216 protein-coding genes, 2 tRNA genes, 2 other RNA genes, 9 pseudogenes and 1 other annotated feature (2 of these 230 only partly in view) are annotated in these 230,686 nt (G+C 56.0%); of the genes and pseudogenes, 89 read left to right on the top strand and 140 right to left on the bottom strand.

The annotated features are described in order from the left end of the window. Positions 1-3,418: the 3' portion of a pyruvate:ferredoxin (flavodoxin) oxidoreductase gene (nifJ, locus tag BJP61_RS10900; protein WP_171998319.1), read on the top strand. It extends 104 nt beyond the left edge of the window; only the last 3,418 of its 3,522 coding nucleotides appear in the window; the start codon falls outside the window, past its left edge; it ends in the stop codon at positions 3,416-3,418. Position 3,419: 1 nt separating this feature from the next. On the opposite strand, the gene BJP61_RS10895 is transcribed toward nifJ, so the two are convergent. The 3 genes from BJP61_RS10895 to BJP61_RS10885 form a co-directional block, all read right to left on the bottom strand. Then, positions 3,420-4,463 carry a hypothetical protein gene (locus BJP61_RS10895; RefSeq protein ID WP_171998318.1) on the bottom strand — a complete coding sequence of 348 codons (1,044 nt, stop codon included), beginning with the start codon at positions 4,461-4,463 and terminating at the stop codon, positions 3,420-3,422. A gap of 342 nt (positions 4,464-4,805) precedes the next feature. Then, on the bottom strand, positions 4,806-5,837 hold the full coding sequence (adhP, locus tag BJP61_RS10890) for an alcohol dehydrogenase AdhP (protein ID WP_038862750.1): 1,032 nt from the start codon (positions 5,835-5,837) through the stop codon (positions 4,806-4,808). Positions 5,838-5,869: 32 nt separating this feature from the next. Next, positions 5,870-7,390, bottom strand: a complete 1,521-nt coding sequence (locus tag BJP61_RS10885) for an aldehyde dehydrogenase family protein (protein ID WP_171998317.1) — start codon at positions 7,388-7,390, stop codon at positions 5,870-5,872. 270 nt (positions 7,391-7,660) lie between these two features. Here BJP61_RS10885 and BJP61_RS10880 point away from each other — a divergent pair, with 270 nt between their 5' ends. Further along, entirely contained in the window at positions 7,661-9,457 is a 1,797-nt protein-coding gene (locus tag BJP61_RS10880) for a sigma-54-dependent Fis family transcriptional regulator (RefSeq protein ID WP_171998316.1), read from the top strand. Here the strand turns inward: BJP61_RS10880 and BJP61_RS10875 are convergent. The 3 genes from BJP61_RS10875 to BJP61_RS10865 all read right to left on the bottom strand — a co-directional run bounded on the left by BJP61_RS10875 (position 9,454) and on the right by BJP61_RS10865 (position 12,918). Continuing rightward, the gene (locus tag BJP61_RS10875) at positions 9,454-10,521 is read right to left on the bottom strand and encodes a class I mannose-6-phosphate isomerase (protein WP_171998315.1); all 1,068 of its coding nucleotides are present in this window, start codon (positions 10,519-10,521) and stop codon (positions 9,454-9,456) included. The genes BJP61_RS10880 and BJP61_RS10875 overlap by 4 nt on opposite strands. 16 nt (positions 10,522-10,537) lie before the next feature. Continuing rightward, on the bottom strand, positions 10,538-11,395 hold the full coding sequence (locus tag BJP61_RS10870) for an SDR family oxidoreductase (RefSeq protein ID WP_171998314.1): 858 nt from the start codon (positions 11,393-11,395) through the stop codon (positions 10,538-10,540). A gap of 410 nt (positions 11,396-11,805) precedes the next feature. Beyond that, positions 11,806-12,918, bottom strand: coding sequence for an endonuclease/exonuclease/phosphatase family protein (locus tag BJP61_RS10865; RefSeq protein ID WP_171998313.1), 1,113 nt, complete (start codon positions 12,916-12,918; stop codon positions 11,806-11,808). Positions 12,919-13,203: 285 nt separating this feature from the next. On the opposite strand from BJP61_RS10865, the gene ttcA reads away from it, so the two are divergent. Then, complete coding sequence (gene ttcA / locus BJP61_RS10860; RefSeq protein WP_171998312.1) at positions 13,204-14,136, top strand: tRNA 2-thiocytidine(32) synthetase TtcA; 933 nt, start codon at positions 13,204-13,206, stop codon at positions 14,134-14,136. 38 nt (positions 14,137-14,174) lie between these two features. Here the strand turns inward: ttcA and BJP61_RS10855 are convergent, their stop codons facing one another. The 4 genes from BJP61_RS10855 to BJP61_RS10840 all read right to left on the bottom strand — a co-directional run bounded on the left by BJP61_RS10855 (position 14,175) and on the right by BJP61_RS10840 (position 16,151). Further along, the gene (locus tag BJP61_RS10855) at positions 14,175-14,324 is read right to left on the bottom strand and encodes a hypothetical protein (RefSeq protein WP_155884333.1); all 150 of its coding nucleotides are present in this window, start codon (positions 14,322-14,324) and stop codon (positions 14,175-14,177) included. A gap of 339 nt (positions 14,325-14,663) precedes the next feature. Then, a complete protein-coding gene (gene zntB / locus BJP61_RS10850) occupies positions 14,664-15,647 on the bottom strand; it encodes a zinc transporter ZntB (RefSeq protein WP_075193206.1) in 984 nt (327 codons plus the stop codon). A 46-nt stretch (positions 15,648-15,693) separates the two neighbouring features. Then, complete coding sequence (locus BJP61_RS10845) at positions 15,694-15,897, bottom strand: hypothetical protein (protein WP_038862741.1); 204 nt, start codon at positions 15,895-15,897, stop codon at positions 15,694-15,696. Between the two features lie 80 nt (positions 15,898-15,977). Further along, positions 15,978-16,151, bottom strand: a complete 174-nt coding sequence (locus BJP61_RS10840; RefSeq protein ID WP_014728784.1) for a GhoT/OrtT family toxin — start codon at positions 16,149-16,151, stop codon at positions 15,978-15,980. Between the two features lie 202 nt (positions 16,152-16,353). Between BJP61_RS10840 and BJP61_RS10835 the strand changes: the two genes are divergently transcribed. The 5 genes and pseudogenes from BJP61_RS10835 to BJP61_RS21715 all read left to right on the top strand — a co-directional run. After that, positions 16,354-16,677: a hypothetical protein gene (locus tag BJP61_RS10835; protein WP_038862740.1), complete on the top strand. Its 324-nt coding sequence runs from the start codon at positions 16,354-16,356 to the stop codon at positions 16,675-16,677. Between the two features lie 73 nt (positions 16,678-16,750). Next, on the top strand, positions 16,751-16,942 hold the full coding sequence (locus BJP61_RS10830; protein WP_038862739.1) for a hypothetical protein: 192 nt from the start codon (positions 16,751-16,753) through the stop codon (positions 16,940-16,942). A gap of 208 nt (positions 16,943-17,150) precedes the next feature. Further along, positions 17,151-18,902 (top strand): GGDEF domain-containing phosphodiesterase, encoded by a 1,752-nt coding sequence (locus BJP61_RS10825; RefSeq protein ID WP_171998311.1) that lies wholly within the window; start codon positions 17,151-17,153, stop codon positions 18,900-18,902. Between the two features lie 739 nt (positions 18,903-19,641). After that, positions 19,642-19,803: pseudogene (locus BJP61_RS10820) on the top strand (general stress protein); the annotation flags it as partial. A 26-nt stretch (positions 19,804-19,829) separates the two neighbouring features. Beyond that, positions 19,830-19,881: pseudogene (locus BJP61_RS21715) on the top strand (stress-induced protein); the annotation flags it as partial. A 132-nt stretch (positions 19,882-20,013) separates the two neighbouring features. Here the strand turns inward: BJP61_RS21715 and BJP61_RS10815 are convergent. Then, positions 20,014-20,271, bottom strand: a complete 258-nt coding sequence (locus BJP61_RS10815) for a hypothetical protein (protein ID WP_171998310.1) — start codon at positions 20,269-20,271, stop codon at positions 20,014-20,016. Between the two features lie 241 nt (positions 20,272-20,512). On the opposite strand from BJP61_RS10815, the gene BJP61_RS10810 reads away from it, so the two are divergent. Next, a complete protein-coding gene (locus tag BJP61_RS10810; RefSeq protein WP_171998309.1) occupies positions 20,513-21,094 on the top strand; it encodes a hypothetical protein in 582 nt (193 codons plus the stop codon). Here the strand turns inward: BJP61_RS10810 and BJP61_RS10805 are convergent, their stop codons facing one another. Next, entirely contained in the window at positions 21,095-22,645 is a 1,551-nt protein-coding gene (locus tag BJP61_RS10805) for an alpha/beta hydrolase-fold protein (protein ID WP_255485533.1), read from the bottom strand. A gap of 180 nt (positions 22,646-22,825) precedes the next feature. On the opposite strand from BJP61_RS10805, the gene BJP61_RS10800 reads away from it, so the two are divergent. From BJP61_RS10800 to BJP61_RS10790, 3 genes are all read left to right on the top strand, one after another. Next, a complete protein-coding gene (locus tag BJP61_RS10800; RefSeq protein ID WP_171998307.1) occupies positions 22,826-24,982 on the top strand; it encodes a TonB-dependent siderophore receptor in 2,157 nt (718 codons plus the stop codon). Positions 24,983-25,432: 450 nt separating this feature from the next. Beyond that, complete coding sequence (gene iraM, locus BJP61_RS10795) at positions 25,433-25,768, top strand: anti-adapter protein IraM (RefSeq protein ID WP_171998306.1); 336 nt, start codon at positions 25,433-25,435, stop codon at positions 25,766-25,768. A 119-nt stretch (positions 25,769-25,887) separates the two neighbouring features. Then, a complete protein-coding gene (locus BJP61_RS10790; protein WP_038862808.1) occupies positions 25,888-26,328 on the top strand; it encodes a lysozyme inhibitor LprI family protein in 441 nt (146 codons plus the stop codon). Positions 26,329-26,385: 57 nt separating this feature from the next. On the opposite strand, the gene BJP61_RS10785 is transcribed toward BJP61_RS10790, so the two are convergent. Beyond that, on the bottom strand, positions 26,386-28,002 hold the full coding sequence (locus tag BJP61_RS10785; protein ID WP_075193212.1) for an ABC transporter substrate-binding protein: 1,617 nt from the start codon (positions 28,000-28,002) through the stop codon (positions 26,386-26,388). A 248-nt stretch (positions 28,003-28,250) separates the two neighbouring features. Here BJP61_RS10785 and mpaA point away from each other — a divergent pair, with 248 nt between their 5' ends. Beyond that, complete coding sequence (gene mpaA, locus BJP61_RS10780; protein ID WP_171998305.1) at positions 28,251-28,964, top strand: murein tripeptide amidase MpaA; 714 nt, start codon at positions 28,251-28,253, stop codon at positions 28,962-28,964. On the opposite strand, the gene ycjG is transcribed toward mpaA, so the two are convergent. Then, positions 28,946-29,944, bottom strand: coding sequence for an L-Ala-D/L-Glu epimerase (gene ycjG / locus BJP61_RS10775; RefSeq protein WP_171998304.1), 999 nt, complete (start codon positions 29,942-29,944; stop codon positions 28,946-28,948). The two genes, mpaA and ycjG, sit on opposite strands and share 19 nt — an antisense overlap. A gap of 136 nt (positions 29,945-30,080) precedes the next feature. Between ycjG and tpx the strand changes: the two genes are divergently transcribed. Beyond that, the gene (tpx, locus tag BJP61_RS10770) at positions 30,081-30,587 is read left to right on the top strand and encodes a thiol peroxidase (protein WP_038862722.1); all 507 of its coding nucleotides are present in this window, start codon (positions 30,081-30,083) and stop codon (positions 30,585-30,587) included. 49 nt (positions 30,588-30,636) lie between these two features. Here tpx and tyrR read toward each other — a convergent pair whose 3' ends face one another. The 3 genes from tyrR to BJP61_RS10755 form a co-directional block, all read right to left on the bottom strand. Beyond that, a complete protein-coding gene (gene tyrR / locus BJP61_RS10765; RefSeq protein WP_171998303.1) occupies positions 30,637-32,199 on the bottom strand; it encodes a transcriptional regulator TyrR in 1,563 nt (520 codons plus the stop codon). A gap of 148 nt (positions 32,200-32,347) precedes the next feature. After that, a complete protein-coding gene (locus tag BJP61_RS10760; RefSeq protein WP_171998302.1) occupies positions 32,348-33,403 on the bottom strand; it encodes a YcjF family protein in 1,056 nt (351 codons plus the stop codon). After that, positions 33,400-34,797: a YcjX family protein gene (locus tag BJP61_RS10755; protein ID WP_108695671.1), complete on the bottom strand. Its 1,398-nt coding sequence runs from the start codon at positions 34,795-34,797 to the stop codon at positions 33,400-33,402. The genes BJP61_RS10760 and BJP61_RS10755 overlap by 4 nt, the downstream gene beginning before the upstream one ends. 166 nt (positions 34,798-34,963) lie before the next feature. Here BJP61_RS10755 and BJP61_RS10750 point away from each other — a divergent pair, with 166 nt between their 5' ends. Further along, positions 34,964-35,956, top strand: coding sequence for a LacI family DNA-binding transcriptional regulator (locus tag BJP61_RS10750; protein ID WP_075193217.1), 993 nt, complete (start codon positions 34,964-34,966; stop codon positions 35,954-35,956). A 336-nt stretch (positions 35,957-36,292) separates the two neighbouring features. On the opposite strand, the gene BJP61_RS10745 is transcribed toward BJP61_RS10750, so the two are convergent. After that, entirely contained in the window at positions 36,293-37,213 is a 921-nt protein-coding gene (locus BJP61_RS10745; RefSeq protein WP_171998301.1) for a bifunctional helix-turn-helix transcriptional regulator/GNAT family N-acetyltransferase, read from the bottom strand. Between the two features lie 300 nt (positions 37,214-37,513). On the opposite strand from BJP61_RS10745, the pseudogene BJP61_RS10740 reads away from it, so the two are divergent. Continuing rightward, positions 37,514-37,717: pseudogene (locus BJP61_RS10740) on the top strand (hypothetical protein); the annotation flags it as partial. Between the two features lie 56 nt (positions 37,718-37,773). Here the strand turns inward: BJP61_RS10740 and ugpC are convergent. The 7 genes and pseudogenes from ugpC to BJP61_RS10705 form a co-directional block, all read right to left on the bottom strand. Further along, positions 37,774-38,856 carry a sn-glycerol-3-phosphate ABC transporter ATP-binding protein UgpC gene (gene ugpC, locus BJP61_RS10735; protein WP_075193219.1) on the bottom strand — a complete coding sequence of 361 codons (1,083 nt, stop codon included), beginning with the start codon at positions 38,854-38,856 and terminating at the stop codon, positions 37,774-37,776. Positions 38,857-38,865: 9 nt separating this feature from the next. Further along, positions 38,866-39,549, bottom strand: a complete 684-nt coding sequence (pgmB, locus tag BJP61_RS10730) for a beta-phosphoglucomutase (protein WP_038862705.1) — start codon at positions 39,547-39,549, stop codon at positions 38,866-38,868. Beyond that, positions 39,531-41,792, bottom strand: a complete 2,262-nt coding sequence (locus BJP61_RS10725; RefSeq protein WP_171998300.1) for a glycoside hydrolase family 65 protein — start codon at positions 41,790-41,792, stop codon at positions 39,531-39,533. The genes pgmB and BJP61_RS10725 overlap by 19 nt, the downstream gene beginning before the upstream one ends. Then, positions 41,789-42,841: a Gfo/Idh/MocA family oxidoreductase gene (locus BJP61_RS10720; RefSeq protein ID WP_075193222.1), complete on the bottom strand. Its 1,053-nt coding sequence runs from the start codon at positions 42,839-42,841 to the stop codon at positions 41,789-41,791. The genes BJP61_RS10725 and BJP61_RS10720 overlap by 4 nt, the downstream gene beginning before the upstream one ends. 15 nt (positions 42,842-42,856) lie before the next feature. After that, positions 42,857-43,030: pseudogene (locus tag BJP61_RS10715) on the bottom strand (TIM barrel protein); the annotation flags it as partial. Positions 43,031-43,510: 480 nt separating this feature from the next. Then, the gene (locus BJP61_RS10710) at positions 43,511-43,867 is read right to left on the bottom strand and encodes a hypothetical protein (protein ID WP_171998299.1); all 357 of its coding nucleotides are present in this window, start codon (positions 43,865-43,867) and stop codon (positions 43,511-43,513) included. 181 nt (positions 43,868-44,048) lie between these two features. Beyond that, a pseudogene (locus BJP61_RS10705) lies at positions 44,049-44,352 on the bottom strand (DUF4113 domain-containing protein); the annotation flags it as partial. 111 nt (positions 44,353-44,463) lie between these two features. Here BJP61_RS10705 and BJP61_RS10700 point away from each other — a divergent pair. Beyond that, positions 44,464-44,949, top strand: coding sequence for a GNAT family N-acetyltransferase (locus BJP61_RS10700; protein ID WP_105669021.1), 486 nt, complete (start codon positions 44,464-44,466; stop codon positions 44,947-44,949). A gap of 94 nt (positions 44,950-45,043) precedes the next feature. After that, the gene (locus BJP61_RS10695) at positions 45,044-45,448 is read left to right on the top strand and encodes a DUF2251 domain-containing protein (RefSeq protein ID WP_171998298.1); all 405 of its coding nucleotides are present in this window, start codon (positions 45,044-45,046) and stop codon (positions 45,446-45,448) included. A gap of 168 nt (positions 45,449-45,616) precedes the next feature. Here BJP61_RS10695 and BJP61_RS10690 read toward each other — a convergent pair whose 3' ends face one another. After that, positions 45,617-46,516: a hypothetical protein gene (locus BJP61_RS10690; RefSeq protein ID WP_171998297.1), complete on the bottom strand. Its 900-nt coding sequence runs from the start codon at positions 46,514-46,516 to the stop codon at positions 45,617-45,619. 282 nt (positions 46,517-46,798) lie between these two features. Here BJP61_RS10690 and BJP61_RS10685 point away from each other — a divergent pair, with 282 nt between their 5' ends. From BJP61_RS10685 to BJP61_RS10670, 4 genes and pseudogenes are all read left to right on the top strand, one after another. Continuing rightward, positions 46,799-47,425, top strand: coding sequence for a methyltransferase domain-containing protein (locus tag BJP61_RS10685; RefSeq protein WP_255485062.1), 627 nt, complete (start codon positions 46,799-46,801; stop codon positions 47,423-47,425). A 161-nt stretch (positions 47,426-47,586) separates the two neighbouring features. After that, a pseudogene (locus BJP61_RS10680) lies at positions 47,587-48,104 on the top strand (tyrosine-type recombinase/integrase). A gap of 211 nt (positions 48,105-48,315) precedes the next feature. Continuing rightward, a complete protein-coding gene (locus tag BJP61_RS10675; RefSeq protein ID WP_171998296.1) occupies positions 48,316-48,933 on the top strand; it encodes a hypothetical protein in 618 nt (205 codons plus the stop codon). A 1-nt stretch (position 48,934) separates the two neighbouring features. Continuing rightward, entirely contained in the window at positions 48,935-49,432 is a 498-nt protein-coding gene (locus BJP61_RS10670; RefSeq protein ID WP_105649025.1) for a surface-adhesin E family protein, read from the top strand. Between the two features lie 507 nt (positions 49,433-49,939). Here BJP61_RS10670 and BJP61_RS10665 read toward each other — a convergent pair. The 11 genes from BJP61_RS10665 to BJP61_RS10615 all read right to left on the bottom strand — a co-directional run bounded on the left by BJP61_RS10665 (position 49,940) and on the right by BJP61_RS10615 (position 65,034). Beyond that, the gene (locus BJP61_RS10665; RefSeq protein WP_171998295.1) at positions 49,940-52,108 is read right to left on the bottom strand and encodes a peptidase domain-containing ABC transporter; all 2,169 of its coding nucleotides are present in this window, start codon (positions 52,106-52,108) and stop codon (positions 49,940-49,942) included. Beyond that, positions 52,108-53,361, bottom strand: coding sequence for an HlyD family efflux transporter periplasmic adaptor subunit (locus BJP61_RS10660; protein ID WP_171998294.1), 1,254 nt, complete (start codon positions 53,359-53,361; stop codon positions 52,108-52,110). The genes BJP61_RS10665 and BJP61_RS10660 overlap by 1 nt, the downstream gene beginning before the upstream one ends. 423 nt (positions 53,362-53,784) lie before the next feature. Then, positions 53,785-54,162, bottom strand: coding sequence for a hypothetical protein (locus tag BJP61_RS10655; protein WP_105649036.1), 378 nt, complete (start codon positions 54,160-54,162; stop codon positions 53,785-53,787). Between the two features lie 157 nt (positions 54,163-54,319). After that, on the bottom strand, positions 54,320-54,958 hold the full coding sequence (locus BJP61_RS10650) for a CPBP family intramembrane glutamic endopeptidase (protein WP_171998293.1): 639 nt from the start codon (positions 54,956-54,958) through the stop codon (positions 54,320-54,322). A 1,371-nt stretch (positions 54,959-56,329) separates the two neighbouring features. Beyond that, positions 56,330-58,222, bottom strand: coding sequence for a tail fiber domain-containing protein (locus tag BJP61_RS10645; protein WP_171998292.1), 1,893 nt, complete (start codon positions 58,220-58,222; stop codon positions 56,330-56,332). Positions 58,223-58,279: 57 nt separating this feature from the next. Then, positions 58,280-59,191 carry a DUF6453 family protein gene (locus BJP61_RS10640; protein ID WP_255485532.1) on the bottom strand — a complete coding sequence of 304 codons (912 nt, stop codon included), beginning with the start codon at positions 59,189-59,191 and terminating at the stop codon, positions 58,280-58,282. A gap of 47 nt (positions 59,192-59,238) precedes the next feature. Beyond that, positions 59,239-62,547: a host specificity protein J gene (locus BJP61_RS10635; protein WP_171998290.1), complete on the bottom strand. Its 3,309-nt coding sequence runs from the start codon at positions 62,545-62,547 to the stop codon at positions 59,239-59,241. Between the two features lie 54 nt (positions 62,548-62,601). Then, complete coding sequence (locus BJP61_RS10630) at positions 62,602-63,192, bottom strand: tail assembly protein (protein ID WP_171998289.1); 591 nt, start codon at positions 63,190-63,192, stop codon at positions 62,602-62,604. Then, entirely contained in the window at positions 63,189-63,908 is a 720-nt protein-coding gene (locus tag BJP61_RS10625) for a C40 family peptidase (RefSeq protein WP_171998288.1), read from the bottom strand. The genes BJP61_RS10630 and BJP61_RS10625 overlap by 4 nt, the downstream gene beginning before the upstream one ends. A gap of 5 nt (positions 63,909-63,913) precedes the next feature. Next, entirely contained in the window at positions 63,914-64,690 is a 777-nt protein-coding gene (locus BJP61_RS10620; protein ID WP_171998287.1) for a phage minor tail protein L, read from the bottom strand. After that, positions 64,687-65,034 (bottom strand): phage tail protein, encoded by a 348-nt coding sequence (locus tag BJP61_RS10615; RefSeq protein WP_105635593.1) that lies wholly within the window; start codon positions 65,032-65,034, stop codon positions 64,687-64,689. The genes BJP61_RS10620 and BJP61_RS10615 overlap by 4 nt, the downstream gene beginning before the upstream one ends. A 170-nt stretch (positions 65,035-65,204) precedes the next feature. Here BJP61_RS10615 and BJP61_RS10610 point away from each other — a divergent pair, with 170 nt between their 5' ends. Then, a complete protein-coding gene (locus BJP61_RS10610; RefSeq protein WP_171998286.1) occupies positions 65,205-65,585 on the top strand; it encodes a hypothetical protein in 381 nt (126 codons plus the stop codon). Between the two features lie 24 nt (positions 65,586-65,609). Here BJP61_RS10610 and BJP61_RS10605 read toward each other — a convergent pair whose 3' ends face one another. From BJP61_RS10605 to BJP61_RS10515, 19 genes and pseudogenes are all read right to left on the bottom strand, one after another. Next, the gene (locus tag BJP61_RS10605; RefSeq protein ID WP_171998285.1) at positions 65,610-68,597 is read right to left on the bottom strand and encodes a phage tail tape measure protein; all 2,988 of its coding nucleotides are present in this window, start codon (positions 68,595-68,597) and stop codon (positions 65,610-65,612) included. Beyond that, positions 68,590-68,808: a DUF1799 domain-containing protein gene (locus tag BJP61_RS10600; protein ID WP_346341551.1), complete on the bottom strand. Its 219-nt coding sequence runs from the start codon at positions 68,806-68,808 to the stop codon at positions 68,590-68,592. The genes BJP61_RS10605 and BJP61_RS10600 overlap by 8 nt, the downstream gene beginning before the upstream one ends. A gap of 98 nt (positions 68,809-68,906) precedes the next feature. Then, positions 68,907-69,218 (bottom strand): phage tail assembly chaperone, encoded by a 312-nt coding sequence (locus tag BJP61_RS10595; protein WP_105582572.1) that lies wholly within the window; start codon positions 69,216-69,218, stop codon positions 68,907-68,909. Between the two features lie 37 nt (positions 69,219-69,255). Continuing rightward, the gene (locus tag BJP61_RS10590) at positions 69,256-70,212 is read right to left on the bottom strand and encodes a phage tail tube protein (RefSeq protein WP_171998284.1); all 957 of its coding nucleotides are present in this window, start codon (positions 70,210-70,212) and stop codon (positions 69,256-69,258) included. Positions 70,213-70,261: 49 nt separating this feature from the next. Continuing rightward, on the bottom strand, positions 70,262-70,675 hold the full coding sequence (locus BJP61_RS10585; RefSeq protein ID WP_171998283.1) for a phage tail terminator-like protein: 414 nt from the start codon (positions 70,673-70,675) through the stop codon (positions 70,262-70,264). Continuing rightward, positions 70,672-71,085 (bottom strand): HK97 gp10 family phage protein, encoded by a 414-nt coding sequence (locus tag BJP61_RS10580; protein ID WP_171998282.1) that lies wholly within the window; start codon positions 71,083-71,085, stop codon positions 70,672-70,674. Before BJP61_RS10580 ends, BJP61_RS10585 begins: the two co-directional genes overlap by 4 nt. Position 71,086: 1 nt before the next feature. Next, positions 71,087-71,437 (bottom strand): hypothetical protein, encoded by a 351-nt coding sequence (locus BJP61_RS10575; protein ID WP_171998281.1) that lies wholly within the window; start codon positions 71,435-71,437, stop codon positions 71,087-71,089. Further along, positions 71,437-71,919: a DnaT-like ssDNA-binding protein gene (locus BJP61_RS10570; protein ID WP_171998280.1), complete on the bottom strand. Its 483-nt coding sequence runs from the start codon at positions 71,917-71,919 to the stop codon at positions 71,437-71,439. The genes BJP61_RS10575 and BJP61_RS10570 overlap by 1 nt, the downstream gene beginning before the upstream one ends. 39 nt (positions 71,920-71,958) lie before the next feature. Continuing rightward, positions 71,959-72,231 (bottom strand): Ig-like domain-containing protein, encoded by a 273-nt coding sequence (locus BJP61_RS10565; protein ID WP_171998279.1) that lies wholly within the window; start codon positions 72,229-72,231, stop codon positions 71,959-71,961. A gap of 2 nt (positions 72,232-72,233) precedes the next feature. Continuing rightward, entirely contained in the window at positions 72,234-73,187 is a 954-nt protein-coding gene (locus BJP61_RS10560; protein ID WP_171998278.1) for a major capsid protein, read from the bottom strand. Positions 73,188-73,199: 12 nt separating this feature from the next. Beyond that, positions 73,200-73,988, bottom strand: a complete 789-nt coding sequence (locus BJP61_RS10555) for a hypothetical protein (RefSeq protein WP_171998277.1) — start codon at positions 73,986-73,988, stop codon at positions 73,200-73,202. Positions 73,989-74,114: 126 nt separating this feature from the next. Further along, complete coding sequence (locus tag BJP61_RS10550; RefSeq protein ID WP_171998276.1) at positions 74,115-75,212, bottom strand: phage minor head protein; 1,098 nt, start codon at positions 75,210-75,212, stop codon at positions 74,115-74,117. Next, positions 75,199-76,599, bottom strand: coding sequence for a DUF4055 domain-containing protein (locus BJP61_RS10545; RefSeq protein ID WP_171998275.1), 1,401 nt, complete (start codon positions 76,597-76,599; stop codon positions 75,199-75,201). The genes BJP61_RS10550 and BJP61_RS10545 overlap by 14 nt, the downstream gene beginning before the upstream one ends. Next, positions 76,599-77,906, bottom strand: a complete 1,308-nt coding sequence (locus BJP61_RS10540) for a terminase family protein (RefSeq protein ID WP_171998274.1) — start codon at positions 77,904-77,906, stop codon at positions 76,599-76,601. The genes BJP61_RS10545 and BJP61_RS10540 overlap by 1 nt, the downstream gene beginning before the upstream one ends. Then, entirely contained in the window at positions 77,884-78,654 is a 771-nt protein-coding gene (locus tag BJP61_RS10535) for a hypothetical protein (protein WP_255485050.1), read from the bottom strand. Before BJP61_RS10535 ends, BJP61_RS10540 begins: the two co-directional genes overlap by 23 nt. Before the next feature lie 230 nt (positions 78,655-78,884). Beyond that, on the bottom strand, positions 78,885-79,223 hold the full coding sequence (locus BJP61_RS10530) for a hypothetical protein (RefSeq protein ID WP_171998273.1): 339 nt from the start codon (positions 79,221-79,223) through the stop codon (positions 78,885-78,887). Further along, entirely contained in the window at positions 79,220-79,585 is a 366-nt protein-coding gene (locus tag BJP61_RS10525) for a tlde1 domain-containing protein (RefSeq protein ID WP_074465783.1), read from the bottom strand. The genes BJP61_RS10530 and BJP61_RS10525 overlap by 4 nt, the downstream gene beginning before the upstream one ends. A 68-nt stretch (positions 79,586-79,653) precedes the next feature. Beyond that, the gene (locus BJP61_RS10520) at positions 79,654-80,034 is read right to left on the bottom strand and encodes an HNH endonuclease signature motif containing protein (RefSeq protein WP_171998272.1); all 381 of its coding nucleotides are present in this window, start codon (positions 80,032-80,034) and stop codon (positions 79,654-79,656) included. A 131-nt stretch (positions 80,035-80,165) separates the two neighbouring features. Next, positions 80,166-80,375: pseudogene (locus BJP61_RS10515) on the bottom strand (terminase small subunit); the annotation flags it as partial. Positions 80,376-80,395: 20 nt separating this feature from the next. Between BJP61_RS10515 and BJP61_RS10510 the strand changes: the two are divergent. Then, positions 80,396-80,827, top strand: a complete 432-nt coding sequence (locus BJP61_RS10510) for a hypothetical protein (RefSeq protein ID WP_171998271.1) — start codon at positions 80,396-80,398, stop codon at positions 80,825-80,827. Between the two features lie 75 nt (positions 80,828-80,902). Here BJP61_RS10510 and BJP61_RS10505 read toward each other — a convergent pair whose 3' ends face one another. The 11 genes from BJP61_RS10505 to BJP61_RS10455 all read right to left on the bottom strand — a co-directional run bounded on the left by BJP61_RS10505 (position 80,903) and on the right by BJP61_RS10455 (position 86,174). Continuing rightward, a complete protein-coding gene (locus BJP61_RS10505) occupies positions 80,903-81,154 on the bottom strand; it encodes a bacteriocin immunity protein (protein ID WP_171998270.1) in 252 nt (83 codons plus the stop codon). 190 nt (positions 81,155-81,344) lie between these two features. Continuing rightward, entirely contained in the window at positions 81,345-81,689 is a 345-nt protein-coding gene (locus BJP61_RS10500) for a hypothetical protein (protein ID WP_171998269.1), read from the bottom strand. A gap of 201 nt (positions 81,690-81,890) precedes the next feature. Continuing rightward, positions 81,891-82,358, bottom strand: a complete 468-nt coding sequence (locus tag BJP61_RS10495) for a lysis protein (protein ID WP_171998268.1) — start codon at positions 82,356-82,358, stop codon at positions 81,891-81,893. Then, positions 82,348-82,845, bottom strand: coding sequence for a lysozyme (locus tag BJP61_RS10490; RefSeq protein WP_171998267.1), 498 nt, complete (start codon positions 82,843-82,845; stop codon positions 82,348-82,350). The genes BJP61_RS10495 and BJP61_RS10490 overlap by 11 nt, the downstream gene beginning before the upstream one ends. Continuing rightward, positions 82,845-83,060 (bottom strand): class II holin family protein, encoded by a 216-nt coding sequence (locus BJP61_RS10485; protein ID WP_007793917.1) that lies wholly within the window; start codon positions 83,058-83,060, stop codon positions 82,845-82,847. The genes BJP61_RS10490 and BJP61_RS10485 overlap by 1 nt, the downstream gene beginning before the upstream one ends. A gap of 750 nt (positions 83,061-83,810) precedes the next feature. After that, positions 83,811-84,044, bottom strand: a complete 234-nt coding sequence (locus BJP61_RS10480; RefSeq protein ID WP_032990927.1) for a hypothetical protein — start codon at positions 84,042-84,044, stop codon at positions 83,811-83,813. A gap of 133 nt (positions 84,045-84,177) precedes the next feature. Further along, positions 84,178-84,873, bottom strand: coding sequence for a bacteriophage antitermination protein Q (locus BJP61_RS10475; protein ID WP_171998266.1), 696 nt, complete (start codon positions 84,871-84,873; stop codon positions 84,178-84,180). Beyond that, positions 84,870-85,232 (bottom strand): RusA family crossover junction endodeoxyribonuclease, encoded by a 363-nt coding sequence (locus BJP61_RS10470; RefSeq protein ID WP_075184250.1) that lies wholly within the window; start codon positions 85,230-85,232, stop codon positions 84,870-84,872. The genes BJP61_RS10475 and BJP61_RS10470 overlap by 4 nt, the downstream gene beginning before the upstream one ends. Further along, entirely contained in the window at positions 85,229-85,525 is a 297-nt protein-coding gene (locus BJP61_RS10465; protein ID WP_038862663.1) for a hypothetical protein, read from the bottom strand. Before BJP61_RS10465 ends, BJP61_RS10470 begins: the two co-directional genes overlap by 4 nt. After that, positions 85,516-85,716, bottom strand: coding sequence for a hypothetical protein (locus BJP61_RS10460; RefSeq protein ID WP_032977422.1), 201 nt, complete (start codon positions 85,714-85,716; stop codon positions 85,516-85,518). The genes BJP61_RS10465 and BJP61_RS10460 overlap by 10 nt, the downstream gene beginning before the upstream one ends. 2 nt (positions 85,717-85,718) lie before the next feature. Continuing rightward, positions 85,719-86,174 (bottom strand): YbcN family protein, encoded by a 456-nt coding sequence (locus BJP61_RS10455; protein ID WP_171998265.1) that lies wholly within the window; start codon positions 86,172-86,174, stop codon positions 85,719-85,721. A 908-nt stretch (positions 86,175-87,082) separates the two neighbouring features. Between BJP61_RS10455 and BJP61_RS10450 the strand changes: the two genes are divergently transcribed. Then, entirely contained in the window at positions 87,083-89,317 is a 2,235-nt protein-coding gene (locus BJP61_RS10450) for an AAA family ATPase (RefSeq protein ID WP_015386648.1), read from the top strand. A 1-nt stretch (position 89,318) separates the two neighbouring features. Further along, positions 89,319-90,155 carry a DUF3226 domain-containing protein gene (locus tag BJP61_RS10445; protein ID WP_171998264.1) on the top strand — a complete coding sequence of 279 codons (837 nt, stop codon included), beginning with the start codon at positions 89,319-89,321 and terminating at the stop codon, positions 90,153-90,155. 129 nt (positions 90,156-90,284) lie between these two features. Here BJP61_RS10445 and BJP61_RS10440 read toward each other — a convergent pair whose 3' ends face one another. Genes BJP61_RS10440 through BJP61_RS10430 form a run of 3 tightly spaced genes read right to left on the bottom strand, consistent with a single transcriptional unit; the run spans position 90,285 to position 91,947 of the window. Next, complete coding sequence (locus BJP61_RS10440; RefSeq protein ID WP_171998263.1) at positions 90,285-91,232, bottom strand: helix-turn-helix domain-containing protein; 948 nt, start codon at positions 91,230-91,232, stop codon at positions 90,285-90,287. A 23-nt stretch (positions 91,233-91,255) separates the two neighbouring features. Then, on the bottom strand, positions 91,256-91,708 hold the full coding sequence (locus tag BJP61_RS10435; RefSeq protein WP_085105414.1) for a toxin YdaT family protein: 453 nt from the start codon (positions 91,706-91,708) through the stop codon (positions 91,256-91,258). Continuing rightward, positions 91,708-91,947: a Cro/CI family transcriptional regulator gene (locus tag BJP61_RS10430; RefSeq protein ID WP_038862658.1), complete on the bottom strand. Its 240-nt coding sequence runs from the start codon at positions 91,945-91,947 to the stop codon at positions 91,708-91,710. The genes BJP61_RS10435 and BJP61_RS10430 overlap by 1 nt, the downstream gene beginning before the upstream one ends. Positions 91,948-92,025: 78 nt before the next feature. Between BJP61_RS10430 and BJP61_RS10425 the strand changes: the two genes are divergently transcribed. The 6 genes from BJP61_RS10425 to BJP61_RS10405 all read left to right on the top strand — a co-directional run bounded on the left by BJP61_RS10425 (position 92,026) and on the right by BJP61_RS10405 (position 95,957). Further along, positions 92,026-92,433 (top strand): helix-turn-helix domain-containing protein, encoded by a 408-nt coding sequence (locus BJP61_RS10425; RefSeq protein ID WP_015386643.1) that lies wholly within the window; start codon positions 92,026-92,028, stop codon positions 92,431-92,433. A gap of 193 nt (positions 92,434-92,626) precedes the next feature. Beyond that, a complete protein-coding gene (locus BJP61_RS21710) occupies positions 92,627-92,833 on the top strand; it encodes a cell division protein FtsZ (RefSeq protein WP_071603677.1) in 207 nt (68 codons plus the stop codon). 86 nt (positions 92,834-92,919) lie between these two features. Continuing rightward, entirely contained in the window at positions 92,920-93,210 is a 291-nt protein-coding gene (locus BJP61_RS10420; RefSeq protein ID WP_171998262.1) for a host-nuclease inhibitor Gam family protein, read from the top strand. A gap of 1 nt (position 93,211) precedes the next feature. Continuing rightward, positions 93,212-94,312: an AAA family ATPase gene (locus tag BJP61_RS10415; protein ID WP_171998261.1), complete on the top strand. Its 1,101-nt coding sequence runs from the start codon at positions 93,212-93,214 to the stop codon at positions 94,310-94,312. 80 nt (positions 94,313-94,392) lie between these two features. After that, complete coding sequence (xisR, locus tag BJP61_RS10410) at positions 94,393-94,644, top strand: excisionase family protein (protein WP_007749489.1); 252 nt, start codon at positions 94,393-94,395, stop codon at positions 94,642-94,644. 26 nt (positions 94,645-94,670) lie between these two features. After that, entirely contained in the window at positions 94,671-95,957 is a 1,287-nt protein-coding gene (locus tag BJP61_RS10405) for a site-specific integrase (RefSeq protein ID WP_171998260.1), read from the top strand. Here the strand turns inward: BJP61_RS10405 and BJP61_RS10400 are convergent. The 10 genes from BJP61_RS10400 to pspA all read right to left on the bottom strand — a co-directional run bounded on the left by BJP61_RS10400 (position 95,882) and on the right by pspA (position 104,250). Further along, positions 95,882-96,622: a sugar phosphate isomerase/epimerase family protein gene (locus BJP61_RS10400; RefSeq protein ID WP_171998259.1), complete on the bottom strand. Its 741-nt coding sequence runs from the start codon at positions 96,620-96,622 to the stop codon at positions 95,882-95,884. The two genes, BJP61_RS10405 and BJP61_RS10400, sit on opposite strands and share 76 nt — an antisense overlap. Positions 96,623-96,640: 18 nt before the next feature. Further along, positions 96,641-97,690, bottom strand: coding sequence for a zinc-binding alcohol dehydrogenase (locus BJP61_RS10395; protein WP_171998258.1), 1,050 nt, complete (start codon positions 97,688-97,690; stop codon positions 96,641-96,643). Positions 97,691-97,715: 25 nt separating this feature from the next. Beyond that, the gene (locus tag BJP61_RS10390) at positions 97,716-98,558 is read right to left on the bottom strand and encodes a carbohydrate ABC transporter permease (protein WP_038862649.1); all 843 of its coding nucleotides are present in this window, start codon (positions 98,556-98,558) and stop codon (positions 97,716-97,718) included. After that, entirely contained in the window at positions 98,545-99,426 is an 882-nt protein-coding gene (locus BJP61_RS10385; protein ID WP_171998257.1) for a sugar ABC transporter permease, read from the bottom strand. The genes BJP61_RS10390 and BJP61_RS10385 overlap by 14 nt, the downstream gene beginning before the upstream one ends. A 23-nt stretch (positions 99,427-99,449) precedes the next feature. Then, complete coding sequence (locus BJP61_RS10380) at positions 99,450-100,742, bottom strand: ABC transporter substrate-binding protein (RefSeq protein WP_171998256.1); 1,293 nt, start codon at positions 100,740-100,742, stop codon at positions 99,450-99,452. An 11-nt stretch (positions 100,743-100,753) separates the two neighbouring features. Next, a complete protein-coding gene (locus tag BJP61_RS10375) occupies positions 100,754-102,469 on the bottom strand; it encodes an alpha-amylase family glycosyl hydrolase (protein WP_171998255.1) in 1,716 nt (571 codons plus the stop codon). 176 nt (positions 102,470-102,645) lie between these two features. Next, on the bottom strand, positions 102,646-102,888 hold the full coding sequence (gene pspD / locus BJP61_RS10370; protein ID WP_038862644.1) for a phage shock protein PspD: 243 nt from the start codon (positions 102,886-102,888) through the stop codon (positions 102,646-102,648). A 44-nt stretch (positions 102,889-102,932) separates the two neighbouring features. Then, positions 102,933-103,289, bottom strand: a complete 357-nt coding sequence (gene pspC, locus BJP61_RS10365) for an envelope stress response membrane protein PspC (protein WP_171998254.1) — start codon at positions 103,287-103,289, stop codon at positions 102,933-102,935. Beyond that, positions 103,289-103,513 carry an envelope stress response membrane protein PspB gene (gene pspB / locus BJP61_RS10360; protein WP_004385364.1) on the bottom strand — a complete coding sequence of 75 codons (225 nt, stop codon included), beginning with the start codon at positions 103,511-103,513 and terminating at the stop codon, positions 103,289-103,291. Before pspB ends, pspC begins: the two co-directional genes overlap by 1 nt. A gap of 65 nt (positions 103,514-103,578) precedes the next feature. Then, the gene (gene pspA, locus BJP61_RS10355) at positions 103,579-104,250 is read right to left on the bottom strand and encodes a phage shock protein PspA (RefSeq protein ID WP_038862643.1); all 672 of its coding nucleotides are present in this window, start codon (positions 104,248-104,250) and stop codon (positions 103,579-103,581) included. 152 nt (positions 104,251-104,402) lie between these two features. On the opposite strand from pspA, the gene pspF reads away from it, so the two are divergent. The 10 genes from pspF to pdeR all read left to right on the top strand — a co-directional run bounded on the left by pspF (position 104,403) and on the right by pdeR (position 117,361). After that, a complete protein-coding gene (gene pspF, locus BJP61_RS10350; protein ID WP_171998253.1) occupies positions 104,403-105,404 on the top strand; it encodes a phage shock protein operon transcriptional activator in 1,002 nt (333 codons plus the stop codon). A gap of 97 nt (positions 105,405-105,501) precedes the next feature. Next, positions 105,502-107,142, top strand: coding sequence for an ABC transporter substrate-binding protein SapA (gene sapA / locus BJP61_RS10345; RefSeq protein ID WP_171998252.1), 1,641 nt, complete (start codon positions 105,502-105,504; stop codon positions 107,140-107,142). Next, positions 107,139-108,104, top strand: coding sequence for a putrescine export ABC transporter permease SapB (sapB, locus tag BJP61_RS10340; protein ID WP_038862641.1), 966 nt, complete (start codon positions 107,139-107,141; stop codon positions 108,102-108,104). The genes sapA and sapB overlap by 4 nt, the downstream gene beginning before the upstream one ends. Beyond that, positions 108,091-108,981, top strand: coding sequence for a putrescine export ABC transporter permease SapC (gene sapC / locus BJP61_RS10335; RefSeq protein WP_038862640.1), 891 nt, complete (start codon positions 108,091-108,093; stop codon positions 108,979-108,981). The genes sapB and sapC overlap by 14 nt, the downstream gene beginning before the upstream one ends. Next, a complete protein-coding gene (gene sapD, locus BJP61_RS10330; protein WP_038862639.1) occupies positions 108,981-109,973 on the top strand; it encodes a putrescine export ABC transporter ATP-binding protein SapD in 993 nt (330 codons plus the stop codon). The genes sapC and sapD overlap by 1 nt, the downstream gene beginning before the upstream one ends. 1 nt (position 109,974) lies before the next feature. After that, on the top strand, positions 109,975-110,781 hold the full coding sequence (gene sapF, locus BJP61_RS10325) for a putrescine export ABC transporter ATP-binding protein SapF (protein WP_171998251.1): 807 nt from the start codon (positions 109,975-109,977) through the stop codon (positions 110,779-110,781). Between the two features lie 120 nt (positions 110,782-110,901). Beyond that, complete coding sequence (gene fabI, locus BJP61_RS10320; protein WP_004385358.1) at positions 110,902-111,690, top strand: enoyl-ACP reductase FabI; 789 nt, start codon at positions 110,902-110,904, stop codon at positions 111,688-111,690. A 189-nt stretch (positions 111,691-111,879) separates the two neighbouring features. Next, positions 111,880-113,034, top strand: a complete 1,155-nt coding sequence (locus BJP61_RS10315; RefSeq protein WP_171998250.1) for a CMD domain-containing protein — start codon at positions 111,880-111,882, stop codon at positions 113,032-113,034. Positions 113,035-113,122: 88 nt separating this feature from the next. After that, positions 113,123-115,057, top strand: a complete 1,935-nt coding sequence (locus BJP61_RS10310; RefSeq protein ID WP_038862635.1) for an exoribonuclease II — start codon at positions 113,123-113,125, stop codon at positions 115,055-115,057. Between the two features lie 309 nt (positions 115,058-115,366). Then, positions 115,367-117,361, top strand: coding sequence for a cyclic di-GMP phosphodiesterase (pdeR, locus tag BJP61_RS10305; RefSeq protein ID WP_171998249.1), 1,995 nt, complete (start codon positions 115,367-115,369; stop codon positions 117,359-117,361). A 22-nt stretch (positions 117,362-117,383) separates the two neighbouring features. On the opposite strand, the gene BJP61_RS10300 is transcribed toward pdeR, so the two are convergent. Further along, entirely contained in the window at positions 117,384-118,253 is an 870-nt protein-coding gene (locus BJP61_RS10300; RefSeq protein ID WP_038862632.1) for a crotonase/enoyl-CoA hydratase family protein, read from the bottom strand. A 212-nt stretch (positions 118,254-118,465) separates the two neighbouring features. On the opposite strand from BJP61_RS10300, the gene BJP61_RS10295 reads away from it, so the two are divergent. Then, positions 118,466-118,648 (top strand): hypothetical protein, encoded by a 183-nt coding sequence (locus BJP61_RS10295; protein WP_038862631.1) that lies wholly within the window; start codon positions 118,466-118,468, stop codon positions 118,646-118,648. Between the two features lie 15 nt (positions 118,649-118,663). On the opposite strand, the gene fsa is transcribed toward BJP61_RS10295, so the two are convergent. After that, entirely contained in the window at positions 118,664-119,326 is a 663-nt protein-coding gene (gene fsa, locus BJP61_RS10290) for a fructose-6-phosphate aldolase (RefSeq protein ID WP_038862630.1), read from the bottom strand. 136 nt (positions 119,327-119,462) lie between these two features. Between fsa and BJP61_RS10285 the strand changes: the two genes are divergently transcribed. The 4 genes from BJP61_RS10285 (at position 119,463) to osmB (ending at position 124,103) form a co-directional block, all read left to right on the top strand. Next, entirely contained in the window at positions 119,463-120,362 is a 900-nt protein-coding gene (locus BJP61_RS10285) for a glycyl-radical enzyme activating protein (protein WP_171998248.1), read from the top strand. 5 nt (positions 120,363-120,367) lie between these two features. Beyond that, positions 120,368-122,800: a formate C-acetyltransferase/glycerol dehydratase family glycyl radical enzyme gene (locus BJP61_RS10280; RefSeq protein ID WP_171998247.1), complete on the top strand. Its 2,433-nt coding sequence runs from the start codon at positions 120,368-120,370 to the stop codon at positions 122,798-122,800. Positions 122,801-122,845: 45 nt separating this feature from the next. After that, positions 122,846-123,601: a DNA-binding transcriptional regulator YciT gene (locus BJP61_RS10275; protein ID WP_075193089.1), complete on the top strand. Its 756-nt coding sequence runs from the start codon at positions 122,846-122,848 to the stop codon at positions 123,599-123,601. 286 nt (positions 123,602-123,887) lie between these two features. After that, positions 123,888-124,103, top strand: coding sequence for an osmotically-inducible lipoprotein OsmB (osmB, locus tag BJP61_RS10270; RefSeq protein WP_038862627.1), 216 nt, complete (start codon positions 123,888-123,890; stop codon positions 124,101-124,103). 122 nt (positions 124,104-124,225) lie between these two features. Here osmB and yciH read toward each other — a convergent pair whose 3' ends face one another. The 5 genes from yciH to pgpB all read right to left on the bottom strand — a co-directional run bounded on the left by yciH (position 124,226) and on the right by pgpB (position 127,917). Continuing rightward, positions 124,226-124,552 carry a stress response translation initiation inhibitor YciH gene (yciH, locus tag BJP61_RS10265; RefSeq protein ID WP_171998246.1) on the bottom strand — a complete coding sequence of 109 codons (327 nt, stop codon included), beginning with the start codon at positions 124,550-124,552 and terminating at the stop codon, positions 124,226-124,228. Further along, complete coding sequence (gene pyrF, locus BJP61_RS10260) at positions 124,552-125,286, bottom strand: orotidine-5'-phosphate decarboxylase (protein WP_171998245.1); 735 nt, start codon at positions 125,284-125,286, stop codon at positions 124,552-124,554. Before pyrF ends, yciH begins: the two co-directional genes overlap by 1 nt. A gap of 234 nt (positions 125,287-125,520) precedes the next feature. Continuing rightward, positions 125,521-126,690, bottom strand: coding sequence for a lipopolysaccharide assembly protein LapB (lapB, locus tag BJP61_RS10255; protein WP_038862620.1), 1,170 nt, complete (start codon positions 126,688-126,690; stop codon positions 125,521-125,523). Between the two features lie 6 nt (positions 126,691-126,696). Continuing rightward, positions 126,697-127,005 carry a LapA family protein gene (locus tag BJP61_RS10250; protein WP_038862618.1) on the bottom strand — a complete coding sequence of 103 codons (309 nt, stop codon included), beginning with the start codon at positions 127,003-127,005 and terminating at the stop codon, positions 126,697-126,699. Positions 127,006-127,152: 147 nt separating this feature from the next. Then, on the bottom strand, positions 127,153-127,917 hold the full coding sequence (gene pgpB / locus BJP61_RS10245; RefSeq protein ID WP_171998244.1) for a phosphatidylglycerophosphatase B: 765 nt from the start codon (positions 127,915-127,917) through the stop codon (positions 127,153-127,155). A gap of 198 nt (positions 127,918-128,115) precedes the next feature. Between pgpB and ribA the strand changes: the two genes are divergently transcribed. After that, positions 128,116-128,709, top strand: a complete 594-nt coding sequence (gene ribA, locus BJP61_RS10240; protein WP_171998243.1) for a GTP cyclohydrolase II — start codon at positions 128,116-128,118, stop codon at positions 128,707-128,709. Positions 128,710-128,764: 55 nt separating this feature from the next. Here ribA and acnA read toward each other — a convergent pair whose 3' ends face one another. From acnA to topA, 6 genes are all read right to left on the bottom strand, one after another. Continuing rightward, a complete protein-coding gene (gene acnA / locus BJP61_RS10235; RefSeq protein WP_171998242.1) occupies positions 128,765-131,440 on the bottom strand; it encodes an aconitate hydratase AcnA in 2,676 nt (891 codons plus the stop codon). 167 nt (positions 131,441-131,607) lie between these two features. Next, positions 131,608-131,706 carry a small membrane protein YmiC gene (gene ymiC, locus BJP61_RS21705; protein ID WP_225318182.1) on the bottom strand — a complete coding sequence of 33 codons (99 nt, stop codon included), beginning with the start codon at positions 131,704-131,706 and terminating at the stop codon, positions 131,608-131,610. Between the two features lie 150 nt (positions 131,707-131,856). After that, positions 131,857-132,033 carry a hypothetical protein gene (locus BJP61_RS10230; protein WP_155884331.1) on the bottom strand — a complete coding sequence of 59 codons (177 nt, stop codon included), beginning with the start codon at positions 132,031-132,033 and terminating at the stop codon, positions 131,857-131,859. A gap of 2 nt (positions 132,034-132,035) precedes the next feature. Next, the gene (locus BJP61_RS10225; protein WP_007723879.1) at positions 132,036-132,164 is read right to left on the bottom strand and encodes a YmiA family putative membrane protein; all 129 of its coding nucleotides are present in this window, start codon (positions 132,162-132,164) and stop codon (positions 132,036-132,038) included. 353 nt (positions 132,165-132,517) lie between these two features. Continuing rightward, positions 132,518-133,492 carry an HTH-type transcriptional regulator CysB gene (gene cysB, locus BJP61_RS10220; RefSeq protein ID WP_004387670.1) on the bottom strand — a complete coding sequence of 325 codons (975 nt, stop codon included), beginning with the start codon at positions 133,490-133,492 and terminating at the stop codon, positions 132,518-132,520. A gap of 188 nt (positions 133,493-133,680) precedes the next feature. Continuing rightward, on the bottom strand, positions 133,681-136,278 hold the full coding sequence (gene topA / locus BJP61_RS10215) for a type I DNA topoisomerase (protein WP_171998241.1): 2,598 nt from the start codon (positions 136,276-136,278) through the stop codon (positions 133,681-133,683). Positions 136,279-136,679: 401 nt separating this feature from the next. On the opposite strand from topA, the gene BJP61_RS10210 reads away from it, so the two are divergent. Further along, on the top strand, positions 136,680-136,931 hold the full coding sequence (locus BJP61_RS10210; RefSeq protein ID WP_171998240.1) for a YciN family protein: 252 nt from the start codon (positions 136,680-136,682) through the stop codon (positions 136,929-136,931). A gap of 78 nt (positions 136,932-137,009) precedes the next feature. Here BJP61_RS10210 and sohB read toward each other — a convergent pair whose 3' ends face one another. After that, positions 137,010-138,059, bottom strand: a complete 1,050-nt coding sequence (gene sohB / locus BJP61_RS10205) for a protease SohB (RefSeq protein ID WP_171998239.1) — start codon at positions 138,057-138,059, stop codon at positions 137,010-137,012. 260 nt (positions 138,060-138,319) lie between these two features. On the opposite strand from sohB, the gene BJP61_RS10200 reads away from it, so the two are divergent. Continuing rightward, complete coding sequence (locus BJP61_RS10200) at positions 138,320-139,081, top strand: YciK family oxidoreductase (protein ID WP_038862606.1); 762 nt, start codon at positions 138,320-138,322, stop codon at positions 139,079-139,081. Then, positions 139,078-139,668 carry a cob(I)yrinic acid a,c-diamide adenosyltransferase gene (cobO, locus tag BJP61_RS10195; protein WP_171998238.1) on the top strand — a complete coding sequence of 197 codons (591 nt, stop codon included), beginning with the start codon at positions 139,078-139,080 and terminating at the stop codon, positions 139,666-139,668. The genes BJP61_RS10200 and cobO overlap by 4 nt, the downstream gene beginning before the upstream one ends. 351 nt (positions 139,669-140,019) lie before the next feature. Here the strand turns inward: cobO and rluB are convergent. From rluB to BJP61_RS10180, 3 genes and pseudogenes are all read right to left on the bottom strand, one after another. After that, a pseudogene (rluB, locus tag BJP61_RS10190) lies at positions 140,020-140,859 on the bottom strand (23S rRNA pseudouridine(2605) synthase RluB); the annotation flags it as partial. A 128-nt stretch (positions 140,860-140,987) separates the two neighbouring features. Continuing rightward, a complete protein-coding gene (locus BJP61_RS10185) occupies positions 140,988-141,608 on the bottom strand; it encodes an L-threonylcarbamoyladenylate synthase (RefSeq protein ID WP_007723912.1) in 621 nt (206 codons plus the stop codon). Beyond that, the gene (locus BJP61_RS10180) at positions 141,605-142,483 is read right to left on the bottom strand and encodes a PHP domain-containing protein (RefSeq protein WP_171998237.1); all 879 of its coding nucleotides are present in this window, start codon (positions 142,481-142,483) and stop codon (positions 141,605-141,607) included. Before BJP61_RS10180 ends, BJP61_RS10185 begins: the two co-directional genes overlap by 4 nt. A 160-nt stretch (positions 142,484-142,643) precedes the next feature. Next, positions 142,644-142,736, top strand: a sequence feature (Trp leader region). A gap of 24 nt (positions 142,737-142,760) precedes the next feature. Here BJP61_RS10180 and BJP61_RS10175 point away from each other — a divergent pair. From BJP61_RS10175 to BJP61_RS21700, 6 genes are all read left to right on the top strand, one after another. Continuing rightward, positions 142,761-144,323: an anthranilate synthase component 1 gene (locus BJP61_RS10175; RefSeq protein ID WP_075193087.1), complete on the top strand. Its 1,563-nt coding sequence runs from the start codon at positions 142,761-142,763 to the stop codon at positions 144,321-144,323. Continuing rightward, positions 144,323-145,918 (top strand): bifunctional anthranilate synthase glutamate amidotransferase component TrpG/anthranilate phosphoribosyltransferase TrpD, encoded by a 1,596-nt coding sequence (gene trpD, locus BJP61_RS10170; protein ID WP_075193070.1) that lies wholly within the window; start codon positions 144,323-144,325, stop codon positions 145,916-145,918. Before BJP61_RS10175 ends, trpD begins: the two co-directional genes overlap by 1 nt. 3 nt (positions 145,919-145,921) lie before the next feature. Beyond that, a complete protein-coding gene (trpCF, locus tag BJP61_RS10165) occupies positions 145,922-147,280 on the top strand; it encodes a bifunctional indole-3-glycerol-phosphate synthase TrpC/phosphoribosylanthranilate isomerase TrpF (RefSeq protein WP_171998236.1) in 1,359 nt (452 codons plus the stop codon). A 12-nt stretch (positions 147,281-147,292) separates the two neighbouring features. Next, positions 147,293-148,486, top strand: a complete 1,194-nt coding sequence (gene trpB, locus BJP61_RS10160; protein ID WP_038862598.1) for a tryptophan synthase subunit beta — start codon at positions 147,293-147,295, stop codon at positions 148,484-148,486. Continuing rightward, a complete protein-coding gene (trpA, locus tag BJP61_RS10155) occupies positions 148,486-149,295 on the top strand; it encodes a tryptophan synthase subunit alpha (RefSeq protein ID WP_038862594.1) in 810 nt (269 codons plus the stop codon). The genes trpB and trpA overlap by 1 nt, the downstream gene beginning before the upstream one ends. Positions 149,296-149,698: 403 nt before the next feature. After that, positions 149,699-149,827, top strand: a complete 129-nt coding sequence (locus BJP61_RS21700; RefSeq protein WP_255485526.1) for a hypothetical protein — start codon at positions 149,699-149,701, stop codon at positions 149,825-149,827. Between the two features lie 139 nt (positions 149,828-149,966). Here the strand turns inward: BJP61_RS21700 and ompW are convergent, their stop codons facing one another. Continuing rightward, complete coding sequence (ompW, locus tag BJP61_RS10150) at positions 149,967-150,599, bottom strand: outer membrane protein OmpW (protein WP_038862591.1); 633 nt, start codon at positions 150,597-150,599, stop codon at positions 149,967-149,969. A gap of 282 nt (positions 150,600-150,881) precedes the next feature. Between ompW and BJP61_RS10145 the strand changes: the two genes are divergently transcribed. The 5 genes from BJP61_RS10145 to yciA all read left to right on the top strand — a co-directional run bounded on the left by BJP61_RS10145 (position 150,882) and on the right by yciA (position 155,652). Further along, positions 150,882-151,289 carry a YkgJ family cysteine cluster protein gene (locus BJP61_RS10145; protein WP_038862590.1) on the top strand — a complete coding sequence of 136 codons (408 nt, stop codon included), beginning with the start codon at positions 150,882-150,884 and terminating at the stop codon, positions 151,287-151,289. A 24-nt stretch (positions 151,290-151,313) separates the two neighbouring features. Continuing rightward, entirely contained in the window at positions 151,314-152,057 is a 744-nt protein-coding gene (locus tag BJP61_RS10140; RefSeq protein ID WP_161580222.1) for a YciC family protein, read from the top strand. Positions 152,058-152,110: 53 nt separating this feature from the next. Further along, positions 152,111-152,647 (top strand): septation protein A, encoded by a 537-nt coding sequence (locus tag BJP61_RS10135; RefSeq protein ID WP_038862586.1) that lies wholly within the window; start codon positions 152,111-152,113, stop codon positions 152,645-152,647. A gap of 240 nt (positions 152,648-152,887) precedes the next feature. Beyond that, positions 152,888-155,077, top strand: coding sequence for a TonB-dependent siderophore receptor (locus BJP61_RS10130; RefSeq protein WP_171998235.1), 2,190 nt, complete (start codon positions 152,888-152,890; stop codon positions 155,075-155,077). A 173-nt stretch (positions 155,078-155,250) separates the two neighbouring features. Next, the gene (yciA, locus tag BJP61_RS10125) at positions 155,251-155,652 is read left to right on the top strand and encodes an acyl-CoA thioester hydrolase YciA (protein WP_075193066.1); all 402 of its coding nucleotides are present in this window, start codon (positions 155,251-155,253) and stop codon (positions 155,650-155,652) included. A gap of 220 nt (positions 155,653-155,872) precedes the next feature. Here yciA and tonB read toward each other — a convergent pair whose 3' ends face one another. Further along, positions 155,873-156,616: a TonB system transport protein TonB gene (gene tonB, locus BJP61_RS10120; RefSeq protein ID WP_201764740.1), complete on the bottom strand. Its 744-nt coding sequence runs from the start codon at positions 156,614-156,616 to the stop codon at positions 155,873-155,875. Positions 156,617-156,829: 213 nt separating this feature from the next. Between tonB and BJP61_RS10115 the strand changes: the two genes are divergently transcribed. Next, positions 156,830-157,126, top strand: a complete 297-nt coding sequence (locus BJP61_RS10115; RefSeq protein WP_171998234.1) for a YciI family protein — start codon at positions 156,830-156,832, stop codon at positions 157,124-157,126. 84 nt (positions 157,127-157,210) lie between these two features. Here the strand turns inward: BJP61_RS10115 and BJP61_RS10110 are convergent, their stop codons facing one another. Then, positions 157,211-157,480, bottom strand: coding sequence for a hypothetical protein (locus BJP61_RS10110; protein WP_038862582.1), 270 nt, complete (start codon positions 157,478-157,480; stop codon positions 157,211-157,213). A gap of 495 nt (positions 157,481-157,975) precedes the next feature. After that, the gene (locus BJP61_RS10105) at positions 157,976-158,149 is read right to left on the bottom strand and encodes a YciY family protein (RefSeq protein ID WP_100207185.1); all 174 of its coding nucleotides are present in this window, start codon (positions 158,147-158,149) and stop codon (positions 157,976-157,978) included. 144 nt (positions 158,150-158,293) lie between these two features. Between BJP61_RS10105 and cls the strand changes: the two genes are divergently transcribed. Together cls and BJP61_RS10095 are read left to right on the top strand one after the other, a co-directional pair. Then, on the top strand, positions 158,294-159,754 hold the full coding sequence (gene cls / locus BJP61_RS10100; protein ID WP_038862581.1) for a cardiolipin synthase: 1,461 nt from the start codon (positions 158,294-158,296) through the stop codon (positions 159,752-159,754). A 34-nt stretch (positions 159,755-159,788) separates the two neighbouring features. Then, complete coding sequence (locus BJP61_RS10095; RefSeq protein WP_108695667.1) at positions 159,789-160,118, top strand: HI1450 family dsDNA-mimic protein; 330 nt, start codon at positions 159,789-159,791, stop codon at positions 160,116-160,118. 26 nt (positions 160,119-160,144) lie between these two features. Here BJP61_RS10095 and BJP61_RS10090 read toward each other — a convergent pair whose 3' ends face one another. The 7 genes from BJP61_RS10090 to BJP61_RS10060 form a co-directional block, all read right to left on the bottom strand. Further along, positions 160,145-160,981 (bottom strand): ion transporter, encoded by an 837-nt coding sequence (locus tag BJP61_RS10090; protein WP_038862580.1) that lies wholly within the window; start codon positions 160,979-160,981, stop codon positions 160,145-160,147. A 45-nt stretch (positions 160,982-161,026) separates the two neighbouring features. Beyond that, entirely contained in the window at positions 161,027-162,031 is a 1,005-nt protein-coding gene (gene oppF / locus BJP61_RS10085; RefSeq protein WP_038862578.1) for a murein tripeptide/oligopeptide ABC transporter ATP binding protein OppF, read from the bottom strand. After that, positions 162,028-163,041 carry an ABC transporter ATP-binding protein gene (locus tag BJP61_RS10080; RefSeq protein WP_038862577.1) on the bottom strand — a complete coding sequence of 338 codons (1,014 nt, stop codon included), beginning with the start codon at positions 163,039-163,041 and terminating at the stop codon, positions 162,028-162,030. Before BJP61_RS10080 ends, oppF begins: the two co-directional genes overlap by 4 nt. Positions 163,042-163,052: 11 nt before the next feature. Next, entirely contained in the window at positions 163,053-163,961 is a 909-nt protein-coding gene (oppC, locus tag BJP61_RS10075) for an oligopeptide ABC transporter permease OppC (RefSeq protein ID WP_171998233.1), read from the bottom strand. 14 nt (positions 163,962-163,975) lie between these two features. Next, the gene (gene oppB / locus BJP61_RS10070; RefSeq protein WP_038862574.1) at positions 163,976-164,896 is read right to left on the bottom strand and encodes an oligopeptide ABC transporter permease OppB; all 921 of its coding nucleotides are present in this window, start codon (positions 164,894-164,896) and stop codon (positions 163,976-163,978) included. 83 nt (positions 164,897-164,979) lie between these two features. Beyond that, positions 164,980-166,608, bottom strand: coding sequence for an oligopeptide ABC transporter substrate-binding protein OppA (gene oppA / locus BJP61_RS10065; RefSeq protein WP_161580219.1), 1,629 nt, complete (start codon positions 166,606-166,608; stop codon positions 164,980-164,982). Between the two features lie 790 nt (positions 166,609-167,398). Beyond that, entirely contained in the window at positions 167,399-168,046 is a 648-nt protein-coding gene (locus BJP61_RS10060) for a YchE family NAAT transporter (RefSeq protein ID WP_167341520.1), read from the bottom strand. Between the two features lie 472 nt (positions 168,047-168,518). Here BJP61_RS10060 and adhE point away from each other — a divergent pair, with 472 nt between their 5' ends. Next, entirely contained in the window at positions 168,519-171,200 is a 2,682-nt protein-coding gene (gene adhE, locus BJP61_RS10055; RefSeq protein WP_171998232.1) for a bifunctional acetaldehyde-CoA/alcohol dehydrogenase, read from the top strand. Between the two features lie 310 nt (positions 171,201-171,510). Here adhE and tdk read toward each other — a convergent pair whose 3' ends face one another. Beyond that, the gene (tdk, locus tag BJP61_RS10050; protein WP_075193060.1) at positions 171,511-172,116 is read right to left on the bottom strand and encodes a thymidine kinase; all 606 of its coding nucleotides are present in this window, start codon (positions 172,114-172,116) and stop codon (positions 171,511-171,513) included. Between the two features lie 541 nt (positions 172,117-172,657). Here tdk and hns point away from each other — a divergent pair. Beyond that, entirely contained in the window at positions 172,658-173,071 is a 414-nt protein-coding gene (gene hns, locus BJP61_RS10045; RefSeq protein WP_007679581.1) for a histone-like nucleoid-structuring protein H-NS, read from the top strand. Between the two features lie 112 nt (positions 173,072-173,183). Here hns and BJP61_RS10040 read toward each other — a convergent pair whose 3' ends face one another. From BJP61_RS10040 to rssB, 4 genes are all read right to left on the bottom strand, one after another. Further along, complete coding sequence (locus BJP61_RS10040) at positions 173,184-174,197, bottom strand: NAD-dependent epimerase (protein WP_161580217.1); 1,014 nt, start codon at positions 174,195-174,197, stop codon at positions 173,184-173,186. A gap of 14 nt (positions 174,198-174,211) precedes the next feature. After that, positions 174,212-175,552, bottom strand: coding sequence for a UDP-glucose/GDP-mannose dehydrogenase family protein (locus BJP61_RS10035; RefSeq protein WP_038862565.1), 1,341 nt, complete (start codon positions 175,550-175,552; stop codon positions 174,212-174,214). Between the two features lie 22 nt (positions 175,553-175,574). Beyond that, positions 175,575-176,483 (bottom strand): UTP--glucose-1-phosphate uridylyltransferase GalU, encoded by a 909-nt coding sequence (gene galU, locus BJP61_RS10030; RefSeq protein WP_038862564.1) that lies wholly within the window; start codon positions 176,481-176,483, stop codon positions 175,575-175,577. A gap of 201 nt (positions 176,484-176,684) precedes the next feature. Further along, positions 176,685-177,698 (bottom strand): two-component system response regulator RssB, encoded by a 1,014-nt coding sequence (gene rssB / locus BJP61_RS10025; protein WP_075193059.1) that lies wholly within the window; start codon positions 177,696-177,698, stop codon positions 176,685-176,687. A gap of 401 nt (positions 177,699-178,099) precedes the next feature. Between rssB and BJP61_RS10020 the strand changes: the two genes are divergently transcribed. The 6 genes from BJP61_RS10020 (at position 178,100) to BJP61_RS09995 (ending at position 180,262) form a co-directional block, all read left to right on the top strand. After that, positions 178,100-178,558, top strand: a complete 459-nt coding sequence (locus BJP61_RS10020) for a YchJ family protein (protein ID WP_171998231.1) — start codon at positions 178,100-178,102, stop codon at positions 178,556-178,558. A 51-nt stretch (positions 178,559-178,609) separates the two neighbouring features. Then, complete coding sequence (gene purU, locus BJP61_RS10015) at positions 178,610-179,452, top strand: formyltetrahydrofolate deformylase (protein WP_075193057.1); 843 nt, start codon at positions 178,610-178,612, stop codon at positions 179,450-179,452. A gap of 155 nt (positions 179,453-179,607) precedes the next feature. Beyond that, a tRNA-Tyr gene (locus BJP61_RS10010) sits at positions 179,608-179,692 on the top strand. A gap of 133 nt (positions 179,693-179,825) precedes the next feature. Then, a tRNA-Tyr gene (locus BJP61_RS10005) sits at positions 179,826-179,910 on the top strand. Between the two features lie 45 nt (positions 179,911-179,955). Next, positions 179,956-180,086, top strand: a non-coding RNA gene (locus BJP61_RS10000) — RtT sRNA. 45 nt (positions 180,087-180,131) lie between these two features. Beyond that, positions 180,132-180,262, top strand: a non-coding RNA gene (locus BJP61_RS09995) — RtT sRNA. A 110-nt stretch (positions 180,263-180,372) separates the two neighbouring features. Here BJP61_RS09995 and BJP61_RS09990 read toward each other — a convergent pair. Continuing rightward, positions 180,373-181,821, bottom strand: coding sequence for an MFS transporter (locus BJP61_RS09990; protein WP_171998230.1), 1,449 nt, complete (start codon positions 181,819-181,821; stop codon positions 180,373-180,375). Between the two features lie 103 nt (positions 181,822-181,924). Here BJP61_RS09990 and BJP61_RS09985 point away from each other — a divergent pair, with 103 nt between their 5' ends. After that, positions 181,925-182,722, top strand: a complete 798-nt coding sequence (locus BJP61_RS09985; RefSeq protein ID WP_171998229.1) for a helix-turn-helix transcriptional regulator — start codon at positions 181,925-181,927, stop codon at positions 182,720-182,722. A 67-nt stretch (positions 182,723-182,789) separates the two neighbouring features. Here the strand turns inward: BJP61_RS09985 and BJP61_RS09980 are convergent, their stop codons facing one another. Continuing rightward, positions 182,790-183,560, bottom strand: a complete 771-nt coding sequence (locus BJP61_RS09980) for an SDR family oxidoreductase (RefSeq protein ID WP_171998228.1) — start codon at positions 183,558-183,560, stop codon at positions 182,790-182,792. A gap of 94 nt (positions 183,561-183,654) precedes the next feature. On the opposite strand from BJP61_RS09980, the gene BJP61_RS09975 reads away from it, so the two are divergent. Further along, positions 183,655-184,599 (top strand): AraC family transcriptional regulator, encoded by a 945-nt coding sequence (locus BJP61_RS09975; protein ID WP_171998227.1) that lies wholly within the window; start codon positions 183,655-183,657, stop codon positions 184,597-184,599. A gap of 28 nt (positions 184,600-184,627) precedes the next feature. Here the strand turns inward: BJP61_RS09975 and BJP61_RS21695 are convergent, their stop codons facing one another. The 7 genes and pseudogenes from BJP61_RS21695 to BJP61_RS09945 form a co-directional block, all read right to left on the bottom strand. Continuing rightward, positions 184,628-184,807, bottom strand: coding sequence for a hypothetical protein (locus BJP61_RS21695; protein WP_254877563.1), 180 nt, complete (start codon positions 184,805-184,807; stop codon positions 184,628-184,630). After that, a pseudogene (locus tag BJP61_RS21690) lies at positions 184,756-184,967 on the bottom strand (2-dehydropantoate 2-reductase N-terminal domain-containing protein); the annotation flags it as partial. The pseudogene BJP61_RS21690 and the gene BJP61_RS21695, both read right to left, overlap by 52 nt. A gap of 260 nt (positions 184,968-185,227) precedes the next feature. Continuing rightward, on the bottom strand, positions 185,228-185,905 hold the full coding sequence (narI, locus tag BJP61_RS09965) for a respiratory nitrate reductase subunit gamma (protein ID WP_038862553.1): 678 nt from the start codon (positions 185,903-185,905) through the stop codon (positions 185,228-185,230). After that, positions 185,905-186,615: a nitrate reductase molybdenum cofactor assembly chaperone gene (narJ, locus tag BJP61_RS09960; protein ID WP_038862551.1), complete on the bottom strand. Its 711-nt coding sequence runs from the start codon at positions 186,613-186,615 to the stop codon at positions 185,905-185,907. The genes narI and narJ overlap by 1 nt, the downstream gene beginning before the upstream one ends. Further along, positions 186,612-188,147, bottom strand: a complete 1,536-nt coding sequence (narH, locus tag BJP61_RS09955) for a nitrate reductase subunit beta (protein ID WP_038862550.1) — start codon at positions 188,145-188,147, stop codon at positions 186,612-186,614. The genes narJ and narH overlap by 4 nt, the downstream gene beginning before the upstream one ends. Next, positions 188,144-191,890 (bottom strand): nitrate reductase subunit alpha, encoded by a 3,747-nt coding sequence (locus BJP61_RS09950; RefSeq protein WP_038862549.1) that lies wholly within the window; start codon positions 191,888-191,890, stop codon positions 188,144-188,146. Before BJP61_RS09950 ends, narH begins: the two co-directional genes overlap by 4 nt. 427 nt (positions 191,891-192,317) lie before the next feature. Beyond that, the gene (locus BJP61_RS09945) at positions 192,318-193,709 is read right to left on the bottom strand and encodes a NarK family nitrate/nitrite MFS transporter (RefSeq protein ID WP_075193051.1); all 1,392 of its coding nucleotides are present in this window, start codon (positions 193,707-193,709) and stop codon (positions 192,318-192,320) included. A 312-nt stretch (positions 193,710-194,021) separates the two neighbouring features. Here BJP61_RS09945 and narX point away from each other — a divergent pair, with 312 nt between their 5' ends. Both narX and narL read left to right on the top strand, forming a co-directional pair. Next, entirely contained in the window at positions 194,022-195,830 is a 1,809-nt protein-coding gene (narX, locus tag BJP61_RS09940) for a nitrate/nitrite two-component system sensor histidine kinase NarX (RefSeq protein WP_075193050.1), read from the top strand. Beyond that, on the top strand, positions 195,823-196,473 hold the full coding sequence (gene narL, locus BJP61_RS09935; protein ID WP_007698510.1) for a two-component system response regulator NarL: 651 nt from the start codon (positions 195,823-195,825) through the stop codon (positions 196,471-196,473). The genes narX and narL overlap by 8 nt, the downstream gene beginning before the upstream one ends. Here narL and BJP61_RS09930 read toward each other — a convergent pair. Continuing rightward, entirely contained in the window at positions 196,470-197,885 is a 1,416-nt protein-coding gene (locus BJP61_RS09930) for a YchO/YchP family invasin (protein WP_171998226.1), read from the bottom strand. The genes narL and BJP61_RS09930 overlap by 4 nt on opposite strands. A gap of 178 nt (positions 197,886-198,063) precedes the next feature. Between BJP61_RS09930 and BJP61_RS09925 the strand changes: the two genes are divergently transcribed. Continuing rightward, entirely contained in the window at positions 198,064-198,612 is a 549-nt protein-coding gene (locus tag BJP61_RS09925) for a YbhB/YbcL family Raf kinase inhibitor-like protein (protein WP_161580210.1), read from the top strand. Here BJP61_RS09925 and BJP61_RS09920 read toward each other — a convergent pair. From BJP61_RS09920 to BJP61_RS09895, 6 genes are all read right to left on the bottom strand, one after another. Continuing rightward, a complete protein-coding gene (locus BJP61_RS09920; protein ID WP_171998225.1) occupies positions 198,520-201,210 on the bottom strand; it encodes a nitrate reductase in 2,691 nt (896 codons plus the stop codon). The two genes, BJP61_RS09925 and BJP61_RS09920, sit on opposite strands and share 93 nt — an antisense overlap. After that, positions 201,207-205,274, bottom strand: coding sequence for a nitrite reductase large subunit NirB (nirB, locus tag BJP61_RS09915; RefSeq protein ID WP_171998224.1), 4,068 nt, complete (start codon positions 205,272-205,274; stop codon positions 201,207-201,209). Before nirB ends, BJP61_RS09920 begins: the two co-directional genes overlap by 4 nt. Before the next feature lie 9 nt (positions 205,275-205,283). Then, complete coding sequence (locus BJP61_RS09910) at positions 205,284-206,072, bottom strand: ABC transporter ATP-binding protein (protein WP_038862543.1); 789 nt, start codon at positions 206,070-206,072, stop codon at positions 205,284-205,286. 9 nt (positions 206,073-206,081) lie between these two features. Continuing rightward, entirely contained in the window at positions 206,082-206,963 is an 882-nt protein-coding gene (gene ntrB, locus BJP61_RS09905; protein ID WP_171998223.1) for a nitrate ABC transporter permease, read from the bottom strand. Positions 206,964-206,972: 9 nt separating this feature from the next. Continuing rightward, on the bottom strand, positions 206,973-208,223 hold the full coding sequence (locus BJP61_RS09900; protein WP_171998222.1) for a CmpA/NrtA family ABC transporter substrate-binding protein: 1,251 nt from the start codon (positions 208,221-208,223) through the stop codon (positions 206,973-206,975). Positions 208,224-208,928: 705 nt separating this feature from the next. Beyond that, entirely contained in the window at positions 208,929-210,134 is a 1,206-nt protein-coding gene (locus tag BJP61_RS09895; RefSeq protein WP_171998221.1) for a nitrate regulatory protein, read from the bottom strand. Positions 210,135-210,205: 71 nt separating this feature from the next. Here BJP61_RS09895 and BJP61_RS09890 point away from each other — a divergent pair, with 71 nt between their 5' ends. The 3 genes from BJP61_RS09890 (at position 210,206) to BJP61_RS09880 (ending at position 212,952) form a co-directional block, all read left to right on the top strand. Then, a complete protein-coding gene (locus BJP61_RS09890) occupies positions 210,206-210,559 on the top strand; it encodes a DsrE/DsrF/TusD sulfur relay family protein (RefSeq protein ID WP_038862521.1) in 354 nt (117 codons plus the stop codon). A gap of 149 nt (positions 210,560-210,708) precedes the next feature. Continuing rightward, a complete protein-coding gene (locus BJP61_RS09885) occupies positions 210,709-212,496 on the top strand; it encodes a methyl-accepting chemotaxis protein (protein WP_038862520.1) in 1,788 nt (595 codons plus the stop codon). A 210-nt stretch (positions 212,497-212,706) separates the two neighbouring features. After that, the gene (locus tag BJP61_RS09880) at positions 212,707-212,952 is read left to right on the top strand and encodes a DUF1883 domain-containing protein (protein ID WP_038862519.1); all 246 of its coding nucleotides are present in this window, start codon (positions 212,707-212,709) and stop codon (positions 212,950-212,952) included. 48 nt (positions 212,953-213,000) lie between these two features. On the opposite strand, the gene BJP61_RS09875 is transcribed toward BJP61_RS09880, so the two are convergent. Together BJP61_RS09875 and chaB are read right to left on the bottom strand one after the other, a co-directional pair. Beyond that, on the bottom strand, positions 213,001-213,699 hold the full coding sequence (locus tag BJP61_RS09875) for a gamma-glutamylcyclotransferase (RefSeq protein ID WP_038862518.1): 699 nt from the start codon (positions 213,697-213,699) through the stop codon (positions 213,001-213,003). 216 nt (positions 213,700-213,915) lie between these two features. Then, the gene (gene chaB / locus BJP61_RS09870; RefSeq protein WP_004388054.1) at positions 213,916-214,146 is read right to left on the bottom strand and encodes a putative cation transport regulator ChaB; all 231 of its coding nucleotides are present in this window, start codon (positions 214,144-214,146) and stop codon (positions 213,916-213,918) included. Between the two features lie 274 nt (positions 214,147-214,420). Between chaB and chaA the strand changes: the two genes are divergently transcribed. Further along, on the top strand, positions 214,421-215,524 hold the full coding sequence (gene chaA, locus BJP61_RS09865) for a sodium-potassium/proton antiporter ChaA (protein WP_161581600.1): 1,104 nt from the start codon (positions 214,421-214,423) through the stop codon (positions 215,522-215,524). A gap of 117 nt (positions 215,525-215,641) precedes the next feature. Here the strand turns inward: chaA and kdsA are convergent, their stop codons facing one another. The 6 genes from kdsA to hemA are packed head-to-tail and all read right to left on the bottom strand — an operon-like array spanning position 215,642 to position 220,965. Further along, on the bottom strand, positions 215,642-216,496 hold the full coding sequence (kdsA, locus tag BJP61_RS09860) for a 3-deoxy-8-phosphooctulonate synthase (protein ID WP_038862516.1): 855 nt from the start codon (positions 216,494-216,496) through the stop codon (positions 215,642-215,644). Positions 216,497-216,538: 42 nt separating this feature from the next. Continuing rightward, entirely contained in the window at positions 216,539-217,348 is an 810-nt protein-coding gene (gene sirB1, locus BJP61_RS09855; RefSeq protein WP_038862515.1) for an invasion regulator SirB1, read from the bottom strand. Then, on the bottom strand, positions 217,345-217,740 hold the full coding sequence (gene sirB2 / locus BJP61_RS09850; RefSeq protein ID WP_007729910.1) for an invasion regulator SirB2: 396 nt from the start codon (positions 217,738-217,740) through the stop codon (positions 217,345-217,347). Before sirB2 ends, sirB1 begins: the two co-directional genes overlap by 4 nt. Positions 217,741-217,746: 6 nt before the next feature. After that, the gene (prmC, locus tag BJP61_RS09845) at positions 217,747-218,589 is read right to left on the bottom strand and encodes a peptide chain release factor N(5)-glutamine methyltransferase (protein WP_161581599.1); all 843 of its coding nucleotides are present in this window, start codon (positions 218,587-218,589) and stop codon (positions 217,747-217,749) included. Further along, positions 218,589-219,671: a peptide chain release factor 1 gene (prfA, locus tag BJP61_RS09840; RefSeq protein WP_038862512.1), complete on the bottom strand. Its 1,083-nt coding sequence runs from the start codon at positions 219,669-219,671 to the stop codon at positions 218,589-218,591. The genes prmC and prfA overlap by 1 nt, the downstream gene beginning before the upstream one ends. A gap of 37 nt (positions 219,672-219,708) precedes the next feature. After that, positions 219,709-220,965, bottom strand: coding sequence for a glutamyl-tRNA reductase (hemA, locus tag BJP61_RS09835; RefSeq protein WP_038862532.1), 1,257 nt, complete (start codon positions 220,963-220,965; stop codon positions 219,709-219,711). 199 nt (positions 220,966-221,164) lie between these two features. Here hemA and lolB point away from each other — a divergent pair, with 199 nt between their 5' ends. From lolB to dauA, 4 genes are all read left to right on the top strand, one after another. Next, positions 221,165-221,788 carry a lipoprotein insertase outer membrane protein LolB gene (gene lolB, locus BJP61_RS09830; protein WP_075193602.1) on the top strand — a complete coding sequence of 208 codons (624 nt, stop codon included), beginning with the start codon at positions 221,165-221,167 and terminating at the stop codon, positions 221,786-221,788. Beyond that, complete coding sequence (gene ispE, locus BJP61_RS09825; RefSeq protein WP_171999297.1) at positions 221,785-222,654, top strand: 4-(cytidine 5'-diphospho)-2-C-methyl-D-erythritol kinase; 870 nt, start codon at positions 221,785-221,787, stop codon at positions 222,652-222,654. Before lolB ends, ispE begins: the two co-directional genes overlap by 4 nt. Positions 222,655-222,781: 127 nt before the next feature. Next, positions 222,782-223,729 (top strand): ribose-phosphate diphosphokinase, encoded by a 948-nt coding sequence (gene prs / locus BJP61_RS09820; protein WP_007729920.1) that lies wholly within the window; start codon positions 222,782-222,784, stop codon positions 223,727-223,729. 119 nt (positions 223,730-223,848) lie between these two features. Next, positions 223,849-225,528 carry a C4-dicarboxylic acid transporter DauA gene (gene dauA, locus BJP61_RS09815; protein WP_075193600.1) on the top strand — a complete coding sequence of 560 codons (1,680 nt, stop codon included), beginning with the start codon at positions 223,849-223,851 and terminating at the stop codon, positions 225,526-225,528. Position 225,529: 1 nt separating this feature from the next. On the opposite strand, the gene BJP61_RS09810 is transcribed toward dauA, so the two are convergent. After that, positions 225,530-226,576 (bottom strand): MerR family transcriptional regulator, encoded by a 1,047-nt coding sequence (locus BJP61_RS09810; RefSeq protein WP_171998220.1) that lies wholly within the window; start codon positions 226,574-226,576, stop codon positions 225,530-225,532. Positions 226,577-226,693: 117 nt separating this feature from the next. Further along, positions 226,694-226,966: a stress-induced protein YchH gene (gene ychH / locus BJP61_RS09805; protein WP_007682132.1), complete on the bottom strand. Its 273-nt coding sequence runs from the start codon at positions 226,964-226,966 to the stop codon at positions 226,694-226,696. A gap of 267 nt (positions 226,967-227,233) precedes the next feature. On the opposite strand from ychH, the gene pth reads away from it, so the two are divergent. The 3 genes from pth to BJP61_RS09790 all read left to right on the top strand — a co-directional run bounded on the left by pth (position 227,234) and on the right by BJP61_RS09790 (position 229,945). Continuing rightward, positions 227,234-227,818, top strand: a complete 585-nt coding sequence (gene pth, locus BJP61_RS09800; protein ID WP_075193598.1) for an aminoacyl-tRNA hydrolase — start codon at positions 227,234-227,236, stop codon at positions 227,816-227,818. A gap of 139 nt (positions 227,819-227,957) precedes the next feature. Next, a complete protein-coding gene (gene ychF / locus BJP61_RS09795; RefSeq protein ID WP_038862499.1) occupies positions 227,958-229,049 on the top strand; it encodes a redox-regulated ATPase YchF in 1,092 nt (363 codons plus the stop codon). A gap of 227 nt (positions 229,050-229,276) precedes the next feature. Continuing rightward, a complete protein-coding gene (locus tag BJP61_RS09790) occupies positions 229,277-229,945 on the top strand; it encodes a YecA family protein (protein WP_075193597.1) in 669 nt (222 codons plus the stop codon). A gap of 196 nt (positions 229,946-230,141) precedes the next feature. On the opposite strand, the gene BJP61_RS09785 is transcribed toward BJP61_RS09790, so the two are convergent. Further along, positions 230,142-230,686: the 3' portion of a DUF3750 domain-containing protein gene (locus BJP61_RS09785; protein ID WP_171998219.1), read on the bottom strand. It continues 241 nt past the right edge of the window; 545 of the gene's 786 nt are visible here — the last part of the coding sequence; the start codon falls outside the window, past its right edge; it ends in the stop codon at positions 230,142-230,144.

Here is a 230,686-nt window from a genome sequence, read left to right as displayed (position 1 = left end):
GGCCGACGCCTGGGCCGGCAACGGCATGAAAAACGTCTGGGGCGACGTGCCGCGCGTCGTGGAGATGCAGTCCGAGGCGGGCGCTATCGCCGCTGTCCACGGCGCGCTCCAGACCGGCGCGCTCTCCACCTCGTTTACCTCCTCCCAGGGCCTGCTGCTGATGATCCCGACGCTTTATAAGCTCGCGGGCCAGCTCACGCCGTTTGTGTTGCATGTGGCGGCGCGTACCGTCGCCACCCATGCGCTGTCGATTTTCGGCGATCATTCGGACGTCATGGCCGTGCGTCAGACGGGCTGTGCGATGCTCTGCGCGGGCAGCGTGCAGGAGGCGCAGGATTTTGCGCTGATAGCCCATATCGCCACGCTGAAAAGCCGCGTGCCGTTTATTCATTTTTTTGATGGTTTTCGCACCTCGCATGAGATAAACAAAATCGCGCCGCTCGCCGATGAGACGATCCGCGCGCTGCTGCCGCAGGCGGAGATTGACGCCCACCGCGCCCGCGCGCTGAACCCGGAGCACCCGGTGATACGCGGCACCTCCGCTAACCCGGACACGTATTTCCAGTCCCGCGAGGCGACCAACCCTTGGTATAACGCGGTTTATGATCATGTCGAACAGGCGATGAACGATTTCGCCGCCGCCACAGGACGCCAGTACAAGCCGTTCGACTATTACGGTCACCCGCAGGCTGAACGGGTCATTATTCTGATGGGCTCCGCCAGCGGCACCTGCGAAGAGGTGGTGGATGAGCTGCTGTCGCGCGGCGAGAAAGTGGGCGTACTGAAAGTGCGCCTGTTCCGCCCGTTCAGCGCGCGTCACCTGCTGGCGGCGCTGCCGCAAAGCGCGCAGCGCATCGCGGTGCTCGACCGCACCAAAGAGCCGGGGGCGCTCGCCGAGCCGCTCTATCTGGATGTCATGACCGCGCTTGCTGAAGCCTTTAACCGCGGCGAGCGTGACCATCTGCCGCGCGTTATCGGCGGTCGCTACGGGCTTTCATCGAAAGAGTTCGGCCCTGACTGCGTGCTGGCAGTGTTTAACGAGCTCAGCGCCGCGCAACCGAAGCCGCGCTTTACCGTCGGTATCTATGACGACGTGACTCATCTGTCGCTGCCCCTGCCGGAAAACACGCTGCCCTCTCACGCCCGGCTCGAAGCGCTGTTCTACGGGCTTGGCAGCGACGGCAGCGTCTCGGCCACCAAAAACAACATCAAAATTATCGGCAACACCACGCCGTGGTACGCGCAGGGCTATTTCGTTTACGACTCCAAAAAGGCGGGCGGGCTGACCGTTTCTCACCTGCGCGTCAGCGAGCGGCCTGTCAATTCCGCGTATCTGGTAAGCCAGGCGGATTTCGTCGGCTGCCATCAGTTGCAGTTTATCGATAAATACCCGATGGCCGAGCGCCTCAAGCCCGGCGGTATTTTCCTGATTAACACCCCTTACCCGCCCGAAGAGGTCTGGCACCGGCTGCCGCAGGAGGTCCAGGCGGAGCTCAATAACAAAGAAGCGCGGGTGTATGTGGTGAATGCGGCCAAAATCGCCCGCGAATGCCAGCTCGGCGCGCGGATCAACACCGTCATGCAGATGGCGTTTTTCCATTTGACGCAGATCCTGCCGGGCGACAGCGCGCTTGAGGCGTTGCAGGGCGCTATCGCCAAAAGCTACAGCAGCAAAGGCCAGGAGCTGGTGGCGCGTAACTGGCAGGCGCTGGCGATGGCCCGCGAGTCCATTTTCAGCGTCGCGCGCCAGCCGGTCGACGCGCGAAGCCATCTGCGCCCGCCGGTAGTCTCCGATGCCGCGCCTGATTTTGTTAAAACCGTCACCGCCGCGATGCTCGCGGGGCTCGGCGACGCGCTGCCGGTTTCCGCGCTGCCGCCGGACGGCACCTGGCCGCTCGGCACCACGCAATGGGAGAAACGCAATATCGCGGAAGCGATCCCCATCTGGAAGGAGGAGCTGTGTACCCAGTGCAACCACTGTGTCGCCGCCTGTCCGCACTCGGCGATCCGCGCCAAAGTGGTGGCACCTGAAGCCCTCGCCGACGCGCCCGCGTCGCTGGCCTCGCTGGATGTAAAATCGCGCGATATGCGCGGCCAGAAATATGTGCTCCAGGTGGCACCGGAAGACTGCACCGGCTGTAATTTGTGCGTCGAAGTCTGCCCGGCGAAAGACCGGCAGAACCCGGAGATCAAGGCCATCAATATGATGTCGCGCCTGGAGCATGTGGAGGAAGAAAAACGCCATTACGACTTCTTCCTGGGGCTGCCGGAGATAGATCGCAACAAACTTGAACGTATCGACATCCGCACCTCACAGCTCATCACGCCGTTGTTTGAGTACTCCGGTGCCTGCTCCGGCTGCGGCGAAACGCCGTATATCAAGCTGCTGACTCAGCTCTACGGCGACCGGCTGCTTATCGCCAACGCCACCGGTTGCTCGTCGATTTACGGCGGTAACCTGCCCTCAACGCCTTACACTACCGACGCGAACGGGCGCGGCCCGGCGTGGGCCAACTCGCTGTTTGAAGATAACGCGGAGTTCGGCCTCGGTTTCCGCTTAACGGTTGACCAGCACAAAGCGCGCGTGCAGCGTCTGCTGGCGCAGTTCGCCGATAAGCTAACGCCTGCGCTGTACGCGGCGCTGCAAAGCGACGCCACGCCTGAGGCGCGCCGCGAGCAGGTGGCGCAGTTGCGCCAGCAGTTACAGGGTGTGGAAGGCGCGCAGGAGCTGCTCACCGACGCCGACGCGCTGGTGGAGAAATCCATCTGGCTGATTGGCGGCGACGGCTGGGCGTATGACATCGGCTTCGGCGGCCTCGACCATGTGCTGAGCCTGACCGAAAACGTCAATATTCTGGTGCTGGATACGCAGTGCTATTCCAACACCGGCGGCCAGGCGTCGAAGGCCACGCCGCTCGGCGCGGTGACGAAATTCGGCGAACACGGCAAGCGCAAGGCGCGTAAAGATCTCGGCGTGAGCATGATGATGTACGGGCATGTCTATGTAGCGCAGATTTCGCTCGGCGCGCAGCTCAACCAGACGGTGAAAGCGATTCAGGAGGCGGAAGCCTACCCCGGCCCGTCGCTGATTATCGCCTACAGCCCCTGCGAGGAGCACGGTTACGACCTGGCGCTGAGCCATGATCAGATGCGCCAGCTCACCGCGACGGGCTTCTGGCCGCTCTACCGCTTCGACCCGCGCCGCGCCGACGAAGGCAAGCTGCCGCTGGCGCTTGACTCACGTCCGCCGTCGGACGCGCTGGCGGAAACCCTGCTCGCCGAGCAGCGCTTCCGCCGTCTCAATGCCCAGCAGCCGGAGGTCGCGGAACAGCTCTGGAAGGACGCCGCCGCCGATTTGCAAAAACGCTACGACTTCCTGGCGCAGCTCGCGGGCAAAGCGGAGAAACTCAGCGAGTAGTTTAACGCTTATCTTTATCGCCCCTGTTTCTGGCAGGGGCGTTTGCACCCAGCTCCTCGCGGCTTAATACCGGGTACCAGGTAAATTTATCGCCGGTGGTGCATTTTACCGCCACGCCATTTAAATCTCCGTTCTTCAGAAAAAACCCACGATACTGATTTTCCCCCACCGCTAAATAACGCGTTTTTTCGCCGAGATCATAAATCGTCTGGTAACGATCGCCGCAGCGGAAGGTGGTGCGGGTATCGAACTGATAAAAATTGTTTAATAACGCGCCACCAATGGTGCGGGTATTCGCCATGATTAAACCGGGCATAATGCCAGCAAACGCCGCCACCAGTAATATCTGGCTACCCATGGTAAGCGAGACGCGTTTTTTACGTCGCCGCACGCTCGCTTCCATCAGCGCGGAAACGAGCATAATCAAAATATAAGCGACGTTAAAGGCAATAAACGCGGCCATGAAAAGTGTCAGGCACCATGTGGTATAAGGCATTTGCGCAGCGGAAATATCCCAGGACTCAAGTAAAATGGTGCTGGCAAGCATTTTCCCCAAAAAGAGCACCAGAGCGAGCACCAGCGGCCAGATTTTACCGAACAGGGACGCGGCCTGCGGGCTTAATACCGACGAACAAAGCAGATAAAAACGCACGAGACAGATGGCACCAAATCCGCAACAGGCCGCGACCAGCAACCAGACTATCGTGGAGTTGGCATGCGCGACCGCCAACAAAAAGCTTGCTGAGAGTAATAACATTGTGGCTCTTGCCATCGACACCAGCGCTTTTACGCGGCTGTATTGCTGGCGCGGCAGAAAACGCTTCAGGCGTTCGCGCTCCTGAGCATGAAACGCCGCGTGCCCCTGGAATTCAACGATATACGCGCAGATCCACAGCATATTGAACCACAGCGCCGCGCCGACGAGGGACGGATGATGGGTTTTATTGGCGCTGGCGAGCAGAATGAGCGTAATGATCCAGTTAATGCACAAGAAAAGAATAAGCGCGGGAAGCTGACGTGACAGTTTGTGCAATAAGCCGAACATGACCTTTCCTTTTGTCAGAAAAAGCCAACCATAAAGCGAAATATTTTTAGTGGCAACCTGACCGCGCGGGTTTAATAACGCCGCGTCACTATTGACAAAATAAGCATAAATAACGGCTGACAACCCCCATAATTAAGGGCAGAGGCCAGGTATAATCTGAATGCGTTATTGACTATACTGCGCCGCTTGCCTGAACGGGCGTTATTGCGAAGTGAGAGAAAAAAATGCATACATTAGGAATGATTATTGGCGCGCTGATTGTAATTTTTATCGTTATGGCGATGAAAAAGCGTAAGCGTTAACCGCGCACGCCAGCGCCGCCTCCCTGCGGCGCTTAAGCGTTTACAGCGACATATCCACCACAATACGTCCGGTGATTTTACCGTTGCGCATACGGTCGAAAATATCGTTGATATTCTCCAGCGGCTCCACCGCAATCTCCGCTGCCACTTTGTTATGCCCGGCGAAGTCCAGCGCCTCCTGCAAATCTTTACGCGTACCGACTATCGACCCGCGCACCGTCGTGCCGTCCAGCACCATATCGAAGATAGAGAGATCGAATTTGCCCGGCGGCAGGCCGTTTAGCACCATGGTTCCGCCACGGCGCATCATCGTGGTGGCCTGCGCGAACGCTTTAGGCGATACCGCCGTCACCAGCACGCCGTGGGCACCCCCGAAGGTGTCATGAAAATGACGCCCCGGATCGACCTCCAGCGCGTTCGCGACGACCTGCGCGCCGAGACGTTGAGCAAACGCCAGCTTATCGTTGTCGATATCCACCGCCGCCACGTTCAGGCCCATCGCATTGGCGTACTGAATCGCCAGGTGCCCTAATCCGCCGATGCCGGAAATCACCACCCAGTCGCCCGGTTTGGTGTCAGTCATCTTCAGCCCTTTATAAACCGTGACGCCTGCGCAGAGTATAGGCGCGATGCTGGTGAAATCGACGTTATCCGGCAGAATGCCCACGTAGTTGGCGTCCGCGAGACAATACTCGGCGAAGCTGCCGTTCACTGAATAGCCGGAGTTTTGCTGGCCGTGGCACAGCGTTTCCCACCCGCCGAGGCAGTGTTCACAGTGGCCGCACGCCGAATAGAGCCACGGCACGCCCACGCGATCGCCCTCTTTAATGTGCGTCACGCCCTGGCCGACCGCCACCACATGACCCACGCCTTCATGCCCCGGAATAAACGGCGGGTTTGGCTTCACCGGCCAGTCGCCCTCGGCGGCGTGGAGATCGGTATGGCAAACGCCGGTGGCGGCGATTTTCACCAGCACCTTGCCCGGCGTCACTTCCGGCACCAGAACTTCCTGGATCTCCAGCGGTTGCCCGAAGGCCTTGACCACCGCCGCTTTCATTTTCATCACTTTCATCGGTCACCTCGTTAACGGATAGTTCAGATGGATCAGAAAAGGTTCAGAGGCTGGATGTCGTAGCTGACCAGCAGATTTTTCACCTGCTGGTAATGCTCCAGCGCTTTCTTATGGGTTTCGCGGCCGATACCGGAATTTTTGTAGCCCCCAAAGGCGGCATGGGCCGGGTAAAGGTGGTAGCAATTGGTCCAGACGCGACCCGCTTTGATTTCGCGGCCCATGCGCCAGGCAAGATTGGTGTCGCGCGTCCAGACGCCCGCGCCGAGGCCGAACTCCGTGGCGTTCGCAAGCTTCAGCGCCTGTTCCGCGTCTTTAAAGGTCGTGATGCCGATAACCGGCCCGAAGATCTCCTCCTGGAAGAAGCGCATCTCGTTTTCGCCTTTAATCAGCGTCGGCTCGATGTAGAAGCCCTTCTCCAGCGCCGCGCCGTGGTTCAGGCGCGCGCCGCCCGCGAGGATCTGACCGCCCTCACCGCGCGCGATGTCGATATAGGAGAGAATTTTGTCGAACTGCTCCTGAGAGGCCTGCGCGCCTATCATGGTCTCAGTGTCATAGGGGTCGCCTTTGCGAATGTTGGCCATACGCGCCAGCACGCGCTCCATAAAGGGTTCGTAAATCGATTCCTGAATCAGGGCGCGGGAAGGACAGGTGCACACTTCTCCCTGGTTAAAGAAGCCCAGAATCAGCCCTTCGGCCGCTTTTTCAATAAATTCAGGCTCTGCCTGCATGATGTCGGCAAAGTAAATATTAGGCGACTTTCCGCCCAGCTCGACGGTACTGGGGATAATATTTTCCGCCGCGCACGAGAGAATGTGTCGTCCAACGGGTGTGGAGCCGGTAAACGCGATTTTCTCAATGCGTTTGCTACGCGCCAGCGCTTCGCCCGCCTCCTGGCCGAACCCGTGCACTACGTTGACCACACCCGGCGGCAGCAGGTCGCCGATAAGTTCCATCAGCACGGAAATTCCCAGCGGGGTTTGCTCGGCGGGTTTGAGCACCACGCAGTTGCCCGCCGCAAGCGCTGGTGCGAGTTTCCACGCCGCCATCAGGATTGGGAAGTTCCACGGGATAATCTGGCCGACCACGCCGAGCGGCTCATAAATGTGATACGCCACGGTGTACTGGTCGATTTCCGCGACGCTGCCCTCCTGGGCGCGCAGACAACCGGCGAAGTAGCGGAAATGATCCACCGCCAGCGGGATATCGGCATTCAGCGTTTCACGTACCGGCTTACCGTTATCCCAGCTTTCGGTAAGCGCCAGCTGTTCGATATGGCCCGCCATGCGATCGGCAATCGCCAGCAGCAGGTTCGAGCGCTCCTGCACACTGGTTTTGCCCCAGGCGGGCGCGGCGGCGTGGGCGGCGTCCAGCGCGCGTTCGATATCGGCAGCGCCTGAGCGCGGGAACTCCGCCACCACCGCGCCCGTCACCGGCGTCGCATTGGTGAAATAGTGTCCTTCGACAGGCTCGACAAACTGACCGCCAATGTAATTTCCATAACGCTGTTTAAAGCTAACGAGAGCACCAGGCTGACCGGGGTGAGCATATTTCATGGCAGGATCCTCAGTGTAGCGACAATCGGTTAAGCACAGTCTGCTGTGCGGCAGGCAGAGATAAGCAGTTCTTATGCCAGAATGGCGGTGCCGCTTACTCTCGTTTTTAAATGCTTTTAAAACAGCGTGTTAATGAAATAAAACAGCAAACCTTTTTCCCTTACGTCAGCGCATGGCCCGGAAAATGTCGCGGAACTGTGTCATGTGTCGCAACACATGAGACACTAAACTGCTACATATTTGAAACATATGCACCTACCGGAGAATGCCATGCCGCACAGCGCCTCGTTAACCTCCGCAGGCTTAACGCCGTACTGCGACGAGCTGTCTTTTCCGTGTCCGCTGAACGACTCCTGGCAGCGCAGCCAGCGCTATGGCCTGAGCCGCAGCGACGATGCGACTTCTTTTGTCAGCCGCGCGCTGCTGGAAGAAGCCCGTTCGCAACATGGCTGGCTGAACACGCTGGCGCGCCCGCTGATGCAACGGCTCGGTGAGAGCCTGAACCGCCTGCCCTCGGTAGTGGTGGCCTCCGACGATACCGGCCTGGTGCTGGAGACCTTTGGCAATAACCAGTTTCTGCATAAGGCGCAGCGCGTGGCGCTCGCTCCCGGCAACCTGTGGGGCGAGCACGCGCGCGGCACCAACGCCATCGGCACGGCGCTGGCGCTCCACGCGCCCTGCGAAGTCCACGGCAGTCAGCATTTCCTCAACCAGAACGCCGGGCTTTACTGCTACGGCGTGCCGGTGTTCCGCCCGGACGGACATATTGCAGGCGTGCTGGATCTTTCCACGCCCGCGCAGCAACCGGTGCCGGAAGCGGGCAGACTGATGCGCCAGGCGGTGCGTCAGCTTGAACATGACTGGGTTATCGCCCAGCTTGATGCCCGCCAATGGCTGCTGCGCCTGCATGCGGACCCCGCCGCCCTCGGTTCGGCCCAGGAGCTGCTGCTGGCCTTTCGCGATAACTGTCTGGTGGCCGCCAATAAGCTGGCGATGGACGAATTTAATCTCTCAACCGCGCATATCGGCACGCTGTCGCTCGACGCGCTGTTCCCGCAGGCGCTGCCTGCGGACGACGGCGCGGCGCTGACCGCCGTTAATCAGCGGCGTTATCACGCCCGCAGCCAGCTTCCGGCGCGTCGCGTCTGGGCCGCCCGGCCCGCCACAGCCCCGGAAGAAGAGAGCGGCGTGGAGACCGGCAAAGCGCTGCGCCTGCTGAACGCGGGTATCGCCTTGTGCATTACCGGCGAAACCGGCTGCGGCAAAGAGCACCTGAGCCGCCGCCTGCACCAGCAGAGCCAGTGGCGTGACGGCCCGTTTGTCGCCATCAACTGCGCCGCGCTGCCGGAGCAGCTTATTGAATCAGAGCTGTTCGGCTACCAGCCCGGCGCGTTTACCGGCGCCAGCAGCCGGGGATATCTCGGTAAAATCCGCGAGGCCGACGGCGGCGTGCTGTTTCTCGATGAAATTGGCGATATGCCGCTGACGATGCAGACCCGTCTGCTGCGGGTATTACAGGAAAAAACGGTGGTGCCGCTGGGTGGCACGCGCGCCGTGCCGGTGACCTTTACGCTTATCTGCGCCACGCATCGCCCGCTTGATGAGATGGTGGCGCGCGGCGCGTTTCGCGAAGATCTCTTTTACCGTATTGAAGAATACCGGCTGCGCATTCCGCCGCTGCGCGAATGGCCCGCGCTGCCGCGGTTCGTCCAGCGGCTGTGGCAGGAGCTGGGCGGCGCGCGGCGCGGCGTCACGCTCTCCGCAGATCTGATAGCCCATATCGCCCGCCTGCCCTGGCCGGGCAACGTGCGACAGCTGGCGAGTCTGCTGAAGGTGTTGCTGGCGCTCGCGGATGAAGGTGACGTTGTCACGTTAAGCGACCTGCCGCTTCCCTATCGTCAGTTGATAAACGAAGAGCCGGCGCGGCTTTCTGACCATGCCGCGCCGGATGTTGACGCTGTGCTGCAAAGCGTTAATGGCAATATGAGCCTTGCGGCACGCAAGCTTGGCGTGTCGCGCAGCACCCTCTACCGACGCTTAGAGAAACAGCGCGCCGCCCTGCGCTAGCGCAGTTGGCCGCTGATATCGCCGAGCGCGTCAATGGCCGTCTGTGGGTAGCCTGCGGCGCGCAGCGGCGCGATAATCTCCTGCGCCAGATCTGGCACATACCCGACCAGCAGCTCACCTTTGCCGCAGAATTCCGCCTCGCCAAGCGCGGCGGGCAGAATAACGCTCTGGGCGCGCTCAAGTCTGGTTATCTGACCGCCTGCGTTGATGGTTACCGGCGCGCCGATATTGGTGACGATACGCACCGTGCTGAAGCGGTAGTCGTAACAGGTATCGAAGCGCCAGCGCTCCAGCGCGAAATAGGGCCCGGCGCAGCAGACGAGACGCTGCACGGCATCACACTCCTCCAGCACCAGACCGCGCTGCGGCTGGGTCAGCAGCTCAGGACGCAGTTCGTCGAGGAGTTTATCGATATTACGCGCCTGTTCTTCAGGCGGCACCGGCGAGCCATCCTCCATATTCCACGGCATCGCGTGCTGCTGAATATCAGAGGTCTGTTCTAATTCATAGATAAGGGTGTCCGGCCCGAACGAGTGCAACTGACCGCCCGGCACGTAGAGGGTGTCGCCGGTTTTCAGCGGCAGACGGTACATCACGCGGTCGTAATCGCCCGCCAGCAGCGCCTCGCGGATAGCGTCTTTTTTCATGCCGGTTTTAATGCCGGCAAGACAGGTCGCGCCAGGCCCGGCCCAGAGAATATGCCAGGCTTCCGTTTTACCGTTGGGCTGGTTTTCCAGCCGCTGCGCCGTGTCGTCATTCGCGTGCAAATGAACCGGCAGCATGCCGCTGCCGTCGATAAACTTGCTGAGTAGCGGAAAATGCGGGCCGCGCCATCCCGGCGCGACCAGTTCATCGGGATAGCGCGTCGCCAGTTCGCGAAGCGAGGTGCCGGCAAGCGGCCCGTTAACGACGGTTGCTATCATGCCGTCAACGTCGCTTACCTCCCAGGTTTCCGCGATGCGCGTATCGGGCAGTTCCGCTTTGCCGAGCTGCGTCTTAATGCGCGAGCCGCCGAAAATGTGTGTCGCAAGCGGCGTCGTCAGCTTAAGCGGATAGTTGAGCATCCCTCTCTCCTTTTTATCAGATAACCGCCTGACCACCGGTTACCGCGATAGTGGCCCCCGACACATAGCTTGCTTCATCGCTCGCGAGCATCACATAGACCGGCGCCAGTTCGGCTGGCTGTCCGGCGCGCGCCAGCGGCACCTGGCTGCCAAACTCTTTCACCTGCTCCGGCGGCATGGTGGACGGGATGAGCGGCGTCCAGATTGGGCCAGGCGCGACCGCATTGGCACGAATGCCCTTTTCGGCCAGCAGCGCGGCCAGGCTTCCGGAGAAGTTGACAATGGCCGCTTTAGTGGCGGAGTATGCGATCAGCTTCGGTTTCGGCTGGTCGGCGTTAACCGACGCGGTGTTGATTATCGAACCGCCCGCTGGCATATGCGGCACCGCCGCTTTGCAGATCCAGAACATGCCGTAAAGGTTGGTTTTCATGGTGCGGTCGAACTCTTCATCGCTGATTTCATCAAGCGACTCGCGGGTCATCTGGAAGGCGGCATTGTTGACCACGATGTCAATCTTGCCGAAGGTATCGGCCGCTTTCTGCACCAGCGCGCGGCAATGGGCGGCGTCGGTAATATCGCCTGCCACCAGCACGGCCTTGCGGCCCGCCTCTTCCACCAGACGCGCGGTGTCTTTCGCGTCGTCATGTTCGTCCAGATAAGAGAGCAGCACATCAGCGCCTTCGCGGGCGTAAGCAATCGCCACGGCGCGGCCAATACCGGAATCGCCGCCGGTGATGATGGCGGCCTTGCCTGCCAGGCGGCCGGAACCTTTATAGCTGGTTTCACCGTGATCGGGCGTCGGCTGCATCTCGGCCGTGCTGCCAGGGACATTCTGCTGCTGTTCCGGGAATGGCGGTTGTGGACGTGTCGTCATGGTTTTCTCTCCTGTTTCTTTTCATTTCGCGTGCCGCGAGGGCTTAGCCACGAAAGACTGCGGGGTTTCAGGAACCTGACGCTGCTAAGCGCCAACGATAAATTCAGGTTTCAGTATAGTTGACGAGATATATATGCAAGCGAAGCGGGAAACCAGACGGGTAAATTTCACCCACCGCCCGGCGTTATTTCTCATGCGGAATTACACGCAAAGGATATTATTATCGGGGCGGAAACGCGGACGCTAATTCTCTTTATTTACAGATGGTTACTGCAATATAACTCCTCTGCCGGCGGGCTGGAATATTACCGCTCTCGCTCGACGCTTTTATTCTTATAAAGCACAGTCCATAAGCCAGTAATAACGCCGGGCAACGACTGGCGCGCCCGGCGTTTTTAGCGAGGCATGACTTAAATATTCAGATCCACCCACAGGGCGGCGTGATCGGAGCCTGCCTGCTGCGGTTTTTTAAGCTCCGGGTAGACGTCCCATTTGACCGGGCGCTCGCCAGGCCACATCCCTTTGCGAATAACGCCGCCGGCGGTGACGCTCTCCCAGAGCGCGGGCGACAAGAGGATGTAATCGAGCTTGTTATTTTTAGCGCTGTTGCCCCAGGTGCCGGGAAAACCGCCGGTATCGAAAGACGGGTGCGTAAAGGCGTCGCGCAGATCGGTGCCTTGCAGCAGCGGCGAGAGCGTATCGCTGTCCGGCGTGTCGTTAAAATCGCCCGCGATGGCGATAAACCGCTCCCCGGCGTCGCGTCGCGCCTGATAGATTTCCGCCACCCGCTGCGCCTGCGCTTTACGCCGCGCGTCAGACTCGGCTTTACCGCCATAGCCTTTGCTTTTCAGGTGGTTGACCATCACCCACAGCGTCTCGCCGCTCGCCAGCGGCACCGCGTATTCCGGGCAGTCGCGAGAGAAAATCAACTGGCCGCGCGCGTCGCGGTCGTCGACATGGCTGCGCATCGGGCCGATGGGATAATCTGCGCCGGTGAGCAGACCCACATCAATACCCCGACTGTCGTTACCGTCGATGACCATGACGTGGCGAAACGGCTCGCCGCCGAGCGCTGCAATGATCTCCAGGTTGAACGCCGCCAGCGCCGGGCGGCTTTCAGCCTCCACCACGGCCAGCACATCGGCGTGCAGGTCGCTCATCACTCTCGCGGTAATGCGCATCGCGACTTCATCGACAGGCGACTCAATCAACTCCAGCGACCCGACCCAGTCGGCGCGCCCGCTCGCGATAATCTCAATGCCGCCGTCGCGTGGACGCTTTAGCAGACTGCCGCGGTTGCGACGCAGAATAACAAACGGCCCGGTGTCCGACTTCTCAAGTCCGAGCGCCACCAGCAGTTTCACCATCTCTTTTTTGCTGGCCTCGCTGTAGGTAATCTCGCCGAGTAGCGCATTAAGCCTCGCGAATTTCTCCAGCACCGGCCGCCCCTGCGACCAGCTTCCCTGCGACATCACGCGCGCGCGATCGAACAGGTTTTCTACGTTATATGACGCCAGACGCATAGCCCCTCCCGTTATGGTTATCCCTCGCCGTCGTCCTCTCACGCCAGGCGTTGGGTTAACTTTGAGTGTGGCAGCAAAATGTGACGGGCTCAAAACAGGCGCGGCGGCGTAAAACGCGCTGGCATTCGTCGCCGTAATCCGTACCATACACGCCACGCACAGATACAATATTCGGGCCTGCTGGCGCACAAGGCGAAAACGCCGCGCGCGGGCTGGCCAACAGTGAATTCGCGCGCCGGGCAACCCGCCAGAGCGCGCCGCAACGCAGAACTGAGCCACTTTTAAATGTCTGAAATCCAAGAAATTAGCAAAAAAGAGCAGTACAACCTCAACAAGCTGCAGAAGCGTCTGCGCCGTAACGTGGGCGAAGCTATCGCTGATTACAACATGATTGAAGAAGGCGACCGAATCATGGTCTGCCTCTCCGGCGGTAAAGACAGCTATACCATGCTTGAAATCCTGCGCAATTTGCAGCAGAGCGCGCCGGTCAATTTTTCGCTGGTGGCGGTGAACCTTGACCAGAAACAGCCGGGTTTCCCTGAACATATCCTGCCGGAATATCTGGCCGCGCTGGGCGTGGAATATAAAATCGTTGAAGAAAATACTTACGGGATCGTGAAAGAGAAGATCCCGGAAGGGAAAACCACCTGCTCGCTCTGCTCACGCCTGCGTCGCGGCATTCTCTACCGCACCGCGACCGAACTGGGCGCCACGAAAATCGCGCTCGGCCATCATCGCGACGACATTTTGCAGACGCTGTTCCTGAATATGTTTTACGGCGGCAAGATGAAAGGCATGCCGCCGAAACTGATGAGCGACGACGGCAAACATATCGTTATCCGCCCGCTCGCCTACTGCCGCGAAAAAGATATTGAGCGTTTTTCTCAGGCGAAAGGCTTCCCGATTATCCCGTGTAACCTGTGCGGCTCGCAGCCGAACCTGCAGCGTCAGGTGATAGCCGACATGCTGCGCGACTGGGATAAGCGCTATCCAGGCCGTATCGAAACCATGTTCAGCGCGATGCAGAACGTGGTGCCGTCGCACCTGTGCGACACCGAACTGTTCGACTTCAAAGGCATTCATCATGGCGCTGAAGTGGTGAACGGCGGCGATCTGGCGTTCGACCGCGAAGAGATCCCGATGACGCCCGTCGGATGGGCGCCGGAAGATGACGCGGCACCGCCGATACAGCGCCTCGACGTGCTGGAAATCAAATAATCCTGAGCCCTCCTTTCGGAGGGCTTTTTTTTGCGCGCTCAACGCATGTGCGGCGGCGGATCGTCGATGGGGCGCGGGTCCGGCGATGGCGGGTCGGGAATGGGTTGCGGCGTCGGGATCGGATCAGGTACCGGAACCGGATCGATGGGCACCGGGTCGCTCATTTGAATCACATACGGAGAATGCATAGCCTTTTCCTTTTGTGGTTGCGGATAAGTTAAGCGTAGAGGAGATGCGGCAGAAGGGAAAAGCGCGGCGCGGCTGCTGCGATAAAACGCCCGGGTTTAACACCGCCAGCGCGTCAAAAAAGCAAAAAAAAGCCGACTTAATAAAGTCGGCGTCGTACGAATCAATTGTGCTATGCAGTAATTCAAAAAAGGAAGTAAGACAATATGGAGCGCAACGCCCATCGCTTGACGTTGCATTCACCTGCGACAGCCATCATGCCGTGAAACCCTGTGCCATTTTTTGATATGGCTCAAACTCACTGTCCTTTTTCCCACGCATCGCTGATAAAATGCTAATTTTTACAACCATTTACTTCGATGTAACCACCACGTAACACCACCGATCACCAGCACGAGCGCGATACAAAAGATACTGAAGCCCAGATGCCAGTCGCCGCCGGGGATGCCGCCAAGGTTGACGCCGAACAGGCCGGTGAGAAAAGTGCTGGGTAAAAAGACCATGGCCATTAGCGACATCGTATAGCTGCGACGAGAGAGCGACTCCTGCATAGTCTGGGAGATCTCATCGGCCATCACCGCCGTGCGCGCGATACAGGCGTCGATTTCGTCAAGCCCGCGGCCCAGCCGGTCGGCGATATCCTGCATGCGTCGACGATGATCGTCATTCATCCAGCTAAAGCGCTCGCTGGCAAGGCGCGAGAAAACGTCACGCTGCGGCGACATATAACGGCGCATCACAATAAGCTGTTTACGCAGCAGCGCCAGCACGCCGCGCGGCGGTACAATCTCTTCCAGCAGATTATCTTCAAGGTCGATAATTTTATCGTGCAGCTCTTCGATAAACTCGCTGGCGTGATCGGTCAGCGCGTCGCAGGCGTCGACCAGCCAGCCGCCGACGTCCGCCGGGCCGCTGCCCTCGTTGAGATCGTGAATAATGTCGTCAAGCGCGAGTACTTTACGCTGACGCGTGGAGACGATGAGCCGTTCGTCGATATAAAGCCGCATCGCCACCAGCTGATCCGGACGCTCGTCGGTGCTGCCGTTGATGCAGCGCAGCGTAATCAGCGTGCCCTCGCCCATGCGGGTCACACGCGGACGCAGGCTTTCGCCCGCCAGCGCGTCGCGTACCAGATTAGGTAAGAGCGGCGTTTCGGCGAGCCACTGGGCGCTTTCCGGGTTTGTATAGTTCAGATGCAGCCAGCACGGATGCTCTTTATCAATAACGCAGTCATTCTGCAGCGGCTGTACACCGCCATGCCCATCCAGCAGCCAGGCGAATACCGCATCCGGCACGTTCACTTCAGAGCCCTTAATGGCCTCCATCGCGTCTCCTGATGATTAAGTCGGGTAACCCCACGTTACGCTGTCGTTAACGGTTTTCCAGCGCAGCCTGAATGGCGTCTGCCAGTTCAGCCAGATGGTGGCGGGTATATTCGATATCTTTGGCGAGTTTGTCACGCCCTTCATAGCCGTTCGGCGCGGCCACGGAGGCTTTAATAACTTCCAGCGCGGCGTTGACCGCCAGCAGGCGTTTTTCCGCATCGCTGCGGGAGGAATAGTTTTCAGGCAGCATCGCTACGCTCCGGTCATTCAACTGGCCTTTATGGTGGTACATTGCGCAGGAATTTCAAGCCAAAGCGTGTTAGTTGCGGTTTAAAACAGCGCCACCAGCAGCGCGACGGGGAAACTCATCGGCCATGTTGCGCCAACCAGCGTCGCGCTCAAAAGCTTAATACTGGTTTTGTCTTTAGCGATGAAGAAAGTGATCAGCGCCGCGATCGCCGCCATGACGGCGTAGAAAACGAGCATATGTTGGTAAAGCGTCATGAATGCGGGTGTCCATACTGAGAGTGCGGTCGCAATATGCGATTTTTTATGACGCAGATCAAGTATCAATTCTCCCTGCCGCACAGCAAAATTTGATCTGCCTTACTGAATCCTCACCGTTTACGCGGATGAATCAAATCCGCGCGCAATGTGTTAACGTCGGCATATCGAAAAAGTGACAAACTGAGGCCGTTACAACGCAATGAGAACCACGCGCGTCACGTTACGTCTTTCCCACGCTGTCAGCGACGTTATGCTGGATGACATCAAAGCCATCATTCCTGCGGATGCGTTACAAGTGTTTATTAATCAGCTGGATGAAACCCAATATGCCACGCTGGAGTGTATCCAGACGGAGCAGAACTGTTCGCTCATCGCCTCCGCCATTGTGGTCTGGCGCCAGCTCGGGCATATCAAAAGCCTGATTTATCGCAACGGTGATGTGCTGCGCGACGTCTCGGACGCCAGCCAGTTTCAGATATTCACTATGCTGCGCGCGCCGCTCACGGTGCTTGCCATTCGCTGACCCGTTTTAAGAAAATTCTCAACCTTTCCCCTCGCCTGCCGATAACCCTCTGAAAATGGACGGGGGAACGTTGATGCTACCTGGAATACCTACGCTTGCGCTGGCCTTTACGCTCTGGCTGCTGATTTTTATCCCTTCTTACAAAATCGCCCGGCGGGCAGGTTTCGGCTGGTCAATGGCGCTACTGCTGACCATGCCAGGCCTGAACATTGTCGCCTGGTGGTGTTTTGCATGTATGAAATGGCCGGCGCGCCGTTACTTCTGAGAAAACCTGTGTGGTGACAATACGGGGCGCCTGGATCAGCACGCGCTCCGCTTTCTCCTGCGCACGGCCTTAACAGAATAAAAAAACGCTTATTGTTAAAGCTCTCTGTCACCTTGCCGATGAATCAGATAGCCCAACGCCTGCGTTGACTCTAAAAGCCCTGAGGCGCCTGCGCCTGAAAAGAAGCCGTGCTTGAAGGTAGCACCCTATGTTTAGCCACATCGACAGAAAAGACGCCAGACGCATGGCCGCCCTGGACATGCTCCGGGGAGATCACGGGCATCAGGACCCGGTACTGCTGCAATTCGCCAGGCTCGCCAGCCTGGCGCTCGGCGTGCCCGGCTGCTTTATTGCCGTGGTGGATAAAGGGGGCCTTCCGGTACACCTCGCACACCCTGAGCCGTTACAGGTCGACGCCGCGGTATTAACGCAGCCGCTTTGCGCGCCTGGTCAGCCGGTCTGGTGCAGCGACACCACGCTTGATGAACGCGCGCGGGCGCATCCGCTCGCCGCTGGCGCGCCGCAGGTGCGGTTTTACGCCTGCGCCCCGCTGCGCACGCGCGATGGCAGCCTCACCGGCACCATCGGCCTGACAGATACCTCGCCGCGCCCGTTTGACGATGAGCGCGCGCAGACGCTGACGCTTATCGCCGGGCTGACTGGCGCCTGGCTTGAGACGTTAAACGCCGTCGGCTTTCTGGATCCGGTGACGCGCCTGCCCAACCGCCAGAAACTCCTGGCCGATATGGAGCGACTCAGCGCGAGCGGCAGCACCGAACGCTACTCTCTGATGATTTTCGACTGCATCGACATGCCCACCGCCTATGAACTGGCGCGCTCGCTCGGCATGCCAGCGCTGGAAACGTTGCTTAACGATCTCGGCCCTCTGCTGCGCATGAAACTGCGGCTGAAAACCGACACCGTGCTTTATAACGTGGCGACTGGCCGCTACGCCCTGCTGTTAAAAACACGCAATCAAAAAGCCATTCGCCGCAACGCCGCGACGCTGCCGCTGGTAAACGCGCGGATGTTGCAGGGGATCAACATCCGGCTGAATATCTTTGCGGGCGAGGTGGGCTGGCAGCCGGAGAAAACCACGCCTAACGAGGCGCTACGGCGCGCCATTAGCGCGCTGCACGAGGCTATCTGGCTTAACAAACGCCATATGGTGTTCGACCCCGAGCGCGATGAAAAACGTAATGTCGATTTCCAGTTGCTGCATGACCTCAGCGAAAGCATCGCGAAAAATCGCGGGCTGTATCTGATGTACCAGCCGAAAATCAAACTCAGCACCAGTAAAGCGGTAGGCGTCGAAGCGCTGCTGCGCTGGCGTCACCCTACGCGCGGCGACATTCCGCCGGGCGTGTTTATCCCGCTGGCGCAAAACACGACGCTGATGGATGAAATTACCCAGTGGGTCATTGGCGCAGCGCTGTCACAGCTACAAAAGTGGCATCGTCAGGGCATCGTCCTGCCGGTGTCGGTCAATATCAGCGTCAGCGACCTCTCACGCAGCGGCTTTGCCGATGCGCTGGAAGCGCGCGTGTTGCGCGCAGGGCTGTCGCCGAACGATATTCGTATTGAATGTCTTGAGACCGAAAAAGCGCTGGAGAGCGAAACGGCGCTCAGCGAGATGGAGATGCTTAAGCTGCGCGGTTTTAAGATCCTGCTGGATGATTTCGGCGCCGGTTACAGCAATATCAACTATTTGCGCCGCATTCCTATCGATATCATTAAGCTTGACCGCTCACTGACCAGCCGTATTGCCGAGGATCGCGCCAGCCAGATTATCGTGCGCAACGTTATCCAGATGCTGAAAGAACTTGACTACGTCGTACTGGCCGAAGGCGTGGAAGATGCCGAAACCGCGCGCCTGCTGCTGGAGTTCGGTTGCGATGAAGCGCAGGGCTATTACTTCTCGCGCCCCGTGGAGCCTGACTATATCGCGCAGTGGATATAGATTATATTTCCGGCGCATAAAATCTGAAGCGCCGGAAATATATCCATGCCTGAACCCAGCGCATCGATAAATAACCACCTGATTTCTGCGGTTTATTATTAACCACAGCTACCGTCTAATATGTGTATTAATATACACTTCCCGGCATTCCATCCCAACATGACGCTGAACAATCACAGAATTAAAAAAGGGTGTTGTAAACGGATATTTCCCGACTACGCTTATCTCATACCTTAGCCCTTCACTAAGGTTATCTTTGCCATCACCAGGGAGACCATTGGTTCAGGGAGGAGCCATTTTTTTGCGTCGCATCGCCGCACCGCCTGTTCTGCTCGCACCTCTCGCGTTACGTTAGCTTGCTCCCGTCATTCCACACGCTACGCCGCGCGCCCCTTATCAGGCAATCTGCCGGATTGCCGCAGGCGCCAGTAAATGCGACAAAATATAACAAGCGCCTGCAAAATATGAATTACCTTTGCAGCTTTTATAAAGAGTTTAATATTCCTGCACCCGTTGCGCCTGAATATTCCATAAGTAACAAACGAAGCGCGAAAATTAAAAAGCAACCCTGAAACACCCTGCAAAATTCAGCCGTAAAACAGTATCTTCCTGGAGGATTTTTATTTTTATGCGCATTTAACTTGCGCCTGTTAAATACCTTATCTACAGTTATTAATACCTTTTCGACAGCAGTGATGCATTGCTGAATTAAGTAAGACCAACAACATGAGGAGATATTATGACTCAGCATCGTGGTGGTTCAGGTAATTTCGCAGAAGATCGTCAACGCGCTTCCGAAGCAGGCCAGAAAGGCGGTCAGCACAGCAGCGGTAATTTTAAAAATGACCCGCAACGCGCTTCTGAGGCTGGTCAGAAAGGCGGCCAGCAGAGCGGGGGGAATTTTAAAAATGACCGTGAGCGCGCCTCCGAAGCGGGGCGCAAAGGCGGGGAAAACAGCCACGGCGGCGGTCGCTCCTGATTGCGCGTGATAAGCGCTCCGCTCTGACGGGGCGCGTAATCATCATCAGGTATTTCCCTTAAAATAATCCCGGCTAATAAATAAAAAGGAGAACGCCCCCTCGTTCTCCTTTTTTGTGTTTGCCGCCCGGTATTACGCCGTGTGGCTGCTGAATATCCAGACACTCTCCGTCTCGTCGGTTAACATGACGTCCTGTGCCTCGCCGCTTGGCAGAACAAAACAGATAATCTCCCCTCCAGCCAGCGTGGAAAATTCATTTATCTGCTGCGCTTTATCTATCTCAAACGTTTTTATCGTCTCCCCGGTGACAGTATCCGGTTCACTGACGCTATAGGTGGCGGTAAAATCCACTTCCGGGCGGTCTTTCAGATGTAGCTGAATTGAAGGCATATCGGCTCCCCAGGTGACGCATTGACTTCAAGTGTAGCCCACGCTCGCCATGCCTGGATAAGTGGCGCGGCGAGATATCCCCACTTTAGTAATAAAATTAAAGCGATGCGAAACGCGGCCGATAACAGATATGCATGAAAGCAGTCGCTGCGGCTGGCGTATCTTCACGCCACACCCGCCAACCATCACACCTGGAAGCGAGAGTGCGTGTTATCGCGCTTGCAGGAAAAGGGAGAGTGAGATGAAACGGTCTGGCATTCTGGCGCTGGTCGGGGCAGTTTTTTTGTTGCAGGGGTGCGATGCGGACAGCATCGACCAGGTTAAAGCGCTCAGCGCCGGGGAGCACTCCATCGGCGAAACCTTTGAGGCGCGCACCGACTGCGTGAACGGCGCATGGCGCACCTTTGAAGACGCCGGCGGGCGCGATGTCGTGCTCTACGCCTGCAAACTGCCGGCACCCGAGCTTGCCGGGCTGACCGATCAATTTCGTGTCCACAGCAATCAGCTGGTCGCGCAGAATACCACGGCGCGCTGGCGCTCCGCCCACCGCGATGATGTCGCCCGCGTAATGAGCGAAGTGAGCATTCGGGATGTCGAGCTGCTGTATGTCTGGCGCATCGACGGCGGCAACGCGCCTCAACTGGCGGATGTCGAAATCAAAGCGGCCACCACCTTTTCAAGTTTCAGTTACAGCGTCAGCCAGCCAGAGGCGTTCATCGCGCTGGCCTCAAACCACGCCGTGCCTGATCTCTTGTCACAAAGCCTGTTTCCGCAGCTCGATAAAAACGCGGGCCCGCTTTACCAGCAGCTGAGCGCGCTGTAATTACTCTGACTCGCCGTGTACGCGGCGAGCCTGAGTGAGATCCAACACGCCCTGCATCATCGCTTCGCACCACGCGGCATAGTCATGTCCGCTCGACCACGGATGAAAACTCACCGCGTAGCCCTTCTCTTTCAGCGTCTGCGCAAATTCCACAGTATTGCGGTAAATACCGCCATCCGGCCCCTGCGTTTCAAACCTCCCGGCCTGTAGCCAGAAACGCACCGGCAGACGCGGCGCACGTTGATATTCGCGCGTCAGCCAGCTCGCGGGCTGCCCTTTCGGCGCCCACCAGTACGATCCTGACAGGCTTAGCACATTACCGAACGCTGCCGGATGGCGCAGCGCCACCCACGACGCCGCCAGCCCGCCGTAGCTGGAGCCGGTGACGATAGTGCGCCGCCCTTGAGGTTCAATACCGCGCGCCCGCAGCCAGGGAAGCAGCTCCAGCGCCATCATGTCGGCGAAATCGCGGTTGGGCGGCAGCTCGTGGCTGCGCCGCGCGAAGTCAAGGCTGTCGATAAATACCACATTCACCGGCGGCAGGCGGTGGTCGGCAATCAGGCGGTCGACCACCGACGCCAGCCGGTAGTCCTCCTGATACGTATTGCCGTCAAAGACCATCAGCGTCCAGCGCGCCGCCTTTGCCGGTCGATAGAGCTGGATATCACGCCGGTTGCCGAGCCGCGCGCTGTCAAACGTATGGCGTGTCAGCGTGCCGTGCCGCACGCCGTTGAGATCCGCCGGTACGCCACACTGACGCCCGCTGCCGAGCGCCAGCAGCGACGCGCGGTTCCAGCGGTCATCCTGGCCTGGGAGAAACTGCCGCGGGTTAAGCGGATCCGCCTGAGCGGTTGCGAGAATAGCGCGGCGTTGTTCGCGCGCCCCGCCATTGGTCTTCGGCACGTCCGGCGCAAGCTTATACTGCATCAGCGTGTCAGCAGGCACCACATAGCTGCGAAACCAGACATCTGACTGACCAAGCCGGAACAGCGGATCGTGATCGCCGCCGGGGGAGCCGAGAATAAACACGTTACGGCGCGCGCCGCGCCATAAAAACGTGACTCGCCGGTGGTCATTGTCGACCGGTTCCACCAGCGGCGTGCCGCGCGCGGCGATCTCGCGCCAGAACGCCGCGGTGTCGCCGCCTGCCGCGAGGTGGCGCGCCAGCTGTTGCAGCGTCGGGCTGACCGGTGCGAGCGGCTGTTCGCGATCGAGCGGCACGGTCTCATGCGCCTGCCAGCGCAGCGACCACGGCGTCCCCGCCTCGCCCTCAAGGATAAGCGTCGATGCCTGCTGCGCCGGCAGCGCAAACAGCAGCGAATGCGCGCCATCCGCAGGGCCGCGCGCGACCAGGGTGCGCAGGCTCTGCTGGCGCGCGTCCGTGAGTTGTGCGCGCTGTGCGCCGGAAAGCGTCGCGGCGACATAGTTTTCCTTCATCACCGGCTGGGTAATACAAACGCGCCCGCGGCGGTCAAACGTGCCGCTCAGTTCCCCGCTCGCCGTTCCCTTCAGGCATGAAGTCGCCTCGCCCGGCAGTGTGCTGACGCCCATCAGCAGGCCAATCACTATCGCAATCCGCTTCACTCGACTCTCCTTAAAATTTGTTAACAACTTAATGCAAATGGTAATGATTTTCAATATCATCGAGCCGTTTGCAGGCGTGTGATTTACGCGCGGTTCGCCGTTGCGCCGCCGCGCAGGTTAATGATGAAGACAAGGAAAACGACAGAAATGGTCTTAAAAAATAATAAGATAATAATCCCCGGCATCCTCAGTCTCGCTGCCGTCGGCAGTAGCGGCGCGCAGGCGGCCACGCCAAGTGAAGAGACAATGGTGGTGACGAACGGCGTGGCGGAAGATCCGCACGCCCCGCTGAAAGGTATGGTCGCCACGAAAACCCTCTCCGCCACCAAAACCAGCGCGGATCTTATTCGCACGCCGCAGTCGGTCTCGGTGGTGACGCGCGATCAGATGACGGCGCTGGATGTCACCTCGGTGTCGCAGGCGTTGCGCTACAGCGCCGGCGCGTTTACCGAATATCGCGGCGGATCCAACCGCAACGATGAAGTGTTTGTGCGCGGCTTCAGCTATGTACCGAAATTTCTGGATGGTCTGAGCTTCGGCGCGACCGCGGGATCACAAACCGGCGTGGTCGACCCGTGGCTGCTGGAACGGGTTGAACTGGTGCGCGGCCCGGCATCGGTGCTGTTCGGTCAGGTCAACCCCGGCGGGCTTATCAGCATGACCAGCAAGCGGCCATCCCGCGAGGCGGCGCAACAGGTGCAATTGCGCACCGGCAATCACCGGCTGGCGGAGGGCGCGTTTGACGTGGGCGGCGCGCTGGATGGCGACGGCCGTGTGCTGTGGCGCCTCAACGGCCTGGGCCGCGCACAGCGCAACGAGGTGGAAGATTATAAAGAGTCCCGCGTGGCAATCGCGCCCGCCCTCACCTGGTACGCCAACGATCAGACGCGCTTCACGCTGCTGACGAGCTACCAGAAAGATCCCGATGCGGGCTATCGCAATTTCCTGCCCGCTTACGGTACCGCAAAACCAACGCCTGACGGGCGCACCATTGCGCGCGATTTCAACGTCAGCGATCCGGATTACGACACCTCGCGCCGCGAGCAAACCTCCGTGGGTTACGAGCTGGAGCATCAGCTTAACGACGCCGTCACCCTGCGCCAGAATGCCCGCTACAGTCATATTACCCAGGAGTATCGCTATCTGGTCTATGTGAACAGCGCCGCCAGTTCGACCGTGTTACAGCGCCGTCCGCAGCATGAACAGCGCGACACAAAAGAGTTCGGTCTGGATAACCAGCTGGAAGCCCGGTTTGATACCGCCGATATCAGCCATACGCTGTTGACCGGGTTCGACTATAAGCAGAGCCGCGACCACCAGCGCCTCGCGCGCGACAGCGGCGCCCGCTACAACCTGGACTGGACCCGCCCTGTCTATGGCATCGACATCAGCGACAGCGCGTTGACGCCGACCACTAACGAACAGCAGGATCTCGACCAGATGGGCCTCTATCTCCAGGATCAACTGAGCTGGAACCGCTGGGAACTGTTGCTTTCGGGCCGCTATGACGTTTCAGAGGTGCGCACCGCCGATCTGCTGGACAACACCTCGACGCAGCAGAACGACAATAAATTCACCTGGCGCACCGGCCTGCTCTACGCCTTTGACTTCGGCCTGTCGCCTTACCTCAGTTACAGCACCTCGTTTGAGCCGAATCTGCAAACCAACCGCGCTGCCGGCACCGCGCCATTTAAACCGATGGAGGGCAAGCAGACGGAAGTGGGCCTGAAATATCAGCCGACCGACAGCGTGCTGATGTCGCTTGCGCTGTACGATTTGAAACAGACCAACGTGGCGACGTACAACAGCACGCAGGGCTATTTCGAAAATGCGGGCGAAGTGGAGTCAAAAGGCGTCGAAACCGAACTGCACGCCACGCTTGCACAGCACCTGAACCTGATCGCTTCCTATACCTATACCGATGCCGAAAACGTCAGTACTACCGTGGCGGGCACCGAAGGCAAAACCCCTGCGCGTATTCCGGCGCATATGGCCTCAGCCTTCGCCAGCTATACGCTGCCCGGCGGCGCGTTAAGAGGGCTCACCGCCGGCGCGGGCGTGCGTTACATCGGTACCAGCTATGGCGATGCGAAAAACACTTTCAAAGTACCGTCGGTCGATCTTTATGACGCCATGCTCCGCTACGACCTCGGCGAACTCAATGGCCAGTTGAAAGGCGCCGCGCTGCAAATGAACGTCAACAACCTCGCGGATAAGAAATATGTCTCCGCCTGCGCGTCGGATACCGCGTGCTTCTATGGCGTGGGCCGGACAGTCACCGCCACCGTCACCTACGCCTGGTAAAACGGTTTTTTATGCATAACACCGGCCCGGTTCGCCGGGTCGGTGTTTTTTTATGCACTTAATATCAATACTTAAGTTAAATTTTCTTTAGCATCCCCTGCCCGCTCATAATGATCAGTTTTTATTCAGTCTTGCGGATTGTTGCGGCAATACCGTTTCACTTCACTATTTAAGAAAAATCGTTCTCCTTTTGGATTAAGTTTTTACTTAATAACTGGCATGTGATTATTGCAGAACACAATAATGGGGACTATATAGTTCAGGGCGTAACGAAAAACGCTTCAGAACGCGCAACAACTCATAAGCAAAAATAAACTTTCTTTACCGTTGCTTCCATAAGTGGATATTTCCGGCAAGAACTTTACCATTCTGCCGCTACAATTACCTGGTACGCATCAGTGAAGGGATGCACACGCCGTTGTAGTCGATAAAACCATAATGGAGGGTAGGATGACCTGGCGGGTTGTTGATTCAGTCGTAAGCACCGATACTAATTCTGTATTTTCATTAATTTCTTCGCAACATTCAATTAAACTTATTTTATGGTATAAAGCCACTTATTATTTGTCGCCAGGGGATAAATTATCAATCAACGGTGAGGCCATTGCCGTCAATAATAAACCCGTTCAGCTTACGTTGTACCGCACCACCCTTTATAACGCGCGATTCTGGCAAACCATCGTTAAGAGTAATACCCACTGTGCCGGCAACCATCAGCGAAGCGTTACAAAATGCATTTATCGCAGTAAATGCAAACTGCACACTTGCCCGTTTCAACTGCATTGAAGCCCTCAGGCGTTTCGCATGGCATTTTCCCGGCAGGCATGGGAAAATCCTGCATCGACACGCCGCCCGGTGACGTCATCATCGCGTCACTCTTCTCTTCCGATAAGGAATTCACGCCCGTGAAAACTCTGCTGAAAACCGTGCTGCTGGCGCTGGCATTAAGCCCGCTCTGTGCGCAGGCGGACGACATCACCCGCAGCGCGGCGACGGACGCCTGTCTTAAACAGGCGGGTGAACATAGCGCCGACTGTCTCGAAGCCGCCGGCCTGGCCTCGGATAATCAGCTCAGGCAAGCGTTCAGCGCTAAAATTACGGCGTTGCAGAATTTCGATTACACCCGCTGGCCGCAGGGCGACGAGGCGAGACGCACGCAGATGGTCGAGGCGTTACAGGTAAGCCAGCAGCAGTGGACCGCCGCGCGGGATGCCTTCTGCACGGCGGCGAGCGCGTCTGCGGCGGGCACGCCCTGGCTTGCCGCTCACGCGTTAAGCTGCGTTATCAATATGAACGCGCGTCGCACAGAGGAACTGGCGCTGATCCAGCCTGAACCTGAAAAGTAATTCGGAGGCTTATTCCGGCCCCGCGCAATGCAGGCGCCGGTTTTCATCAAGAACGCGTTAATGTTTGAGGATATACATGGTGCGGCTGTAAGCGACATCTTCAGGGTTATCAATTGGATACCCTTTCAGCCACGGCTTAATTAACCGGCCATTGGTATACTGATAAATCGGCGCGATGGGCGCCTGCGTGGCGATGATTCGCTCGGCGCTGTTGTAGTCGTCGTTACGCGCTTTCACGGAGGTCTCCTGCGCGGCCTGTTGCAGCACTTTGTCGTAATCCGCATTGTTAAAGCGCGAAATATTGCCGCTGTGGGTCGAGCTTAACAGTGAAAGAAACGTCGACGGCTCGTTATAGTCGCCCACCCACGAGGCGCGGATCACATCGAAATTGCCGGTGTTGCGGCTGTCGATATACGTTTTCCACTCCTGATTTTTGAGCTTCACCTCCACGCCAAGATTTTTTTTCCACATCGAGGCCACCGCGATGGCAATCTTCTGATGGTTTTCCGACGTGTTATAGAGCAGCGTCAGGTTCAGCGGGCGCGACGGGCCGTACCCGGCCGCCTGCAACAGCGTTTTCGCCTGCGCGTTCAGCTCCTGCTGGCTCATCTGTTCCCACTCTGACGGCACGGGCGTAAAGCCTGCGGTCACATCCGGCGTAAAGCGCCAGGCCGGTTTTTCCCCGGTGCCGAGCACTTTTTCCGCCATGACGCGGCGGTCGATGGTCATGCTGAGCGCAAGACGAACGCGGGCGTCCGCCGTAGGCCCTTTGCGGGTGTTAAAGGCGTAGTAATAGGTGCCGAGCTGCGGCGGCGTAAAGACCTGGTCTGGGATCTCTTTTTTCAGCTTCTGATAGAGGTTTTTCGGGAAGGATTCGGTGATGTCGATATCATTCGCCAGATAGCGTTTGGTCGCTGCAGATTCCTGATTCACCGGTAAAAAGGTGACCTGCGTCAGCACCGTTTTCGCGTTATCCCAGTAGTGGCTGTTCGGCGACAGCACCAGCTTTTCGTTCACCACGCGGTCTTTGAGCACGAATGCGCCGTTGCCCACCAGCTTGCCGGGGCGAGTCCAGTCGCCGCCCTGCGCAACGTTCGCTTTCTGCACCGGATAGAGCGCCACGTTGGCCGCGAGGCTCGGGAACCAGGGCAGCGGTTTATCAAGCGTGACCTTCAGCGTGCGCGCGTCCACGGCGCTGACGCCAAGCGTCGCGGGCGGCTGCTTGCCGTCGATGATGTCCTGCGCGTGCGCCATGCCGGCCAGCGCGAAGAACCAGGCGAACGGCGAGGTGGTTTTCGGATCCACCATACGCTGCCAGCTGTAGACAAAATCCTGTGCCGTCACCGGCGTGCCGTCAGACCAGCGGGCATTGTCGCGAAGCTTAAACGTCCAGATGCGGTTATCGTGTGTCTGCCATTCGGTGGCGACGCCCGGCACCAGTTCGCCCTTGCTGTTCTGATTCACCAGGCCTTCGAAGAGATCGCGCAGCACCTGAATTTCCGGCAACCCTACCGCTTTCGCCGGATCCAGCGAGGCAGGTTCATCTTTCAGATGGCGTACCAGCGTCTGATGTTCGGCGAGCGCCGTACCGGGCGGCACGTCGGCCGCAAACGCGCCGGTCAGCGCGGTTGCGACCCATAATGCGCTTAAGGTGATGCTTACAGGAATTTTCATGAGGTCCTCGTTCTCTTTAGTCTGGCGCCGAACCGCTCTTTCCGGGCGCGCTGTCGGGGAATTATTTGTTGGATGAATATAAATTGCAAACCACTGTCCCGGATTTTGCGGGCTAACCCTGCGTCAGATCAACGTGTTACTGCCCGCCTGCGCGAATAACAGGCCACGCGCCTTTTGCCGTCAGGCTGTTGAATTTCAGTCCGTTGTCGACAACACTCCTTTTATCTTCCTTCAATGGCGGCCCGGTTATGACCACGCTTAGACCCCGCGCGCAACGCGGCGCTTTATCTGACGACGCCAGGCGTTATGGCGAATCGGCGCTAGGCGCGCCGCTGCTCTGGTTTCCGGCCCCGGAGGCGCAGCGCGCGCCGGGGCTGATTATCGCCGGCACGCACGGCGATGAGAACGCGGCGCTGGTGACGCTCTCCTGCGCGCTGCGCACGCTTGCGCCTACGCACCGACGGCATCATGTGGTGCTGGCGGTTAACCCGGATGGCTGTCAGCTCGGCCTGCGCGCCAATGCGCGCGGCGTCGATCTCAACCGCAATTTCCCGGCCGCGAACTGGCAGCCGGGCGATACGGTTTATCGCTGGAACAGCGCTGCCGAGACGCGCGATGTCACGCTCTCCACCGGCGAAAAACCGGGCTCAGAGCCGGAAACCGCCGCGTTGTGTCAGTTAATTCACCAGCTGAAGCCTGCGTGGGTGGTGTCGTTTCACGATCCGCTCGGCTGTATTGAAGATCCGCAGCAGACGCGGCTTGGTCAGTGGCTCGCCGGGGCTTTCGGGCTGCCGCACGTCACCAGCGTCGGCTATGAAACGCCCGGCTCGTTCGGCAGCTGGTGCGCGGATATCGGGCTTGCCTGCATCACCGCCGAGTTTCCGTCCATCTCCGCCGACGACGCCACCGAACGCTATCTGGCGGCGATGACCGCGCTATTGCATTACGATGATGAAACCTGAGGCGCCGCGTCGGGGTGGAGATAAAGCTGGCCGGGCGTGAAACGTAAGGCGGGCTCGACATCCACCGCAAGCCAGGTGGGGCCGTCGAGATCGGTAAAACGCGCCTGCGGGATGAGCGGCAGCGCGGCGCTGATGGCGCGCGAGGTGCAGAGCATACAGCCCAGCATGACCCCGAACCCGTCATCCGCCGCCTGACGCGCCAGCGCCAGCGCCTCGGTCAGCCCGCCGGTTTTATCAAGCTTGATGTTAATCATCTCGTAACGGCCGGCGAGAGTTTTGAGACTGCCGCGCGCGTGGCAGCTCTCATCGGCGCAAATGGGCAGCGGGTGGATAAAGTTTTCGAGCGCGCGGTCATCCGAGGCGGGCAGCGGCTGCTCCAGCATCTGGACGCCGAGATCCGCCAGCAGCTGACAACGCGCCGCCAGCCCTTCCGCGTGCCAGGACTCGTTAGCATCGACAATCAGCGTCGCCTCCGGCACCGCTTCACGAATGGCGACCATCCGCTCAGTAATAAAAGTATCGTCGAGTTTGATTTTCAAAAGCCGCGCGCCCTTTTCCCAGAGCAACGCGGCGTTCACCGCCATCTGCTCCGGCGCGCCGATAATGACCGTTTGCGCGGTGGTGTGCTGGCCGGGCAGCGTCACCTGCAAATGCGCGTCCAGCGTCTCGCCTGCGCGGCGGGCTTCAAGATCCCAGAGCGCGCAGTCAATGGCGTTGCGGGCGGCGCCAGCGGGCAGCAGCCGCTGCAGCGCGGCGCGATCAAGCCCGGTTTCGAGCTGCGGGACGACCGTCATGATCTGCGCCATCACCGAGGCGACGCTCTCGCCATAGCGCGGGTATGGCGTGCATTCGCCCACGGCGCGCATGCCCTCTTCTTCCAGCTCCACCACGACCACCACCGCTTCACTGCGGCTGCCGCGGGCAATCACAAACGGCGAATGGAGCGGCCAGGCTTCCTGATACACTTTTACGCTTCTCATTATTTTCCTCGCAACGGGCTTTGCCTCAGTATAGCGACTGGAAAGTTAGCCTGCCGGGACAGTTTTTTATATTCATCGCCCCTGTGATCACATACACTAGCGGCGACGTTAACTATATGTAAACAGGAAGATAACTATGTCACAAATCGTCTATTTCCAGGGCAATCCGGTTTCCGTGGTCGGTCAGATCCCGCAGGCGGGCAGCAAAGCGGCACCGTTCAGCCTGGTGGCAAAAGATCTGTCTGACGTCTCACTGAGCCAGTTTGCCGGTAAGCGTAAAGTACTGAACATTTTCCCAAGCATCGATACCGGCGTCTGCGCCGCGTCCGTGCGTAAGTTCAACCAGCTGGCGACCGGTATGGAAAACACCGTCGTGCTGTGTATCTCCGCTGACCTGCCGTTCGCGCAGTCCCGCTTCTGCGGCGCGGAAGGCCTGAGCAATGTCATTACGCTCTCCACCCTGCGTAACGCGCAGTTCGCCAGCGATTACGGCGTTGGCATCGACGAAGGCGCGCTGAAAGGCCTGACCGCCCGCGCGGTGCTGGTAGTGAACGAGAATGATGAAGTCGTGTTCAGCGAGCTGGTGAACGAAATCACCCATGAGCCGAACTATGACGCCGCGCTCAACGCGCTGAAAGCGTAAGCGCCGCGCATAAAAAAAGCCTCCGCATGCGGAGGCTTTTTTATGGGCGTTACTCTTCGCCTTTGCGCTGGCTTAAGCCATATTCACGCAGCTTATTGGCGATAGCGGTGTGCGAGACACCCAGCCGTTTGGCAAGCTTACGGGTGCTCGGATAGCTGCGATACAGCTGCGTCAGCACCGAGCGTTCGAAGCGACGGGTGATATCGTCCAGCGATCCTTCCATTGCCTCTTCCCCCACCGGCAGCGCCGCGGCGTCGAAATCCGGCAGCAGGATATCCTGCGGGCGCAGTTCATAGCCGTCGAGCTGGGTCAGCGCGCGGTAAATCGCGTTTTTCAGCTGGCGCACGTTGCCCGGCCAGCCGTAGCGGGTTAATACGCCGCCCAGCTCGCTGGCGAGCTTCGGGCGCGGCACACCCTGCTCATCGGCGAAGCGGGCGACAAACATTTCGGTGAGCGGCATAATGTCCTGCGGACGGTCGCGCAGCGGCGGCAAATTCAGCGTCAGTACGTTGAGGCGATAGTAGAGATCTTCGCGAAACGCGCCCTTTTGCACCAGCTCGACAAGGTTTTTCTGCGTCGCGCAGATGACGCGCACATCGACGTGCACTTCATGCTCCTCGCCGACGCGACGGAAGGTGCCGTCGTTCAGGAAACGCAGCAATTTGGCCTGCATTCGCGGCGACATCTCGCCAATTTCATCCAGCAGCACCGAGCCGCCGTTGGCCTGCTCAAAGAACCCTTTTTTGCCTTCATGCGCGTTGGCGTAAGCGCCCGGCGCATGGCCGAACAGCTCGCTTTCCACCACATCCTCCGGAATCGACGCGCAGTTCAGCGCCAGATAGGGCTTGTCGGCGCGCGGGCTTGCCAGATGGCAGGCGTGGGCCAGCAGATCTTTCCCGGTGCCGGTATCGCCGGTGATAAGCAGCGGCGCGTTCAGCATCGCAAGCTTACGGGCCTGATCCACGACCTGTTTCATGCGCGGACTGACGGCGATGATATGGCTGAAGGCGTGCAGATCCTGGCTGGTAAGATTCTGCAACTGGCGTCCCATCCGCACAGTAGAGCGCAGCATCACGACCGCTCCGGTGAGCATGCTGGCGCCGCTCTCCTCGTCGAGATGCACCGGCGTAATTTCGAGCAGGAAATCCTGGCCGTTAATCACCACGTGTTCGGTATGCGACTCCGCCGGGCTGCTCTCAAGCCAGCGCTGGAAGTTAAACCCGCTGATAAGACTGGCGGCGTTATGGTTACGCAGGCGCGCTTCATTCTGCCCGAACAGCGCGCAGCTGGCGGGGTTGGCGAGCTCGATTTTGCTTTTCATATCCACCGAGAACACCGGCTCCGGCAGCGCTTCAAGCAGCGCGCTCAGCGAACGATGCTCGCGCTCGGACGGCATCCACGGCACGGTGCGCACGTCGGTGACGCCGGGAATGCGGCGGATTTCCGCCATCAGGCTGCTGAAGGCGTTAAATTCCAGCGTGGAAAAATTGAGATAGATTCGCCCGATAGGGTCGATTTCAATACCGCGCAAATCAATACTGCGCAGCACCAGAAGATCGAGCAACTCACGGGTCAGACCGAGGCGGTCTTCACAAAACACTTCAAGACGCATGGCGGCACCTTCACGCATTGAGCTAATGAATGGCGAGATAATACTTCAGTTGCCGCAGCCGGGGGAGTGGTCTGTCAACAAAAATTGACAGAGTGCGGTAAAAAGCGGCGCCATGCTGTAAACCTGAGCAGGCATGACGCCGTTGCGGTTACTCTTCGCGTTCGCGTTTCTGCTTTTGCAGCGTGGTTTTCACTTCGCTCAGCAGTTGTCGGCGGAAATCGCCAAGGCGCGGCTTGTCGTCTCCGGTCCAGGGGAGCGGACGGCACAACTCCATCGCCTTTACGCCAAGACGCGCGGTAAGCAGCCCCGCGCCCAGCCCCTGCGCCACGCGGGCCGATACGCGGGCGGCAAGATCCTGTGACATCCAGTCCAGACCGACCTCACGAACCATCTCGCTCGCGCCCGCGAACGCCATATTCAGCAGGACCAGGCGAAACAGACGGATACGGCTGTAGTAGCCAAGCTCAATGCCATAAATAGCCGCGATGCGGTTCACCAGCCGCAGGTTGCGCCAGGCGATGAACGCCATATCCACCAGCGCCAGCGGGCTTACCGCTATCATCAGCGTCGACTCCGCCGCCGAGCGGCTGATGGCGCTGCGGGCCTGGAGATCGAGCACCGGCTGGACAATCTGCGCGTAGAGCGTCACCACTTCACGATCGCTGTGGGTTTCATGGATTGCGGCATGCCAGCGCGCCAGCGCCGGATGCCCCTGCGTAAGCCCCGCCTGGCACGCCAGCTTCTCGCAAAACGCGCGCCCTTTTCCGCTCCCGTGGCTCGCCAGCAGTTCACGCGCCTCGTCGCGCTCCACGGCGCGTTCGCGCAGCCGATGCAGCCTGCGCCACTCACTCGCGAGCGCGCCGACGCCCGCCGCCACGATAAGCCCGCCCGCGACACAGCCGCCGAGCGCAATCCAGTCATGGGTGCGCCAGGCATTCGCCGCCCACTGCGCGCCCTGGGCCACCACGCTGATGCCAAAGATGCCAAGGCCAGCGGTGACCATGCGCCGCCAGAGGCTGCGGCGCGGTTTCAGGGCGTTTTCCACCACGCGCTCAGGCGCGTCGGGCGCCAGGAGTTCCTCTTCGGCCACCGGGATAAATTTCTGCGCCTGCGCCTCGTCAAACGCCTGGGTGGCGCGAAGCGTCGGGCCCGCTTCCGGGCGCAGCGGCTCGTCAAAGTTGCGGCGCGGTTTGATCTCGCTCATCGCAGTTTGTCTCCTGTTAAAAACTCCAGCACCGCGTCCAGGCGGATGTGCGGTAATGGCCGGTCAACCTCCATCTCGCGCGGGCGAAACGCCTCAAACTGAAAGCCCTGCTGCTGCCAGAACGCGCTGCCGGGCAGCCGTGGGGGCACGTCGCCGGGGTAAACCGTCAGCGGCGCGCCGTCGCTTAAGCGGTGGCCGCGCAGCGCCGGGACGCTTTCGCCGTGGCTCTCCACCATCCCGCTTTCGGTCGCCTGGATTGAGGCAATGCCCATGCAGTCCATTTCTACGCCTTCAAACGCGGCGTTCTGCCACGCCTCCTGCACCAGTTGCGAGAGCAGCGACACCAGATTCGCATGCTGATCGTGGGTCACGTGATCCGCTTTGGTGGCGGCGAACAGCAGCTTATCGATAACCGGCGAGAAGAGCCGCCGGAACAGCGTGCGTTGCCCGTAATGAAAGCTTTGCATCAGTTGGGTGAGCGCAAGGCGCATGTCATTAAACGCCTGCGGCCCGCTGTTGAGCGGCTGGAGACAGTCCACCAGCACAATCTGACGGTCGAAGCGCACAAAGTGCTCGCGATAGAAGCCTTTGACGACTTTTTCGCAGTAGTAGTTGTAGCGCTCGCGCAACATGCCGATGTTCGTCTGCTTGCCCGCCTGCGCGAGTTTCGTCTCGCCCGCCTCATCGACGCCCGGCCACGGAAAGAACTGCAACACCGGCGCGCCCGCGAGATCGCCTGGCAGTACAAAGCGCCCCGGCTGGATAAAATGCAACCCTTCGCGTTTGCACTGCATCAGGTAATCGGTCCAGGCCCCGGCAATCTCAGCGAGGCGTTTTTCATCGCCCGGCGCCAGCGGATCGAGCCCTTCACACAGGCTGCGCCAGCGCTGCGCCCAGACGGCGCGGTCGCCTTGCAGCAGCCCCGTCATCTGGCGCGACCAGCTCAGGTAATCCTGCGCGAGCATCGGTAAATCCAGCAGCCATTCGCCAGGGTAGTCAACGATATCGAGCCACAGCGTGGAGGTATCTTTAAAGTGGCGCAGCAGCGACTCGCGCGACCGGTAGCGCAGCGCGAGGCGGATTTCGCTGACGCCCCGCGTCGGCGTCGGCCAGGCGGGCGGCGTGCCGTAAAGCTGCGCCAGCCCTTCATCATAGGTAAAGCGCGCGACGCCCATATCCTGCTGCGGCACGCGACGCACGCCGAGCAGGCGCTCTTCGCGCACCGGCGAAAAGAGCGGCAGGCGCGCGCCGCTGTTGACTGACAACAGTTGATTGACCAGCGCGGTGATGAACGCGGTTTTCCCGCTGCGGCTAAGCCCCGTGACGGCCAGCCGCAGATGGCGGTCGACGCTGCGGTTCATCAGCGCCTGCATTTCACTCTGAAGTTGTTTAATCATATCCCTGCGCCCGATGCGTTGATTTCCTCTGATAGTAACAGGTAAGGCTTAAACGCGGCGATTCAAGCGCCACTGACGCCGATTTACAAAAACGCGCCGCATGGACAGTGCGCCGGGCCTTCAGTAAGATATTTTCTGATGCGATGTGATGGAGCACGGTCGAATGTCCCCGACCATTTACGATATTGCCCGCGTGGCGAAAGTGTCAAAATCGACGGTATCGCGCGTACTGAATAATCAGACCAATATTTCCGAGGCGGCGCGCGAGCGGGTGTTAAAAGCCATCGACGAACTTCAGTATCAGCCGAATAAACTGGCGCGTGCGCTGACTTCTTCCGGCTTTGACGCCATTATGGTGATTTCCACGCGGTCGACAAAAACCACGGCTGGTAATCCTTTTTTCTCCGAAGTGCTGCACGCGATTATGGCGCGCGCCGAAGAAACCGGCTTCGATGTTATTCTCCAGACGTCGCGTAATAGCGAAGATGACTTACAGAAATGCCTGACACGCATTCGTCAGAAAATGATTAAAGGCATTATTATGCTGAGCTCGCCAGCGGAGGAATCGTTTATTGCAAGGCTCGATGAGTGCGGTATTCCGGTGGTCGTTATCGGTAATGTGGTGGGCCAGTATCAGCATATCTGTTCCGTCGATACCGATAATTACCATGACAGCATCGCGCTGACGGATACGCTTATCGCCCGCGGATGCCAGCGCATCGCCTGCCTTCATGCCCCGCTCGACTATCATGTTTCCATCGACCGGCTCGCCGGATTTCGCGCGAGCCTCGCAAAGCATCGGCGTGCAGACGACCCTGCGCTGGTCGTGGATGGCGGCTATACCCAGGAGAGCGCGCTGGCGGCGGCGCGACAGTTGCTCGCCATGCCCGAACCGCCCGATGCGGTGTTTGCCACCGACAGCCTGAAGCTGATGAGCCTTTACCGCGCCGCCGCCGAACGCGATCTGGCTATCCCGCAGGCGCTGACGGTCGTCGGCTACAGCAACGAAACGCTCTCTTTCCTGCTCAACCCGCCGCCTGGCGGCATCGATATCCCCACACAGCAATTAGGCGATATCAGCAGCGCGCTGCTTTTCGCCCGCATTGCCGGAAAGCCCATCCCGGCGCGTACATTAATTCCCACCACGCCCATCTGAAAATAAGCTTCGTCTTACGCGGAGCGTATTAATTGCAGTCTTAATCAGGCCATCGCATTTTCAATTGCGCTGTCGGAGTTAGCGGTCGCTATTCCCGTTAAGGGAAAATAGCGGGGGGTTTGGGAAATTACCGTATTTCCTTAACTGATGGGGCTTTGTTAAACGCTTAATCGGATCGATATCATATCTGGGGCATTTATAACACTCATATGCCCCATATATGCCCCTAAGATTGCCCCACAATACTCAGCTATAACAAGTGGCACAAAGGGAATTCATGTACCTGAACCCGCTGTCAGGTTTGTGCCTGGCCCTGACATACAGAGAACGTCATCATTACAGTGTCTTAAGCATGTATATGCCACAGCTATTATGGCCCGTATCGCCAAGCCGCTCGGGAATATGCTTAAATCCAAAGGATTCGTAGAGGCGTACTGCACGCCTGAGTTCTTCAAGGGTTTCAAGATAACAGGAGTGGTATCCCATTGCAGAAGCCTGAGAAATGATGAACGCGATCATTCGCCTGCCTAGTCCCATTCCTTGTGCGTCGCCTCTGAAAAACAACTTCTGCATTTCGCAAATGCCTTCTTCTCCGCGCAATGGCGAAAGTCCAGCCCCTCCGACTATTTGTCCATTTGCTTCTACAACCCAATATCCGCAGCCCGGATGATTATAAGCTTCACTCAGGCGCTCGAGTTCAGGGTCATGGAGGCTAACGCCTTCAAGATGGTCAATTTTATTCTCTCGAAAACTGTTACGGATAATCTCTGCGATTGCGCAGTTATCTGCAGGCTCCAGTCTACGGAAAATCACCCCTGATTCACGTTGACGACGTGCGTTACTTAAGCTGACTGAAAAGCGCCTGATGATTTCCTGGAAAAGCTGAATTTCATCATTTGATGACGACGCAAGAGCTTCCACGATAAATCTGTCGGCATTTTCTTCAAGTGCGCAAAGCAGTCGTTCGCCTGATTTGCTTAACCTGAATCGCGAGGCTCTACCATCGTGTGTGTCATTTTCTTTAAACAGATACCCCTCGTCACTAAGACTCCGGAGCGTCCGGCTCATGCTTGCTTTCTCAACACAAAGATTTTTGGCAAGTTCAGTACAACCATATGGCTGTCTGCTGAGTTCAATCAGTATATGACTCTGAAGGGGTGACAGTTCAGTCCCACTCGCTTTTCGGTTGAGCATACCTAATTCTCTGACCATTTCACGAAGCGTTGCGCGAAAAGATCGTATTTCTTGCTGTTCCATCGATTAGGTCCTTTAAAGATGCGATGACTCATGATACATAATATTGTTAACTCCGTTAACTAAATTGTATATCATGAATCGCATTCAACCAAAAAGGAGTTTTTTATGGAACGCCCCAGGTCAACAGACATCATCCTGCGCAGGACAGTTGCTCTGACCACCATTGCGATGTTGATACTCTGTGCGCTTGTACTATTGAGCCAGTTTTTTCATCCTGAAAGCCATTCATTAAAACGTTTCGTTTGTAGTGGCACACTGAATTTAGCCATCTGAACAGAGGCGATACGCTCAACTCAGAGCATGACAGATGCCCCAGGAAAAATAAGAAGTTTCAGCGCAGAATTTAAATGCGAATCCGCTCCACTGGTCCTTGACCAGAACGACACCGTTGCAGATGCAGCCAGCGCTATGGATGCCGGTTTTTCCACTCATCGTAGCAGCTACAAATACTGGAAAAACCGCCCTGAAAAACCAGACGGCAGACGAAATGTATTACAAAGTCAGGCATGACAAAAAAATAAGCTCCGTCTTAAACGGAGCTTATTTTGTGCATGTTTTAATCAGGCAATGGCGATTTCGGTTTCGCTGTCAAAGAAATGGCATTTATTCATATCAAACGCGATCGGGATACGCTGGTCAGCCTGATAATCTTTATCCGCGCTGGCGCGTACCACCATTTCGTGCCCGCCGACGGTAACATAGAGCATAAATTCCGCGCCGGTTAATTCCGCAACGGTAATTTTCGCCTCAATCATATTTTCCCCTGACGCGCCGGGGAGGATATCTTCCGGGCGAATGCCTAATACCACGGCTTTACGCTGGCAACCGCTGGCGTTGAGTTGCGCTCTTTTATTTACCGGCAGCGGCAGTTTCAGGGTTTCGGTGACGAAGAAGTCACCGTCGATCGCGCCGCGAATAAAATTCATGGCGGGCGAACCGATAAAACCGGCCACAAAGATATTCGCCGGATGGTTATAGACCTCTTTCGGCGCGCCGACCTGCTGCACAATGCCGTCTTTCATGATCACAATCCGCGTCGCCATTGTCATGGCTTCGGTTTGATCGTGGGTTACGTAAATCATGGTGGTATTGAGCTTCTGGTGCAGCTTGCTGATTTCAGCGCGCATCTGAACGCGCAGCTTCGCGTCGAGGTTAGAGAGCGGCTCGTCCATCAGGAACACGCCCGCCTCGCGCACGATAGCGCGTCCGAGCGCCACGCGCTGACGCTGACCGCCTGACAGCGCCCCCGGTTTACGCTTCAGATACTCCTTAAGCCCGAGGATTTGCGCCGCCCAGGCGACGCGCTCTTCAATGATTGAAGGCGCGACCTTCTGCATCTTTAGCCCGAACGCCATGTTGTCATAGACCGTCATATGTGGATAAAGCGCATAATTCTGGAACACCATCGCGATATTACGTGCCTTGGCGGGCACGTCGTTCATACGCACGCCGTCGATTAGCAGTTCGCCGCCACTGATCGCTTCCAGCCCGGCTATCATGCGCAGCGTCGTGGATTTGCCGCAGCCCGATGGCCCGACGAAGACGATAAACTCTTTATCGGCAATCTCCAGGTTGAAATCTTTAACGACGTGAACCTGGTTGTCATAAATCTTCTGAATATGTTGTAAAGAGAGTTGAGCCATATGCTGTCCTTATTGGCAGCGCGCCGTGGCGCGCCGTTGTTGATTCCAGAGTGCGTGAAGCCGCGGCCAGGTGAGTTGCGCGGTATCGTCGAGCCGCAACTGCGCCCCGTTTAACGAGGCGCCAATCCCGACGGCGATCATCCCGCAGGCATTGATGGCGTCGATACCGGCCTGGGCGTCCTCCACGCCGATGCAGCGTTCCGGACGCACGCCGAGCCCTGCGCAGGCGGCGAGAAAAATTTCCGGGTCCGGCTTGGAGCGCGTCAGCCGGGCGGCATCGGCGCAAAAATCGAAGGCGTCGGCGAGCCCCAACGCGCGTAAAATCGCCGGCGCGTTAAGCGATACCGAGGCAAGCCCGATGCCGATGCTCGCTTCACGCAATGCCGGTAATAGTTCAGCGATCCCCGGCAGCACCGCCTGTGGCGTCAGCGAGCGCAGCGAGTCGACATAGCACGCGTTTTTGCGCGCGGCCAGCGCGGCTTTCTCCGCCGCGCTGAACTGCCCGTCCTTCCCGCCAAAGGTAAGGATGCGCTCCAGCGATCCCATTCGACTGATGCCCTTAAGCTGCTGGTTAAACGTCTCGTCAATGCTGATACCTATGTCCGCCGCTACCTGACGCCACGCCACAAAATGCAGATGGGCGGTGTCAGTAATGACGCCATCAAGATCGAAAATCACCGCGTCGGGTTGCATATCGCCTCCTTGCGCCAGCCGTGGTCGGTCAGGTGAAACACCGTTCTGCCGTCTATCTCCACCGCCGCCGCGTCGATAAACAGCGTGACGGCGCGGTCGGTGATAAGGGTCAGCGTGTCGTGCGTCATCGCAATATTCAGCTGGCAGCCCCGCCAGCAGAACGGGAACGTCAGCCGCGTCCAGTGCTGAGGAAGTGACGGCGTCACGTACAGTTCGCCTTTTTCAATGCGGATACCGGCGAACCCTTGCACCGCGCCAAGCCAGATAGCGCCGGCCGCCGCCGCGTGAATGCCGTCGTCGCTGCTGTGCGGGGCGTCGCCGAGATCGATGTCGCAACCCGCGCGCCAGAAGCGGTATGCCTCGTCATTGCGCCCGCAGCGGGCGGCTACGATGCCGTGGATGGCCTTGCTCAGCGAGGAGTCGTGAATGGTGCGCGGCTCGTAGTAGTCGAGGTTCGCGGCAACGGTAGCGCTGTCGAACCGCCACGGCAGCATATAGAGCAGCATAACGACATCCGCCTGCTTGAGAATTTGCATCTCATTGACTTCGGCGCGCGAATAATCCAGCAGCACCGACTGGCTGCCTGCTTGCGCCCGGTAGCGCGTCAGGTCGATTGTCGGCTTGCTGAAAAAGGTGTCATCCTGCGCGATAACCCTGTCCTGCCGCGGCATGGGCAGAAAGAGCCGCGCGAGAAAATCCTCGCACTGCGCGATAAATCCGTCGTCCGGGCCGCCCGAACGGCGGCGGGCGGCCAGCGCTAGGGCGACGTTGTAATGCGCGAGATAGCTGGTGTACGCGTTATTGTTGATGTGCTCGGTGTATTCGTCCGGGCCAATAACATCGTGTAGCTCCAGCCGCCCGTTCACCGTCTGCGTCCGGCTGAGCCAGAACCGCGCGGTCTCCTCCAGCAGTTCTCGGCCTTCCTGCGCCATAAACGCCTCGTCGCCCGTCGCCTGCCCGTAGGCAGCGACTGCCCAGGCGATATCCGCCACCAGATGATGCTCCGCTTCAGCAGAGGCGACTTTCTGGCGCAGTCCGGTACGGATATTGATGGCTGCGAATTCCGGCGTCTCTTCATCGCCACTGCGTGCGCTCTCCCACGGGAACAGCGCGCCTTGCCAGCCGCAGCGCGCCGCCTTGCGATGCGCGCCCGCCAGATTCAGCCAGCGGTAGCGCAGCAGCTGGCGCGCTACGCCTGGCGCCGTATGGAGATGAAACGGCAACAGGAAAACTTCGGTATCCCAGAATACATGGCCCTTATAGCCTTCCCCGGTCAGTCCTTTCGCCGCGATGCTGCTGCGCTCGTCGTGACGCGGCGTCATGGCATGCAGGTGATAGAGCGCGAAATCGAGCGCCTGCTGATCCTGCTCGCGGTCGCTTTCGACCTCAACGCGCGCGCCCTGCCACCAGGCGCGCCGGGTTTGTAAGGATTCCGCCAGCAGCGCGTCGTAGCCTGCGACGGCGCATTCGCGCAGTCTTATAAGCGACTGCGCGGCGGCGTTATCATCCGGCCCGTCGAGCGTTGCGCTGACCCAGGCGCACTTCTCCAGCGTAAAGCTTTCGCCTGCGGCGATCGTCTGCTGAGTATGCTGTAACAGACGCCGGTTTTTAGCAGAAAAGCTCACCTGCGCCTGCGGGCTTACCTGGCAGGCGCAGCACAGCGTAACGTCAGAGTGGTTATCCAGCGTGCGGTAGCGCCCCTGCAAATAGCGGTTGTCAAATACCCGCAGTTCGCGCTCCGCCAGATGCTGTCGACCGCTGTTGGTTTGCGTGGCGTCGATGCCCGTCGCGACGCGTATCGTGGCTGAACCGTCATGCGGCGTAATCGCTATCCGCGAGCAAAACGCTCCCAGCCGCTGCGCCGACACAAACCGCGAGCTTGTTATTGTAAAGCGCAACCCCTGCGCTGAACGCCAGTCGACCACGCGCGTCAGTTCACCGCTCGCAAAGCAGAGTTCGCGGTGATATCGCAGGAGCTCACCGCTCAGCAGGCTGAATATCTCGCCATTCAGTTCAATCTCCATGCCGACCAGATCCGGCAAATTCACCAGTTCGGTGGTTTCGCCCTCGCCCGCCCGGTGGTAAAGCCCGGCGAGATACATGCCGCGCGTCTGGGTGACGTAGGCTTCATCATGCGTGGCGCGCACGCCGAGCGCGCCGTTACCGGCGGCCATCAGCGTGGCGTATTTGTTGTGGTAATGCGGGTCAAAGCGCGCTTCGACCAGCGTAGTTAACGGATTCATAGTTCAACGCACATCCCTGTTTCTGCCGCCTGATAAATAGCGGCTACCAGCCGCTGGATCTGCCAGCCCTGTTCACCGTCGGCAATCGGCGCGGGTTTGCCCTGCACGCAGTCGAGAAACGCCTCCATGCTGCGCTGGTGCCGTCGTTCATCGGCTTTTTCACGCTGCATCAGCGTCAGCAGTTCGCCATCGCAATCCTGATAGATATGGGCCGGGAACAGCGTCGCGCCGGCTTTATCGCCGCAGAACTCGACGTTCATCAACGACTGCGGCGCAATGTTGAGCGCAAAGGAGGTTTCGAGACGTAAAATGCCGCCGTTCGTAAACTCCAGAGTGGCGAACAGCGCGTCCTCTACCGTGTAGCGCTGCGGATCCCAGTGGCCAAACTGGCCGCTGCTTTTGGTCGTGCCAAGCTTCTGGAACGTGTGCGCGGTGACGCGCGAGACCTGCGGAAAGCCGAGCACAAATAAGGCGGCATCCAGCATATGAATACCGATATCTATCAACGGCCCGCCGCCCTGCAACGCTTTATTGGTAAACACGCCCCACCCAGGAACGCCGCAACGCCTGAGCGCGCGGGCGTTGGTTACATAGATGTCACCGAGCACACCGCGTGCGACCTGTTCACGCAGGAGTTGGGTATCGCGCGCAAAACGGTGATGAAAATCATAGGCCAGCACGGTTCCGGCGCGACGCGCGGCTTGGCGCATCTCGTCCGCCTGAGCGGGCGTCATGGCGGGCGGTTTTTCGCACATCACATGGCAGCCCGCGGCCAGCGCCTGCATCACATGCTCATGATGAAAGCGGTTTGGCGAACAGACGCTCACCACATCAGGGCGCGCGTCAGCAAGCAGCGTGGCGACATCGGCGAAAACGTGCCTGATGGCGTGGCGTTCTGCGAACGCCTGCGCCTGTTCAGGGCGGCTGTCGCAGACAGCCACCATTTGCACCTCTTCGCGCGTGCGGTAAAACGAGGCATGGACATTATCCGCCACCTGACCGGCGCCGATAATGGCGACCCGTAGTGGCGAGGCTTGATGAGCACTCATTTCGCACGCCGCCTCTTAACACTGACGCAGGAAATCGAGAGACTGCTGGTACGCCTGTGCCGGATCGTCAGCCCGGATGCGGCACTCGTAGACGATATAGCCGTCGTAGCCGTCGGCGCGGAGCTGGTCGAACGCCACGCGGAAATCGATGGCGCCGCTACCCGGCTGGTAGCGGTGGTTATCGGCGATAAGGGAAGGATTGCGTGGAATTTTGGAAATTTACCGTATTTTCTGGGCCGAAAGGGCTTTGTTAAGCGCTCAACCGGTTCGCTTTATGTACAAGTTTGGGGCATTTATGACACTCATGTGTCCCATATATGCCCCACGGTTTGACCTATTGTTCTCAGCTATAACAAGTGGTACGAAGCTATTACACGTGTCTAATCTTGCTGTCTGCTATGTGCCAGAAGCGGACATCCTACACTTCTGTTTATGTGATAATAATCGGTATGTCACGAAAGGTTGATTGGTTACGATATAGGCGTCTCTGATTCGATATTCCTGTAAACTGACCAATGGGAGGGAAAAGTAACCTGTTCTGTCCTGCTCGCCGGTGCGCTTTACGTTATCGGCGGTCTGCTGACGATTAAGTACGGGAACTGGCATTTTGATTGAGGAGTAGCGGCTGATAGCAGGTTCCTGTCAAAAGGACTGGGCTCTCTATGACTATTATTTGTTACTGATATATATTGCATTACACTCGGGTGGAGCTTCATTAACCCACCCCATTGAATCTAAAATAATCTTTGCCAATTCCCTCATTTTATTCCATTCAGAGCTATAACAAAGAGCATCATCATTCCAATACTGAATATTTTCTAACCCACTAATTGATAACAAATAATCATCAAATGTCTTGATAGATAATTTCTGTTCATCACTTAACATTTCGTTATTAGTTTCTTCGAGCGCAATTTCCCATTCCACTGCAAGCTCATCAGCCACATTTACAAAATCAGGAAATAAGCTTTTCTGAACATTGCTGGATTCTGCAAAAGCTCGTGTTATCCATTCAAATCTTTCCATATAACTACTCGCCAGGTTTGTTAATAGTAGTTGCCTTCCCCATTGAGTAAGCTTTGGCCTACTCACGGTTCATTATCATACACCAATGTTAGCCCAACATTACGGCAGTTAAGACAAACTTCTGCTCTTCGCTCAAAGCGGACGTTATAATGCATTTAATACGTGAAAACCGTCACTTTTACTATGCCCGCGCGATCGGTGCCTCAGCGAGTCGCGTCGTATAGCACGGCGACAGCATCTCGCGTTTCATCTGCCACGCCTGCTGAATACACTGCCCTGCAAAATAGAGTGTTCCTCTGCCCTGCTGGTTAAGTTTGTCCTTAAGTAACATCAGCACCTCGCTGTTCGCCCCCGGCGTTCTCGTCAAATAAGTTCAGTTGAGCCACGTCCTGTCTGAAAAAGTCACCCAGCATAACCCCCGCTTTCTGGTACCGGTGGTCGTCATGCCATACGACTTCTAAAAATCGCGTCGTTCTTGACAGTACGGGACATTTAAGAGAATTCTATAGTGTTATTACCATCTGTTATGTGCGAGTACAGATGTTATGGTAAATAAGCGTGATGCGAAGCTATGAATCATGGAGAGAGATACACGGATGAAAGTCGATATTTGTGGTGTTGCAAATGTGCCGGAACTAGCCCGTCTTTTTGTTGAAATGGAGGATTATTACTTTGGTCACGGGGTTGTCAGCTATGAGGATATGAGCGCTTACCTTGCTGACAAAGTATTCTCTACTTATTCAGGCGTTACGGTTGTCGGTGCTCGTAAAAACGGAGAACTTGTTGGGTTTGCGACTTTTTCGCTCATGTTCCCTGCGCCGCTTTGTTCCGGTCAGGCATTTATGAAAGAGATCTTTACGTCAGAAGCGGCACGAGGTCAGGGTGTCGGTAAATCGCTAATTAGGTTTATCGCAAACTTTGCCCTCAAACATGGTTGTTCACGCCTTGACTGGACTACGGAGAAGTCCAATCCGAAGGCTGCGGCATTTTACTTGTCCCTTGGTGCCACTCCGATGGAGGGAAAACAGTACTTTCGGCTTGAGGGGAAGGATCTTGAGACGTTTTCTTCACTTGCAGAGTGAGTATCAGAATGGGGCGTACTTCAGACGTTATGGTAAATCCGCCATAAGTTAGAAAGCTATCTACGTGATGCATAGGGAAAGGAGAGTAAATTGGATGACAGTTTTAGTGACAATGCAGGCCGAACTCATAGTTGGTGAAGCACAGGTGATAAAGAGCCTGGCTCCTGAGGGGATGCTGGCGGCAGTTTTTGAGGACGATGGTGAGACCGGATATTTCTACGCTCTCGATGAGTCTGTCGACGGAAATCCGATTCAGGATGCGGTGCTTATCTACAACGCCGAAGATATTTCTGACGGCCGCATCCCTTCTGAAGTTAAAATTGGCTGGTCTGAAGACAGTCAAAAGTGCGTGCTATTGATCAATGGATACCCGCATGCAGCCTTTGATTTCGTCGGGAAAAATGGATACTGCAGAAGTGATTTTCCTCCACCAATAAACAAGATATGGTCGAAGTCAGGCCATAAGTGGAGCGATGCGGTAGACGATTTTTTTCGATGAGATTCGGCAGGCTTGGCACCTGCCATAACTATGTCCGCATATCGGGAGTTAATAGCTTCGCTATTATTTCAATCAGACTGGAGATGAAGGCATTACTAACAGCGTGGCGTGTAAATCAACAGGGAGCAGGTCAACCCGATAACAGAACTAACGTTCAGGTTCAGCCGATTAACTAAACATCACAGGTAAAAACTCATATCTGAGAATACATGTCCGCCCCGCTTTTACAGCTGTCTTTATGGATGGCAAATTTTCCGGAATGATAGTTCCTGACAGCAGAATTGGTTCCTGGCTGGAATGGTAAAGAGAGTTGCAAAGCAGGCGCTGAGCCCGGGAGGCCAAAGAGTGTCCGCGAAAGGCAGGAACGATAACCTCTTCAGAAATTCGATAGCCACGTAAAAAAGCGATATCTCCTTTTTCGCAAATTATCAGTCCTACACGAATTCCTTCTTCGTAAACAATATGCACATCACCTTCTGAAATATGATTACTGAGCTCTTCTTCATCGACAGGGCACAGATTGCCTCTTAAGCCAGGGATAGCTAACAACGAATACTGATAGGCATCCATCAAAGCCCGTCGGCACCATTCAAAATCGACGAACTCAGCCAATCTCAGGGTAACAGTGTCATCCGGATATTCTGAAGCACCAGACAGCCAGGATGCATAGATAAATTGGTCTGTTATACCCTGAATTTTTTCGTGGGCGGGCGTGAGGATTCGAATGTACTGTGGCTTAAGCTGCTCCCACTCCTTGCAGACAGATTTGAGTACAGAGCAATCTATGTTGGAGTCTGAAGCGACAATATCAATGAAAGGGTTATTGATATCGCCCCCACGATAACGCGGACCAGTAAGAAACTGATGATCATCAATATTGAGTTTGCGCTGTAAAAAATACTCTTGTGGTAAGCCAGTTTCTTTCCATGGAAAACGTGCTGAAAAGGTGGTATCCACACAGTATTTTTCCTGCTCATAAATCCATTTTTCAAGCCAGCTATGCAGGATGTCCTGTGGTATGGGCAGTTGAGCACATTGAGAGATCATAAATTTTAGCATCATATTCATCTGACATAGCTCCAGGTATCAGGTCAATCTACTAAGATTGCCCTGTTTTCTGCTCAAACAGCAAGTAGCTTCCCGAACGGTTTAGTCTACTTCTAGTTAGAGCGACTTGCGAGGCAATAGCCCGTCAGCACTGTGCCTAAAACAGACTTAAATGCCATGAGGTAGCTGGTACATCGCTTCATCAGCTTTTCGGGCCCATATTATTTAGCTGCCATACTCCATCTGCAAAACTTGTTACATTACATCAGCAAATTATGTCAGTTCACAATTTTGGAAAGGAATATGATGAAAAAAGAAGCTTTCAATACAGTTATATCTATTTATGAAAGAAATGCTTCAGCCTTCGAAAGCATGCGACCTGTCGATTTATCTGAAAAAAAATGGCTTGATTGGTTTACCAGCTATCTGCCAGCAGGAGGACATATTCTGGATATTGGTTGCGGAAATGGATCACCGATTGCAGAATATTTTCTTAATCAAGGTTTCAAAGTAACAGGTATAGACTCATCACCTTCCATGATTGCCAAGTGCAGGGAAAAATTCCCCCATGCTACTTGGATAGTCGCCGACATGCGGAAGTTAGATCTGGGAAAAACATTCGACGGCATTCTGGCATGGGATAGTTTTTTTCATCTTTGCCATAGAGATCAACGGGACATGTTCGCTCTTTTTTCTGCTAATGCCAAAGCGGGTACAGCTTTAATGTTCAATGCCGGCCCTGAAGAAGGAGAGGCCTTTGGCCAGTTACAGGAGGAGGTACTTGCTCACTCCAGTTTGTCACCGCTTGAGTATGCCTCAATAATGGAACGTTATGGCTTCCAGATAGTCAGGCATATTGTAGAAGATAAAGAGTGTAACAGTCGTACTATATGGCTTGCCGTCAAGCTGGCTACCGACCAGTGTGATTGAAGACGGTAGTAAAATTACCTCTGTGAGCTTCCATACCTGCTTACATAAGCGATTTGTAAAACGCAACTTAGCGGAGCAAGGGTTGCGCCATAATCGGAAGTCCGCTCTTCGCTCATATGGGACAACCATAATCACATCTCATAACCCAAAGAAGATTGAGCATGACAACATCCCCCGGGAACAAGGGCCGTATTATTGGCCAGAAACGGCCTCTTCAGATCTCTCATATCTGGGGAATCCGTATCAGACTTTAGCTGGAAGGAAAAGTACGCGATTTAGCTCTGTTTAACATGGCTCTGGACAGTAAACTTCGGGGCTGTGATCTGGTTAAGCTAAAAGTTTCTAAGGGAACCAGAGAGGCTGTAGCTGCGTGGATCAAAATGGCTCATCTACGTAGTAGCGACTCTCTGTTCCAGTCCTGCGTCGGTTCTTCACGACATATTTCAACCAGGCAATATAACCGTATTTTTCATGGATGGATTGATAAGTTGGTCTGGACGAGACTCTGTACAGTACGCATTCTATGCGAAGAACCAAGCCATATCTGATCTATAAAAAAACGAAGAATCTTCGAGTGATCCAACTACTGCTAGGTAACAAAAAAATCGAAAATACAGTGCGTTATCTAGTTATTGAAGTGGATGATGCCCTAGAGATATCGGAGTCTATTAAAGTTTAATTTGTGATGGCTGCAACAGCAGCCCTGTGCCATAAGCAGGCATTACTGACATGGCGTCATGCGTACCATCGTTGTTAGTCCAGCCTGACAATGACGATCCAGACTTACTGTTATTGCACTCACAAATCAACATAAAAGAAAATTTAATAGAAGATTGTAAACTTTCTTCAACTCGTGCCGATATTAATAGTTTTTAAAATAAGGATATAACGTGCGTAAACTTGTATACACAACCGGCATGATACTGAGTATGGCATGCGCAGTATCTTCCGTTCAGGCCAGCACATTGACGGAAAGCCTTTCAAGGTGCGACTCGAAATTTTTCCAGGAAATGTATAATCAGAAAAGTAAACTTAATGTTTTGGCTCCTCTCGCTATAGGTGAGCATCATCTGGCATGGTTCAAAGGCCCAGCCGATGACAATGGCAGAATATGGTTCACCCAACCTTTGAAAGAACTAAATCTGACGATTTCAGGCTATTATCTTCAAACCAGCGATCTCGAAGAGATCAATGACGGAAAATTTTATTACTGGGGCATGATTTTGCAAAATTCGCCTCAAGAAGTGATGAACGCACTTAACCATCTGAAGTGGGTGAAAGCAGGTGATTACTCTATTACTCAGGCAATGATAAAAGAAGGACCTGACAGTAACTGGAAAATCAATAATCAAGCTGTAAGTGGTATAGCCCCCGCCAAAAAAAGCACAGAAAAGATTTTGATTCTAAGTAAAGATAAGAATGGTTCGTTATTACTTTGCTCAATTCAAGGTTATGTCACACCTGATATGCTTGCCGAGTTCAGACCTGATTTAAAGGGAAAAAAATAATATGAAAACTTCAATATGGCTTATGTTTTTTTTACTCACGGGATGTACTTTAAAAAATACGACATCACCTGATACACCAGCAGAACAACCTGCAGGTTTGGTTAAAGTAATGTCAGACAATAATGTTACTTCCTATGCAGACCTGCGAATAGTTTCTATGTATCAAGGTAATAGTCATTTGCGACAATTTTATATGATCAGTAATTATAAAGAAACGAAGCGTATCAGGTCGCAACCTCCTCTTTACGCAAAAAGCTCACGAACGATCAATATCATTAATTGTGATAAAAATCAACGTTCCGTTATGGGATGGACTCTGTTTACTAAACCTTATGCCGAAGGCGATATCATTTACGCAAAACCTGATCTTGGACAATGGAAGGATTTTCCTTCTCAATCAATTATCGGCATGCTAGCTCAGTTACTGTGTAAAATCCCTCCCGACAGGCTGAAACCGGAGCCTGGTGAGGATATACGTAAGCCTTTATTGGGTAATTAAGCATAGTTAAAGTCGCGTATTGATCTGCTTACTTTTGGTTAATACGCGACTGCGTTACAACTCTATCTAATAAAGAAAAACTTCGGATGTCTCCTTTTCGCTTAAAGCGGACTATGATTGATTTTATTTTCCTTAGCCGGTATCACAGGTAAACGATACGACTACTCCTTAGCGTAAACATCCCATTGGCGCTCACCAACCCGCTTCAGACAGTAGTGATCGTAACGCTGGGTCCGGAGTTGCTGAATACGCTCTTTCGCCTCTTCTCCATTTCCTTCAAAAATGAAATCGTGCTCATCGCAGTTGAGCCTGACGGGTAAGCCCCTTCTGAAATGCTGGAAACTGGTGGCGTGAGTGATGCAATGAGCATAAATCTGCCGTTCAACAGATTAATTAAGAATAGTTTTCGTCAGCAATAATCCTGAAACAGATAATAATGCCCACTTTTTTGTGAGCACTCCCATCCGAGCCACATGAAAATTAGTTTAAATCTAAAAAACGATCCCATTAATTAATATGATCCACTCCCCCTCTGGTCTGCTCATGACTGATACGCCCATTTTCAAAAAAAAGTATTCTATCTGCAGATGCAAGCGTCTCAGGGCGATGGGCAATCAGTAGTACTGGCATACCGACTTCGCGCAATATTCTCCCAATAATAATTTCACTTTCAACATCTAAATGGCTTGTGGCTTCATCAAGCAGTAAAAACTGCGGGCGCTTATATAATGCTCGCGCTAATAGTATCCGCTGCTTTTGCCCACCGGATAACCCTCCTCCAGTTTCACCAATCAATGTCTGGTATCCCATTGCCATCGCCATAACATCATCATTAATTAAAGCATATTTAGAACATTGTATCATCCATTCATAATCGCGAACTTCATTAAAAAAAATTATATTATCTGCAATAGAGCCTCTAAAGAGTTGATCATCTTGAAGGACAGTTCCAATATGTTGCCGTACAGAATAATAATCAGGATTTGTATGTGGCATACCTAAGGTCTGGATTATTCCATGGTCCGGCATATAAATACCTAGTATGAGTTTAATAAGGGTGGATTTACCACAACCTGATTTTCCGGTAATCGCAACAACCTCCCCATATCGCAAAGTCAAGGAGATGTCGTTGATGACTGGTGAAATACTTCCCTTATGAGTATAAGATACTCCGTCAATAACTAATGGTTGGTTGTATTGCCCTGTCATGTGTGACATGCTTATCGATCTTTCGGAAGTATATAAATCGCCATCATCAAATTTCTTTTTGACTTCCCCCTCAGCTGGATGAAGGATTATATCGGCCAAGCGTTCATTATAAATATCGAGCGTTCGCCATGAAAAAAACTTATCAGTTAAGCTGCTCATACTTGCCGTAAAACCGGATTGATACGAAAGATACGCTACAAGCATCCCTACGGTAAATGCCCCATTTAATACTTCTCTCGCCCCCATCCACAGTATTAGGACCGATACAACGCTTGCAGTTATTGTATGGGCTACGTCATAGTACATTAATAGTCGACTCTGAAGTAATTGAGTGTTTCTTCTTGCAACGTTAAGATTAAGCCAGGCTGCTTCCCGATGTGCAATTACTCCATTTATTCGAAGGCTTAAAATACCATTTAACGTCTCGAGAAAATGCCCAGACTCACGGGCTCCTGCATCCCAAGCGCTTTCAGCAGCTTGTCGTAGTGATGGATACCATAGCGCACGTATTAATGCATATGCCAGTGCAGCAATAAACGCAATGAGAGTTAGAGTTGGGCTATAAAGAAGCATCATACAAAAAGATGTTATGACTAAAAGAACATCTATTAAACCTTCAAGAACAAGAGAAGTTAACGCCTCTTGAATACTATCAACCGCACTAAATCGTGCATTAATGCTCCCTTTACTCCTTGCATCAAACCAAGATAAAGGAAGCCTTAGCAAATGATGAAAAACACGAGCTGTCCACTGCATATTAAAATTAACTGACAGAGTTATACTTGCCCACTGGCGGGCTAAAGATAGTAACATTTGTGTAAATGAAAGGAGTAATAAACCAATAATAATAACAATTAATAAATTTTCATCCGCAGCGACAAGCACTTCGTCAATAACTAACTGATTCAGTAGTGGGCTTCCTAGCGTTAAAATTTCTAGCGCCATTGCAAATATAAGTATTCTTGTCATTGCAGGAATAAGCCCAGGGATCTTTCCTGTTAGCTGATTTAATTTGATCTTTCTCCGTTCATCCTTTTGTGTAAATCCTTGAGCGGGGAATATTTCAAGTGCAATCCCGGTAAAATGTCTTCCAACTTCTTTAGTTGAAAGTATGATCCTTCCTTTATCAGGATCATGTATTATAAATTTGGTACTTCGAACGCTTTCCAAAACTACAAAATGATTCATATTCCAATGGAGAATACAGGGTAGCTTTAAGGATTTGAGATCCGTAGGTTCAAGTTTGACTGCTCGGGAGGATAAGCGGAGTACAGAAGCGCAGTCTATTAACCGCTGCAGGGTCATGCCTTGTATGCTTACATTGAATCGCTCACGCAAGGTAGGAAGATCAGTTTGCAGACCATGCCAGCACGCAATCATTGTCAGACATGCTAACCCACACTCCGCAGATTCGGTCTGCCTTATTATGGGCAGTTTCTGTATATTTTTCCATTTCAGCGCTGCCATCAAATTTTTCCCTTAAGGCTCCATAGTGGTTCAGTAATCCATTCCCATAGCTTTCGTTTATCAAGACTTATATCTCCTTCAAGCGTCATTCCTGGACGTAGAGGTTCGTTTCGTCCATAAGCCATAATGTATCCATGATCTGGCATAACAGTTACTCGATAATGTCCTTCATTTTCTTTCCATGTTATCGGAGCAACAGACAATATATCCGTTGAAGTTAATGTTGTACGACTAATATCCCGAACAGTTCCATATTGCACCCCAAATTTTTGATATGGAAAGGCGGAAAATCTAAGGGCAACGCGTTGCCCGGGGTGAAGAAAGCCAGCATTTTGGCTTGTAGCGTAAAGTTCAATTTGAAGCTTGGCATTATCTGGTACAATCGTCATTATCGATTCAAATGCCTTTACAAGTTGCCCTTGCCTGACCAGAATTGCCGCAACAGTGCCATCAACCGGAGCAGTAAGAATAAAATTTTCCTGACTGGAAAGCTCAACCTGTTGCTGCTTTAAAGTCTGGAGTTGTCTGTCGAGTTCAGTCATTCGACTCTCTCCCTGTGCGATTAAATGATTTAAGTCATTCTCATTTCTTTCGTACTCAGCATGCAGTTGTAAAAGAATTTGCTTTTGATTTTCAACATTCTCTTGAGAAACTGATAAATCAATTTGCTTTTGTTGATATTCAACGTCAGCAATGTAATGGCGAGAAATTAGTTTTTTATATCGATTCATCACTGATGAAGCTAAGGCTACCTGATACTCTGCCTGTTTTAATCTTTGTTCAGCGCTTTGGATTTGTGGTTTAAGAGAGGATAATGATTGTCTTGCAGCAACTTGTTGTTGATGATAGTCATTTTGCTCAAGTCTTTGCTGTGTAAGGAGCATTGAGTATTGTGTCTGAAGAGATAAATTAATCGCCGCGAATGTTCCAATACCCTTGCCGTTGTAACGCTCTCCACTTATACGATAAAGTGGAGTACCAGCAGCAACATGCTGACCCTCAGTCACACTTAATTCAGTCACGTTACCTGAATACTGTGGTGTGATTTTTATTAACCCACTCGATGGCATGACTATACCAGATAAATGTGCTTTTCTTGTATATGTTCCAAAATATAAATAAAGAATTAAAAAAATCATCAGGATAATTGTTGCAATAGCACTGATAGACATATTAAACGAAGACGGGATGATTATATCACCATTATCCATGTTGGTTTGATTATCCAGAACTTCCTTTCTAAATATACTCATATGAAATTATTTTCGCCAAAATCCTAACTGAATTTTTTGTCTTAATTCAAGAGACAATTTCCCATAAAAATGGCACGAAAATTTGCGCAAAAATTCACGCTAAGCATCTATTAATCTTGTTATTCCGAATATTATCGCACTCATCGTTAGAAAAAATTTCACCCCTCGATATAAAGACTGCCATTTTTTATTTATTATTGAACTCTACCTGTTAGAAAATAAATAATTTTACCACACAGCTCGCTTGTTGCTATATCTTTAAGATTATTGCTAAAGCGTCTCAAAATAATTTTATACCATTCACTTCCAATAGGGATATAATGGAAGAACAACTACTAATAAGAAACCCAGCTAAAGTAGCGAAAATGTTAAAACGTTTTTCAAGAAAACATTATATCCCTTACATTTACTTACGACAATACCTTACCAATGACATGAAGCAGCTGCGCTGTTACCAGAGCATTTGCTTGAACCCGCTTTATTGCCGTTATCATTTCCATTATGGCCATTTGATAAACATTGCCCAGTTATTCCACCTCTGATGGTGCCACGGGCCATACCAACAACTCCACCTTTAATAGCGCCTCCTATCATTCCTCCAAATACGCCATTAGCACATTTTACAGTACTGGGACTGCTATAAATGTGATCTGGTGCATTGCGGGCAAGATGGCTCCAAGAGCCGCTGTCATGACCGGAATGATTACTTCCTGATGACTGTCTGTCATTATCAGCCCCATTACGACCGCTACCACTTACAAGTGAGATTTCATCAACACTTAATTCTCTAATTTTGCCCATAAAACCCTCATCATTAACAAGTTATAATAGATTGCATTAAATAATGCAACCCGCGCCGATATTATCAACCCAATAAAGGAAAGAACTCTTTGCTGAACCAATAATATATATCAATGCTATTAAAAAATTCATAACCTAGCTGCTTTTAGAACAAATTTCAGCTATTAACCATCATAAGCAACGCCGTGATATTCATAAGGGAATGAAGAAGTACTGGAAGTAATAACCCCTTTGATTTTACCCTTACAAAACCGATTAATAGAGATGAAAAGAATAATACTATATAGCTATACGTATCGTTATATTGGGTATGCATTGCACAAAAAAAGCAAGAGCTAATAACTATTGGAACCACGTCCCCTTTTTTATAAATTATTCTCACCAGACCAAGGGCGCATCCCCTGTAATAAATCTCTTCATAAATGGGAACTATTATTGTAAGCGCAATAATTGTAGCAATAGTAAATTCACCTGCTGTTTCAGCATCGCTATTTTTAGTAATTATATAAAAAAACACTTGCAGCAGTATTATAACCAATCCCGCGCAAAAAAAATATTTTAAATTTTCACTTCCGTTTATTTCAAAATTGAAATCGCCACTCTCTTTTAAGTATAAAAAATAAGCTAAAACTGCTGTAGCGAACTGAAGGGAAAGCATTAAAAAAATTGCCACATCCAGCCCCAACGGCCTCACTGTGAATAATGGAACTGAAGTCCATGCTACAGAAAAAATAATTATTAAAGAGTAAACATAAAATCTCTTATCATGAAAAATTTTTTTGAAATATTCTTTCACTTATAAGGCCTTTAGGCAACAAGAAATAACAAAAAGAATCGTTAACAACCCAAACCAAGAAACCTTTTACTAAAGAAATAATGGGGCAACCTCAAGACCGGGACCAATGTTTAGTGGTTGCGAAGGGGTTTGCCCCTAGGTTTATTTGGTAAGACCTTATGGCCTATTACATGTACTTCCAAAACCGCCACTAGCGCAGTTTCCTGATTTCGAATTACAACCACTGTTACTGTTACTATTTGAGCTTCTGTTTGAACCACCTGATAAACAATTACCTGAAATTGCTCCGCCCGCTACCCCCGCAGCCATCCCTAACGGTCCTCTAGCAGAACCTTTTATCAGTCCGCCAAATACGGCATTTGCGCAATCTACAGTTTTAGGATCGCTATAAATGTGGGTAGGAGCATTGCGCCCAAGGCTATTGCGGGCACCTGATCCTGACGCCGCCCGATCATGGTCACCCGAATTCCCGCCTCCGCTAACAAGGCAAATCTCATCCAAACTTAACTCTTTAATGCTATTCATAAAAATCCCTCTTAAACGTTTAACAAAAAGTGCGCCGCTACTATTGCATGCTTAAATAATGAGGAAAAAGTAAAGATACATGTAAATATGTATTTAATTGAAACAAAAAATTACAAAGAAAAGCCATAACAAGTCTTAACTAAAATGCCATGATTTTCATCAATTTTTAATTGTTTAGTTACAGGCTTTTCAGTGAATTAACCCCTACCATTTTTGGTAAAACCGTTATCACCTAGGAGGCGTTCTTCGTGTTACAGATCACTTATTTCAAGGTGTAAATAACCCCACGCAAAGTTTATATTTTTTATACTAATCAAAAAATTTACCTGCGAATTATGATAAATTATAAGTCTTAACAAGCTAATAAACTTATAGTAATGCCGGCGAAAAGACTCCTTGGTAGTAAGAATAATGTCTATCTTTATCATCCATTATTATTGGAGAGTATAATCTTGCCTCCGCTAGATGTCATAAAACTCTTTTGTGGTTCTGCAGGCGCCGGGCAGCATAGCTAAGCCTGTTACCTCGATAAACAGGCTACCATCAGCGCGGATTCCTTCTGACATTATATTGATAAGTTTTCGAGTGCAAAATTAACTCGCCGATTTCTCTTTTTACTAGCGGCTATCCTTTTACCCCATAAATACTCCATGCATTCAGCTAAACATCTCACGTAAGGTGCACCTCGTCCAACATCTCAATGCCCCGCCATCAGAAGTCTCTTTCTGACCAAGAGCTATTATATTTAAACCAAACTGAGGATTGGCCACCATCACTATGACGATAGCACCCTATAAAGAAAGAGGCACGTCGGGCTGCAACAGCTCATTATACTTGACAAGCTGCTTAGCTTTTATAAGCACCGCTTGTAGTTGTCACAGTAGTCATGATGCTGGCGACCGTTGCTTTCAGTTCGGCCAGTTCAGACTTACATGCATCAAGCTCGGCCTTAACTTCTTTGAAAGCCTCCACATACAGTGCTGACAACGCGTTGTAATCGAGTGCAAGTGGGCTCTCAATTGTTCGGCATTCCTTGTCAATGGTCGTCTCGTCTGCCTCGCATTCCGTCACGGCTTCCGGCAGTACCTTTTGTACATCCTGGGCTATAAGCCCAGCGTTCCGTGAAGTGTTCTGAATCGTCGTGTGCATCGAGTACGTCACGCCGCGAAGCTGGCAGATTTTATCTAAGGCGCTTTCCACCGGCCTGATCCAGAACTTCGCGCGCTCGTCGGAGGTGGCCGTGAACTTAACGGCCCGAATCTCACCAGTGGCCCCGTTGATTGACATTTCCGATCCCGTAGCGCCTGTAGAGCTATTGTCTGGCCTGATGCAGATGAATTGCCCGTTTGCGATAGGCTTTGAATAAATAAGCCCACGGTTTCTGTTGTCGCTGTTGATGAAATAAACGTGAGCATTTGCCGTTGCAGATGCTGCTTTGGAATTTAAATAACCAGACCGAGACTCAACCGTTGAGCCATACCATCCCTTATTGCATCCAGCCCAGTCCGACTGTATGACAATATTTGTTCCGTGCTTATAGTTATAAAGAACGGTGTCATTGTTTGCGCCAGGCTTGCCCACCAGCATAACGTTAGAACCATCATTATCACGGATAAGCATGTAAGTTGCCTGGCTCGCTCCGGTAGGGCGTAACGTCAAAACCTCACCATTGTGCTTAAACTCGGCGCCATAGCCAGACATAATGCGACCAGACGGCTCAACCTCCCCACTCTGCCTGATAGTGAAGAATCGCGGTCCCGTCGGGTTACGGTTAACCATTGAGATATTGCCAGTAGAGGTGTCGCACCACAGCTCGATCCGGGCTTTGGTTTCGCCGTCAGTTCCGACAATTTCAGAAAATAAAGCGTGCCCCCTTACCGCATCATCAGAAATCATTCTTGTGCAGATGTCGCTGTTACCTTTTATCAGGTTGAATTCGACATCATCAGAAACACCGAGGCCGAGATTATTTCTTGCGGCGGCAGGGTCTGACACGTCAGCAAGATTCTCATCCTTTTTCAGCAGATTTGATGCATCCAGCGCATCAGCAAATTCTTGCGCGCGCTCGGCCTGCTTAAGAGACTCGGCAGCCGACTCGCTGGCAGACGTTGCCGAATCTGCCGCAGCGCTGGCACTGGTGGCCGCATCACTGGCACTTTGGGTGGCGCTGGCCCCGGCATCCTCTGCCGCCTGTTGCGCTGCTGCGGCGCTGTTCGCCGCCGCCTGGGCATCATCACGCGCAGCTTCTGCCGCCGTTCTGTCGGTGTTTACGCTGGCCTGCGCCGCCGTCACGTCATCAACCATCTGATGCAACCAGTCCGGATCGAGCTCTTCCAGCAAATTTGCAATAGACGACCAGCTCGGCCCGGTAAACTCACTGCCGTCCGGCAGCGTCACGGTAATGTCATTGCTTTCGGAAAATACCTGCAGCCAGTTCTCCTTGTCATGGTTCAGGCCGCGTAATGCCTCGGTAACCTGATTCACCACTTCCATCGTTATCTGGCTCATGGTGCTGCGTGGCACCGCCGACCATGCAAGCCCGGCAGCATCGGGGCCGGTATAGCTTTTGGAGAGCGTCAGCGCCGTGTCGCTGTCCACTGACTTAATCGCCAGCGTGTAGACAACCTGCCCCGCCGTGAAAACGATGTAATCGCCTGCGGCCAGCTCTGCGGTAAACGTGGTGCCTTCGCCTGTAATAGCGGCTGTACCGTTGGCGATGCTGATAGTGCCTTTAGCCATTCAGTTAACTCCTGAAAACAAAAAACCCGCCGAAGCGGGTTATTAAAAAATTCATGGTCAGTACATGCTGTCGAGCAACAATACGTTCAGGCCCGTTGACTTGTTCACATCCAGCGAATAATCAGCCGTCCAGATTGAAGCCACGTATCCGCGCCCCACCCGCACCGAATTTCCCGACCGCACCAGCCCCTGATATTTGGCATAACACCAGCCGCCAGCCACATCGGTTTGGGCTCCATACCGGCCCAGCATGATGTAGCGGTTGCCGATATCCGTGGCGATGCCGGATGGCTTATAAAATGCGTTGCTGTAGAGGAACGGGCGTTTAGTCGTTGAAAACGTACATTGCCCTTTGCTGTTAAAGAAATTAAGCCCCGGCCCCGCCACCGGCGCGACGCCGGTCGCAAAGATAACCACGTCCATTGTCACGGTGGCGTTGACGTTCGCCCCGTTACGTTCAGCCACGGCACGTACCACGCTGCCGTCATACTCCACCACGACGCCGGACGCGCTCCATTTCGCAAACACGACATAGGACTGACGGGTGTAACCCGTGGAGGGCGGCGACCAGGAGCCGGTAAACGTCACCCGGCCACGATACACACACTGGCCGACCGTGGCGGCATCAGTGATGGCGGTAAAGTCGGTACTGTCAGAAATGTACAGTCCGCGATTCCCCGACTGGCTGGCAGGCAGGATCTGCCAGACCGTGCCGGGGTAGATTTTCCCGCTCATGTTGTAATTTGACCAGGCGGAGAAGGTCAGCACATTTCCGCTCTGTGATACGCCGGTTAACACATCCATATCCGGGATCAGGCTGGTGCCGCCGCCAACATAAATCCCGGCGGTGACATGCGGCGCAAAAACTGCCGTTGCGCCCGTCACATATCCCGGAATGGTATATTTATTCCCTTTTCCGTTGGCGTATCCGCAATAAGACGGGCACCGGAGGCCCGCCGTTATTCCCATTGCAGGGCCGCCATCTTTCAGGTCGATATATAATCCGCTCGGCATTGTTACCACGTTCCCAGAATAATACGGCCACCGTTAGCCAGATTGACCGTCACGCCATTACCGTTAATAACCACAGTGTTACCGGCGCCCGTCATGGAAAAACGCCCTTCCGTGGCGACGATGGTTCCGCGCACCGTCACGTTGTTAAATTCGGCGGCGCCTGACTTGTTAATCGTCCAGCCAGTTTTACCGGCCACATAGTCATTCGACTGGATAAACGCGCCAATTTTGGCGTTAGTGATCGTACCGTCCTGAATAAAGGCGCTGTTCATGAATACCTGGCCGTTACTCACTGCAAACGGTGAATAACGGTTATCACCGCTGCCGCTCATCACCACAAACTGGTTTGCATTCACCGCGACACGGGTATCCACAGCCTCGCCGTTAACCGTCACGGCCACTGACAGCCCGGCGTCGTAATACTGCCCTTTGTACTCGACGCCGGTTTTCATGGTGTAGATAGCCGATCCGCCGTTGGCGTCAACGTAAGCATCCATTTTGCTTTCTACCGCTGCCGATAAATCAGCGTACTGCACCGCCACGGTGTCTTTAATCTCGCCAATGGCCGATGAGTTATCTGCGGTGGCCTGCTCCAGACGGGAGGCCGTGGCCTCGAAGTCCTCAAATTTCGCGTTTACGGTGGTTTCCAGCGCAGCAACGGACTTGCTGGCATCAGAGGCCAGCGTCTGCGCCTGAATGATGCCCGCGCGGTTTTTGCCGTACTGCTTCCACTGCTGTTTAACCGTGTCGTGACTGCTCAGGGCATTCTGCAGGATGGCTTCAGGGTCGAGGGTTATCTGACTCACCAGCGCCTCGCCGTCCTCTTTCGTCAGAAAATCGTCGGCGATATCCTCCAGGTAATCACTGGCCTGGTCATTCGCCATCCCGTCGATCCACTCCGTCCAGCCTGATTCGTTGCCGGTTTTGTCCACCAGCTGCGCCCGGTACATAAACCGCGCGCCAGCTTTGAGGCCGAGCTGCGAATAATCGCGCTGCGGATATGGCACATCGGCCAGCAAAAGCGGGTTTTCGGTGTCACCGTTAATCGCGTACTGGATCTCGGTTTTGAGCGTGTCGCTGGTGTCTGCGGGGAAACCCCAGCTCAGACGCACGCCCCAGTTCAGCGACTCAGCGGCGAAGTTAACCGGCTTCGGCGGGTTGCCCTGCTTGCCGTTAAGCGTCGTCAGTACCGAATAACCCCACACGCTGGAGACTTCAACGGCGTTAATGGCGCGCACGCGCACCAGGTAATCCCCGGCATAAATGCCGTCGATATCGAAGCCGCAGACCGAGGAGCGCGGGATGTTCACCCAGTTGTTATTATCGCGCCGCCACTGCGCCTCGTAGGCGATAGCGCCGTCCACCGCATCCCATGAGGCGTGTAGGGTCTGGATCGCCATGCCCTGATTAATCACCGTGAAGCCTTCAATCTTCACGTTTTCCGGCGCGGCAACGTGGCCCGGCGGCACGACACTGATCGGGCGCTCGTCGATGATAGCGCCGGTGTCGATGCGCTCGTATTTGTCCGGGTCGTGCCAGGCGGCGCTGATGGTGTAAGTGCCGTCGCCGTTATCCGTCACGCTGGTAACGCGGTACTGCTGCGCATAAAGGTCGTCGCTCTCCACCATCCAGCACGCCCCGGCGTCCGGCGTGGTGTCATAAGCGGTCATGACGGTAACGACGTTATCCGCGACGGCGGCAATGGTGCGGGCCTGCACCGTGCCGTCCGGCAGGTTTACCAGCAGGCGATCGTCTTTTTTCGCCGACGGCACGCGGTCGAGGGTGAGAGTCCGGCCATCAGAGGCGCGGATACGCCCGCCCATGACTCGCCCGGAAAGCAGCTCATCGGCCACGGCGATGATATAACCGGGCAGCGGGATATTGCCGTCGAGCCCCACGGCGAACGTCACAATGCGGTCGCGGTTGTTCGTCAGAATGCCCCAGCGGCCCTTTCGGTTGGCCTCGCTCTGCCGGGTGCAACCGATGGCGGTGATTTCAAGCTGGTTCACGCCGTAGCGGTTAACCAGATCCGGCTCAAATACCGGCTCCATCGCGTCGGCGTACTGGTTATCGGGATCTGACCAGCTCACCAGTGCCGTTGAGTAGCGGGCTCTGGTCGTGCTGCTGGCGTAGGTGAATAGCCCCTCAACCACGTTCGCGCGGGTGTAGACGTAATCCACATCGCGCGGCATATCTGCCAGCGTCACCAGCTGATCACCGCCCCAGTAGGTCATGCCACGGAAGATGGCCGCGAAGTCGCGCAGGACGGTAAATGCATCCTGCCGGTTCTGCACGTAGACGTTGCACACATAGCGCGGCTCTTTGCCGTTGCCGCCCCTGCCGTCCGGCACCAGCTGATCGCAGTACTGCGCCACCTGATAGAGCGTCCACTTGTCCACGTTATCAGCGTCCAGTCGGTCGCCCAGCCCGAAGCGGTCAGTGATCACCAGATCGTAAAACACCCAGGCCGGGTTATCCGTCCACGCCCATTTAAACGTTCCATCCCATGTGCCGCTGTAGGTGCGCGTTTCGGGGTCATAGTTGGCCGGTACGCGGATCACGCGCCCGCGCGGCTCGCAGGAAATCTGCGGGATCGAGCCGTTAAACTGGCTCGAATCAAATTCCATGTAGAGTAAGGCGGTGTTCGGATAGCGCAGCTTCGCGTCAATAATGGTGGTGTAGCTTTCCAGCATCATGGTATCGCCGATGCGTGCGCTGTTCGCGTTCGGGGTGAGCCTGCGCAGGCGAATGTTCCACGTTTTACCGGCGGGTAAATCAATGCGGTGGCTCCGCTCGTAGCCGCTGGTGGTTTTGCCGGATACCGCTGTTTTCAGCACCTGCTGCCAGCTCCCGCCGTCGACCTGCATTTCAACCACGTATTCCAGCGTGTAGCCCACCATGTCGCCGTTATCTTTCTGCTGGAACAGCTGCGGCCACTTGATACGCAGGCGAACGGCGGAGAGCGTGGCGTCGTCAAAGGTGCGCGTCCAGCCCTTTTCCGTTGTGATCTGCATATTCGACAACGGGAACTCGTTTTCGGCGCCGGGAATGCCCTGTATGTATTCCTGCGCCTGCGTGCCGGGGCGAAACTCCCATTTCACGCCGGGGAAGTTTTCAGTTCCGCTGGGGCCCATCAGCGGCGTGCCGTCCAGGAAGATGGACGTGCCATCGAGCTGGCCGTCGAACTCCCCTTCTCCCAGCGCCACCAGTACCTTCGCTTTGGCAACAGATAACAGGTTATCTTCCTGCTCTTTCGGTGTGTGCTGGTTGCTGCCGCCGCCTTTTGCGCCATGAATTACTTTTTCTGTCATATCGCGCCCACAAAAAAGCCGCCCGGAGGCGGCCTGTTATCTGACTGAACTTATTTACTGCTGATCCTCGGCGTAGATACCTGCCGAGATAATCGCGCCACCGATACGGCGCTTACCGTAGAGAAGCGGCACGGGGTAGCCCTGCGAGGCGGTGTTGGTCACGCCACCGAACGCATAGGAGGCCCGGTTGTCGGCGTCCTGCTTGCTGGCGAGGCCCGGCGTCTGCGGTGAAAGCATCTGCGCGACGCCGGAAAGCGCCATTGCGGCCCCCATCTTGTAAAACCATGGCGACGCCGCAAACAATGGGGTGAAACTCAGCACCGCGCCTACGGCCACCAGCACCGCTCCGAAAATCATCTGCCCGACGCCTGCCCGCTTACTGCCGATAACAACGGGAACGATGCGGATCACATCCCCGTCAACCGGGAAACCCAGCTGGTCGGCGCCGAGATTTTTCTTGCCCCGGAATACGTGGTAAGCCAGCCCGCGCTGCCTGCTGGTGTTCAGGAACTTCTCAAAGCCAGGTATCGTGCAACAGAGCGCCCGCACGGCCTCCGCCGTGGTTTTGACGGCCCGGTGATGGGTTTTGCCAAACTGGCGCGCCAGAGCGCCGCCCAGCTCGATTTTCGTCAGTGTCTGCGTCATGCCTCCCCCATCAGATCCTTGTGGCGCACAATCTTCATGGTTCTTTCACGCCAGTAACCGCCGTAAGGCGTTCGCCCGGACTGGTGGCCGTACAGGTGATGTAACAGCATGTTGCCTTCCAGCAGAATCCCGGCGTGGTTCCAGCGCGGCGCGCTTACCTGCATGATCACCATATCGCCCGGCTTCGGCGGCCCGTCGAACTCCCGAAAACCGCATTCATACCAGCAATCCTGATAAAAATTTTCCGTGTGTCCGGCTTCCCACCAGTGGTAATCCACCCGGTAATCATGCAGCTCGATCCCGTGCTCCTGCCGGAAATAGCTCATGATCAGCCCCCAGCAGTCATAGACGCCCAGCACAAACGGGCGGTCAATCAGCGGCAGCTCGCCGCGCGGGTAAATGGTGCGAAAATCCCCCTCCGGCCAGCTCACGATGTGCCAGGGCAGTTCCGTAACGTCACACTGCGCCCTGTCCAGCTCGCTCGGCTGGCTGGTGGCGTCAGGGTGGCTGTGAACGATGCCCACCACGTCGCCCTGATCTTCGGCGCGGGCGTAGTCCTCCGGCGCGATGCGGAAATGCTCCGCCGGGTCGGTGGCAGTATTCTCACAGGGGATGTAGCGCAGCCGGTCGCCCTGCTGGCAGATGAGGCCGCAGCACTCCTGCGGGTAGCTCTGCGCCGCGTGCCGCTTAATCTCATGAATCAGATTTTCGTCCACGATTATTAACTCCTGATCAGACTGGTGCCGGGGAATCCGCCGAAGTCGAGCGGCTGCGCATCACCGAATCGCAGCTTGCAGGCCGTCAGCGTGCCGTTGCAGACGTCCAGAGCCGGATCGTCCACGGGATTATTCAGCCGGTCGAAATAGCGCGTACCAGCGTAGGAACAGCCGTCGCCGCTGCGGTATTTGCCGTTAATGCACCAGGTACACAGGGAATGCAGCTGGCGGCGCGGTAGCTGCAACCCCTCCAGATCCATTGGACTGGACAGGACAAACTCCACGGCCTCGTTCGTTTCGCTGGATTTGCCGTTGATGTAGTAAACGCGCCGGATCTCCTGGGTCGGGTCTGCCGTCGGGTTGCCATCGGGGAAGTTGCGCGCATCGAGGTACTGCACCAGCGTGTCACGGATCGTCACCTTCGCCCTGAACAGGTCGTCATAAGCGAGGCAAAGCGCCGTGATCGAGGTATCCAGGTTCGCGACGGTTAACGTTGGCTGGGCGCTGCTGCCGTCGGTTGATGCCTCGATGCCGTCAATCTGGCACGGCCAGGCGGAATATTCTTCACCCTGCCACCAGATGGATTTGACCGGTAACTTGCTGTCATCGCCACCCGCAGCGGCGATTTCGTCGGCAGTGTGCGGCAGATTGTACGCATGGAAGCGCAGCACGTCGGGCATGTCGAAAGACTCGCCGCTCACCTCAAACAGCCGGATCGTGTTGCCGGGTTCCAGCTGCTGATAATCACGGTAAAGTTTTACGGGGCGGTTGGTCGTGCTCATGGTGCGTATGCCTGTTTGAATGTAGCGTTAATGGTCATCACATTGCGGGAAAGCGGGGCCGAGCGGATTGATTCAGGATCGACACGCCAGAGGCTGGTTTCGCCGTTCGGTGCCGTCCAGATGAAGGATTTAGCGACGTGGCGCCGCAAAAAGGCCAGAGCGGCCAGCATCTCGCTATTTGCGCCGCTCATCTCAACCGGCCAGCTCTGGAACTCCGGATTGATGCCGTCGGCGGCCACCTGCTCGTAACCATCGCCAAACTTTGCGCGGCGAACAGTGGTTGTGTACTCGCCCTGCATCCCCGCCTGGATCTGCGTCGGCCAGCTGAAGGTTTCGATTGTCATCGGGTTTCCTCCGGGCAATAAAAAACCCGCCACGGTGGGCGGGTATGTAAAAGATGCCTGTTTAGAGGGTGTTATGTGCGCTATTACACAAGTTAATTGATTGTTATCAATGCCATGAATATTTAATTTTTTACTTTAATGCTTTCCTTTACGATTGACCGGGAAGAACGATGAAAACAAAACTCTTCATGGTGGCAGCCCTGCCGCTTGTCTCCGCTCTGGCTGGCTGCACCAACATTCAGCTACCGACTGACACCGCCGCGCGTGAGCGCTTCTTTCTGCAGGAAGATCACAGCATAGAGGCCCGTTGCGGCTGGCTTGGCGTTATTAACGTTAGTACCGGCGCGAATCCAGAAGTGTATTCGCGTTCAACACGCGAATTTATGACCGGCACAAATTCACGAATGAAAAACGGTAGCTGGCTCGTTGATTTTAATTCCGGCTCGCTTACTTTCGCTTATACCCCATTAGCAGATGGCAAGCGTGACAGGGCTGGGATCATTAGCTCCTCAGGAGTAATGCCCTGTAACTGGAATTACATTAGCCAGTAAAAGAGGCCCCAATAAGGGGCTTTTTTATCGTGCTTTGGTTGCGTTCCAGATGATGCCACCAGGTCGCGTCTCCCTCATGATGCCCGCACGGATAGACTCGTTGATCGTCTGTTCGTAGGCTCGCTGAACAGCCGCCGGGTTTTGCCGCTGCTGGTTGTCATTACCTCCGCTCTGATTGATGGTAACGGACGTTTGCACCGCTACGGTGTTGCCCCCGCCAGTCAGCCCTGCGCGTGGGGCTTTTCCAACGTAGCCGCCATCGGCATAACCAGGCGCGCCGTGCATCATCGCGTAGAGGTTGTTTACACCAATCCGCTCGGTAGCTTCTTTCGTAAAAACGAACTCGCCGCCGTGAACGATGCCCTTTGGCTCGTACTTGCCGCCGGGGCCGGTATAGCCCCCAGTGGCAAAACCGAAAAACTCACCTATAGCCGTTCCCTTTAAGGCACCCATTGCTGATTTCATGGCCTGCACTTCGGCCATTTTCACTAGCATTTGCGCAAGCCCTTTCAGCACATCAGACAGAAAATCATTAAAGCTGGCTTTCCCAGTGGTAACGAAGTCTACCAGGAAGCTGGTCATTCCGGTAAAGGTGTTCTGGCTGAAGTCGTAAACCTGCTGGAAGGTGTTAGTTGCGCTGTCCTCATAGTCAGCCCAGGCAACCTTTGCGCCAGCCCGCCAGTCCTCGCGTAGCTTGTCCTCTTTCTGATAGGTTCCTTCTAGTTCCCGTAGCGCCCGGCTGCGCGCCTCCGGGTTGTCGGCGTAGGTAGACTTGATGCGGTCGCGTTCCGCGTCGCGTCCAGCCTCCCGGCTCGATTTCCCATCCATTTTGGACTGGATTTCAGCTCGCTTCGCTGCCTGCTGTTCGGCGAATCTGGTCGCCTGCTGCTCAAGCTGGTTAAGCTTCTTCTGCTGTTCCACCTTGTCGCCCAGGGCGGCCAACTGCTGGCGATAGGCCAGCGTTTGCTTATCCGCCGCCAGGGTGATCTGCTCCTGCTGGCTTAACCCTTCCTCCTGCGCCTTTTTGGTCAAAATGGCGATTTCGGATTCAGTTTTCCAGAGGCTGCGGCGTTGCTGGCTGATAACGTCATTCGCATGGCGATGTTTTTGCAACACGTCCAGCTCAGTTTGCAGTGCCAGCAGGTCACGCTGGGCGTTATCAGAAGAACGTTCAACCGTGCTGCTTCCTCTCGGCTTTTTCTCCTTCTCGGCGTAGCGCTTATTGATAATCTCAACGGCAGTCTGGCGCGCTTCCTTGCTCCATGCGTCTGGGGCTGCCGCGACCTGCTTCCACAGGTCGATCAGATCCCGCGTGCGCTTCTGCGCATTGGTTAAGCCCTCATCCATCAGGCGGTTTCGTGCGCTGATTGACTTTAATCGGGCGTCGTCGGCATCACGCGCCTTTTTCTGCCCTTCTGTCATGTCATTCTGGAGCTGTAACGCCTGCTCCAGAAGGCCAATGTGGAGCTTGTCCTGCTCTATCGCAGCCAGTTGGTTTTTGCGCTGCTGGTCATATTCCTGGCTGGCGGCGCTGCTGTCGTAGCTGTAACCATAACCCATGCGCTGGCGCTCAGGCTTAAGCGCCTTCTGCCGTTCTTCCAGGTCGGCTTTGAGTTTGTTGAGCTTGTCTTCCACTGACTCCGGGCGGCCAATGTTTAACAGCTGATCCCACATATCCTTTGCGGCGCTGTTAACCGCATTTGCGGCACGCTCGATGTAGCCGAGGCTTTCGGCGATCTGTTTGCCCTGCCGTTCCATTGCCTCAGAGTAAAGCCTTACGGCCTCTGCTGCCGCGCCTTCCTTATCGCCACGGCGTTCCAGCGATGAAATGTAATCATATTGGGCAGAGGTAAGATAATGCAGACGTTGACTCAGTTCTTCGGATGCCTGCGAAGGGGCTTTTTTCAGCTTCTCGAAGTTACTGATCGTGGCCTCAACTGACTGACCCACGGCGCGCTCCATCGCCAGCACAGCTTTCGTTACCTGCTCCAGCTCGGCACCGCTGAACGTGCCCGTTCCGACCACTTTCGCCAGCGCACTAGCCGCTTCGCCCTGGGTGAAGCCCCCGCGTGAAATCGTGCGCGCCAGCGTGTTGAGTTGTCCGGCAGTTTTGCCTGCATAATTTCCTGTCAGGATTAACTGCCGGTTAAAGGCGTCTGCCTCTTTGCTCCCTTTATACCAGGCTGTAATAAGCAAAGAGGCCACACCCACCAGCCCGCCTAATGCAAGTTTGGTAGGCGTTATCGCACTCATAACGCCTTTTAACGCATTACTGACGCCCCCGAACGAATCCTTAATCTGACCGCCCTGCTGGATGGCAACCATCCAGACCGGCATTCCCGATGCCAGAGACGTCACCACATCGGTGATCTGCATCGGCAACATGCGCATCGCCTGCTGATACTGGCCCGCGCTAATCGCGCCTTTCTTCCAGGCTTCGTCCTGCTCGCGCAAACGGGCAATCAGCGGTGCCGTCTGCTGGGAGACGCCCAGCTGCGCCGCTTTCAGCTCCAGCAGTTCGGTACGGGTTTTACCGATGGCGTTTACCTGTTCCTCTAACGAGGCAACAAAGGATTGTGCCGTCGCAGCCGCATGCTGTGCCGCCCTGGCCTGCTCCAGTTGCGCGCGGCCTTCTGCGGTTTCCGCCTCCTGCGTCTCTAGCAATTTGGTGCGCGTGGTTTCTAAAATCTCGTTGTAGCGCTCGTACTGTTCAAGGCTCAACAGGGATTTGCCGCGAAAACCAGCGAGGTTCTGCTGAATTGTGTCCAGCTCATCCAGCGCCTTGTTTACAGGGCTGATTTTATTCAGCAGCGCCTGTAATTCCTGCTTCTGCTCACGGAGGCTGGCCGAGCTTTTTTTCTGGCTCTCGGCACCAGCCCGAAAGCTGGAATTAAGGTCGTCGGCCTTTTTTGCAGCGCCGCCTGCCGTCTGCTGGAAGTCGTCCAGCGCCCTGTTTCCTCGCTCCAGGTCGCTGGTGTTTACGCGAAGGGAAATTGTGGCGATATCACTCATCCCGCCCCCTGATTTCATAAATCGTATTCAGCGCGGCGCGCTCCATCACGCGGATATCACGCAGGGCTGCCGCCTCGTCCTCTACGCCGTGTAGCTTCATCAGCCACGGCAAGACGTTGTAATCAAGGCCAGTTGCGCCGTTCGCTCCGGCCCGCCACTGTGTGGCGCACGCCTGGAAGATACAGAACGCATCCCAGCAGTCGGGCCACACCTCGATCACTTCGTCGTCGAAGTCGTCCGCCGTCAGGCCAAAGGCGGCCAGTTCCTCGGCGGTCGGGTCAGGCGTATAGAACGCAGACGCAGCCCGGATCAGTTTTTTTCGCGGTTGCCCAGCAGTTCGCGATAGTAGGTTTCAGTGATGGCTTTCAGCGCGCCAGGGTAGTTGTTCAGCAGGATTTCCAGATTTTCGCGGTTGAACTCGTCAGGCAGCGCCCAGGCGGTGGCAATGTCGGCCACAAAGTCGATTGCTGTTTTTTCGTCGAGTTTTTCTATCTGCGCCAGTTGATCGAGCGGATAGTGTTTAAACGTGAAGGTCAGTACGCCATCCTCGGCACCAGCGCGCGGGATCTTCACGTCGGCTTTAAAGGTCGGGTTCGGGTGCAATGCAAATTTAGTCGTCATATTCGGATACCTTAACGCCCCGTTGCGGGGCGCATATTTATTTGGCTGCGGTGATCGTGACTTCGCAGGAGTCAGTGAAACCGCCATCGGTAGTGGTTGCAGTAATGGTTGCGGTGGCGTTTTCCGCTGCGTCTGCCGCAGCAGTTACGTTACCGCTGGCATCGACACTGGCGACGGCTTCGTCGCTGGATGACCATTCGACGCTTTTATCAGTCGCGTTTTCCGGCGTTACGTTCGCCTTAAGTTGCGCCTTACCGCCCGGCGCCAGCGACAGCGTTTTGTTATCCAACGTGACGCCAGTAACTGCCACCGGATCAGGCTTTGGGCTGCTGGTGTCCTGATCCTTGTAAAACGCCATATCCATAGACTTGACCGCGATAGAAACCTGTACCGTTTCCACGGCGTTAACGGCGGTCTGCGGCTGCGGGTCGAACGACGGGGTGCCGCTCCAGTAACGGGTTTCGGTGGCTTTCGGCACGTACATTTTCAGCGGCAGCGTGTCGCCGCGACGGTCGGCCTTTTTCAGCACCTCATAAATCGGCAGGCTGGAATCGTGCGCCAGCGTGATGGTTTGCGTTTTCGCGGCCTTATAGGTTGCGATGTTGCGCTGGCGATCATCTTCCAGAAACTGAATCTGGATGTACTGCTGATCGCCGCCGGACTGCGAAAGCTCGGTAATCTGCGGGATCAGCGTCCAGGTGGTCACCTTGCGCAGCGTGCCGATACCGTTTCCCGGCGGGAAAAAGTTTTCATCGGACGAATCAATGATGCCGATCGTTACGTCGTTATCAGCGACAGCAGAGACGCGGGCCGGAAGATAGTTAATCAGCGGCCAGCCGGATGAGATCATTACCTCATCGCCAACGGCCAGACCGTGGCCTTCTTCGCAGCTGAAAACCGCACCTTTGGCGTTAGAAACGGCGGTTACTTTGATTTCGTCGGCGAACTCAGAGCCAACCTGAATGGTTGAGCCGTTCGGAAGTTGAAAGCCCATTCTGGCCTCCTTGTGAAAGATGGAAATAAAAAACCCGGCGGGTGCCGGGTTAGCTGGAAATGTCAGCGCGGTAAGGAATGCTTACCGGGATCGAATAGCGGGTGTTTCGTGGGTTAAGCACGCCCGCATATATGGCGGGCTGGGAACTTATCCAGCAGGCGAAGCCGTCGCCCCGCACGCTCTGCCCCTCCGGGAAAAGGGCGGCCACCTGGCGCGCCAGCGCGCGACCGGCACCCGTTCCGCTGCCGACCAGCACCACAACATTCACCTGAAAAATGCCGCTGTAGACGTGACAGGTCAGGCCGAGATCGAGCGTCTGCGGCGTGGCCGGAATGTCGAACGATTCAAGGAAAATGCCTGCGGGCTTGTCTGCCTGGCAGTTTTCAATGATGAGCGGGATTTGCTGCCCGTCGGCCCATGCGCCCAGCCGGGCATTCATGGCCGCGCCGATATCGGGGATCACGTTCGCACCTCCTGCGCAGCGGCATCAAAAAAACGCTGAAACTCTGCCGCAGTGACGCGCACCATCCCCGCTGGAGCTTGGGAACTATGCCCCAACTCAAGAGATAGGGCATATGGCAGGTTGTTAGTGAAGTAGACCGACGTCATGCCCACCTTAAACTGTTCTATCACCAGCGAGCCGCGCGCTATCGTCTCGCTGCCGGTCTTATCGACCGTAGCAAGCGTGCCGTCCGGCACGTTATTGAAGCCCACCAGCCAGTTCCCGCGAAATCGCCCTGTATCAACGGGTGACATTTGCACCAGCCGGGCCAGAATGCGCAGGCTGGCAACGCGTACCACTGTCTCCTGGTTTGCCTTCGCCCTGTCGACAAAAGCATTGATGGAAGCCATAAACGAGGCGTTTTCGCTCATGTCATGCCCTCAGTTGCGCGCGGTAACACAGCACCAGATCGGCGGGTTTGACCGGGTTCGGGTTTACGATGCGGTATTGCGTGCCGTCGATATCCACCAGATCGCCCACCAGCAGCTCCTGATCGGCGGTAAAGACGATCCGCACGTCGCCACCGATGATGATTGTGCCGTCCACCTCTACGGGCTTGTAATCGCTGCGAACACCGACGGCATCGAAGCGGATTTCTGGCCGGGCGTCCTCCACTCCGGCGATCACTTCAATCCCACCGGGCCGGGTTATCGTCCAGGTCGTGCCGTAACCATGCAGTAACCGTTCGGCACTGCTTCGTTTTCGCTGATAGTTAACGGCCATTACGCACGCTCCGCCGTGGTGTTAATGGCAAATCCGCGCCCACCCACCAGATCACCCAGCACGGCCATGACGGCAGGATAGGATGGCGTAAAGATGCCCCCGTCCGGTATGGCGTAAGTGGTGCTGACAGCGCCGGATACGGATTCGCTTTTCACGGGTGCCTCGCGGACGCTTGCGAGCAAGTCGCCCTCAATTGCCTCAACGGCCAGCATGCACTGCGCATTAATGACCGCTCGCGGTATCTCATCATCGGGTAGCTCATAGCCGTCGACATAGACACCGGCCCGCGGCCATGACAGCGGCTGCGTTGCGCTGGCGCGATGCCCATACCAGCTCAGCCCTTCCAGATAATCCATTGCCCTGATAAGCAGGGGCGCTGTTTTTTCCGGTAGTGTGATGTCCCGCGCTTCCGCAAACGCCATCAAATCGGCTTCATTTGCATAACTGTTGAAGTCTGGAGAGGTGATATCTGTGTTGATCATAAAAAACCAGAATGGGGCTTTCGCCCCATGTGTTTATATTCAGGAAGATGCCGAGAACGTCAGCGTGTCGGTTTTTGCCGTTATCCCGTCAACTTCTGCGGTGACAGTAAACGCTCCCTCCGTGTCAGAGGTCAGCTTCACTTTTGCACCACCAGCAGAACCCGTTGTGGAAGTATCAGCAGAGAGCTGGCCGCCATCAGATGACCATTTGACGGTCGCCCCCGGAATGCCGCTGCCGTTTCGTGTGTATTTCAGAGAAATTGTTACCGCATCAGTATTGTCAGCAGTCGCGGTGGTTTTATCTGCTGACAATGTTACTCCCCCGGCGCGGACTCCAGCTTGATCAGCACACCTGCGGTGGATTTATTACTGGTAAAGTGCTTCTTCCAGTTCTCGCCAGTACCAATTTTGGTTAAATCCGGGTTGCTGCCACCGGCAGTTGCATCCCAGCTGTAGCCCAGCAGTTCAATGTTTACGGTGCCTTCGGCACGATAACCCACTGCCAGGTTCTCCTGGTCATTGATGTTGTAGGAACGGAAACCAGGCGCCTGAGATTCGACAATGGTTACCGCACCGGCCACCAGCCCCAGGATGGCATCGGCATCCATCGAGTCAGTGACCAGCACCGGTTTACCCAGCGTACCAGGCTGACCGCCATAGACTACCACACCCGCTTCTTCGTAGATTTTGTCCGCAATCGCTTTATCCACGATGTCGAAATAAGTGGCGGAATGCATGACAAAAAGCACGACGCGGTTAAATTTATCGCCGTATTTACGCAGGCCGCGCGTCAGCGTTTTCTTGCCATCAGTATCAATGTCAGCAGTAACCACCATGTCCGCATTGGCTCCAATCGCCGCGATCAGGCTTTTCAGGCCATACTTCACGTAACCCTCAAGCGTGGCATCAGCCACATCAACGCCGATAACCTCTGAGAATTCGCTCACATCGCGACCACGACGCTTGAACGCTTCCTCAGTTGTTTCATAAGGGCCATATTTCCACGGCGCTTTAACAGAAACGGCCTCGCCTGCACCGATTTTCTTGCCGTTTACTTTATCCGTGGAATTCACATCACGCGCTTCAATGCTGCCGCCTACCTGGTAAAAGGCGCGTTTACGGAAATCGCCTTCAATCAGCTCGTTATCAAGCTGAATGGCACCGTTAGATGCATGGTTAAAGACTTCAAGGTTGTCCTGTCGGCGCTCAAGAAAAGCGGTTTGCGCCAGATCGTCATAAATAACCAGATCGGAATTTACAGTCGTCATAAATCAATTCTCTTATTTTGGCAGTCGCAGGTAAGCCTGCTGACCATGTTTACGGATATAGGCAGCTTTATCGCTGGCACTCATTTCGGAACGTTTCAGGCTGCCGCTTGCGCCCGGTTTATGACCACCCGCGCCCGTACCCTCGGCACGTGGAAACAGGTGTGGGGCGGTTTCCTTGAGCGACTCCGCCCACTCTTCAGGGGTGAGAGGGGTTTTGCCGTCCTTGCCGAACAGGATGTCGCCATTCGCATCAACGGCCACGGCCTCGCCTTCGTCGTTGAGCTGGAATGTGCCCTTTGCCCGCAGGATCAGATCGTCCGATGCTTCTGCCAGCGCCCCGGCTTTTGCCGCAGCGGCGCGGATAGCATCAGCCAGAACCCGGTCACGGAATTTACTGGAAAATGCCTCAGCTTTTTCTGCGCGTTCGTTAGCGGCTTTGATTTGCTTTTCAACGTCCGCACGCAGGCGTTCGGTTCGCTTGTTAAGCACTTCGTCAATTTTCCCGGCAGCAATCAGCTTTGCCTCTTCGTCGTCGGAAAAACGCTTCAGAATGCCCCTGACAGCTTCGGGATCGATGCCCTCAAAGCTTGCCAGTGCCTCTTTTTGTTGTTTGATAGTGCCCAGCAGTTCTGAATTTTTATTTTTAAGCCCGGTAACAGCGCTGTTAACCCGTTCATTGATGATGCTCTCAATTTCGGGCGTGATTTCCGGAGTGTTTACGCCGTCACCGGCACCACCACCAGCACCGCCGTCATCACCTGCCGCTGCGTAATATTTGATGAACATATTTCGAAAATACATAGTGCTCCCCTCGGGAATGTTGCGGGCTTCGCCCAATAAAAAAGGCCGCCCTGGGCGACCTCATCGTGTCCGGAATACGTTGCCGGACGGGATTAAGCTACATCTGTCTGTTTCAACCTAAGTCACTTAAAAAGCGTGACTGTCACGCTCCCGTAATTGCTCAAGCGTCAGCCATTCTCCTTTGTCGTTAAAAAATTCATCGAAGGTTATCTCCCCGTCGCGCATCATTCTGGCTCGGTTTTCTCCCAGCACCTGTACCTGTCTGGTGTAGGGTTGTCGCTGAAGCCATTCACCGTATGTCGTGCCTGCCGGTACCTGGCCATCCATTGATGCACGCGTGCCCTCGTCCATTTCATCCACATCAATCCCCAGCTCACGCCATGATTTCAGCACCAGCGTTTCTGTGGAGCGACAGCAGAAGTGGATTTTTCCCGGCCCCTGCAGATAAGGAATCTGATGTCCGACCGGCTTATTGTCGAGCGTGTATTGGTGGCGATCCCTGACCATACAAAGCGGCGTGGTTCTGTTATCCAGTGTGGACAGCCACTGTTTACAGTCGATGATGTCGCTGTTAGCCTCCGCGAAGCTGTTGCGCGCTGTGGCTGCGAGGTGACTAACCGCAGTTCTGGCAATGCTCATCGCGTTGACCCTGCTCATCTGAAGCGCGCCATCCCGGTAACCATGGTTTACATGCCCCCGCACATGGCGTGCTATCTCTTCGGTGGTATCCCCCGCCAGATAGCCACGCCGTACCGCGTTGAGTATCCGTGTCATCCTGTCGGCCTCAAGGCTGCTCACCCATTCATTGAGCAGCCGCCCCTGAAGTGGCTGGGCCATTGCAGCTGCATAAACCATTTCCGGAGTGATGGCCTGTAACGGATAATGTTTCAGAACAGGATCGGGGAGCAGCGCGTCAAACAGGCTCAGCTGATAGCCCGCCTCATGGCGCGAGAATTCCATGAGTTCGTCAGACAAACTGTCCTGCATTGCAGTGACAGCCTGCCGGTTTAGCGCTCTCACGCTGCCCAGAAGGGATTCGAAGCGCTTAACGGTAAACCCCTCATGCGGCATTTCATCCAACGCCACCAGCAGGCGTGCTGACAGCTCGGCATCTGTGTCGTTGAGCGTCTTCAGCATCCGGTTCGCCACACCGGCACCGTAACGCGATACCCAGATGGCATGCGCTATAGCTTCATCACGCAGGCGTTCGTTAACTGTTGACACGATTACCACCCAGCATCACAGGTTCACGATTATGCAGGGCATCAATAACATCATTCGGATTATCTGCCGGATCGATAATATCCAGCCGCTGCATTACCCGAACCATATCAGTGTCACGCAGTGCACCGGTCTGCCATGCAGAAACAATGGCGGAAAGCATGCCGGAATCGGCAACGCGTGCGATGAACTCCTGATTGACTGTGTATGTCGCGTTTTGCTCCTGCCCCATATAGCGGCAACACCAGTTCGTTACCCGTGAATAGGCTTCTGAAACATTCGATACGCATATGCCAAGGACAGAGGTGGATGCGGATTGCTCTCCGCTGGCCTGCGTTGCGGTTTTCGTTGCGCTGCTTTGCTCGATGAGCCTCGCGCCCAGGGCGATCATGTAATCACGTTTACTGTCCATGGCTTCTTTAGCCAGCATGTTGGGTTGTGCCTGGGCGTAACCAAAACTGCCCTCTTTAGGCAGCAAAAGCGGCGAGCGTGAGCCAACTTTGACTTTTTGTTTTTCCAGGTTGTCGCGCCAGAGCGTATCCAGCCCGGAAATCCAGGGCTGAATCTGGCCGCAGAAGAACACGCTGTCCTCATAGTCAGCACTGTTGCGGTAGTGCCCCAGATTTATTTCAGCCAGCGCCGTTAGTGGGGATTCATCAATCGTCTCGTCGTTATTTTGTGCCCCGACGAAAGTGAACGGGATTTCATCCCAGTATTGTTCCCCTTTAGGACGGGGATAATACTCGCTGCTGACTTCATACGGACCACTGCGGGTTTCACCGCCGCGACGCCATACCCGGCATACAAAGCGCCCCTGTTCCAGAGCCAACTCACGGTACTGGATGCTGTCCTTGTAGCCATAGCCATCCGGGATTTCCATGCATTCGCGCAGTACCACCAGCACAAGGTGATTTCGCCCGTTAATGCGTTCAGTTCGCCAGTTGATAATATTCTCGGCCTGATAGCTGAGAATAATGGCTTGCTCGCCATCCTCTGCATAATCAACGTAAAGACCATGCCGACCGGCCTCCAACACATTTTCAAGAACGCTCTGAGATTGCTGGTAGATGCTGGTTCCGGCACCATCGGCGTTGTCTATCAGATATTCCAGCTTTGCCGGTGCGGTAAATGTCGGATCTTTGCGAAACGCCATACCCAGCAGCCCGATTTTTGTATTGCCGGTTATGGTGTAGAAAACAGCACGGGCACGATAATCCTCATTCCGTTTTCTGTTACGTGCTGATTTATCGGTCGGATCGAGCATCGGCAGATAGATATGCCCCTTGCGTTTTATCGCATCAGCCCCCCTGCATACATCGCGAACCATTGTCCACAATTCACATGCTTCCTTATGCTCGGGGCGCACAAAAGTAATATCGTGGTTTGACATCAGAAAGTGGTATCCAGTGAGATTGAGAAGGCTGGTTTAACAATGGGGAACTGTTTCACTATGAAATAACCAGCCCCGTCGTTGGGGTGGTCATTGCCGCTCTTTTTATCGGGCTCCCCGTTTTTATCCCACACCTGTTGTTCAAGACAGTCGGCATAGACCGGGCAGCGGGCTACGTTTACCTTATAGCGCCGTTCACCTTTGGCATTACAGAACATGGCATTCATGGCGTTGATGCGGTCTTTTACTGGCGGGTTTGCCTCATCGACAATGACGTTGAACCCTGCCTGGCGAAGCTGCGCTATATCAGTTTTGCTGGCGTTATTGGATTTTCTGGAATCGCCCGAAGCATCCGGGTAAATGTAAATTTCGCGCACCTTGCGGTAATCATTGCCGTCATGCAGCCAGAAACGCTCCTTGATGATGCGTATCATGTCTGGTGTGTCGTATGCGTTGATAATTTCTGTCACGGCATGAGGTAAGCCATACCGCAGCACATGAACAATCCCGGCCATCTTCCCGACGTTAAAGTCCATGCCGATATAGAGAGGCTCACCAGGCTGCTCTTCTTCGGTGGAATTATTCAGAATCCGGTCGAACTGGTGGTAAATGGTGCCGCTGGTAAGGTTGGTGAACTGACCGTTCAGGTACGCCTTAATTAGCTCTGACGGATAGCTCGCCATCAGGGAGGGAATGTAATCCTCCGGCAAGTTCTTTGCGTTATCAAACGTGGAAGCCTGAACAAGACCATAAAGGGATTTAAGCTCCGGTTTTTCCCTGACTGCTTTGACAAACTGGTTATAGACAAACTTAAAACCTTCCGGCGTCGTCGTGACATCTATGCCGTTCCGTAAATCTACTACTTTGTAACGCATTCGCGCGATGATTTTACGCCAGGCGTGCCGGGCCTTATCCGCTTTCAGTACGTCCAGTTCGTCCACCAGCGCGTTACCGATTTTGAAGCCAACTATGGTCTCCGGCTTCTCCATAGAGCGGCAAATGGTGGTTCCTCTGTAAATCCGGCCTTGATAAAAATGCACCTCTTTGTTGCTCTCGTTGACCTGTACCTTCAGACCCCAGTCATGAGCTACCTCTTCAACGGTTGGGTAAAAAATGTCACGGATTTGTGGGTACGTTGGCGCGAAATAGCCCTGGTTGATTCTGGGAAACTCCCAGAAGCCTTTGCAGAGACCACCACAGCCAACCCACGTTTTGCCCGAGCCGAACCCGGCGACATACGCTTTAAATTTCACATTCATCGCAAGGAAGCGCGACTGGGGCACGTTAAGCGTTGGTGATATTTCCATCGTCACCCTCTGCTCGTGCATCCACTACGTTGATGTTAATAGCTACTGGCGTTGGTTCGTTTTGCTCCGTCTCCGCAGCCAGCTCCTTGCGTAGTTTGTCGGCATCAAGCGTTGCTTTCTCAGCAGAAGCCATTCGATGTTCGATAGCGGCTTTGGTCAACTCCAGGGACTCTATCCTTGAGGTATTTCGGTGCATGGCCTTTTGCGCTGCACCGATGTCTTCCAGCAGCGTTTTCCTTTCCTCGTCTTCAGCGTATTCAAGCGCAGCGCTCCAGCGGCCAATGTTCTCAGCAACCGTCAGGTTCGCAGCCCTGAGCCAGAAAAGCTCGTCGTCGAGGGTAAGCAATGCCGCGTCCTCAGTAACTGCGTCGGACAGAAGCATTCGCCGCGCGTAACCACCATGCCTGAGCGCGTGCTGGTTACCTGGCCGAAAAGCATTTGTTGGCGGGGACGTTCGCTTGCCGCGTATCGGTTTCGCTGCTGAGACAGGTGATGGCTTCGCTCTTTCGCAGTTTCCCACCCTTTTCACACCAGTCGCGCTTTTATCGCGTTTCTCTTTCTGCGAATGCGCATTCTTATTCGCAGTTTTCTTTTGCGAATTCGCACTGCCATTCGCAATTTTGATGTGTCGCTTTGCTGTAGAGTAATTCAGCCCTCGCGCCTCACACCATTCTCTCGGAGAGATACCCGTTCTGGCATGGTCGGCGAGGAACTGGTTTTGCAGTGCTCCCCAGTCCGGTCTTGCCATCTATTTCTCCTTTAACCATTATCAAGCCCACCCGTTGGATAGGCTTTGTAATAGCTTTTAAAATTTCTCTCGGGTAAAAATTTATCGGAGCGGACAATTGAGGGAGCTTTTTTCCGCAGCGACTTACCATCCCCTCGATCCAATGATCTGCGCTGGTCAGCCATCTATTCAACGCAAACAAAAAAGGCGACCTCAGGCCGCCTTCATGTGTTCTATCAGGAGTTATCCTGTTATTCAGTAATTTCGCTTTTGCTCACAAGGAACACACTTACACCACTAACAGAGCATTCTTCAGCAGACGCATCGTTCTTAGTGATGAGTTCATAACTCTTCCCTGCTTTGTCATGGAAGATAAAGCGATAAACTTCAGTGTAGATGCCGTCTTGTTTCTTTTCAGCTGCGAGAAGGGTCTTGCTGGTTTTAGCGGTATCGAGCTGCGCAATATCTACGATCTTCTCATTCTTCAGCCATACCTGTGCCATGTTCATAGGCCATGAAGCGCAATCAGGTGCGGCAGCCAGTACAGACAGCGGGCAACAGGCAATCAAAGCCATCATTAACTTTTTCACTGCACAACCTCCAGGTGACGATCCCCGCTACTCCAAATAGCATGACGAACGTTTAAGGGCATTATGATACAACCGTTTGAAGCTTCGCCGGGATGAGCGGTACTGTCGCCGTGGATGAGGAAGCCAGAGCGGTGATACATATTATTGCTCGGTGCTGGTGTGAGGCGCATAGAGTAGTTGCCAGTGTGTTGATGATGAAACGGTGCGCCAATCGTGTATTTACCTCTCGGGAGGGGCCCAATGTCAGCCGTTCCCTGAAGTGATGGAGCATTCTTTCCTGCTCCCTTACCTGCGTATCCAGTGCCAATCAACTTGCCATTACGAAACAACTTCCCACTGCCTTGATGATATGTCCAGGTCATATTCCTTTTCCTGTTAAAGCAAATAGCGTAGCGATATTAATCCCTTAAGCCCACCTGTAAAATTTCTTTCAGTTTCTGTATGTTTTCAAATGTTTCGGTTTAACCGAGCTTTCTCGTGCGGTTTTGGCCTTGTGACATTCAGAGCAAATGCATTCGAGGTTGCTTATGTCATCGCTTCCCCCATGCGCTTTAGCAACAATATGGTCGACGCTTGAACCGGGACGTATGACTCCGAGACGTTTGCACGATTGGCACAGACCTTTGTCGCGCCTGATAACGATGTTCCTTACCTTTCGCCACTCAGCACCATAGCCTCGCTGTGTTGCTGTGCGCCCGTTGTTATAGCGCTCCCAGCCAGCACCTTTATGCACCTCGCAATATCCGCTTCTGTCTGTAGTTGATTTACCACATCCACGTTTACGACAGGCTTTAGGGGTTCTTGGAGGCATGGTTATTCCCACTTACATAGTCATGTTGTTCGCCGTCACGCGAGATTTGCTGATAAAAGATCATGACTACTGGTAGCTAATACATGGCTGACCTTTTAGATACATTATTGGTGCCGACATAAGCAGAGCTGGAGCACATAAACAGCATTTATACCCACTTCCTCGTTGCGCTTATTCTTGAGTTCGGCGATTCTGTTTTGGATGTCAGGTTTTGACAGGTTTTCTGAGGCGGTGCGGTTAGCCGTCTTGACGCTGTACCCCGCCCGAATCGCCGCCTGTGTGGCGTTTAAGTCGATTAGGTACTCGCGACAGAACATTTCTTGTTTGTCGGTGAGTGCCATTTGATATCCTTGGAGATTCTATGAGCGAATTAACTTTTTCTGGATTGTGTAGCATGCTATCTCGCAATGGAGACGACTTGCTTTATCAAACGAATTTGATTTTAGAAAGAGTATGCAATTACTGGAATGTGTCCTCCACAAAGCATTCTCTAATCAGGTTCAAATTTGAAAATGACAAGATGGAGTTCACGATCCCCCAATGCAAATTTTCATGCTTTAGCGACACAAAACTCGTTCTAATTGAAGGTGAAATATTAAGCCAGGTTACGTTCTTCGTTGATAAGAATGGCGATAAAGTCCCTTTCCATATTTTTTACCTCAATACTAATCTAGTAGTTAATTATGAAACACCAAAAAGAGCGCCTGATGTTTATTGGAACTTGGCCAGACATGTAGAAGAGCATTTTATGAATGAGCTTCTACAATCGGCATCAAAGGCTGGATTAATCTGACAACCATCATCAGGCGCACTTGTGAATGCCCCTTGGAGAGAATATAAAAAAGCCCCCCTAAGGAGGCCTTTTCATTTATGACTTGAAGCCACTTTTACCGTTAGCTTTACGCCAAGTCTTAATTTCATTAACGATACCCTGAGGAGTGATATCTTCATCATTATTGTAAAAAATCAGATCTGAGCCTTCTGGATGTTCAGATAGAGTGCAAACATGCTCAATTAACTCATCTTGATATGCTTCGCCACCTGCAGCGTTAAAAATTCCGCTCACAAGTTGCGTAAACTCTGCCTCAGTGTAGTCTTCAAATCTTGGTTTAAAATTCATTTTCGCGCACTCACTTTGTGGTGAAAAGCATCTTTGCATTATAGGTCACGGCACCACTGCTTGATGTAGCTAGTATCAGGCCTTGTCCCGTCGAAGCTTTCGCTAAGCCATCTCGCGCACCTGATTCTTGTTTAACGACATTATCGCAGGCACTCAGTGAATGCCTGCTCGGATGCGTATGCCGTCAGATCTATCTCAGAAAAAGGTTCGCTGCATACTCGCCGTCAACGAAGACATCACATTCTTTCGCGCCAGGAGAAAACTTACAGCGCGCCATAACTTTGCGTCCCTTGTAAGTTCCGTTGTAAACGTTCGTATAGTTTTGGCTGAATGCACCCGAGAGGCTTTTATCTTGGTTAAGGAATGAGTCATCAATAACCAAAACGTCATTGACCCATAACTTCAAAATGCCATTTGGCATATTGGCGCTAATGAGCATTTGCTCGCCATTAGAGGAGCGATAAGGTTGCTGCGCTGAGTAGTTGGTACATCCTGTAAGCAAAATTCCTACAAATAAAGCTGCTATGATTCTCATGGAAACCCTCACCTAACTTAAATTATTGATTTATATAATTTTGCATCAAAAAAAAATAAACGATTAGGTTCGGATTGTACACATTAATGTTGTTATTAGGGATTGGTAAGATCAATGGTCAAGCTACACCGCCAGCCATCTGGTTTATGCTATCAAACAGGGCAATGTTTTAATCCTAATCCGCATAACAACAGACTTTAGTTACTTCTTCAGGCACTGCTGCCGGATGTAGTCCTGCAGATAGCCGACCTGATGGGTCACTTTTTCGATTCGCTCTCTGAGAATGAAATAATCCCGTTGAGCGGAGTCTGTAAGTCTGGCGGTGGAAGCATCGCCCAAGCTGCCGGTGCCGGTCTTTCCGTTCGCTGCGCATGTGGCACTGAACTGCAACCGCTTACGACCAGTAGCAACATCGCGCTCAAGCTGAGCAATATTTTTCCGAGCATCCGCTAACTCCTTCGTGTGTATCGCATCCAGCGCAGCCACCTCTTGCTGACGGTGCCGCATATCTTGAATATCATCTTTAGCCGTTTTTAATTCACGATTAAGTTCAATTAAAGATGCCTGCGATTTTGTGAGCTGAGTGTGATAATAGTTCGCTAAAGAGCCAGCAATAATCATCCCTAAAGCGAGTAACCCGATTGCTGAGGCGCTTAACTTAGAGGTCATATACGCTGTCCGCCATGCATATTGCATACTCAACTTCTCGCCGATTCATAAGTCCTTTCCACTTCTTGCCACCAGCGTAAATCCAGCGCTTAAGCTCGTTACATGCTCCGGCATAATCACTGTCGTTAAGCTTTTTCATCAGGGTAGATTTGATAGCTGCTGAGGGACCCACGTTGTAGGCAAATGAGTAGATAGCGGCGCGTTGGGTATCAGTAGTCTTTACTTTGATGTGCGGATCAATCTGGCGAGCGATACGTGTCATATCCGCTTGGGTAAGCGCATCACACTCGGCATCGGTGTAACGCTTTCCCGGAATGATATCCTTGCCGGTATGTCCATCACAGACCGTAAGAACGCCAACCACATCCCGATAAGGCACATACTCGCGTCCTTCTAAGCCGTCTTTACCTGCAACCATTGCGGTAGCAATAGCGATAGCCCCGCCGCCCATAGCTGCGACGATTCGTTGTTTTAATGCCGGGGACATTATTCTCCCCTTGCGGCTTTACGCCGATCTTCTTTGATTTTGAAATAGAGGTTGGTCAGGAAAGTAAGAAAGCCGAACACTAGACTGCCGAGTACACCAATAGCCGCCCACTGTGATGGGGAAACTTTATCGAGGAGCTGGAGCACCCAAAAACCGGCATTACCTACAGATGTGCCATAGGCAATGCCTGTCGTTAATTTATCCATTTGATACATACTCTCACCTCCTCTGTTCAGGGAAGTGTTCTGTGTTAAGACAGGAGTGGAACGGAGATAAGGAAAAGGGCAAAAAAAAGCCAGCTCGGACAAGCTGGCCTTAAAAGGAACCTCATAAATAATAGTGCCGGGTGCTTCCCGGTGAGACTTTGACTGGCAACAAAGTCTCGCATGCTGCTCACCCTTGGACTTAGCCAGTAATGCCCCACCGCACAGGGGGATTCACCATTAAAAGTGTTGGATGTCTATCGCGCATGCCAATGCAACGATGACAAAAAATTTAGCATTAGCCCTTAAATTTTCAAGCCACTCCCGCTAAATAAGATTTAGGCCAAAAAAAAGCCAGTTCGGCAGAACTGGCAACATGGGTGACTTCAGGACGTTCCATAGCCCTTGTTCTGTAACGTACTATTCTCCCCTGAGTTGGTTAGGTGCGGCACATCTCAATTTTAACAGTGAAGATGAACTCGCACTCAATACCGGAAGAATTCGCTACAGCTAATTATTTGCACCATGTGAGGGGCGCGCTTTAAAAGTAGCAAGGTCTTGGGACGAAAAGGATCGCTGGCATTAACGAAAAAGGTTTTATTTTCATATCGTGATTATTATCAACTTTTTAGTTTCCAGCACGTTTGCAAAGTTGGAACGCCAGATAACATGAAAAGGCCACTTCTCACACAAAAAGCTCTATACCCAAACAACAAGGCGGTTATAGAAAGTGCCTATGTTAAGGAGCAGGAGCGCATCTCTTTACTGGACGTCAAACGAGTTTTTGTAGGAAAGCCAATCATGCCAGACGTTCTCTGGGTCAACGTCAGGATAACCACGGCTCTCATTCATTTTTAAAGCGATATCGTCAGGCATTACCATACCGACTGCATTATCGCGCAGTGTCTCAACCTCTTGTTGCGTCAACTCGCGACCGAGTTCTTTCTCTTTTGCAGTGAGTAAAACGATGAGAGCAGGAATAAACACCAGTGCCATTTGTTGCCTCTGAAGGTATCGGTAATGGAAGCCATATTATCTGATGGCACATGTCGCAGAAACAAAAAACCCGCACAAGGCGGGTTAGATACAACAGAGGCAAAATAACATAATGCAGACAAATTTACCGGTTTTAGTTCGGATTTGCAATAACTTGTTTGTAATTTGCTACCTTCTGCTTCGAACGTGTTTTTGCTGCATCTATTACGGCCCTCTTATCCAGATACAGAAAATTGGCTCTCATTTGCGCCCACCGTGCGGCATATCCTTCCGACCAGGTAGATCTAGTTACCCCAACCATCTGCGCCAGCTCCCGGGCTTTGTAGCAGCCTTGCGGCACATTTCGTAACTCGCGTTTAACGTCCTGCGCCGCCAGCCATACCAACGCACGCAAACGCTCCAGTGTCTTACCGGCGATGCGTTGTCCCTCGAGTTCCTCGCTGAAAGTCTCCCATCCCCAGCGTACTATCTCGACCTGATGTGCATAACGTATGTTTTCGGAGTAACACCACAGCAGCCAGGCGCATTCGACTTCATCAAGCGCCAGTACAGCCCGACGCCAGCTCGCGGTAGCGTATTCGACGGGAAGCACCAGCGCGATTGATGAACCTTTGGATCGGGGCTGCACTCCCGGTACGGGTGGGTTATGTAAGGTAATCATCTTCCCGGTTTCCTCATCCCTAACCTTCAGGCGCTTTCGCTTGTAGCGGTTCGTGGCTAATTGAGCGTTTTCTGCGAACGCAACGAGTTGCCCCTTGGTTGACCCGCTTAAATCAGCGGTCGCGGTAATGAGTTGCTGACGGATGTATTCGTAATCCTGTGCTATCACTCTTCAATCTCCGTGACTTTAATACCCAGACGTCCACCGGGAATGACTTCCCCGCGTACCACTTTTAGTTCGTCTATTTGCGAGTCGTTTTGCATGAAACCGCCCTTCTCTAGTGAGTCGCAGACCGCTTTGAGAATGTTGTCGATATCGCGGCGGCGTTTATCAGGCATGTTCGCGATAATGCGCAGCCTAAGCCGCGCAGAGGTGTTTATGTCGAGCTTGAGGATATGCAGGATCTCCTGCACTGCCCGACGGTACTCGCGGCCTTTCTTATTGATGTAGGTAATGCCATTTCCACGCCGCCAGTAGTCGTTAACACTTGGTGGATACGGCAATGTGAATTCATAGGTGTTCGTCATTTGGGCACCACCAGACCGCGCCGCGTCAGCTCCCGAAGCGTAAGCACGATGGCGCGGTCCATTAATGCGCGACGCTCCTCTCTTGTCAGTTCGCTGCCGTTATCGATAGCATGATGACAGTCAACACAGAGCGCTGCCGTCAGGCTGTCATCTGCCTTAAGGCCCATGCCTTTGTCCTCGTTGCGATGTGCCGCCTGTACACCCCAGCGGCGGCAAAGCACGCAACAATCTAACTGGCGAACGGCGGCCAGCCATTTAGCGCTTCGATAAATACTCTTCACCCTCACCTCCACATCCGTTGTTGAAATGTGGTGTCCTGCCGTGGCGGGTATTTGCTTTCCGGCAGCAGTACGCGAACAACGAACGTCTTACAGTCAGCAGACAGAGACCGCTCCGCTTTCATACCGCGTTTGCGATACTGGCGAAGCAGCTCGTCGGCCTCTTCTGCGGTGCAATCCGAGTGTTCAAACCATCCCATACGCATGATTAAGCCTCCTGCTCTGCCCGGAGCTGCGCATATTCACAGTCCTCAGGAATAGTGAGACGGCAACCGATGCTCAGAGCCCAAGCTTCAACTTGCGAGAGGAAGAAATGCATCTCGCCGGTATCGAGATCGGAGGTATGACGGAGGGAACTGATTGTAGTTTTCTCGCCGGTAATGACGTCAGTCATCTCACGGCGTTCGTAACCGAGATAGGAATGCTTCAGCGCGTCCTTAACCCACGCCGGGGAAGCAAAGGATTTGCCCCGCTTAATGAGATAGGCACTGATTTCAGCGAACCACATGTGCGCCAGCGCATTTTGTGAAAGGCTGCGAGTTTCGCGCCACGGTCTGATGATCAGGCGGTAGCAATCGCCATTAGCCAGTAGCGGCTGCAATTGCTGGCCGATTGAAGCGAAGTTGGATTGGTGAAGGCGGATGCCGTCTTTGGGAAAGTTCACGCCGCACCTCCGTAGAGGTCGAACGCTGGACAAAGGAAAGCGCCAGTCTCGGGGGTACCCGGGGCCAGCGTATCAGGAAAGGCTAGTACTAAGTTGATATGCGCCATCGGTTTCTCCGATAAGGCGCAGTGACTACAAAGCCTAGGGTGTTCAGCCCTATTGCTTAATTATATTCGAGCTAAGGGAGCTAAATCCAGCTAGCCGAGTGGCCTGTCTGAAATCTTCTAGAGATGTCACGAATTCATCTTCTCTAAGCGCAAATCCATCCACAACCTCTAAATTCTTCATGTAAAGCAAGATCGCGCCATTGAAACTTCCGCTTTCGAGTACGGGAATCAGTGCCTTGGGTACCTCGATATTGATTTTTTTCACAAAATACACCCCTTACATCTTAACGATAAGTTCGTTATCGCCTAACACTTAAAACTCTATCGCAGCTTCGCTCGTGAAAACTCCTGCACCTACACAACCAGATAACATTTCATTAACGGTTCACTGACATATTAACTGTACATAAATACAGTATCTTTTGTGGGATCGGGAAATACTAGAACCAAGAACTCTATTTGGTTAATTTCCATGATCTCAGCAAAGCGACATGTAATTGGCACTTTAATTTTATGATTGAAATCAATCATTAACTGGAATCACTAGCAGAAGGGAAAGACTATGAACGGGTGGTGAGGTATGTTAAGAAGTGTTCAAAGTCCGCTTTGTGCCAGAGGTGGTAGTTGTTAACATTTGTTGAGTTGACCCTGTAAGTACCATGCTAAACGAGGTCATTCACTTTGAGACATTTTCATATTACTTGTGTAGGCTCAAGTGCGCATGCAGTAAACCGTTGTTGAAGTTGAATGAATGGTCTAGCTAATATAAATTGGAACCAAAAGGTTAAGAGGATGATTTCCATGAATTCAGAATCATTTAAAGAAACACCCAGAACGACAAGACTTAGTAGGAATCTCAAGAATCTATATCTAGATCCTAATAATTACCGCTTTGTCGATAACGAAAATTACAGATTTGTCGGCGAAGATAATCTTTTAGATACACAAGTACAGAAAAGAACGCGTACATTTATTGAAGGCCGAGGACAGGAGAACATTCGTGACCTCATAGCAAGTTTTAAAGCGAATGGTTTTTTGGATGTAGATATTATCCAAGTTAGAGAACTAGGTGATAATAGATATCTTGTTTTAGAAGGTAATCGCCGAGTAACTGCCTTAAAATTTTTGCAGGAAGCTTTTGAAAATGGATTTGAAATAGGAAATCTTGATCCTGCCATATTTAGAAGCGTGCCATTTGAAATTCACAGCAAAGAAGAAAATGAAAAACATCTCATAGTTATGGGATTGAAACATATCAGTGGAAATAAAAAATGGTCAACATTCAACCAATCGAAGTTGCTGTTCGATTTTCTGAAACCTTATCAAAACGCATCTCGAGAAGAATACGTTAGTAAAGAAAACGAGTTGGTAAACTCATTAGGGATAACCAAACATCGCCTTAGATCAATGTTGCGAGTTTATAATTTAATTCAATCTTATAAGATGAGTGATTATAGCGAGCAATTTTCTTCGGATATGGTTGGTATTTTTGAGGAGATAATGAAAAAGCCAGTTATTAAAAATTGGCTGGGCTGGAATGACGCAGGTTATTCTGCTAATAACTTAATTAACTTAGAACGTCTTTTTTCATGGATTTCTAAAACTGAAGTTTATGCAGAACCAGAAGAAAATGAAGATGAAGATAGTTACGACAACAGTGATGATTATAAAGAGCTTGAACCAATCATAACAAAATCACTTGAAATTCGTGATCTCGCTTTGTTTATCGAAGATGAGCATGCCTTGAAGGTTATGGAAGATGAAAGAAGCCTTGCTCGTGGTTTAGTATCAAGTGGATCTGTTGATAAACAAAATTACCAAGATGCCCTGTCCAGCCTTTCGGAATCATTAAGAAGTTTAACTAACTATAGAACATTAATTAGTGCTGATGATACACGCATTTTAGATGAGGCCAAAGACAGCTTATCAAAAATTATACCCAAGAAGAACAGCTTAAATATTGAGGGTGGGAACTTCACTACTGTTTTTGAATATGGCGTCAAATCTCATTTTGAAACTATCAATATAAAGAAATACAAAAAATTAAAACACTTTGAAATTAACAACCTAAACAGAATAAATATCTTTGCAGGGTTTAATAATACAGCTAAAACCACGTTCCTGGAAGCAGTCTATCTTCTTACTCAAAGAAATGATATGGCTTCGCATTTTAAATTAATCAGACAAAAAAACAAATTCTCATCATTAAGTCCAGTGTTTTTAAATTCCGTGTTTCAGGATCCAATTTCTATAGAGGGACGGTTTAACGGAGTTGATGTTTCAGTTCACATGGAGAAATTCGACGAACCTACCGTAGATAAAAAAGATGACTATATAGCTTCATATAAACTGACATCTCAAATTGATAGCATAGTGATATCAAATTTGGTACATACGTATGTACATGAAAGCATGATAAGAATATCAGATCAAGTATCCCATCTTTGTTCATCATCATTCAAAAGTCCGTATTTTTATGATATCGATGATTCAATTAGTGATTACAATCGAAGCGTTGAACTTAAGATTACACCTGTTGATGGGCTTTCACAGACAGCCATTAACCTTGTCATCGAATTTATGAAACGAGTAGAAGATAGCATTGTCGATATACGTTATACTGAAGAAATGGATGTTAAACGTTTCTTGGTTGAATCGAAGCACTCACTGGAGCGCAGTTTTGATTTAACTACTTATGGTGAAGGTATTCAGCGAATTTTTTATATTGCGCTCGCGTTTGCTTCATGTAGGAATGGGGTGATATTAATTGACGAATTTGAAACGGCTATTCATTTTAGCCTTTTAAAAGAGTTTACACGATTAACACAAGAGCTTGCTGAAACCTTTAATGTTCAAGTGTTTTTAACTTCTCATTCTCGTGAATGTATCGAAGCATTTGTTGAAAATGGTTATAAAACAGAACAAGTAACAGGCTTCCAGATGATTAATAGCGGCAATAAAATCAGCTCAAAAAGGGTAGAAGGAGAACGCTTTAAGTATCTTATTGAAAATATTGCTCTGGATATTAGGGGGTAATATGAACAAGAACAAAGTGATTGTAGTAGCGTGTGAAGGACAGCATGATATTTCATTTATAACCAGAATTCTTCATACTGTAGGATTCAAAACCGACAACAGGAAAATAAAAGACTTCCCATTTCCTTTTAATACCCTTTTTGCTGGCATAGCAGGAAAAATGGTATTGGCTGATAGAAAATTAGGGTATCAAAGCCCAAACTTTCTTTTACCTTCTGTTGCGTTAGAATTTCAAGGGAAGATTGTTTTTCTCCACAATCTCAATGGCGATGGACGCAGTGCTGAAAGGGGGGAATTAATAAAGCTTTACTCCGGGTTAGTGGGAGATGATGACTTTTCTAAAGGTTTAAATTATGAATTTAGGTTTTTATTCTTTTTCGATGCTGATGATCATGGTGTACCAAGCCGACTTTCAGAAATGACGGCTGAACTAGAGATGCAAACAGCTTTATCTAATGGTTCAGTAGTGGCTTATGGTAAGCATGAGCTAGGTTGTTATATCTATCATGAGAATGATGGTGATACAGGAGTGCTTGAGGACATATTACTTGGGCATTTTTCAAGAAAGGATAATGATTTGCTAGAGCACGTTTCTGACTTTCTTTCCAATCATATATTGGAGGAAGAAAGAACCAAGGAATTGCATGTAATTGATGGGGTGGAACAACGAAAAGGTGCTTCTAAATATTCCGAAAAAAAATCAAAATTAAATTTGTTTGGCCAACTTCAGTTTTCCGGGATGAATAATTCAGTAATTATTTCCAAATCGGACTTCCTAAGAATGGAAGATATAGAAAACTGCCCGCAGTGTATAATAATTAAAAATATGTTTTCTTGACCAAGCTGCCGCTAAGCGGCAGCTTAATATTATTCATTTTATAATCAAAATGAATAGCCACAGTTTATATATCCATTTTTCACTGTTTGTAGATAGGTACTAACGTCCGCTTCTCGCTCAAAGCGGACATTACCCTATGCTTCCCCCCTCTTGCCAGAAGCAGAAATTATGAGTGAAGCCGCACTGTGCATGGTTACCCCTAAAACCTGCCGGAATTGTATTATCAGGCTCCGGAATATGATTCACATCGCGCCAAGCGGGCATGTTCACGCCAGTGCAACACCTGATCACCAGGTCATCCCATTTCTCACGCAACTTGGACGGGCATTTAACCTGACGGATCCAGAACGGGTCGCTCTGTACCCGTCGAAATAACTCGCAAATCTGTTTATGTGTACGGCCATCCAGCATGCGCATCAGGCGTATATCGTTCGCCCATGCCGTCCAGTTAGGCTCTTTAGGCCGGACAGGTTCGCCGTTAAGGGTGTCGGCCTGCTCGTACAATTTCAGCACTCGCGTCCAGATCCACTTCGCGCAGGTCAAATCTTCCTGACTGCCCCACTGGCTTTTCCTGGGGCTGAAAACCACGGCTTCAGGATGCCGTGTCAAAAACTCAGCTTTGGTGAGCTTTTCGTCCGACAGCGAAGCGTCGGGACAAGAAGTGTTTTCTGGTTCTTTGACTGGTTCAAAAGAGTGACTGATTCTGGGTGAATCTCCTGCACCACCCCCTAGTGAATCTGTTGCACCACCTAGTGAATCTCCTTCACCCCCCTGGTGAATCTGCTGCACTATGCCTTGTTTATTACTGGCCCCGTCTAAGGTCAGCCGGTAAAAATTACTGGTGTTTCCTTTGGGTCCGGTTCGGGTTTCTTTAATCATCAGCCCGGACAGGCATAATGCATTAATATGGTTCATCACTGAGCGTCGACTGATTTCGCATTGATCGGCGATATGCTGATAGCTCGGCCAGCATTCGCCCTGGTCGCTTGCGTTATCGGCCAGCTTAAGCAGGACCAGCTTGCGCAGCGGGTTCCCCACTTTCACTTTCATTGCCTGAACCATCAGTTCCATACTCATAAAAAGACCTCGATTCTACTGCGCTAAACTGCGTTCGGCATAGCCGGAACCAGCTTCACTTCGTAACCCGGCAGTAAATCTGCCAGGGCATTAATCGCTTCCAGTGTTTCCTTACGGATAATGTCCTTCGGCTTGCGCATCAGCACGGCGTTCGTCGCCTCGATACACTCGCGGTTCGCCACAGCGGCCCGCAGCTGTTCGGCGGCAGCGGTTTCCAGCTCAGCGTTCATGGCAGCCTTAACCGCATAGCTCAGCGCTTCAGCGTTGCGGCGGTACTTTGGTGAGTCGCCCCGGAAAGCGCGCTTGATAATCTGCGCGTTGTTATGCAGCCGGCGGCTGTACTCTTTGGCGTCCTGAACGCTCAGGCTTTCCAGAAGACCGCCGGAATGATGCGCCGTAATCATCGGCGTGATGGTCTTCCAGCCCTTTTCCGCCGCCCACTGCTCAAGCTCCATGCCGAGTTTTTTGATTTCCATCAGTCAGAATCCTTCTGAGATTCAGTGTTAGCCTTTCGACTCAAACGTTTTTTCTTGCGGTATTCGTCGTAAAGGTTTTTGTCGTAGTGAAGTGTCCCTTCAGAAGCATCGGCTAAACGTTGAGCACAACGCTCTGGAACAAGGATTTTCCACTGGCTGACTGCGGAGGGGTCAACACCTGCCGCAAATGCAACGCGAGACTTATTTCCAAAAACTTTAATGGCATCCTCTTTAAACATATCGACTCCTTAATCTGAGTTTTCTCAATGTTAAAATCGCAAGGAATCTCAAGTCAAGAAACTTTAAGATATCTCAATATGAACAACATCACTTTGGGCAGGCGTATTCGCCAAAGACGTAAAGAGATAGGTTTTAGTCAACGAGACTTGAGCCGGGCTGCTGGCGTCTCCGATTCGTCAATATCACTATGGGAAAGCGACAACACAGCCCCAAGAGGTGAAAACCTTCACAAGTTAGCCGCAGCACTGCAGTGCACCCCTACATGGCTGTTGTTCGGAGACGAAAACCAAGCTCCGACTCAGGCGGTTCCAGCGGGTGCGCCCCTCGAACTGTCTGATGATGAACTTGAGATGATCAGGCTTTACCGCGCATTACCAGAGTCTGAGCAAAAAGCACAGATGGGTAACATGCGAGCCCGGGTAAAAAACTTTAATCGCCTCTTCGATGAGTTGCTTGAAGCCCGTAAGCGTTCCAATAATCCCTGAAATTTAACCCACTTTAATTGCCTTTTAATCAACAAGATACTGTATACTCACGCCTTTTATCATGAGTTTTCTCAATAATAATATTGACTAATTACTATGAGAAAACTAAAGTTCACTCCATCACGTAACCACGACGCAGTGATTACAAAGCTCTAAACGTTCCGCCAGCCGGGCGATAACGGCAAGGGAGAAGATGGTTAATCAACACTACGGCACTATGCCGGTAATCAGGCAATGCCTTGAACCTGGAATGATGGCGCTCCGCGATGGTTGCGCTTATCGAGTCTCAGCGATCCGCGGTAAACACGTTTACCTTCACTCAATGCGCGAGCAAATCCGCATTACTGATCGTGTAGTCGAAGTGTTTCTTGATGGGTTCGGTAATCCCCTAACCCACTGACCCACCCTTTCAGACATTAATCAAACCTTTGTAATTGGCGGCTAAAAAGGCGCCGGGGATTTTTACGCCCTTTTACAGGAGGAATCGTGAACGCGTATTTCATGCATGACCGTATCGAAGAGCGCGCATGGCAAGACCACTACATACAAATAGCTCGGGAAGAGGAAGAAGCAGAGCTGGCCGACTTATACGATCGCCATATTAAGTTTCATCACCTTCACGCTCTACTCAGCAACACCCAGGCGGATAAAGCCGCCCTTACCGCAACCTTCGATGATGTGGATTTTCAGGAAAAGGCAGCCGAGTTTCTGCGGTACGCCGCCGAAACGCTCGCGGCCAAACAGACAGCATTAAACATGGATTTGAGGAGAGGATGAAATGGCCCTTTTCCAACGAGCCACTAATACACAGGCTTTCCTTAAAGCCGGAATCATGGGCTTTGCCGGAGACGGCAAAACTTACACTGCCAGCGAACTGGCGATCGGCCTCGTCCTGTTGATGCGCCAGCGTGGGCTTGCAATGGGTGATAAGCCGGTAATGTTCCTTGATACCGAAACCGGTTCGGATTGGGTTAAACCCCGCTTCGATGCAGAGAACATTGAGCTTTATACAGCTAAAACGCGCGCGTTTGTGGATCTGCTTGCCGCTGTTAATGAAGCGGAACAAAGCGGTTCAGTACTCATCATCGACTCAATCAGCCATTTCTGGACGTGCTTGTGTGATGAGTACGCAACGCGCCGCAAACGTAAGCGTGGCCTTGAATTCTCAGACTGGGCGTGGCTGAAACAAGAATGGCGGCGTTTTACTGACCGTTTCGTTAATAGCCAGGCGCACATCATCATGTGTGGCCGCGCGGGCTATGAGTACGATTTTTTCGAAGGCGACGACGGAAAGCGCCAGTTAGAAAAAACCGGCATCAAAATGAAGGCCGAAACCGAGACGGGTTACGAGCCTTCAATACTGATTCAGATGGAAAAGCAGATGGATCTTGAGTCCGGGCAGGTATGGCGCACCGCGCGCATTCTTAAGGACCGCTCTACCCGTATCGACGGACAGACATTCGCGAACCCGACGTTTAAACACTTTCTGCCGCACATTGAGTTCCTTAACTTGGGCGGAACACATTTAGGCGTGGATACCTCTCGCGATAATGGCGAGCTGTTTGCCGATGATGGTTTGCCGACATGGCAGAAAGAGAAACGCGCGAAAGAGATCGCCCTCGATGAGATCGTCGAGCTGCTGAATAAACATCATGGCGGCACAAGTAACGACGCTAAACGCGCTAAAGCCGACCTTCTGGAACAAGTGTTCTGCTCTCGCTCCTGGGAGCGAATTAAAGGCATGGACTGGCCGACCATCAAAGCAGCCCGCTCCGCTCTATGGCTTCAACTTGAAGGGGCTCCTTACGAATTCCCAGCCCCTTCTAGCGCGGAGAAAAGTGAACCAGATGCGGCTTACGATGAAGAGATCCCACAGTAATAACCGGGCGCACGCCCCGCTTTTTAGTAGTGAATTAAATTTTGTATTTTGATAGCGGCTTTCGGGCCGAGGAGGATTTCATGAGTGAAGTAGTGATGATTGTATCCCCTGGGAAATGGGTTGCGGAAGAACAGCTTATTGCGCTTAAAGGGTTCAAAAGAGGAACGTTGAAAAGAGCAAGGGAACAAAGCTTCCTTGAAGGCAAAGAGTACATACATGTCGCGCCTGATGGCCAGCCCTGGGATAACAGCCCCTGCTTTTATAACCTGGAAGAGATAGATCGTTGGATCGAACGGCAGGCAATGGCAAAGCCACGTCGTTACTCCGCTTAAGTTCGTTTCAGTAAAAAGGAGTCGTGATGATTCAGTACCCAACGGGTGTGGAGAACCACGGCGGAAAACTCCGCATCTGGTTCCTCTACAAAGGGGTTAGAGTCAGGGAAAACTTGGGGGTCCCTGACTCCCCTAAAAACCGTAAAAAAGCCGGTGAGCTTCGCAATGCTATTTGTTATGCCATAAAAACGGGAACGTTTGATTATGCCGCGCAATTTCCGGACTCACACAATCTGGCCCGCTTCGGTGAAGCTAAACCCAACATTGATTTCGCCACCCTTACTGACAAATGGCTGTCGTTAAAGCAAATAGACGTCTGCAAGAACACTTACGTACGTTACAAGGCTGCCATTAAGAATGTAATGCCATACATCGGTGCCAGAACGCCCATCGCTTCGATCAATCAGGAATTTTTGCTCTCATTACGTAAAGAGCTACTTGTAGGTTTTCAACACCCTAAACACTGGCATACAAAACCAGTTAAGGGACGTACAGCCTCGACTGTTAACTACTATCTGCGAGTAGTAAACGGAGCATTAGAATTCGCTAAAAATAATGGCTATTTACCTTCAAACCCCATGCAAAACTTAGTGCCCTTGAAGAGAGCTAAATCTGACCCGGACCCGTTAACTAAAGATGAGTTTGAACGTCTTATTGCCTGCTGTGACAACCGTCAGCTTAAAAACCTTTGGAGTCTCGCCGTTTTTACTGGAATGAGACATGGCGAATTATGTGCTCTGGCGTGGGAGGATATTGATCTCAAGGCTGGCACTATCACCGTCACAAGGAATTACACCTCAGCCCGGAATTTTACACCGCCCAAAACTGAGGCCGGAACAGACCGAAAGATCGTGTTAATTGATGCAGCTATTACGGTATTGCGAGACCAAGCCGAGCTGACCCGGCTCGGTAAGCAGCATGACATCAGCGTTGCTCTTCGTGAGTACGGTAAGACGCGCCTGGATAAATGCACGTTCGTCTTTAATCCGGGCATATATACCAAGAACCCGCATTGCGGGATTAACTATGCTACTGGTTCTCTGAACATGAGCTGGGCTTCGGCTATGAGGCGCGCCGGTATCCGACACAGGAAAGCGTACCAGTCCAGACATACGTATGCCTGTTGGGCTCTTTCAGCGGGAGCTAACCCCAACTTTATTGCCGGGCAAATGGGCCATGCGAACGCGAGAATGGTGTATCAGGTTTACGGTAAATGGATGTCTGAAAACGATGCGGATCAGCTCTCTATCCTGAACAAAAGCATAACTGTAAATGCCCCACCCATGCCCCACAGCAAAACCGCTGACTTGTAAATTTCTTTATAATCAAGCACCTTACCCTTATAGCTGATCATCTCGGCGATATGCACGTGGCCGAGAAGATCGTGGTTGTCATGGAAGGCCGCGCAGAGGTTATCTTCTTCGATATTCATGTGATAAAAATCGCCGATGATTTTTACGTGCTTAAGGCCGCCTTCGACGATATAACGCCGCGCGTCGGCAAGCGTGTTGATCATGTGATCCTGATAGCGGTTGAGCGGCTCCAGCAACACGGTGGTGCCGGTACGTGCTGCCACACCGTCGAGATAGCGCAGCGACTCGCTAACCGCTTTGCGATCGCCTGCCAGGCTGCGCGGCGCTTTCATCGGCGGCAGGCGGAATGTGAACATCCCCCAGGCTGCGGGCACCACAATGCCTTTGCCGCCCACCTCCGCCAGCGCTTCCAGAATACGGGTGATTTGCGCAAGCCCGTTAAGACGACGCTCTTCGATGAAGTCGCCGAACCAGCCGTCATAGCCGCCGCAGGCGGTGGTCACCGGCAGGCCAGTCTCCTTAATGGCCGCTTTGACCTCGTCGAGATGATCCACCAGCAGCTTGCCGTCAATTTCAAAGCCGTCAAAGCCCATCGCTTTGATGTAGCGGAATTTCTCCAGAATATTTTCCGGAAAGAAAGCCTGATTCTGCGTTGCGATTTTCATTGTTGTTTCATCCGTGAATTAAAAAGTGACGCCCATTTTGATGCTCAGTTCCGGGTGCTGATCGACATACTTCATGTAGCTTTCCGCGCTCTGCGCGAAAGGCACTACCGGATCGATCAGATCCTCACAGTTGAGATAGCCATTCATCAGCAGTTCCCAGCAGGTTTCTTCGATACGCTTGCGGCTCCAGCGCGGATAATCCGGGTTCGGCTCGCTGCAGGCGCGAGAGAAGACAATTTTCGCGTTGTTGAAATGCGCTTCGCGCCCGAAGTTGAGGCTGGTAAACGGTTTGGCAAAGGCCACGTAGGAGATAGTGCCGCCATAGGCGATGCCGCGCAGCGCCGCCTGCAGCGCGTCGGCATGGCCGCTGGTTTCGATAATGACGTCCGCGCCCTGCTTGCCGGTGAGTTTTTTGATTTCAAGGCCGATATCCGTACCGACCGGGTTGAAGGTATAGTCCGCCCCATGGCGGCGAGCGATATCGCAGCGGTGCGCGATAGGATCAACGCCGATAACCACCGACGCGCCCGCTTTTTTAGCGAGCTGAATGGCAATCTGCCCGATGGCGCCAAGGCCAATCACTACCACATAATCGCCGACGCGCACGTTACCGTCGCGCACGCCGCTCATGGCGAACTGCGCCGGATCGTAGCAAACAGCGTTTTTCCAGCTCGCGCCTTGCGGCATCTTGCGCAGCTTGTAGTTATCGACAGCGTTGACGATGACGGTGTCCATCAGCGGGCCGTAGGTACAGACCATGTCGCCCACGCCGTAGCCCGTCACCTGCGCGCCGCATTCGATAATCTCCCCTACCACCATGTTGCCGAGCTGGAATTTACCGAATTCAATACCGCGCGGCGCGTCTGCCGGGCGCGGCGTGAACAGTTGCCATTCACCGGAAAATTCTTCGTCGATGAACGGACTGGCGGCGCGAAAATCCACGACTTCAGTGCCGTGTTTCGGCGCGCCGAAACGGACGCGAATTTTCACTTCGTTTTGCGCGACTGCGCGATCCTGATATTCCACCAGCGCTGCCACACGCGGTGCCTGAGCCACTAATTTTTGCATGATTTTCTCCCTGAAAACGACCCGGTCAGCCCTTAACGCCGCCGTCGGTCAGACCACTTTTAATAAAACGTTCGGAAAGCGCGTACATCACCACCACCGGCAGCGCGGTCACCAGCGAGGCCGCCATCATGCGTCCCCAGATGTAGTCCGGCGTGCTGAACAGGGTGTTAAGCCCGACCGGCAGCGTGAAGTTCGATGCGCTGGAAAGGAAAATCGAGGCGAAGAGATAATCGTTCCACGCCACCATAAAGCAGTAGACAAACACCGACACCAGTCCGGATACCGCCAGCGGCACGGTGATGCGAAAGATGATTTGCAGGCGGTTTAAACCGTCCATCATCGCCGCCTCTTCGATTTCATCCGGAATAGTGTCGAAGTAGCTTTTCAGCATGAACACGGCGGTCGGCAACGTCTGGGTCACCATCGTCACGATGATGGCAAGCTGGGTGTCATAGATGCCAAGCGCGGTGATGATTTTGAATAGCGGTACGACCAGCAAGATCCCGGAGAACATGTACACCGTGTAGAAACTGGCGTTGATGGTCATCCGGCCTTTAAAGCGCAGCTTAGAGAGCGCATACGCGCCGAGTATGCCAATGAACACCGCCACACCGGAGGCCACCACCGACACCACCAGGCTGTTGCGAAAATAGGTGACGAACGGAAAGATCAGCGGGTTAAAAATGTCGACGTAATGCTCCAGTGTCCAGTGCTGCGGAAACAGCGTCGGATGCAGCGAAATCGCCTCTTTAACGCCTTTGAATGAAGTCATCAGCATTACAAAAAAAGGAAAAAGCGTTGCAATAAGAAACAGCGCCAGCCCGAGATAAAAACCGGCGCGCCGTGCAAAGCGTTTATTTGTTGCCATGGAGATTCACCCGTTTTCTGGTAATCAGGATCACTGCGAAGATGATGACGAACAGCACCACGGAGATCGCCGCTGCTTTGCCGAGATCGTTGAACGCAAACGCGGTTTTATAGAGGTACACCCCAAGGATATCGACCTTAGTAGTGAGCAAATAAACATCGGCGAACATGTAAAACATCCAGATAGTGCGCAGGGTCACGACCGTCGCCAGCACCGGCATGATGGCGGGCAGCGTCACGATGCGAAACCGCTGCCAGGCGCTGGCGCCGTCCATTTCCGCCGCCTCGTAGAGCGATTTATCAATCGTCTGCAAAATCGCCAGAAACGAGATAAAGGCATACGGGAAGTAGCGCCAGATGGCGAACAGCACCACCAGCGCAAAGCTGCTGGAGGGGTTGTCGAACCACAGCGGCGCGCGCTGGTAAAGATGCAGCAGATCGCCTGCCACCCAGTTCACGATGCCGTAGCCGTTGTTGAACATATATTTCCAGGCAAATACCAGAGAAATCGACGGCGTGACGTAAGAGAGGATCACCAGCGAGCGCGCCGTTTTGCGAAACCGGAACTCGCGGTTAAAGAAAATGGCTACTGCAAGCCCCAGCGCGGTGCTCCCGGCCACGACCAGCGCCGTGTACCAGAATGTCATCCACAGCGAATGCCAGAATCCCGGATCGGAGAGGATGTTGCGGTAGTTCTCAAACCCGGTGAACTGCGACGGCAGCCGCGGGTTCAACGGCAGGCGTAAAAAGCTGATTTCGATATTCGACAGCATCGGCCAGGCCACCAGGCCGCCCAGCAATAGCAGGCTGGGCGCCAGGAGCAGCATGGCAAATGGCAGGTCGGTTCTACCGGAAGTTAACGTCTTCATGAGCGTCCTTTCCTGAAGCGGAGTTATGGTCTGGCGACCAGTTCATCCAGGCGTTTTTGACCAAGCGTGAGCGCTGCTTCCGGCGATTTGCCACCCACCGTCACGCTGTTAACCATTTCGTTAATTACCCCGGAACCGGTGACATCGCCCATGCGGGTGAAGTTTTTATTGCCGACGGAGCCGAAGATCTGCACGTTGGGATACTGCGCGATAAGCTCGCGGGTAAGCCCGCCGAACGCTTTAATGACAGGGTTTTGCTGGTAGGTCGGCGTTTCGACGACCGTTTTATTCACCGGCAGCGCCGCGCCCGGGGACATCAGCACCCAGTCGGCGGCGTTTTCCGCCTGCTCCATAAAGACCACGAATTTCTTCGCCGCTGCGGTTTCTTCTTCGCGCTGTCCGGCGGTGATCGTAAGCGAGGTCAGCATGCCGTAGACGGCGGAGGATTTTTTGGTCGGCACGATAAAGCCGAGATCCTGCGGATCGCCCTCTTTAAACACGGCCGGCAGAATGTAGGTGGAGTAAATGGCCATCGGCGCGGTGCCGTTCATAAAGGCGTCTTTGATTTCCATGACATCGCTGGAGCCGGGCATGGAGAGCATGGCCAGCTCACGGTAATACTCCAGCGCCTCGCGCATTTCAGGCGTGTTGAGTGTAATGTTGCCATTGGCGTCAAAAGCGTTGGCGCCATTTGATAGCGCAAACTGCGAAAACGCCTGTTCGGTCATCACGCTTTCAGCGGTCGGCAGCGCGATGCCATATTTTTTATCGGAGGGTTTATTGAGCAGCGTCGCGGCGTTCAGCAGCGACTGCCAGTCCTGAGGCGCGCTCAGGCCCGCCTGCGCCAGCCGCGATTTTCGGTACCAGACGCCGCCAAGCCAGGCGCTGATCGGCACACCGGTCCAGGCGGTGCCATCCTCGGTGCGCACGATGCGCAGAATGCCGTCAAAGAACTGCTTTTCTCCCACGTCAGCCACCGCGGCTTTGATAGCGTCGCGATCCAGCAGTTGCTCTTTGTCCATCACTTTGGCGTAGTCGTGGCTGATTTCAATCACTTCCGGCAGCGCGCCGGAACGGGCGAGCGTGGTGACTTTAGTGTTATAGGCGTCCTCTTCGACTGGCACCTGTTTTACGGTAATATCCGGGTTGGCCTTTTCAAAGCGAGCGATCAGCTGCGTAATAACCGCCTGACGCTCCTGCTCCACTGACGAGTGCATAAATTCGATAGTGACATGATCTTTTTTATCATCGTTGCAGCCTGACATCAGGGCGCAGGCAACCAGTGCTGAAATCAGCACGCTATTATTATTTCGCATATTTAGTCCTTTCAGGCTTTGTTAAGCCACATTGCTTGCCAGGGGGCGAGCGTGAGCGTTCCATTCTCTGGCGTCACGCCGGAAATTAATTCACGCTGACCGCACGCATCGTAAGAAATCGTCTGCGGCTTATCACTGATATTAAACAGTGCGGTAATTTGCGCGCCATTATTCGCGGTACGAATAATTTCCATCACGCTGTCGTTAATACAGCGCGCGGCAAAGACGCTGTCGGGGTGAAATGCGGCGTGTTGACGGCGCAACATTATTAAATCGCCAAGCTGTTTCCAGGTATCGTGCCGTAAATTTCCCGGTATCTGTAATGCCCCGATGATTTCCGTCTCGTGATATTTCTGACGGTTAATCGCACGGTTGTAACCGAGACGCGCCACGCCTTCTTCATCATTGCGCGAGCCCAGAATGCTTTGAATATAAATGGCCGGAACGCCGGGAAAGGTTAATAACAGCGCGTGGGCCAGCAGAAAACGCGCCAGGCGCGGCGCGTCGCTGTCGCCATGGGCGCTGAGCGCGTCCATATAAGTGACGTTGATTTCATACGGGCTGCGGCTGCCGTCCGGGTTGTTTTTCCAGTTCACCCGCGCGCCTTCGGCCTGGAGCTCCTGTACCAGAGTCAGAATTTCCGCTTCCGGCAGGATGCCGCGCAGCGGGTTTAGCCCAATGCCGTCATGAGACGCCAGGAAATTAAACCAGGTGGTTTCACCGACGCGCGCATCGCACAGGCCCTGCGCCCACTGGCATAGCGCACGGGCGTTGCGGGTATGAATAGCATGCAGCACCAGCGGCGGCAGCGGAAACTGGTAGACCATCTGCGCTTCGTCATGCCCGTTGCCGAGGTACGCGATGTTGTCTTTATGCGGCACATTGGTTTCAGTGATGATAACGGTGCCCGGCGCGACCGCATCAGCGATGGCGCGAAACAGCTTCACTAACAGATGTGTTTTTTCCAGATGGATACAGGACGTTCCAGGTGTTTTCCACATAAACCCGACAGCATCGAGGCGGACATATTGCGCGCCTTCACGCAGGTAATGCAAAAGAACCTTCACCATCGCCAGCAATACGGCGGGGCTTGCGAAGTTAAGGTCAATCTGGTCTTCGCTAAAAGTCGTCCAGAGATGGCGCACCTCGCCGTTTTTCAGCGTAAACGGCGTTAATAGCGGCAGCGCGCGTGGTCGGGTGACGGCAGATAAATCGGCCGCCGGATCCATCGCGATAAAAAAATCCTCAAAGCCTGGCTGTTGCGCAAGATAATTTGCAAACCAGTCGCTTTTGGCGGAAATATGATTGCAGACAAAATCAAACATCAGCCGCGCATGTTGATTAAGCCGGGCGATATCGTCCCAGTCACCGCACTGGGGGTCGACGCGGTGGTAATCCACCACGGAAAACCCATCATCGGACGACCACGGATAAAACGGCAACAGATGAGTATGAGAGAAAAAAGGTTTCAGCCAGTCGTTAAAAAAACGCTGCAATGTCGCGAGCCGTTTTTCGCCCGGCGCGCTGAATTGATCGGCATAGGTAATTAATACTACGTCCGTTTCATCCCACCCTTTTTTACGCGGCGCACTTATCTCACTACGCGTTTGAGAAATAGCTTTCTCAAGCGCAATAAAATGCGCATCGCTAAAAGTATCGCCATAAATTCGCGTAATTAAATGTCGAATAACATCACTGTTTATTTCTGCTGTTGTTATTTTTTCCATTGATAACATTTCTCATGGTAGCGGTCCCACGAAGAAAGGTTAATCCCGGAAAACAGGGAGTGTCAACGCGCGAAAAGTTTGCTTTTAAGAATAAAACCCGGTTTCCGGAAATGGGTGTGAGTAATTGTGAAGTAGCGCAAAAAACGCCAGAAATAAAAAAGCCCGAGGGGCTCGGGCTATTTACGGGAAGGGTTATTGATATAACGCGCGGAGACGCGTCTTGCGAGTCGTTTGAGCAGCGGCTCAAGCGCAAACGCCAGCGCTATCTTCAGCGGACGACGGGCGACCGATTTTACCGCCCAGCCTGCAAATCCTGCCGGCCCGTAACGCAGCGCGGTCATCAGAGCCAGCTTGCCAGCGAGCTTAAGGCCAGGCTTCGCGTGGCGGGAGACTTTCTGCCAGCGTGTGGTGGAATTCATAGCAACTCCTTTAAAACCGGGGGCGCGGCCCCCTGATAGAATAATTATAGCTGGCGGAACCGGCTGCGCAGCGAGAAAGCGTCCGAGGTGACATAACGCTCCATCGCCCTTAAGCGCTGTTCACCGGCGGCAAACTCGGCGTCCACCGCTTTCAGCAGCTCGCTGCTGGTCGGCGCCGCCTCTCCTTCCTGCGTCTCATCCAGCGGGTCGAGCGCGAAGGTCAGCACGATATAGGCGACAATCGTGATAAAAAAGAGCCCAAAGAGCATCGACAGTACGGTTATCAGGCGCACCAGTTTAACCGGCACGTCGAGATAGTGCGCGATACCGGCGCAAACGCCTTTGACCATGCCTTCGCGGGGAAGCCGCCCCAGTTTTTTGCCGCTAAAAGTCCGCGTCATTATTGATTTCTCCAGTTCGGGTGCTCGGCATCGAGAATTTGCTCCAGCGCATGAATACGCTCGCGCATGCGCTGCGCCTCTTCATTTAACTGCGCCAGACGCTGCTGCTCGCTCTGCGAGAGCGCATCGCGCCCGGAGCGGTTGCTGTAGTGCAGCCAGAGCCAGACCGGCAGTACGAACAGCACAAACAGCGTTAACGGAATAGCCAGAAACAGTGCACTCATGAGTTCTCCTTACGGGTGAATATTGCGACGGCCAGTGCCGCCGCGCTCCTTGTCAACGCGAGCGATTACTCGCCGTCGCGTTGCTGCACTTTCGCTTTCAGCGCCGCCAGTTGCGCGCTAATGTCATCATCCGCTTTCAGTTCGGCGAACTGCTGATCCAGCGATTTCTGCTTGCCGAAACCGTGGCTTTCCGCTTCGGCTTCCATCTGATCGATACGGCGTTCGAACGATTCGAAACGCGCCATGGCCTCGTCGATTTTGCCGCTGTCGAGCTGGCGGCGCACATCGCGTGATGAGGACGCCGCCTGGTGGCGCAGGGTCAGTGCCTGCTGGCGGGCGCGGGTTTCGCTGAGTTTGTTCTCAAGCTCGCCGATTTCCTGTTTCATGCGCGCCAGGGTTTCATCCAGCTGGGTCGCTTCTTCTTCCAGCGTACGGATAATATCCGTCAGTTTCTGTTTTTCGATAAGCGCGGCACGTGCCAGATCGTCTTTATCTTTACGCAGCGCCAGCTCGGCTTTCTCCTGCCATTCGGCCTGCTGCGCGTTCGCCTGCTCGATGCGGCGGGCTATCTGTTTCTTTTCAGCCAGCGCGCGTGCGGAGGTAGAGCGCACTTCGACGAGTGTATCTTCCATCTCCTGAATCATCAGGCGGACCAGTTTTTGCGGATCTTCAGCCTTCTCCAGCAGGGAGTTGATGTTGGCGTTCACGATGTCGGCAAAACGAGAAAAAATACCCATAATTTCATCCTCTACATGGTAAGACGGGCTAAGCCCTTGCTGTATGGCTTAATACAAATGTTGTGCCAACTTTATAAGTTATTGATTAATAATGATTAACTAAAATTGCACCGCTGCGCCCCCCAGGCTACAGTAGTGAGATACGCTACTAAGTGGTGAATTTCATCATGACCGAATACAAAGATAACCTGATTGGCGAGGCGAACCGGTTTCTTGAGGTGCTGGAACAGGTTTCGCAGCTGGCACCGCTCGACAAACCCGTGCTGATTATCGGCGAGCGCGGCACAGGCAAAGAGCTTATCGCCCACCGCCTGCACTATCTGTCGCGCCGCTGGCAGGGGCCGTTTATTTCGCTTAACTGCGCGGCGCTTAATGAAAACCTGCTTGATTCTGAGTTATTCGGGCATGAGGCGGGCGCCTTTACCGGGGCGCAGAAACGCCATCCGGGGCGTTTTGAGCGCGCTGATGGCGGCACGCTGTTCCTGGATGAACTCGCCACCGCGCCGATGCTGGTACAGGAAAAGCTGCTGCGCGTCATTGAATATGGCGAGCTGGAGCGCGTCGGCGGCAGCCAGCCGTTGCAGGTGAACGTGCGGTTGATCTGCGCCACCAACGCCGACCTGCCGCAATTAGTGGAAGAAGAAAAATTCCGCGCCGACCTGCTCGACCGGCTCGCCTTCGATGTGGTGCTGCTTCCCGCGCTGCGCGAGCGCGACGCCGATATCATGCTGCTGGCGGAGCAGTTCGCCATTCAGATGTGCCGCGAACTGGGCCTGCCGCTATTCCCTGGTTTTACTGAGCGCGCGCGTGAGACGCTGCTTGGCTATCGCTGGCCGGGCAATATCCGCGAGCTGAAAAACGTGGTGGAGCGTTCGGTGTATCGTCACGCCAGCAGCGATGAGCCGGTCGATACTATTATTCTCGACCCGTTTCGCCGCAGTCCCGTAGAAAATGCCCAGGCCATGCCTTACACAGCGGCAGAAGGCCGCCCGTCGTTGCCGTTGAATCTGCGCAAATGGCAACATGACGAAGAAAGACGGCTGCTGGACGCCGCGTTACAGGCGGCGAAATATCACCAGAAACAGGCCGCAGAACTGCTGGGTTTAACCTATCACCAGCTACGGGCGCTGCTGAAAAAACATGAAATACGCTAAGAGCGGACACTTTTAACCCAAACGCCCGCAGAGTTTTTTACGAAGCTGGCTTAAGTGCGATACACTTTGCCTGGTGACTAAAACAACTCAAAAACTTATGCGCGGAATTCTCTCCCCTTTTTTAGCGACGCTCGGGCTCCTGAGCGTACAGGCTTTTGCTGCGCCTCCCGCCGGGTCTCCTGGCGATATTCGCCAGAGCGGCTTTGTCTATTGCGTTAACGGCCAGGTCAATACTTTTAATCCACAGAAGGCCGGTAGCGGGCTGACGGTCGATACGCTCGCCGCGCAGCTCTATGACCGCCTGCTGGATGTCGATCCTTACACGTACCGTCTGGTCCCGGAGCTTGCCGAGAGCTGGTACAGCCCCGACGACGGCATCACCTGGCGCTTTCGGTTGCGTCCGGACGTACAGTTCCAGCATACCCGCTGGTTCACGCCCACGCGCGCGCTGAATGCCGATGATGTGGTCTTCAGCTTCCAGCGCATTATCGACCCGAAGCATCCGTGGCATAACGTCAACGGCGCGAGTTATCCCTATTTCGACAGTCTCCAGTTCGCTGATAACGTGCGCAGCGTGCGTAAGCTCGACAATCGCACGGTGGAGTTTCGTCTGCGCCAGGCGGACGCTTCTTTTTTATGGCATCTCGCCACCCACTACGCCTCGATAATGTCAGCCGAATACGCCGCCATGCTTGAGCGTAGCGGAAATCAGGAAGAACTTGACCGCGAGCCGGTCGGTACCGGGCCGTTCCGTCTCGGCGAGTATCGCGCCGGGCAGTATATTCGGCTGCTGCGCCACAATAATTACTGGCGTGGTAAACCGCAGATGCCGCAGGCGGTTATCGATCTTGGCTCCGGCGGTACCGGGCGGCTTTCCAAACTGCTGACCGGCGAATGCGACGTGCTCGCCTGGCCTGCCGCGAGCCAGCTCACCAGCCTCAGAGACGATCCGCGCCTGCGCCTGACGCTGCGCCCCGGCATGAATATCGCCTATCTGGCGTTCAACACCCACAAACCGCCGCTCGATAATCCGAAGGTGCGCCATGCGCTCGCGCTGGCGATTAACAACCAGCGGCTGATGCAATCCATCTATTATGGTACGGCAGAAACTGCGGCCTCCATTTTGCCGCGCGCCTCCTGGGCATACGACAACAACGCGAAAATCACCGAATACAACCCCGAAAAATCGCGTGCGCAGCTGAAAGCGCTCGGTCTGGAAAACCTGACGCTGCAACTCTGGGTGCCGACCAGTTCGCAGGCCTGGAACCCGAGCCCGCTGAAAACCGCCGAGCTGCTGCAGGCGGATCTGGCTCAGGTCGGCGTGACGGTAGAGATTGTGCCGGTGGAGGGCCGTTTTCAGGAGGCCCGCCTGATGGATATGAACCATGACCTGACGCTCGCGGGCTGGGCGACGGACAGCAACGATCCGGACAGCTTCTTCCGTCCGCTGCTGAGCTGCGCGGCGATTCGCTCGCAAACCAACTACGCCCACTGGTGCGATCGCGATTTCGACGGCGTCTTGCAGTCGGCGCTCTCCTCGCAGCAGCTGGCGTACCGTATTGAAGCCTATACCCGCGCCCAGACGATTCTCGCCGAACAGCTTCCGGTATTGCCGCTGGCGTCATCGCTGCGGCTGCAGGCGTATCGTTACGACATGAAAGGCCTGGTGCTGAGCCCGTTCGGCAACGCCTCGTTCGCAGGCGTCTCACGTGAAATCACAGAGGACAAGCAGCCATGATTATCTTTACCCTGCGCCGGCTGGTGCTGCTTATCATCACGCTGTTTTTTCTGACGATAGTCGGCTTCTGCCTGAGCTATTTCACGCCACATGCGCCGCTGCAGGGCGCGTCGTTCTGGAACGCCTGGCTGTTCTGGTGCGACAGCGTGCTGCACTGGGATTTCGGCGTCTCCAGCATTAACGGTCAGCTGATCTCCACCCAATTGCGTGACGTGTTCCCGGCGACGATGGAGCTCTGCTTCCTGGCGTTCGGCCTGGCGCTGCTGGTGGGCATTCCGGTCGGCATGGCGGCGGGCATTCTGCGCCATAAATGGCAGGATAAGCTCATCAGCGCGCTGGCGCTGCTCGGCTTTTCGATCCCGGTGTTCTGGCTGGCGCTGCTGTTTACCCTCTTCTTCTCGCTGACGCTCGGCTGGTTCCCGGTATCAGGGCGGTTTGATTTGCTTTACGAAGTGAAATCGGTGACCGGCTTCGCGCTCATTGACGCCTGGCTCTCCGATTCGCCCTGGCGTCATGAGATGATTTTAAGCGCGCTACGCCATATGGTGCTGCCGGTGCTGACGCTCGCGGTCGCGCCGACCACCGAGGTGATTCGCCTGGTGCGCGTCAGCACGGTGGAGATTCTGGAGCGCAACTACATCAAAGCGGCGGCCACGCGCGGGCTGTCACGCCTGACAATCCTGCGCCGCCATGTGCTGCACAATGCCCTGCCGCCGGTTATCCCGCGCCTCGGTCTGCAATTCTCCACCATGCTGACGCTTGCGATGATCACCGAAATGGTGTTCAGCTGGCCTGGGCTTGGCCGCTGGCTGATTAACGCGATTCGCCAACAGGATTACGCCGCCATTTCGGCGGGTGTGATGGTGATAGGCTCGCTGGTTATTCTGGTGAATGTGCTGTCTGATATTGTGGGCGCGCTGGCGAACCCGTTGAAACATAAGGAATGGTATGCCTTACGATAGCGTCTATCGCGAGAAACGCCCGCCGGGCGCGCTGCGCACCGTCTGGCGCAAGTTTTACGGCGACACCGTCGCGATGGTGGGCCTGTACGGCTGCGCGGGTCTGGTGCTGCTGTGCGTGTTTGGCCGGGTATTCGCGCCCTATGGCATCGACCAGCAATTTCTCGGTTATCAGCTGCTGCCGCCGTCCTGGTCGCGCTATGGTGAAGTCTCGTTCTTCCTCGGCACCGACGATTTAGGGCGCGACCTGCTAAGCCGCCTGCTGAGCGGCGCGGCGCCCACCATCGGCGGCGCGTTTGTGGTGACGCTCGCGGCCACCGTCTGCGGGCTGCTGCTGGGCGTCCTGGCGGGCGCGACTCACGGGCTGCGCTCGGCGGTGCTTAACCATGTGCTGGACACGCTGCTCTCAATTCCCTCCTTGTTGCTGGCGATTATCGTGGTGGCCTTCGCCGGGCCGCAGCTGAGCCACGCGATGCTGGCCGTCTGGCTGGCGCTGGTGCCGCGTATGGTGCGGTCGGTCTACAGCATGGTGCATGACGAGCTGGAAAAAGAGTACGTTATCGCCGCGCGTCTTGATGGCGCCACCACGTTTAATATTCTGCTGTTCGCGGTGCTGCCGAACACCGCGTCGCTGCTGGTGGGCGAAATCACCCGCGCGCTGTCGATTGCGATTCTGGATATCGCGGCGCTCGGTTTTCTGGATCTCGGCGCGCAACTGCCCTCCCCCGAATGGGGCGCGATGCTGGGCGACGCGCTGGAGCTGATTTATGTCGCGCCCTGGACGGTGATGCTGCCGGGGGCTGCGATTATGATAAGCGTATTGCTGGTGAATCTGCTGGGCGACGGTATACGTCGCGCCATTGACGCGGGGGTGGAGTAATGCCGCTGCTTGATATCCGCAATCTGACGATTGAGTTTAAGACCAGCGAAGGCTGGGTCAAAGCCGTGGATCGCGTGAGCCTGAGCCTGCCGGAGGGCGAAATTCGCGGCCTGGTAGGCGAATCGGGTTCCGGTAAAAGCCTTATCGCTAAAGCGATATGCGGCGTAACCAAAGACAACTGGCGGATCACCGCCGACCGTATGCGTTTTGACGATATCGACCTGCTGCGTCTCTCGCCCCGCGAGCGCCGCCGGCTGGTGGGCCATAACGTGTCGATGATTTTTCAGGAGCCGCAATCCTGTCTCGATCCGTCTGAAAAAATAGGCCGCCAGCTGATGCAGAATATTCCCGGCTGGACTTATAAAGGCCGGTGGTGGCAGCGTTTTGGCTGGCGCAAGCGCCGGGCCATTGAACTGCTGCACCGCGTCGGCATTAAAGACCATAAAGACGCCATGCGCAGTTTCCCTTACGAGCTGACCGAAGGCGAGTGCCAGAAGGTCATGATCGCCATCGCGCTCGCCAATCAGCCGCGTCTGTTGATCGCCGATGAGCCGACCAACGCGATGGAGCCGACCACCCAGGCGCAGATTTTCCGCCTGCTCTCCCGGCTCAATCAGAATAATAACACGACGATTTTGCTGATTAGCCACGACTTGCAGATGCTGAGCCAGTGGGCCGACCGCATCGATGTGCTCTACTGCGGGCAAACGGTGGAGACCGCGCCGAGCGATGAGCTTATCTCCACGCCGCATCATCCCTATACTCAGGCGCTGATCCGCGCTATCCCGGACTTCGGCAGCGCGATGCCGCATAAAAGCCGCCTCAATACGCTGCCGGGCGCTATTCCGCTGCTGGAACATCTACCGATCGGCTGCCGCCTTGGGCCGCGCTGCCCGTATGCCCAGCGTAAATGTATCGAAACCCCGCGTCTCGACGGGCCGAAAAATCATCTTTTCGCCTGCCATTTCCCGCTGAACATGGAGAGAGAGTGAAATGGTGGAAACGCTGTTGCAGGTTCGCAACCTGAGCAAAACCTATCGCTACCGTACCGGCTGGTTTCGCCGCCAGACCGTCGAGGCGGTGAAGCCGCTGAGCTTCACGCTGCGCGAGCGCCAGACGCTGGCGATTATCGGCGAGAACGGCTCCGGCAAATCGACGCTCGCCAAAATGCTGGCGGGCATGGTGGAGCCCACCACCGGCGAGCTGGTGATTGACGACCATCCGCTGACCTTTGGCGACTACTCATTTCGCAGCCAGCGGATCCGCATGATTTTTCAGGATCCGTCGACGTCGCTGAACCCGCGTCAGCGCATTTCGCAGATTCTGGACTTTCCGCTGCGTCTGAACACCGAACTGGAGCCGGAAGCCCGCGCGAAGCGCATTAAAGAGACGCTGCGCATGGTCGGCCTGCTGCCTGACCACGTCAGCTATTATCCGCATATGCTGGCGCCAGGGCAGAAACAGCGCCTGGGCCTCGCGCGCGCGCTGATCCTGCGCCCGAAAGTCATCGTCGCCGACGAGGCGCTGGCGTCGCTCGATATGTCGATGCGTTCGCAGTTAATCAACCTGATGCTGGAATTACAGGAAAAACAGGGTATCTCTTATATTTATGTCACCCAGCATATCGGCATGATGAAACACATCAGCGATCAGGTGATGGTGATGCATCAGGGCGAGGTGGTGGAGCGCGGCAGCACCGCCGACGTGCTCGCCTCCCCGCTGCACGATTTAACTAAACGGCTTATCGCCAGCCATTTCGGCGAAGCGTTAACCGCCGACGCCTGGCGAAAAGACCGTTAATCCGCCATCTGTAGTGGTCGGATTAACTCATCCGGCGAGACATGTTAGAATCGCCGCGTTTTAACGACGGCTGGCGCTTTCGGCCTGCCGCCATAACAATGACGATAAGGATTAAAAGCTATGGGTTTTCTTACCGGTAAGCGCATTCTGGTGACTGGCGTTGCCAGCAAACTTTCCATCGCGTACGGTATCGCACAGGCTATGCACCGTGAAGGGGCTGAACTGGCGTTCACCTACCAGAACGACAAGCTGAAAGGCCGCGTGGAAGAGTTTGCCGCTCAACTGGACTCCAGCATCGTGCTGCCGTGTGACGTTGCGGAAGATGAAAGCATCGACGCGCTGTTCACCGAGCTTGCCAAAGTCTGGCCGAAATTCGACGGTTTCGTGCACTCCATCGGTTTCGCCCCGGCTGACCAGCTGGATGGCGACTACGTTAACGCCGTGACCCGTGAAGGCTTCAAAATCGCGCATGACATCAGCGCCTACAGCTTTGTAGCGATGGCGAAAGCCTGCCGCTCCATGCTGAACCCGAACGCGGCCCTGCTGACGCTCTCCTACCTGGGCGCCGAGCGCGCTATCCCGAACTACAACGTGATGGGTCTGGCGAAAGCATCTCTGGAAGCGAACGTGCGTTATATGGCTAACGCGATGGGTCCGGAAGGCGTGCGCGTTAACGCCATCTCCGCAGGCCCGATCCGCACCCTGGCGGCGTCCGGCATTAAAGATTTCCGTAAGATGCTGGCGCACTGCGAAGCGGTCACCCCGATCCGCCGCACCGTCACCATCGAAGACGTGGGTAACTCCGCCGCGTTCCTGTGCTCCGACCTTTCCGGCGGCATCACGGGTGAAGTGGTCCACGTTGACGGCGGCTTTAGCATCGCCGCGATGAACGAGCTGGAACTGAAATAATCTTCCGCTTTCGCGCTAAAGGGCAGGTTTTCAACCTGCCCTTTTTATTTATGCCTTTCTGATATTTGTTATCACCGAACAATCTTTTATCGCCGTTAAGTGTTACGCCAGGATAGTCGTGCGTGACCTGACCCGGCGTCTTGGCAGTTCGAGTCGTTCCGGGCGCTCATTTTCAGACAAGGAACGACCATGGAACAACGCCGCCTTACCGGCAAAAGCCACTGGTATCATGAAACCCAGTCCAGCCTCTGTCCGGCAGATCCGCTGCCGTTAGTTCCCGAAGCCGCAAAGGTAGAGGACCGTTTTCTGCTCGACCTGCCGCTGGACGACGAACAACGCGCGGCCCACGCGCCGTGGTGCGACGCCGCCCGCGCGCTAATCCCGTCGCTGCTGCCCGCTAAGCGCGATGTCACTCGCCTGCATACGCTTAGCGTGTATGACCGCCTCAGCACCGCGCTCACGGTGGCGCAGGTGTATGGCGTACAGCGACTGTGCAATCACTATGCCGCCCGCCTGGCGCCGGAGCCGGGGCCTGACTCTTCGCGCGAAAGCAATCGTCGTCTGACTCTGCTCACCCAGACCGCCCGCCAGCTGGCGAGCTCACCGACGCTTATCGACAGCGCTGCTCGCGCGCAGCTGGAAGAGGCGGGCCTGTCGGTGCACGACATCGTCACCTTCACCCAGATTATCGGCTTTGTGGGCTTTCAGGCCCGCGCGGTGGCGCTGTTGCAGGCGCAGCCCGGCCAGCCCGCGCGCTGGCTGCCGGGTATCGACATGCAGCAGGACGCCCCTGCGGCGCGCTTTAGCGCGCCTGAACCGCGCTGGCTGCCGGATCTCCCGGCGCTTGAAATGGGCTGGGCGAGCGCCGATCAACAGGCGGCGTATAACGCGGCGCTCGACGAGCCGCTACTGCAACCGATGCTGTCGCTGCTGGCGCACGACGCCGCAGCGCTTCATGGGATCGCCTCGCTGCTGGACGCGCTGCGCGCTCAGGCAAACGACCAGGACGCCGCGCTGGTCGCCATGCTCAGCGCACGCATTAACGGCAGCAGCAGCTGTTTTGCCGAGGCCGCCCGCCGCTGGCGCGGCGAGCCGAACCTTCCGGACGCGGTGCGCAACGGCGAACGGGCGCTGCTCGCCTGGAGCCATAATCATCCGCGCGAACGCGCCATTATTCAGGCGATGCAGACGTTAACCCGCGCGCCGGCACGTTTCAGCCACACGCAGTTGCAGCCGCTCGTGGAGGCAGGCGTCGACGAAAGCGCGGCATTGCGTCTGCTCGCCTTTGGCAGCGCCTGCGGCTGGGTGAACCGGCTGCGCCTCGGTCTTGGCGTGACGGTGTAGCGCCGCCCCGGCCTAAAGAGCGCTTGCCGGGAGGCGCGCAATCGCGTAAAACTGTCAGCCGCTCTTTTGGCCACGAAAATTCGACACTATGTTTCAGGATAACCCGCTGCTTGCGCAGCTTAAACAGCAACTGCATTCCCAGACGCCGCGCGCTGAAGGGGTAGTAAAAGCCACGGAAAAAGGTTTTGGTTTCCTTGAGGTTGACGCGCAGAAAAGCTACTTCATTCCGCCTCCGCAAATGAAGAAAGTGATGCACGGCGATCGCGTTATTGCCGTTATCCATACGGAGAAGGAAAAAGAATCCGCTGAGCCCGAAGAGCTTATCGAACCCTTCCTGACCCGTTTTGTGGGCCGGGTGCAAAAGAAAGACGATCGTCTGTCTATCGTTCCCGATCATCCCCTGCTGAAAGATGCCATTCCGTGCCGCGCCGAACGCGGCGTCAGCCACGATTTCCAGAGCGGCGACTGGGCGGTGGCTGAAATGCGTCGTCACCCGCTGAAAGGCGATCGCGGCTTTTACGCCGAGCTGACCCAGTTCATTACCTTCGGCGACGACCATTTCGTCCCGTGGTGGGTGACGCTGGCTCGCCACAATCTGGAGCGCGAAGCGCCGGACGGTGTGGCGACAGAGATGCTGGATGAAAACCTGACGCGTGAAGATCTGACCGCGCTCGATTTCGTCACCATTGACAGCGCCAGCACTGAAGATATGGACGATGCGCTGTATGTGGAAACACTGGATGGCGATCGCCTGCAACTGACCGTCGCGATTGCCGACCCGACCGCGTGGATAGCCGAAGGCAGCAAGCTCGATAACATCGCCAAAGTGCGCGCGTTCACCAACTACCTGCCGGGCTTTAACATCCCGATGCTGCCGCGCGAACTTTCAGACGATCTCTGCTCGCTGCGCGAAGGCGTGGCACGTCCGGCGCTGGTCTGCCGCATGATTATCGACGCGCAGGGCGCTATCAGCGACGAGATTCAGTTCTTCGCCGCGACCATCGAATCCAAAGCCAAGCTGGCGTATGACGACGTTTCCAACTGGCTGGAAGAAAAAGGCGACTGGCAGCCGGCGAGCGAAGCGATTGCCGCGCAGATCCGTCTGTTACAGCAGGTTTGCCAGCGCCGCAGCGCCTGGCGTGTGGAGCACGCGCTGGTCTTTAAAGACCGTCCGGATTACCGCTTCGTGCTGGGTGAAAAAGGTGAAGTGCTGGATATCGTCGCCGAGCCGCGCCGCATCGCCAACCGCATCGTGGAAGAATCCATGATCGCGGCGAACATCTGCGCCGCGCGTGTTCTGCGCGATAAGCTGGGCTTCGGCGTGTATAACGTCCATGCGGGCTTCGACCCGGCCAGCACAGAACAGCTGGCGACGCTGCTGCAAAGCCACGGCATGCATGTGGACGCGAACGACGTTCTTACCCTGCCAGGCTTCTGCAAACTGCGTCGCGAACTGGACGCGCAGCCGTCCGGCTTCCTCGACAGCCGCATCCGCCGTTTCCAGTCGTTTGCCGAAATCAGCACCGAACCGGGCCCGCACTTTGGTCTGGGACTGGAGGCATACGCCACCTGGACCTCGCCTATCCGTAAGTATGGCGATATGGTCAACCATCGTCTGCTGAAGGCGATTATCAAAGGCGAAAGCGCGCAGCGTCCGCAGGAAGAGTCGACCGTGCAGATGGCGGAACGTCGTCGTCTGAACCGCATGGCGGAGCGCGATGTGGGCGACTGGCTGTATGCCCGTTTCCTGAAAGACAAAGCCGGTACCGATACCCGCTTCGCAGCGGAGATCATTGACGTCAGTCGCGGCGGTATGCGCGTGCGTCTGGTGGATAACGGCGCAGTCGCGTTTATTCCGGCCCCCTTCCTGCACGCGGTGCGCGATGAACTGGCGTGCAGCCAGGAAAACGGCACCGTGCAGATCAAAGGCGAAACCGTCTATAAAGTCACCGACGTTATCGACGTGACCATTGCTGAAGTGCGTATGGAAACCCGCAGCGTGATTGCACGCCCGGTTGCCTGACCCTCCACTCCCCGGCCCCGCCGGGGAGTTTTTCACTTCTCCCGCCTCGTCTGTTCCACTGTGTGAGCGCGCACATTTTTCCTGTCTCACTTGGGCATTTTTTCAAAAAACGATCACACTAACAGAGTGCGTCGTAATTTAACGCTTTGAGATTTAAGCGAAATGGCCATGTCGGCGGCGGATTATCCGCTTTCGCTGACAATATATTCCCGTAAAAACAACCGTTTTGCCTGTGATTGCCGGCTGAGTCCGGCTGTGCCGTTGCGCCGGGGCGTTTGCATCGCGCCTGGAGTGGGTTCGGGAGAGAGCATGAAAGACGACCTGGAGAATAATCTGCTGTACCGCTATTCCGGCGCCGCCAGCCCTTTCTGGCGCCTGCCGCTGGACAGCAACGCGCTACAGCTTGCCGCCAGCGAAGCGGCGGCCACCAGCCACGTGGTGCCGCTGACGCCGGAACAGGCTGCGCAGATCCGTACCATGGGGGTTATCACCTCAAGCGTTACCCTGTCGCTGTCGCTCTTTGGCGAACTGGTGCCGGTGCACCTGGTAGGCCGCAAGGTCTCCCGTAAGGAATGGGCTGGCACCGCCTCGGCCTGGAACGACACCACGTCCGTGGCGCGCGATCTGGTACAGGGGCTGTCGTTTGCCGAACAGGTGGTTTCCGAAGCCAATTCAGTGATTGTGATACTCGATCGCCACGGCAATATTCAGCGTTTTAATCGCCTGAGCGAAGAGTATACCGGCCTGAAAGAGCAGGAGGTCATCGGGCAGAACGTTTTCAAGCTGTTTATGACGCCTGCGGAGGCGGCGGCGTCGCGCCGGAATATCACCGGTTTTTTTCGTAACGGCAGCTCTTACGAAGTCGAGCGCTGGGTCAAAACCCGTAAAGGCCAGCGCCTGTTTCTGTTTCGCAATAAATTTGTACACAGCGGCAGCGGACGCAATGAAATTTTCCTGATCTGCTCCGGCACCGATATCACCGAAGAGCGCCGGGCCCAGGAGCGGCTGCGCACGCTCGCCAACACCGACGCCATCACCGGGCTGCCCAACCGCAACGCTATCCATGAGATGATAAGTAACGCCATCGCCAGCCGTGGCGAAAGCCAGGTCGGTGTGGTCTATCTCGATCTCGATAATTTCAAAAAAGTGAACGACGCCTACGGGCATATGTTCGGCGATCAGCTACTCCAGGCGGTGTCGCTCGCGATTTTAAGCTGCCTTGAAAAAGATCAGGTGCTGGCGCGTCTGGGCGGCGATGAGTTTATCGTTCTGGCGACCGACACTTCACAGGCCGCGCTGGAGGCGATGTCCTCGCGGATAATCACCCGGCTGAAACATCCCTTTCGCATCGGTCTTATCGAAGTTTATACCGGCTGTTCGCTCGGCATCGCGCTGGCGCCGCAGCACGGCGACGACCGCGAAAGCGTCATCCGCAACGCCGACACGGCGATGTACACCGCCAAAGAGAACGGGCGCGGGAAGTTCTGCGTATTTTGCCCTGAGATGAACCAGCGCGTCTTTGAATACCTCTGGCTTGATACCAATCTGCGCAAAGCGCTGGAGAAAAACCAGCTGGTTATTCACTACCAGCCGAAAATCACCGCCCAGGGCGAGGTACAGAGCCTGGAGGCGCTGGTGCGCTGGCAGTCGCCGGAGCGCGGTCTTATCCCCCCGCTGGATTTTATCTCTTATGCTGAAGAATCGGGGCTTATTGTACCGCTCGGGCGCTGGGTCATGCTGGATGTGGTGCGGCAGGTGGCGCAGTGGCGCGATGCGGGCATTGACCTGAGGGTCGCGGTGAATGTGTCGGCCCGCCAGCTGGCCGACCAGACGCTGATAAGCGATTTGCGTCAGGCGCTTGCCGACCTCAACTTCACGCAAAGCCCCATTGATGTGGAAATTACCGAAAGCTGCCTGATTGAAAATGCCGACCTGGCGCTGTCGGTGATTAACGAATTCAGCGCGCTGGGCGCCGAGGTGCATCTGGATGATTTCGGCACCGGTTATTCGTCGCTCTCACAGCTCGCGCGGTTTCCGCTTAACGCGATTAAGCTCGACCAGAGCTTTGTGCGCGATATTCATAAGCAAAAGGTGTCGCAGTCGCTGGTGCGCGCCATTGTCGCCGTAGCGCAGGCGCTTGATTTGCAGGTGATCGCCGAAGGCGTGGAGAGCAAAGAGGAAGACGCGTTTCTGACCCAAAACGGCGTCGACCAGCGACAGGGGTTTCTGTTCGCCAAACCGATGACCGCCGCCGCGCTGGAACGCTGGTATCAGCATTACCGCGCCGGGAAACAGACGCCGTAACCGGCGTCTGAAGGTAATGCCGTTAGCCTGCTTTACGCATGGCCGCGGCGGTATGGCGGTTTTGCAGCTGGATCAGGCGTTCCATATAGCCCACGTCCTTGGGCTCCAGGCTGAACGCGGCGTCCACCCAGTCCTCGGTAATTTCCATCAGCTCATTACGCGAGAGCCGCAGCACGCGCTGGCGGGCACGGAGCATCGCCCTCACGCCGTTGAGCCGCGGTTGCAGGGTATCGATAAACGTACGCGTCGCCACAAACCCCTGGCCGGGTTCAAACAGCAGGTCCACCAGCCCCTGCGGGTGATACCATTCCGCGGTGTGCGATTCGCCCTGATAAATCAGCTCCTCAGCAAGCCGCATCCCGGCGCGGCGCGTCACCAGCGAATATCCCCCCATGCCGGGGAAGAGATTAAAGGCGATTTCCGGGAACCCCATCCGCGCGTCGCGCTGGGCCAGCACAAAATGGTGCGCCAGCGCCGCCTCGAAGCCGCCGCCGAGCGCACTGCCCTCTACCATCGCAAGGCTGATAGCGCCACAGTCAAAACCACGGGAGGCGGCGTGCACGCAATCCACGCAGGCGCGCGCATAGGCGCGGAGCGCTTCGCGTTTGCCGTTGCGAATGCAGTCGACAAAAAACTGCAAATCGCCGCCGGTGTTGTACATTCCGGGAACCAGCGAGCCGGTTACCCAGAAATTCACCTTCAGTCCGGCGTCCTGCACCAGATAGCTGAGGTTCATTATCTCTTCGATAAGGACATGGTTAAAACAGGGACGCGGCTGGGCCCGCAGCATCATCCAGATAATGCGGCGTTCTTCCTCATAAAACCCGGAAAGCTGAGTAAAACGCGCGGCATCGGTAAAGAGCTTGCAGGTCGATTGGTTGAAAACTGTCATAGTCTTTCCTCATGTAAGTTAACGCGTTATGCGCAGGATCAGACTAATTCACAGCGGCTTTTAGCACGGGACGAGCGCCTGTTTTATAACCAATATTTATCTGTTAAAGCGAAATGATTGATTACTGAGGGGGAATAAGGCGGCGGGCAGCTTCTCTTTAGCGCTGCTTTTCTGCATCATGAGCCCTGTACCGACCGTAAAAAGGAAGCATTATGCCAACAGTAAATCCGCAGCAGCTGGCTGACCGTATCGATACCGTTCTGGATATTCTGGTGGCGGGCGATTACCACTCCGCCATCCATAATCTGGAAATTCTGAAGGCTGAACTGCTGGCGCAAAGCCAGCAGGGAGATGAGCCGGGGGATCAAAAAGAAAAGGCGCCCTGGGAGATCTGAGGCCTGGCGCGTCGGTTACAGGCTGAGCGTCCCGAAAGCCTGTTGCCACTCACGCCCGAAGCCGTCCACCGCCGCCGCGACGGCAGGCGTGTTCAACAGCTGCCCGGCGACATCCAGCGGCAGCGTTATCGACTTGCACCCGGCGAGCAGACAGCCAAGCGCCTGCTGCGGCGTGCGAAAGCTTGCCGCGAGGACTTTTGACTGCGGGGCATGCAGCGTTAACAGTTGCTGCAGCGCGCGTACCGTGGCCACGCCGTCGCCGCCCTGCGCATCGAGACGATTTACGTAAGGCGCGACATATTCCGCCCCGGCAAGCGCCGCCATCAGCCCCTGCGCTGCGCCGTAAACGGCTGTGCCGAGCAGCGGAATGCCGGACGGTTTAAGGATTTTCATCGCGGCGAGTCCCTCTTCCGTGACCGGAATTTTCACCACGATGCCCGGCACACGCTGCGCCAGCATTTCCGCTTCACGTACCATGTCGGGCGCATTTACCGCGACAACCTGCGCGAACAGTTTACCTTCGCCATTCATCGCCTCCTGCAAAGCGGGCAGCAGATCCCAGAGTTTCACGCCAGCGCGCGCCACGATGGACGGATTGGTGGTGACGCCCTGCAGCGGCAGAATGCGGGCCAGGCGTTTTACGGCCGCGACGTCCGCGGTGTCGAGATACAGTTCCATAACGACTCCTGAATTGAGCAAGTTAACAGTGCCGCCATCTTAAATCAGCCGGTGCAGATAAAGCTGATCGCCATCAATAAAACTTTCATTCGAAAGTAACATTATTTTCGTAAGAAAATTAAAGGGCGCGACCATTATGATCTTCAATCTGCAACGCTACTCCACCCATGATGGCCCCGGCATTCGTACCGTGGTCTTTTTGAAAGGCTGCTCGCTCGGGTGTCGCTGGTGTCAGAACCCTGAAAGCCGACGCCGGGAGCGCGACGTGCTGTTTGATGAGCGCCTGTGCCTGAGCGGCTGCGATCTCTGCAAACAGGCATGCCCGCAGGCTGTTCGCCGTGAGGCCGACGCGCTGATTATTGACCGCGCGGCGCTCAATGACGCGGCGCTTGATGCGCTGACCGACTGCTGCCCTACCCAGGCGCTGAGCGTCTGCGGCGAAACGCGCAGCCTTGAGGCCATCATGGAACAGGTGCTGCGTGACCGGGCGTTTTATGCGCGCAGCGGCGGCGGCATCACGCTCTCCGGCGGCGAGCCGTTTATGCAGCCTGCAATGACGCAGGCGCTATTAGAGCGCAGTCGCGAGGCGGGCATTCACACCGCCGTCGAATCCTGTCTGCATGTGCCGTGGAAATATATCGCTCCGTCGCTGCCGTATCTCGATCTGCTGCTGGCCGATTTAAAACATGTCGACCCGCAACGCTTTCACGACTGGACGGACGGCAGCGCCGAACGGGTACTGGATAATTTTCGCCGGCTCGCCGCGGCGGGCGTAGAAATGATTATCCGCGTGCCGCTGATCCCTGGTTTTAACGCCGATAAGGCGTCCATTCGCGCCATTACCGATTTCGCCGCCGATGAGGCTGGCGTTAACCATATCCATTTTCTGCCCTACCACACCCTGGGCATCAATAAGTACCGCCTGCTGGACTGGCCCTATCTGGCACCCGCGACGCCGCTCGACGAACCGGCGCTGCTGGCGTTTGCTGAAGATTACGCCCGCCAGAAAGGACTCACCGCCTGGATAAGAGGATAACCATCATGTCTGAACTCAATCTCGATTTTCTTCCCGAGCGCATCAAAGCCCATAAAGCGGCGCTGGTGCAAATCGTCCGCCCGCCGGTCTGTACTGAGCGCGCGCAACACTACACCCATATCTACCAGACGCATCAGGATAAACCGCTGCCGGTACGTCGCGCCCTGGCGCTGGCGCACCATCTGGCGAACCGCACTATCTGGATCAAGCATGACGAGCTGATTATCGGTAACCAGGCAAGCCAGGTGCGCGCCGCGCCGTTTTTCCCGGAATATACCGTCAGCTGGATTGAGAAGGAGATTGACGATCTGGCCGACCGCCCCGGCGCCGGGTTCTCGGTGAGTGCCGAGGATAAAGCGGTAATGCATGAAATCTGCCCGTGGTGGCGCGGCCAGACCGTGCAGGACCGCTGCTATGGCATGTTTACCGATGAGCAAAAAGCGCTGCTGGCGTCCGGCATCATCAAAGCGGAAGGCAATATGACCTCCGGTGATGCCCATCTGGCGGTGAATTTCCCGCTGCTGCTGGAAAAAGGCCTCGATGGTCTGCGTGCTAAAGTCGCGGAACGGCGCGCGCGCCTGGCGTTAACCGATCAGGGCGATCTGCATAAAGATCAGTTTTTAAAAGCCATCGACATCACGTTCAGTGCGCTGAGCGAGCATATCCTGCGCTACGCCGCGCTGGCGGCACGTATGGCGCAGGCGGAGAGCCGTCCGGCACGTCGCGATGAACTGCTGGCTATCGCCGCTAACTGCGAGCATATCGCGCACCAGCCGCCCGCCTCCTTCTGGCAGGCGCTGCAGCTCTGCTATTTCGTGCAATTAGTATTGCAGATTGAGTCCAACGGACACTCTGTTTCCTTTGGGCGTCTCGATCAATATCTTTACCCCTGGTATCGCCGCGATGTGGAGCTTGAGCAGACGCTTGAACGTGAACGCGCCATCGAACTGCTGCAGAGCTGCTGGCTGAAGCTGCTGGAGGTCAACAAAATTCGCTCCGGCTCGCACTCGAAAGCCTCAGCGGGCAGCCCGCTCTACCAGAACGTGACCATTGGCGGCCAGCGCCTGCAAAACGGCGAACCAGTGGATGCCGTCAACCCGCTCTCCTGGGCCGTGCTGGAGTCGTGCGGCCGCCTGCGCTCCACGCAACCGAACCTGAGCGTGCGCTACCACGCCGGGATGAGCAATGATTTCCTCGACGCCTGCGTGCAGGTGATCCGCTGCGGTTTCGGGATGCCGGCGTTTAATAACGATGAGATTGTCATCGACGAGTTTATAAAGCTCGGCGTCAGCCGCGAAGACGCGTATGACTATGCGGCGATTGGCTGCATCGAAACGGCGGTCGGCGGCAAATGGGGCTATCGCTGCACCGGCATGAGCTTTATTAACTTCGCCCGCGTGATGCTGGCGGCGCTGGAAGGCGGTCGCGACGCCACCACCGGCAAAACCTTTCTGGCGCAGGAAAATGCGCTCTCCGCCGGCAACTTCAGCGGCTTTGATGACGTGATGGCCGCCTGGGATAACCAGATCCGTTACTACACCCGCAAATCAATTGAAATCGAGTGCGTGGTGGATACGGTGCTGGAGGAGAACGCGCACGACATTCTCTGTTCGGCGCTGGTCGATGATTGCATCGAGCGCGGCAAGAGTATTAAACAGGGCGGCGCGAAATATGACTGGGTTTCCGGCTTGCAGGTGGGGATCGCGAATCTCGGCAATAGCCTCGCGGCGGTGCGAAAACTGGTGTTCGAACAGGGCGTGGTGACACAGCAGCAACTGGCACAGGGGCTGAACGACGATTTCGCCGGGCTCACTGGCGAACAACTGCGCCAGCGACTGATTAACAGCGCGCCGAAATATGGCAATGACGATGACGATGTCGATTTGCTGCTGGCGCGCGCGTACCAGACCTATATCGACGAGCTGAAACAGTACCATAACACGCGCTTCGGACGCGGCCCGATTGGCGGTACCTATTACGCCGGGACGTCGTCTATCTCCGCCAACGTGCCGTTCGGCGCAGCGACCATGGCGACGCCGGACGGGCGCAAGGCCAGAACACCGCTGGCGGAAGGCGCGAGCCCGGCATCCGGCACGGACCGTCTGGGGCCAACAGCCGTGATTAACTCGGTCGGGAAACTGCCCGTGGCGAAAATTCTTGGCGGCGTGCTGTTGAATCAGAAGCTTAACCCGTCCACACTGGATAACTTACGCGATCGCCAGAAACTGATGCAGATGCTGCGCACCTTCTTTGAGGTGCATAAAGGATGGCATGTTCAGTACAACATCGTGTCGCGTGAAACCCTGCTGGATGCCAAAGCGCACCCGGATAACTACCGGGATCTGGTCGTGCGCGTGGCCGGTTACTCCGCGTTCTTTACGGCCTTATCCCCTGACGCACAGGATGATATTATCGCCCGTACCGAACATACGCTTTAAATGAAACCGCGGTGGCGTTACGCCACCGCGCATAACGATGCAGATATGAACTCCCGACAACAAATCATTTTACAGATGGTGATTGACCACGGTCGCATGAGCGTGGCGGATCTCGCGAAAACGACCGGCGTTTCTGAAGTCACCATTCGTCAGGATCTGAACCTTCTCGAAAAGCAGAGCTATCTGCGCCGCACCCATGGATTCGCCGTACCGCTCGACAGCGACGACGTTGAAACCCGCATGATGAACAATTTCGCGCTCAAGCGTCGTCTCGCCGATTTCGCCTGTTCGCTTGTGAATGACGGCGAAACGGTCTTTATCGAAAACGGCAGCACCAACGCCCTGCTGGCGCGCGCGCTGGCGGAGCAAAAGAAGATAACGCTGATTACCGTGAGCAGCTTTATTGCGCATCTGCTGAAAGAAACCTCGTGTGAAATTATCCTCCTCGGCGGCATCTATCAGAAGAAAAGCGAAACCATGGTTGGCCCCCTTACGCGCCAGTACATTCAGCAGGTGCATTTCAGCAAAGCGTTTATCGGCATTGACGGCTGGTCGCCCGACACAGGCTTTACCGGGCGCGATATGATGCGCGCGGATGTGGTCAATGCGGTGCTGGAGAAAGGCAGCGAGGCGATTATTCTTACCGACAGCAGTAAGTTCGGCGCGGTGCATCCATACACGCTTGGCCCGACGTCGCGCTTCAGCCGCGTTATTACCGATGACGGTCTTAAAGAGACCGCGCGCGACGCGCTTAGCGCGGCCGGCCTGGCGCTGGATATTCTTTCGCCCTTTCCTGCCTGAATTTTACCGCCTGAATCTTTTGTGTTTAAAAACCGACCGGCGCGCCGTTTCAGGTGCGCCTTCGCTTGAGACTATTCTCAGCATCAATTAAGACTTTTTACCTGTCTGAATTCGCTTAAGAAATTAAAATTACCTTAGCGATATTACTGGATGTTGATTGTCACCTGCGTGATTCTTATTCCGTATCGCTGTACCGTTTCATGGTCAGGAACTTTAAGCTGCGATTTAGCCACTATACTTAAAGTGAGAAGCCTTTCCGTGAATCAATTATTCAGGAGAAAGTATTATGTCATTAAATTACAAAAAAGTGGCCGCGGCAGTGCTGGCCGTTACTCTGGCAACCTCTCTGAGCGCATGCTCTCACTGGTCCAAACGTGACCGCAACACCGCTATCGGCGCGGGTGCAGGTGCAATCGGCGGCTCCGTGCTGACCGACGGCAGCGCGCTTGGCACCCTCGGCGGCGCAGCAGTCGGCGGTATTATCGGTCACCAGGTTGATTAATCTGCGGCCCGCAAAAGCGTAACGCTTTGACGTATTACTCGCACCATCGAATAATTACAGGTCTGGCTATACCGCAGTAAACATAACAAAAATAGCCACGGCGTCTTTGCCGTGGCTAACTATTATCCGCCCGCCAGTTTAACTTTCATTCCTTTCGCCTCAAGCAGGCTTTTAATTAATTCCCGTTTGTCGCCCTGGATTTCGATTACGCCATCTTTGACTGAGCCGCCACAGCCGCATTTTTTCTTCAGTTCGGCAGCGAGCGTAGTGAGCGCAGCGTCGTCAGCGTCAATGCCCGTGATAAGGCACACGCCCTTTCCTTTGCGTCCGCTGGTCTGGCGCTGGATACGCACCACACCGTCCCCTTTTGGGCGCGCGGGCGCGGCTTTCGGCTCCTCAATGCGCCCCGTTTCGGTGGAGTACACCAGGCGGCTATTATTATCGTTCATTATCCCTCCTGCTTCAGAGACGCCAGAATATCGCGCAGCGCCTGCGACGGGTTAGCCGCGCGAGTGATGGGACGTCCGATAACCATATAGTCGACGCCCGCCTGCTGCGCTTCGGCAGGGGTCATGATGCGACGCTGATCGCCCGCGTCGCTGCCCGCCGGGCGAATACCGGGCGTCACCAGCTTAAAATCCTGGCCAAACGCGGCTTTAAAACGCACCGCCTCTTGCGCGGAACAGACCACGCCGTCGAGACCGCACTGCTGCGTAAGGCGGGCCAGTCGCTCCGCCTGCTCTGCCGGGCTAAGCGTAATGCCAAGCCCCTGCAAATCGTCGGCTTCCATGCTGGTTAAGACGGTGACGGCAATCAGCAGCGGCGCGTCCTGACCGAACGAGGCAAGCGCCTCTTTCGCTGCCGTCATCATGCGCGCGCCGCCGCCCGCGTGGACATTCACCATCCAGACGCCGAGCTCCGCCGCCGCGGCAACGGCACGCGCGGTGGTGTTGGGGATATCGTGAAATTTCAGATCAAGAAAGACGTCAAAGCCGCGCGCAATAAGATCGCGTACCAGCTGCGGCCCGAACAGCGTAAACATCTCTTTGCCAACTTTCAGGCGGCAGTCAAGCGGATCGATGCCATCCACAAAGGCCAGCGCACTGTCGCGGTTGTCATAATCGAGCGCAACAACCACGGGGGAATGGGTAACAGAATGAGAGGAGGATGCAATTAACGTCATGACCAGACCTTCTGACAGGCGCACCGGCGCGGCGCGGAGTTGATAAACGGCAAGCATTCTACCCGCCGACTGCCCAAATTTACAGGCAAGATCGCCCTGACTGACTTGGCAGCATAGTATCAGTGCACTGCCGTCAGCGCAGATGCTCTGAGATCATTTAGCATGTTGTAACTAAAAAGGGATAACACCTCGCTGCCGCGAACGAGGCGCGGCAGGGGTGACAGAAGAAAAGGATTACTGGCCGTCGAGACCGCGGATAGGCTTAATTGTAGACCAGGCACGGCACGACGGGCAGTGCCAGTAGAGGGTGAAGGCAGTGAAGCCGCACTTCTGGCAGCGATAGCGCGGCTTAGTGCGCACCTGCTCGCCCACCATATCGCGCAGCACCATCAGGCTCTCTTTCGCGCGCCCTTCTTCCGCCTCGTGGAGATGGTAATCCATCAGCCTGTGGAATACGCGCATCGTCGGGTGGCGTTGCAGCTGCCGCGTGATATAAACCTGCGCGTTGTCTGCGCCTTCGCGCTGCTCCAGCACCTGCGCCAGCATCAGTTCGGCTTCCGCGCCGGTGTTTTCCTCCACGCAACGTTTGAGGAATTCCGCCCACTCGTCAGGTTTATCTAACTGCTGATAGCAAACCTGAAGCATTTCCAGCGTTTCGCTCACCAGCTCGCGGTCCTGTCCGATGACCTTTTCAAGCATCTCCACCGCGCGGGCGTAATCGCCGCGGGCCATAAAAATACGCCCCATCATAATCGAGACGCGGGCGCTGTTGCGGTCCGCCGCCGCGCCCTTTTTCAGCAGCGACATGGCGCGATCCATGTCTTCGTTGCTCATTGCCTGCAGCGCCAGCTCGCAGTAAAAGTGCGCTATTTCGACGCGCTGCTGCTCTTTACCGAGTTTCACCAGCCGTTCGGCGACATCAATGGCTTTCTGCCAGTCACTGGTAGCCTGATAGATTTGCAGTAGTTGCTGGAGCGCGCCGATGCGAAAATCGGTTTCGTCTACAAGCTGATTGAACATGTCTTCGGCGCGATCGTAGAGACCGGCGGCCATGTAGTCGCGGCCAAGCTGCTGCACCGCCAGCAGGCGCTGGTCGTAGGTCAGCGAGGCGCTTTCCATCAGAGACTGGTGAATACGGATGGCCCGGTCCACCTCGCCGCGCGAGCGGAAAAGGTTCCCCAGCGTCAGATGGGCTTCAACGGTGCCGGTGTCTTCCTTGAGCATCTCAAGGAACAGATCCACCGCTTTGTCCTGCTGATTGGAGAGCAGAAAGTTCACACCCGCGACGTAATCGCGCGAGAGGCGATTCGCTTCCTGCTCTTTATCCTGTTGCGCACTTCTGCGGCCCATATACCAGCCATACGCAGCGGCGACAGGCAACAGCAGAAACAACAACTCCAGCATAGAGGGTTAATCCTTAACAGCAGGCGCGGCGGCGCTGGCAGAGACCGGCTCTGCAGGCGTCAGCTGCTGCTCAAGGCGTTTTACTTTACGTTCAGCGCGCGCCAGTTGCAGACGAACGCGCAGCCAGAACAGCCCGCAGATTATCCAGCCGATAATAAAGCCTGCGCCGAACAGCGTCGCCAGCAGCGTAGAGATACGATAGTCGCCCTGCGCCAGCAGGAAATTAAATGTGACCTGTTGATCGTTTTGCGCGCCCAGCGTGACAGAAACGACGAAAATGGCTAATACCAGTAAAAAAATAATCAGATATTTCACATGACATCCCGTATGTGTTTTGTGCGACCTATGTCCCGGCCTCGGCTTACCGCGCTATACGTTATCATTTCCACCCTTTGCGTGAAATGATAAAGCGCCAGGACATCCTTTATATGTAGGGGCGTAACGGCGAAACTCAAGGCGCCGTCACTTTTCTGTATCGCGCCGCGCGATTTCCACCTTCTCTTCCACTGGCGGCGTCAGCGGGCCGCAGAGGCGCTGCGCAAGCCAGGCGGCAATAGTGACCAGTATCCAGGAGAGCAACGTCGCGACGACCAGATCGCGCGGCCAGTGCATACCCAGCAGCATCCGGCTGCCCATGACGCCGATAGCCCATACCGTAAGGACAGCCAGCGTCCAGGTACGCCGACGAGGCCAGAGTAACCCGAAGCCAAGCATCGCCCAGCTCGCGGCAAACATCGTATGGCCGGAAGGAAACGCGAAACCGGTCTCTTTCTGCCAGTGCTTACGAAGCCAGCCCGGAATATCGGTTTCGTTCTGAAGCTGCGCTTTGACCAGCTCGCCCCGCGCCTTGCGCTTTAAATTGTAGAACTCGTCGACCGGGATGTTACGGTTTTTTTCAAGCCAGATGACGAAAGGCCGCGGCTCCTGAACCTTTTCTTTAATCAGCGACTTAGACCACTGCCCCGCCATAATGACGATACCCAAGATAGCAAACAGCATCAGCGCCGGACGCAGACGAAAGCGCAGGCACCACAAAAACCAGCCGCACAGCAAAATGTGAGTAATAATACCCCAGGGCTGGGTAACCGTTTCTGTCACCCAAAACAGCATCTTCAGCCATAGCGAGCCGCCGCCTGGCTCCCACTGCCAGCCTGAAAACCAGACGGCCAGCGGCATAATCAGTAGCAGGGCGGCGCCGACCGCGGTACGTTTTGCAATTGCCAGCATGTTCTCTCCTTTTTCCTGAAGTCCTTCAAGAATAACCGAAAATCGTGCAAGGCAGGATAGTTAGCTATCGGTATGATTGTTCAACAGCGCACGCCAGGGTGAGGCGAATCCTGGCGGAATGTGGCAAAATAGACAGTAACAACAGAAAGCCAACAGACTGGCAGGCGCCTGCGGGCGTCAGAATATCCGGAGAATCACATGCAGCTTAAACGTGTGGCAGAAGCCAAACTGCCAACCCCCTGGGGCGATTTCCTGATGGTGGGTTTTGAAGAACTGGCAACCGGACAGGATCACGCGGCCCTGGTTTTCGGCGATATTTCCGGCGCCGAGCCGGTGCTCGCCCGCGTGCATTCAGAGTGTCTGACCGGCGATGCGCTGTTCAGCCTGCGCTGCGACTGCGGTTTTCAGCTTGAAGCGGCGCTGTCGCATATTGCCGAAGCCGGACGCGGCGTGTTGCTCTATCATCGCCAGGAGGGCCGTAACATCGGTCTGCTAAATAAAATTCGCGCCTATGCGTTGCAGGATCAGGGCTACGACACGGTCGAAGCGAACCATCAGCTCGGTTTCGCCGCCGACGAGCGCGATTTCACGCTGTGCGCAGATATGTTTAAGCTGCTGGGCGTCGATGAAGTGCGCCTGCTGACCAATAACCCGCGTAAAGTCGAGATGCTCACCGAGGCGGGCATTAATATCGTGGAGCGCGTACCGCTGATTGTCGGGCGCAACCCGAAGAACGCGCACTATCTCGATACCAAAGCCGCCAAGATGGGACATCTGCTCTCCGGTCAGTAACCGGCGCAATAAAAAAGGCCTGCGATTGCAGGCCTTTTTGTTTTGGCTCGCCGTGTTAGCGCAGCATGTTACGAATAACGTAATGTAAAATGCCGTCGTTGCGGTAATAGGTCATCTCATTACCCGTATCAATACGACAGCGACATTCCAGCACCTCGCGGCTACCGTCGGCGCGGGTCAGCGTGACCGGCACGGTAGCGCCCGGCGTGAGCGACTGCAGATCGCCAATATCCAGCGTCTCATCGCCTGTCAGCCCCAGCGTTTTGCGCGTCACATCCTGTGGGAATTCCAGCGGCAGAATGCCCATTCCAATCAGGTTGGAACGGTGGATACGCTCAAACGACTCGGCGATCACCACACGTACACCAAGCAGACGAGGGCCTTTAGCCGCCCAGTCGCGGCTTGAGCCGGAGCCATATTCTTTACCGGCGATCACCGCAAGCGGCGTGCCCTGCTGCTGATAACGCATGGCGGCGTCATAAATTGACATCACCTCGTTACCGGGGATAAGCCGCGTCATCCCGCCTTCCACGCCTGGCACCATTTCATTGCGAATACGGATATTGGCAAACGTGCCGCGCATCATGACTTCGTGGTTGCCGCGCCGCGAGCCGTAGGAGTTGAAATCCGCGCGCTCTACGCCGTGGCTTTGCAAATAGCGTCCCGCAGGGCTGTCCGCCTTGATGCTGCCCGCAGGCGAGATATGGTCAGTGGTCACGGAGTCGCCCAGCATCGCGAGAATGCGCGCGCCGTGGATATCCTGTACTGGCGCCGGTTCGGCGAGCATTTCATCAAAAAACGGTGAGAGACGAATATAGGTTGAGTCGTTCTGCCAGTCATAGGTGTCTGACGCCTCGACCTGAATAGAACGCCACTCTTCCGTACCTTCAAACACTTCCGCGTACTCTTTGCGGAACATATCCGTGGAAACTTCCTGCACGGCCTGCGCGATCTCCTGACCTGTCGGCCAGATGTCTTTCAGGTAAACCGGATCGCCTTTACGGTCGTGACCAATCGGATCAGTCGCAAGGTTAATGTTCATATTCCCCGCCAGCGCATACGCCACCACCAGCGGTGGCGATGCCAGCCAGTTGGTTTTAACCAGCGGATGAATGCGGCCTTCAAAGTTACGGTTGCCCGAAAGCACCGCGCCGACGGTCAAATCGCCTTTCTTGATTGCCTGCTCAATGGGCTCCGGCAGCGGCCCGGAGTTACCGATACAAGTGGTACAGCCGTAGCCGACCAGGTTAAAGCCAAGCTCATCAAGCCACGGAGTGAGCTTCGCATGCGCCAGATAATCGGAGACCACTTTCGAGCCCGGCGCCAGCGACGCCTTCACCCACGGCTGGCGTTTAAGCCCGAGTTTAACTGCCTTTTTTGCCAGCAAACCCGCAGCCATCAACACGCTGGGGTTTGAGGTATTGGTACACGAAGTGATAGCGGCAATAACCACCGCACCGTCCGGCAGCTCATACTGATGCCCGTTCAGCGTATAGCCAATTGAGTGCAGATCTTTTTTCGGCGAGTTCACTTCAAGCTCGGTGCTCGCGGCAAAGGCCGCAGGCACATCGCCAAGGCTCACGCGATCCTGCGGGCGTTTCGGGCCTGCGATGCTGGCTTCAACGGTGCCCATGTCGAGCTCCAGCGTACTGGTGAACACCGGCTCATCGCCAGGGTTACGCCACATACCCTGAGCTTTAGCATAGGCCTCCACCAGCGCCACCTGCTCTTCGCTGCGCCCGCTCAGGCGCAGATAGCCAAGCGTAACGTCGTCAATCGGGAAAAAGCCGCAGGTTGCGCCATATTCCGGCGCCATGTTAGCGATTGTCGCGCGGTCGGCCAGCGGCAGCGAATCGAGGCCGTCACCGAAAAATTCCACGAATTTGCCGACCACGCCATGCTTACGCAGCATCTGGGTGACGGTCAGTACCAGGTCGGTGGCGGTGATGCCTTCGCTCAGTTTACCGGTCAGGCGAAAACCCACCACATCCGGAATAAGCATTGAGACCGGCTGGCCGAGCATCGCGGCTTCGGCCTCGATACCGCCGACGCCCCAGCCAAGCACACCCAGGCCGTTGATCATCGTCGTGTGGGAATCCGTGCCGACGAGCGTGTCCGGGTACGCGACCATCGCGCCATCCTGTAATTCGCTCCAGACGGCTTTACCGAGATATTCAAGGTTGACCTGATGACAGATACCGGTTCCCGGCGGCACGACGCTGAAGCGGCTGAACGCCTGTTGGCCCCAGCGCAGGAACGCGTAACGTTCGTGGTTGCGCTCCATTTCAAGACGTACGTTCTCTTCGAACGCGTTATCGTCGCCGAAATGGTCAACCGTCACCGAGTGGTCGATAACCAGATCGACCGGCGAAAGCGGATTTACTTTCGAGACGTCACCGCCAAGACGCTTCACCGCCTCGCGCATGGCAGCGAGATCCACCACCGCCGGCACGCCGGTAAAGTCCTGCATTAAAACACGCGCCGGGCGGTACGCGATCTCGCGATCGGCATGCGCATGTTCAAGCCAGCCCGCGAGCGCCTGAATATCTTCCAGCGTCACGGTCTCGCCGTCCTGCCAGCGCAGCAGGTTCTCCAGTAATACTTTCAGTGATTTAGGTAACCGCGCGATATCGCCCAGCTCCCGGGCGGCTTTCGGCAGGCTGTAATAGTGATAGGTTTTATCCTGCGCCTGTAAAGTGTCCTTGCTGGCTTCGCGTAGGGTCGACGACATAGCTCCTCCTTCAGTCCTGAGATAGCGATGCCCCGATTGTTATCAGGGTCTGTATTAAAGATAACACAAACATGTCGTAACGATTTGATAACAACCCGAATCGCTAAAAGTGAGGAAGTACGGCGGGAGAAAAACAAAGCGCCCGGCGAGAGCCGGGCGCAGAGGAATCAGTGAGCAAGCATCCAGACAAGCTGACACCAGAACAAGGAGGAAACTGTAAATGCGCCAATCCATGACCAGTATTTGAGCGTGAGCTGATTATTCATACCTGTTACACCAATAATTAATACCGTTGATCGCTCTGGCGCTTGCCAGCGTTGTAAAGATTGCTGTGTGTAATTTTTCTCGCTGCGTTAACAACGAGAACAGATAAATTTAAGATAAATTAAATTCTTGTTTTTTATTATCAACGCCAATTAGCGTTTATTGTTTTTGTGATCTTCTTCCGCAAATAAAGCGATAAAATCTTGTTGCTCTTTTGTTAGCTTCCAACCCGCAGGACGAGTCGTGAAACCCCCTTTCGGGTCGTTTTGGTGCCTGTCATCTGGTTGACATATTGGCGAACGAGTGAAAGCCTGCTGTTGTAAAGCCATGCTTAACCCCAAAACGTCCATACCAGAAGCGCAATCCCAATCCAGAACAGGGTTGAGATGCCGAACACCGCCAGCCACGCTTTACGCTTAAGATCAGGATCTCTTTGCGATTCGTCGCTTTCAGATGGCATTGCTAACCTCGTACAATCGACATTGCTTATCATATAGACACCAAACAATTGGTAGAAGTAATCATCAGTTGAGATAAATCCTAAATAAAATCTAGCCAAAAATCCAGCACCTTTACGATCATTTTTGGAGAAAATATTCAATCTTTTGACGTGAAATAAATTATTGAAGTTGTGAATTTGCGTACCGGGAGATTATTTCCTACTTTTGTCGTGACGAGACGACACCTTACCCGCACGCTTAATAAGGAAAAGCGCGATAATAGTTTCACTTAGTGCGAATGATTATGTTTTTAATTTGAATAAAAGCAGGAAAACAGGCGTACCTTTGCACCAGTGGAAAGGTACGCTCGGGATTATTTGGCGGGTAATTTGATATCTTTAAACATTGCTTCAATATCTTCATTCGAGCGCAAGGCCACGGCAGCATCGACCACATCACGTGTCAGATGCGGCGCGAAACGCTGAATAAAATCATACATGTAGCTGCGCAAAAACGTACTGCGGCGAAAACCGATTTTCGTGGTGCTGTGGCTGAAAATATCGTGAGCGTCGAGGCGCACCAGATCCGGATCAGAGACCGGGTCCACCGCCATGCTGGCAATCACTCCCACCCCTAAGCCTAGCCGCACATAGGTTTTAATCACATCTGCATCGGTAGCCGTGAATACAATGCGTGGCGTCAGCCCCGCGCGGTTAAAAGCGGTGTCGAGTTCAGAACGGCCCGTAAAGCCAAAGGTGTAAGTCACCAGCGGATATTGCGCCAGCTCCTCAATATTCACGCTCTCTTTAGACGCAAGCGGATGATCGGGCGTCACGACGATAGAGCGGTTCCAGTGATAGCACGGCAGCATCACCAGATCGTCATAGAGATGCAGCGCTTCAGTGGCGATAGCAAAATCGGCGTTGCCTTTGGAGACGGCCTCAGCAATCTGCGTTGGCGAACCCTGATGCATATGCAGCGAGACGCGCGGGTAACGCTCAATAAACCCTTTAATTACGCCTGGGAGCGCGTAACGCGCCTGCGTGTGCGTTGTAGCAACGTAGAGCGAGCCTTTATCCGGCCAGGTATGTTCCCCTGCCACGGATTTAATGGCGTCCACTTTAGAAAGCACCTCGCGGGCGATGCGTATAATCTCCTGACCTGCCGGCGTCACCTGCGTCAGATGTTTGCCGCTACGGGCGAAAATCTGAATCCCCAGCTCATCTTCCAGCATACGCACCTGCTTACTGATGCCAGGCTGGGACGTATAAAGCCCTTCCGCTGTGGAAGAAACATTCAGGTTATGGTTCACCACCTCAACGATATAGCGTAACTGCTGTAGTTTCATGACCGACCATCCAGAATCAGAGACGCCTGGGACTCAGGCTTAAAACGATTTGATAATAAGAAAGGAAGATACTATAACCACGCAGTCATTTATAGCTTCTGTGTATAGATCATCAAAAAAAATAATAAGGTTGTTATAAAAAGAAAAAGGCCAGCTTGCGCTGGCCCTGATGTCAGGTGGCGTCAGGCTTATTTTTTGCCTTCTGTCCATTTCCCGTCAACGTAAAACGCAGACCAGCCGGTCGCTTTGCCGTCTTTTTCGGACGCCACATACTGCTGTTTCGTTTTACGGCTGAAACGCACGACAGCCGGGTTCCCTTCCGGATCCTGCGCAGGCGCATCGGCCAGGTAACGCAGTTTTTCCGGCAGGCGATTGGAAAAGCGCTGCAGCTCTTCCACCAGCGGCGCGCGGGTCTCACGCGATTTCGGGAACGTATTAGCGGCGAGGAACACGCCAGCCGCGCCATCGCGCAGCACAAAATACGCGTCTGACTTCTCGCACGGCAGCTCCGGCAGCGGTACCGGATCTTCCTTCGGCGGCGCGACTTCGCCGTTACGCAGGATCTTACGGGTGTTCTTACACTCATCGTTGGTGCATGCCATGTACTTACCGAAACGCCCCATTTTCAGGTGCATTTCAGAGCCGCACTTCTCGCACTCCACGACCGGTCCGTCATACCCTTTGATACGGAACTCGCCCTCTTCGACTTCATAGCCGTCACAGGTCGGGTTGTTGCCGCAGACATGCAGTTTGCGCTTCGGATCGATAAGGTAGCTGTCCATCGCCGTGCCGCATTTCTGGCAGCGACGTTTGGCGCGCAGCGCGTTGGTTTCCGCGTCGTCGCCCTCCAGCACGTTCAGCACTTCGTTTTCCGGCACCAGGTTAATGGTGGTTTTGCAGCGCTCTTTCGGTGAAAGCGCATAGCCGGAACAGCCAAGGAACACGCCGGTGCTTGCGGTGCGGATACCCATCGGACGACCACAGGTCGGGCAATCGATACTGGTCAGCACCATCTGGTTCGGGCGCATGCCGCCTTCTTCAGGATCTTTTTCCGCCGTATCGAGCTGCTTGGTGAAATCTTCGAAGAAGGTGTCCAGCACCGCGCGCCATTCGGCTTCGTGGTTAGCCACCTGATCGAGCGAGTCCTCCATCTGCGCGGTGAAATCGAAATTCATCAGCTCCGGGAAATTCTCTTCCAGTCGGTCGGTGACGATTTCGCCCATTTTTTCCGCATAGAAACGGCGGTTTTCCACACGCACATAACCACGGTCCTGAATCGTCGAGATGATGGACGCATAGGTGGAAGGACGGCCGATACCGCGTTTTTCGAGCTCCTTAACCAGAGACGCTTCGCTGAAACGCGCTGGCGGCTTGGTAAAGTGCTGTGCAGGCGTCAGTTCCAGTAGCGACAGTTTATCGCCCTGATTCACGGCTGGCAGCGTGCGGTCTTCATCGCCCTTACGCAGCGCCGGCATGACTTTCGTCCAGCCGTCAAAGCGCAGAATACGGCCGCGCGCTTTAAGGCGGAAATCGCCCGCCGCGACGGTCAGCGTTGTGGAATCGTACTGCGCTGGCGTCATCTGACAGGCGACAAACTGGCGCCAGATCAGCTGATAGAGCTTCTGCGCGTCGTTTTCCATATCCTTCAACGACTCCGCCAGTACGGAAACGTCCGAAGGACGAATCGCCTCGTGCGCTTCCTGGGAATTCTCTTTGCTGGCGTACTGGTTCGGGTTTTCCGGCAGGTATTTCTTACCGAACTGCTCGCCGATGTAACCGCGCACCATGCTTACCGCGTCCTGACTCAGGTTGGTGGAGTCCGTACGCATATAAGTGATGTAACCCGCTTCATACAGTCGCTGGGCCATCATCATGGTTTTCTTCACGCCAAAGCCAAGGCGGGTGCTTGCCGCCTGCTGGAGCGTGGAGGTAATAAAAGGCGCGCCCGGTTTACTGCTGGTCGGCTTATCTTCACGCTCGACAATCTGATAGCTGGCCGCCTTGAGCAGCGCCACCGCCGCTTCGGTATCCTGACGGTTTACCGGGCGGAACGGTTTATCTTTATGGTGCGTGACCTGAACGCTGAGCTGATCGCTTTTCGGCGTGCTCAGCAGCGCATCCACTTCCCAGAACTCTTCCGGCACGAACGCTTTGATCTCACGCTCGCGCTCCACAACCAGACGCACCGCAACGGACTGTACGCGGCCAGCGGACAGCCCACGGGCGATTTTCTTCCACAGCAGCGGAGAGACCATATACCCCACAACGCGGTCCATAAAACGACGCGCCTGCTGGGCGTTAACGCGATCGATATTCAGCTCGCCCGGCTTTTCAAACGCCTGACGAATCGCATTTTTGGTGATTTCGTTAAACACAACGCGGCTGTAACGCGTTTCGTCGCCGCCGATAACCTCCCGCAGGTGCCAGGCGATGGCTTCCCCTTCGCGGTCAAGGTCGGTTGCGAGATAGATGTGGTCAGCTTTTTCAGCCAGCGATTTCAGTTCGGAAACCACTTTTTCTTTACCGGGCAACACTTCATATTGCGCTTCCCAGTTGTGCCACGGGTCAACGCCCATGCGGTTGACTAACGCGCCACGTTCATCTTTTTTGACTTTTTTGGTCGTTTTAGTCGCGGCAGATTCAGCGCTTTTTTTAGGGGCGGAGCCACTGGTCGGCAGATCCCGGATGTGACCGACGCTGGATTTCACCACGTAGTCTTTACCGAGATATTTGTTGATCGTTTTGGCTTTTGCCGGGGACTCAACGATGACGAGAGCTTTACCCATATTCACCTTTACCTGATTTGATTCTTCCAGAATACGTCGCACGTTGATTCACCGTCTCTGGTGACAAGCCTCGTATATTGTGGCCGCCCCAAAGGTTATCAACCCCTTAATCCCTCACCCGGTGCGGTATACGCCATGACAGGTGGTTGAGTCGTCAGGTTTTATCGTGCAAATGCGCTACAGCACGACGGAAGTTCGGTCGAATGTCAAGCAATTCTGTTGCCAGATTTGCGAAAGCGTCACACTCTACCTGATAAAATTCGTTACGCAACTTTATTAGCATGCAAAAGTGATTAACGCCACCACCGGGCCTTATGGAAAACCCCTTTGAACAGCATGGAAAATTTGCTCATCATGCCCGGCGAGTCGTACACTACCCGCCTGTTTGTAAGGAGATGATTATGCAAGAGATGACTCAACCGATAGACCGCGCTTCTCTGCTGGCGCAGGCTAATAAAATGATCCGTGAACATGAAGACTATATTGTCGGCATGGAGGCCACTGACGTTGAGCAAAAAAATGGCTTGCTCATCTTTCGCGGCGAATATTTTATGGATGAGCAAGGGTTGCCGACCGCCAAAACCACGGCTGTCTTTAATATGTTTAAATATCTGGCCCACCAGCTTTCTGAAAAATATCACCTGCAGCCCTGAGCGCGGCGACCGCATCAATAACGCATCCGCCATCCGGCCAGAAAAAAGCGAGGTTATAAACCTCGCTTTTTATTTGGCTCAGAGCAACGGTTTTTGACCGCGCTGCCACCAGCGTAGCAGCAGACGATCGACGCTTTGCGCCGCGCTGCCGGTGAAGCGGTCCATCAGGCGTTTACGCTGCATGTAGCGCAGGCTCACTACTTCCCGCTCCTGCATACGGGCGATAATGAGATCGTCGCTGGTGCTTATCTCATCCACCAGGCCTTTTTCCTGCGCCTGCACGCCGTACCAGTGTTCGCCAGTCGCGACGGCGTCAATATCCAGTGACGGGCGCATGCTGTGAACAAACCCCTTAAAAAGCTGGTGCGTCTCGTTGAGATCTTCGCGGAATTTCTCGCGCCCCTCTTCGGTGTTTTCACCAAGCAGCGTCAGGGTACGTTTGTACTGCCCTGCGGTATGCAGTTCGATATCAATATCGTTGCGTTTCAACAGCCGGTTAAAGTTTGGGATCTGCGCTACCACGCCAATAGAGCCGATAATAGCGAACGGCGCCGCTACAATCTTATTCGCCACGCAGGCCATCATATACCCGCCGCTGGCGGCGACTTTATCCACCGCGACCGTAAGCGGGATCTGGCGCTCACGCAGGCGTTGCAGCTGAGAGGCGGCGAGCCCGTAACCATGCACCACGCCGCCGGGGCTTTCAAGGCGCAGCAGCACTTCATCTTCAGGTTTCGCCACAGCCAGCACCGCCGTCACCTCTTCACGCAGCGCGCTCACTTCATGAGCGTCGATGCTGCCTTTAAAATCGAGCACGTAAAGCGTCGGTTTACTCGCTGGCACCGCTTCACCGCGTTTCGCGCGCGCTTTGGCGGCCTTCGCCTCCTGCTTGTTTTTCTTTTTCAGGTTCTTATGCCACTGCTTGTGCTGATGAGGGTCAAGCAGCGCAGCGCCGACCTCCTCCTTCATCTCTTTATACTCTTCGCCAAGGCGCGTTACGCGCAGCTCACCGCGTTGCGCTTTTTTGCGCTGCGTCAGGTTGGCGATAAGCGCGATAACAATGGCAATCGCCACCACCACCGTGACGATTTTTGCTAAAAACAGCCCATACTCTGCAAATAAATTCACTTCTCCACCTTTATATTCAGGCATGACTCGGCCGTTAGTGTAACTGAGCCCCGCCCCGGCGTCTTGTAACAAAGCGAAACTGTGCGAGACGTCTCGATGAAGATTTCTTTAACGATGAAACAGTTGCAAATAAGGGGCGTACGGCATAACCGTCCGGCCGCCTGATTGAAATACGTGAAGGATTAAGGCATAAAGCGTTTTTACCTGATACGAAGCGAAACCAGGCAGCACGCCGTTTCGCCCCCAGCAAGGAGTGACCCGTGCACTATCAACCTCAACGCGATCTGCTGCAAAACCGAATCATTCTGGTCACCGGCGCCAGCGACGGTATTGGCCGCGAGGCAGCGCTGACCTACGCGCGCTACGGCGCGCATGTCCTGCTGCTTGGCCGCAGCGAAGAGAAACTTCGCGATGTCGTTCGTGAAATCGACAATGAGGGGCTGGCACCGGCGCACTGGTTTACCCTTGATTACGCCACCGCGACGCCCGAGGAGTGCCAGCGCCTCGCGCAGGCTATTGGCGAACACGTGCCTCGCCTCGACGGCGTGCTGCATAATGCGGGCGTGCTTGGTGACATTGTTCCGATGGATAAGCAAAACCCGGCGGTCTGGAGCGAGGTCATGCAGGTGAATGTTAACGTCACCTTCTTTTTAACACAGGCGCTGCTGCCGCTGCTGCTCAAATCAGAAGCGGGTTCGCTGGTCTTTACCACTTCAAGCGTCGGCCGTCAGGGGCGCGCGAACTGGGGCGCCTACGCCGTCTCGAAATTCGCGACCGAGGGCATGATGCAGGTGCTGGCGGAAGAGTATCAAAGCCGCCATTTGCGGGTGAACTGCATCAACCCAGGCGGTACCCGTACCAAAATGCGCGCCAGCGCCTTCCCGACGGAAGATCCGCAAAAACTGAAAACGCCTGCCGATCTGATGCCGCTCTACCTGTGGCTGATGGGCGACGACAGCCGTCGCAAAACCGGCATCAGCTTTGACGCCCAGCCGGGCCGCAAACCGGGGATAGCGGAATGAGCGATGAACGTTACCAGCAGCGCCAGCAGCGTGTGAAAGAGAAAGTCGAGGCGCGCGTCGCCGCAGCACAGGAAGAGCGCGGCATCGTTATCGTCTTTACCGGCAACGGCAAGGGCAAAACTACAGCGGCGTTCGGCACCGCCACGCGCGCGGTAGGGCACGGGAAAAAAGCGGCGGTGGTGCAGTTTATTAAGGGCGACTGGCCGAACGGCGAGCGCAATTTACTGGAGCCGCACGGCGTGGAATTTCAGGTGATGGCGACCGGTTTTACCTGGGACACACAGAACCGCGAGAGCGACACCGCGGCCTGTCAGGCCGTCTGGCAGCATGGCAAGCGGATGCTGGCCGACGCCTCGCTCGATCTCGTTATCCTCGATGAGCTCACCTATATGGTCGCTTACGACTATCTGGCGCTGGAAGAGGTGTTGAAGGCGCTGCGCGAACGCCCGGCGCATCAGACCGTCATTATTACCGGGCGCGGCTGTCATCGCGATATCCTGGAATACGCCGATACGGTAAGCGAGCTGCGCCCCATAAAGCACGCGTTTGACGCAGGCATTAAGGCTCAGATAGGAATTGATTATTAACGGCGCCTCATCAACGCCGCCATAAAAAAACGCCCTCATCAGAGGGCGTTTTTGTTAGTTTCCGCGACCACCGCCGGAGCGACGGTTGCCGCCGCCAGGACGACCGCCGCCGGTAGGGCGTGCCGCGCCGCCAGCGCGAGCGTTACCGCCCGCACGCGCATTACCGCCGGAACGCGGCGCGTTGCCACTACGGGTATTTTCCGTCGGGCGAGCGCTGCCTGTCGCCCGCGCAGCACCGCCAGCGCGCGGCGCGTTGCCGCTACGGGTGTTTTCCGCCGGACGCGCATTGCCTGTCGGACGCGCTGCGCCCGCCTGCCCCTGACGAGCAGGCGCACCCTGACGCGCGCCGCTGCCTGCCGTCTGGCTGTGACGCTTCACGGCGCGACGGATCTGGTTCGCCTTCATACGGCGACGGTCTTTTTCGACCGCCACTTTGCTCGCGGTTTCCGGCGGGAGCCCAACCAGTTCACGCAGGTAGTTCGTCTGCGCCAGATCAAGCTCCGTCCAGCCGCCGCGCGGCAGGCCTTTCGGCAGCGGGATATCGCCGTAACGTACGCGAATAAGACGGCTCACCTGCACGCCGACCGCTTCCCAGAGACGACGCACTTCGCGGTTGCGTCCCTCGGTCAGCGTCACGTTATACCACTGGTTAATGCCTTCGCCGCCGCTAAAGCGAATGGTTTTGAACGCCGCCGGGCCATCTTCAAGCTGAACGCCGCGCGCCAGCTCGCGAACTTTCGCGTCATCGACCTGACCGAAGACGCGCACCGCGTACTCGCGCTCCACTTCCTGGCTCGGGTGCATCAGGCGATTCGCCAGCTCACCGTCGGTGGTAAACAGCAGCAGGCCGCAGGTATTGACGTCAAGACGCCCTACCGCAATCCAGCGCGCGCCGCGCAGTTTCGGCAGACGATCAAAAACGGTCGGACGGCCTTCCGGATCGCTGCGCGTACACAGCTCGCCTTCCGGCTTGTAATAGGCCAGTACGCGGCAGATCTGCTCAACGGATTCTTTCACCGAGATCAGATGGCCGTCGATACGGATTTTCAGCGCGGGCGTGACGTCAACACGATCGCCTAAGGTGGCGATTTTGCCATCGACACTAACGCGACCGGCTTCGATCATGGCTTCGATTTCACGGCGGGAGCCATGACCGGCTCGCGCCAGCACTTTCTGTAACTTTTCGCTCATGGAGCTTCCTTCAGGTGTCGCCTTCCCAGGCGTCGAACAGGATAATCGGGCCGGGGCGCGCCAGCGTCTGGCCGCACCCCATGTTATACCGCCCAATTTTAGGTCGCGTAGTATAGCGGTTAGCACTCTTACAGGAAAGGCTTAACGTCCCCTACGCCTTCACGCAGCACGACCGGCGCGTCATCAGTCAGATCGACCACCGTGGTGGGCTGCTGACCGAGATAACCGCCGTGAATAATCAGGTCGACCTGCTTTTCAAGACGGTCTTTGATTTCATCCGGATCGGACTCGGTAAAATCGCTGCCTGGCAGCATCAGCGAGGTCGACAGCATCGGTTCATCCAGCGCCTCCAGCAGCGCCAGCGCTATCGGGTTGGACGGCACGCGCAACCCGATGGTTTTACGTTTCTCCTGCAGCAGGCGGCGCGGCACCTCTTTTGTGCCTTTGAGGATAAACGTGTAGTTGCCCGGCGTGTTGTTTTTGATAAGGCGAAACGCCACGTTGTCGACATACGAATAGGTAGAAAGCTCCGAAAGGTCGCGGCACATCAGGGTAAAGTTGTGGCCGTCCGGCAGATCGCGGATCCGGCAGATGCGCTCCATCGCGCCTTTATCTTCAAGCTTGCAGCCGAGCGCATAGCCGGAATCGGTCGGATAAACAATCACGCCGCCCTTACGCACAATCTCCACCGCCTGTTTGATAAGACGCGGCTGCGGGTTATCGGGATGGATATAGAAAAACTGACTCATACTGCCCCCTCTTTACTCAATTCCGGCGACCAGCGGTGCCAGACGGGCGTTAACCCCTCCGGTAGCCACAGCCTGCGTCCCAGTTCGATCCACGGGCACGGCTGATGGAAATCTGACCCCTGCGACGCCAGCAGACCAAACTGCACCGCGTAGCTCGCCAGCTGGTTGCGCTCGTTGGGCGCCTGCTGGCACTGGGCCACTTCCATCGCGTCGCCGCCCGCTTGCGCAAAAGCGCTCAACAGGCGCTTTAGCCATTTCGCGCTAAGCTGATAACGCCCCGGATGCGCGACGACCGCTTGTCCGCCAGAATGATGAATGACATCAATAGCTTGTTCTATTGTACACCACTGAGGCGGAACATAGCCGGTTTTCCCGCGCGCCAGATAGTGCTTAAAGACGTCTGCCATATTATTGGCGCGCCCGTCTTCAATGAGAAAGCGCGCAAAATGCCCGCGCGTAACGACGCCGCCGTCCGCCAGACGACGTGCGCCCTTCAGCGCCCCCGGGATACGCGCCTTCTCAAGGCGCTCGGCTATCCTCTCCGCGCGCTGCGTACGCCGCCGGGCCTGCTCTTCCAGAAACGCGATCATCGCCGGATGCGCGATGTCGATACCCAGGCCGACGATATGAATTTCATGATTTTCCCAGAGCGTGGAGATCTCAACGCCGTCGATAAGCCGCAGCGCCAGCCCGGCGCGGGCGATTTCCTGATGCGCGGCGGGCAGCCCGGCGGTAGTGTCGTGATCGGTAATAGCCAGCGTATGGATGCCCATCTCAACGGCGCGATGCACCAGTTGCTCCGGCGTCAACAGGCCATCTGACGCGGTGGTATGGCTGTGCAGGTCGTAAATATTCGCTAATTCAGGTTCGCTCAAAACGGCTCCAGTGGCTAAGGTCTTTTATATCGTCCTGTTCATCATAACGGTTTGTGCAAATTATCAAAAATCAGTGTTGACAATCTCGCCATGAACCAGTTAACTAGTACGAAAGTTCACACAAAGAAGGTATCTGCAAATGACTCATCATTTCTCTCTGCATGGCTGGTGGCGTACCTCCTGATCACGGGCGGTGTATTCACGTATGCGTAAGCAATCAGATACCAGGCCCGCTCACCGCGGGCTTTTTTTTGAACACAAAACAGAGATGCAGACCATGCAAACAGACAAACCGGCACTCGAACTGCTCACCTGCGACGGCCTTTATCGCGAAAACCCGACCGCCGTCTTCCACCAGCTGTGCGGCGCGCGTCCTGCGACGCTGCTGCTGGAATCCGCTGATATCGACAGCAAGGACGATTTGAAAAGCCTGCTTCTGGTCGACAGCGCCTTGCGCATTACCGCCAACGGTGACACTGTCACGATGGAAGCGCTGAGCGCCAACGGCACGTCGCTGCTCACCTTACTGGACAAGGCGCTGCCGGAGACGATTACCGTTGAATCGCGCCCGCAGGGCCGCACGCTGCGCTTCCCGCCGGTAAGCGCGCTGCTGGATGAAGACGCGCGTCTCTGTTCGCTGTCGGTGTTCGACGCGTTCCGCCTGTTGCAGGCGCTGGTCACCCTGCCGGACGCCGAGCGCGAGGCGATGTTCTTCGGCGGGCTGTTCGCCTATGACCTGGTCGCCGGTTTTGAGGATTTGCCGCCGCTCACGCAGACCAACAGCTGCCCGGATTACTGTTTTTACCTCGCCGAAACCCTGCTGATTATCGACCACCAGACGCGCACCACGCGCATTCAGGCGAGCCTCTTTACGCCAGATGCCGCGGAAAAAGCGCGTCTCAGCCAGCGCCTTGCGCAAATTCAGCTGCAACTGCAGGAGCCGCCCGCGCCGCTGCCGGTTGAAACGGTGCCGCAGATGCGCTGCGAATGCAGCCAGAGCGATGAAGAGTACGGCGCGGTAGTGCGTGAGATGCAAAAGGCGATTCGCGCCGGGGAGATTTTCCAGGTGGTGCCGTCGCGCCGCTTCAGCCTGCCCTGCCCCTCGCCGCTCGCGGCCTACGACACGCTGAAAAAGAGCAACCCGAGCCCCTATATGTTTTTCATGCAGGACAGCGAGTTCGCGCTGTTCGGCGCCTCGCCGGAAAGCTCGCTGAAATATGACGGCGTCTCGCGCCAGATTGAGATTTACCCCATTGCCGGCACCCGCCCGCGTGGACGCCGTGCGGACGGCTCGCTGGACCGCGATCTCGACAGCCGCATTGAGCTTGAGATGCGCACCGACCACAAAGAGCTCTCCGAGCACCTGATGCTGGTGGATCTGGCGCGCAACGATCTGGCGCGTATCTGTACGCCGGGCAGCCGTTACGTCGCGGATTTAACCAAAGTGGACCGCTACTCGTTTGTGATGCATCTGGTCTCCCGCGTAGTGGGCGAACTGCGCCGCGATCTCGACGTGCTGCACGCCTACCGCGCCTGCATGAATATGGGCACGCTGAGCGGCGCGCCGAAAGTGCGCGCGATGCAGCTTATCGCGGGCGCGGAAGGTCAGCGTCGCGGCAGCTACGGCGGCGCGGTGGGCTATTTCACCGGCCACGGCGATCTCGACACCTGCATCGTTATTCGCTCCGCCTGGGTGGAGAACGGTATCGCCACGGTGCAGGCGGGCGCGGGGGTGGTGCTTGACTCTGTCCCGCAATCTGAAGCTGACGAAACCCGTAACAAAGCCCGCGCGGTACTGCGCGCCATCGCCGCTGCCCATCACGCACAGGAGACTTTCTGATGGCCGACATTCTGCTGCTCGATAATATCGACTCTTTTACATACAACCTGGCGGACCAGCTGCGCGCAAACGGCCATAACGTGGTTATCTACCGCAACCATATTCCGGCGCAGACGCTGATTGAGCGTCTCGCCACCATGCACAACCCGGTGCTGATGCTCTCCCCCGGCCCTGGCGCGCCGTCAGAGGCGGGTTGCATGCCGGAGCTGTTAACCCGCCTGCGCGGCAAACTGCCGATTATCGGCATCTGCCTCGGCCATCAGGCTATCGTCGAAGCCTACGGCGGTTATGTCGGCCAGGCGGGAGAAATCCTGCACGGCAAGGCGTCGAGCATTGAACACGACGGCCAGGCGATGTTCAGCGGGCTGATGAATCCGCTCCCGGTGGCGCGCTATCACTCGCTGGTGGGCAGCGATATTCCCGCAGGGCTGACGGTCAATGCGCAGTTCAACGGCATGGTGATGGCGGTGCGTCACGACGCCGACCGCGTCTGCGGCTTTCAGTTTCACCCGGAGTCGATTCTCACCACCCAGGGCGCCCGCCTGCTGGAGCAGACGCTCGCCTGGGCGCTGACCCGCGCCGAGCAGCAAAACAGCGTTCAGCCGATTCTGGAAAAACTCTATCAGGCCGAGGTGTTGAGCCGTGAAGAGAGCCATCAGCTGTTCAGCGCCGTGGTCCGCGGCGAGCTGAAACCCGAACAGCTGGCCGCCGCGCTGGTGAGCATGAAAGTGCGCGGCGAGCATCCGGTGGAAATCGCCGGCGCCGCCAGCGCGCTGCTGGAAAACGCCGCGCCGTTCCCGCGCCCGGATTACGCGTTTGCCGATATCGTCGGCACCGGCGGCGACGGCAGTAACAGCATTAATATCTCTACCGCCAGCGCGTTTGTGGCGGCCGCGGTGGGCCTGAAAGTAGCAAAACACGGCAACCGCAGCGTCTCCAGCCGTTCCGGCTCGTCGGATCTGCTGGCCGCGTTCGGCATTAATCTGGAGATGAAAGCCGAGGCCTCGCGCCAGGCGCTGGATGAGCTGGGCGTCTGCTTTCTGTTCGCGCCGAAATACCACACCGGCTTTCGTCACGCTATGCCAGTGCGCCAGCAGCTCAAAACCCGCACGCTGTTTAACGTGCTCGGGCCGCTGATTAACCCGGCGCATCCGCCGCTGGCGCTGATTGGCGTCTACAGCCCGGAGCTGGTGCTGCCCATCGCCGAAACCCTGCGTGTGCTGGGCTATCAGCGCGCGGCGGTGGTGCACAGCGGCGGGATGGATGAAGTGTCGCTGCACGCGCCGACGCAGGTCGCGGAGCTGCGCGATGGCGAGATCCACAGCTATCAGCTTACCGCCGCCGATTTTGGCCTTGAGCCTTATGAGCAGGCAGAGCTTGCGGGCGGCACGCCGGAAGAAAACCGTGACATTCTCAGCCGCCTGTTACAAGGTAAAGGCGAGCGCGCGCACGAAGCCGCCGTGGCCGCCAACGTCGCCATGCTGATGCGTCTGCACGGCGAAGAGGATTTACAGGCCAACGCACGTAAAGTGCTTGAGGTACTGCGCAGCGGCGCCCCTTATGACCGCGTTACCGCACTGGCAGCAAGAGGATAAGAGATGGAAACCGTTTTAGCGAAAATCGTCGCTGATAAAGCGCTCTGGGTGGAAGCCCGCAAGGCACAACAGCCGCTGGCGAGCTTTCAGAATGATGTCGTACCGAGCACGCGCCGTTTTTATGACGCGCTGCAGGGCGCCCGCACCGCTTTTATCCTGGAGTGTAAAAAAGCCTCTCCGTCAAAAGGCGTGATCCGCGCCGACTTTGACCCGGCGCGCATCGCGGCCGTCTACAAGCATCACGCCTCAGCGATTTCCGTCCTGACCGACGAGAAATATTTTCAGGGCAGCTTTGACTTCCTGCCCCTGGTCAGCGCGATCGCCCCGCAGCCGGTGTTGTGCAAAGATTTTATTATCGACCCGTACCAGATTTATCTGGCGCGCTTTTATCAGGCGGACGCCTGCCTGCTGATGCTCTCGGTGCTGGACGACGACCAGTATCGCCAGCTTGCGGCTGTGGCACACAGCCTGAGCATGGGCGTTCTGACTGAAGTGAGTAATGAAGAGGAGCTGGAGCGCGCCATTCGCCTTGAGGCGAAAGTGGTCGGCATTAACAACCGCGACCTGCGCGACCTTTCTATCGACTTAAACCGCACCCGTGAACTGGCGCCGCGTTTGGGTCATGGCGTGACGGTGATCAGCGAGTCCGGTATTCATACTTACGGCCAGGTCCGCGAGCTGAGCCGTTTCGCCAATGGTTTCCTGATAGGCTCGGCGCTGATGGAGCATGACGATTTGGAAACCGCGGTGCGCCAGGTGCTGCTGGGCGAAAACAAAGTTTGCGGGCTGACCCGTGCACAGGACGCGCAGAGCGCCTGGGAGGCGGGCGCGGTGTTCGGCGGGCTGATTTTTGTGGCCTCCTCGCCACGCGCCATTACCGATGACCAGGCTCGCGCGGTGATTGACGCAGCCCCGCTGCGCTATGTCGGCGTTTTCCGCGACGCGCCGCTGGATGATGTGGTAACAAAAGCGCGGCAGCTCGCACTTAGCGCCGTACAGCTTCACGGCGATGAAGATCAAACCTATATCAGCGCACTGCGCGCCAGCCTGCCGGAAACAACGGCTATCTGGAAAGCGCAAAGCGTCAGCCACGCGCTCCCGGCCCGCAATCTGCAATACGTCGACCGTTACGTGCTGGACAACGGTCAGGGCGGCAGCGGTGCGCGTTTCGACTGGTCGCTGCTCGAAGGGCAACCGCTTGATAATGTAATGCTGGCGGGCGGACTTGGCGCGGATAATTGCGTGCAGGCCGCACAGCTCGGCTGCGCGGGACTCGATTTCAACTCCGGGGTGGAGAGCGCGCCGGGCATCAAAGACAGCGACAAGCTGGCGGCGGTATTCAGAACCCTGCGGGCTTACTAAAGGAAGATGACGATGAGCACACTGTTAAACCCCTATTTTGGCGAATTCGGCGGCATGTATGTGCCGCAGATCCTGATGCCCGCGCTGCGCCAGCTGGAAGAGGCGTTTGTCAGCGCCCAGAGCGACGCGGAATTCCAGGCGCAGTTTACCGACTTGCTGAAAAACTACGCCGGTCGCCCGACAGCGCTGACCAAATGTCAGAACCTTACCGAAGGCACCCGCACCACGCTGTATCTCAAGCGTGAAGACCTGCTGCACGGCGGCGCGCATAAAACCAACCAGGTACTTGGCCAGGCGTTACTGGCCAAACGCATGGGTAAAACCGAAATTATCGCCGAAACCGGCGCGGGTCAGCATGGCGTGGCGTCAGCGCTGGCAAGCGCCCTGCTCGGCCTGAAGTGTCGCATTTATATGGGCGCGAAAGATGTGGAGCGCCAGTCGCCGAACGTGTTTCGCATGAAGCTGATGGGCGCCGAAGTGATCCCGGTCTACAGCGGCTCCGCGACGCTGAAAGACGCGTGCAACGAGGCGCTGCGCGACTGGTCTGGCAGCTATGACCGCGCGCATTATATGCTCGGCACCGCCGCAGGCCCGCATCCGTTCCCGACCATCGTGCGCGAATTCCAGCGCATGATCGGCGAAGAGACGCGCGCGCAGATCATGGAAAAAGAAGGCCGCCTGCCGGATGCCGTGATCGCCTGCGTCGGCGGCGGCTCCAACGCCATCGGCATGTTCGCTGACTTTATTAACGACACTAACGTGGGCCTGATTGGCGTCGAGCCTGCCGGTCACGGTATCGAAACCGGCGAGCACGGCGCGCCGCTCAAGCACGGGCGCGTGGGGATCTATTTCGGCATGAAGGCGCCGATGATGCAGACCGACGATGGCCAGATTGAAGAGTCTTACTCGATCTCCGCCGGTCTCGATTTCCCGTCCGTCGGCCCGCAGCATGCGTACCTCAACAGCACCGGACGCGCGGAATATGTGTCGATTACCGATGATGAGGCGCTGGAAGCGTTCAAGACGCTGTGCCGTCAGGAAGGGATTATCCCGGCGCTGGAGTCGTCGCACGCCCTCGCCCACGCGCTGAAAATGATGCGCGCTGACCCGGAAAAAGAGCAGTTGCTGGTCGTCAACCTCTCCGGGCGCGGCGATAAAGATATCTTCACCGTTCACGATATTTTCAAAGCACGAGGGGAAATGTAATGGAGCGTTATCAGCAGCTGTTTGACCGCCTGACAGCCCGTAAGGAAGGCGCGTTTGTTCCCTTTGTGACCCTGGGCGACCCGTCGCCGGAGCAGTCGCTGCAGATTATCGACGCGCTGGTGGAAGGCGGCGCCGACGCGCTGGAGCTCGGTATTCCGTTCTCCGATCCGCTGGCAGACGGCCCCACCATTCAGAGCGCGACGCTGCGCGCGTTCGCCTCAGGCACCACGCCCGATCAGTGTTTCGAAATGCTGGCGGCGGTGCGCCAGAAATACCCGGATCTGCCCATAGGGCTTCTGATGTACGCTAACCTGGTATTCAGTCGCGGCATTGATGAGTTCTACGCCCGCTGTGCGGCGGTGGGTGTCGATTCCGTGCTGGTGGCCGACGTGCCGGTAGAAGAATCGGCGCCGTTTCGCCAGGCCGCGATGCGCCACAACGTCGCGCCAATTTTTATCTGCCCGCCAAACGCGGATGACGATCTGCTGCGCCAGATTGCCTCTTATGGACGTGGCTACACCTATTTGCTGTCGCGCGCGGGCGTGACAGGCGCCGAAAATCGCGCCGCGCTGCCGCTGAATCATCTGATTGCGAAACTCACCGAGTACCACGCCGCGCCGCCATTACAGGGCTTCGGGATCTCCGAGCCTGCGCAGGTGAAAGCCGCTATCGAGGCCGGAGCCGCAGGCGCTATCTCCGGCTCGGCGATCGTGAAGATCATTGAGAATAACCTCAACGATCGTGCCGCCATGCTGGACGCGCTGAAAACATTTGTTCGCGATCTGAAAGCCGGTAGTTTACCCGCATAACCCCTTGCGTTAAAAAAAAGCGCGAGCGATCGCGCTTTTTAATTTCCCCCAATATCAGGGACATCCCGCTTTTCATTCACAAATTTTCATGCGAGTCCAGCGACACGATCGGTTTTTGAGCAAAATCTTAAGGCACGCGTCGCATTCCTGACCAAAACTTATTCTCATGACAACGAAGCCCGGCAGCAAACGCAGCACGTTTGCCCGCCCGCCGCGTAGGAGACGGCAGGTTTCGGTGACCAGAGCGTTGTTGGAGCCACCCACTACGGCACAGAAGCCGCCCCGGCAGGATGACCGGCGGAAAGCGTGGCAACTGACTTCAGACCATAAACCGCGTGAAAACGTAACGCGCAATCGCAGCCGGAACCGTCTGGCTGGATTACGGGAAAGGGTGGAGGTGAAGATGATTAACCAGCATATGATGAATAAAGCTCGCCGTGCAGCACGTGAAGCGTTAACCAAACGAAACGCCCGCAAATGGGATGAAGCTAACCGCATTATGCGTCAGGCTGCCGCCAGCGCATTCCACTGAGAGGCCGCAGAGGCTGATAATATTGACAGCGGCGACGCACGCCAGACCGGTTTATCCATTCAGCCAGCGGCAATAAAAAAACCAACCCCTTGAGGTTGGTTTTTTTATTGGCGAAAGCGCATCTCGAAGGCGCGCGGTATCAGAAGCGATAGCCCGCCGAGAACATGAACACCCACGGGTCGAGGCGGGTATCGATATTCTGTTGCTGACCGCCCGCTTTGAATTTGACGGTGGTGTCGATGTCCATGTACCAGACAGACATGTTAATCAGCCAGTCTTTGTTCACCATGTAATCCAGCCCCACCTGACCGGCGGCTCCCCAGGAGTCGTCAACGCTCAGATCGCTCAGACCGCTTTTTTTACCGGTATCGTTAAAATCTTCATCAAAGAACGTGGTGTAGTTGATGCCTGCACCGATATAAGGGCGCAGCTTGCTTTGCGAATCGCCGAAATACCACTGCGCCATGAGGGTTGGCGGCAATTGATGCACGGTCGCAAGATCGCCGGTCGGGCCCAGACCGACTTTATGACGAAATGGCGTCGCCGCCAGCAGCTCCACGCCGATATTGTCGGTCGCCATATACGTGAAGGTCAGGCCGAGCTGAGTGTTGTTATTTACCTTAAAGCCGCCCATGCCCAGCACGTTGTCAGACCCCTCTGACGGACGCACGGTCGCCGTACCGGCGCGCATAAAGAAATCCCCCGCTTCATGCGCTGAAGCCATACCCGAAAAACAACCCGCTACCGCCATCGCCACGATAAGTTTTTTCATTCCCGTTTCCCTTCTGAGGTTTTATTTGCGGGGTGAATATACTCACTACGCGTTAAGAAGTGATCCAACACAGATCACATTCGGCCAGCTAATTTAACATTCATTGATCTGAATTAATTTCCGCTCATCTTACGGCTTCGATGAATTTGATTTCAGGTCAATTTTCGCCGTTCTGAACGTCAAAAATATTCCCCATCCTCCCTCTTGAAAGTCGTCACGGGGGTGGATAATTTAACGTCTTCACAATATTGAAACGATGCGTTGTTTAGTTGCAGGTGAATGATGAGCGATCTCAACCCGTGCATGACGTGCGGAGCCTGTTGTGCTTATTTTCGTGTCTCTTTCTACTGGGCCGAGGCGGATGACGCCGGCGGTCTTGTCCCGGCTTCCCTTACCGAGCCGCTCACCCCCTTTTTGCGCTGCATGAGCGGCACCAACCAGAAACAGAGCCGCTGCGTGGCGCTGGAAGGCACGCCCGGCGAGGCGGTACGCTGCACAATTTATGAAAACCGGCCGTCGCCGTGTCGGGAATTTGCGATGTCCGGCGAAGGCGGTGTGGTGAACGAGGCGTGTAATCGCGCCCGCGCCCGCTATGGCCTGCCCCCGCTTCCTGACAATTCCTTACCTGTAGCGCCCCTTTACAGCGCTGCCACTGCGCCATCATCCAGGGTACAATTGCCGGCGGAATAACATCTGCCAACCCAAGGAGAGTGCATGTCTATCACGGCAAAATCCGTTTACCGTGACACGGGTAATTTTTTCCGCAATCAGCTGGTGACCATCCTGCTGATTGCGCTGCTTTGCGCCTTTATTTCTATGATCCTCGGTCGCGCCTTCACGCCGGACGCGGATCAACTGGCAATGCTGAGCGAGGGTGATGCGCTGAGCAACAGTGCCAGCCTGTTTGAGCTGGTGCAAAATATGACGCCGGAACAGCAGCAGGTGCTGCTGAAAGCCTCCGCTGCCTCGACGTTTTCCGGCATGTTCGGCAATACACTGCTGGTGGGCGGCGTTCTGCTGCTGATTCAGGCGGTCTCCGCCGGACAGAGCGTCAGCGCGCTGCGCGCGATTGGCGCCGCCGCACCGCTGCTGCCTCGCTTATTCATCCTGATCTTCCTGACCACCTTTCTGGTGCAGATGGGTATTATGCTGGTGGTGGTGCCGGGCGTGATCCTTGCGATTTTACTGTCGCTGGCGCCAGTGATGATGGCGCAGGATAAAGCGGGCATTTTCGGCTCGATGCGCAGCAGTATGCGGCTTGCGTGGCGCAATATGCGCCTGGTGGCGCCTGCGGTGCTGCTGTGGTTGCTGGCCCGTACCGCCCTGCTGCTGTTTACGCCTGCCTTTGCCGCGCTGACGCCGCAAATCGGCGCGGTGGTTGCCGGCACTCTCAGCAACCTGCTGACGGCGCTGCTGCTCATTTATTTATTCCGGTTATATATGCTTATCCGGGAATGACCCTTTTGCCCACGGGCGGTGGTCGCACGTGGGCCTTCTGATGGAACCGATGTATGAAGCAGTTACTCGATTTTTTGCCGCTGATTGTTTTTTTTGTCGTCTATAAATTGCATGACATTTTCTGGGCGACCGCGGCGCTGATCGTCGCCACTGCGCTGGCGGTTATCTACAGCTGGTATAAATACCGCAAGGTCGAAAAAATGACGCTGGTGACCTTCGTGCTGGTCGCGGTATTCGGCGGGCTGACTATCTATTTCCACAATGCGGAGTTTATTAAGTGGAAAGTGACCATTATTTACGCCCTGTTTGCGGGTGCGCTGCTGATTGGGCAGTGGGTGATGAAAAAGCCGCTGATCCAGAGCATGTTGGGTAAAGAGATAACCCTGCCCGCGCAGGCGTGGTCGCGCCTAAACCTCGCCTGGGCGATGTTTTTCATCTTCTGCGGCCTGTTGAATATCTATGTCGCCTTCTGGCTGCCGGAGGCGGTTTGGATGAATTTTAAAGTGTTTGGCATTCCGGGCCTGACGCTGGTATTCACCCTGCTGAGCGGCGTTTACATCTACCGTCACATGCCGCAGGAAGAAAAATAACGCTTCCCGGTACGCCAAATATGCAACGCCCCCGCGGTCATTCCCCGGGGGCTTTTTTATGCGCGTTTTTCCAGACTGGCTATCTTCCTGTTTTCACTATGCGCTTCTTTATTACGCGCACACATTTAGAGCAAATGTGGAGAAATCATGGAGATTCCCCTCAACCTGTTGTAATGATAATTGTTATCATTATCATGCCGTTTTGCGATAACATTTCTACACAAAATGGAATAATTGATAATGTTTGAAAAAAAGCATGACATTCGCAAGCCACTGGCGCTGGCGGTGGCCTCACTTCTCGGGAGCGGAGCCTGGGCCGCGCAGGCGGCGGATGTGGACGACGGCGATGTAATGGTCGTTCAGGCCACCGCAGAGCAGGCGCTGAAGCAGCAGCCCGGCGTTTCTGTTATTACCGCGGATGACATCGAAAAAGACCCGCCGGTCAACGACCTTTCAGACATTATTCGCAAAATGCCCGGCGTTAACCTGACCGGCAACAGCGCCAGCGGCAGCCGCGGCAATAACCGCCAGATTGACATTCGCGGCATGGGCCCGGAAAACACATTAATTCTGGTCGATGGTGTCCCGGTTACCTCACGTAACGCCGTGCGCTACAGCTGGCGTGGTGAGCGCGATACACGAGGCGACACCAACTGGGTGCCTGCCGAGATGGTGGAGCGCATCGAAGTGCTGCGCGGCCCTGCGGCGGCGCGTTACGGCAGCGGCGCGGCAGGCGGCGTGGTAAATATCATCACCAAACGCCCTACCAACGACTGGCACGGCTCGCTCTCACTTTTCACCAACCAGCCTGAAAATGACAAAGAAGGCGCTACCCGACGCGCCAACTTCAGCCTGAGCGGCCCACTGGCAGGCGACGCGCTGACCATGCGCCTTTACGGCAATCTGAACAAAACCGATGCCGACGATTACGACATCAACACTGCGCAGAATGGCTCTTACGCCGCCGGGCGCGAAGGGGTGCGCAATAAAGATATCAACAGCGTGGTTTCCTGGAAGATAACGCCGGAGCAGATCCTGGATTTTGAATACGGCTACAGCCGCCAGGGCAACATCTATGCGGGCGACACCCAGAACAGTAACAGCAATGTCAGCCCCAACGGGCTTGTTCCCTCGCTCTACGGCCACGAAACCAACCGCATGTATCGCCAGAGCTACGGCATTACTCATAACGGCATCTGGGACTGGGGCCAGTCGAAAACCGGCTTCTATTACGAAAAAACCAACAATACGCGTCTTCAGGAAGGGACGACGGGCCGCGTCGAAGGCATGATCACCGATGAGAAATACAGCACCAGCCGGCTCGAAAACTATCGCGCCAGCAGCGAAATCAACGTGCCGCTGAGTCTGCTGGTGGATCAGACCATGACGCTGGGTGCGGAATGGGATCGTGAAGAGCTCAACGACCCGGCATCCATGCAGGCGACCAACGTCAATAACACCACAATTGGCGACGTTTCCGGCGACGCGTCCTCGCGCAGCAGTAAAAACAGCGCGACCCTCGGTGCCGTCTATTTTGAAGACAATATCGATGTCCTGCCCGGTACCGTCGTCATCCCCGGGCTGCGTTACGACCACCATAACCAGTTCGGCGGCAACTGGAGCCCAAGCCTCAACCTCTCCCAGGAGCTGGGCGATAACGTGAAGCTGAAGGCTGGTATCGCCCGCGCGTTTAAAGCGCCAAACCTCTATCAGTCGAGCAAAGGCTACCTGCTCTCCACGCGCGGCAACGGCTGTCCGATTGGCGTGAGCGGCAGCTGCTATCTGCTCGGCAATGAAGATCTGAAGCCGGAAATCAGCATCAACAAAGAGATCGGTCTGGAATTCACCAAAGAGGGTTTTGACGCAGGGATCACCTGGTTCCGTAACGACTACCAGAACAAGATAGTCTCAGGCGACAAGGTGATTGGCTACGCATCCAATGGCAACAATATCCTTCGCTGGGAAAACGGCGGTAAAGCCGTAGTGGAAGGCCTCGAAGGCAATCTGACTATTCCGGTGCTGAAAGATGCGCTGAACTGGCGCACCAACGCCACTTATATGATCAAATCGGAAACCAAAAAGAACGGCAATCCGCTGTCGGTTATCCCGAAATATACCGTCAACACTATGCTCGACTGGCAGGTGAACGACAAACTTTCCACTAATCTCAACTGGACGTTCTATGGCCGTCAGAAGCCGCGTCAGGCGGCAGAAATTCGCCTTGAGGATGGCGGCAACCTTTCCCACAAGGAAGTTGGCGCGTACTCCATTGTCGGCGTGGGCGTGAACTATTCGCTGACCAAAAATCTGCGTCTGAACGGCGGCGTCAGCAACCTGTTCGATAAAACGCTGTATCGTGAAAACGAAGGCGCTTCCACATACAACGAACCGGGCCGCGCCTACTACGCGGGCGTCACGATGACCTTCTGAAAGGTAACGGGGAGGCACGCCTCCCCTTTTCGCTGTCACAAGATAGCACCTGTTCCTGCCTGCTTTTCCCGCCTTCACCTTGTCGCTGCCAGTGGTATGATACGTTCGCTCCGCGCCCTTCGGCTTTGCCCGCGTGCGGACCGATAACCTGAAAACAACAACTGAGAAGCCCCATGACGACAGAGCAAGCCACCCCACAAGGTGAACTGGTTTTACGTACCCTGGCCATGCCCGCTGATACCAACGCCAACGGCGATATCTTTGGCGGCTGGTTGATGGCGCAGATGGATATTGGCGGCGCAATCCTTGCCAAAGAGATTGCGCATGGACGTGTGGTAACGGTGCGCGTGGACGGCATGACGTTCCTGCGCCCGGTGGCGGTCGGCGATGTGGTCTGCTGTTATGCGCGCTGCGTGAAGCGTGGCAACACCTCGGTGACAATCAATATTGAAGTCTGGGTAAAGAAAGTCTCTTCCGAACCGCTCGGCCAGCGCTACCGCGCCACCGAAGCGCTGTTTATTTATGTCGCGGTAGATGACGACGGCAAACCGCGCCCGCTGCCGCCCGTGGCGTAACGCCATAAAAATCCCCCTACCTGGAAGGGGCATTGATATCGTCTCTGTGGGGCATACTAAAAGCCCTAATAAAAAATTCCGGCCTGTTCTGAAAGATTTAAATCCAAAGACAATAAGGCAAAGCCAAAACCTGTCGCTGACTACCTCCACAGGAGGTGGTGTTCAGATGGGTATAAAAAAAGCCAGAGACGATGCTCTGGCTTTTCTGACTGGCGGGACGTTATTGCATGGTGGCTCCGCCGTTGATGCGGAACACAATATTCACAATCAGGCCGGTGCCCGGTTTTCCGGCTTCATAACGCCATTTACGCATCGCCTGTTTCACCTCACGCTCGAACATATTGGCGGGTTTGGCGGAGAGGATCTGCACGTTTTCCACGCTGCCGTCCGCCGCGACGTCAAATTTTACCCGCACCTGACCTTCCATACGCAGCGCATAAGCGCGCGCAGGGTATTGCGGCTGATTGCGGCTTAGCGCGCGTGGGCCTGCCGGCGCAACATTCGCTGGCGCTGCGGGCGCCGGACGCGACGCGGTCGTGGTGGCGCGCGTCGGAGTGTTGTTTTCAAACGGTGACGCCGGACGCGGCTCAGCTGGTTTAACTTCCCGCTTCGGCCGCTCCTCTACCTTTTTCACCGGTTTGGGCTTTGGTTTCGGCTTAGGTTTTGGCTTCGGTTTTTCAATAACCACCGGCGCCTCTTTTGGCGGCTCCGGCACCGGCTCGGGTTCCGGTTCAGGCTCGGCGACAGGCTCTGGCGGCGGCTGCACCACTTCCGGCTGCGGCGGTTCAAGCGCTTCAGGCGCGACCATCGTCACCGAAATCGGCTGAGAAGGCGCCGGCATTTCAACAACCTGATTTACCGAAGTATAAAGCACAGCCGCCGCCACAATGGCGCCATGGATCGCGACGGAAAGCAGTGTCGGCCACGGAAAACGGCGAGGCATATCGAGGGTCATTGAAGTCATAGTCGTTTCACTGAATGAATGAGGGCTTAATTTTAAATGCAAATAGCAATCATATTCAACAACTCAGCCTGATTCGGCCTGATTTGTTCAGCGAAGTGGCGAAATTTACCGCTTAAATGTTAAGGATTTAACAGGCCTTTTATGTTTACGTTGCACACTCTGCGGCTTTCACCTACCGTTATTCACCTTGCCGTTTCATAAAAGGAGTGCGACGTGCTTTATGTAATTTATGCGGAAGATGTGGCTGATTCTCTGGAAAAGCGTCAGTCGGTGCGCCCTGCGCATCTGGCTCGTTTGCAGCTGTTGCATGATGAGGGCCGTCTGCTGACTGCAGGGCCAATGCCTGCGGTAGACAGCAACGATCCGGGTGCGGCGGGTTTTACCGGCTCAACGGTGATTGCCGAATTCGCCTCGCTGGATGCCGCTCAGGCCTGGGCTGAAGCCGACCCGTATATCGCGGCGGGCGTCTATAAGACCGTGGCGGTGAAGCTGTATAAGAAAGTATTCTGACCGCCGCCATCAGGCTGCGTGAACCTTAAGGGCATTAACTGACGTTATGCCCTTTTTTTGCACGGTCATGTTACTTAACGAGTGTTATTTGCCGCCCGGCACCAGGCGCAGCATCGTCACGGAAGCGTTATTTCTTGCGGCATGACACTTATGTGACGTCACAAACTGACGGGCCGCTTCGCAGGCGGAGACGCTCTCCGGCAAGCGCTGGCTGGCGGTCACGGCCTCTTTGGCAAAGCCGAAAATACCGCTGGTTAAATTTCTGTCTTCGAAAGTTCTGGGACGTGCGCCGCAGGCTCCTTTGCGTAACAAAAATTTATGGATTTCTGTCAGAAATTCCTCTTGCTTGGTCATAAACGCTCCATCAGTTACGGATGAAAGTTGCAGTTGCAGGAATACAAGTTCTCGATGACATTAATCTAACCTGGCCGGACCAGAAACAATCGCCGGAAATAACATTAAAAATGCTTCATTTTACATTAGAGCAATTATCACCGGCGGGAATACAGCATATATTTCAAAGTGTGAATTTACGTTAAGTTATGGAAACAATTTTAATGCGTTGATTTTTAAGGATTATAAACAACTCATTCAGCATAATCTCACTTATGAAATATTTAAAAATGAACGGCTTTCGTTGTCGATTTTTTATACCAGAATATTCCTAATTTTATTTAAACTCATTAGCGCGGCGCGGGAAGTCACTTGCCGGAATTTATCTCAAATTAGACGAAATCATACGGGTGAGGAAAAGGATATAACAGCGGAATTAGCGCGGCGGTAAATGGCGAAAGGGAGTGTGTCAGAGAGGTATTCGGGGGCACCGCAGGCGGTGCCCTTTCACTACGTTTAGCGATCGTGGATGGCAAACAGCAACGAATTGCGCTGGCGATTCACAAGACATTTTCTGATAGCGTGAATTCGCATATTGCGTCGGGATTGTGCTTCCAGCCAGCGAGCTTTACGCCGTTGAGACTGTCGCTGCATGCGCCAGCGCCCAACTTCCGTTCTACTACGCCTCATTTCTGATACTCTTGACTGAAACAGAACCGTCATTATAGCCCCTTCCCGCCCGCAGGCCAGCGCTTTTCTGGCAGGTTCTTATTGGTGTGCGACGGCGTTATGCGTAAACTCTTAACGATACGCTTTTTAAAGGATTTTTAATCTATGACAACCTTCTACACGGTCGTGAGTTGGCTGGTCATTCTGGGATACTGGTTGCTTATCGCAGGCGTGACGTTGCGCATTCTGATGAAACGCCGCGCCGTTCCCTCCGCTATGGCCTGGCTGCTGGTCATTTATATTCTCCCGCTGGTTGGAATAGTCGCGTATCTGTCTGTCGGCGAACTGCATCTTGGCAAACGCCGTGCCGAGCGCGCGCGCGCCATGTGGCCCTCCACGGCGAAATGGCTCAACGATTTAAAAGCCTGTAAGCATATCTTCGCCGAGGAAAACAGCGCCGTGGCGAGCGCCCTTTTTCAGCTATGCGAGCGCCGCCAGGGTATCGCGGGTGTCAAAGGTAATCAGTTACAATTGCTGACCACCTCCGATGACGTGATGCAGGCGCTGATCCGCGATATTCAGCTCGCCCGGCACAATATCGAGATGGTCTTTTATATCTGGCAGCCTGGCGGCATGGCGGATCAGGTGGCGGAATCGCTGATGGCGGCGGCCCGCCGCGGGGTGCACTGTCGACTGATGCTCGACTCCGCAGGCAGCGTCGCGTTTTTCCGCAGCCCCTGGGCGGGTATGATGCGCAATGCGGGTATCGAAGTGGTGGAAGCGCTGAAGGTCAACCTGATGCGTGTATTCCTGCGCCGCATGGACCTGCGTCAGCATCGCAAAATGATCATGATCGACAACTATATTGCCTATACCGGCAGTATGAACATGGTCGACCCGCGCTATTTCAAACAGGATGCGGGCGTCGGCCAGTGGGTGGATCTGATGGCGCGCATGGAAGGCCCGGTCGCCACCGCGATGGGTATCGTTTACTCCTGCGACTGGGAAATTGAAACCGGCAAACGGCTGCTGCCCCCCGCGCCGGATGCCAATATCATGCCGTTTGAACAGGCGAGCGGACACACTATTCATACCATCGCCTCCGGCCCCGGATTTCCGGAAGATCTCATTCACCAGGCGCTGTTAACATCAGTCTATGCAGCGCGTGAATATCTGATTATGACTACGCCCTACTTCGTACCGAGCGACGATCTGCTACATGCCATTTGTACGGCGGCGCAGCGCGGTGTAGATGTAAGCATTATTCTGCCGCGTAAAAACGACTCACTGCTGGTGGGGTGGGCCTCACGCGCGTTCTTCAGCGAGCTGCTGGCGGCGGGTGTGAAGATTTATCAGTTCGAGGGCGGCCTGCTGCACACTAAAAGCGTACTGGTTGACGGCGAGCTGAGCCTGGTCGGCACTGTTAACCTGGATATGCGCAGCCTCTGGCTTAACTTTGAAATTACGCTGGTTATCGATGACGCGGGATTCGGCGCCGATCTGGCCGAGGTACAGGATGATTATATCTCCCGCTCGCGCCTGCTGGATGCGCGCCTGTGGGTGAAACGTCCGTTCTGGCAACGCGTGGTAGAGCGACTGTTTTACTTCTTCAGCCCGTTGCTGTAAAACGTGCCCAACATCATTTACTGGGGTAGTCACGATGGAAATGGATCTGAATAACCGCCTGACGGAAGACGAAACGCTCGACCAGGCCTATGACATTTTTCTGGAGCTGGCGCCGGATAATCTCGATCCGGCAGATATCATTCTGTTTAATTTACAGTTTGAAGAGCGCGGCGGCGCGGAGCTGTTCGACCCGTCTGAAGAGTGGCTTCAGCATGTCGATTACGATCTGAACCCGGATTTTTTCTCCGAAGTCGTCATCGGCCTTGCCGAACAGGACGGCGAAGAAATTACCGACGTTTTCGCCCGCGTACTGCTGTGCCGCGAAAAAGATCACAAGCTGTGCCACATCCTGTGGCGTGAATAATTGCCAGCGGCGCGGCATCCGCCGCGCTATTTCTCCCCTGCCATTTTCGTCCCACACGCCTGACAATAGTTCGCCTGCGCGTCATGTGACGCTCCGCATGCCGGACAGCGCCGCGCCGCTTTTCGCTCCGCCAGCGCGCTGGTCATCTGCGCGGTAATAATCCCCGTCGGAATCGCAATTACCGAATAGCCGATAAGAATTAACAGCGACGCCACGGCTCGCCCTCCTGCGGTATGCGGCGTGATATCGCCGTAGCCAACCGTCGTTACCGTCACCACGGCCCAGTAGACCGACGTGCCGAGCGTCGTAAAACCGCTGGCGGCACCTTCAATGCCGTACATCAGAGAGCCTGCGATGACCATCACAATGGAGATAAACGCATAGAACACGATAAGCTGGTGACGGGCGTTGACTATGGCCTGCCAGAGTATGCTTGCGGATGACATCATGCGCAGCAGCTTGAGAATACGCAGCACGCGTACGGCGCGTAGTGCCCGCCAGATGAAGAGATAGTTCATGCCAAGCTCCGGCCAGAGCCACAGCACATAGAGCGGCAGCACCGTCGCCAGGTCGATAATGCCCCAGAAGCTCAGTGCGTAGCGCGCCGGATTGGGCCAGACGGCAAGGCGCAGCAGATATTCCAGCGTAAAAACGCATGTGATGCCCACCTCCAGCGAGACGAAGAGGTGCCATTCGTCATAGGTGAGATGGTACTGGGTGCCGATGCCTGACTCGATAAAAACGACGATGACGCTGAACAGCGCGAACAGGCCACAGAGCGCTTCAAAGCGTCGGCCGCTGCGCTGGCGTTGATCGAAGAGGAGATGGTATGCGCGTTGACGAAACTCTGTTATCCCTGACACGTTGTCCTCGCAGAAAAAAGGGCTGGCACCTGCCAGCCCTTGCGATTATAACGGGTCCACCTTCAGGCAGGAAACCGCATGGCGGAAACTGCCCTCCAGCACCGGTCGCGTCTGGGCGCATTCCGGGCCGGCCATTGGGCAACGGGTGCGGAACACGCAGCCAGACGGCGGATTAATGGGCGATGGCAGCTCGCCTTCCAGCAGTTGAATGGTCTTATTCTTTTCCAGATCCGGGTCCGGGATCGGCACCGCCGACATCAGCGCGCGGGTGTAAGGGTGTAGCGGATGATGATAAACCTCATCATAGGTGCCAAGCTCGACCGCGTGACCGAGATACATCACCAGCACGCGATCGGAAATGTGCTTCACCACCGCCAGATCGTGGGCGATAAAAATCAGCGACAGGCCCATTTCGCGCTGCAATTTCTGCAACAGGTTCACAACCTGCGCCTGAATCGACACATCAAGCGCGGAGACCGGTTCATCGCAGATGATGAGCTTCGGCTCCAGGATCAGCGCACGGGCGATACCGATACGCTGGCACTGGCCGCCGGAAAACTCATGCGGATAGCGGTTAACCAGGTTTGGCAGCAGGCCCACTTTCATCATCATCGCTTTGACGCGGTCACGCACTTCCTGACGCGACATTTTCGGATGATAGGTACGCAGCGGCTCGGCGATGATATCGCCGATGGTCATACGGGGGTTCAGCGAGGCCAGCGGATCCTGGAAAATCATCTGGATATCGCTGCGCACATCGCGCCACTCTTCCGGCTTCATACCCATCAGATCTTTGCCAAGCCACGCGACGCGGCCGCTGGTGGCTTTTACCAGGCCAATAATGGCGCGCGCGAAGGTAGATTTGCCGCAGCCGGACTCACCCACCACGCCCAGCGTTTCGCCTTCGTACAGGCGCAGCGTTACGCCATCGACCGCTTTTAATGTTTTGGACGGCTGCCAGAACCACTGTTTGCCGTCTTTGATGTCAAAATGCACCTTCAGGTCGGCCACTTCGAGCAGGACTTTTCTCTCTTCAGCTACGGTGCTCATTTCAGCTCCTCCACCGGTTTAAAGCAGGCGCGCAGGCGGCCTGGAGCGAACTCCTCAAGCGGCGGCGCGGTGCTGCAGATCTCCATCGCATGCGGGCAGCGTGGCTGGAACGGACAGCCTTTCGGCAGGCGCAGCAGGTTCGGCGGGTTGCCTGGAATAGTGAGCAGCGATTCCCCTTCCGCGTCGAGACGCGGTACGGCGTTCAGCAGACCGATGGAATACGGGTGCGCCGGATCGTAAAAGACATCGCGCGCTTTGCCATATTCCATGGTGCGGCCCGCGTACATCACCAGTACTTTGTCGCAGATGCCCGCCACCACCCCGAGGTCGTGGGTGATCATAATGATGGCGGTGTTGAATTCACGCTTCAGCTCGTTCAGGAGCGTCATGATCTGCGCCTGGACGGTGACGTCGAGCGCGGTCGTCGGTTCGTCGGCAATCAGAAGTTTGGGACGGCACAGCAGCGCCATCGCAATCATCACGCGCTGACGCATACCGCCCGAAAACTCGTGCGGATACATACGCATGCGCTTGCGTGCTTCCGGCATTTTCACTGCATCCAGCATGCGGACCGACTCTTCAAACGCTTCGCCTTTGCCCATGCCTTTATGCAGCATCAGCACTTCCATTAGCTGTTCGCCGACACGCATATACGGGTTCAGCGACGTCATCGGATCCTGGAAAATCATCGAAATCTGCTCGGCGCGCAGGCGGTTAAGCTCGCGCTCCGGCAGGTTGAGGATTTCACGGCCGTTGAATTTTGCCGAGCCGCCGATGCGGCCGTTGGCGGCGAGCAGGCCCATCAGCGCGAACGCGGTCTGGGATTTGCCGGAGCCGGATTCGCCGACGATACCGAGCGTTTCACCGGCGCGCAGGCTGAAGTTCAGGTCGTTGACCGCAGTCACGTCGCCGTCAGGCGTCCCGAAGGTGACGCGCAGATCTTTAACATCCAGCAGCGTCGCTTGTGACGCGGCGGCAGTCTGCGGCGCAGAGAGTTCAATGGTGCTCATGGCGGCACTCCTTAACGATCTTTCGGGTCGAGGGCATCACGCAGACCATCGCCGATAAAGTTAAAACAAAACAGGGTGACCACCAGGAAACCCGCCGGGAAGAGCAGCAGCCAGGGCGACACTTCCATCGAGTTGGCGCCATCACTCAGCAACGCGCCCCAGGAGCTGAGCGGCTCCTGCGTACCGAGGCCGAGGAAGCTTAAAAAGGATTCAAAGAGGATCATGCTCGGCACCAGCAGCGAGGCGTAAACCACCACGACGCCCAGCACGTTCGGCACAATATGACGCACGACGATATTGGCCGTCGACACGCCGCCGACCTGGGCTGCTTCGATGAACTCTTTACGTTTCAGGCTCAGCGTCTGGCCGCGCACGATACGCGCCATGTCGAGCCAGGAGACCATCCCGATAGCAACAAAAATCAGCAGGATGTTCTGACCGAAAAAGGTCACCAGCAGAATGACGAAGAACATGAACGGGAAGGAGTTGAGGATCTCCAGCAGACGCATCATCACCGAATCCACTTTGCCGCCGAGATAGCCGGAAAGCGAACCGTAGAGCGTGCCGACGATCACCGCCACCAGCGCCGCCGCGACGCCAACCATCAGCGAAATGCGCCCGCCGATAGCGACGCGCACCAGCAGGTCGCGCCCGGAGGAGTCGGTGCCGAACCAGTGACCGGATTCGGTATCTGGCGCGCTCGACATCATGCCCCAGTCGGTATCGAAATAGTTGAACTGCGACAGCATCGGCGCCAGGGTTACAAAGAGCGCGATAATGGCCAGCACAATCAGGCTCGCCACCGCCGCGCGGTTATGCATAAAGCGACGGCGGGCATCCTGCCACAGGCTACGCCCTTCTACTTCCAGTTTTTCACTGAAGTTTTCCAGCGCCTCGCTGTTTTTCTTACTCAACATCATGGCGTACTCCAGTGTCAGTAACGAATTTTCGGATCGATAACGGCATACAGCACATCGACGATCGCGTTAAACAGAATGGTCAGCGCGCCGACCAGAATCGTCAGGCTCAGTACCAGCGAGTAATCGCGGTTGAGCGCGCCGTTCACGAACAGCTGGCCGATACCCGGCAGGCCATAAATGGTTTCAATAACCATTGAACCGGTGATGATCCCGACAAACGCCGGTCCCATGTAGGAGAGCACCGGCAGCAGCGCGGGTTTCAGCGCGTGGCGCAAGATAATGCGACGCATCGGCAGCCCTTTGGCGCGAGCGGTACGGATAAAGTTGGAATGCAGCACTTCAATCATCGAGCCGCGAGTGATACGCGCGATGCTGGCGATATAAGCCAGAGAGAGCGCGACCATCGGCAGGATCATGAATTTCAGCGCCCCGCCGTTCCAGCCGCCGCCAGGCAGCCAGTGCAGGGTTATTGCAAAGATCATCACCAGCAACGGCGCCACCACAAAGCTCGGAATGACCACGCCGGTCATCGCCACCCCCATGACGGCGAAATCCCATTTGGTGTTTTGCTTGAGCGCGGCCATCACACCTGCCGCGACGCCCAGCACCACCGCAAGTAAAAACGCTGCGGCGCCTAATTTAGCGGAAACCGGGAAACTGGAGGCCACCAGATCGTTAACCGAATAGTCCTTATATTTAAAGGACGGACCGAAATCACCTTTCGCCAGCTGCTTCAGATAATTGAAGTACTGGGTCATGATGGGGTCGTTAAGATGATATTTCGCCTCGATATTCGCCATGACTTCCGGCGGAAGATTACGTTCGCCGGTAAAAGGACTGCCCGGCGCGAGACGCATCATAAAGAAGGAGATAGTAATTAGAATAAACAGCGTCGGAATCGCTTCCAGACAGCGACGTAAAATAAATTTCAACATTGCCCGTACCTTCTGGCGTGTGCCTTTGACTCACGGAAAAATAAGACACAGTGGGGCAGAAAGCCCTGCCCCACGCATTGCCATTAATGTTTGATAATATACAGGTTTTTAACGTAGATATTATCCAGCGGGTCTTTCCCGGTGTAACCACCCACCCACGGTTTCACCAGACGGGCGTTCACGTAGTAATACACCGGCACGATGACTGAATCTTTATCCAGCTGCTGCTCCGCTTTGTTGTAGAGCTCGCTACGCTGCGCTTCGTCGGAGACCTGCAGCGTTTCCTGCATCACTTTATCGAACGCTTCGCTCTTATAGTGCGAGGTGTTGTTCGAGCTGTTGGACAGCATGGTGTTCAGGAAGGAGGTCGGTTCGTTGTAATCTGCACACCAGCCCGCACGCGCCACGTCGAAGTTGCCCTGATGACGGGTATCCAGGAAAGTTTTCCACTCCTGGTTTTCCAGCTTCACGTTCACGCCCAGGTTTTTCTTCCAGATAGACGCGGCGGCGATCGCCAGTTTTTTATGCAGGTCGGAGGTGTTGTACAGCAGATCGAATGTCAGCGGTTTATCAGCCGTGTAGCCTGCTTCCGCCAGCAGTTTTTTCGCCTCAGCGTTACGCTGCTCCTGAGTCATTTTGAACCAGGCCGGCTCGGTGAATTTCGCGCCATCGGTGTACGGCGGGGTATAACCATACGCCGGCAGGTCGCCCTGGTTTTTCACTTTGTGGACGATGATGTCGCGATCCAGACCCAGTTTCAGCGCGGTACGTACGCGCGGATCGTTAAACGGCGCTTTCTGGTTGTTGATTTCGTAATAATAAGTGCACAGGTACGGATCGACGTGCACTTCTTTTGGGATCTCTTTTTTCAGCTTCTGGAACAGCTCAATCGGCATGTTGTTATAGGTCATGTCGATTTCGCCGCTGCGGTAACGGTTAACGTCCGTCACTTCAGAAGAGATAGGCAGATAGGTGACTTCGTTAATAACAGTCTTCGCGTTATCCCAGTAGTTGGTATTGCGCTCAAGCACGATGCGCTCGTTCACCACCCAGGATTTCAGTTTGTATGCGCCGTTAGAAACGATGTTTGCCGGCTGGGTCCATTTCTCACCAAATTTCTCAACGGTGGCTTTCGGCACCGGAGACATAGAGGAGTGCACCAGCAGCTTATAGAAATAGGGCACCGGCTCGCTCAGAGTCACTTCCAGCGTGTGGTCGTCAATCGCTTTTACGCCGAGATCGGTGGCCGGTTTTTTACCGGCGATGATGTCGTCGATATTGGTGATATGGCCATACTGCAGATAGCTTTCATACGGAGAGGCGGTTTTCGGATCAGCCAGACGCTGCCAGCTGTAAACGAAATCCTGTGCTGTGACCGGCTCACCATTGGACCATTTCGCGTCTTTACGCAGATGGAAAGTCCAGACTTTGAAATCTTTGTTATCCCACTTTTCGGCAACGCCCGCGCTCGGGTGGCCTTCCACGTCGGTCACCAGCAGACCTTCAAACAGATCGCGGTTGATGTTCGACTCAGGCACGCCTTCAATTTTGTGCGGGTCGAGAGACTGGACTTCCGAACCATTATTGCGCACCAGCGTCTGTTTTTCCGCCAGCTGCACACCCGCAGGAACATTCGCAGCCATTGCGTTACCCGCGATTAGCGCAGAAAGGATACCCGCCGCTACCAGACTTTTTTTTGTGATGATGGACATTGTGTTGGTACTCCACTCATTATTATTACTGACCAAAGTCAGCCCGTTCTCCCCTTTATGGGGACCTGTGCAGCGCAGGAGCTTTCGCGTCTGCCAGGTGGTTTTTCTTTTTACTACTTGCTATCACCGACTTTATTTATCACGGCCGCTCTCTGGCAGCCTGGCGTCGATTCTTTTTCTGCCCTTCCCTGTTTAAGGGCAGTCTCTTTTCGCGCGTCCTGTTGAAGGAAAGCGCTTTCATACGAAAATCATTCTCATCTGCTGATAATTCGCAGGCAAATGTTTTGCCGGAAAGTATCAAATGCGTGAATTGTGCGCCAATACAATTTACAAATTTGTTAACCGCTTCTCTTTTGTCGCGCCAGCAGGCCTTGCGCCTGAGGTTGTAAAAAGAAAGCTTTTGAGGCTTTTTCTTTATAAAATAATCACTTAAACCATAAGGCAGCGTTCTCCAGACGGTGTGACACTGCGCACCCCGGATCGCAACATAAAGTTAACAACTGGACAAAAATTAGCACATTTATCTGCGGTGGCGTTGAAATTACTAATAACATTTCGTTAAACCCGCATCAATACTCAAAGTATCATGTGACAAAAATAACAGACTGATTGCTTTATTTATGAACGGCAGGGATGTAACGGCCCGTGTAATTCCTTGTTTTAATAATGCTTTAGCAGATATCAGATAAAGTTATGAGATAAAAAGCGAAGCGAGGCGCGTGATAGGAAATGCTAATATTAAAAGAAAAAAGCGAAGCTTTCGCTCCGCTTTTTCGATGAAAGGAAATGACTAACTTACCAGCCCTGGAAACAACGCTTTTATCCCTGTCACAATAAACTCAATACCCAGCGCCATGAGTAGCAGGCCCATGATACGGGTAATGACGTTGATGCCCGTCTGACCAAGCAGACGCACCAGCCAGGGCGCCAGGCGAAAGACGCCCCAACAGCAGGCGGCGAACAGCGCGATGGCGAGCGTGAAGCCCAGCATATATTGCCAGCTGTGGTAGCGCGTCCCCCAGACGATGGTTGAACTGATAGCGCCTGGCCCCGCCATTAACGGCAGCGCCAGCGGCACCACACCGATGCTCTCGCGAATCGCCGTTTCCGACTTCTCCTGTTTGTTTTGTTTATCTTCGCCCAGCTTCCCGCTGATCATCGACATGGCGATAGTCACCACCAGAATGCCGCCCGCGATGCGAAACGAGTCGATAGAAATGCCGAAAACCTGGAGGATGGCGTCACCCAGGAAAAGTGAGGTCCAGAGAATAATGGCAACAGACAGGTTGGCCGTCAGGTTGGTTTTATTGCGCGCGGCCGCAGTCTGGTAGCTGGTCATGCTAATAAAAACGGGAATGATGCCCACCGGGTTTACCAGCGCGAAAAGGCCAATAAAAAATTTAAAAAACGTCGGCAAATCAAACAACATTGAATTCAAGGGAAGCTCCGCAGATTGGTAGGGCAACGGCGTCGCGTAATGTAATCCAAAACCCCTGCTTACGCTATGCCATTGCGCCTTAATGCATTCTGGATCTCGCGCTCAATTGACCGCGTCGACCTGTGTTATTCTTTTGTTAGATTTATGGTAATTTAAATTTCCGAAGCTGTAGCAAATATATTAACCATCGCTGAAATACCCTTTAAAGGGCTGCTGAAAGGAGTCAGCATGGGGTTAAATTGATTTAGATCACGCTTTTGCTACTCAGAAGTGAGTATCTTGATGATGCCGCCAGGGAGTAAAACATTTTCCAGATAAATGTTTTCAGGCAAGGCTCTTTTAGTAAATCAGCGAAGGTTACTGGTCGTATTGCTGGTAAACCTGTCTGTAACGCACGCTGTTTGGGGCTGACTATACTGTCGTTTCGAGCAGATGATTTACTAAAAGAGTTTAACATTATCAGGAGAGCATTATGGCTGTTACTAATGTCGCTGAACTGAACGCCCTCGTCGAGCGCGTCAAAAAAGCCCAGCGTGAATATGCCAACTTCACCCAAGAACAGGTTGACAAAATCTTCCGCGCCGCCGCTCTGGCCGCTGCAGATGCTCGAATTCCCCTCGCTAAAATGGCCGTTGCCGAATCCGGAATGGGTATTGTCGAAGATAAAGTGATCAAAAACCACTTTGCTTCCGAGTATATCTACAACGCCTATAAAGACGAGAAAACCTGCGGTGTACTGTCTGAAGATGACACCTTCGGGACTATCACCATCGCCGAACCTATCGGCATCATCTGTGGTATCGTCCCAACGACTAACCCGACGTCTACCGCTATCTTCAAATCTCTGATCAGCCTGAAGACGCGTAACGCCATCATCTTCTCTCCACATCCGCGCGCTAAAAATGCCACTAATAAAGCGGCCGATATTGTCCTGCAGGCTGCGATTGCTGCGGGTGCGCCAAAAGATCTCATCGGCTGGATCGACGAACCTTCCGTCGAACTCTCTAACGCGCTGATGCACCATCCGGATATCAACCTTATCCTCGCGACCGGTGGGCCGGGCATGGTCAAAGCCGCATACAGCTCCGGTAAGCCTGCTATCGGTGTAGGTGCCGGTAACACGCCGGTGGTTATCGACGAAACCGCGGATATTAAACGTGCGGTTGCTTCTGTACTGATGTCCAAAACCTTCGACAACGGCGTTATCTGTGCATCTGAACAGTCTGTCGTGGTAGTTGACTCTGTGTACGACGCCGTTCGCGAACGTTTCGCGACGCATGGCGGCTACCTTCTGCAGGGCGCTGAACTCAAAGCGGTGCAGAACATCATCCTGAAAAATGGCGGTCTTAACGCGGCAATCGTAGGTCAGCCTGCTGTGAAAATTGCCGAAATGGCAGGCATTACCGTGCCGGCTACGACCAAAATTTTGATTGGTGAAGTGACCGTTGTTGACGAAAGCGAGCCGTTCGCTCACGAAAAACTTTCTCCGACGCTTGCGATGTACCGCGCAAAAGATTTCGAAGACGCGGTAGAAAAAGCAGAGAAACTGGTCGCGATGGGCGGTATCGGCCACACCTCTTGTCTGTACACCGACCAGGACAACCAGCCTGAACGTGTCGCGCACTTCGGTCAGATGATGAAAACGGCACGTATCCTGATTAACACCCCTGCGTCTCAGGGTGGTATCGGTGACCTGTATAACTTCAAGCTCGCGCCTTCCCTGACTCTGGGTTGTGGTTCATGGGGTGGTAACTCCATCTCTGAAAACGTTGGTCCGAAACACCTGATCAACAAAAAAACCGTTGCTAAGCGAGCTGAAAACATGTTGTGGCACAAACTTCCGAAATCTATCTACTTCCGTCGCGGCTCACTGCCGATTGCGCTGGATGAAGTGATTACTGATGGTCATAAACGCGCCATGATCGTGACTGACCGCTTCCTGTTCAACAACGGTTATGCCGATCAAATCACCTCCGTGCTGAAAGCGGCTGGCGTTGAAACCGAAGTGTTCTTTGAAGTAGAAGCTGACCCGACTCTGAGCGTTGTGCGCAAAGGCGCTGAACTGATGAATTCCTTTAAACCGGATGTCATCATCGCCCTGGGCGGCGGCTCCCCGATGGATGCCGCGAAAATCATGTGGGTGATGTACGAACATCCGGAGACCCACTTCGAAGAACTGGCGCTGCGCTTTATGGATATCCGTAAACGTATCTACAAGTTCCCGAAAATGGGCGTGAAAGCGAAAATGATCGCTGTCACCACAACGTCAGGTACCGGTTCAGAAGTTACGCCGTTCGCAGTGGTCACCGACGACGAAACCGGTCAGAAATATCCGCTGGCGGACTACGCGCTGACCCCGGATATGGCGATTGTCGACGCCAACCTGGTCATGGATATGCCGAAATCCCTCTGCGCCTTTGGCGGTCTGGATGCGGTCACCCACGCGCTGGAAGCTTATGTTTCTGTTCTGGCTTCTGAATTCTCTGACGGCCAGGCGCTCCAGGCGCTCAAACTGCTGAAAGAGAACCTGCCGGCGTCCTATCATGAAGGGTCGAAAAACCCGGTAGCGCGTGAGCGTGTGCACAGTGCAGCCACCATCGCCGGTATCGCGTTTGCGAACGCCTTCTTGGGCGTGTGCCACTCTATGGCGCATAAACTGGGCTCTCAGTTCCACATTCCGCACGGTCTGGCGAACGCCCTGCTGATCTCCAACGTTATTCGCTATAACGCGAATGATAACCCGACCAAGCAGACCGCATTCAGCCAGTATGACCGTCCGCAGGCGCGTCGTCGCTACGCTGAAGTGGCTGACCATCTGGGTCTCTCTGCGCCGGGCGACCGTACCGCAGCGAAAATCGAGAAACTGCTGGCGTGGCTGGAAAGCATCAAAGCGGAGCTGGGTATTCCGAAATCCATCCGTGAGGCTGGCGTTCAGGAAGCAGACTTCCTGGCGCATGTGGATAAACTCTCTGAAGATGCTTTCGATGACCAGTGTACTGGCGCCAACCCGCGCTACCCGCTGATTTCTGAGCTGAAACAGATCCTGTTGGATAGCTTCTATGGCCGTGAATTTAAAGAAGGCGCAGAAGCAACCCAGACGGAAACCGCTCCGGTTATCCTGAAAGCTGACAAAAAAGCGAAGAAAACCGTTTAAGCGTGTTTAAACGCAAAAACCCGCCGCCTGGCGGGTTTTTTTATGCTTGAAGAAATTAACTCGCCGTTTGCAATGCGCCTCTGCCCGACAACGCTCCGCTCTTATGAATCGCGTTCTGTCGCTGCGTAACACCATTGATAATCTTTACCTGGCCCGATCCGCGTCCGCATCTGAGCGGCGCCGTGAGCGACAGGAGCCCCGAACAGAGTGACACCGGGGCCGCAGCAGTTCCATCACCCAATAAAAAAAGCCTCAGCGCGATTCTGAGGCTTTATACGGTGAGAATAACCCTTTCACTGCCCGCGCCGTTTTAATGGCCCTGTACGGCTTTCAGAGAGCCTTTTTCCAGCGCCTCTTTATAATGCTTCCGGCACACCGAAACATAGCGCTCGTTGCCACCAATAACGACCTGCTCGCCCTCGTTGTAAGGCCGTCCTTCATGATCGAGACGAAGCACCATACCCGCCTTGCGCCCACAGAAACAGACCGTTTTTAGTTCGACCAGTTTGTCAGACCAGGCCAGCAGATACTGGCTACCGCTAAACAGCTCGCCGCGAAAGTCGGTACGCAGGCCATAGCAAAGCACAGGAATATCCAGCTTATCGACCACATCTGACAGTTCATATACCTGTTCGCGGGTCAGAAACTGGCTTTCATCCACCAGGACGCAATGAACAGGCGCCTGCTGATGTTCATCGCGAATATCATTTAATAAAGAGGTCTGCTGATTATAAAGCTTTGCAGGCGAGGATAATCCTATGCGCGAACTGACCTTACCAGCGCCAAAACGGTCGTCAATTTCTGCGGTATAAACCAGCGTGCGCATTCCCCTTTCCTGATAGTTATATGACGACTGAAGTAATGCTGTCGATTTACCGGCATTCATTGCCGAATAGTAAAAATAAAGTTGCGCCATCTGCTCGATAACCCTGGCTTAAGTGTTGGTACGTTGCAGCCAGTGTATCATATTCTCTGTAACCGGCGTGTAGCCGCCTTTGCCCGGCGCAGACATTTCTTATATAGCGATACGCGAAAGGCGCTGTGCACAACATGTTGAAACAAATTCGCACCGCGCATTGTGGATAAACTGTGGAGATAGCCGCCATTTCAGGCGGTTAATCAAATAATCATTGCTCGCTTCCTATTCTAATATCTCCCCCGCCGTCACCATTGGCGACTCCACTAATACAAAGGGAGCATATTTTTCCCAACCAATAATAATCCCTTAAAAAATGGTGTTTCTCCGAGAATTCGGGGCAGGCACCGCGGATGGTACGGCAGTTTAGCGCCAGTAACTTTGTGCGTCAGTTCAAGGAAAATTTAAGTTTCGCGTTTTTAAATGACCACAAATAATCCGATATTTTGACTTCCTTACATTTGGGCCTATTGCAGAACTGAATTTAAGGCTCTATTATTAGCTCAACACACCACCCCATTATAAGTTTGAGATTACTACAATGAGCGAAGCACTTAAAATTCTGAACAACATCCGTACTCTTCGTGCACAGGCGAGAGAATGTACTCTGGAAACTCTGGAAGAGATGCTGGAGAAATTAGAAGTGGTTGTAAATGAGCGCCGTGAAGAAGAAAGCGCCGCCGCTGCGGAAATCGAAGAACGTACTCGTAAATTACAGCAGTACCGTGAAATGCTGATTGCTGACGGTATTGACCCGAATGAATTGCTGAACAGCATGTCTGCCGCTAAAACCGGTACTAAAGCTAAACGTGCTGCACGCCCGGCTAAATATCGTTACACCGACGAAAACGGCGAAAGCAAAACCTGGACTGGCCAGGGCCGTACGCCTGCTGTGATCAAAAAAGCGATCGACGAGCAGGGTAAACAGCTGGACGATTTCCTGATCAAGGATTAATTTCGCCAGACAGTGCTTTCGGTGCTGTATAAAAAAACCCGCCTCGGCGGGTTTTTTGTTTTTAAAGCCTCTCACAACACATAAGAGGCTTTCAGGCAGGAAGCCCTGTTGGCTAGTCGGTCACGTTATAAAACGCCTTATACCACTCTACAAAGCGTTTTACGCCCTCTTCCACTGAGGTCTGCGGTTTAAAACCGATAACATTATAAAGCGCGGAGGTATCAGCGCTGGTTTCCAGCACGTCGCCCGGCTGCATCGGCAGCATATTTTTCTGCGCCTCTTTGCCAAGCGCTTTTTCCAGAGCGGAAATATAATCCATTAACGCAACGGGTGCGCTGTTGCCGATATTATAAACACGATAAGGCGCGGAACTGGTGGCTGGAGAGCCGTTTTCCACAGTCCACTGCGGGTCGGCCTGAGGAATAACATCCTGTAGGCGGACGATAGCCTCAGCAATATCGTCGATATAAGTAAAATCGCGACGCATCTGCCCGTGGTTATAAACATCAATGCTGCTGCCTTTGACAATCGCCTGGGTAAATTTAAACAGCGCCATATCCGGACGGCCCCACGGCCCATATACGGTAAAAAAGCGCAGCCCTGTTGTCGGCAGACCATACAGATGCGAATAAGTATGCGACATCAGCTCATTGGCTTTTTTCGTTGCCGCATATAAAGAGACCGGATGATCGACGGAATCGTCAGTGGAAAAAGGCATTTTACGGTTAAGCCCATAAACTGAGCTTGATGAAGCGTATAATAAATGCTCAACCTTATGATGGCGGCAACCTTCCAGAACGTTTAAATGGCCGGTAAGGTTCGCATCCGCATAAGCATGAGGATTTTCCAGTGAATAACGCACGCCAGCCTGCGCCGCCAGATGAATGACGCGCTGCGGTTGATGCTGCGCAAATAAGGATTCCATTGCCTGACGATCGGCCAGATCAATTTTTTCGAAATGAAATGTGGTGTTTTGTTGAAGAAGATTGAGGCGGGCAAGTTTCAGATTGACGTCATAATAGTCATTCAGGTTATCGATACCGATAACCTGGTGACCGGCTGCCAGCAGACGTTCACTGACATGAAAACCAATAAAGCCTGCTGCGCCGGTAACCAGAAATTTCATACGACCCTCATTAATTATGCAATGTTGATAGATGCTCCACGGCCAATTGCATAATAAACAAAGCCGCGTTTGCTGAGCCTTGCCGGATCATACAGGTTACGACCATCAAAGATAACCGGTTCTTTCAGGGAATTTTTAATGAAATCAAAATCCGGTGCGCGGAATGCCTGCCACTCGGTACAGATAATCAGCGCGTCCGCGCCCTGAAGCGCCGCCTCTTTGGTGCCCATCAGACGTAAATCCGCACGATGTCCGTAAATGCGCTGGGTTTCATCCATCGCTTCCGGGTCGTAAGCCTGAACGGTCGCGCCATGTTTCCACAGCTCTTCCATCAGCACGCGGCTTGAGGCTTCACGCATGTCGTCGGTATTCGGTTTGAAGGAGAGACCCCACAACGCGAAAGTTTTGCCTTCGAGATTGTCGCCAAAATGACGGCGAATGAATTCCGGCAGCTTCATTTTCTGATCGTTGTTGACGTCTTCCACCGCGCGCAGCAGACGCGGTACGTAACCGATATGCTCCGCGGTGCGGATCAGCGCCTGCACGTCTTTCGGGAAGCAGGAGCCGCCGTAGCCGCAACCCGGATAGATAAAGTGGTAGCCGATACGGGAATCGGAGCCGATGCCCTGGCGCACTTTTTCAACATCCGCGCCCAGACGTTCCGCCAGGTTGGAGATCTCGTTCATAAAGCTGATTTTGGTCGCCAGCATGCAGTTGGCGGCGTATTTGGTCAGCTCTGCGCTGCGGATATCCATCAGGATCATGCGATCGTGATTGCGGTTGAACGGCTCATAGAGTTCGCGCAGCAGTTCGACAACATCATCATTGTCGGTGCCGACGACGATACGCTCAGGACGCATGCAGTCTGCAACCGCGGCGCCCTCTTTCAGGAACTCCGGGTTAGAAACCACGTCGAACGGGAAATCCGCGCCGCGCGCTTTCAGCGTTTCGCTCATCACCTGACGCACTTTATCGGCAGTGCCCACCGGAACGGTGGATTTATCCAGCACGACTTTATGGCCGGTCATATGCTGGGCGATGGTACGGGCTACCGCCGTCACATATTTCAGGTCAGCGGAGCCGTCTTCGTCCGGCGGCGTACCCACGGCGATAAACTGCATCACGCCGTGGTTAACGCCTTCTGCGGCGTCAGTGCTGAAATGCAGACGCCCTTCTTCATAATTCTTCTTCACCAGCGGCGTGAGGCCGGGTTCATAAATCGGGATGATCCCCTTTTTCAGGTTCTCAACCTTGTTGGCGTCAACGTCGATACACATCACGTCGTGCCCAACTTCCGCCAGTACAGCAGCCTGTACCAGCCCCACGTAGCCAATACCAAATACGGTTACTTTCATTCACGTTGTCCTGGGTGATTAATTACTTCTTGTCGCCAACGGTATCGTTGAGCCAGGCTTTAAACTCTTCACCCAGCGTATTGTGGCGAACGCCGTATTCAACGAAGGCCTGCATATAACCCAGTTTGTTACCGCAGTCGTGGCTCTTACCTTTCATGTGGTAAGCCTCAACGGTTTCTTTATCCATCAACATGGCGATGGAATCGGTCAGCTGGATTTCGTCACCCGCTCCCGGAGGCGTTTTCGCCAGCAGCGGCCAGATGTCCGCGCCAAGCACGTAACGACCCACTACCGCGAGGTTAGACGGCGCCACATCGGCTTTCGGTTTCTCGACGATACCGACCATCGGCACGCTGTCGCCCGGCTGCAGCTGCGCGCCCTGGCAATCCACTACGCCGTAAGCGGTCACATCGGCGACTGGCTCAACCATGATCTGGCTGCGGCCCGTTTCGTCGAAGCGTTTAATCATTTCCGCCAGGTTGTCCTGAGAGAGATCGGATTCGAACTCATCCAGAATCACGTCCGGCAGAATAACCGCAACCGGCTCGTTGCCGACAACCGGATGCGCGCACATGACCGCGTGGCCCAGACCTTTCGCAAGGCCCTGACGCACCTGCATGATGGTAACGTGCGGCGGGCAGATAGACTGCACTTCTTCCAGCAGCTGGCGCTTAACGCGTTTTTCCAGCATCGCTTCGAGTTCAAAGCTGGTATCGAAGTGGTTTTCGATGGAATTTTTTGAGGAGTGAGTGACCAGAACAATCTCAGTAATGCCAGCGGCAATACACTCATTAACGACATACTGAATTAACGGTTTATCCACCAGCGGCAGCATCTCTTTTGGAATCGCCTTCGTGGCCGGCAACATCCTGGTTCCTAATCCCGCAACCGGGATTACTGCTTTTTTCACTTTCGAATTAATGGCAGCCATTGAATATTCTCCTGGACTGTTCAAGTTTCACACTTGTTCGTCAATTAAAAACGCGTTCGAGTATATCAGCTTAAATTTGGGGAAAGAGTCTGAATACCCTTGCGTCATAGCAATTTAGGACAAATACGAAGAAAACTGACGCGATATTAGCACCTGAGCAGACAGCCTGGAAAAGCTATCTGCATCAGATAAATCAAATGCTCATTCCGCAGACAACATGAGTCTTAAGCGGCCGCCGGCACCCCAGACCTGGCATTGCCAGGACTCGCAGCGCTGGCTGATTTGATTTAAGTAAGTATTACCCAGAGTGCCCAAAGGGACACCATTACTGAGCTGAATTTGGTTGTCTGCGGTATTTAGCGTGGCGTTAAGACCCGCGGAGACTAATATGAGGTTTTTTAATTCGCTGTGGTAATAACCGACCAGCAAAGGGAATTGTCCGTACAAATTCGCCTGGCGTAACAATTGATTTACCTGCTTAAGTAAAGCCCCAAGCTCAGGTAAACGTTGACGTTGTTGAGAAAGTTGTTCTTGCAGCAAACCGTTAAACAACGCGCGCAATAATAGCGCAGCCAGCACCCCGTTATCGCCGGCGCGCGTTACGTCAAGACAATAAAACGCCAGGTCATGATCGGAAATAGGCGCAATATCCAGCACCAGCCCAAGTTCATCGGCGGCGACCAACTGGCGGTAATTGACGCGGCAGTGCGACATCACCTGCTGTACCGGCGGCTGGAGCTCTTTCAACAGCTTCGCCGCAGCGTGCGGGTTATTAACCAGCGCGTCCCAGTCCTGGAACAGCCGCTCCTCTTCCTCGACGCGCGAATTAAACATATTGGGATAGAGGCAGGCGTAAACGGTTTCACGCAGCCGGTTAAAATCTTTAACAGGCTTCAGCAGCACGTCCTGCACGCCGAGGCGCAGGGCTTTGGCGATATCCGCCATATTGTCGGTCGCGGAAATCACCAGAATGGGCGTCTGATCGCCGTCATTGCGCAGACGCTCAATAAGCTTCAGACCGTTCATTCGCGGCATTTCCAGATCGCAAATCAGCAGATCCGGCGTCGTACCGTGCATTTTTTCCAGCGCGTCGACGCCATCTTCGGCGACCCGCGTCTGCGCGCCCAGCGAAGAAAGCCACGCCTCAAGCATCGAGCGAAAAACCGCTTCATCTTCAACAATGAGGATCTGTTTTCCGGCTAATGGTTGCGTCATTTCTCCCCCCCTGAATGACATGTTGCCAAGTGTGGCATGTTCAGGCGGGCCGTGCCTGTCAGAATTGCCCGAAGAATGTAAGCGCAACAGGAAGAAACATAACGCTTTTGCGCCTGGCGCCTGAAAGCGGGGGTGATAGTGTCCTGTGACCAAAAGATAAACTGCAGCATGTGAATACTTTATTTTATACCTTTGTGTAAGGCTAAGCCTTGCTGTGTGTAGGTTCGCCACGGCATCAGCGCCCGGGCGTAAAGGTCTGCGTTGTCAGCGGTATCGGACGGAGCCCGAATCTTCGCCGCCCAGCGCCTGAAGCTGCGGGCGGCGTGGCGTCAAGGCCGTCGCTCGGTTAACATAGTACCGCTGTGGCGTTTAACGCCTTATTTTGTCCTCAAGGAGAAATCGTGTCGCAACTTTGTCCTTGCGGTAGCGCTCTGGAGTATAGCCTATGTTGCCAGCCTTATCTTTCTGGTGACAAGAGCGCGGCCCTGGCATCACAACTTATGCGCTCTCGCTACTGCGCTTTCGTGCTCAAAAATGCGGATTATCTGATAAAGACCTGGCATCCCGCCTGCCAGGCTGACGCGCTGCGCGCCGATATCGAAGCGGGTTTTGCCCATACACAGTGGCTTGGCCTGACGATTTTTGAAGAAGCGCCCGGTCATACCGAAAGCGAAGCGTACGTCAGTTTCGTGGCGCGTTTCCAGGAAAATGGCAAAACCGGCGCGATTATCGAGCGTTCCCGTTTTCTCAACGAGCAGGGGCGCTGGTACTATATCGACGGCACCCGCCCGGTATTTGGACGTAACGATCCGTGCCCGTGCGGCTCCGGGAAAAAATTTAAAAAGTGTTGCGGGCACTAAACCGCCGACGGACAACACATCTGGCAAACCATCAACAGGATCACCCCTGCAATGCAAGCATTACAACGTAAAGTACTGCGCACCATCTGCCCGGATCAGAAAGGGCTCATCGCGCGCATCACCAATATTTGCTACAAGCACGAGCTGAATATCGTGCAGAACAACGAATTCGTCGATCACCGCACCGGCCGCTTCTTTATGCGCACCGAGCTGGAAGGCATTTTTAATGACGCCACGCTGCTTGCCGATCTCGACAGCGCCCTGCCTGCGGGCTCGGTACGTGAGCTGAACCCGGCCGGACGCCGCCGCATCGTAATTCTGGTGACCAAAGAGGCGCACTGCTTGGGCGATCTGCTGATGAAGGCCAACTATGGCGGTCTGGACGTGGAAATTGCGGCGGTCATCGGCAACCATGACACCCTGCGCCCGCTGGTCGAGCGTTTTGATATTCCGTTTGAGCTGGTAAGCCACGAAGGGCTGACTCGCGAGGCGCACGATAATCTGATGGCGGACGCCATCGCGGCGCATCAGCCGGATTATGTCGTGCTGGCGAAGTATATGCGCGTTCTGACACCGGATTTTGTCGCCCGCTTCCCGAACAAGATTATCAACATTCACCACTCGTTCCTGCCGGCGTTTATCGGCGCGCGTCCCTACCATCAGGCGTATGAGCGAGGCGTGAAGATCATCGGCGCGACGGCGCACTATGTAAATGACAATCTGGATGAAGGCCCCATCATCATGCAGGACGTCATCCATGTGGATCACACCTACACGGCGGAAGATATGATGCGCGCCGGACGCGACGTTGAAAAAAATGTCCTCAGCCGCGCGCTCTACCAGGTGCTGGCCCAGCGCGTGTTCGTCTACGGTAACCGCACGATTATTCTGTAAGAAATGCCCGTATCTGTTTAGGTTTAACACGTTACGGGTAAAAAGTACGCAAACAATCGTGATTGATTCACGGAAGGCTTTACAGGGGCGCGACATTTGATATGATGCGCCCCGCTTCCCGCAGTGGAGGCGGCCAGTAAAAAGCATTACCCCGTGGTGGGGTTCCCGAGCGGCCAAAGGGAGCAGACTGTAAATCTGCCGTCATCGACTTCGAAGGTTCGAATCCTTCCCCCACCACCATCTTTAACCACTGCAATGTGGTTTCTCGGTTAAGTGACCTGAAAAGAAAGCTTACCGGAGAAGGGTGAGGAGCGAAGCGACGAATAATCCTTCCCCCACCACCATCTTCACGACAATGTAGCGCATTACCCCTGGTGGGGTTCCCGAGCGGCCAAAGGGAGCAGACTGTAAATCTGCCGTCACAGACTTCGAAGGTTCGAATCCTTCCCCCACCACCATCCTCTTCAGATATCTCACTTGCTCATACACTCTTCGGTTCCCCAAACATAATTGACCGGGGAAGGATGAGAAGCTTCGACTCAGGTTCGCGTCGAGCGCAGCGAGACAACGTTGCCACAGGCAACGGCCCGAAGGGTGAGGCGCAACGCGCCGAATAATCCTTCCCCCACCACCATCCTCTTCAGATATCTCACTTGCTCATCCACTCTTCGATTCCCCAAACATAATTGCCCCGGGAAGGATGAGAAGCTTCGACTCAGGTTCGCGTCGAGCGCAGCGAGACAACGTTGCCGCAGGCAACGGCCCGAAGGGTGAGGAGCGAAGCGCCGAATAATCCTATCCCCACCACCCTCTCCTTTATATCGCACTCCCCTGATATTCCCTGATTTATTGCCTCATAATTCTCCGTGCCGGGGAAGGATGATGCTTTCCGGCATAAGACCATGCCGGAAAGGTCAGGCTTATCGGGGAACTGGCTCGCTGCGTTTCACCAGTTTTACCAACAGCAGGCAGATTAACACCGCCGCGCCGAGGTTATATCCCATCCCGGCCACAAACGCGCTGGCATATTGCCCGGCTGGCGGCAGCGATGCCGCCTCTGAAAGCGCGCCATGAAACAGGATGCCCACGACGGCGACACCGAGCGCCGCGCCGACCTGCTGCACGGTCGATATCACGCCCGACGCCATGCCTGATCCCGCCTCGTCAACAAACCCCAGCACCAGGTTTAGCAAGGGCGTCATGATATAACCCTGCCCGGCACCGATCATGATGAGTGCCGGGATCAACCACGCAGGCTCCAGCTCCGCGCCGGCCAGCCCTACCTGCGCAATCAACACCGCGATGAAAACCGCATAGATGAAGGCGCCACATAGCAGGGTCACGTTGCCCCTTCTGGCGACCAGTCGCGGCGCTATCAGTGACGCCAGCACAAACCCTGCGCTACAAGGCGCAAACAGGCTCCCTGCGAGAAAAGGATCCAGCCCCAGCCCGGTCTGCACCAGTAAAGCAAAGCAGAGGAAAAATGAACTCGATGTCGAATAAACGAGCAGAACCAGCAGCGCGCCCAGCGCAAACTGGCGCTTCACGATGAGCCGCATATCCACCAGCGGCCATTGACCGGCCCTCTGGCGGCGCGCCTGGTGGCGGTAAAACCACGCGAGCAGGATCAGCGCGATACCCGGCGACCACAGGCTCCACACAGGCCAGCCCTGCACGGGCCCCTCAATCAACGGCACCAGCAATAGCGAAAGGCCGCTGCTGACCAGCGCCACGCCGACCCAGTCCAGCTGAGGCCTTTGCGGCGCGCGGGATTCGGGAATCAACCGCGCGGTGAGAAGCGCAAGAATCCCCACCGGCATATTGATGAGAAAAAGGGTACGCCAGCTCAGACCGAACAGGTCGATATGCACCAGCCACCCGCCGAACACCTGACCGGCAATCGCGGCCAGACCCAGCGTCATGCCCAGCAGCCCAAAGGCTTTTCGCCGATCGTTGCCCCCAAAATTAACCCGAATAGAGGCGTATACCTGCGGGAACAACAGCGCCGCCGCGAGCCCCTGCAACACCCTGGCACCGATGAGATAAGAAATGTCGGGCGCGAGACCGCAGCACGCCGATGCCAGCGTAAAGGCCGCCATTCCGATGATGAAGAGGCGACGGCGGCCAAAACGGTCTCCCAGCCGTCCGCCGGTAATTAACAGCACGCCAAAAGCGAGTTCATAGCCTGCAACGACAAGGCCAATCTGCGCGAAATCCGCGCCCAGCGCGGTCTGAATTGCGGGAATAGCGACATTGACAACAAACAGATCAAAGATAGTGACAAAACCTGCCAGCAGGAGCACGGCGAGCCCCGCCCAGGGAGGAGCGTCACGTTCGGCGGGCAGGGTAAAACAAGGGGTTGAACTCATAGCGCATTTCCAGTGTAAGCAAAGTATGCGACGATTCTCCCCGCCTTTTTAACCTGTTACAATTTAACACTTTATACTATTACTAAAAGCAATGAGATAAGCGATGCGGACACTCAACAGAACGCGCACCGATCTGGCGGCCTTCCTGCGGGCGCACCGGGAACGCCTGTCGCCAGCCGAGGCCGGTCTCCCCAGCGGTACCCGACGCCGCACGCCAGGGCTTCGGCGTGAAGAGGTGGCGGCGCTCGCGGGCGTTGGCTTAACCTGGTACACCTGGCTTGAACAGGGCCGGGATATTGGCGTGTCGTCCACCTTTCTGGATAATCTGGCGCGCGTGCTGAAGCTCGATGCCGCGGAACGCCGACATCTGTTTATGCTCGCGCATGAGCGCCCGCCTGCTGAGCCCGGTAAAACCTGGTGCGTGCTGCCGCCGCTGGTGCGTCGCCTGATGCATGACCTGCCGCATCCGGCTTTTGTGCTGAATCTGCGCTGGGATGTCCTGGGCTTTAATGCGCACGCCAACACGCTGTTTGATTTCGCGCGCCATGAACCCGCGCGGCGTAATCTGCTCTGGCTGCTGTTTACCGAGCCCGCGTTTCAGTCGCGTATCGTTGACTGGCACGAACAGGCGCCGCTGATGCTCTCAAGCTTTCGCCGTGATTTCACCCGCGCCAGCCAGAGCACCGATATTGCCGGGCTGGTCGATGAGCTGGAACAGGTCTCGCCTGAGTTCAACGCCTGGTGGCGACAGCATCAGGTGCATGCGCCCTGCACCGGCGTCCGCCGTTTGCTGACGGATGGCCAGCCGGTGCTTTTCGAATTTACGTCACTGACCGTAGATGAAGACCGGCACCTGAGGCTGGTCGTGTATGCGCGCCAGCAGAAGGCCATTGATCCTTAAGCGCGCTTCCCGCACGTCGCGCAAAAAGAGAGAGGGCCGCTCTCTCTTCGTGCCTTCGCCCGCATAATCAGTAAGAAAACGGGGAATGTTGCTGCGCTTGTGTAAGTAACTGGCGGGCATCTTCACCCGCCGCGGTGTACAGCGGCGCATGTTGAGCGGTCGCAACGGCGAAAATAGCCTCCGCCACATCGTCTGCGTGCGTCACGGGCGATCCGGCCTCACCTGCCCTGCGGATAAAGTCGTCCACCATTTCTCCATACGCCACATCGTCTCGCCCGCCAAAATACGCCCGCGCATTTTCGCCGAACCTGGTTTCGGGCGATCGTCCCGGTAACACCACATGCACGCGAATACCAAACGGCCTGACCTCAAGGGCTAATGACTCACTCCAGGCATTCAGCGCCGCTTTACTGGCACGATAAAGCCCAATCAGCGGCATCGCTTTGGTGGTCACAGATGACGAAACATTAATGATAACCCCTGATTTTTTCTCTCTCATCAGCGGAAGAAACGCCTGCGTTAATAGCAGCGTCCCCAGAACATTGGTGTTCATTAATTGCTGCGCGGTGGCCAGGGGGGTCAGTTCCACGGGAACCGGTGCGCCAACGCCAGCATTATTCACCAGCAGGTCAATCGCGCCCGCTTGTTTCACCACATGAGCAATGCTCTCCTCAGATGTGATATCCAGCGGCAAGAGTGTCAGTCTGTCGCTTTCAGGAAAAAGCGTTGGATCAGGCGTTCTCATGGTGGCGATCACGTCCCAGCCCCTGGCTAAAAAATGTTGTGCTGTTACCAGCCCAAAACCTGAAGAACATCCGGTAATCAGTGCAGTTGACATGGTTAATCCTCTCTGTTGGCAAGAGTGACCATCATAGCCGCCGCCATCTGGACAATATATAATCAAAAATCCATCTAACTTGAGAGAGCGTCCAGTGTCAGATCCGTTAACCGATATTGTTGCGTTACTCAACCCCAGGCCTACGCGTGCGAAACTCGTTGAGGGCGCGGGTCAGTGGCGCGTTCTGCGCGAGTCTGCCGGAGAGGCGTTTTATTGCGCCGTGTTGCAGGGCGAATGCATGATGAGCATTAACGGTAAAGCGCCCAGGCGGCTGGTGGCCGGTGATTTCATTCTGATCCCTGCCACTTACACCTTTGAAAATACCAGTACGAACGCCTCTCCTCCCGCCGAGCTCTCAGTGCCGACCCTCCCTGGCGACGGGTATGTGAGTATTGGTTCAACAACGGGGCCAGCAGAACTTCTGATGAATGTAGGACATTGTGAATTCGACACGCCGGACAAAGCGCTTATCGTCGCGTTACTCCCGAACGAAATCCTGATTAAAGGACAACGCCGTTTCATTACGCTCTTTGAACTCCTGCTTGACGAAAGCCGGACCCGGCGGCCAGGGCGTAACGTAGTAATGACGCACCTTTTGCAACTGTTGCTGGTAGAGTCGTTGAGAAGCGATCCAGAACTCGCGAAAACGACAGGTATTCTGCGCGGGTTACAGCACGACAGGATCGCCACCGCGCTGCATCTCATCCATGAAAAACCCGGCGCGGACTGGCAAATGGCTCACCTCGCCCGCGAGTGCGCGATGTCCCGCTCCTCTTTTTTCGCCACATTCAGCGAGACCGTTGGCATGTCGCCCATGCAATACCTGCTCTTCTGGCGAATGTCGCTGGCCAGAAAAGCCCTGACGAGTAGCCAGGATAACATTGAGCAGATAGCCTTGCGAACCGGCTACCAGTCGGCGAGCGCGTTCAGCGTCGCCTTCACGAAACACGCCGGCGTGCCGCCGGGCGAATTTCGCCGCCAGAGCAGAACGGAGCGGCCCGGGCTGCCAGCCCTGCGCGAAGAGTCGCTGCTGGCATGAGGATAGCGCTACGGGTGACGGCGTAGATTTAACCCGGCCCTTCGCTTGCCGCCGCCAGCAGGGGAACGATCACATCGCTGATGGGCGTCGCGATCCCCGCCTGCGCCCCATAACGCTGTATCACGCCATTACGGCTATCCCACTCCAGCGGACGGTTACCGCCACGAAAACCAGATCGCACGGCGCGCTGATAGCGCCAGGATCGCACTGCGCCGGCACCACGATTTCGCCGTCATCATGACGCACAATTAACCGCGCGCGGTGCGCCCGCAAAGTACAGGCGCGCGCCCCGCTTCATGGAGCGCGGCGGCAACCGTAGCGCCGATAGCGTCTGGACCAACCAGGGCTATCGCAGGACGAGAGGACATAATGCCCTTTCCAGAGTGAGTGTTGTCGTCAACCACGCCAGCGCCTGTGGCCAAGCCCTCTTCGCCGGTCACGTTCAATACTTTATTGAACCTTTTTAGCGCGTTGTGGCGCATGCGCCAGCGGTTTATCTGCCTCAGTGGAGCGGTCATTAGCGGGTGCGCGAAAATCATTGCAGAGGAGTGAAATGCGAAGAATGCAGCGGGATAGCCCCGGCCCGCCAGGAGACGACGAACCGGGTTTTTTTACCAGAACGACACGTTTAGCGACGCGCGCGTACTACCTGATATTTGCGGGTCAGATACTCCACCGGCGCGCTCCAGACGTGCACCAGACGGGTAAACGGGAACACCAGGAACAGCGTCATGCCGAGCACCAGATGCACGCGGTAGATAAACGCCACGCCGTCCAGATGCTCCGCCGCGCCGCTGCGGAACGTCACCACGCTCTGCGCCCAGCCCACCAGCTTCATCATCTCGCTGCCGTCCATATGCTGCGCGGAGAACGCAATTGTGATAAGCCCCAGCGTACACTGCACCATCAGCAGCGCGAGGATCAGGATATCCGCGCCGGTTGACGTCGCGCGCACGCGCGGGTTGAACAGACGACGCTTCAGCAGCAGCAGGCCGCCAATCAGCGTCATCGCGCCGAAAATCCCACCTGCAATCATCGCCAGTTGCTGTTTCACGGCAATCGGCAGAAACGATTCATACATCCAGTGCGGGGTCAGCATCCCGAACAGGTGGCCGAAGAAAATCCCCAGAATGCCGAAATGAAACAGGTTCGAGGCCAGGTTCATCCCTTTGCGATCCAGCATCTGACTGGAGGCGGCGCGCCAGGTGTACTGCCCGTAGTCGTAGCGCAGCCAGCTGCCGACCAGGAAGACCGTACCGGCAATGTACGGGTAGATACTAAAGAAGAACATATTCAGGAAGTGCATTATTGCTGTCCTCCGGCAGTGATATTCAGATATTGCGGAGCGACCGCTCCGGCGAAGCGGCGCTGGTGCGCGGCGATGTCAGACTCGCCGCAGCTCTGGTCGGCGAAGAATTTCACCTGCTCTTCTTCCCAGACGGCGTCCAGCGCCTGCGGCGTGTCGTCGCGCGCCTCGTCAGCGATTTTTTCGCTCACCTTGCGGGTATCGACCTGCGCCTCAGAAAGGGCTATCAGCAGGTCAAACAGCACGGCATAGCGGCTTTCGCGCTGTTTCAGACGCGCGCCGAGCAGCGCCAGGATCGGCGCGATATCCTGCAGGCCGTTAACGGCCTCCTGCGCGGGCAACTGCGCCAGATATTCCAGATACAGCGGCAGGTGATCCGGCAGCTCGCGGCTGTCCAGTACCAGGCCGGCGCGTTCGTACTGCGCCAGCAGATCGACCATCGCCTGGCCGCGATCGCGCGATTCGCCATGCACATGTTCGAACAGCAGCAGCGAGGTGGCGCGGCCACGGTCGAACAGCTCGCTGTACGCCGCCTGGGCGTCCAGCACCTCTTCCTGCAGCAGGTCGCGAATAAACACGCCCAGATGATGGGCGTTTTGCAACGACAGCTGTTGGGTGTCCGCCAGCGCGTCAAACAGCTCCTGCTGATGCTGCCACAGGGCAGCATCCGGATACTCCAGCAGGCGGGAGATAATCAGCAGTTCAGTCATTGGCGCGGCTCCGTTTTCACCGTCACATCAATAGCGTCGATGCGGCGGCTGTTGAACAGATTGAATTTAGTGTCCGAGCCGTGGCAACCGTCGCCGAAGCTAAAGCCGCAACCGTTGCGTTCCGGGAACGCGTCACGCGCCAGTTCACGATGGCTTGACGGCACCACGAAGCGATCTTCGTAGTTCGCGATAGCCAGGTAGCGGTACATCTCCTGTGCCTGCGCTTCAGTCAGCCCCACCTCTTCCAGCGCGCGAATATCATTCACGCCGTCAACGGTTTCCGCGCGTTTGTAGTGGCGCATCGCCAGCATGCGTTTCAGGGCCAGCAGCACCGGCGCGGTATCGCCTGCGGTCAGCAGATTCGCCAGGTACTGCACCGGAATACGCAGGCTTTCGACATCCGGCAGAATGCCGTTATGGCCCAGTTCGCCCGCGTCGGCGGCAGACTGGATCGGCGACAGCGGCGGCACGTACCAGACCATCGGCAGCGTGCGGTATTCCGGGTGCAGCGGCAGCGCCAGCTTCCAGTCCATCGCCAGTTTCCAGACCGGCGATTGCTGCGCGGCGTCAATCACGCTCTGCGGCACGCCATCTTTCAGCGCCTGTTCAATCACCGCCGGATCGTTCGGGTCGAGGAACACGTCCAGCTGACGCTGATAGAGATCGGTTTCGTGTTCGGTGCTCGCCGCCTGCTCAATAGCGTCCGCGTCATACAGCAGCACGCCAAGATAGCGGATACGGCCCACGCAGGTTTCTGAGCAGACGGTCGGCATCCCCGCTTCGATACGCGGGTAGCAGAAAATACACTTCTCAGATTTGCCGCTTTTCCAGTTGAAGTAGATTTTTTTGTACGGGCAGCCCGTGACGCACATGCGCCAGCCGCGGCATTTATCCTGGTCAATCAGCACGATGCCATCTTCTTCACGCTTGTAAATGGCGCCGCTCGGGCAGGTCGCCACGCACGCCGGGTTCAGGCAGTGTTCACACAGGCGCGGCAGATACATCATGAAGGTGTTTTCAAACTGGCCGTACATCGCCTTCTGCATGTTCTCGAAGTTCTTATCCTGCGAACGTTTGTCGAACTCGCCGCCCAGGATCTCTTCCCAGTTCGGGCCGGTTTCGATTTTGTTCATCCGCTGGCCGGTGATTTTCGAGCGCGGGCGGGCTATCGGCTGATGTTTGCCCTCCGGCGCGTTATGCAGATGCTGATAGTCGTAGTCGAACGGTTCGTAGTAGTCGTCGATGCCCGGCAGATGCGGGTTGGCAAAGATTTTACCCAGCAGCATGCCACGGCCGCCCATGCGCGGTTGCAGCTTGCCGTTGATTTTGCGCACCCAGCCGCCTTTCCACTTCTCCTGGTTCTCCCAGTCATTCGGGAAGCCGACGCCCGGCTTACTTTCCACGTTGTTAAACCACGCGTACTCCATGCCTTCGCGGCTGGTCCAGACATTTTTACAGGTCACCGAACAGGTGTGGCAGCCGATGCACTTATCAAGGTTCAGCACCATGCCGACTTGTGAACGAATTTTCATTTTACGCTCTCCTGTTTCTGGTCGTTGCCTTCGCCGTCCAACCAGTCAATGTTCTTCATCTTACGTACCACCACGAACTCGTCGCGGTTAGAGCCTACGGTGCCGTAGTAGTTGAAACCGTAAGCGAGCTGCGCGTAGCCGCCTATCATGTGAGTCGGTTTCGGGCAGACGCGGGTGACCGAGTTATGGATACCGCCGCGCTGGCCGGTGATTTCCGAGCCCGGAATATTCACGATGCGCTCCTGAGCGTGATACATCATCGTCATGCCTTCCGGTACGCGCTGGCTGACTACTGCACGGGCAGTCAGCGCGCCGTTGCTGTTAAACGCTTCAATCCAGTCGTTGTCTTTAATGCCCAGCGCTTTCGCGTCCACTTCGCTCATCCAGACAATCGGGCCGCCGCGCGACAGCGTCAGCATCAGCAGGTTGTCGCTGTAGGTGGAGTGAATGCCCCATTTCTGGTGCGGGGTAATAAAGTTCAGCGCGCGTTCCGGGTTGCCGTTCGATTTCTGCCCCATCACCGCTTTAACGGAACGGGTATCAATCGGCGGACGGTACACCAGCAGGCTTTCGCCGAAGTCGCGCATCCACGGGTGATCCTGGTACAGCTGCTGACGGCCCGAGAGCGTGCGCCATGGGATCAGCTCATGCACGTTGGTGTAACCGGCGTTGTAAGAGACATGTTCATCTTCAAGACCAGACCAGGTCGGGCTGGAGATAATTTTGCGCGGCTGCGCCTGGATATCGCGAAAGCGAATCTTCTCTTCTTCTTTATTGGTCGCCAGATGCGTATGGTCGCGGCCGGTAAATTCGCTGAGCGCCGCCCACGCTTTCACCGCCACCTGGCCGTTGGTTTCCGGCGCGAGCGTCAGGATCATCTCGGCGGCGTCAATGGCGGTGTTCAGCATCGGCTGGCCTTTGGCGGGGCCGTCCTGCTTGGTGTAATTGAGCTTACGCAGCAGATCCATCTCGCTCTGGGTGTTCCAGGCGATACCTTTACCGCCGTTGCCGATTTTATCGAGCAGCGGGCCGATGGAGGTGAAGCGCTCGTACGTCGCCGGGTAATCACGTTCCACCGCAATAATGTGCGGGGCGGTTTTGCCCGGGATCAGGTCGCATTCGCCTTTTTTCCAGTCTTTTACATCCAGCGGCTGCGCCAGTTCGGCGGCGGAGTCATGCTGAATCGGCAATGTCACCACATCGGTTTCCACGCCCAGGTGGCCTACGCACAGCTCGGAGAATTTCTTCGCGATGCCTTTGTAGATTTCCCAGTCGCTTTTGGAATCCCAGGCCGGGTCGACGGCAGCGGAAAGCGGATGAATAAACGGATGCATATCCGAGGTATTCATGTCGTCTTTCTCATACCAGGTGGCGGTCGGCAGCACGATGTCAGAATAGAGACAGGTGCTGGACAGACGGAAGTCTAGGGTCACCACCAGATCCAGCTTGCCATCGAGGCCATTGTCCTGCCATTCGATCTCTTCGGGCTTCACGCCGCCCTGCTGGCCCAGATCTTTGCCCTGAATGCCATTCTCGGTGCCAAGCAGGTATTTGAGCATGTATTCATGCCCCTTACCGGAGGAGCCCAGCAGGTTGGAGCGCCAGACGAACAGATTACGCGGATGGTTTTTGCCGTTTTCCGGCTCTTCAGCGGCGAAGCGGATGTCGCCCGATTTCAGCGCGCCTACGGTGTACTCCACCGGGTTCATCCCTGCGGCGTCCGCAGCGGCTTTGATACGCAGCGGGTTGGTGCCAAGCTGCGGTGCGGACGGCAGCCAGCCCATGCGTTCGGCGCGCACGTTAAAGTCGATCAGATGACCGCTGTAGCGCGATTTATCCGCCAGCGGCGACAGGAGATCGTCCGCCGTCAGGGATTCATAGCGCCACTGCCCGGAGTGGTTGTAGAAGAACGAGGTGCTGTTCATATGGCGCGGCGGACGGTTCCAGTCCAGCGCAAACGCCAGCGGCGTCCAGCCGGTCTGCGGACGCAGTTTCTCCTGGCCCACATAGTGCGCCCAGCCGCCGCCGCTCTGGCCGACGCAGCCGCAGAACACCAGCATATTGATAAGCCCACGGTAGTTCATATCCATGTGATACCAGTGGTTCAGACCAGCGCCGACGATGATCATCGAACGGCCATGCGTCTTATCGGCGTTATCAGCAAACTCGCGGGCGGTGCGGATTATCTGCGCGCGCGGCACGCCGGTCACCTGTTCGGCCCAGGCTGGCGTATAGGCTTTAATGTCGTCGTAGCTGGCGGCGCAGTTAGCGTCGCCAAGGCCGCGATCCAGGCCGTAGTTGGCAAGCGTCAGATCATAGACGGTGGTCACAAGCGCGGTGCTGCCGTCGGCCAGGGTCAGACGTTTAGCCGGCAGTTTATGCAGCAGCACATTGTCCAGCTTTACGCTGTTAAAGTGCTCGCTGCTTTCGCCGCCGAAATACGGGAAGCCGACCTCGGCGATTTCATCCTGGTGGCCGAGCAGCGAGAGACGCAGTTCGGTCTCTTCACCGCTGGCGCCGTCGCGCTGCTCCAGATTCCATTTGCCTTTTTCGCCCCAGCGGAAACCGATGGAGCCATTCGGCGCCACCATGTCGCCATCGCGATTATCGAACGCGACGGTTTTCCATTCCGGGTTATTTTCCTGGCCCAGATTATCGACCAGATCCGAGGCGCGCAGCATACGGCCTGCGGCATAGAAGCCGTCGCGCTCTTCGAGCATCACCAGCATCGGCATGTCGGTGTAGCGGCGCACGTAGTCGGTGAAATACTGGCTCGGTTTGTCGAGGTGGAATTCGCGCAGCATCACGTGGCCCATCGCCAGCGCCATCGCGCTGTCGGTGCCCTGTTTCGGCGCCAGCCACAGGTCGCACAGCTTGGCGATTTCGGCGTAGTCCGGAGTGACGGCGACCGTCTTGGTGCCTTTGTAGCGCACTTCGGTAAAGAAGTGGGCGTCCGGCGTACGGGTCTGCGGCACGTTGGAGCCCCAGGCGATAATGTAGCTGGAGTTGTACCAGTCGGCGGATTCCGGCACGTCGGTCTGCTCACCCCAGGTCATCGGCGACGCAGGCGGCAGGTCGCAATACCAGTCGTAGAAGCTCAGGCAGGTGCCGCCAATCAGCGACAGATAGCGGGCGCCGGAGGCATAAGAAACCATCGACATCGCCGGGATCGGCGAGAAGCCCGCGATGCGGTCCGGGCCGAAGGTTTTGGCGGTCCAGACGTTGGCGGCGGCAATCAGTTCATTGACTTCCTGCCAGGAGGAGCGAACAAAACCGCCGCGTCCGCGCGCCTGCTTGTAGCTTTTCGCTTTTTCGCTGTCTTCCATGATGGAAGCCCAGGCATTTACCGGATCGCTGTGACGCGCTTTCGCCTCGCGCCAGAGTTTGATCAGGCGTTTGCGCATCAGCGGATATTTCAGACGGTTCGCGCTGTAGAGATACCAGGAGTAGCTGGCCCCACGCGGACAGCCGCGCGGCTCGTGGTTAGGCATATCGGGGCGGGTGCGCGGGTAGTCGGTCTGCTGGGTTTCCCAGGTCACAAGACCGTTTTTCACGTAAATCTTCCAGCTGCAGGAACCGGTGCAGTTAACGCCGTGGGTGGAGCGGACAATTTTGTCATGCTGCCAGCGTTGACGGTAACCCTCTTCCCAGTCCCGGTTCGTTTCCAGAAGTTGTCCATGCCCATCGGCAAAGGTTTCGCCTTTCTGTTTGAAATAGCGGAACCTGTCCAGGAATTTACTCATCGGGGGTGTTCTCCTGTGTGGAGCCTGTTGGCTCTCTGGTCAAATCGACATTGGCTCAATTTGCGGGCAAGGTAACGCGCGTCATAAGTGTCAGAATTGACAACGATCAACGCGGCCTGGCTTAGAAAAAAGATGCCAAAACGTCATTACCCCCAAAGGGTGATCTGCTATTTTTCAACAACCACCTGTTTTTAATATAAAAATTAAAAAATCGTCGTGTTTTTGACCGCTTTTTGTTACCCGCCGGGTATTAAGGGGTAGTCTGAAAGCGGGTGTGAACGCCGTCGCGTTTAACCGCCTGTTTTTACACTTTCCTCGCTCAACGCCAGCTGAAACCGCGCCACCGACTCTTTAGTATGTTGTAACTAAAAAACAAACAAAAAAAGCGCGGCCAGGCCGCGCAAAGGATAACCAAAAAGTTAACCGGTTAGCGTGCTGATTTACGGCCATAAACGGCCCAGGTCAGCACCACGCAAACAATGTAAAACACAAAAAAGACTTTCATCGCGCCCGCAGGCGACCCGGTCAGCGCCAGCGATGTGCCAAACGCTTTCGGAATAAAGAACCCGCCGATAGCGCCGATGGCGGAGATAAACCCAAGCGCCGCCGCCGTGTCAGTCGCTGCTTCGCGCATCGCCTGCTCGTCGCTGCCGCCTTGCGCTTTCACGCGATCCATCGTGAGCTTGCGGAAAATCACCGAAATCATCTGGAAGGTGGAGCCGCTTCCCAGCCCGGCCGTCAGGAACAGCGCCAGGAACACGCCGAAGAACGCCGCGAAATTTCCGCCCGTGCCGCCGGACGGCAGCGTGACGAACAGCAGCCCGCTGAACACCGCCATCAGAATAAAGTTCACCAGCGTTACGCGCGTCCCGCCCAGACGGTCAGAAATCGCCCCGCCCGCGGAGCGCGCCAGCGCGCCGAGCAGCGGCCCGAAAAACGCGAAATGCATTACATCCACCTGCGGAAACTGGGTTTTCGAAAGCATCGCAAAACCAGCCGAGAAACCGATAAACGAGCCGAACGTCGCCAGATAGAGCAGGCTCATCACCCACAGGTGGCCGCGTTTAAGCACCGGCAACTGATCGCGCAGCGACGCTTTCGACGCCGCCAGATCATTCATGCCAAACCACGCCGCCAGCGTAAACACGGCCAGGAACGGCACCCATACCCACGCGGCGTTTTCCAGATAGAGGCGCGTGCCGTCATCCTGGGTGACGCCTTCGCTGCCAAAGACCGCGAAGATGGAGAGCGAAATCGCCAGCGGCGCGACCAGTTGCATGACGCTGACGCCGAGATTGCCAAGCCCGCCATTTATGCCAAGCGCCCCGCCCTGTTTCTGTTTCGGAAAGAAAAAGCTGATATTCGCCATGCTGGAAGCGAAGTTCGCCCCGGCAAAGCCGCACAGCAGCGAAATGATAATAAACGTGCTGAACGGCGTGGAGGTATCCTGCACCGCAAAGCCCAGCCATACGCACGGGACAATCAGAATGCCGGTGCTGAACGCCGTCCAGCGACGGCCGCCGAATACCGGCACCATAAAGGAGTACGGCACGCGCAGCAGCGCGCCGGATACCGACGGCAGCGCGGTCAGCATAAACAGCTGATCGGTGGTAAAGGTAAAGCCCACTTTATTCAGATTTACCGCCACGGTGCTAAACAGCATCCAGACGCAAAAAGCGAGCAGCAAACAAGGCACGGAGATCCACAGGTTGCGACGCGCGGTGCGCTGGCCCACATGCTGCCAGAACTGGTTGTCCTCGGGCCGCCAGTCGGTAATCAACCCGCTTGTGGAACGTGCCGCAGCGGAAGAGTCACTCATAAACACCTCAAACATTAAGGGAATACTGCCGCCACGATAGAGCCTGCCCGCGCGCTTAAGTTGATGTAAATCAATGGATATTCGCTCTGTTATGCGCGCAAAAAATCGCCTTACCCCTCAGGGGGTAGGCTTAAACGCTAAAAAAAGTGTGGTTTTTCAGGCGCAGCGGCGTCTCCCGGGCAGGGGATTTACAATGGATGACGTGAATGGCAATAAAGGAGTAATCCCCTGTGGGTATGGGTATACTCCGAGGGATAACTGAGAATAGGTTCCCACGCTTGTTCCGACGCCCTGAAAGGAGTGTGCATCGCCATGCTGAAACGACTCTTCTCCCCGCTCACCCTCGCCAATCAACTGGCGATGATCGTGCTGCTGCTCGCCGGTCTCGGCATGGGCGGTATGGCGCTTGCAGGGTGGCTGGCGCAGGGCGTTCAGGGCAGCGCGCACGCCATTAACAAAGCGGGATCGCTGCGTATGCAGAGCTACCGCCTGCTCGCGGCGGTGCCGGTTGGCAATACGCAGACCGCGATGTTTAACGAGATGGAACGCACCGCCTGGAGCGACGAGCTTGAACAGGCGGCGGTCCGCGACGGCCAGCAGGCGGCGCTGCAATCGATTCAGCGCTACTGGCGTCAGCATCTTTCACCCTCGCTGCGCGACGCCCGCTCGCCACAGGAGGTCAGCGCGCAGGTAGCGCAGTTTGTGGGGCAGATAGACGCGCTGGTCAGCGCGTTCGACAGCTCCACCGAGCGGCGCATCGCCCAGGTCGTCATGCTGCAACGCGGCATGGCGCTGCTGATGGGCCTGCTGCTGCTCTTCACCCTGCTATGGCTGCGCCGTCGTCTGCTGCGCCCGTGGCGTCAGTTGCTTGCCATCGCGCATGCCGTCGCCCATCGCGATTTCAGCCAGCGCGCCAGCGTCTCCGGGCGTGATGAGATGGCGACACTGGGCCATGCGCTCAACAGCATGTCCGCCGAGCTTGCCGAAAGCTACGCCAGCCTTGAGCACCGGGTACAGGAGAAAACCGCCGGGCTTGAGCAAAAAAACCAGATCCTGTCGTTTTTGTGGGAGGCGAACCGCCGCCTGCACTCGGATGTGCCGCTGTGCGAGCGCCTGGCGCCGGTGCTGACGCGGCTGCAGAACCTCACGCTGTTGCGTGATATCGCGCTGCGCGTCTACGAAGTGGATGACGAAGAACATTACCAGGAGTTTGTCTGGCAGCCGGACGAGCGCTGCGACGAAATCGGCTGTCACCTCTGCCCGCGTCATCTTCCCGCAGAGAGCGAAACCGGTACCACGATGAAATGGCGTCTTGGCGATACCCACACCCAGTACGGCCTGCTGCTGGCGACGCTCCCCGCCGGCTGCCACTTAAGTCGCGACCAGCAACAGCTCATCGACACGCTGATGGAGCAGCTCACCGCAACGCTTGCGCTGGAGCGGCAGCAGGAGCGCAAACAGCAGTTACTGGTGATGGAAGAGCGCGCCGCCATCGCCCGCGAGCTGCACGACTCCATCGCCCAGTCGCTCTCCTGTATGAAAATGCAGGTGAGCTGCCTGCAAATGCAGGGCGAGGCGTTGCCGGAGGAGAGCCGCGCGCTACTCGGTCAAATCCGCAACGAACTCAACGCCTCCTGGCGCCAGTTGCGCGAGCTGTTAACCACATTCCGGCTCCAGCTTAACGAGCCGGGGCTGAAAGCCGCGCTGGTGGCGAGCTGTCAGGAATTCAGCGCCCGCCTCGGCTTTACGGTGACGCTCAATTATCAGCTTCCACCGCGGCTGGTGCCGTCGCATCAGGCCATCCATCTGGTGCAGATAGCCCGTGAGGCGTTAAACAACGCCTTAAAACACGCGCAGGCCAGCGCGATTGATGTCAGCGTGACGCTGCATCAGGGCCAGGTGCGGCTTTGCGTCGCCGATAACGGCTGCGGCCTGCCGGAAAACGCCGGGCGCACCAATCACTACGGCCTCATTATTATGCGCGACCGCGCCCAGAGTTTGCGCGGCGACTGTCAGGTACGGCGACGGACAGAAGGCGGCACCGAAGTGGTGGTGACCTTTATTCCCGATGCGCCGTTTTCTTCCGTACCCGCTCTTGTAGAAGGAGAAGTTCATGAATAACCCGGAACCGGCAACCATCCTGCTGATAGACGATCATCCGATGCTGCGCAGCGGCGTAAAACAGTTGGTCAGCATGGCGCCCGCCATTACGGTGGTCGGCGAGGCCGGAAACGGCGAGCAAGGCATTGAAATGGCCGAAGCGCTTGACCCGGATCTGATCCTGCTTGATCTCAACATGCCTGGCATGAACGGCCTGGAAACGCTCGACAAACTGCGCGAAAAGGCGCTCTCGGGCCGCGTGGTGGTATTTAGCGTCTCTAACCATGAAGAAGACGTGGTGACGGCGCTCAAGCGCGGCGCCGACGGCTATCTGCTGAAAGATATGGAGCCGGAAGATCTGCTCAAAGCGCTGCAACAGGCGGCAGCGGGCGAAATGGTGTTAAGCGAAGCGCTGACGCCGGTGCTGGCCGCAAGCCTGCGCGCCAGCCGCGCAACCTCGGGCCGCGATGTCTCCCAGCTCACGCCGCGCGAGCGCGATATCCTCAAGCTTATCGCTCAGGGCCTGCCGAATAAAATGATCGCCCGGAAGCTCGATATCACGGAAAGCACCGTTAAAGTGCACGTCAAACATCTGCTGAAAAAGATGAAGCTCAAATCGCGCGTCGAAGCAGCGGTCTGGGTGCATCAGGAACGCATTTTTTAAGGCGTCGGCGCCAGCAGGTCATAGCGCGAATCGTCCTGCGGCAACGTCTGCACCGGCGGGGTCAGCTTCAGGGTTATCCAGTTTGACGTCACGCGCTGGCCCTGTTCATCCTCGACGGTAACAGACAGCCGCCAGCTATTGGTGGCCCCCGGCGTGTTATCCCACGCGGGCATGATCACCGTCCAGCCGTCGGCGCTGGTGCTCTCCAGCGGCGGCGTCAGGCTCAGCGCCTGAGTATCGCCCTGCCAGGAGAGCTGGCGAACACCGTGACGGCTGCGCACCTGCAGCTTCAGCGCCACCGTTTCGCCCGCGCTCAAATCCCAGGGCGGCGTCGCCAGGAACACGGACAGCGTTTTACGCTGGCGAAACTCCATCACCGGCACACTGGTGCGCTCCACGCGATCGTAACGGCTGCCGCGCAGCGAGCGCGACGCCGCCACTTCTCCGGGCGACAGCTGTTTATTCAGCGGCACGCCGAAACGGTAATTCAGCTTCAGCCCCAAATCGTTCTGGCTCACGCCGCTCTCCCCCTGGCGGTGATGCGCGCTGACGGTGACTAACGGCACCGGGGTATAGCTCAGCCCCACTTTTACCGCGACCGGGTTATGGTAGCCGGTGCCGCTGTCGAACAGTTCTACCTGGTCGCCGAAATATTGCTCAAAGCTCACGCTGGTGTTGATGTGCTGATAAAACGGCAGATACGCCTGGGCGGTGACGTCATACCCGCGCGCCATCCGCTGCTCCAGCAGCCCGTTGCGCGGCTGCCAGCCGCCGAGCGGCTGATAGTAGTTGGCGGAAAGGCGCAGATAGTCGCCCCACGCCTCTGCGCCAAAACCGGCGCGGGAGGAATCGTCGTCAAAGAGGCGATCGTAAAAGGTGTTATAGCCCAGCAGCCAGTGTCCGGCGGCCCAACGCTGGCCGATTCCCGCGTTGCCTACCAGCCCCTCGTTCTGCTGGCTGACGCCAACCTGGCTCCACGTCAGGTAGCGGTTGTTATCCTGCCAGGGCGTGAACAGCGAGCCGCTGCTGCCATTAAAATTTCCCTCTTCGTCCACCAGCAGATCCACCGTCGCGCTGCCGTAAGGCGAAAGCAGGCTTTCGGCCTCGCTGGTGATAGTATCGCTGACGGCGTCGCGCAGGTGGGTAAACGCAAAATGGCGCGCCTGCTGGCCTGGCGAGAGCGTGCTGTCAGTCTGGCTCGCCTCGCCGAAGGCTTTCGCCATACGCGCGAGATGCTTTTCCGCCGCGTTATTCTCGGGCGCGATGCCGAGATCGGGCAGATTATCGCCATTTTCATCGAAGGGATTTTGCGCCTGACGCACGTAGTCGTCGCTCTGGCTGGCCGGGTATCCACGGACCGGCAGCAGGGCGGCGGTAAAAAATGAAGGAAGAACGACTAATAACCACCGCATCACGTATGAAGTTTTCTCTCCTGGACCGGTTTTGCCGGAAATTGTACACATCTGTACAGTATACCATACCGCGTTCCCCGCTCCCGACAAGCGCTGGCGCCGCTTTTAAGGATAATCCTCAGCCCGTTTGCGCCCGGTGCGCTACGCTTAATATTCCCACCCTGCGTGAGACACGCCGATGAAACAAACGCTGCTTGCATCCCTGCTTGCTGTTGCCGCCTTTAATGTTGCCGCGGCGGACGACGGTATTTTTATATTGCAGTCCCCGTCGTTCGCCGATAACGGCATGATGGAGAAAAAATTCGCCGGTAATGCGAAGCAAAACCCCAACTGTACCGGCGAAAACCAGTCGCCAGCGCTTATCTGGAGCCACGCGCCGCAGGGCACGACCCGCTTCGCGCTGATCGTTCACGATCCGGAGGGCGCGAAGGGGCTTGGCGTGACGCATCTGGTGGCCTATAACATTCCGGCCACGACCACTGGCCTTGCCGCCAATGCGCTCACCGAGGGAAAAGGCTTCACCGGCGGTAAAAACACGCCCGGCACCACCGCCTGGCACGGCCCCTGCCCGCCGCCCGGCAGCGGCGCGCACCACTACACCTTCACGCTTATCGCCACCGATCTGCCGGCCGACCTACCGCCCGGCCTGACGCGCGACGAACTCTTCACGAAGCTCAAAGGGCACGCGCTCGCCGCCACCGGCCTGATTGGCCGCTTCGGGCAGTAACGCCCTCTGCGCCAGCAGCGCTTTCAGCTCCGGCACGCAGGAGCCGCAGTTGGTGCCGCAGCGCAGGGTTTCACCCAGCCTTTTCGCGCTGTCGCACCCGCCGGCAATCGCAGCCCGGATAGCCGTCTCGCCGACGCCAAAACAGCTACAGATAATGCGCCCCTTCGCGGGCGCGTTGTGTGCCCTTCTTCCGGCAAGCAGCGCATGACGGGCCGCAGGTGTTCCGGGCGGTTCGCTGAACGCCGCCGCGATAGCCTCTGTTTCCACTACCGGGCAGCGGACGGCGCTGTAAAAGGCCAGCATCAGCGCGCCGTCGCGCCACGCCAGCGCATGAAAATGCCCCGCTCCTTCGGCGTACTGCATCTGCCAGCCCTCGTGTTCGGCCAGTTCGCGCAGCCAGCGTTGCGGCGGCAAACGGCCTGCCAGCGTGACATGCGCTCCTCCTTCCCACGCCCGACGCCACCACAGCATATCGGGCGCGAGTGTCGGCAGCGCGCGGCAAAACAGCTCGCCCTGCCAGGCGGTATGGCGTTTTTGCAGGCGCACGGCGGTCTGTTTGCTCTCCGGCTGGCCGGAATGCGGACAGCAGACCGGTGCCACCAGCGTATTCACCCGCCCGTGGCTCGCAAAGCGCGCGTTCCAGTGCATCGGTGCAAACAGCGCGCCCGGCGTCTGCGCATCACTGAGCGCCGCCCAGCCCACCATAAACCCTTGCACGGATGCCACTTCCACCAGGTCGCCTTCGCTGATGCCAGCACGCGCCGCGTCATCCGGATGCACTGACACGCGCGGCAGCGGCTGATGCTGCATCAGCCGCGCCACGCCGCCGGTGCGGGTCATCGTGTGCCACTGATCGCGAATGCGCCCGGTGTTAAGCCACAGCGGATAAGACGCCCCCGGCCGCGCCTGCGGCGGCGCTGGGGTCACGGCGACCATATTGAGCCGCCCGCCACGCCAGCCTGCGCCCGTCGCCAGCAGACGCGGCGTGCCCTGCGGCTGCTGTGCAGTCACCGGCCACTGCACCGGCGCGAGCGCGTCATACTCATCACAAGTCAGGCCCGAGAGAGCGCTGATGTCAAACGCCCGCGCGCCGTCGTTCTCAAACCCCGAGAGCGCCGCGTGTTCGCAGAAAATCTCGTGAGCATGCTGCCAGGCGAACGCCTCGCCATGCCCCAGACGGCGCGCCATCTGCGCGACCATCCACCAGTCCGGGCGCGTCTCGCCGGGCGCGGGCAGAAACGGACGCTGGCGTGAAATGCGCCGCTCGGAGTTGGTCACGGTGCCGTTTTTCTCGCCCCAGCCCTGCGCGGGGAAGCGAATATGCGCGAAAGCCGCCGTGTCGGTCTGCGCGGTAATGTCGGAGACGATCACCAGTTCGCAGCGCGCCAGCGCCTGGCGTACCGCATCGCTGTCCGGCAGCGAGACCGCCGGGTTGGTGCCCATGATCCAGACGGCTTTTACCTCGCCGCGCCCGATAGCGTCGAACAGCTCCACCGCCATCAGGCCGGGCGTCTGCGCGATGCGCTCGCTGCCCCAGAACCGCCCGAGACGCGCGATATCCGCCGGTTCGAAGGCCATATGGCAGGCGAGCTGGTTGGCGAGCCCGCCCACCTCGCGCCCGCCCATCGCGTTCGGCTGACCGGTCAGCGAAAACGGCCCGCAGCCGGGCCGCCCGATCTTTCCGCTCGCCAGATGCACATTGATGATGGCGTTGCATTTATCGCTGCCGCTGGAAGATTGATTAATGCCCATTGTGTAGAGCGTCATCGCCGTAGGCGCGCTCAAAAACCAGTCGTAAAAGCACGCCACATCCGCGTCCTTCAGCCCGCAAAACTGCGCCACGCGCGCCACGCTCCAGTCGCGCGCCGCCGCCAGCGCCTGCGCCTGACCGTCGAACGTTTCCGGCGCAGGTCTCCCGGCCAGCGCATTCAGCAGACCGACAAACAGCCCGGCGTCGCTGCCAGGCGCGAGCGCCAGATGCAGATCGGCGATATCGCAGGTGGCGGTGCGTCTGGGATCGATAACCACGATTTTCATCGCCGGGCGCGCCTCTTTCGCCGCCGCGATACGCTGATAGAGCACCGGATGCGCCCAGGCGGCGTTGGAGCCGACAAAAATCAGCAGATCCGTCTGCTCGACATCGTCATAGTTGCATGGCACCGCGTCGGCGCCGAACGCCCGCTTGTAGCCCACCACGGCGGAGGACATACAGAGCCGTGAGTTGGTATCGATATTCGCCGCGCCGATAAACCCTTTCATCAGCTTGTTGGCGGCGTAGTAATCCTCGGTCAGCAGTTGTCCGGAGGCGTAAAACGCCACCGCCTGCGGGCCATGTTTCTCGATAATCGCGCTAAGGCGCGCGGCAGCCGTGTCGAGCGCGGTCTCCCATGACGCCCGTTCGCCGTCGATTTCCGGATAGAGCAGCCTGCCCTCCAGCCCGGTAGTTTCGCCAAGCGCCGCGCCCTTGACGCACAGCCGCCCGAAATTCGCCGGGTGCTGCGCGTCGCCGCGCACGCTCACCGCGCCACTCTCGTCGCGCTGCGCCACCACCCCGCAGCCAACCCCGCAATACGGGCAGGTAGTATGGACCCCGCTCATGACGCCTGCGCCTGTAACAGCAGCGCCTGGCCCGCGACCCACACTTTGCCGCTCTCTATTTTTACCGGCCAGGCGCGCACCGCCTCGGCAAGTCCCTCCACGAGCCGCCCGTCGCGCAGCCGGATGCGCTGTTTATAGAGCGGTGAAATCACCACCGGCTCGCCGCCGACATCGCCCAACAGGCCGCGCGAGAGCACGTTGGCGTCGCTGCCTGGCTCAAGGTTGTCGAGCGCGTAAACGCGATCGCCAAAGCGGAACAGCGCGATTTGCATCTCGCCCAGCCGCGCGCCAATCCCTGCCTGCGGCGGAATATCCTGTACATCGCACACCGCCTGCCACGGGCGCTCCGGCGCACGCGGCGTCACCGGTTGCACCACATCGACCGGCTGCGGCTGCCCCCGAAGCTCGCGGCGCTGCACCGCTTCATCCGGTTGATCGCTGTTGACATAGGATCGGAACAGCGCCAGCCGGTCGGGGCTCGCGAGCGTGGTCTGCCACTCGCACTGATAGCTCTCCACCACCTGCGCCATTTCACGCTCCAGCTCCTCGCCGATGCCGAGGGAATCGTCCAGGATAACCTCGCGCAGGTAGTCGATGCCGCCTTCGAGATTATCCATCCAGGTACTGGTGCGTTGCAGGCGATCGGCGGTACGGATGTAGAACATCAGGAAGCGGTCAATGGTGCGCAGCAAGGTCTCGCGGTCGAGATCGCTGGCAAAGAGATCCGCATGGCGCGGCTTCATGCCGCCGTTGCCGCAGACGTAAAGGTTCCAGCCTTTATCGGTTGCGATCACGCCCACATCCTTGCCCTGCGCCTCGGCGCATTCGCGGGTGCAGCCGGAGACCGCCATTTTGATTTTGTGCGGCGCGCGCAGCCCCTTGTAGCGGTTCTCCAGTTCCACCGCGAGCCCGGTCGAATCCTGCACGCCGTAGCGACACCAGGTAGAGCCGACGCACGATTTCACCGTGCGCAGCGATTTGCCGTAGGCATGGCCGGTCTCAAAGCCTGCCGCCACCAGCTCCGCCCAGATAGCCGGGAGTTGTTCAAGCCGCGCGCCGAAGAGGTCGATGCGCTGACCGCCGGTGATTTTGCTGTAGAGGTTATAACGCTTCGCAATCTGGCCGATGGCGATAAGCCCGTCCGGCGTTACTTCGCCCGCCGCCATGCGCGGCACGATGGAATAGGTGCCGTCTTTCTGAATGTTGGCAAAGTAGCGATCGTTAGTGTCCTGGAGCGGCAGATGCGCCGGTTTCAGCAAATATTCGTTCCAGCAGGAGGCGAGCACCGATCCCACCAGCGGCTTGCAGATTTCGCAGCCGTGGCCCTGACCATAGCGGCTGATGAGCTGTTCAAAAGTGCGGATGTGGTTAACGCGCACCAGGTGGTAGATCTCCTGGCGCGAGTACGGGAAGTGCTCGCAGATATCTTTTTTGACCGCCACGCCCTGCTGTTCGAGCTGGTACTCCATCACCTGTTTTACCAGCGCGCTGCAACCGCCGCAGCCGGTCGCCGCTTTGGTGCAGCTTTTGACCGCACCCATGTCGGTCGCGCCGCCCGCCACCGCCGCGCAGATATCCGCCTTGCTGACGTTATGGCACGAGCAAATCTGCGCGCGCTCCGGCAGCGCCGCCACGCCATGGCCCTTCGCGGGCGCGCCCTGGCTTGCAGGCAGGATCAGCGTCTCCGGCTCAGCAGGGAGCGTCATGCCGTTGAGCATCATCTGTAACAGCGTGGCGTATTCACTGCTGTCGCCTACCAGCACGCCGCCGAGCAGCGTTTTGCCGTCCGCCGAGACGACGATTTTTTTGTAGATCTGCTTCGGCCCGTGGGTCCACTGGTAGCTCTGGCTGCCCGGCGTGCGTCCATGCGCGTCGCCGAACGATGCCACCTCAACGCCGAGCAGCTTGAGTTTGGTGCTCATATCCGCGCCCCGGAAGGCCGCCGCCTCGCCCGCCAGCGTCGCGGCGGCGACGCGCGCCATCTGATAGCCTGGCGCGACCAGGCCGAAAATTTTGTTCTCCCATAGCGCGCATTCGCCGATGGCGAAAATGTTTTCATCGCTGGTCTGACACTGGTCGTTGATAACAACACCGCCGCGCTCGCCCGTGGTCAGCCCGGCGGCTTTCGCCAGAAGATCCTGCGGGCGGATGCCTGCTGAAAAAACAATCAGGTCGGTATGCAGGCTGTCGCCGTCGGCAAACTGCATGGTCAGGCCGCCGTCCGCCTCGACAATCGCGGTCGTGGATTTACTGGTATGCACGCTGACGTCCAGCGCCTCGATTTTTTCACGCAGCATCGCCGCTCCCGGCGCGTCGAGCTGCACCGCCATCAGTCCCGGCGCGAATTCGACCACGTGCGTTTTCAGCCCCAGTTGTTTAAGCGCGTTCGCCGCCTCCAGCCCCAGCAGCCCGCCGCCGACCACCACGCCGCGGGTGGCGTGCTGCGCGCGCTCGCGGATAGCGTCGAGATCGTCAAGCGTACGGTAGACGAAACAGCCAGGCAGATCGCGCCCCGGCACAGGCGGCACAAACGGCCAGGAGCCGGTGGCGAGCACCAGTTTATCGAAGTGCGTTTCATGGCCCTGCGCGTCGCGCACGGTCTGCTGCGCGCGGTCGATGGCGACAATCTGGCAGCCGGTACGCAGTTCAATGCCGTTCTGCGTGAAGAAATCGCCCTGCACCATCGAGAGCGACTGCGCGCTGCGCCCGCCGAAATATTCCGAGAGATGCACGCGGTCGTAGGCCGCGTAGCGCTCTTCGCCAAAGACGATGATATGAAAACGCTCATGCAGCCCGGCGTTAACGCACTGCTCCAGAAAATGGTGTCCAACCATGCCGTGGCCCACGACCACCAGAGTTTGTTTCGTCATCGTTTCACATCCTGCAGCCGCGGGCTGCGGTTCATCGGTTTCATCAAACAGCAGCCCGACGCTTGCGCGAAGCGGCTGCCCGAAGTGATTCATCAGCGCGCCTGCGCTGTCCGTATCGCCATACAGCAGCACGCCGGCGAGCCTGTCGTCTTTGATAATCAGGCGTCGGTAATGCCCTGAAAGGGGGTCGAGACTTATCAGCGTCTGCACGCTGGCATCGGGTTCGACCACGCCCGCGCTGAACACCGCAATGCCAGTCACCTTGAGCCGTGTGCCGCGCTCGTAGTAACTAAAACGCGCCGTCTCCCCGCAGAGCCTGGCCGCCAGCACATCCGCCTGTTGCAGACAGGGCACCACCAGCCCCCACGTCTGCGCGTTGATTTCGCAGCATTCGCCAACAGCGCTTACCTGCGGGTGCGAGGCGCGCAGCGTGTCATCCACCACAATCCCGCGCTGACAGCGAAGCCCGGCAGCCTGCGCCAGCCCGATGGCCGGACGTACGCCGGTCGCAATCACTACCCGCCCGGCCGCTATGGTTTCGCCATCGGCGAGCGTCACGTTATCGGGCGCGATGCGCGTAATGCCGCTGCCGGTCACCACGCGAATACGGCGCGCGCGAAGGCTTTCCGCCAGCCATTCGCCCGCCTGCGCATCCAGTTGCTGCTCCATCAGCCACGGATGACGATGCACCAGCGTGACCGTCGCGCCCTGGCGCGCCAGCGCTGCGGCGGCCTCGACGCCGAGCAGGCCCCCGCCCAGCACGACGGCGGGGCCAGACGCGGCGAGAATGGCCTCGACATCCGCCAGCGTGCGAAAGGCGCGCACGTGCGGCAGGTCGCGGCCTTCAATGGGCGGAGTAAAGGGCGTCGAGCCGGTGGCGAAGACCAGCTCATCCCAGGGCAGCGTGCGGGCCGTCGTGGTTACCGTCCGCCCGGCAAGATCCACCTCTGCCGCCCGCTCGCCGGTTAATAAAGTGACACCGTAACGGTGATACCACTGCGCGTCATGCAGTTGCGTCTGCGCGGCGGGCGTTTCGCCGCTCAGCACGGGCGAAAGCAGGATGCGGTTATAGGCGGGCAGCGGCTCTTCGCCGATAAGCGTGATGGCGAAGCGCTCAGGCGCGCGCGCCAGCAGTTGCTCAACCAGACGCACCGCCGCCATGCCGTTGCCGATAATCACCAGTCGTTGCGCCATCGCCGCTCCTTACGCCGCCTTCGGCTGTTTTTCGTAAAGGAAATGGAGGATCTGCTGGCGCATCTGGTGGTAGCGGCTGTCATCCGCCAGCTGTACCCGGTTGCGCGGACGCGGCAGATTGACCTCCAGCACCTCGCCCACCGTGGCCGCCGGGCCGTTGGTCATCATCAGCACACGGTCGGAGAGCAGCACCGCCTCGTCGACGTCATGGGTGATAAGCACAATGGTGGTGTTAAGTTCCTGCTGGATATGCATGACGGCATCCTGAAGGTGCGCGCGGGTCAGCGCGTCCAGCGCGCCGAAAGGCTCATCCATCAGCAGCACTTTCGGCTCCATTGCCAGCGCCCTGGCAATGCCGACGCGCTGCTTCATGCCGCCGGAGATTTCGCCAGGGCGTTTGTTGAGCGCATGCCCCATCTGCACCCGCTCCAGGTTGTGGACAATCCACTCCCGGCGCTGCGCTTTATTCATGGTTTTGCGAAAAACCTGGTCCACCGCCAGCGCCACATTGTCGAAACAGGTCAGCCAGGGCAGCAGCGAATGGTTCTGAAACACCACGGCGCGTTCAGGGCCGGGGCCTGCGATTTCGCGGTTATCGCACAACAGCCCGCCTTCGCTCGGCAGCGTGATCCCCGCGATCAGATTGAGCAGCGTCGATTTGCCGCAGCCGGAGTGGCCGATAAGGCTCACGGTTTCGCCCGCATTGATGTCAAAGCTGACGTTTTGCAGCGCCAGAAATTCGCCGCTGGCGGTGTTGAAGCGCTGGCTGACGTTCTGTACCTGAATAATCGGTTTCATGTTCGCTCCTTACTTGTCCTGCCAGCTGAACCGCCGGGCGATAAGCATCAGCCCCTGCTCCAGCAAAAGCCCCACCACGCCGATAATGACGATGGCGATGAGGATGTTTTCCACGTTGAGGTTGTTCCACTCGTTCCAGATCCAAAAACCGATGCCAAGGCCGCCGGTCAGCATTTCCGCGGCGACTATCACCAGCCAGGCGATGCCGATGGAGAGCCGCACCCCGGTAAGCACCGCCGGCAGCACCGCCGGAAAGAGAATGCGGCGCATCACCGTCCATTCGGAGAGTTGCAGTACCCGCGCCACGTTCAGGTAGTCTTCCGGAATACGCTTCACCCCGTCGGCGGTATTGATGACCATCGGCCAGATAGAGCAGATGAAAATCGTCCAGCTTGAAGCCGGCTCCGCCTTCTGAAACAGCAGCAGGCCGATAGGCAGCCAGGCGAGCGGACTCACCGGACGCAGCAGCGCGATGAGCGGATGAAACATACGGCCCAGAAAGGTGAAGCGGCCAATCAAAAAGCCGAGCGGAATGCCCACCAGCGCGGCGAGGCCAAAGCCCACCGCCACACGGCTGAGCGACGCCAGCACGTTCCAGCCGATGCCCTGATCGTTCGGCCCTCCGTTATAGAACGGGTCGGCGAAGAGCGTCAGCGCTGAGTCGAGCGTGCTGAGCGGCGTGGGAAAGCCTTTGGTGGTCATAGCGGCGATTTGCCAGGCGATCACCAGCAGCGCGAGGCCGAGCAGCGCGGGCACGACATGGCCTGCGATCGCGTTGAATCGGGCAGCCAGCGGCGCGCGGCGTTTACGCACCGCCACGCGGGGCATCACAATCACTTCACCGGCGGGCTGGGCTTCCGGCGCGCTCACGGTCTGTTGCAGCTCTTTCATGGTTCCCCCTTAACGTTTCATGGCAAAACTGTTGGCGTAGGCCGCCGGCGCCTGGCCGTTCCAGACGCTGCCGTCCATCAGGCGACTGGTGCGCAGCGGTGATGCAGGCAGCGCGATATTGCCCACCGCCTGCGCGGCCTGTTGATAGATGTCAGTGCGGTTGATGCGTGCGGCGATGGCCGCGTAGTCCGGATCGGTTTTCAGCAATCCCCAGCGGCGGAACTGGGTTAAGAACCACATGCCGTCGGAGTGCCACGGGTAGCTCACCTCGCCGTCCCGGAAGAAGCGCATACCGTGGTCGTCTTTCCAGCGTTTTCCGGCGCCGTCGTCGTACTCGCCGAGCATGCGTGGCGTGAGGTATTGCGCTTTGGTGTTGAGGTACGCGCGTTTCGCCAGCACCTGCGCGGTTTCGCGCCGGTTGTCGTCCGAGGCGTCTATCCAGCGGGCAGCCTCCAGCACGGCTGCGGTGAGCGCGCGGGCGGTGTTCGGGTTCTGCTCCACCCAGAGGCGGCGGGTGCCGAGCACTTTTTCCGGATGATCCGGGAAGATGCTTTGTGAGGTGGCGGCGGTAAAACCGATGCGGTCGTTAATGGCGCGGGCGTTCCACGGCTCGCCGACGCAAAAGCCGACCATATTGCCGATGCGCATGTTCATCACCATCTGCGGCGGCGGCACCACCACGGTGCGGATATCGTTGAAGGGATGAATGCCCGCCGCCGCCAGCCAGTAGTAGAGCCACATCGCGTGGGTGCCGGTCGGAAAGGTGTGGGCGAAGGTGTAAGCGCCAGGCTCGCTTGCCGCGATAAGCGTTTTCAGCGCGTCGGGCGTGGTGATGCCTTTATCGAGCAGATCGGCGCTGAGCGAAATCGCCTGACCATTCTGGTTGAGCGTCAGCAGGTTCGCCATCGGCTGCGCCTTACCGGCGATACCCAGCTCCAGCCCGTAGATGAGACCGTAAAGCGCATGCGCGGCGTCAAGCTCGCCAGAGACCAGTTTGTCGCGCACCGCCGCCCAGCTCGCCTCTTTGCTCGGCACAATGCGGATACCATATTTTTTATCGAAACCTTTAAGCGCGGCCATCACCACCGGCGCACAGTCGGTGAGAGGAATAAACCCGACGCGCACGGTGTCGAGTTCCGGTTTGTCGGTGCCTGCGGCCCAGACGCTGCCCATTAGCCCCGGTAACAGCATCGCGCCGCTAAGCGCCGCCCCGGCCTGCAAAAACCTGCGGCGGGAAAGAGAGAATGACGAATGGCTCATGGCTGCTCCTGAAAATAAAAAAGGCGTCCGCCAATGTCCGAAGACATTGCAGGACGCCTTTATCCTTCCGGTAAGCCCGCCGCCGTTGGCGAGCCGCCGAAAATGTTTGTCAGGAAGAGTTAAGCAAGGGGTGTGCCAGGTTTAAGGGGTGGCATGTTGGGTAATCGTACGTCACGGCGTCAATGTGGGGGGTTTTGCTCCGGCTTAAAAAAATCGGCCGCGCCGTTTCACCGCAGGCCGGGACGCACCGGAGGGACCCGGTGCGAGGGCATGACAATACAGGGATGTATTGTCATGCCCGACCCGTGGCCGGAGGGAATAAGGCACGGCTTCCCCGCAGGGGCGATTTTCTGCCGGGAGCCGGGATTGCAAAGGGGGCGGCGGCGAGCCCCCTTTGCACGTTCGCGTGAGGAAAAGGCACATATAAGCGCAGCGTGATGGCGAACGGAACGATTTCACTGCCGTTGCATATTTCCCGTCAACGCGGCCCCGAAACCGGGCGGTGGGTGCGCTTCGCTTACCCACCCTACAACCCGCCACGGCAACCTGTATTATCATGCCTTCGCACCGGGTCCATCCGGCGCGGCCGATTTTTTTAAGCCGGAGCAAAACCCTCCGCTCCGACGTTAATTCTGTGTAGGACGGGTAAACACCGCTCCATCCCCTGCCCCATAACCATGCATAAAATGCCCGGTTGCTGTGCATCTACTCCTTTTGGGTGACGGGCCAGAGCCGGGCGACCGCCAGCATCGCTTCGGCAATTTCCACCATCCGTTTATTCTGATCCATCGCCAGCTTGCGCAACTGGTGCCACGCCTCCTCCTCGCTAAGCTGCTGATGGGTTATCAATAAACTTTTGGCGCGCTCAATGAGCTTGCGCTCCTCAAGGCTTGTCTGTAATGAGGCGAGCTGGCGCGTCAGCGACTCCACCTCGCGGGCCTGCTGGCGCACCAGCGGTAAAAGATGCCGCTCCAGCGCCGGAGCATCCATATCTCCCTGCTGGCGCGCGCGGCGGGCCAGCAGGGCCTCCGGAGATTCGCTGACGTTATCCTGCGCCAGCAACCTGCGTGCTTCCGCCAGCAGCGCGGCGATAAGCGCCTCTTCGATATCCCGCAGCGCGTCGAGCCGCGTGGTTTGCAGCGCAAACCAGCGCACCGCCCGCGCGCCGTTGTCGTTATCCGCAGGCAGACGCGTGCAGGCGAGCCGTCGTAATTGCTCCAGCTCCAGGCCCGCCTCGCCGTGACGCCAGTAGCCTTCGCGAATCTCCGCCGCCGCCAGCGATAAAAAAGTCTCAAAACAGCGCTGCTGCCCGTCAATGCGATCCGCGAGCCGCTGACGCAGCGGTTCGCTGAACGCGCCCTGTGTAAAGCCGATAGCGCCAATGGCACGTTCCTGACCTGTCAGCTCCTTCCCCTGCATAAAGCTGTAAAGGGCGGTCAGCGCGCGGGCGAGCGACGCCTCATCCACGCTTTCGCTCGCCTCCGGCACCAGATTCAACAGATGACGAATCGCCAGGTTAAAGCCCTCCATCGCCTCAAGGGGTTCTGTCTCACGCGCCAGAATGCGCGCGCGAAGCGCTGGCAGTTGTTCGAGCTGCCAGAGCGCGCAGGCCATGCGCCAGGCGAGCAGGCTACCTGATGAGGCCAGCGGCGGGGGCGCTTCGCGAAACGCCGCCACGCGCTGGTCGGTCTGCGTCACGCAAAACTCGCGTTCGCGCGCAAACAGCTGCCCGCCGGAGCAGAGCCAGATATTGGACGCGCCGCGCTCGCGCTGTAGCATATGCACCAGATGGCTTATCTGACTTGCCCATTCGCCCACGCTTAACCACGCCTCCAGCTGGCTGCGCGCTCTTTCACGGGCGAAACGAAACCACGCCTGCGCATCTTGCGCCGGTCTGGATGGTGTTGCCATCGCTCACTCTCCTGTTATCGCCTTTACAGGAATCAAGCAATAACTATGCCTTTATGGCAAAGGAGTTCCGGATGCAAACGATCGTGATTATCGCCAACGGCGCAGCTTATGGCAGCGAATCGCTGTTCAACTGCCTGCGTCTTGCCATCGCGCTGCGAGAACAGCCGCAGGCGCCTGCGCTGAAGCTGTTTTTGATGTCTGACGCCGTGACCGCCGGCCTTCGCGGCCAGAAGCCCGCCGAAGGCTATAACATTCAGCAGATGCTTGAGATCCTCACCGCGCAAAATGTGCCGGTGAAGCTTTGCAAAACCTGCGCCGACGGGCGCGGCGTGAGCGCCCTGCCGCTGGTGGATGGCGTTGAGGTAGGCACGCTCGTGGAACTCGCCCGATGGACGCTTGAGGCTGATAAAGTCCTGACGTTCTGATAATCACGCAGGTGTAATAATATTTACTTATTCGCCTGCGTCGTCCATCAAGTCCCTGCCGTGTGTGCCGATATTTACCTTAAAACCCATAACAACAAGCCTGTCCCAACAACACACAACACATACAACACACAGCAGGGTAAACGCCTATGTTAACGTCGATTCGCGCGCGCATCATCGCAGCCACCGCAGGCTGTCTGGTCGGCGCGCTGGTACTCAATACCATCATGAACTATCAGGTCACGCGGCTGGATAACCAGCAGGCGAGCCTTAATACCCTGAAAAGCACCAGCGCCAGCCATAATCTGGCTATCGCCGACTGGGTGAACAGCAAAACCGCCATGATCCGCTCGCTCGACACCGTCGCGCTGGGCGCAGACCCCGTGCCGGTCTTCACGCAGATGGCGAAAGCGGGCGGCTTTATGAACGTCTACGCCGGTTATGCGACCAAAACCGCGAAGTTTTCCAACCCGGAAGGTGTTCCGGCGGATTACGATCCGACCATTCGCCCGTGGTATCAGCAGGCGGTGAAAGCTGACGCGCCTGTCGTGACCGCGCCGTATGTGGATGCGGGCACCGGCAAGCTGGTCGTCACCTTCGCGGTGCCGGTGAAGCAAAACGGCACCGTTGCCGCCGTGGTCGCGGGCGACCTTTCAATGGACAGCGTGATCGCCAACGTACGCAGTATTCACCCCACCGAAAACAGCAGCGGCTTGCTGGTCAATGAAGACGGGACGCTTATCGCTGCGAAAGATCCGGCGCTGACCTCTAAACCGTTTGATAACGCGGTGTCAGGCGTCGCATTTCGCGAACTGAAAACCAGCGATACGGCGCTTGACGGCGACATCGGCGGCGCGCCAAAAGCGCTGCTGGCGACACCGGTGCCGGGCACCCAGTGGTATCTGGTGGTGGCGCTCGATGAAAGCGACGCGACCTCCGGCATGCGCGCGCTGCTTAATACCTCCGCCATTTCGGTGCTGGTACTGCTGCTTATCACCGGCGCGCTGATGCATTTCCTGGTAACGAAGCTGTTAAAACGCCTGTTGATGATCCGCGACGCGCTGGTGGCCATCAGCAGCGGCACCAACGATCTGTCGCAGCGTCTGCCGGAAAATGGCCGCGATGAAGTGGCACAGATAGCCCACGCCTTTAATGCCTTCTGCGACAAGCTCGCGGGCGTGATGGGCCAGTTGCGCGACGCCAGCGCCTCGGTGAAAGTGGCGGCTAATGAAATCGCCGCGGGCAACCAGGATCTCTCCGGGCGCACCGAACAGGCCGCTTCCAGCCTGCGCGAAACCGCAAGCGCGGTGGAGGAGATTACCGCGTCGGTGGCAAACTCGACGGATGCGGCGGCCCAGGCCAACAGCCAGGCGCAGAGCGCCACGGATGCCGCCTCGCGCGGCGGCGAAGTGGTGTCGAAAGCCATTTCAACGATGCAGCTGATTGAAACCGCCTCGGCGAAGATTGGCGATATCACGAGCGTTATCGACGGCATCGCCTTCCAGACCAACATTCTGGCGCTTAACGCCTCGGTGGAAGCGGCGCGCGCCGGCGAACAGGGCCGCGGCTTCGCGGTGGTGGCGGGCGAAGTGCGTAACCTCGCGAGCCGCAGCGCCCAGGCGGCGAAAGAGATTAAATCGCTTATCGACTCGACAACCGAGAGCGTGGCGACCGGCTCGCGTTACGTACGCCTTGCGGGGGAATCGATGGAGGAGATTGTAAGCAGTATCGGCAATGTCTCCGGGATTATGCGTGAGATCACGGTCGCCACCAGCGAGCAGATGAAAGGCATTCAGGAGATTAACCACGCGGTTATCCAGCTCGATCAGATGGTGCAGCAGAACGCCGAGCTGGTGGTGCAGTCCGCCGCCGCGGCAGGCGCGTTGCAGGGCCAGGCGGGCGAACTCGCCCAGACGGCCGGGCATTTCCGCATTTAATCAGGCGCAGGCGCGCATTCGGACATTTTCCGCGCGCCTGCCCGCCCCTTTAACGCACAATGTGATGAATATGGCGGCGAGACCGCCTTTTTTGATCAAAATCAGCGTTCAGCGCCTCTCGCTTTGGTGTTATTCCCGGAGTGTTTTGTGAACAGCCTCACGTTCGAAAGGCTGTCCTGACGGGATTTATCATTGACAGAGGGGTTTAAAATGGCGCGGGTAAAAGCAAGCCTGAAATTGTTTGGCGGAGATACGGTGGTGGTGCGCTGCTCGGCGAATTGCCACATTCATTTAATGAGCGCAGGCGAGCGTTTTACGCGCGCCGGGGCAGATATTTTAAGCGTCCAGAACCGCAACAGCGCATATATCAGCGTGCCTTACAGCGGCGTCTGGGATGTGCTTATCGACAGTCACAGCCAGACGCTGGAGCACTCCATCAGCTACGTTCCGGCCTGATTTTTGCCCCGGCGCCCGCCGGGGTTTTCACTGACGCCTTCACGACGCTTACGCAAACCCCGGTTGCAGCTCGCCGCTTTCCCCGCTGTCGCGCGCCTGACAGGCACGCACTTCAACCGCCAGCTCATCAAGCGACGCTTCGCACATGCCGAGCTTTTTCAGCTCCTGCTCCAGCGAGAAGAGATATTGCGCATTAGTGCCAAGCGGGCCGCTGGCGCGGGCGATAAGCGGCGCGATGGTCGCCGGACGGGTGTCGGCCTCATAAAGCGGATGGCTCGGATCCATGATAAAGACCAGCGCGTGTACGGTACGACCATCGTTGAGCGTGAGCTTACACCAGCCTGGCAGATAGCAGCCCGTGATCATCTCGCGCTTCCAGAGCAGGGTCAGCTCGGTTTCAAGCTCTGACTCAGGCAGACGATAGGCAACACCGGTTGTGGCGCCGCCCTCTTTAAGCGCCAGCATACGTCCTGGCTGACAGGCGCTGCCGCGCCCGGCGGTAAGCCGCAGGCAGAACGCGCGGTGCCAGCCGTTGAGCGTCGCGGCGCAGCGCTCTTCAAACACCATGGCCGGGTTCCACATGAGGGACCCATAACCAAAAATCCAGACCGATTCGTTTTCGGGACGACAGGCGAGCGTGGCGGCCAGTGACGCCGCTCGCTGCTCTGGCGTCCACAGTAACGATTCCTCAATGGCTCCAAAAGCCGTCTTACAGTCTGCTGTCATTAAGAAATCACGTGTTAACACCTTCTACCTCCACCACTGCTGCTTCCCTGCGATTTTAAGCGCCTTCAGGATCTTTTTATCGCTCAATCAGAAAGCAATTACGGGGTGACGATAGGGGATTAACGCGCCGCTGACAAGACCGCAGCAGCCTTTGCACCCCATAAAAAACTTATCGTTTTCCATACGGCGCGCAGGGTTAAGCTAAAGATGGAAGGGAATCAGGCGATTAACAACGCATTACTTTTTCTTATGCCATTTGTCGTCATCGCCTTTTTCGTACTCATGTTTGACCGCAGCCCACGCAACGCGGTGCGCGGTCTCTTCCCGACTGGCGTCGCCGCGGCGGTCGTCTTCGTCTTTATATTGATCCCAGGCGCTGTTAAACGCCTCTTTGTAGATATCCTGCGCATGGGCTGGCAGCACATTACGCACGTTATCGGGTAAATCGGTTCTTGATGAATAAGGCATGGCGCTCCCCCTTTTTCTGACCAAAACTTAAGTGTGGAACAGGATACGCATCCGCGCCAGCGGTAAGCGAAGCATTGGCGGTGAGATTCGCAATCGCCTGTTTGCTCAATGGATTCTCAACATAATTTTGTTTTTCGGCGTATTTATCGAAAAGTTAAACGTAAGCCGTAAAAAAGCGTAAATAAACGGTCGCGAAGGCGCGTTTTTTGGTACTTTTACGATAAGCAATACCCCTCACTATAATGATAATGACCTGCTTCTCTGGAGAAATAACGTGACCAAAACCAGCCATGAGGCGGTGAAAACCCGCCATAAGGAGACTTCTCTCATTTTCCCGGTGTTAGCGCTGGCGGTGCTGGCGTTCTGGGGGTCCAGCCAGTCGCTGCCAGTGATTATCGGCATCAACGCGCTGGCGCTGGTGGGGATTCTCAGCAGTGCGTTCAGCGTGGTGCGCCACGCGGATGTGCTGGCGCATCGCCTCGGCGAGCCGTACGGTTCCCTGATCCTGAGCCTGTCGGTAGTGATTCTGGAAGTCAGTCTTATCTCCGCGCTGATGGCCACCGGCGACGCCGCGCCGACGTTAATGCGCGACACCCTGTATTCGATCATTATGATTGTCAGCGGCGGTCTGGTGGGCGTGGCGCTGCTGCTGGGCGGACGCAAGTTCGCTACGCAATATGTCAATCTCTTCGGTATTAAGCAGTATCTGATCGCCCTCTTTCCGCTGGCGGTGATCGTGCTGGTCTTTCCGATGGCGCTGCCGGGCGGCAATTTTTCTACCGCGCAGTCGCTGCTGGTGGCGATGATTTCGGCGGCAATGTACGGCGTCTTCCTGTTGATTCAGACCAAAACGCACCAGAGCCTGTTTGTTTACGAACATGAAGACGAGAGCGATGACGATGACCCGCATCATGGCAAACCGTCGGCGCACGGCAACCTGTGGCACGCGGCCTGGCTGGTGGTGCACCTGATTGCTGTCATCGCCGTGACCAAAATGAACGCTAATCCGCTGGAAGGGCTGCTCAGTCACCTGAACGCGCCGGTGTCGTTCACCGGTTTCCTGGTCGCGCTGCTGATCCTCTCGCCGGAAGGCCTGGGGGCGCTGAAAGCCGTGCTCAATAACCAGGTACAGCGCGCGATGAATCTGTTTTTCGGCTCGGTGCTGGCGACCATCTCCCTGACGGTGCCGACGGTGACGATTATCGCCATCCTGACCGGCAATGAATTGCAGTTTGCGCTTGGCGCGCCGGAAATGGTGGTGATGCTCGCCGCCCTGATGCTGTGCCAGATTTCGTTTTCGACCGGGCGCACCAATGTACTGAACGGTAGCGCGCATCTGGCGCTGTTCGCCGCGTATCTGATGACGATTTTTGCGTAGAAGTTAAGGCGGAGCGCTGCGCCTGCATGGCAGGCGCGCCACATGCATCATCCCAACGCAGATACGCCCATAAAAAAACCCCGCTATGCGGGGTTTTGCTTTTTACGACCGGGCCAGTTAATGCTCGGTGTCGAGTTCCGGGAAGCTTTTCACCAGATCGTCGATGGCTTTGATCTGCGTGAGGAACGCTTCCAGTTTCGCGAGCGGCAGCGCGGACGGGCCGTCGCATTTCGCGTTTTCCGGGTCCGGGTGCGCTTCGATAAACAGACCGGCGATACCGGTCGCCATGCCGGCGCGGGCAAGCTCCGTTACCTGAGCGCGACGACCGCTGGACGCGGCGCCGAACGGGTCGCGGCACTGCAGCGCGTGGGTGACGTCAAAGATTACCGGCGCGTTGCCAGAGACTTTCTTCATGACGCCAAAACCCAGCATGTCGACGACCAGGTTGTCGTAACCAAAGTTGGTGCCGCGATCGCACAGGATAACCTGCTCGTTGCCGCCTTCTTTGAATTTATCCACGATGTTGCCAATCTGGCCGGGGCTGATGAACTGCGGTTTTTTGACGTTGATAACGGCACCGGTTTTCGCCATCGCTTCGACGAGATCGGTCTGACGGGCCAGGAACGCCGGCAGCTGGATAACATCCACCACATCCGCGACCGGCTGCGCCTGCTCGGCGGTGTGAACGTCGGTGATGATTTTCACGCCGAAGGTCTGCTTCAGTTCCTGGAAAATTTTCATGCCTTCTTCAAGGCCCGGGCCGCGGTAAGAGTGAATCGAGGAGCGGTTGGCTTTATCAAAAGAGGCTTTGAAGACGTAAGGAATGCCGAGCTTCTGGGTCACGGTGACATAATGCTCACAGATGCGCATCGCAAGATCGCGCGATTCCAGCACGTTCATCCCGCCAAACAGTACGAACGGAAGATCGTTCGCTACATTAATGTCGCCAATGCTAACCACTTTTTGTTTCATATTGTCGCCTTTATCCTGTGTAAATCGGTACACTGCCGCCGCCTAGTGCAGGGTAACCTGCTTATGCGAAATCGAGTTAATCTGCGCCCGAATCATCTCGCTAATGGGATCCTCGGGGCACTGCTCCACAAAATAGCTTAAATCATTCAGCGCCACGTGCTCGCAGTCGAGCTGGGCATAAATCAGCCCGCGGTCTCGGATTTCATAGGGATCTTCCGGATTGAACTCCAGCAACGCCTCGCTGGCGCGCAGGGCAAGCTCCATCTGCCGCTCTTCCATCAGCGCGGATTTCAGCGTATCGAGCAGCTTGCGGATCACCAGAATATGTTCGGACTCTTCGAGGTCATCCATATACAGCTCGGCCACCGGGCTGATATTGCCCTTGAGCCAGACTTCGAGCGTATGTTCGTCAAGCGTCTCACCGTTAAATGGATTGATGAGCCACATTTCGCCATCCATCCAGTCGGCGCGCAGAATAAGCTGCGTCGGGAAAATCACCGGCATGAGCGGAATATCGAGACGGCCTGCGATCCACAGCAGGATAGCCCCGAGCGAGACCGCGCTGCCCTGGCGATTTTTCAGCACTTTGTCGAGCCACAGGGCGTCAGAGAGACGGTAGACGCCGCGCGCGTCGCTAAAGCCCCATTCGCCATAGAACAACTCCAGCAGACGCTCAAGCTGCGAGTCCTGATGCGAGCCCTGGCAAATCTCTTCGCGGGCCAGACGCACCAGGCTCTCCAACTGGTCGTAAACATCCTGCGCCGGAAAATCGTCGCGAATATGCTGTGAAACCAGAATCATGCCGTCACAGAGCGGCGCGTTGTTAAACTGAAAATCGGCCAACGACTTCATATCAACCCCAATAGCGGTATTTTGGTGGTGGCGAGTTTCACGATGATGTAGAGCACCACCAGCCCAAGCAGGAAAGCTACCCAGCGAACCTGCTGGCTGCGCGGGCGACGCCCGAGCGCGATAAAGCCTAAAACGATGTAGATGATAACGCCAAAGAGTTTTTCAGTCAGCCACGCGCCCTGCGGGGTGAACGGATAAAAATGGGTGATCAGCACCAGCGCGACGCCGCTGCCGAGCAGCACGGTGTCGTTGACGTGCGGCACAATGCGTACCCAGCGCTTGCCCGACATCGCCGAGCCGCGGTATTGCCACCAGTAGCGCAAAATAAAAAGACTGATGGAAATAGCCACCGTCAGAAGATGTAAGTGTTTTACTGCAAAGTAAGCGGCCATGCTGCCCTACTCCTGTGTGTTGCGATAATGTCCCAGCGTCAGACGCTCGTTGCCGCCGTAGTCGCGGCAGGTTTCGACGCCCTGGTAACCCGCGCGTGTGAAAAGCGCACGCACCGCCTCGCCCTGTCGCCAGCCATGTTCTAACAGTAACCAGCCGTCGTTTTCAAGGAAGCGGCGCGCTCCGGCGATTATCGCGTCGAGATCGGCAAGCCCCGCGTTTTGCGCCACCAGCGCGCTTTTGGGCTCAAAACGCACATCGCCCTGCGTCAGATGCGGATCGTCGCCGTCGATATACGGAGGATTGCTGACAATAAGCGAAAAACGTGCGTCCGTCAGTGCGCAAAACCAGTGACTTTGCAAAACAGTGACGTTATCGATGCCAAGCCGCTGCGCGTTGCGTTTTGCAAGCTCAACAGCCTGCGGCACAACATCCAGCGCCGTCACCTGACAGTCGGGCCGCTCGGAGGCGAGCGCCAGCGCAATTGCGCCGGTGCCCGTGCCAAGATCGAGAATTCGACACGGCGCGGCGGGCAGACGCGCCAGCGCCTGCTCCACCAGACATTCGGTATCGGGACGGGGGATAAGCGTCGCCGCAGAGACCTCAAGCGGCAACGACCAGAATTCGCGCTGGCCTGTCAGATAAGCCACCGGCTCGCCCTGGACGCGGCGCGCCAGCAGGGCATCGAGCCGCGTGAGCTCATCGTCAGTCAGCGCGGTTTCGCCAAAGGCGAGGATAAACGTGCGCGTCCTGCCGGTTACAAAACCCAGCAGGATTTCCGCGTCGCGGCGCGGCGATTCGCTTTCAGTGAGGCGGTGGATGGCCTTTTTCAGCCACTGCTGATACTCCATCACTCCTGCTCGGCCAGCGCCGCCAGTTGATCCGCCTGATGTTCCTGGATTATCGGCTCGATAAGCGCGTCCAGCTTGCCTTCCATCACTTCGTCCAGGCGGTAGAGCGTCAGGTTGATACGGTGATCGGTCACGCGGCCCTGCGGGAAGTTGTACGTGCGGTTGCGATCGGAACGATCGCCGCTGCCCAGCAGGTTACGACGCGTCGAGGCTTCCGCCTGCTGGCGTTTCGCCACTTCAGCGGCGTGAATGCGCGCGCCCAGCACCGCCAACGCTTTGGCTTTGTTTTTATGCTGCGAGCGTTCATCCTGGCACTCGACCACGATGCCGGTCGGCAGGTGGGTGATACGAATGGCGGAATCGGTGGTGTTAACGTGCTGACCGCCCGCGCCGGAGGAGCGGAAGGTATCGATACGCAAATCTGCCGGGTTGATATCCGGCAGTTCGGCTTCCGGCAGTTCCGGCATCACCGCCACGGTGCACGCAGACGTGTGAATGCGGCCCTGGGATTCCGTCGCCGGCACGCGCTGGACACGATGACCGCCGGATTCGAATTTCAGCCGCCCGTAGACGCCCTCGCCGCTGATTTTGGCGATGACTTCTTTATAGCCGCCATGCTCGCCTTCGCTGGCGCTCATGATCTCCACACGCCAGCGGCGGGATTCGGCGTAACGGCTATACATGCGAAAGAGATCGCCTGCGAACAGCGCGGCTTCATCGCCGCCAGTGCCCGCACGCACTTCCACGAAGGCGTTGCGCTCGTCGTCCGGATCTTTTGGCAACAGCAACAGCTGAAGCTCCTGCTCCAGCGCTTCGCCTTTCGCTTTCGCGTCAAGCAGCTCATCCTGCGCCATATCGCGCATTTCCGGGTCGCTTAACATCAGACGCGCGGTTTCCATATCTTCCTGTACCTGGCGCCACTCAAGGAAACAGCGCGAAACGTCGCTCAGCTGGGCATACTCACGCGACAGCGCGCGAAAACGCTCCTGGTCGGCAAGCGTACCCGCATCGCCCAGCAGAGCCTGAACTTCTTCATGACGCTCCTGCAAGGCTTCCAGTTTGGCAACGATAGAAGGCTTCATAGGCGGTAGATCACCCTGTAATTAGAATTGTGTTGTGCTACTCCAGCCCGAGGCTGTTGCGCAGAATATGCAGGCGTTCATCATCCCCGTCACGGGCAGCCTGCTGAAGAGATTTGGTTGGGGTGTGGATCAGGCGGTTGGTCAACCGGCGCGCCAGATCCTGCATGATGGCTTCGGCGTCGCCGCCGGCGCGCAGCGCGGCCAGCGCTTTGCTGGTGAGCTCTTCGCGCACCTGCTCGGCCTGCGCGCGGTATTCACGGATGGTCTCGCTGACGCTCTGGGCGCGCAACCAGGCCATAAATTCGTGGGCTTCCTGCTCGACGATAGACTCCGCCTGCACCGCCGCCGCTTTACGCTGCGCCATGTTGTGCTGGATGATGCTCTGGAGATCGTCGACGCTGTACAGGTAGGCGTTGGCAAGTTTGCCAACTTCCGGCTCGACATCACGCGGCACCGCGATATCCACCAGCAGCATCGGCTGGTTGCGGCGGGCCTTCAGCGCGCGCTCCATCATTCCTTTGCCGATAATCGGCAGCGGACTCGCGGTGGAGCTGATAATGATATCGGCGTCTTTCAGCCGTTCGTCTATCTCGCCAAGCCCGATGACTTCCGCGCCCACTTCATCCGCCAGGCGCTGGGCGCGCTCGCGGGTGCGGTTAGCGATAATCATCTTCTGAACGTGGTGTTCGCGCAGGTGTCGAGCCGCCAGTTCGATGGTTTCGCCCGCGCCGACCAGCATGACAGTGACTGTTGAGAGCGATTCGAAAATCTGGCGCGCCAGCGTACAGGCGGCGAACGCCACCGAAACAGCACTGGCGCCGATATCGGTTTCGGTACGCACGCGTTTGGCAACCGAGAAGGACTTCTGGAACATGCGCTCCAGTTCGCTGGCGTTGGCATGGCCGCGACCAGAATCGGCAAAGGCTTTTTTCACCTGGCCTAAAATCTGCGGCTCGCCGAGCACCAGCGAATCCAGCCCGCTGGCGACACGCATCAGGTGGCTGACCGCGTCGTTATCGTGGTGCCAGTAAAGACTGTTGCGCACTTCCGCTTCATCAAGCTTGTGGTAATCGCACAGCCAGCGGACCAGTTTATCGTGCAGGTTGTCCTGTTCTTCAACGCTCAGATAAAGCTCCGTGCGGTTGCACGTAGAAAGCACCACCCCGCCCTGCACCATCGGCTGCGACAGCAGGCTTTCCAGCGCCTGGTCGAGCGTATCCGGCGAAAACGTCACGCGTTCTCGCAGCGAAACAGGAGCCGTTTTGTGGTTGATGCCGAGAGCTAACAGAGTCATGGAGCGGGAATAGTACCAGCGTTGATAAGGTTTGCTGTGCGCATCATACAGGATGCGTAAGGTCAATAAAAGAGAACCGCCTCTTTTGGAGTAATAGACAGATTCATGATTTAAGACAACTTGACCATAGACGCCCTTAGCCCCGGACGCTAGCATGAAGGGTTATAACCTCAATCAACATCAAGGATTTGTTCCTGTTATGGCGATTTCTTCTGTGCGTTTTTGGTCTCTCGCCCCACTGGCGAGCCTGGTGCTGACCGCCTGCGTCAGCCATGCCCCGCAAGGCCCCGGCAAAAGCCCCGACTCCCCCCAGTGGCGACAGCATCAGGAGCAGGTAAAAAACCTGGCCCAGTTCCAGACCCGCGGCGCCTTCGCCTGGCTTTCCGATCAGCAGAAAGTCTATGCGCGCTTTTTCTGGCAGCAGACCGGTAAAGAAAACTATCGCCTGCTGCTCACCAACCCGCTCGGCAGCACCGAGCTTGAGCTGAATGCAAAGCCGGGCGCGGTAGAGCTGGTGGATAACAAAGGCCAGCATTATCAGGCGACGGACGCGGAAGAGATGATTGGCAAGCTGACCGGCATGCCGATTCCGCTCAACAGCCTGCGCCAGTGGATTGTCGGCCTGCCGGGCGACGCGACCGATTACTCGCTCGACGACCAGTACCGCCTGCGTGAAGTCAACTACACGCAGAACGGCAAAACCTGGAAAGTGGTTTACGGCGGCTACGACACGAAAACCCAGCCAGCGATGCCGTCGAACCTGGAGCTGCGCGAAGGCGATCAGCGCATCAAGCTGAAAATGGATAACTGGATTGTTAAATAATGACCCGTTGGCCCTCTCCGGCGAAGCTTAATCTCTTCTTATATATCACCGGCCGTCGCGAGGACGGCTATCACAATCTGCAAACGCTGTTTCAGTTTCTCGACTATGGCGACACGGTGCTGATTACGCCGCGCCGCGACGGGCAGTTGCGCCTGGTGACGCCCGTTGACGGTGTGGCGGAAGAAGACAATTTAATCATGCGCGCCGCGCGACTGCTGATGACGCACGCCCGCGAGGCCGGACGGCTGCCCCAGGGCGCCGGCGCGGATCTCGGGGTTGAAAAGCGTCTGCCGATGGGCGGCGGGCTCGGCGGCGGTTCATCGAACGCCGCGACGGTGCTGGTGGCGCTCAATCATCTCTGGCAGACCGGGCTTAGCGAAGACGCGCTGGCAACGCTTGGCGTGCGCCTCGGCGCCGACGTGCCGGTCTTCGTGCGTGGTCGGGCGGCGTTCGCTGAAGGCGTTGGGGAGCTTCTGACGCCCGCCTCCCCGCCGGAGAAATGGTATCTGGTGGCGCACCCTGCCGTCAGCATTCCGACACCGGTGATTTTTACCGATCCTGAGCTGACGCGCGATACGCCCGTCCGGTCAATGGAAACGTTGCTGAAATGTGAATTTCGCAACGATTGCGAGCATATCGCAAGAAAACGTTTTCGTGAGGTTGATGCCGCGCTTTCCTGGCTGTTAGAATACGCGCCGTCGCGCCTGACCGGCACCGGAGCTTGTGTGTTTGCTGAATTTAACACCGAATCCGAGGCCCGCCGGGTGCTTGAGAAAGCCCCGGAATGGCTGAAAGGTTTTGTTGCGCGAGGCGTCAACCACTCTCCGTTACAGCAAGCCATCGCCGGGCAAACTGAGTCCTGGTGACAACGTCACCCCTGTTCCAGACGTTGCGCCATGCTCTTTAAATACACCGCCTGGATGGCGAACCTGCTTCCTGTCGCGTTTTGCGGCGCCGCCATCCACCACTGGACGCATGCCTGAGGTTCTTCTCGTGCCTGATATGAAGCTTTTTGCTGGTAACGCCACCCCGGAACTAGCACAACGTATTGCCAACCGCCTGTACACTTCCCTCGGCGACGCTGCTGTCGGTCGCTTTAGCGACGGCGAAGTCAGCGTACAAATCAATGAAAATGTACGCGGTGGTGATATTTTCATCATCCAGTCCACTTGTGCCCCCACCAACGACAACCTGATGGAACTGGTTGTTATGGTCGACGCCCTGCGCCGCGCTTCCGCAGGTCGTATTACCGCCGTTATCCCCTATTTTGGTTATGCCCGTCAGGACCGTCGCGTGCGTTCTGCGCGTGTGCCGATCACCGCGAAAGTGGTGGCGGATTTCCTGTCAAGCGTTGGGGTTGACCGCGTTCTCACTGTGGACCTGCACGCAGAACAGATTCAGGGCTTCTTCGATGTGCCGGTAGACAACGTATTCGGCAGCCCGATTCTGCTGGAAGATATGCTGCAGCAGAACCTGGATAACCCGATCGTGGTTTCTCCGGACATCGGCGGCGTGGTTCGCGCCCGCGCCATCGCTAAACTGCTTAACGACACCGACATGGCGATTATCGACAAGCGCCGTCCGCGCGCCAACGTTTCTCAGGTGATGCACATCATCGGTGACGTGGCAGGCCGCGACTGCGTACTGGTTGACGACATGATCGACACCGGCGGCACCCTGTGCAAAGCCGCGGAAGCGCTGAAAGAGCGCGGCGCGAAACGTGTTTTCGCCTACGCCACCCACCCTATCTTCTCCGGTAACGCGCTTAACAACCTGCGCAACTCCGTGATTGATGAAGTGGTGGTCTGCGACACTATCCCGCTGGCGGAAGAGATCAAGGCGCTGCCGAACGTGCGCACCCTGACCCTCTCCGGCATGCTGGCCGAGGCGATTCGTCGTATCAGCAACGAAGAATCTATCTCCGCTATGTTCGAACATTAATCGGACTGTGCTTAAAAACCCGCTACGGCGGGTTTTTTTATTCCTTGATTTTTATTTGTATGATTTATCAATTCATCATCATATATTGATTGAGATGATGAGATCATGGACCGCGTATCGTGAACACTCAGTATCTTTCGCAAATTCTTCCTTTCCGCGCGCTGGTGGAGGCCTGCTGGCGTGAAAAATACACGCTTTCCCGGCTGAGCCGCGACCTGATTGCGGGTATCACAGTCGGGATCATCGCCATTCCGCTCGCGATGGCGCTGGCTATAGGCAGTGGCGTGCCGCCGCAGTACGGACTTTATACCTCTGCCGTCGCCGGGATCGTGATCGCGCTGAGTGGCGGGTCGCGCTTTAGCGTCTCCGGGCCAACCGCCGCGTTTGTTGTAATCCTCTATCCTGTCGCCCAGCAGTTCGGGCTGTCGGGCCTGCTGGTGGCGACGCTCATGTCCGGCGTGTTCCTGGTGCTGTTTGGCCTCGCGCGCTTCGGGCGGCTGATCGAATATATTCCGCTGCCGGTGACGCTCGGCTTTACCTCCGGCATCGGTATTACCATCGCCACCATGCAGATTAAAGATTTCTTCGGCCTTGAGATGGCGCACGTGCCGGAACACTATCTGCCGAAAGTGGCGGCGCTGGCGATGGCGCTGCCGGGTTTTAACGCCGGCGATGCGGCGATCGGTGTTGTCACGCTGGCAGTGCTGATCCTCTGGCCGCGTCTTGGCATCCGGCTGCCGGGGCATTTACCTGCGCTGCTGGCGGGCTGCGCGGTGATGGGTATTGTGCATCTGCTTGGCGGCAACGTTGCCACCATCGGCTCGCGCTTCCACTACCTGCTCGCGGACGGCACCCAGGGCAGCGGCATTCCACCGCTTCTGCCGCAGCTGATGCTGCCGTGGGATCTGCCGGGCTCAGGCTTTACGCTGAGCCTCGATTCGCTGCGCGCCCTGCTGCCCGCCGCGTTTTCGATGGCGATGCTCGGGGCTATCGAGTCGCTGCTGTGCGCGGTGGTGCTGGACGGCATGACCGGCACGCGTCATAACGCGAACAGCGAGCTTATCGGTCAGGGGCTCGGCAATCTGGTGGCGCCGTTTTTTGGCGGTATCACCGCGACTGCCGCCATCGCCCGCTCGGCGGCGAATGTGCGCGCCGGGGCCACCTCGCCTGTCGCTGCCGTTTTTCATGCGCTGCTGGTGCTGCTGGCCCTGCTGGCGCTGGCGCCGCTGCTCTCCTGGCTGCCGCTCTCGGCGATGGCCGCGCTGCTGTTGATGGTGGCGTGGAACATGAGCGAGGCGCATAAGGTTATCGGCCTGCTGCGCCGCGCGCCGCAGGACGACATCATCGTGATGCTGCTGTGCATGTCGCTGACGGTGCTGTTTGATATGGTTATCGCCATCAGCGTCGGCGTGGTGCTGGCCTCGCTGCTGTTTATGCGCCGGGTGGCGCGGATGACGCGGGTTGCACCGCTTAACGTTAGCGTGCCGGATGACACGCTGGCCGTACGGGTAACCGGGCCGCTGTTTTTCGCCGCGGCGGAAGGCGTCTTTACGCCGCTGCTGGCGCAGGCGGCGGGCAAACGGGTTATCGTGATGCAGTGGGACGCGGTGCCGGTGCTGGATGCAGGCGGTCTTGATGCCTTACAGCGCTTTATTGAACGCCTGCCGGACGGCTGCGAGCTGCGCCTGTGTCATCTGGAATTCCAGCCGCTGCGCACGCTGGCGCGCGCAGGCGTCCAGCCCATCCCTGGGCGTCTCGCGTTCTTCCCGGACAGCCACGCGGCCTTAGCCGCACACTAAGTTAACGCGCAGGCGCAGCCCCCTGCGCCTGCATCAGCGCGCCAAACGCCTGTTGCAGCCAGCCCAACACTTCCGGCGTCATCCAGGTGCCTTTAGAGAGATGCGGCTCGCGCATCATCGCCTCCCGAAATTTCTGCTGCGTTTGCGGGTTACGCCCCGCGAACGACTCAAACAGCGCCAGCCAGTGCGCGGCGAGCCCGCGCGCCTCTTCGCTTTCAGGATCGAGCTGCGCGTCTACCGCTTCATGCAGTTTCGCCACCAGCGGCGGCCACTCCATCATGCGATCGAAATAGTGCTCGCGGGTAAACGCAAACTCTTCCGGCGTCAGATAGCGCTGGTAGATAGCGAGCTTACTCTCGGCGAACGCGTGCGTTATCCAGTCGATGATATCAGGCGTAATGCCGGTCTGGTCGCGCATCATGGGTTCGGCAGCATGCATTTCATTAAGGCGCGTCAGAAACGCCGGATTGCCGGCGGTATCGCGCTCCAGCGTCTCCATCCAGCGTGTGGCGAGCGCCTGCGCGGCCGGGTCGCTTACCGGCACGCCTTTATGCACGGCCTTCTTCACCTCCTCGACCAGCGCCGCCCACTGCGCCTCGCGATCGGTATTTTGCTGCGCGAACGGCAGCTGTTTCAGTTCGTCCGGGGAAAACCATTTCTCATACATCGTCATTAACTCCAGTGTTTTAAGCCATTCCTGAAGATCCGGCTCGTCGCCCGCCAGAAGCCCTTCACGCAGCGCCACCAGCCGGTCGCGCAGCGTCTCGGTACGTTTGAGCTGCGCGTTAAGCATGGCGATTTGTGTGTCGATAACCTCCGGCAGCGTCACGCTGCCGCTCTCCAGGCACTCCCGCACCTGCGCCAGGCTCAGCCCCATCCGCGTTAACGCCTGAATATGATGCAGACGCTGAATATCATCACGGTTATAGAGCCGGTAGCCGGCGGCGGTACGGCCGGAGGGAATGAGCAGCCCGAGGCTTTCGTAGTGGTGTAGCGTGCGAACCGTCAGTCCGGCGCGCTTCGCGAGTTCACCCACCTGTAGCAACATAAACGCTCTCCTCTTCCCTTGCGAAGCCCACTGTGAGCCCTGACGTAACGTGAGGGTCAAGAGACTACCATAAAAAAAGCTCCCGACCGGCGGGAGCTTTTTCACAGCATTTAAGCATTAGCTGGAGTGATGGTTTCGCTTACAGCGTTTATCATAATGGCGCACCCACCAGTAGCGATCGCATACCTGTTCATGACCGCCGATACGGGCGCCCGCAAGCCAGAGCACAGCCCCGACAAAAATACTCAATATGGCGCCGTGCGCGAAAAATTGTGGCAGATTAAGCTGCGGCAACTGGTTAAGAATGGAGTAACCGACCCCGACGACCATGACAACTAACCCCAGCCCCATCAAAAAGTTGCCGAGCAACGACGCGTTTTTGCGTTTCATAGTCACCTCCGGAATGTTGGGCGGGAAAGTATCCCTGCGATTTATGTGTAAAGTATAGGCAACGCTTATGCGTGAGGGTTGCGCCGGGGATCACATTTATGAACATTCCAGGAACGAAACTTTACAAATAAGTCAATGAATTGAATGAAAATCTAATTATTCATGACAGTGATTATTGATTTTGCCGCCCCGCCGCGTCGCGGTTTTGTGATCTGCGCGGCGTCACAGTAAACTACGCCGCAAACAGAGATGTTCAGGAACAATAACGTGACGATTAAACTGATAGTGGGCCTTGCCAACCCCGGCGCGGAATATGCTGCCACTCGCCATAACGCGGGCGCATGGTATGTAGATTTGCTGGCGGAACGCTTTCGCGCGCCGCTGAAAGAAGAAGCCAAATTTTTTGGTTATACCTCGCGCATTAATATCAACGGCAATGATGTGCGTCTGCTGGTGCCGACCACTTTTATGAACCTGAGCGGTAAGGCTGTGGCGGCGTTGGCCACCTTTTACCGCATCACGCCCGATGAAATCCTGGTCGCGCATGATGAGCTGGATCTCCCGCCGGGCGTGGCGAAATTCAAGCTCGGCGGCGGTCACGGCGGTCATAACGGCCTGAAAGACATCATCAGCAAGCTTGGCAATAACCCGAACTTTCATCGTTTACGACTCGGCATTGGTCATCCGGGCGATAAAAATAAAGTTGTCGGTTTTGTACTTGGCAAACCGCCGGTCAGCGAGCAAAAGCTCATAGACGAGGCCGTTGACGAAGCGGCGCGCTGCACCGAAATCTGGCTGCAGGACGGCTTAACCAAAGCCACTAATCGCCTGCACAGTTTTAAAGCGCAATAACCGGCGCGGCGGCGCGGCGCGAGGGTGATTTCTCCCCCGTTGCGCGCCTGTTACGTGTATAATAGCCAAATAACACCATTTCTCATCATCGGGTTATTTCTAACCCCCTGATAAACCAGCAATTAAGGTAATGTAAAACATGGGATTCAAATGCGGTATCGTCGGCTTGCCGAACGTCGGTAAATCCACTCTGTTCAATGCGCTGACCAAAGCAGGTATTGAGGCGGCGAACTTCCCGTTCTGTACCATTGAGCCGAACACCGGCGTCGTGCCTATGCCCGATCCGCGTCTGGACAAGATTGCCGAGATAGTCAAGCCGCAGCGCATTCTGCCGACCACGATGGAGTTTGTGGACATCGCGGGCCTGGTGAAAGGCGCGTCGAAAGGCGAAGGTCTGGGCAACCAGTTCCTGACCAACATTCGCGAAACCGAAGCTATCGGCCACGTGGTGCGCTGCTTTGAAAACGACAACATCATCCACGTCGCGGGCAAAGTGAACCCGGCAGAAGATATTGACACCATCAATACCGAGCTGGCGCTCTCTGACCTCGATACCTGCGAGCGTGCGATTCATCGCATCTCCAAGAAAGCCAAAGGCGGCGACAAAGACGCCAAAGCCGAGCTGGCCGTGCTGGAAAAATGCCTGCCGCAGCTCGAAAACGCCGGTATGCTGCGCGCGCTGGATCTGAGCAAAGAAGAGAAAGATCTCATCAAATACCTGAGCTTCCTGACGCTCAAGCCGACCATGTACATCGCGAACGTCAACGAAGATGGTTTTGAGAACAACCCGTTCCTCGACCAGGTCCGTGAAATCGCCGCGAAAGAAGGTTCTGTCGTCGTGCCGGTGTGCGCGGCGGTGGAATCCGATATCGCTGAGCTCGACGATGAAGAGCGCGATGAATTCATGCAGGAACTGGGCCTTGAAGAGCCGGGCCTGAACCGCGTGATCCGCGCCGGTTACTCCCTGCTGAACCTGCAAACCTACTTCACCGCAGGCGTGAAAGAAGTGCGCGCATGGACCATCCCGGTTGGCGCGACCGCGCCGCAGGCGGCCGGTAAAATCCACACCGACTTTGAAAAAGGCTTTATCCGCGCGCAAACCATCGCCTATGACGATTTCATCACCTACAAAGGCGAACAGGGCGCGAAAGAAGCGGGCAAAATGCGCGCGGAAGGGAAAGACTACATCGTCAAAGATGGCGACATCATGAACTTCCTGTTCAACGTCTAAAGAAAATGTGCGCCGTATGAGGTTGTATTACCTCTCCTGAGGCAAACTTATTAAAATCCACGCCATCGCGTGGATTTTTGTTTTTATGTTTAGACACGCATTCAGAGCGACGGGCGATTACGAATAACGCCGCGGTTTCTCTCAGGCAGTCAGATTTATCGCTAAGCGCAGGTGAAAAGCGTGTACACTGCTGCGCTCTTTAACGTAAGCGCCCGGGAGGCAACAGTATGAACGAAGGCCCATTGACCGAAAAAGAGCTGCAATGGCTTGACGATATGCTGGAAAAATATGGCAGCGAGGAGTCGATTGTCGATGTCGCCGAGCTGGATGGCCTGCTGACCGCCGTGCTTTCCGGCCCACGCAGCATTGAACCGAGCGAATGGCTGGTGGCGCTCTGGGGCGGGCAAAACCGCATTCCGCGCTGGAGCAACGAGCGTGAGATGAACCGCTTTATGGAACTGTGCTTCCAGCATATGAACGATATCGCCGATCGCCTCGCGGAGTTCCCGGAGCAGTTCGATCCGCTGTTTGGCGAGCGCGAGACCGAAGGCCAGGCGTTCACCGTGGTGGAAGAGTGGTGCTTTGGCTATATGCGCGGCGTGACGCTGAGCGACTGGTCGTCGCTGCCGGAGACGTTACAGCCCGCACTGGACGCCATCGCCCTGCACGGCAAAGAAGAAAACTTCCCGCAGCTGGAGGCGCTTTCACCGCAAGAGCTTGAAGAACGTTTCGCCGCTATCCGCCCCGCCGCGCTGGCTTTACACGATTACTGGATTGCGCAGCCGGACGCGATTCCTGCGCCGCAGCAACCGGTAGTGTCCGAACAGAAACCGGGGCGTAACGATCCCTGTTTTTGCGGCAGCGGTAAAAAATATAAGCAATGCTGTCTGCACTAAATATGATGCGCCTGCGGGCGCATTTTTTATGCCTCAACAGGCTCAGAAAGCCTGTTTAAGGGGTGCCATCACGCTTTACTGGCGATAAAAAAGTCGCACCTGCATGCCAGGGCCAGCCGCAAAATAAACCGCTAAAGATAATCCTGATAAAATTCACCGGCTCGCTTTATCGTTTTTCTGTCACGCAGGCGTCAGTTTATTGCTCGCCGCCTTCGCGGTTTTTCTGCAAATTATCGCGTCCCACCCCGCCAATAAATGGCAGCCTCAGTTTCAGCGGCGAGACATCCACGCCCATATTCAGCCCCAGCACATTGACCTCAAGGCCCTCTTCCGCGCCCAGCGTGATCCCCGCCACGCCCAACACGGAGATCTGAACGCCGCGCCCTGACGGCGGCAAACCAACGATATGGCGCAGCGAGCGGAAATCCTTACCAATAGCGTTAGCGGGCATATCCAGTTTCAGCGCCGGAACTTCCCGGCCGATATGGGCGATAAACGTATTGCTGTTTGGCCCAGGCCAGACGCGATAAGTCTCAGGCCAGGGCCAGGAGGCGATAGCGGCTTCAATTTGCGGGATCATCGCTTCGGCCTGTGTCCCGCGATGTTCGACCAGCAGACGGGGTTTCGAACCATACCAGTAGCCGTCTGGCGCATTGCGGTTGTGTCGCACTTTCTTACCCGCTCCCCAGCTAATGACTTCATAGCGGTGATAGTGCGTTTCTCCGGCGCGCTTATAGATTA

Origin of the sequence: Cronobacter sp. JZ38 (genome assembly GCF_008932145.1) — a bacterium.
Lineage (GTDB): Bacteria > Pseudomonadota > Gammaproteobacteria > Enterobacterales > Enterobacteriaceae > Cronobacter > Cronobacter muytjensii.
This window is presented reverse-complemented; position numbering and strand designations above follow the sequence as displayed.

Excerpts from the sequence above, each read along its gene's own strand:
- BJP61_RS10895 (WP_171998318.1), bottom strand. The coding sequence starts at position 4,463 with ATGTTCGGCTTATTGCACAAACTGTCACGTCAGCTTCCCGCGCTTATT.
- adhP (WP_038862750.1), bottom strand. The coding sequence starts at position 5,837 with ATGAAAGTGATGAAAATGAAAGCGGCGGTGGTCAAGGCCTTCGGGCAA.
- BJP61_RS10885 (WP_171998317.1), bottom strand. The coding sequence starts at position 7,390 with ATGAAATATGCTCACCCCGGTCAGCCTGGTGCTCTCGTTAGCTTTAAA.
- BJP61_RS10880 (WP_171998316.1), top strand. The coding sequence starts at position 7,661 with ATGCCGCACAGCGCCTCGTTAACCTCCGCAGGCTTAACGCCGTACTGC.
- BJP61_RS10875 (WP_171998315.1), bottom strand. The coding sequence starts at position 10,521 with ATGCTCAACTATCCGCTTAAGCTGACGACGCCGCTTGCGACACACATT.
- BJP61_RS10870 (WP_171998314.1), bottom strand. The coding sequence starts at position 11,395 with ATGACGACACGTCCACAACCGCCATTCCCGGAACAGCAGCAGAATGTC.
- BJP61_RS10865 (WP_171998313.1), bottom strand. The coding sequence starts at position 12,918 with ATGCGTCTGGCGTCATATAACGTAGAAAACCTGTTCGATCGCGCGCGC.
- ttcA (WP_171998312.1), top strand. The coding sequence starts at position 13,204 with ATGTCTGAAATCCAAGAAATTAGCAAAAAAGAGCAGTACAACCTCAAC.
- BJP61_RS10855 (WP_155884333.1), bottom strand. The coding sequence starts at position 14,324 with ATGCATTCTCCGTATGTGATTCAAATGAGCGACCCGGTGCCCATCGAT.
- zntB (WP_075193206.1), bottom strand. The coding sequence starts at position 15,647 with ATGGAGGCCATTAAGGGCTCTGAAGTGAACGTGCCGGATGCGGTATTC.
- BJP61_RS10845 (WP_038862741.1), bottom strand. The coding sequence starts at position 15,897 with ATGCTGCCTGAAAACTATTCCTCCCGCAGCGATGCGGAAAAACGCCTG.
- BJP61_RS10840 (WP_014728784.1), bottom strand. The coding sequence starts at position 16,151 with ATGACGCTTTACCAACATATGCTCGTTTTCTACGCCGTCATGGCGGCG.
- BJP61_RS10835 (WP_038862740.1), top strand. The coding sequence starts at position 16,354 with ATGAGAACCACGCGCGTCACGTTACGTCTTTCCCACGCTGTCAGCGAC.
- BJP61_RS10830 (WP_038862739.1), top strand. The coding sequence starts at position 16,751 with ATGCTACCTGGAATACCTACGCTTGCGCTGGCCTTTACGCTCTGGCTG.
- BJP61_RS10825 (WP_171998311.1), top strand. The coding sequence starts at position 17,151 with ATGTTTAGCCACATCGACAGAAAAGACGCCAGACGCATGGCCGCCCTG.
- BJP61_RS10815 (WP_171998310.1), bottom strand. The coding sequence starts at position 20,271 with ATGCCTTCAATTCAGCTACATCTGAAAGACCGCCCGGAAGTGGATTTT.
- BJP61_RS10810 (WP_171998309.1), top strand. The coding sequence starts at position 20,513 with ATGAAACGGTCTGGCATTCTGGCGCTGGTCGGGGCAGTTTTTTTGTTG.
- BJP61_RS10805 (WP_255485533.1), bottom strand. The coding sequence starts at position 22,645 with ATGGGCGTCAGCACACTGCCGGGCGAGGCGACTTCATGCCTGAAGGGA.
- BJP61_RS10800 (WP_171998307.1), top strand. The coding sequence starts at position 22,826 with ATGGTCTTAAAAAATAATAAGATAATAATCCCCGGCATCCTCAGTCTC.
- iraM (WP_171998306.1), top strand. The coding sequence starts at position 25,433 with ATGACCTGGCGGGTTGTTGATTCAGTCGTAAGCACCGATACTAATTCT.
- BJP61_RS10785 (WP_075193212.1), bottom strand. The coding sequence starts at position 28,002 with ATGAAAATTCCTGTAAGCATCACCTTAAGCGCATTATGGGTCGCAACC.
- mpaA (WP_171998305.1), top strand. The coding sequence starts at position 28,251 with ATGACCACGCTTAGACCCCGCGCGCAACGCGGCGCTTTATCTGACGAC.
- ycjG (WP_171998304.1), bottom strand. The coding sequence starts at position 29,944 with ATGAGAAGCGTAAAAGTGTATCAGGAAGCCTGGCCGCTCCATTCGCCG.
- tpx (WP_038862722.1), top strand. The coding sequence starts at position 30,081 with ATGTCACAAATCGTCTATTTCCAGGGCAATCCGGTTTCCGTGGTCGGT.
- tyrR (WP_171998303.1), bottom strand. The coding sequence starts at position 32,199 with ATGCGTCTTGAAGTGTTTTGTGAAGACCGCCTCGGTCTGACCCGTGAG.
- BJP61_RS10760 (WP_171998302.1), bottom strand. The coding sequence starts at position 33,403 with ATGAGCGAGATCAAACCGCGCCGCAACTTTGACGAGCCGCTGCGCCCG.
- BJP61_RS10750 (WP_075193217.1), top strand. The coding sequence starts at position 34,964 with ATGTCCCCGACCATTTACGATATTGCCCGCGTGGCGAAAGTGTCAAAA.
- BJP61_RS10745 (WP_171998301.1), bottom strand. The coding sequence starts at position 37,213 with ATGGAACAGCAAGAAATACGATCTTTTCGCGCAACGCTTCGTGAAATG.
- ugpC (WP_075193219.1), bottom strand. The coding sequence starts at position 38,856 with ATGGCTCAACTCTCTTTACAACATATTCAGAAGATTTATGACAACCAG.
- pgmB (WP_038862705.1), bottom strand. The coding sequence starts at position 39,549 with ATGCAACCCGACGCGGTGATTTTCGATCTTGATGGCGTCATTACTGAC.
- BJP61_RS10725 (WP_171998300.1), bottom strand. The coding sequence starts at position 41,792 with ATGAATCCGTTAACTACGCTGGTCGAAGCGCGCTTTGACCCGCATTAC.
- BJP61_RS10720 (WP_075193222.1), bottom strand. The coding sequence starts at position 42,841 with ATGAGTGCTCATCAAGCCTCGCCACTACGGGTCGCCATTATCGGCGCC.
- BJP61_RS10710 (WP_171998299.1), bottom strand. The coding sequence starts at position 43,867 with ATGGAAAGATTTGAATGGATAACACGAGCTTTTGCAGAATCCAGCAAT.
- BJP61_RS10700 (WP_105669021.1), top strand. The coding sequence starts at position 44,464 with ATGAAAGTCGATATTTGTGGTGTTGCAAATGTGCCGGAACTAGCCCGT.
- BJP61_RS10695 (WP_171998298.1), top strand. The coding sequence starts at position 45,044 with ATGACAGTTTTAGTGACAATGCAGGCCGAACTCATAGTTGGTGAAGCA.
- BJP61_RS10690 (WP_171998297.1), bottom strand. The coding sequence starts at position 46,516 with ATGAATATGATGCTAAAATTTATGATCTCTCAATGTGCTCAACTGCCC.
- BJP61_RS10685 (WP_255485062.1), top strand. The coding sequence starts at position 46,799 with ATGATGAAAAAAGAAGCTTTCAATACAGTTATATCTATTTATGAAAGA.
- BJP61_RS10670 (WP_105649025.1), top strand. The coding sequence starts at position 48,935 with ATGAAAACTTCAATATGGCTTATGTTTTTTTTACTCACGGGATGTACT.
- BJP61_RS10665 (WP_171998295.1), bottom strand. The coding sequence starts at position 52,108 with ATGGCAGCGCTGAAATGGAAAAATATACAGAAACTGCCCATAATAAGG.
- BJP61_RS10660 (WP_171998294.1), bottom strand. The coding sequence starts at position 53,361 with ATGAGTATATTTAGAAAGGAAGTTCTGGATAATCAAACCAACATGGAT.
- BJP61_RS10655 (WP_105649036.1), bottom strand. The coding sequence starts at position 54,162 with ATGGGCAAAATTAGAGAATTAAGTGTTGATGAAATCTCACTTGTAAGT.
- BJP61_RS10645 (WP_171998292.1), bottom strand. The coding sequence starts at position 58,222 with ATGGCTAAAGGCACTATCAGCATCGCCAACGGTACAGCCGCTATTACA.
- BJP61_RS10640 (WP_255485532.1), bottom strand. The coding sequence starts at position 59,191 with ATGGGAATAACGGCGGGCCTCCGGTGCCCGTCTTATTGCGGATACGCC.
- BJP61_RS10635 (WP_171998290.1), bottom strand. The coding sequence starts at position 62,547 with ATGACAGAAAAAGTAATTCATGGCGCAAAAGGCGGCGGCAGCAACCAG.
- BJP61_RS10630 (WP_171998289.1), bottom strand. The coding sequence starts at position 63,192 with ATGACGCAGACACTGACGAAAATCGAGCTGGGCGGCGCTCTGGCGCGC.
- BJP61_RS10620 (WP_171998287.1), bottom strand. The coding sequence starts at position 64,690 with ATGAGCACGACCAACCGCCCCGTAAAACTTTACCGTGATTATCAGCAG.
- BJP61_RS10615 (WP_105635593.1), bottom strand. The coding sequence starts at position 65,034 with ATGACAATCGAAACCTTCAGCTGGCCGACGCAGATCCAGGCGGGGATG.
- BJP61_RS10610 (WP_171998286.1), top strand. The coding sequence starts at position 65,205 with ATGAAAACAAAACTCTTCATGGTGGCAGCCCTGCCGCTTGTCTCCGCT.
- BJP61_RS10605 (WP_171998285.1), bottom strand. The coding sequence starts at position 68,597 with ATGAGTGATATCGCCACAATTTCCCTTCGCGTAAACACCAGCGACCTG.
- BJP61_RS10595 (WP_105582572.1), bottom strand. The coding sequence starts at position 69,218 with ATGACGACTAAATTTGCATTGCACCCGAACCCGACCTTTAAAGCCGAC.
- BJP61_RS10590 (WP_171998284.1), bottom strand. The coding sequence starts at position 70,212 with ATGGGCTTTCAACTTCCGAACGGCTCAACCATTCAGGTTGGCTCTGAG.
- BJP61_RS10580 (WP_171998282.1), bottom strand. The coding sequence starts at position 71,085 with ATGAGCGAAAACGCCTCGTTTATGGCTTCCATCAATGCTTTTGTCGAC.
- BJP61_RS10575 (WP_171998281.1), bottom strand. The coding sequence starts at position 71,437 with ATGGCCGTTAACTATCAGCGAAAACGAAGCAGTGCCGAACGGTTACTG.
- BJP61_RS10570 (WP_171998280.1), bottom strand. The coding sequence starts at position 71,919 with ATGATCAACACAGATATCACCTCTCCAGACTTCAACAGTTATGCAAAT.
- BJP61_RS10560 (WP_171998278.1), bottom strand. The coding sequence starts at position 73,187 with ATGACGACTGTAAATTCCGATCTGGTTATTTATGACGATCTGGCGCAA.
- BJP61_RS10555 (WP_171998277.1), bottom strand. The coding sequence starts at position 73,988 with ATGTATTTTCGAAATATGTTCATCAAATATTACGCAGCGGCAGGTGAT.
- BJP61_RS10545 (WP_171998275.1), bottom strand. The coding sequence starts at position 76,599 with ATGTCAAACCACGATATTACTTTTGTGCGCCCCGAGCATAAGGAAGCA.
- BJP61_RS10540 (WP_171998274.1), bottom strand. The coding sequence starts at position 77,906 with ATGGAAATATCACCAACGCTTAACGTGCCCCAGTCGCGCTTCCTTGCG.
- BJP61_RS10535 (WP_255485050.1), bottom strand. The coding sequence starts at position 78,654 with ATGGCAAGACCGGACTGGGGAGCACTGCAAAACCAGTTCCTCGCCGAC.
- BJP61_RS10525 (WP_074465783.1), bottom strand. The coding sequence starts at position 79,585 with ATGACCTGGACATATCATCAAGGCAGTGGGAAGTTGTTTCGTAATGGC.
- BJP61_RS10520 (WP_171998272.1), bottom strand. The coding sequence starts at position 80,034 with ATGCCTCCAAGAACCCCTAAAGCCTGTCGTAAACGTGGATGTGGTAAA.
- BJP61_RS10510 (WP_171998271.1), top strand. The coding sequence starts at position 80,396 with ATGAGCGAATTAACTTTTTCTGGATTGTGTAGCATGCTATCTCGCAAT.
- BJP61_RS10505 (WP_171998270.1), bottom strand. The coding sequence starts at position 81,154 with ATGAATTTTAAACCAAGATTTGAAGACTACACTGAGGCAGAGTTTACG.
- BJP61_RS10500 (WP_171998269.1), bottom strand. The coding sequence starts at position 81,689 with ATGAGAATCATAGCAGCTTTATTTGTAGGAATTTTGCTTACAGGATGT.
- BJP61_RS10495 (WP_171998268.1), bottom strand. The coding sequence starts at position 82,358 with ATGACCTCTAAGTTAAGCGCCTCAGCAATCGGGTTACTCGCTTTAGGG.
- BJP61_RS10490 (WP_171998267.1), bottom strand. The coding sequence starts at position 82,845 with ATGTCCCCGGCATTAAAACAACGAATCGTCGCAGCTATGGGCGGCGGG.
- BJP61_RS10485 (WP_007793917.1), bottom strand. The coding sequence starts at position 83,060 with ATGTATCAAATGGATAAATTAACGACAGGCATTGCCTATGGCACATCT.
- BJP61_RS10480 (WP_032990927.1), bottom strand. The coding sequence starts at position 84,044 with ATGGCACTGGTGTTTATTCCTGCTCTCATCGTTTTACTCACTGCAAAA.
- BJP61_RS10470 (WP_075184250.1), bottom strand. The coding sequence starts at position 85,232 with ATGACGAACACCTATGAATTCACATTGCCGTATCCACCAAGTGTTAAC.
- BJP61_RS10460 (WP_032977422.1), bottom strand. The coding sequence starts at position 85,716 with ATGCGTATGGGATGGTTTGAACACTCGGATTGCACCGCAGAAGAGGCC.
- BJP61_RS10450 (WP_015386648.1), top strand. The coding sequence starts at position 87,083 with ATGAATTCAGAATCATTTAAAGAAACACCCAGAACGACAAGACTTAGT.
- BJP61_RS10445 (WP_171998264.1), top strand. The coding sequence starts at position 89,319 with ATGAACAAGAACAAAGTGATTGTAGTAGCGTGTGAAGGACAGCATGAT.
- BJP61_RS10440 (WP_171998263.1), bottom strand. The coding sequence starts at position 91,232 with ATGAGTATGGAACTGATGGTTCAGGCAATGAAAGTGAAAGTGGGGAAC.
- BJP61_RS10435 (WP_085105414.1), bottom strand. The coding sequence starts at position 91,708 with ATGGAAATCAAAAAACTCGGCATGGAGCTTGAGCAGTGGGCGGCGGAA.
- BJP61_RS10430 (WP_038862658.1), bottom strand. The coding sequence starts at position 91,947 with ATGTTTAAAGAGGATGCCATTAAAGTTTTTGGAAATAAGTCTCGCGTT.
- BJP61_RS10425 (WP_015386643.1), top strand. The coding sequence starts at position 92,026 with ATGAACAACATCACTTTGGGCAGGCGTATTCGCCAAAGACGTAAAGAG.
- BJP61_RS21710 (WP_071603677.1), top strand. The coding sequence starts at position 92,627 with ATGGTTAATCAACACTACGGCACTATGCCGGTAATCAGGCAATGCCTT.
- BJP61_RS10415 (WP_171998261.1), top strand. The coding sequence starts at position 93,212 with ATGGCCCTTTTCCAACGAGCCACTAATACACAGGCTTTCCTTAAAGCC.
- xisR (WP_007749489.1), top strand. The coding sequence starts at position 94,393 with ATGAGTGAAGTAGTGATGATTGTATCCCCTGGGAAATGGGTTGCGGAA.
- BJP61_RS10405 (WP_171998260.1), top strand. The coding sequence starts at position 94,671 with ATGATTCAGTACCCAACGGGTGTGGAGAACCACGGCGGAAAACTCCGC.
- BJP61_RS10400 (WP_171998259.1), bottom strand. The coding sequence starts at position 96,622 with ATGAAAATCGCAACGCAGAATCAGGCTTTCTTTCCGGAAAATATTCTG.
- BJP61_RS10395 (WP_171998258.1), bottom strand. The coding sequence starts at position 97,690 with ATGCAAAAATTAGTGGCTCAGGCACCGCGTGTGGCAGCGCTGGTGGAA.
- BJP61_RS10390 (WP_038862649.1), bottom strand. The coding sequence starts at position 98,558 with ATGGCAACAAATAAACGCTTTGCACGGCGCGCCGGTTTTTATCTCGGG.
- BJP61_RS10385 (WP_171998257.1), bottom strand. The coding sequence starts at position 99,426 with ATGAAGACGTTAACTTCCGGTAGAACCGACCTGCCATTTGCCATGCTG.
- BJP61_RS10380 (WP_171998256.1), bottom strand. The coding sequence starts at position 100,742 with ATGCGAAATAATAATAGCGTGCTGATTTCAGCACTGGTTGCCTGCGCC.
- BJP61_RS10375 (WP_171998255.1), bottom strand. The coding sequence starts at position 102,469 with ATGGAAAAAATAACAACAGCAGAAATAAACAGTGATGTTATTCGACAT.
- pspD (WP_038862644.1), bottom strand. The coding sequence starts at position 102,888 with ATGAATTCCACCACACGCTGGCAGAAAGTCTCCCGCCACGCGAAGCCT.
- pspC (WP_171998254.1), bottom strand. The coding sequence starts at position 103,289 with ATGACGCGGACTTTTAGCGGCAAAAAACTGGGGCGGCTTCCCCGCGAA.
- pspB (WP_004385364.1), bottom strand. The coding sequence starts at position 103,513 with ATGAGTGCACTGTTTCTGGCTATTCCGTTAACGCTGTTTGTGCTGTTC.
- pspA (WP_038862643.1), bottom strand. The coding sequence starts at position 104,250 with ATGGGTATTTTTTCTCGTTTTGCCGACATCGTGAACGCCAACATCAAC.
- sapA (WP_171998252.1), top strand. The coding sequence starts at position 105,502 with ATGCGCGGAATTCTCTCCCCTTTTTTAGCGACGCTCGGGCTCCTGAGC.
- sapB (WP_038862641.1), top strand. The coding sequence starts at position 107,139 with ATGATTATCTTTACCCTGCGCCGGCTGGTGCTGCTTATCATCACGCTG.
- sapC (WP_038862640.1), top strand. The coding sequence starts at position 108,091 with ATGCCTTACGATAGCGTCTATCGCGAGAAACGCCCGCCGGGCGCGCTG.
- sapD (WP_038862639.1), top strand. The coding sequence starts at position 108,981 with ATGCCGCTGCTTGATATCCGCAATCTGACGATTGAGTTTAAGACCAGC.
- sapF (WP_171998251.1), top strand. The coding sequence starts at position 109,975 with ATGGTGGAAACGCTGTTGCAGGTTCGCAACCTGAGCAAAACCTATCGC.
- fabI (WP_004385358.1), top strand. The coding sequence starts at position 110,902 with ATGGGTTTTCTTACCGGTAAGCGCATTCTGGTGACTGGCGTTGCCAGC.
- BJP61_RS10315 (WP_171998250.1), top strand. The coding sequence starts at position 111,880 with ATGGAACAACGCCGCCTTACCGGCAAAAGCCACTGGTATCATGAAACC.
- BJP61_RS10310 (WP_038862635.1), top strand. The coding sequence starts at position 113,123 with ATGTTTCAGGATAACCCGCTGCTTGCGCAGCTTAAACAGCAACTGCAT.
- pdeR (WP_171998249.1), top strand. The coding sequence starts at position 115,367 with ATGAAAGACGACCTGGAGAATAATCTGCTGTACCGCTATTCCGGCGCC.
- BJP61_RS10300 (WP_038862632.1), bottom strand. The coding sequence starts at position 118,253 with ATGACAGTTTTCAACCAATCGACCTGCAAGCTCTTTACCGATGCCGCG.
- BJP61_RS10295 (WP_038862631.1), top strand. The coding sequence starts at position 118,466 with ATGCCAACAGTAAATCCGCAGCAGCTGGCTGACCGTATCGATACCGTT.
- fsa (WP_038862630.1), bottom strand. The coding sequence starts at position 119,326 with ATGGAACTGTATCTCGACACCGCGGACGTCGCGGCCGTAAAACGCCTG.
- BJP61_RS10285 (WP_171998248.1), top strand. The coding sequence starts at position 119,463 with ATGATCTTCAATCTGCAACGCTACTCCACCCATGATGGCCCCGGCATT.
- BJP61_RS10280 (WP_171998247.1), top strand. The coding sequence starts at position 120,368 with ATGTCTGAACTCAATCTCGATTTTCTTCCCGAGCGCATCAAAGCCCAT.
- BJP61_RS10275 (WP_075193089.1), top strand. The coding sequence starts at position 122,846 with ATGAACTCCCGACAACAAATCATTTTACAGATGGTGATTGACCACGGT.
- osmB (WP_038862627.1), top strand. The coding sequence starts at position 123,888 with ATGTCATTAAATTACAAAAAAGTGGCCGCGGCAGTGCTGGCCGTTACT.
- yciH (WP_171998246.1), bottom strand. The coding sequence starts at position 124,552 with ATGAACGATAATAATAGCCGCCTGGTGTACTCCACCGAAACGGGGCGC.
- pyrF (WP_171998245.1), bottom strand. The coding sequence starts at position 125,286 with ATGACGTTAATTGCATCCTCCTCTCATTCTGTTACCCATTCCCCCGTG.
- lapB (WP_038862620.1), bottom strand. The coding sequence starts at position 126,690 with ATGCTGGAGTTGTTGTTTCTGCTGTTGCCTGTCGCCGCTGCGTATGGC.
- pgpB (WP_171998244.1), bottom strand. The coding sequence starts at position 127,917 with ATGCTGGCAATTGCAAAACGTACCGCGGTCGGCGCCGCCCTGCTACTG.
- ribA (WP_171998243.1), top strand. The coding sequence starts at position 128,116 with ATGCAGCTTAAACGTGTGGCAGAAGCCAAACTGCCAACCCCCTGGGGC.
- acnA (WP_171998242.1), bottom strand. The coding sequence starts at position 131,440 with ATGTCGTCGACCCTACGCGAAGCCAGCAAGGACACTTTACAGGCGCAG.
- ymiC (WP_225318182.1), bottom strand. The coding sequence starts at position 131,706 with ATGAATAATCAGCTCACGCTCAAATACTGGTCATGGATTGGCGCATTT.
- BJP61_RS10230 (WP_155884331.1), bottom strand. The coding sequence starts at position 132,033 with ATGGCTTTACAACAGCAGGCTTTCACTCGTTCGCCAATATGTCAACCA.
- BJP61_RS10225 (WP_007723879.1), bottom strand. The coding sequence starts at position 132,164 with ATGCCATCTGAAAGCGACGAATCGCAAAGAGATCCTGATCTTAAGCGT.
- cysB (WP_004387670.1), bottom strand. The coding sequence starts at position 133,492 with ATGAAACTACAGCAGTTACGCTATATCGTTGAGGTGGTGAACCATAAC.
- topA (WP_171998241.1), bottom strand. The coding sequence starts at position 136,278 with ATGGGTAAAGCTCTCGTCATCGTTGAGTCCCCGGCAAAAGCCAAAACG.
- BJP61_RS10210 (WP_171998240.1), top strand. The coding sequence starts at position 136,680 with ATGCAAGAGATGACTCAACCGATAGACCGCGCTTCTCTGCTGGCGCAG.
- cobO (WP_171998238.1), top strand. The coding sequence starts at position 139,078 with ATGAGCGATGAACGTTACCAGCAGCGCCAGCAGCGTGTGAAAGAGAAA.
- BJP61_RS10185 (WP_007723912.1), bottom strand. The coding sequence starts at position 141,608 with ATGAGTCAGTTTTTCTATATCCATCCCGATAACCCGCAGCCGCGTCTT.
- BJP61_RS10175 (WP_075193087.1), top strand. The coding sequence starts at position 142,761 with ATGCAAACAGACAAACCGGCACTCGAACTGCTCACCTGCGACGGCCTT.
- trpD (WP_075193070.1), top strand. The coding sequence starts at position 144,323 with ATGGCCGACATTCTGCTGCTCGATAATATCGACTCTTTTACATACAAC.
- trpCF (WP_171998236.1), top strand. The coding sequence starts at position 145,922 with ATGGAAACCGTTTTAGCGAAAATCGTCGCTGATAAAGCGCTCTGGGTG.
- trpB (WP_038862598.1), top strand. The coding sequence starts at position 147,293 with ATGAGCACACTGTTAAACCCCTATTTTGGCGAATTCGGCGGCATGTAT.
- trpA (WP_038862594.1), top strand. The coding sequence starts at position 148,486 with ATGGAGCGTTATCAGCAGCTGTTTGACCGCCTGACAGCCCGTAAGGAA.
- BJP61_RS21700 (WP_255485526.1), top strand. The coding sequence starts at position 149,699 with ATGATTAACCAGCATATGATGAATAAAGCTCGCCGTGCAGCACGTGAA.
- ompW (WP_038862591.1), bottom strand. The coding sequence starts at position 150,599 with ATGAAAAAACTTATCGTGGCGATGGCGGTAGCGGGTTGTTTTTCGGGT.
- BJP61_RS10145 (WP_038862590.1), top strand. The coding sequence starts at position 150,882 with ATGAGCGATCTCAACCCGTGCATGACGTGCGGAGCCTGTTGTGCTTAT.
- BJP61_RS10140 (WP_161580222.1), top strand. The coding sequence starts at position 151,314 with ATGTCTATCACGGCAAAATCCGTTTACCGTGACACGGGTAATTTTTTC.
- BJP61_RS10135 (WP_038862586.1), top strand. The coding sequence starts at position 152,111 with ATGAAGCAGTTACTCGATTTTTTGCCGCTGATTGTTTTTTTTGTCGTC.
- BJP61_RS10130 (WP_171998235.1), top strand. The coding sequence starts at position 152,888 with ATGTTTGAAAAAAAGCATGACATTCGCAAGCCACTGGCGCTGGCGGTG.
- yciA (WP_075193066.1), top strand. The coding sequence starts at position 155,251 with ATGACGACAGAGCAAGCCACCCCACAAGGTGAACTGGTTTTACGTACC.
- tonB (WP_201764740.1), bottom strand. The coding sequence starts at position 156,616 with ATGACTTCAATGACCCTCGATATGCCTCGCCGTTTTCCGTGGCCGACA.
- BJP61_RS10110 (WP_038862582.1), bottom strand. The coding sequence starts at position 157,480 with ATGACCAAGCAAGAGGAATTTCTGACAGAAATCCATAAATTTTTGTTA.
- BJP61_RS10105 (WP_100207185.1), bottom strand. The coding sequence starts at position 158,149 with ATGAGGCGTAGTAGAACGGAAGTTGGGCGCTGGCGCATGCAGCGACAG.
- cls (WP_038862581.1), top strand. The coding sequence starts at position 158,294 with ATGACAACCTTCTACACGGTCGTGAGTTGGCTGGTCATTCTGGGATAC.
- BJP61_RS10095 (WP_108695667.1), top strand. The coding sequence starts at position 159,789 with ATGGAAATGGATCTGAATAACCGCCTGACGGAAGACGAAACGCTCGAC.
- oppF (WP_038862578.1), bottom strand. The coding sequence starts at position 162,031 with ATGAGCACCGTAGCTGAAGAGAGAAAAGTCCTGCTCGAAGTGGCCGAC.
- BJP61_RS10080 (WP_038862577.1), bottom strand. The coding sequence starts at position 163,041 with ATGAGCACCATTGAACTCTCTGCGCCGCAGACTGCCGCCGCGTCACAA.
- oppC (WP_171998233.1), bottom strand. The coding sequence starts at position 163,961 with ATGATGTTGAGTAAGAAAAACAGCGAGGCGCTGGAAAACTTCAGTGAA.
- oppB (WP_038862574.1), bottom strand. The coding sequence starts at position 164,896 with ATGTTGAAATTTATTTTACGTCGCTGTCTGGAAGCGATTCCGACGCTG.
- oppA (WP_161580219.1), bottom strand. The coding sequence starts at position 166,608 with ATGTCCATCATCACAAAAAAAAGTCTGGTAGCGGCGGGTATCCTTTCT.
- adhE (WP_171998232.1), top strand. The coding sequence starts at position 168,519 with ATGGCTGTTACTAATGTCGCTGAACTGAACGCCCTCGTCGAGCGCGTC.
- tdk (WP_075193060.1), bottom strand. The coding sequence starts at position 172,116 with ATGGCGCAACTTTATTTTTACTATTCGGCAATGAATGCCGGTAAATCG.
- hns (WP_007679581.1), top strand. The coding sequence starts at position 172,658 with ATGAGCGAAGCACTTAAAATTCTGAACAACATCCGTACTCTTCGTGCA.
- BJP61_RS10040 (WP_161580217.1), bottom strand. The coding sequence starts at position 174,197 with ATGAAATTTCTGGTTACCGGCGCAGCAGGCTTTATTGGTTTTCATGTC.
- BJP61_RS10035 (WP_038862565.1), bottom strand. The coding sequence starts at position 175,552 with ATGAAAGTAACCGTATTTGGTATTGGCTACGTGGGGCTGGTACAGGCT.
- galU (WP_038862564.1), bottom strand. The coding sequence starts at position 176,483 with ATGGCTGCCATTAATTCGAAAGTGAAAAAAGCAGTAATCCCGGTTGCG.
- rssB (WP_075193059.1), bottom strand. The coding sequence starts at position 177,698 with ATGACGCAACCATTAGCCGGAAAACAGATCCTCATTGTTGAAGATGAA.
- purU (WP_075193057.1), top strand. The coding sequence starts at position 178,610 with ATGCAAGCATTACAACGTAAAGTACTGCGCACCATCTGCCCGGATCAG.
- BJP61_RS09990 (WP_171998230.1), bottom strand. The coding sequence starts at position 181,821 with ATGAGTTCAACCCCTTGTTTTACCCTGCCCGCCGAACGTGACGCTCCT.
- BJP61_RS09985 (WP_171998229.1), top strand. The coding sequence starts at position 181,925 with ATGCGGACACTCAACAGAACGCGCACCGATCTGGCGGCCTTCCTGCGG.
- BJP61_RS09980 (WP_171998228.1), bottom strand. The coding sequence starts at position 183,560 with ATGTCAACTGCACTGATTACCGGATGTTCTTCAGGTTTTGGGCTGGTA.
- narI (WP_038862553.1), bottom strand. The coding sequence starts at position 185,905 with ATGCACTTCCTGAATATGTTCTTCTTTAGTATCTACCCGTACATTGCC.
- narJ (WP_038862551.1), bottom strand. The coding sequence starts at position 186,615 with ATGACTGAACTGCTGATTATCTCCCGCCTGCTGGAGTATCCGGATGCT.
- narH (WP_038862550.1), bottom strand. The coding sequence starts at position 188,147 with ATGAAAATTCGTTCACAAGTCGGCATGGTGCTGAACCTTGATAAGTGC.
- BJP61_RS09950 (WP_038862549.1), bottom strand. The coding sequence starts at position 191,890 with ATGAGTAAATTCCTGGACAGGTTCCGCTATTTCAAACAGAAAGGCGAA.
- BJP61_RS09945 (WP_075193051.1), bottom strand. The coding sequence starts at position 193,709 with ATGAGTGACTCTTCCGCTGCGGCACGTTCCACAAGCGGGTTGATTACC.
- narX (WP_075193050.1), top strand. The coding sequence starts at position 194,022 with ATGCTGAAACGACTCTTCTCCCCGCTCACCCTCGCCAATCAACTGGCG.
- narL (WP_007698510.1), top strand. The coding sequence starts at position 195,823 with ATGAATAACCCGGAACCGGCAACCATCCTGCTGATAGACGATCATCCG.
- BJP61_RS09930 (WP_171998226.1), bottom strand. The coding sequence starts at position 197,885 with ATGCGGTGGTTATTAGTCGTTCTTCCTTCATTTTTTACCGCCGCCCTG.
- BJP61_RS09925 (WP_161580210.1), top strand. The coding sequence starts at position 198,064 with ATGAAACAAACGCTGCTTGCATCCCTGCTTGCTGTTGCCGCCTTTAAT.
- BJP61_RS09920 (WP_171998225.1), bottom strand. The coding sequence starts at position 201,210 with ATGAGCGGGGTCCATACTACCTGCCCGTATTGCGGGGTTGGCTGCGGG.
- nirB (WP_171998224.1), bottom strand. The coding sequence starts at position 205,274 with ATGGCGCAACGACTGGTGATTATCGGCAACGGCATGGCGGCGGTGCGT.
- BJP61_RS09910 (WP_038862543.1), bottom strand. The coding sequence starts at position 206,072 with ATGAAACCGATTATTCAGGTACAGAACGTCAGCCAGCGCTTCAACACC.
- ntrB (WP_171998223.1), bottom strand. The coding sequence starts at position 206,963 with ATGAAAGAGCTGCAACAGACCGTGAGCGCGCCGGAAGCCCAGCCCGCC.
- BJP61_RS09900 (WP_171998222.1), bottom strand. The coding sequence starts at position 208,223 with ATGAGCCATTCGTCATTCTCTCTTTCCCGCCGCAGGTTTTTGCAGGCC.
- BJP61_RS09895 (WP_171998221.1), bottom strand. The coding sequence starts at position 210,134 with ATGGCAACACCATCCAGACCGGCGCAAGATGCGCAGGCGTGGTTTCGT.
- BJP61_RS09890 (WP_038862521.1), top strand. The coding sequence starts at position 210,206 with ATGCAAACGATCGTGATTATCGCCAACGGCGCAGCTTATGGCAGCGAA.
- BJP61_RS09885 (WP_038862520.1), top strand. The coding sequence starts at position 210,709 with ATGTTAACGTCGATTCGCGCGCGCATCATCGCAGCCACCGCAGGCTGT.
- BJP61_RS09880 (WP_038862519.1), top strand. The coding sequence starts at position 212,707 with ATGGCGCGGGTAAAAGCAAGCCTGAAATTGTTTGGCGGAGATACGGTG.
- chaB (WP_004388054.1), bottom strand. The coding sequence starts at position 214,146 with ATGCCTTATTCATCAAGAACCGATTTACCCGATAACGTGCGTAATGTG.
- kdsA (WP_038862516.1), bottom strand. The coding sequence starts at position 216,496 with ATGAAACAAAAAGTGGTTAGCATTGGCGACATTAATGTAGCGAACGAT.
- sirB1 (WP_038862515.1), bottom strand. The coding sequence starts at position 217,348 with ATGAAGTCGTTGGCCGATTTTCAGTTTAACAACGCGCCGCTCTGTGAC.
- sirB2 (WP_007729910.1), bottom strand. The coding sequence starts at position 217,740 with ATGGCCGCTTACTTTGCAGTAAAACACTTACATCTTCTGACGGTGGCT.
- prmC (WP_161581599.1), bottom strand. The coding sequence starts at position 218,589 with ATGGAGTATCAGCAGTGGCTGAAAAAGGCCATCCACCGCCTCACTGAA.
- prfA (WP_038862512.1), bottom strand. The coding sequence starts at position 219,671 with ATGAAGCCTTCTATCGTTGCCAAACTGGAAGCCTTGCAGGAGCGTCAT.
- hemA (WP_038862532.1), bottom strand. The coding sequence starts at position 220,965 with ATGACTCTGTTAGCTCTCGGCATCAACCACAAAACGGCTCCTGTTTCG.
- lolB (WP_075193602.1), top strand. The coding sequence starts at position 221,165 with ATGGCGATTTCTTCTGTGCGTTTTTGGTCTCTCGCCCCACTGGCGAGC.
- BJP61_RS09810 (WP_171998220.1), bottom strand. The coding sequence starts at position 226,576 with ATGTTGCTACAGGTGGGTGAACTCGCGAAGCGCGCCGGACTGACGGTT.
- ychH (WP_007682132.1), bottom strand. The coding sequence starts at position 226,966 with ATGAAACGCAAAAACGCGTCGTTGCTCGGCAACTTTTTGATGGGGCTG.
- ychF (WP_038862499.1), top strand. The coding sequence starts at position 227,958 with ATGGGATTCAAATGCGGTATCGTCGGCTTGCCGAACGTCGGTAAATCC.
- BJP61_RS09790 (WP_075193597.1), top strand. The coding sequence starts at position 229,277 with ATGAACGAAGGCCCATTGACCGAAAAAGAGCTGCAATGGCTTGACGAT.